General features: G+C 71.6%; 202 protein-coding genes, 5 tRNA genes, 2 pseudogenes and 1 riboswitch (2 of these 210 running past the window's edge). Of the genes and pseudogenes, 141 read left to right on the top strand and 68 right to left on the bottom strand.

Going from position 1 to position 230686, the window contains the following annotated elements; genetic code table 11:
* Positions 1 to 167, bottom strand: partial view of an AIM24 family protein gene (locus EV284_RS10025; protein ID WP_031181249.1) — the start only. It extends 466 nt beyond the left edge of the window; only the first 167 of its 633 coding nucleotides appear in the window; it begins with the start codon at positions 165 to 167; the stop codon falls past the left edge of the window.
* Positions 168 to 365: 198 nt separating this feature from the next.
* Between EV284_RS10025 and EV284_RS10030 the strand changes: the two genes are divergently transcribed.
* On the top strand, positions 366 to 710 hold the full coding sequence (locus EV284_RS10030) for a DUF3817 domain-containing protein (protein WP_130332402.1): 345 nt from the start codon (positions 366 to 368) through the stop codon (positions 708 to 710).
* On the top strand, positions 707 to 1000 hold the full coding sequence (locus EV284_RS10035) for an MTH1187 family thiamine-binding protein (protein ID WP_130332404.1): 294 nt from the start codon (positions 707 to 709) through the stop codon (positions 998 to 1000). The genes EV284_RS10030 and EV284_RS10035 overlap by 4 nt, the downstream gene beginning before the upstream one ends.
* Positions 1001 to 1114: 114 nt before the next feature.
* Here the strand turns inward: EV284_RS10035 and EV284_RS10040 are convergent, their stop codons facing one another.
* Positions 1115 to 2092: a DUF5937 family protein gene (locus EV284_RS10040; RefSeq protein WP_130332406.1), complete on the bottom strand. Its 978-nt coding sequence runs from the start codon at positions 2090 to 2092 to the stop codon at positions 1115 to 1117.
* Between the two features lie 96 nt (positions 2093 to 2188).
* Between EV284_RS10040 and EV284_RS10045 the strand changes: the two genes are divergently transcribed.
* From EV284_RS10045 to EV284_RS10065, 5 genes are all read left to right on the top strand, one after another.
* Complete coding sequence (locus EV284_RS10045) at positions 2189 to 3433, top strand: MFS transporter (protein WP_130332408.1); 1245 nt, start codon at positions 2189 to 2191, stop codon at positions 3431 to 3433.
* Positions 3434 to 3444: 11 nt separating this feature from the next.
* Positions 3445 to 3954, top strand: a complete 510-nt coding sequence (locus EV284_RS10050; RefSeq protein WP_130332410.1) for a MarR family transcriptional regulator — start codon at positions 3445 to 3447, stop codon at positions 3952 to 3954.
* A gap of 67 nt (positions 3955 to 4021) precedes the next feature.
* Positions 4022 to 4360: a DUF3817 domain-containing protein gene (locus tag EV284_RS10055; RefSeq protein ID WP_130332412.1), complete on the top strand. Its 339-nt coding sequence runs from the start codon at positions 4022 to 4024 to the stop codon at positions 4358 to 4360.
* Positions 4361 to 4434: 74 nt separating this feature from the next.
* Positions 4435 to 6135, top strand: coding sequence for a methylmalonyl-CoA mutase family protein (locus EV284_RS10060; RefSeq protein WP_130332414.1), 1701 nt, complete (start codon positions 4435 to 4437; stop codon positions 6133 to 6135).
* Between the two features lie 118 nt (positions 6136 to 6253).
* Complete coding sequence (locus tag EV284_RS10065; RefSeq protein WP_130332416.1) at positions 6254 to 6454, top strand: hypothetical protein; 201 nt, start codon at positions 6254 to 6256, stop codon at positions 6452 to 6454.
* A 15-nt stretch (positions 6455 to 6469) separates the two neighbouring features.
* Here the strand turns inward: EV284_RS10065 and EV284_RS10070 are convergent, their stop codons facing one another.
* Positions 6470 to 7090, bottom strand: coding sequence for a TetR/AcrR family transcriptional regulator (locus EV284_RS10070; protein ID WP_130332418.1), 621 nt, complete (start codon positions 7088 to 7090; stop codon positions 6470 to 6472).
* A gap of 223 nt (positions 7091 to 7313) precedes the next feature.
* On the opposite strand from EV284_RS10070, the gene EV284_RS10075 reads away from it, so the two are divergent.
* From EV284_RS10075 to EV284_RS10090, 4 genes are all read left to right on the top strand, one after another.
* On the top strand, positions 7314 to 8285 hold the full coding sequence (locus EV284_RS10075) for a tetratricopeptide repeat protein (protein WP_130332420.1): 972 nt from the start codon (positions 7314 to 7316) through the stop codon (positions 8283 to 8285).
* 623 nt (positions 8286 to 8908) lie between these two features.
* The gene (locus tag EV284_RS10080; RefSeq protein WP_130332422.1) at positions 8909 to 9562 is read left to right on the top strand and encodes a DUF6230 family protein; all 654 of its coding nucleotides are present in this window, start codon (positions 8909 to 8911) and stop codon (positions 9560 to 9562) included.
* 117 nt (positions 9563 to 9679) lie between these two features.
* Positions 9680 to 10207: a DUF6114 domain-containing protein gene (locus EV284_RS10085; RefSeq protein WP_130332424.1), complete on the top strand. Its 528-nt coding sequence runs from the start codon at positions 9680 to 9682 to the stop codon at positions 10205 to 10207.
* The gene (locus EV284_RS10090) at positions 10197 to 11528 is read left to right on the top strand and encodes a hypothetical protein (RefSeq protein ID WP_130332426.1); all 1332 of its coding nucleotides are present in this window, start codon (positions 10197 to 10199) and stop codon (positions 11526 to 11528) included. Before EV284_RS10085 ends, EV284_RS10090 begins: the two co-directional genes overlap by 11 nt.
* Positions 11529 to 11622: 94 nt before the next feature.
* Here EV284_RS10090 and pyk read toward each other — a convergent pair whose 3' ends face one another.
* The 3 genes from pyk to pta all read right to left on the bottom strand — a co-directional run bounded on the left by pyk (position 11623) and on the right by pta (position 16457).
* Positions 11623 to 13053: a pyruvate kinase gene (pyk, locus tag EV284_RS10095; RefSeq protein ID WP_130332428.1), complete on the bottom strand. Its 1431-nt coding sequence runs from the start codon at positions 13051 to 13053 to the stop codon at positions 11623 to 11625.
* Positions 13054 to 13161: 108 nt separating this feature from the next.
* The gene (locus tag EV284_RS10100) at positions 13162 to 14370 is read right to left on the bottom strand and encodes an acetate kinase (protein ID WP_130332430.1); all 1209 of its coding nucleotides are present in this window, start codon (positions 14368 to 14370) and stop codon (positions 13162 to 13164) included.
* Complete coding sequence (gene pta / locus EV284_RS10105; protein ID WP_130332432.1) at positions 14367 to 16457, bottom strand: phosphate acetyltransferase; 2091 nt, start codon at positions 16455 to 16457, stop codon at positions 14367 to 14369. Before pta ends, EV284_RS10100 begins: the two co-directional genes overlap by 4 nt.
* Positions 16458 to 16702: 245 nt before the next feature.
* Here pta and EV284_RS10110 point away from each other — a divergent pair, with 245 nt between their 5' ends.
* Positions 16703 to 17728, top strand: coding sequence for an ATP-dependent 6-phosphofructokinase (locus EV284_RS10110; protein ID WP_130332434.1), 1026 nt, complete (start codon positions 16703 to 16705; stop codon positions 17726 to 17728).
* A gap of 167 nt (positions 17729 to 17895) precedes the next feature.
* Here EV284_RS10110 and EV284_RS10115 read toward each other — a convergent pair whose 3' ends face one another.
* Positions 17896 to 18600, bottom strand: coding sequence for a response regulator (locus EV284_RS10115; RefSeq protein WP_130332436.1), 705 nt, complete (start codon positions 18598 to 18600; stop codon positions 17896 to 17898).
* Complete coding sequence (locus EV284_RS10120) at positions 18597 to 20411, bottom strand: sensor histidine kinase (protein WP_130332438.1); 1815 nt, start codon at positions 20409 to 20411, stop codon at positions 18597 to 18599. Before EV284_RS10120 ends, EV284_RS10115 begins: the two co-directional genes overlap by 4 nt.
* Positions 20412 to 20533: 122 nt before the next feature.
* Between EV284_RS10120 and EV284_RS10125 the strand changes: the two genes are divergently transcribed.
* Positions 20534 to 21964 carry a cation:dicarboxylase symporter family transporter gene (locus EV284_RS10125; protein ID WP_130333009.1) on the top strand — a complete coding sequence of 477 codons (1431 nt, stop codon included), beginning with the start codon at positions 20534 to 20536 and terminating at the stop codon, positions 21962 to 21964.
* Positions 21965 to 22047: 83 nt separating this feature from the next.
* Here EV284_RS10125 and EV284_RS10130 read toward each other — a convergent pair whose 3' ends face one another.
* Entirely contained in the window at positions 22048 to 22662 is a 615-nt protein-coding gene (locus tag EV284_RS10130) for a TetR/AcrR family transcriptional regulator (RefSeq protein ID WP_242625634.1), read from the bottom strand.
* 130 nt (positions 22663 to 22792) lie between these two features.
* Between EV284_RS10130 and EV284_RS10135 the strand changes: the two genes are divergently transcribed.
* The 15 genes from EV284_RS10135 to EV284_RS10205 all read left to right on the top strand — a co-directional run bounded on the left by EV284_RS10135 (position 22793) and on the right by EV284_RS10205 (position 41012).
* The gene (locus EV284_RS10135; RefSeq protein ID WP_130332442.1) at positions 22793 to 24478 is read left to right on the top strand and encodes an MFS transporter; all 1686 of its coding nucleotides are present in this window, start codon (positions 22793 to 22795) and stop codon (positions 24476 to 24478) included.
* 148 nt (positions 24479 to 24626) lie between these two features.
* Entirely contained in the window at positions 24627 to 25010 is a 384-nt protein-coding gene (locus EV284_RS10140) for a hypothetical protein (RefSeq protein ID WP_130332444.1), read from the top strand.
* A 177-nt stretch (positions 25011 to 25187) separates the two neighbouring features.
* Positions 25188 to 25517, top strand: coding sequence for a hypothetical protein (locus EV284_RS10145; protein ID WP_130332446.1), 330 nt, complete (start codon positions 25188 to 25190; stop codon positions 25515 to 25517).
* Positions 25518 to 25540: 23 nt separating this feature from the next.
* Positions 25541 to 25849: a pore-forming ESAT-6 family protein gene (locus EV284_RS10150; protein ID WP_031181273.1), complete on the top strand. Its 309-nt coding sequence runs from the start codon at positions 25541 to 25543 to the stop codon at positions 25847 to 25849.
* A gap of 58 nt (positions 25850 to 25907) precedes the next feature.
* Positions 25908 to 26309, top strand: coding sequence for a DUF6507 family protein (locus EV284_RS10155; protein WP_130332448.1), 402 nt, complete (start codon positions 25908 to 25910; stop codon positions 26307 to 26309).
* Positions 26306 to 28774, top strand: a complete 2469-nt coding sequence (locus EV284_RS10160; protein WP_130332450.1) for a hypothetical protein — start codon at positions 26306 to 26308, stop codon at positions 28772 to 28774. The genes EV284_RS10155 and EV284_RS10160 overlap by 4 nt, the downstream gene beginning before the upstream one ends.
* 11 nt (positions 28775 to 28785) lie before the next feature.
* Positions 28786 to 29646 (top strand): immunity 49 family protein, encoded by an 861-nt coding sequence (locus EV284_RS10165; RefSeq protein ID WP_130332452.1) that lies wholly within the window; start codon positions 28786 to 28788, stop codon positions 29644 to 29646.
* A gap of 12 nt (positions 29647 to 29658) precedes the next feature.
* The gene (locus tag EV284_RS33220) at positions 29659 to 29904 is read left to right on the top strand and encodes a hypothetical protein (RefSeq protein WP_130332454.1); all 246 of its coding nucleotides are present in this window, start codon (positions 29659 to 29661) and stop codon (positions 29902 to 29904) included.
* A gap of 52 nt (positions 29905 to 29956) precedes the next feature.
* Positions 29957 to 31267: a type VII secretion integral membrane protein EccD gene (gene eccD, locus EV284_RS10175; protein WP_242625635.1), complete on the top strand. Its 1311-nt coding sequence runs from the start codon at positions 29957 to 29959 to the stop codon at positions 31265 to 31267.
* A 16-nt stretch (positions 31268 to 31283) separates the two neighbouring features.
* The gene (locus tag EV284_RS10180) at positions 31284 to 32408 is read left to right on the top strand and encodes a type VII secretion protein (RefSeq protein ID WP_165425495.1); all 1125 of its coding nucleotides are present in this window, start codon (positions 31284 to 31286) and stop codon (positions 32406 to 32408) included.
* Complete coding sequence (gene eccCb / locus EV284_RS10185) at positions 32405 to 36412, top strand: type VII secretion protein EccCb (RefSeq protein WP_130332458.1); 4008 nt, start codon at positions 32405 to 32407, stop codon at positions 36410 to 36412. The genes EV284_RS10180 and eccCb overlap by 4 nt, the downstream gene beginning before the upstream one ends.
* Positions 36409 to 37815, top strand: a complete 1407-nt coding sequence (locus tag EV284_RS10190; protein ID WP_130332460.1) for a DUF6177 family protein — start codon at positions 36409 to 36411, stop codon at positions 37813 to 37815. The genes eccCb and EV284_RS10190 overlap by 4 nt, the downstream gene beginning before the upstream one ends.
* Positions 37816 to 37858: 43 nt before the next feature.
* On the top strand, positions 37859 to 38287 hold the full coding sequence (locus EV284_RS10195; protein WP_130332462.1) for a MerR family transcriptional regulator: 429 nt from the start codon (positions 37859 to 37861) through the stop codon (positions 38285 to 38287).
* The gene (locus EV284_RS10200; RefSeq protein WP_130332464.1) at positions 38284 to 38616 is read left to right on the top strand and encodes a thioredoxin domain-containing protein; all 333 of its coding nucleotides are present in this window, start codon (positions 38284 to 38286) and stop codon (positions 38614 to 38616) included. The genes EV284_RS10195 and EV284_RS10200 overlap by 4 nt, the downstream gene beginning before the upstream one ends.
* 122 nt (positions 38617 to 38738) lie before the next feature.
* The gene (locus EV284_RS10205) at positions 38739 to 41012 is read left to right on the top strand and encodes an AAA family ATPase (RefSeq protein WP_207228987.1); all 2274 of its coding nucleotides are present in this window, start codon (positions 38739 to 38741) and stop codon (positions 41010 to 41012) included.
* A 48-nt stretch (positions 41013 to 41060) separates the two neighbouring features.
* Here EV284_RS10205 and glgB read toward each other — a convergent pair whose 3' ends face one another.
* The 4 genes from glgB to EV284_RS10225 all read right to left on the bottom strand — a co-directional run bounded on the left by glgB (position 41061) and on the right by EV284_RS10225 (position 48760).
* Positions 41061 to 43424 carry a 1,4-alpha-glucan branching enzyme gene (glgB, locus tag EV284_RS10210; RefSeq protein WP_130332466.1) on the bottom strand — a complete coding sequence of 788 codons (2364 nt, stop codon included), beginning with the start codon at positions 43422 to 43424 and terminating at the stop codon, positions 41061 to 41063.
* A 32-nt stretch (positions 43425 to 43456) separates the two neighbouring features.
* Positions 43457 to 44854 (bottom strand): maltokinase, encoded by a 1398-nt coding sequence (locus tag EV284_RS10215; protein WP_207228988.1) that lies wholly within the window; start codon positions 44852 to 44854, stop codon positions 43457 to 43459.
* A gap of 94 nt (positions 44855 to 44948) precedes the next feature.
* Complete coding sequence (treS, locus tag EV284_RS10220) at positions 44949 to 46649, bottom strand: maltose alpha-D-glucosyltransferase (RefSeq protein ID WP_130332470.1); 1701 nt, start codon at positions 46647 to 46649, stop codon at positions 44949 to 44951.
* Positions 46646 to 48760, bottom strand: a complete 2115-nt coding sequence (locus tag EV284_RS10225; protein ID WP_130332472.1) for an alpha-1,4-glucan--maltose-1-phosphate maltosyltransferase — start codon at positions 48758 to 48760, stop codon at positions 46646 to 46648. The genes treS and EV284_RS10225 overlap by 4 nt, the downstream gene beginning before the upstream one ends.
* A gap of 433 nt (positions 48761 to 49193) precedes the next feature.
* Between EV284_RS10225 and EV284_RS10230 the strand changes: the two genes are divergently transcribed.
* Complete coding sequence (locus tag EV284_RS10230; protein WP_130332474.1) at positions 49194 to 51812, top strand: glycosyltransferase family 1 protein; 2619 nt, start codon at positions 49194 to 49196, stop codon at positions 51810 to 51812.
* A gap of 98 nt (positions 51813 to 51910) precedes the next feature.
* On the opposite strand, the gene EV284_RS10235 is transcribed toward EV284_RS10230, so the two are convergent.
* From EV284_RS10235 to glgX, 8 genes are all read right to left on the bottom strand, one after another.
* On the bottom strand, positions 51911 to 52432 hold the full coding sequence (locus tag EV284_RS10235; protein WP_130332475.1) for a DUF1990 domain-containing protein: 522 nt from the start codon (positions 52430 to 52432) through the stop codon (positions 51911 to 51913).
* A gap of 69 nt (positions 52433 to 52501) precedes the next feature.
* Positions 52502 to 54136, bottom strand: coding sequence for a M4 family metallopeptidase (locus EV284_RS10240; RefSeq protein WP_130332477.1), 1635 nt, complete (start codon positions 54134 to 54136; stop codon positions 52502 to 52504).
* A 254-nt stretch (positions 54137 to 54390) separates the two neighbouring features.
* Complete coding sequence (locus tag EV284_RS10245) at positions 54391 to 56430, bottom strand: M4 family metallopeptidase (protein ID WP_130332479.1); 2040 nt, start codon at positions 56428 to 56430, stop codon at positions 54391 to 54393.
* Positions 56431 to 56742: 312 nt separating this feature from the next.
* Positions 56743 to 58503: an ABC transporter ATP-binding protein gene (locus EV284_RS10250; protein ID WP_130332481.1), complete on the bottom strand. Its 1761-nt coding sequence runs from the start codon at positions 58501 to 58503 to the stop codon at positions 56743 to 56745.
* A complete protein-coding gene (locus EV284_RS10255) occupies positions 58500 to 60212 on the bottom strand; it encodes an ABC transporter ATP-binding protein (RefSeq protein WP_130332483.1) in 1713 nt (570 codons plus the stop codon). The genes EV284_RS10250 and EV284_RS10255 overlap by 4 nt, the downstream gene beginning before the upstream one ends.
* 22 nt (positions 60213 to 60234) lie before the next feature.
* Positions 60235 to 62100, bottom strand: a complete 1866-nt coding sequence (locus tag EV284_RS10260) for an ABC transporter ATP-binding protein (RefSeq protein WP_130332485.1) — start codon at positions 62098 to 62100, stop codon at positions 60235 to 60237.
* Positions 62097 to 63848 (bottom strand): ABC transporter ATP-binding protein, encoded by a 1752-nt coding sequence (locus EV284_RS10265; RefSeq protein WP_130333015.1) that lies wholly within the window; start codon positions 63846 to 63848, stop codon positions 62097 to 62099. The genes EV284_RS10260 and EV284_RS10265 overlap by 4 nt, the downstream gene beginning before the upstream one ends.
* 127 nt (positions 63849 to 63975) lie before the next feature.
* Positions 63976 to 66213 carry a glycogen debranching protein GlgX gene (gene glgX, locus EV284_RS10270; RefSeq protein WP_207228989.1) on the bottom strand — a complete coding sequence of 746 codons (2238 nt, stop codon included), beginning with the start codon at positions 66211 to 66213 and terminating at the stop codon, positions 63976 to 63978.
* Between the two features lie 238 nt (positions 66214 to 66451).
* Here glgX and EV284_RS10275 point away from each other — a divergent pair, with 238 nt between their 5' ends.
* From EV284_RS10275 to EV284_RS10295, 5 genes are all read left to right on the top strand, one after another.
* The gene (locus EV284_RS10275) at positions 66452 to 67684 is read left to right on the top strand and encodes an Ig-like domain-containing protein (protein WP_130332487.1); all 1233 of its coding nucleotides are present in this window, start codon (positions 66452 to 66454) and stop codon (positions 67682 to 67684) included.
* Positions 67685 to 67918: 234 nt separating this feature from the next.
* On the top strand, positions 67919 to 69079 hold the full coding sequence (locus tag EV284_RS10280) for an Ig-like domain-containing protein (RefSeq protein ID WP_130332489.1): 1161 nt from the start codon (positions 67919 to 67921) through the stop codon (positions 69077 to 69079).
* Positions 69080 to 69157: 78 nt separating this feature from the next.
* Positions 69158 to 69925 carry an enoyl-CoA hydratase-related protein gene (locus EV284_RS10285; protein ID WP_130332491.1) on the top strand — a complete coding sequence of 256 codons (768 nt, stop codon included), beginning with the start codon at positions 69158 to 69160 and terminating at the stop codon, positions 69923 to 69925.
* Positions 69926 to 70228: 303 nt separating this feature from the next.
* Positions 70229 to 70732: an ATP-binding protein gene (locus EV284_RS10290; protein WP_130332493.1), complete on the top strand. Its 504-nt coding sequence runs from the start codon at positions 70229 to 70231 to the stop codon at positions 70730 to 70732.
* An 86-nt stretch (positions 70733 to 70818) separates the two neighbouring features.
* Entirely contained in the window at positions 70819 to 71427 is a 609-nt protein-coding gene (locus EV284_RS10295) for an ADP-ribosyltransferase (protein WP_130332495.1), read from the top strand.
* On the opposite strand, the gene EV284_RS10300 is transcribed toward EV284_RS10295, so the two are convergent.
* Complete coding sequence (locus tag EV284_RS10300) at positions 71381 to 72040, bottom strand: GNAT family N-acetyltransferase (protein ID WP_130332497.1); 660 nt, start codon at positions 72038 to 72040, stop codon at positions 71381 to 71383. The genes EV284_RS10295 and EV284_RS10300 overlap by 47 nt on opposite strands.
* A 109-nt stretch (positions 72041 to 72149) precedes the next feature.
* Between EV284_RS10300 and EV284_RS10305 the strand changes: the two genes are divergently transcribed.
* Complete coding sequence (locus tag EV284_RS10305; protein ID WP_130332499.1) at positions 72150 to 72362, top strand: EF-hand domain-containing protein; 213 nt, start codon at positions 72150 to 72152, stop codon at positions 72360 to 72362.
* A 43-nt stretch (positions 72363 to 72405) separates the two neighbouring features.
* On the opposite strand, the gene EV284_RS10310 is transcribed toward EV284_RS10305, so the two are convergent.
* Positions 72406 to 72963 carry a GH25 family lysozyme gene (locus EV284_RS10310; protein ID WP_130332501.1) on the bottom strand — a complete coding sequence of 186 codons (558 nt, stop codon included), beginning with the start codon at positions 72961 to 72963 and terminating at the stop codon, positions 72406 to 72408.
* Between the two features lie 76 nt (positions 72964 to 73039).
* Here EV284_RS10310 and EV284_RS10315 point away from each other — a divergent pair, with 76 nt between their 5' ends.
* Positions 73040 to 73501, top strand: a complete 462-nt coding sequence (locus EV284_RS10315; RefSeq protein ID WP_165425496.1) for a redoxin domain-containing protein — start codon at positions 73040 to 73042, stop codon at positions 73499 to 73501.
* Here EV284_RS10315 and EV284_RS10320 read toward each other — a convergent pair.
* On the bottom strand, positions 73488 to 74342 hold the full coding sequence (locus tag EV284_RS10320; protein ID WP_165425497.1) for a PP2C family serine/threonine-protein phosphatase: 855 nt from the start codon (positions 74340 to 74342) through the stop codon (positions 73488 to 73490). The two genes, EV284_RS10315 and EV284_RS10320, sit on opposite strands and share 14 nt — an antisense overlap.
* A 288-nt stretch (positions 74343 to 74630) precedes the next feature.
* Here EV284_RS10320 and EV284_RS10325 point away from each other — a divergent pair, with 288 nt between their 5' ends.
* A complete protein-coding gene (locus EV284_RS10325) occupies positions 74631 to 75650 on the top strand; it encodes an LLM class flavin-dependent oxidoreductase (RefSeq protein ID WP_130332508.1) in 1020 nt (339 codons plus the stop codon).
* Positions 75651 to 75666: 16 nt separating this feature from the next.
* Here the strand turns inward: EV284_RS10325 and EV284_RS10330 are convergent, their stop codons facing one another.
* The 9 genes from EV284_RS10330 to gcvT all read right to left on the bottom strand — a co-directional run bounded on the left by EV284_RS10330 (position 75667) and on the right by gcvT (position 84633).
* The gene (locus tag EV284_RS10330; protein ID WP_130332510.1) at positions 75667 to 76827 is read right to left on the bottom strand and encodes an NAD-dependent formate dehydrogenase; all 1161 of its coding nucleotides are present in this window, start codon (positions 76825 to 76827) and stop codon (positions 75667 to 75669) included.
* 55 nt (positions 76828 to 76882) lie between these two features.
* Entirely contained in the window at positions 76883 to 77872 is a 990-nt protein-coding gene (locus EV284_RS10335; protein ID WP_130332512.1) for an NAD(P)H-quinone oxidoreductase, read from the bottom strand.
* 58 nt (positions 77873 to 77930) lie between these two features.
* Positions 77931 to 78554 (bottom strand): flavin reductase family protein, encoded by a 624-nt coding sequence (locus tag EV284_RS10340; protein ID WP_130332514.1) that lies wholly within the window; start codon positions 78552 to 78554, stop codon positions 77931 to 77933.
* Positions 78555 to 78621: 67 nt separating this feature from the next.
* Positions 78622 to 79521 carry a nucleotidyl transferase AbiEii/AbiGii toxin family protein gene (locus tag EV284_RS10345; protein ID WP_130332516.1) on the bottom strand — a complete coding sequence of 300 codons (900 nt, stop codon included), beginning with the start codon at positions 79519 to 79521 and terminating at the stop codon, positions 78622 to 78624.
* The gene (locus EV284_RS10350; RefSeq protein WP_130332518.1) at positions 79521 to 80135 is read right to left on the bottom strand and encodes a type IV toxin-antitoxin system AbiEi family antitoxin domain-containing protein; all 615 of its coding nucleotides are present in this window, start codon (positions 80133 to 80135) and stop codon (positions 79521 to 79523) included. Before EV284_RS10350 ends, EV284_RS10345 begins: the two co-directional genes overlap by 1 nt.
* A 117-nt stretch (positions 80136 to 80252) precedes the next feature.
* Positions 80253 to 81620 carry an L-serine ammonia-lyase gene (locus EV284_RS10355; RefSeq protein ID WP_130332520.1) on the bottom strand — a complete coding sequence of 456 codons (1368 nt, stop codon included), beginning with the start codon at positions 81618 to 81620 and terminating at the stop codon, positions 80253 to 80255.
* A 104-nt stretch (positions 81621 to 81724) separates the two neighbouring features.
* A complete protein-coding gene (gene glyA / locus EV284_RS10360; protein WP_130332522.1) occupies positions 81725 to 82993 on the bottom strand; it encodes a serine hydroxymethyltransferase in 1269 nt (422 codons plus the stop codon).
* A 15-nt stretch (positions 82994 to 83008) separates the two neighbouring features.
* Entirely contained in the window at positions 83009 to 83386 is a 378-nt protein-coding gene (gene gcvH / locus EV284_RS10365) for a glycine cleavage system protein GcvH (protein ID WP_130332524.1), read from the bottom strand.
* 119 nt (positions 83387 to 83505) lie between these two features.
* Positions 83506 to 84633, bottom strand: a complete 1128-nt coding sequence (gcvT, locus tag EV284_RS10370) for a glycine cleavage system aminomethyltransferase GcvT (RefSeq protein ID WP_130332526.1) — start codon at positions 84631 to 84633, stop codon at positions 83506 to 83508.
* Between the two features lie 150 nt (positions 84634 to 84783).
* Positions 84784 to 84872, bottom strand: a riboswitch (glycine riboswitch).
* A 181-nt stretch (positions 84873 to 85053) separates the two neighbouring features.
* Here gcvT and EV284_RS10375 point away from each other — a divergent pair.
* The 10 genes from EV284_RS10375 (at position 85054) to EV284_RS10420 (ending at position 96230) form a co-directional block, all read left to right on the top strand.
* Entirely contained in the window at positions 85054 to 85716 is a 663-nt protein-coding gene (locus tag EV284_RS10375; protein ID WP_130332528.1) for an AAA family ATPase, read from the top strand.
* 64 nt (positions 85717 to 85780) lie between these two features.
* A complete protein-coding gene (locus EV284_RS10380) occupies positions 85781 to 86572 on the top strand; it encodes an enhanced serine sensitivity protein SseB (protein ID WP_130332530.1) in 792 nt (263 codons plus the stop codon).
* Positions 86573 to 86659: 87 nt separating this feature from the next.
* Positions 86660 to 87418: an enhanced serine sensitivity protein SseB C-terminal domain-containing protein gene (locus EV284_RS10385; protein ID WP_130332532.1), complete on the top strand. Its 759-nt coding sequence runs from the start codon at positions 86660 to 86662 to the stop codon at positions 87416 to 87418.
* Positions 87419 to 87924: 506 nt separating this feature from the next.
* The gene (locus tag EV284_RS10390; protein ID WP_130332534.1) at positions 87925 to 88932 is read left to right on the top strand and encodes an ABC transporter permease; all 1008 of its coding nucleotides are present in this window, start codon (positions 87925 to 87927) and stop codon (positions 88930 to 88932) included.
* 71 nt (positions 88933 to 89003) lie between these two features.
* The gene (locus EV284_RS10395) at positions 89004 to 90791 is read left to right on the top strand and encodes an ABC transporter substrate-binding protein (protein ID WP_130332536.1); all 1788 of its coding nucleotides are present in this window, start codon (positions 89004 to 89006) and stop codon (positions 90789 to 90791) included.
* A 110-nt stretch (positions 90792 to 90901) separates the two neighbouring features.
* Positions 90902 to 91900: an ABC transporter permease gene (locus EV284_RS10400; RefSeq protein WP_130332538.1), complete on the top strand. Its 999-nt coding sequence runs from the start codon at positions 90902 to 90904 to the stop codon at positions 91898 to 91900.
* The gene (locus tag EV284_RS10405) at positions 91897 to 92994 is read left to right on the top strand and encodes an ABC transporter ATP-binding protein (protein ID WP_130332540.1); all 1098 of its coding nucleotides are present in this window, start codon (positions 91897 to 91899) and stop codon (positions 92992 to 92994) included. The genes EV284_RS10400 and EV284_RS10405 overlap by 4 nt, the downstream gene beginning before the upstream one ends.
* The gene (locus tag EV284_RS10410; RefSeq protein WP_130332542.1) at positions 92991 to 94547 is read left to right on the top strand and encodes a dipeptide ABC transporter ATP-binding protein; all 1557 of its coding nucleotides are present in this window, start codon (positions 92991 to 92993) and stop codon (positions 94545 to 94547) included. Before EV284_RS10405 ends, EV284_RS10410 begins: the two co-directional genes overlap by 4 nt.
* An 84-nt stretch (positions 94548 to 94631) precedes the next feature.
* Positions 94632 to 95291 (top strand): trimeric intracellular cation channel family protein, encoded by a 660-nt coding sequence (locus EV284_RS10415; RefSeq protein WP_130332544.1) that lies wholly within the window; start codon positions 94632 to 94634, stop codon positions 95289 to 95291.
* 78 nt (positions 95292 to 95369) lie between these two features.
* Complete coding sequence (locus EV284_RS10420; protein ID WP_130332546.1) at positions 95370 to 96230, top strand: thioesterase family protein; 861 nt, start codon at positions 95370 to 95372, stop codon at positions 96228 to 96230.
* Between the two features lie 12 nt (positions 96231 to 96242).
* Here EV284_RS10420 and EV284_RS10425 read toward each other — a convergent pair whose 3' ends face one another.
* Positions 96243 to 96890 (bottom strand): TetR family transcriptional regulator, encoded by a 648-nt coding sequence (locus EV284_RS10425; RefSeq protein ID WP_086693677.1) that lies wholly within the window; start codon positions 96888 to 96890, stop codon positions 96243 to 96245.
* 121 nt (positions 96891 to 97011) lie between these two features.
* Here EV284_RS10425 and EV284_RS32660 point away from each other — a divergent pair, with 121 nt between their 5' ends.
* From EV284_RS32660 to EV284_RS10435, 3 genes are read left to right on the top strand one after another with little or no spacing between them, the layout of a single operon-like run.
* Positions 97012 to 97176 (top strand): hypothetical protein, encoded by a 165-nt coding sequence (locus EV284_RS32660; RefSeq protein ID WP_165425498.1) that lies wholly within the window; start codon positions 97012 to 97014, stop codon positions 97174 to 97176.
* A gap of 37 nt (positions 97177 to 97213) precedes the next feature.
* Positions 97214 to 97489 carry a DUF4190 domain-containing protein gene (locus EV284_RS10430; protein ID WP_130332548.1) on the top strand — a complete coding sequence of 92 codons (276 nt, stop codon included), beginning with the start codon at positions 97214 to 97216 and terminating at the stop codon, positions 97487 to 97489.
* A gap of 55 nt (positions 97490 to 97544) precedes the next feature.
* Positions 97545 to 98714, top strand: a complete 1170-nt coding sequence (locus EV284_RS10435) for a cysteine desulfurase family protein (protein ID WP_130332550.1) — start codon at positions 97545 to 97547, stop codon at positions 98712 to 98714.
* A gap of 13 nt (positions 98715 to 98727) precedes the next feature.
* Here the strand turns inward: EV284_RS10435 and EV284_RS10440 are convergent, their stop codons facing one another.
* A complete protein-coding gene (locus tag EV284_RS10440) occupies positions 98728 to 99387 on the bottom strand; it encodes a peptidoglycan recognition family protein (protein ID WP_130332552.1) in 660 nt (219 codons plus the stop codon).
* 96 nt (positions 99388 to 99483) lie between these two features.
* Between EV284_RS10440 and mnmA the strand changes: the two genes are divergently transcribed.
* The gene (gene mnmA, locus EV284_RS10445) at positions 99484 to 100608 is read left to right on the top strand and encodes a tRNA 2-thiouridine(34) synthase MnmA (protein WP_130332554.1); all 1125 of its coding nucleotides are present in this window, start codon (positions 99484 to 99486) and stop codon (positions 100606 to 100608) included.
* A gap of 33 nt (positions 100609 to 100641) precedes the next feature.
* Here the strand turns inward: mnmA and EV284_RS10450 are convergent, their stop codons facing one another.
* Together EV284_RS10450 and EV284_RS10455 are read right to left on the bottom strand one after the other, a co-directional pair.
* The gene (locus EV284_RS10450; protein ID WP_130333019.1) at positions 100642 to 101424 is read right to left on the bottom strand and encodes an alpha/beta hydrolase; all 783 of its coding nucleotides are present in this window, start codon (positions 101422 to 101424) and stop codon (positions 100642 to 100644) included.
* A 57-nt stretch (positions 101425 to 101481) separates the two neighbouring features.
* Positions 101482 to 101805, bottom strand: coding sequence for a DUF427 domain-containing protein (locus EV284_RS10455; RefSeq protein ID WP_130332556.1), 324 nt, complete (start codon positions 101803 to 101805; stop codon positions 101482 to 101484).
* 51 nt (positions 101806 to 101856) lie between these two features.
* On the opposite strand from EV284_RS10455, the gene EV284_RS10460 reads away from it, so the two are divergent.
* From EV284_RS10460 to EV284_RS10515, 12 genes are all read left to right on the top strand, one after another.
* Positions 101857 to 102396, top strand: coding sequence for a TIGR00730 family Rossman fold protein (locus tag EV284_RS10460; RefSeq protein ID WP_130332558.1), 540 nt, complete (start codon positions 101857 to 101859; stop codon positions 102394 to 102396).
* A 16-nt stretch (positions 102397 to 102412) separates the two neighbouring features.
* Entirely contained in the window at positions 102413 to 103102 is a 690-nt protein-coding gene (locus EV284_RS10465; protein WP_199809702.1) for an SDR family oxidoreductase, read from the top strand.
* 34 nt (positions 103103 to 103136) lie between these two features.
* Positions 103137 to 104144: a methionine synthase gene (locus EV284_RS10470; RefSeq protein WP_130332562.1), complete on the top strand. Its 1008-nt coding sequence runs from the start codon at positions 103137 to 103139 to the stop codon at positions 104142 to 104144.
* 15 nt (positions 104145 to 104159) lie between these two features.
* Positions 104160 to 106355 (top strand): NAD-dependent DNA ligase LigA, encoded by a 2196-nt coding sequence (ligA, locus tag EV284_RS10475; protein WP_130332564.1) that lies wholly within the window; start codon positions 104160 to 104162, stop codon positions 106353 to 106355.
* Positions 106356 to 106615: 260 nt separating this feature from the next.
* Complete coding sequence (locus EV284_RS10480) at positions 106616 to 108835, top strand: bifunctional diguanylate cyclase/phosphodiesterase (RefSeq protein ID WP_130332566.1); 2220 nt, start codon at positions 106616 to 106618, stop codon at positions 108833 to 108835.
* A 171-nt stretch (positions 108836 to 109006) separates the two neighbouring features.
* Positions 109007 to 109303, top strand: coding sequence for an Asp-tRNA(Asn)/Glu-tRNA(Gln) amidotransferase subunit GatC (gatC, locus tag EV284_RS10485; RefSeq protein ID WP_018544665.1), 297 nt, complete (start codon positions 109007 to 109009; stop codon positions 109301 to 109303).
* Between the two features lie 6 nt (positions 109304 to 109309).
* Entirely contained in the window at positions 109310 to 110803 is a 1494-nt protein-coding gene (gatA, locus tag EV284_RS10490; protein WP_130332568.1) for an Asp-tRNA(Asn)/Glu-tRNA(Gln) amidotransferase subunit GatA, read from the top strand.
* Positions 110800 to 111039 carry a hypothetical protein gene (locus tag EV284_RS10495; RefSeq protein ID WP_030808328.1) on the top strand — a complete coding sequence of 80 codons (240 nt, stop codon included), beginning with the start codon at positions 110800 to 110802 and terminating at the stop codon, positions 111037 to 111039. The genes gatA and EV284_RS10495 overlap by 4 nt, the downstream gene beginning before the upstream one ends.
* A 16-nt stretch (positions 111040 to 111055) precedes the next feature.
* The gene (gene gatB, locus EV284_RS10500) at positions 111056 to 112570 is read left to right on the top strand and encodes an Asp-tRNA(Asn)/Glu-tRNA(Gln) amidotransferase subunit GatB (RefSeq protein ID WP_130332570.1); all 1515 of its coding nucleotides are present in this window, start codon (positions 111056 to 111058) and stop codon (positions 112568 to 112570) included.
* Between the two features lie 105 nt (positions 112571 to 112675).
* Entirely contained in the window at positions 112676 to 113038 is a 363-nt protein-coding gene (locus EV284_RS10505) for a hypothetical protein (protein ID WP_130332572.1), read from the top strand.
* Between the two features lie 52 nt (positions 113039 to 113090).
* On the top strand, positions 113091 to 113666 hold the full coding sequence (locus EV284_RS10510; RefSeq protein WP_130332574.1) for a GNAT family protein: 576 nt from the start codon (positions 113091 to 113093) through the stop codon (positions 113664 to 113666).
* A gap of 35 nt (positions 113667 to 113701) precedes the next feature.
* Positions 113702 to 114244, top strand: a complete 543-nt coding sequence (locus EV284_RS10515; RefSeq protein WP_130332576.1) for a hypothetical protein — start codon at positions 113702 to 113704, stop codon at positions 114242 to 114244.
* A gap of 46 nt (positions 114245 to 114290) precedes the next feature.
* Here the strand turns inward: EV284_RS10515 and EV284_RS10520 are convergent, their stop codons facing one another.
* Both EV284_RS10520 and EV284_RS10525 read right to left on the bottom strand, forming a co-directional pair.
* On the bottom strand, positions 114291 to 115442 hold the full coding sequence (locus tag EV284_RS10520; protein WP_130332578.1) for a PQQ-dependent sugar dehydrogenase: 1152 nt from the start codon (positions 115440 to 115442) through the stop codon (positions 114291 to 114293).
* A 66-nt stretch (positions 115443 to 115508) separates the two neighbouring features.
* On the bottom strand, positions 115509 to 116507 hold the full coding sequence (locus EV284_RS10525) for an aldo/keto reductase (protein WP_130332580.1): 999 nt from the start codon (positions 116505 to 116507) through the stop codon (positions 115509 to 115511).
* A gap of 74 nt (positions 116508 to 116581) precedes the next feature.
* Between EV284_RS10525 and EV284_RS10530 the strand changes: the two genes are divergently transcribed.
* The 6 genes from EV284_RS10530 to serA all read left to right on the top strand — a co-directional run bounded on the left by EV284_RS10530 (position 116582) and on the right by serA (position 126467).
* Complete coding sequence (locus tag EV284_RS10530; RefSeq protein WP_130332582.1) at positions 116582 to 117526, top strand: 2-hydroxyacid dehydrogenase; 945 nt, start codon at positions 116582 to 116584, stop codon at positions 117524 to 117526.
* Positions 117527 to 117899: 373 nt separating this feature from the next.
* Positions 117900 to 120899 (top strand): EAL domain-containing protein, encoded by a 3000-nt coding sequence (locus tag EV284_RS10540; protein ID WP_165425499.1) that lies wholly within the window; start codon positions 117900 to 117902, stop codon positions 120897 to 120899.
* A 252-nt stretch (positions 120900 to 121151) separates the two neighbouring features.
* On the top strand, positions 121152 to 123002 hold the full coding sequence (locus EV284_RS10545) for an acetolactate synthase large subunit (RefSeq protein WP_130332586.1): 1851 nt from the start codon (positions 121152 to 121154) through the stop codon (positions 123000 to 123002).
* 39 nt (positions 123003 to 123041) lie between these two features.
* Positions 123042 to 123566, top strand: a complete 525-nt coding sequence (gene ilvN / locus EV284_RS10550; RefSeq protein WP_031181749.1) for an acetolactate synthase small subunit — start codon at positions 123042 to 123044, stop codon at positions 123564 to 123566.
* Positions 123567 to 123676: 110 nt separating this feature from the next.
* Entirely contained in the window at positions 123677 to 124675 is a 999-nt protein-coding gene (ilvC, locus tag EV284_RS10555; RefSeq protein ID WP_130332588.1) for a ketol-acid reductoisomerase, read from the top strand.
* Positions 124676 to 124865: 190 nt separating this feature from the next.
* On the top strand, positions 124866 to 126467 hold the full coding sequence (gene serA / locus EV284_RS10560) for a phosphoglycerate dehydrogenase (RefSeq protein WP_130332590.1): 1602 nt from the start codon (positions 124866 to 124868) through the stop codon (positions 126465 to 126467).
* A 66-nt stretch (positions 126468 to 126533) separates the two neighbouring features.
* Here the strand turns inward: serA and EV284_RS10565 are convergent, their stop codons facing one another.
* Positions 126534 to 128072 carry an MFS transporter gene (locus EV284_RS10565; protein WP_130332592.1) on the bottom strand — a complete coding sequence of 513 codons (1539 nt, stop codon included), beginning with the start codon at positions 128070 to 128072 and terminating at the stop codon, positions 126534 to 126536.
* Between the two features lie 96 nt (positions 128073 to 128168).
* Here EV284_RS10565 and EV284_RS10570 point away from each other — a divergent pair, with 96 nt between their 5' ends.
* Positions 128169 to 128738 carry a TetR/AcrR family transcriptional regulator gene (locus tag EV284_RS10570; protein WP_130332594.1) on the top strand — a complete coding sequence of 190 codons (570 nt, stop codon included), beginning with the start codon at positions 128169 to 128171 and terminating at the stop codon, positions 128736 to 128738.
* A 4-nt stretch (positions 128739 to 128742) separates the two neighbouring features.
* Here the strand turns inward: EV284_RS10570 and EV284_RS10575 are convergent, their stop codons facing one another.
* Positions 128743 to 129936, bottom strand: a complete 1194-nt coding sequence (locus tag EV284_RS10575) for a helix-turn-helix domain-containing protein (protein ID WP_207228991.1) — start codon at positions 129934 to 129936, stop codon at positions 128743 to 128745.
* Positions 129937 to 130101: 165 nt separating this feature from the next.
* On the opposite strand from EV284_RS10575, the gene EV284_RS10580 reads away from it, so the two are divergent.
* From EV284_RS10580 to cimA, 7 genes are all read left to right on the top strand, one after another.
* On the top strand, positions 130102 to 131028 hold the full coding sequence (locus EV284_RS10580) for a proline dehydrogenase family protein (RefSeq protein ID WP_130332598.1): 927 nt from the start codon (positions 130102 to 130104) through the stop codon (positions 131026 to 131028).
* Between the two features lie 39 nt (positions 131029 to 131067).
* Positions 131068 to 132699, top strand: coding sequence for an L-glutamate gamma-semialdehyde dehydrogenase (gene pruA, locus EV284_RS10585; protein WP_130332600.1), 1632 nt, complete (start codon positions 131068 to 131070; stop codon positions 132697 to 132699).
* A gap of 97 nt (positions 132700 to 132796) precedes the next feature.
* Positions 132797 to 133456: a maleylpyruvate isomerase N-terminal domain-containing protein gene (locus EV284_RS10590; protein WP_130332602.1), complete on the top strand. Its 660-nt coding sequence runs from the start codon at positions 132797 to 132799 to the stop codon at positions 133454 to 133456.
* A gap of 251 nt (positions 133457 to 133707) precedes the next feature.
* Positions 133708 to 133839, top strand: a complete 132-nt coding sequence (locus EV284_RS33530) for a hypothetical protein (RefSeq protein WP_086690483.1) — start codon at positions 133708 to 133710, stop codon at positions 133837 to 133839.
* Between the two features lie 96 nt (positions 133840 to 133935).
* Positions 133936 to 134979 (top strand): 3-isopropylmalate dehydrogenase, encoded by a 1044-nt coding sequence (locus tag EV284_RS10600; RefSeq protein ID WP_130332604.1) that lies wholly within the window; start codon positions 133936 to 133938, stop codon positions 134977 to 134979.
* A gap of 289 nt (positions 134980 to 135268) precedes the next feature.
* The gene (locus EV284_RS10605) at positions 135269 to 136357 is read left to right on the top strand and encodes a branched-chain amino acid aminotransferase (protein ID WP_130332606.1); all 1089 of its coding nucleotides are present in this window, start codon (positions 135269 to 135271) and stop codon (positions 136355 to 136357) included.
* A 354-nt stretch (positions 136358 to 136711) separates the two neighbouring features.
* On the top strand, positions 136712 to 138316 hold the full coding sequence (cimA, locus tag EV284_RS10610) for a citramalate synthase (protein WP_130332608.1): 1605 nt from the start codon (positions 136712 to 136714) through the stop codon (positions 138314 to 138316).
* 16 nt (positions 138317 to 138332) lie between these two features.
* On the opposite strand, the gene EV284_RS10615 is transcribed toward cimA, so the two are convergent.
* Together EV284_RS10615 and EV284_RS10620 are read right to left on the bottom strand one after the other, a co-directional pair.
* The gene (locus EV284_RS10615; protein ID WP_130332610.1) at positions 138333 to 138941 is read right to left on the bottom strand and encodes a GPP34 family phosphoprotein; all 609 of its coding nucleotides are present in this window, start codon (positions 138939 to 138941) and stop codon (positions 138333 to 138335) included.
* A gap of 71 nt (positions 138942 to 139012) precedes the next feature.
* Positions 139013 to 140881, bottom strand: a complete 1869-nt coding sequence (locus EV284_RS10620) for a ricin-type beta-trefoil lectin domain protein (protein ID WP_130332612.1) — start codon at positions 140879 to 140881, stop codon at positions 139013 to 139015.
* A 246-nt stretch (positions 140882 to 141127) separates the two neighbouring features.
* On the opposite strand from EV284_RS10620, the gene EV284_RS10625 reads away from it, so the two are divergent.
* Positions 141128 to 144151 carry a glycoside hydrolase family 3 N-terminal domain-containing protein gene (locus EV284_RS10625; protein WP_130332614.1) on the top strand — a complete coding sequence of 1008 codons (3024 nt, stop codon included), beginning with the start codon at positions 141128 to 141130 and terminating at the stop codon, positions 144149 to 144151.
* 60 nt (positions 144152 to 144211) lie between these two features.
* Positions 144212 to 145591, top strand: a complete 1380-nt coding sequence (locus EV284_RS10630) for a hypothetical protein (RefSeq protein ID WP_130332616.1) — start codon at positions 144212 to 144214, stop codon at positions 145589 to 145591.
* Positions 145592 to 145688: 97 nt separating this feature from the next.
* Here EV284_RS10630 and EV284_RS10635 read toward each other — a convergent pair whose 3' ends face one another.
* A complete protein-coding gene (locus tag EV284_RS10635) occupies positions 145689 to 146297 on the bottom strand; it encodes a YceI family protein (RefSeq protein ID WP_130332618.1) in 609 nt (202 codons plus the stop codon).
* Positions 146298 to 146534: 237 nt separating this feature from the next.
* On the opposite strand from EV284_RS10635, the gene EV284_RS10640 reads away from it, so the two are divergent.
* The 3 genes from EV284_RS10640 (at position 146535) to EV284_RS10650 (ending at position 149109) form a co-directional block, all read left to right on the top strand.
* On the top strand, positions 146535 to 147032 hold the full coding sequence (locus EV284_RS10640; RefSeq protein WP_130332620.1) for a hypothetical protein: 498 nt from the start codon (positions 146535 to 146537) through the stop codon (positions 147030 to 147032).
* Positions 147033 to 147310: 278 nt separating this feature from the next.
* Positions 147311 to 148894 carry an acyl-CoA carboxylase subunit beta gene (locus tag EV284_RS10645; RefSeq protein WP_030808412.1) on the top strand — a complete coding sequence of 528 codons (1584 nt, stop codon included), beginning with the start codon at positions 147311 to 147313 and terminating at the stop codon, positions 148892 to 148894.
* A 23-nt stretch (positions 148895 to 148917) separates the two neighbouring features.
* Positions 148918 to 149109 carry an acyl-CoA carboxylase subunit epsilon gene (locus EV284_RS10650; RefSeq protein WP_130333021.1) on the top strand — a complete coding sequence of 64 codons (192 nt, stop codon included), beginning with the start codon at positions 148918 to 148920 and terminating at the stop codon, positions 149107 to 149109.
* 141 nt (positions 149110 to 149250) lie between these two features.
* Here the strand turns inward: EV284_RS10650 and EV284_RS10655 are convergent, their stop codons facing one another.
* From EV284_RS10655 to EV284_RS10690, 8 genes are all read right to left on the bottom strand, one after another.
* The gene (locus EV284_RS10655; protein WP_030793786.1) at positions 149251 to 149832 is read right to left on the bottom strand and encodes an ATP/GTP-binding protein; all 582 of its coding nucleotides are present in this window, start codon (positions 149830 to 149832) and stop codon (positions 149251 to 149253) included.
* Positions 149813 to 150385 (bottom strand): DUF742 domain-containing protein, encoded by a 573-nt coding sequence (locus EV284_RS10660; RefSeq protein ID WP_130332622.1) that lies wholly within the window; start codon positions 150383 to 150385, stop codon positions 149813 to 149815. The genes EV284_RS10655 and EV284_RS10660 overlap by 20 nt, the downstream gene beginning before the upstream one ends.
* Before the next feature lie 93 nt (positions 150386 to 150478).
* Positions 150479 to 150892 (bottom strand): roadblock/LC7 domain-containing protein, encoded by a 414-nt coding sequence (locus tag EV284_RS10665; protein WP_005479603.1) that lies wholly within the window; start codon positions 150890 to 150892, stop codon positions 150479 to 150481.
* Between the two features lie 10 nt (positions 150893 to 150902).
* Positions 150903 to 154301, bottom strand: a complete 3399-nt coding sequence (locus EV284_RS10670) for a nitrate- and nitrite sensing domain-containing protein (protein WP_130332624.1) — start codon at positions 154299 to 154301, stop codon at positions 150903 to 150905.
* A 367-nt stretch (positions 154302 to 154668) separates the two neighbouring features.
* Positions 154669 to 155244, bottom strand: coding sequence for an ATP/GTP-binding protein (locus EV284_RS10675; RefSeq protein WP_030808427.1), 576 nt, complete (start codon positions 155242 to 155244; stop codon positions 154669 to 154671).
* Positions 155225 to 155623: a DUF742 domain-containing protein gene (locus tag EV284_RS10680; protein WP_030808431.1), complete on the bottom strand. Its 399-nt coding sequence runs from the start codon at positions 155621 to 155623 to the stop codon at positions 155225 to 155227. Before EV284_RS10680 ends, EV284_RS10675 begins: the two co-directional genes overlap by 20 nt.
* Positions 155624 to 155734: 111 nt before the next feature.
* A complete protein-coding gene (locus EV284_RS10685; protein WP_020128762.1) occupies positions 155735 to 156148 on the bottom strand; it encodes a roadblock/LC7 domain-containing protein in 414 nt (137 codons plus the stop codon).
* Positions 156149 to 156157: 9 nt separating this feature from the next.
* Entirely contained in the window at positions 156158 to 159940 is a 3783-nt protein-coding gene (locus EV284_RS10690) for a nitrate- and nitrite sensing domain-containing protein (RefSeq protein ID WP_207228992.1), read from the bottom strand.
* A 585-nt stretch (positions 159941 to 160525) separates the two neighbouring features.
* On the opposite strand from EV284_RS10690, the gene EV284_RS10695 reads away from it, so the two are divergent.
* The 9 genes from EV284_RS10695 to EV284_RS10735 all read left to right on the top strand — a co-directional run bounded on the left by EV284_RS10695 (position 160526) and on the right by EV284_RS10735 (position 164762).
* Entirely contained in the window at positions 160526 to 160720 is a 195-nt protein-coding gene (locus EV284_RS10695; protein ID WP_130332626.1) for a hypothetical protein, read from the top strand.
* Positions 160721 to 161110: 390 nt separating this feature from the next.
* Positions 161111 to 161896, top strand: a complete 786-nt coding sequence (locus tag EV284_RS10700; protein ID WP_130332628.1) for a fumarylacetoacetate hydrolase family protein — start codon at positions 161111 to 161113, stop codon at positions 161894 to 161896.
* Positions 161880 to 163364: a glutamate--tRNA ligase gene (gene gltX, locus EV284_RS10705; RefSeq protein WP_130332630.1), complete on the top strand. Its 1485-nt coding sequence runs from the start codon at positions 161880 to 161882 to the stop codon at positions 163362 to 163364. The genes EV284_RS10700 and gltX overlap by 17 nt, the downstream gene beginning before the upstream one ends.
* Positions 163365 to 163463: 99 nt before the next feature.
* Positions 163464 to 164192 (top strand): HAD family hydrolase, encoded by a 729-nt coding sequence (locus tag EV284_RS10710; RefSeq protein WP_207228993.1) that lies wholly within the window; start codon positions 163464 to 163466, stop codon positions 164190 to 164192.
* Between the two features lie 91 nt (positions 164193 to 164283).
* Positions 164284 to 164355, top strand: a tRNA-Gln gene (locus EV284_RS10715).
* Positions 164356 to 164394: 39 nt separating this feature from the next.
* Positions 164395 to 164467 (top strand) — tRNA-Glu (locus tag EV284_RS10720).
* 28 nt (positions 164468 to 164495) lie between these two features.
* A tRNA-Glu gene (locus EV284_RS10725) sits at positions 164496 to 164568 on the top strand.
* Positions 164569 to 164589: 21 nt separating this feature from the next.
* A tRNA-Gln gene (locus EV284_RS10730) sits at positions 164590 to 164661 on the top strand.
* 28 nt (positions 164662 to 164689) lie between these two features.
* Positions 164690 to 164762, top strand: a tRNA-Glu gene (locus tag EV284_RS10735).
* Between the two features lie 179 nt (positions 164763 to 164941).
* Here the strand turns inward: EV284_RS10735 and ndgR are convergent.
* Positions 164942 to 165658, bottom strand: coding sequence for an IclR family transcriptional regulator NdgR (ndgR, locus tag EV284_RS10740; RefSeq protein WP_130332632.1), 717 nt, complete (start codon positions 165656 to 165658; stop codon positions 164942 to 164944).
* Between the two features lie 197 nt (positions 165659 to 165855).
* Here ndgR and leuC point away from each other — a divergent pair, with 197 nt between their 5' ends.
* From leuC to EV284_RS10760, 4 genes are all read left to right on the top strand, one after another.
* Positions 165856 to 167283 (top strand): 3-isopropylmalate dehydratase large subunit, encoded by a 1428-nt coding sequence (leuC, locus tag EV284_RS10745; protein ID WP_130332634.1) that lies wholly within the window; start codon positions 165856 to 165858, stop codon positions 167281 to 167283.
* A gap of 2 nt (positions 167284 to 167285) precedes the next feature.
* The gene (gene leuD / locus EV284_RS10750) at positions 167286 to 167879 is read left to right on the top strand and encodes a 3-isopropylmalate dehydratase small subunit (RefSeq protein WP_130332636.1); all 594 of its coding nucleotides are present in this window, start codon (positions 167286 to 167288) and stop codon (positions 167877 to 167879) included.
* Between the two features lie 263 nt (positions 167880 to 168142).
* A complete protein-coding gene (locus tag EV284_RS10755; RefSeq protein ID WP_130332638.1) occupies positions 168143 to 168373 on the top strand; it encodes a hypothetical protein in 231 nt (76 codons plus the stop codon).
* A 137-nt stretch (positions 168374 to 168510) separates the two neighbouring features.
* Positions 168511 to 169128: an HU family DNA-binding protein gene (locus tag EV284_RS10760; protein WP_031181779.1), complete on the top strand. Its 618-nt coding sequence runs from the start codon at positions 168511 to 168513 to the stop codon at positions 169126 to 169128.
* Between the two features lie 129 nt (positions 169129 to 169257).
* On the opposite strand, the gene EV284_RS10765 is transcribed toward EV284_RS10760, so the two are convergent.
* Both EV284_RS10765 and cofC read right to left on the bottom strand, forming a co-directional pair.
* Positions 169258 to 169461 carry a hypothetical protein gene (locus EV284_RS10765; RefSeq protein ID WP_030808455.1) on the bottom strand — a complete coding sequence of 68 codons (204 nt, stop codon included), beginning with the start codon at positions 169459 to 169461 and terminating at the stop codon, positions 169258 to 169260.
* A gap of 9 nt (positions 169462 to 169470) precedes the next feature.
* A complete protein-coding gene (gene cofC / locus EV284_RS10770) occupies positions 169471 to 170121 on the bottom strand; it encodes a 2-phospho-L-lactate guanylyltransferase (RefSeq protein WP_130332640.1) in 651 nt (216 codons plus the stop codon).
* Between the two features lie 222 nt (positions 170122 to 170343).
* On the opposite strand from cofC, the gene EV284_RS10775 reads away from it, so the two are divergent.
* From EV284_RS10775 to EV284_RS10785, 3 genes are read left to right on the top strand one after another with little or no spacing between them, the layout of a single operon-like run.
* Entirely contained in the window at positions 170344 to 171201 is an 858-nt protein-coding gene (locus EV284_RS10775; protein WP_130332642.1) for a lysophospholipid acyltransferase family protein, read from the top strand.
* Positions 171198 to 172208: an NAD(P)H-dependent glycerol-3-phosphate dehydrogenase gene (locus tag EV284_RS10780; RefSeq protein WP_130332644.1), complete on the top strand. Its 1011-nt coding sequence runs from the start codon at positions 171198 to 171200 to the stop codon at positions 172206 to 172208. The genes EV284_RS10775 and EV284_RS10780 overlap by 4 nt, the downstream gene beginning before the upstream one ends.
* Before the next feature lie 59 nt (positions 172209 to 172267).
* Positions 172268 to 173425, top strand: a complete 1158-nt coding sequence (locus EV284_RS10785; protein ID WP_130332646.1) for a D-alanine--D-alanine ligase family protein — start codon at positions 172268 to 172270, stop codon at positions 173423 to 173425.
* Positions 173426 to 173445: 20 nt separating this feature from the next.
* On the opposite strand, the gene EV284_RS10790 is transcribed toward EV284_RS10785, so the two are convergent.
* Positions 173446 to 173964 (bottom strand): DUF3515 domain-containing protein, encoded by a 519-nt coding sequence (locus EV284_RS10790; RefSeq protein WP_130332648.1) that lies wholly within the window; start codon positions 173962 to 173964, stop codon positions 173446 to 173448.
* Between the two features lie 20 nt (positions 173965 to 173984).
* A complete protein-coding gene (locus EV284_RS10795; RefSeq protein WP_030808468.1) occupies positions 173985 to 174218 on the bottom strand; it encodes an Lrp/AsnC ligand binding domain-containing protein in 234 nt (77 codons plus the stop codon).
* Positions 174219 to 174423: 205 nt separating this feature from the next.
* Between EV284_RS10795 and EV284_RS10800 the strand changes: the two genes are divergently transcribed.
* Positions 174424 to 175386 (top strand): thiamine-phosphate kinase, encoded by a 963-nt coding sequence (locus EV284_RS10800; protein WP_130332650.1) that lies wholly within the window; start codon positions 174424 to 174426, stop codon positions 175384 to 175386.
* Positions 175383 to 176180, top strand: a complete 798-nt coding sequence (thiD, locus tag EV284_RS10805; protein ID WP_130332652.1) for a bifunctional hydroxymethylpyrimidine kinase/phosphomethylpyrimidine kinase — start codon at positions 175383 to 175385, stop codon at positions 176178 to 176180. Before EV284_RS10800 ends, thiD begins: the two co-directional genes overlap by 4 nt.
* A 90-nt stretch (positions 176181 to 176270) precedes the next feature.
* Here the strand turns inward: thiD and rpmB are convergent, their stop codons facing one another.
* Entirely contained in the window at positions 176271 to 176456 is a 186-nt protein-coding gene (gene rpmB / locus EV284_RS10810) for a 50S ribosomal protein L28 (protein ID WP_004924906.1), read from the bottom strand.
* A 258-nt stretch (positions 176457 to 176714) separates the two neighbouring features.
* Here rpmB and EV284_RS10815 point away from each other — a divergent pair, with 258 nt between their 5' ends.
* Positions 176715 to 178370: a DAK2 domain-containing protein gene (locus tag EV284_RS10815; protein ID WP_130332654.1), complete on the top strand. Its 1656-nt coding sequence runs from the start codon at positions 176715 to 176717 to the stop codon at positions 178368 to 178370.
* Between the two features lie 10 nt (positions 178371 to 178380).
* Here the strand turns inward: EV284_RS10815 and EV284_RS10820 are convergent, their stop codons facing one another.
* Positions 178381 to 181227, bottom strand: a complete 2847-nt coding sequence (locus tag EV284_RS10820; protein ID WP_130332656.1) for a tetratricopeptide repeat protein — start codon at positions 181225 to 181227, stop codon at positions 178381 to 178383.
* Complete coding sequence (locus EV284_RS10825; protein ID WP_130332658.1) at positions 181224 to 183062, bottom strand: HSP90 family protein; 1839 nt, start codon at positions 183060 to 183062, stop codon at positions 181224 to 181226. Before EV284_RS10825 ends, EV284_RS10820 begins: the two co-directional genes overlap by 4 nt.
* Positions 183063 to 183255: 193 nt before the next feature.
* On the opposite strand from EV284_RS10825, the gene recG reads away from it, so the two are divergent.
* The 8 genes and pseudogenes from recG (at position 183256) to mutM (ending at position 190653) form a co-directional block, all read left to right on the top strand.
* The gene (recG, locus tag EV284_RS10830; protein WP_130332660.1) at positions 183256 to 185457 is read left to right on the top strand and encodes an ATP-dependent DNA helicase RecG; all 2202 of its coding nucleotides are present in this window, start codon (positions 183256 to 183258) and stop codon (positions 185455 to 185457) included.
* 118 nt (positions 185458 to 185575) lie between these two features.
* A pseudogene (gene rsmD / locus EV284_RS10835) lies at positions 185576 to 186166 on the top strand (16S rRNA (guanine(966)-N(2))-methyltransferase RsmD); the annotation flags it as partial.
* Positions 186167 to 186192: 26 nt separating this feature from the next.
* Positions 186193 to 186672, top strand: a complete 480-nt coding sequence (gene coaD / locus EV284_RS10840) for a pantetheine-phosphate adenylyltransferase (RefSeq protein WP_030808495.1) — start codon at positions 186193 to 186195, stop codon at positions 186670 to 186672.
* A 118-nt stretch (positions 186673 to 186790) separates the two neighbouring features.
* Entirely contained in the window at positions 186791 to 187891 is a 1101-nt protein-coding gene (locus EV284_RS10845) for a cell division initiation protein (protein ID WP_130333027.1), read from the top strand.
* Positions 187892 to 188024: 133 nt separating this feature from the next.
* Positions 188025 to 188678, top strand: coding sequence for a DUF177 domain-containing protein (locus EV284_RS10850; RefSeq protein ID WP_086695411.1), 654 nt, complete (start codon positions 188025 to 188027; stop codon positions 188676 to 188678).
* 2 nt (positions 188679 to 188680) lie between these two features.
* Positions 188681 to 188854: a 50S ribosomal protein L32 gene (gene rpmF / locus EV284_RS10855; RefSeq protein ID WP_003951102.1), complete on the top strand. Its 174-nt coding sequence runs from the start codon at positions 188681 to 188683 to the stop codon at positions 188852 to 188854.
* 7 nt (positions 188855 to 188861) lie between these two features.
* Positions 188862 to 189710, top strand: coding sequence for a ribonuclease III (gene rnc, locus EV284_RS10860; protein ID WP_207228994.1), 849 nt, complete (start codon positions 188862 to 188864; stop codon positions 189708 to 189710).
* Positions 189711 to 189792: 82 nt separating this feature from the next.
* The gene (gene mutM / locus EV284_RS10865; protein ID WP_130332664.1) at positions 189793 to 190653 is read left to right on the top strand and encodes a bifunctional DNA-formamidopyrimidine glycosylase/DNA-(apurinic or apyrimidinic site) lyase; all 861 of its coding nucleotides are present in this window, start codon (positions 189793 to 189795) and stop codon (positions 190651 to 190653) included.
* On the opposite strand, the gene EV284_RS10870 is transcribed toward mutM, so the two are convergent.
* The 3 genes and pseudogenes from EV284_RS10870 to EV284_RS10880 form a co-directional block, all read right to left on the bottom strand.
* Positions 190626 to 191027 (bottom strand): helix-turn-helix domain-containing protein, encoded by a 402-nt coding sequence (locus tag EV284_RS10870; protein WP_130332666.1) that lies wholly within the window; start codon positions 191025 to 191027, stop codon positions 190626 to 190628. The two genes, mutM and EV284_RS10870, sit on opposite strands and share 28 nt — an antisense overlap.
* 338 nt (positions 191028 to 191365) lie before the next feature.
* Positions 191366 to 191449: pseudogene (locus tag EV284_RS33680) on the bottom strand (replication initiator); the annotation flags it as partial.
* Between the two features lie 50 nt (positions 191450 to 191499).
* Complete coding sequence (locus EV284_RS10880; RefSeq protein WP_130332670.1) at positions 191500 to 192540, bottom strand: CAP domain-containing protein; 1041 nt, start codon at positions 192538 to 192540, stop codon at positions 191500 to 191502.
* Positions 192541 to 192719: 179 nt separating this feature from the next.
* Between EV284_RS10880 and EV284_RS10885 the strand changes: the two genes are divergently transcribed.
* The 4 genes from EV284_RS10885 to EV284_RS10905 all read left to right on the top strand — a co-directional run bounded on the left by EV284_RS10885 (position 192720) and on the right by EV284_RS10905 (position 199015).
* Complete coding sequence (locus EV284_RS10885) at positions 192720 to 193001, top strand: acylphosphatase (protein ID WP_130332672.1); 282 nt, start codon at positions 192720 to 192722, stop codon at positions 192999 to 193001.
* Positions 193002 to 193381: 380 nt separating this feature from the next.
* Positions 193382 to 193585: a hypothetical protein gene (locus tag EV284_RS10895; RefSeq protein ID WP_030808525.1), complete on the top strand. Its 204-nt coding sequence runs from the start codon at positions 193382 to 193384 to the stop codon at positions 193583 to 193585.
* Between the two features lie 221 nt (positions 193586 to 193806).
* A complete protein-coding gene (gene smc / locus EV284_RS10900; RefSeq protein WP_130332674.1) occupies positions 193807 to 197370 on the top strand; it encodes a chromosome segregation protein SMC in 3564 nt (1187 codons plus the stop codon).
* 226 nt (positions 197371 to 197596) lie between these two features.
* The gene (locus EV284_RS10905) at positions 197597 to 199015 is read left to right on the top strand and encodes a sugar porter family MFS transporter (protein ID WP_130332676.1); all 1419 of its coding nucleotides are present in this window, start codon (positions 197597 to 197599) and stop codon (positions 199013 to 199015) included.
* A gap of 119 nt (positions 199016 to 199134) precedes the next feature.
* On the opposite strand, the gene EV284_RS10910 is transcribed toward EV284_RS10905, so the two are convergent.
* Positions 199135 to 199782 (bottom strand): LysE family translocator, encoded by a 648-nt coding sequence (locus tag EV284_RS10910; RefSeq protein ID WP_130332678.1) that lies wholly within the window; start codon positions 199780 to 199782, stop codon positions 199135 to 199137.
* Between the two features lie 130 nt (positions 199783 to 199912).
* On the bottom strand, positions 199913 to 201364 hold the full coding sequence (locus EV284_RS10915; RefSeq protein WP_130332680.1) for a cytosine permease: 1452 nt from the start codon (positions 201362 to 201364) through the stop codon (positions 199913 to 199915).
* A 180-nt stretch (positions 201365 to 201544) separates the two neighbouring features.
* On the opposite strand from EV284_RS10915, the gene ftsY reads away from it, so the two are divergent.
* Entirely contained in the window at positions 201545 to 202750 is a 1206-nt protein-coding gene (gene ftsY / locus EV284_RS10920; RefSeq protein ID WP_130332682.1) for a signal recognition particle-docking protein FtsY, read from the top strand.
* Positions 202751 to 202840: 90 nt separating this feature from the next.
* Here the strand turns inward: ftsY and EV284_RS10925 are convergent, their stop codons facing one another.
* On the bottom strand, positions 202841 to 203503 hold the full coding sequence (locus EV284_RS10925; protein ID WP_130332684.1) for a bifunctional DNA primase/polymerase: 663 nt from the start codon (positions 203501 to 203503) through the stop codon (positions 202841 to 202843).
* A gap of 459 nt (positions 203504 to 203962) precedes the next feature.
* Between EV284_RS10925 and EV284_RS10930 the strand changes: the two genes are divergently transcribed.
* From EV284_RS10930 to ffh, 5 genes are all read left to right on the top strand, one after another.
* Entirely contained in the window at positions 203963 to 205441 is a 1479-nt protein-coding gene (locus EV284_RS10930) for a hypothetical protein (protein WP_130332686.1), read from the top strand.
* 357 nt (positions 205442 to 205798) lie between these two features.
* The gene (locus EV284_RS10935; protein WP_130332688.1) at positions 205799 to 207139 is read left to right on the top strand and encodes an ammonium transporter; all 1341 of its coding nucleotides are present in this window, start codon (positions 205799 to 205801) and stop codon (positions 207137 to 207139) included.
* The gene (locus EV284_RS10940; protein WP_130332690.1) at positions 207136 to 207474 is read left to right on the top strand and encodes a P-II family nitrogen regulator; all 339 of its coding nucleotides are present in this window, start codon (positions 207136 to 207138) and stop codon (positions 207472 to 207474) included. Before EV284_RS10935 ends, EV284_RS10940 begins: the two co-directional genes overlap by 4 nt.
* Before the next feature lie 25 nt (positions 207475 to 207499).
* A complete protein-coding gene (locus tag EV284_RS10945) occupies positions 207500 to 209956 on the top strand; it encodes a [protein-PII] uridylyltransferase (RefSeq protein WP_130332692.1) in 2457 nt (818 codons plus the stop codon).
* Between the two features lie 223 nt (positions 209957 to 210179).
* Positions 210180 to 211730, top strand: coding sequence for a signal recognition particle protein (gene ffh, locus EV284_RS10950; RefSeq protein ID WP_130332694.1), 1551 nt, complete (start codon positions 210180 to 210182; stop codon positions 211728 to 211730).
* 72 nt (positions 211731 to 211802) lie between these two features.
* Here ffh and EV284_RS10955 read toward each other — a convergent pair whose 3' ends face one another.
* On the bottom strand, positions 211803 to 212642 hold the full coding sequence (locus EV284_RS10955; protein WP_130332696.1) for a class I SAM-dependent methyltransferase: 840 nt from the start codon (positions 212640 to 212642) through the stop codon (positions 211803 to 211805).
* Positions 212643 to 213078: 436 nt separating this feature from the next.
* Between EV284_RS10955 and EV284_RS10960 the strand changes: the two genes are divergently transcribed.
* The 17 genes from EV284_RS10960 to EV284_RS11040 all read left to right on the top strand — a co-directional run bounded on the left by EV284_RS10960 (position 213079) and on the right by EV284_RS11040 (position 226201).
* Complete coding sequence (locus tag EV284_RS10960) at positions 213079 to 213678, top strand: hypothetical protein (RefSeq protein ID WP_130332698.1); 600 nt, start codon at positions 213079 to 213081, stop codon at positions 213676 to 213678.
* 273 nt (positions 213679 to 213951) lie between these two features.
* Positions 213952 to 214374, top strand: a complete 423-nt coding sequence (gene rpsP / locus EV284_RS10965; protein ID WP_031183689.1) for a 30S ribosomal protein S16 — start codon at positions 213952 to 213954, stop codon at positions 214372 to 214374.
* 5 nt (positions 214375 to 214379) lie between these two features.
* The gene (locus EV284_RS10970) at positions 214380 to 214619 is read left to right on the top strand and encodes an RNA-binding protein (RefSeq protein ID WP_005479813.1); all 240 of its coding nucleotides are present in this window, start codon (positions 214380 to 214382) and stop codon (positions 214617 to 214619) included.
* An 82-nt stretch (positions 214620 to 214701) separates the two neighbouring features.
* Positions 214702 to 215280 carry a ribosome maturation factor RimM gene (rimM, locus tag EV284_RS10975; RefSeq protein WP_130332700.1) on the top strand — a complete coding sequence of 193 codons (579 nt, stop codon included), beginning with the start codon at positions 214702 to 214704 and terminating at the stop codon, positions 215278 to 215280.
* Entirely contained in the window at positions 215277 to 216110 is an 834-nt protein-coding gene (gene trmD / locus EV284_RS10980; protein ID WP_130332702.1) for a tRNA (guanosine(37)-N1)-methyltransferase TrmD, read from the top strand. The genes rimM and trmD overlap by 4 nt, the downstream gene beginning before the upstream one ends.
* 135 nt (positions 216111 to 216245) lie before the next feature.
* A complete protein-coding gene (gene rplS / locus EV284_RS10985) occupies positions 216246 to 216596 on the top strand; it encodes a 50S ribosomal protein L19 (protein WP_130332704.1) in 351 nt (116 codons plus the stop codon).
* 45 nt (positions 216597 to 216641) lie between these two features.
* Positions 216642 to 217334 (top strand): signal peptidase I, encoded by a 693-nt coding sequence (lepB, locus tag EV284_RS10990; protein ID WP_130332706.1) that lies wholly within the window; start codon positions 216642 to 216644, stop codon positions 217332 to 217334.
* Positions 217327 to 218436 carry a signal peptidase I gene (gene lepB, locus EV284_RS10995; RefSeq protein WP_130332708.1) on the top strand — a complete coding sequence of 370 codons (1110 nt, stop codon included), beginning with the start codon at positions 217327 to 217329 and terminating at the stop codon, positions 218434 to 218436. The genes lepB (EV284_RS10990) and lepB (EV284_RS10995) overlap by 8 nt, the downstream gene beginning before the upstream one ends.
* Positions 218369 to 219307, top strand: a complete 939-nt coding sequence (gene lepB, locus EV284_RS11000) for a signal peptidase I (protein ID WP_130332710.1) — start codon at positions 218369 to 218371, stop codon at positions 219305 to 219307. The genes lepB (EV284_RS10995) and lepB (EV284_RS11000) overlap by 68 nt, the downstream gene beginning before the upstream one ends.
* A 176-nt stretch (positions 219308 to 219483) precedes the next feature.
* Positions 219484 to 220227: a signal peptidase I gene (gene lepB, locus EV284_RS11005; protein WP_130332712.1), complete on the top strand. Its 744-nt coding sequence runs from the start codon at positions 219484 to 219486 to the stop codon at positions 220225 to 220227.
* Positions 220217 to 220723 carry an NUDIX hydrolase gene (locus tag EV284_RS11010; RefSeq protein WP_130332714.1) on the top strand — a complete coding sequence of 169 codons (507 nt, stop codon included), beginning with the start codon at positions 220217 to 220219 and terminating at the stop codon, positions 220721 to 220723. The genes lepB (EV284_RS11005) and EV284_RS11010 overlap by 11 nt, the downstream gene beginning before the upstream one ends.
* 56 nt (positions 220724 to 220779) lie before the next feature.
* Positions 220780 to 221088, top strand: a complete 309-nt coding sequence (locus EV284_RS11015; RefSeq protein ID WP_003965949.1) for a DUF2469 domain-containing protein — start codon at positions 220780 to 220782, stop codon at positions 221086 to 221088.
* Positions 221089 to 221258: 170 nt separating this feature from the next.
* Entirely contained in the window at positions 221259 to 221624 is a 366-nt protein-coding gene (locus EV284_RS11020) for a YraN family protein (protein ID WP_130332716.1), read from the top strand.
* The gene (locus EV284_RS11025) at positions 221625 to 223250 is read left to right on the top strand and encodes a YifB family Mg chelatase-like AAA ATPase (protein ID WP_130332718.1); all 1626 of its coding nucleotides are present in this window, start codon (positions 221625 to 221627) and stop codon (positions 223248 to 223250) included.
* Complete coding sequence (gene dprA / locus EV284_RS11030) at positions 223247 to 224404, top strand: DNA-processing protein DprA (RefSeq protein WP_130332720.1); 1158 nt, start codon at positions 223247 to 223249, stop codon at positions 224402 to 224404. Before EV284_RS11025 ends, dprA begins: the two co-directional genes overlap by 4 nt.
* A 333-nt stretch (positions 224405 to 224737) precedes the next feature.
* Entirely contained in the window at positions 224738 to 225580 is an 843-nt protein-coding gene (whiG, locus tag EV284_RS11035) for an RNA polymerase sigma factor WhiG (RefSeq protein ID WP_130332722.1), read from the top strand.
* 63 nt (positions 225581 to 225643) lie between these two features.
* Entirely contained in the window at positions 225644 to 226201 is a 558-nt protein-coding gene (locus EV284_RS11040; protein WP_130333029.1) for a TetR/AcrR family transcriptional regulator, read from the top strand.
* 36 nt (positions 226202 to 226237) lie between these two features.
* Here EV284_RS11040 and EV284_RS11045 read toward each other — a convergent pair whose 3' ends face one another.
* Positions 226238 to 226816: a M23 family metallopeptidase gene (locus tag EV284_RS11045; protein WP_130332724.1), complete on the bottom strand. Its 579-nt coding sequence runs from the start codon at positions 226814 to 226816 to the stop codon at positions 226238 to 226240.
* Positions 226817 to 227087: 271 nt separating this feature from the next.
* Here EV284_RS11045 and rpsB point away from each other — a divergent pair, with 271 nt between their 5' ends.
* The 5 genes from rpsB to EV284_RS11070 form a co-directional block, all read left to right on the top strand.
* Positions 227088 to 227996 carry a 30S ribosomal protein S2 gene (gene rpsB / locus EV284_RS11050; RefSeq protein WP_130332726.1) on the top strand — a complete coding sequence of 303 codons (909 nt, stop codon included), beginning with the start codon at positions 227088 to 227090 and terminating at the stop codon, positions 227994 to 227996.
* A gap of 148 nt (positions 227997 to 228144) precedes the next feature.
* Complete coding sequence (gene tsf, locus EV284_RS11055) at positions 228145 to 228981, top strand: translation elongation factor Ts (RefSeq protein WP_030808611.1); 837 nt, start codon at positions 228145 to 228147, stop codon at positions 228979 to 228981.
* A 190-nt stretch (positions 228982 to 229171) separates the two neighbouring features.
* Positions 229172 to 229930 carry a UMP kinase gene (pyrH, locus tag EV284_RS11060; protein WP_130332728.1) on the top strand — a complete coding sequence of 253 codons (759 nt, stop codon included), beginning with the start codon at positions 229172 to 229174 and terminating at the stop codon, positions 229928 to 229930.
* 179 nt (positions 229931 to 230109) lie between these two features.
* On the top strand, positions 230110 to 230667 hold the full coding sequence (gene frr / locus EV284_RS11065; protein ID WP_026248385.1) for a ribosome recycling factor: 558 nt from the start codon (positions 230110 to 230112) through the stop codon (positions 230665 to 230667).
* Positions 230667 to 230686 carry the 5' portion of a phosphatidate cytidylyltransferase gene (locus EV284_RS11070; RefSeq protein WP_130332730.1) on the top strand. Its footprint extends 1021 nt past the window's final position, so only the first 20 of its 1041 coding nucleotides appear in the window; it begins with the start codon at positions 230667 to 230669; its stop codon lies beyond the right edge, outside the window. Before frr ends, EV284_RS11070 begins: the two co-directional genes overlap by 1 nt.

The following is a 230686-nucleotide window of genomic DNA, read 5'->3' on the forward strand; positions in this document are numbered from 1 at the left end:
TCGCCGGTGAGCCGCCGCGTCACCATCCCGCGCAGCCCCTCACCGCCGCCGCTCAGCTTCTTGAAGGCCATCTGCCCGTCGTACGCGACCATCGAGCCGTTCTTCGCCTTCACGGCGTCCCCGGTCACGTCGACGGCGAGGACCTTGCTTCCCTGCAGTCGGAACATCGCCACACCGCGAAAGTAGCGGGCGCCCGGGTGGAGAGAACAGGGCCCCCGGGTGGAGAACGACCCTGAGCACACCCCTAGGGGCACTGTTTGCCACAATGGAGGACGCTTGTGCTTCCGTTCACAAAGCGGATCATGAGCCGGTCGCCCAGCGGCCGGACCCCCGCCCTCCAGCACACGTTCCCCCGAAGGTGACCCGTGGACCTCAAGACCGCATCCGCCCTCCGCCGCCTCCGCCTGGTCTCGGCACCGGAGGCCGTGTCCTTCCTCGTCCTGCTGCTGTGCTCGGTGCTGAAGCGGACCACGGACTTCAACGCGGTCCCCGTGATGGGCGCGATCCACGGTGTGCTCTTCGTCCTGTACGTGATCTTCTGGCTGGACGCCTGGAACCGGACCAAGTGGAGCTTCGGCACCGCCGCCCTCTACTTCGTCCTCTCGGTCCTGCCCACCGGCGGCTTCTTCGCCGAGCGCAAGCTGCGCCGGGAGTCCGAGAACGCCGTCATCGCGGCCCGCGCCCGCGAGGAAGGAACCGTGAACGCATGATCGTCGCCTTCTCCGTGACGCCCCTCGGCGTCGGCGAGGACGTGGGGGAGTACGTCGCCGACGCCGTCCGCGTGGTCCGCGAGTCCGGGCTGCCGAACCGCACCGACGCCATGTTCACCTCGGTCGAGGGCGAGTGGGACGAGGTCATGGACGTCGTCAAGCGCGCCGTCGCCGCCGTCGAGGCCCGCGCGCCCCGCGTCTCCCTGGTCCTCAAGGCCGACATCCGCCCCGGCGTCACCGACGGCCTCACCTCCAAGGTGGAGACCGTGGAGCGCCACCTGGGTTCCTAGCCCGGCGACTCACCGGCACCCCGGTCCCGTGAGGGCCGGGGTGCCGGCGCGTCCGGTGGTCGGGCGGCCGCGTGGCCGGTGAGCGTCTCTCCCCGGCCGCCGGACGGCGCTCCGTCAGCCTCCCGAGGCCAGCGCCATCCCCAGCGGGGTCCGCTCGTACAGCACCTGGTGTCCGTACCGGCGGGCCGTCAGCAGGCCGCTGTCGCGCAGGACCGACAGATGGGACGAGACCGACGACGCGGCGAGGCCGAGGCGGTGGGCGAGGGCGGTGGTGGACGCCGGGTCGTCCAGGGCCGCCAGCACGGCCGCCCGGTTGCGGCCCAGCAGGCGCACCAGCGCCTCGGGGGTCCGTGCGCCCGGCTCGGCCCATAGGCCGCCGACACCCCGCGCCGGATAGACGAGGGCCGGCTGCCACGGCGGGTCGAAGCCGGTGATCACGTCCGGCCAGCAGAACACGCTCGGCATCAGCACCAGGCCCCGCCCGCCGAGCCGGCGCTCGTACACCCCGCCCGGCAGGGTCAGCGTGCGCCCGTCCCAGCTCAGCCGGGAGTCCAGCTCGGGCAGCAGGGTGCCGAGGCCGACCTCGGCGAGACGGCGTGAGTGGAAGGCCACGTCCGCCTCCAGCAGCGCCCGCAGCCGGGGCCACTCCGGCTCCACCAGGACCCGCCAGGCCGCCTCCAGGGCGTCAGCCAGCTCCCGCACCATCCGCACGGGGTCCGCCAGCCACGCCCGGCCCTGCGCCGAGTCCGCCGCGCCCGGTGTGCAGGCCAGCGAGCGGGCGGTGTCCTCGCGGGCCGCCTCCGGGTCGGCCGCCCGCACCGCCGCGATCTCCTCCTCGAAGGTGGCCGCCGGGCCGATCGGCGGCGGCCCGAGCCAGTCGGGGGAGTGGCCCCGGCGGGGCATCAGCAGCCACAGCGGAGCGAGGTCCAGGCCGGCCGCCGCCGTACGGATGCGGCGCAGCCACGGCACGTGGTAGCCCTGCCGGTCCGGGCGGCGCAGGGTGCGCACCGCGTCGTGGGTCTCCCACAGCGGGGAGACGGCGAAGCGGCAGTTCAGGAAGTCGTCGTCACCGAAGTGCAGGTGCGAGGCCACGGCTGCTCCCCCCTGACACCACGGCCGCTCCCCCTGACATTCGGCTGGAGCCGAAACTCTACGCCGCCCGGCCCCGCCCCCGGCAGGCTGCCCGGCATGTCCGCACCGCCCACGGCCCCGGTGGCTTCCCGTACCGGATACCGCCACGTCCTCGCCGTCCCCGAGTTCCGCGCCCTGTTCGCCGCGCACGTGCTGTCCCTGCTCGGGACGGTCGTCAGCGAGATCGCGCTGTCCGTCCTCGTCTACGACCTCACCGCCTCGCCTCTGATGAGCGCGCTGGCCTTCGCGGCCGGCTTCCTGCCCTACGCCCTCGGCGGCACGCTGCTCGCACCGGTCGCCGACCGGTTCCCGGCCCGGCGGGTGCTGGTGGTGTGCGACCTGGTGTGCGCCGGATGCGTGGCGGTGATGGTGGTGCCCGGGACGGGGGTCGCGGTGCTGCTGGCGCTGCGCTGCGGGGTCGCCGTCGTCTCGCCGGTGTTCTCCGGCACCCGGATGGCGACCCTCGCCGATGTCCTCGGCGACGGTGACGCCTTCGTGCTCGGGCGGTCCCTGATCCGGATCGTCTCGCAGAGCGCGCTGCTCGCCGGATACGGGACGGGCGGGCTGCTGCTGACCGTCGTCAGCCCCCGGCACGCGCTGCTGATCACGGTCGGGACCTTCCTCGCGTCGGCCGCGCTGCTGCGCTTCGGCACCCGGCGGCGGCCGGCCCGGCGGCGGCCGGAGCGGGGGGACGGGGCCGGCGGGACACGCGCGCTGCTGGGCGACCGGCGGGTGCTGGTGCTGCTGCTCGTCTCCTGGGTGCCCGCGATGTTCCTCGTCTTCCCCGAGGCGCTCGCCGCGCCCTACTCCCACACGCTCGGCTCGGGCTCCACGGGGCTCGGGCTGCTGATGTGCGCGCTGCCCGTCGGCACGATCGCCGGGGAGCTGTTCGCGGGGGCACGGCTCGGGGCGGCGGCGCGGGAGCGGATCGTGCTGCCGCTGCTGTGCCTGGCGGTGGTGCCGTACCTCGGTTACGCCCTCGCACCCGGACTCTGGCCGTCGCTGCTGCTCCTGGTGCTGGCCGGGGCGGCCTCGGCGTACACCCTGGGGCTCGACCAGTGGTTCGTGCGGGCGGTGCCGGAGGACCTGAGGGGGCGCGCGATGACGCTGCTGAGCGCCGGGCTGATGACGATCCAGGGGGTCGGCATGGCGCTGGCGGGGGTGGTGGCCGAGGCGATGGGGGTGCGGGCGGCCGTGGTGGCGGCGGGGGCGGTGGGCACGGTGTGCTGCGTGGCGCTCGCCGTGGGATGCCGGGTGACCGAAAGCCGAGACGGGGCTGCCCACGATATGACCGGCCGGTAGGGTCTGATGACGTGCCCAAGCCTCTCAGTCTCCCCTTCGACCCCATCGCCCGTGCCGACGAGCTCTGGAAGCAGCGCTGGGGAAGCGTGCCCTCGATGGCCGCGATCACCTCGATCATGCGGGCCCAGCAGATCCTGCTGGCCGAGGTCGACGCCGTGGTCAAACCGTACGGGCTGACCTTCGCGCGCTACGAGGCGCTGGTGCTGCTCACCTTCTCCAAGGAGGGTGAGCTGCCCATGTCCAAGATCGGCGAACGGCTGATGGTCCACCCCACCTCGGTCACCAACACCGTCGACCGCCTGGTCAGGACGGGCCTGGTCGCCAAGCGCCCCAACCCCAAGGACGGCCGCGGCACCCTCGCGGTCATCACCGACAAGGGCCGCGAAGTCGTCGACGCCGCCACCCGGGACCTCATGGCCATGGACTTCGGCCTCGGCGCCTACGACGCGGAGAGCTGCGGCGACATCTTCACGCTCCTGCGGCCGCTGCGCGTGGCGGCGGGGGATTTCGAGGACGCCTGACCTGCGGGTCCGCGCGGGAGCCACCCTGGGGCAAGATCTCCCGGAACGCGTGGTTACGCTCGTACGCATGAAGAAGAGCGTGCTGACCCGCTACCGCGTGATGTCCTACGTCACCGGTGTGCTGCTGGTCCTGCTGACCCTGGGCGTGATCGCCAAGTACCTGCTCCACCTGAACGGCGCCGGCGACTTCACGCGGATCATCGGCATCGCCCACGGCTGGCTGTACGTGGTCTACCTGGTCTTCGCCTTCGACCTGGGCTCCAAGGCGAAGTGGCCGGTCGGCAAGCAGCTCTGGGTCCTGATCGCGGGCACCATCCCGACCGCCGCCTTCTTCGTGGAGCGGAAGATCAGCCACGAGCTGGAGGCCAAGGTCGCGCAGCCGTCGCCGACGGCCGTCAAGGCGTAACCGGAACCGCCGTACGCACCCGTACGGCGGTTTCCCATCGACATTTACTAGGACGTCCAAGTAAATTCGACGGTATGGACGCTCACGCGATCGAAGAAGGCCGCCGGCGGTGGCAGGACCGGTATGACCGCGCGCGGAAGCGCGACGCGGATTTCACCACGTTGTCGGGCGACGCGGTCGAGCCGGTGTACGGCCCGCGGAGCGGGGACGTGTACGAGGGGTTCGAGCGGATCGGGTGGCCGGGGGAGTACCCGTTCACGCGGGGGCTGCACGCGACGGGGTACCGGGGGCGGACCTGGACCATCCGCCAGTTCGCGGGGTTCGGCAACGCGGAGCAGACCAACGAGCGGTACAAGATGATCCTCGCGGCGGGCGGCGGCGGCCTGTCCGTGGCGTTCGACATGCCGACCCTGATGGGCCGCGACTCCGACGACCCGCGCGCGCTGGGCGAGGTCGGGCACTGCGGGGTGGCCATCGACTCGGCCGCCGACATGGAGGTCCTCTTCGGGGACATCCCGCTGGGCGACGTCACCACCTCGATGACGATCAGCGGCCCCGCCGTCCCCGTCTTCTGCATGTACCTGGTCGCCGCGGAGCGCCAGGGCGTCGACCCGGCGGTGCTGAACGGCACGCTCCAGACCGACATCTTCAAGGAGTACATCGCCCAGAAGGAGTGGCTCTTCCAGCCCGAGCCGCACCTGCGCCTCATCGGCGACCTGATGGAGCACTGCGCGGCCGGCATCCCCGCCTACAAGCCGCTCTCCGTCTCCGGCTATCACATCCGCGAGGCCGGGGCGACGGCCGCGCAGGAGCTCGCGTACACCCTCGCGGACGGCTTCGGATACGTCGAGCTGGGCCTCTCCCGCGGCCTCGACGTGGACGTCTTCGCCCCCGGCCTCAGCTTCTTCTTCGACGCCCACGTGGACTTCTTCGAGGAGATCGCCAAGTTCCGCGCGGCCCGCCGCATCTGGGCCCGCTGGATGCGGGACGTGTACGGGGCGAAGACCGACAAGGCGCAGTGGCTCCGCTTCCACACCCAGACCGCCGGGGTCTCGCTCACCGCGCAGCAGCCGTACAACAACGTCGTCCGTACCGCCGTGGAGGCGCTCGCGGCCGTGCTCGGCGGCACCAACTCGCTGCACACCAACGCCCTGGACGAGACCCTCGCCCTGCCCAGCGAGCAGGCCGCGGAGATCGCGCTGCGCACCCAGCAGGTGCTGATGGAGGAGACCGGCGTCGCCAACGTCGCGGACCCGCTCGGCGGTTCCTGGTACATCGAGCAGCTCACCGACCGCATCGAGGCGGAAGCGGAGAAGATCTTCGAGCAGATCAAGGAGCGGGGCCTGCGGGCGCACCCCGACGGGCGGCACCCCATCGGCCCCATCACCTCCGGCATCCTGCGCGGCATCGAGGACGGCTGGTTCACCGGCGAGATCGCCGAGTCCGCCTTCCGCTACCAGCAGTCGCTGGAGAAGGGCGAGAAGCGGGTCGTCGGCGTCAACGTCGCCACCGGCTCCGTCACCGGCGACCTGGAGATCCTCCGGGTGAGCCACGAGGTCGAGCGCGAGCAGGTCCGCGTCCTGGCCGACCGCAAGGCCGCCCGCGACGACACGGCCGTACGCAAGGCGCTCGACGCCATGCTGGGCGCCGCCCGCTCCGGCGCCAACATGATCGAGCCCATGCTGGAAGCGGTCCGCGCGGAGGCCACCCTCGGCGAGATCTGCGGGGTGCTGCGCGAGGAGTGGGGGGTGTACACGGAGCCGGCGGGCTTCTGACCCGGATGACCAAGACGCACGAGACCGGCCTGAGCCGGGTCGCCGAGCAGTGTGACGAGATGGCGGACCTGCCGCACGCGCAACTCGACTGCCTCGTCGAGGGGAGCGGTTCAGCGAAATGCCGCTGCCCCATCTCGTACCCGCCCTGGAACGAGTGGTCTCCGAGGTCTGCGCCGACCTCGGCTTCCGGATGTTCCTGCGGGCGGTGAAGCGCTACGAACTGCCGGTCGACGGGACCTCGCTCGTGGAGTTCACGGCGCTCGGCGAGCGGTTCGGGTGCCCGGAGCCGCTGGTGGAGGAAGGTCTCCACCAGGTCTGAGACCGCCCCCCCGTGTCAGGCCGCCGCCGCGGTGAGGCCGTGCAGCAGGATGTGGGTGAAGCCCCGTGCCCACTCCTCGTCCGCCGGTTTGCCGCTGACCAGGGTGCGGTGCACCACCGCGCCCGCGGCCATGTCGAAGATGAGGTCGACCGTGCGCGCGGACTCCTCCGGGTCGGCCTCCGGCGGGAGTTCGCCCCGCTCCTGGGCCCGTGCCCGCCCGGCCAGCACCAGCCGCTTCTGCCGCTCCACGATCGAGGTGCGCACCCGCTCGCGCAGCGCGTCGCTCCGCGTGGACTCCGCGACCACGCCCATCAGCCCGCACTTGGCCTCCGGGCGGTTCAGGATGGCCGCGAACTGAAGTACGACGCCCTCGATGTCGGCCGCCAGCGAGCCACGGTCGGGCAGCACCAGCTCGTCGAACAGCTCCGCCACCGCGTCCACGACCAGCTCGTGCTTGCCCGACCAGCGGCGGTAGAGGGTCGTCTTCGCCACCCCGGCCCGCGCGGCCACGTCCGACAAGGTGAGCCCCGACCAGCCCAGTTCGACCAGCCCCTCCCGCGTCGCGGCCAGGATCGCGGCATCCGCGGCGGCGCTGCGCGGGCGCCCGGTACGACTGGCGGGGGTGCGGCTCTGCATGAACACGACCCTAGCCGGGCACCTCGCCATGTCGTGAGAGAGATCACCGGAAACCGCTGTCGCGGAACCCCTCACTGCTATTACGCTACGACTCGTAGCGAAAGCTCGTGACGGACGTACACGGGCGACGACCACAGGCGCGGGTGGGGACCCGGCGCCGACCGCGATCGCCGACCACGATCGTTTTTTTCCTTCATGCGCCGGAACGGGGGAGGATAGACGCATGCAGCCACGGAACATGTCCATGAGCGGCGTCGTCGACCTCGCCGCGGTGAAGGCGGCCCAGGAGGCCAAGGCCAAGGCGGAGCAGGCGCGCGCCGAAGCCGCCCGGCACGGCGGCGCCGGCGCGGTGTCGCCGGCCGACCTCGTCATCGACGTCGATGAGGCGGGCTTCGAGCGCGAAGTCCTCCAGCGCTCCGCCGAAGTCCCGGTCGTCATCGACTTCTGGGCCGAATGGTGTCAGCCCTGCAAGCAGCTCAGCCCGGTGCTGGAGCGGCTGGCCGTCGAGTACAACGGGCGCTTCCTCCTCGCCAAGGTCGACGTCGACGCCAACCAGATGCTGATGCAGCAGTTCGGGGTCCAGGGGATTCCCGCCGTCTTCGCGGTCGTCGCGGGACAGGCGCTGCCCCTCTTCCAGGGAGCGGCCGACGAGCAGCAGATCCGGGAGACCCTCGACCAGTTGATCCAGGTCGCCGAGCAGCGCTTCGGCCTGACCGGTCTGACCGTCGACCCGGACGCCGCTCCGGGCGCCGCCCCCGCCGCCGAGATGCCGGAGGGGCCCTACGACGCCCTGCTGGCCGCCGCCGTCGAGGCGCTGGACGCGGGCGATCTCGGCGGTGCCGTCCAGGCGTACCGCAATGTGCTGGCCGACGACCCGGCCAACACCGAGGCCAAACTCGGTCTCGCGCAGGCCGAGTTGCTCCAGCGCGTGCAGGGGATGGACCCCCAGCGCGTGCGCCGGGACGCGGCCGAGAAGCCGGGTGACGCACAGGCCCAGATCGCCGCGGCCGACCTGGATCTGGTGGGCGGTCATGTCGAGGACGCCTTCGGCCGGCTCATCGACACCGTGGCCCGTACCGCGGGCGACGACCGGGACGCGGTGCGCCGCCGGCTGCTGGAGCTGTTCGAGGTCGTGGGCGCCGACGACCCGAGGGTGGTGGCCGCGCGCAGGGCCCTGGCGCGGGCGCTGTTCTGACGCGGCGTCGGGGCGCGGGGCGCGTGATGCCGGGTTCGCCGGATGGCCGATCTGGTGCATGAGTGATCACGCTTTACCAAAACTTGGTAAACCCGCCTGCTGTTACTCCGAGTAAGTCACAGCCGTTGATCTGTCCGGCTTGGTCCGGGGATCAACGGCTTTGCTCTGCCCACTGATGGCACGGTCTGTCGCGCTCCGAGACCGCTGGGTCGTTGTTCGGTTATCGCGCCGTTACTAGCCGGTAACGGCGCCCCTTGTGCGGGCGGCGAGAATGCACCACGATCGGCCACGCTCGGTCCATTTCCGCACCCCGGCAGCCGGCCGGGAAGCGGGAGACTCTGGGTCCCCACCGAGCAGAGCCGGCGGCAGTGGCGCCGGCTCTGGGGCAGGGGGGTCTTCGCCTTCCCGGTGAAGCCTGTCCCGAAGGTTGTGCGTGATGTGCGTCAGGCGCGACCAGTGGTTGTCGCTCGGGGGTGAACGCCGGTTGTTCGGGCGCGGGTTCGTGCCGCCGAGCACGGGCGCTCCCCTTCCCGAGGACGTAGCACTTCTCCCATCCCTGCCCGGCCGAGCCGCCCGCTGGGGCGATTCCGGGACAGGAGATGTACGTCCGAGAAGGAGGAAATATGGAGTCCCAGGTGCGTGGCGGGACCAGATGGAAGCGCTTCGCTGTGGTCATGGTGCCCAGCGTCGCCGCTACGGCCGTGATAGGCGTCGCCCTCGCGCAGGGTGCTCTCGCCGCGTCGTTCAGCGTGTCCGGTCAGTCGTTCAAGGTGACCGCCGACACGCTCAACGGCACCGGTTTCTCGCAGTACGGCGCGATCGACTCGGGTTACACCCTGACCGGCGAGAAGACGGCCCACCCGGTGGCGGTGTCGGCGTTCTCCAAGGCCACGATCCACAAGATGTGCCAGTCGGTCGTCACCCCGGGCATCCCGGGGATCGGCTCGGTCACACTGCGGCTGACGGCGGGTGACAGCTCCGACGAGAAGAAGCAGGTCGAGGCCGAGAACCTGTACATCGACGTCGAGGACCTGGGCGCTGACGCCACGTTCCACGACATCAACATCGGTGTCGCGGGCAAGGACCTCAAGGGTCCCGGCATCAAGAGCGGTGAGATCGCCAACAAGCAGGCCAACCCGTACGGGTTCGCCCAGGAGGCGACCAAGGCCGAGCTGACCGGTGTGAAGCAGACGGCGTGGGCCACCACCGCCGGAACCTTCAAGCTCAACGGTCTGCACATGGCCCTGTCCACCGGGACCAAGGCCGAGTGCTACTAGGCACTGCCTGAACGGGCGGGGGAGTGAGAGCTCTCCCGCCCGTCCACTCTCCGGCCGCCGCTTCACCCGCGGCCCACATCTTCACCACAGCAATGCCGCACCAGGGAGCTGTTTTCCATGAGCGCCGAGACTCCTGCCGCCGCACCCGGCCAGTTCACCCGCCGGAGGCTGCAGTTCCGCGCCTGGCGGGGCGCCCGGCCTTTCTGGGCCGGTCTGTTCGTCATGCTCGGTGGCTTTCCGATCATGTACTTCCCGTACGCCCATCTTCAGATCGGTCATCTGACGGTGGCGATGGCCACCACCGCCGGAGCCGGTTCGCTGATCATCGGCGTGCTGCTCATCGTGCTGGGCATCAGCCTCTGGTTCCAGAAGCACGTACGGGTGTTCGCGGGCGTCGCGGCGATCCTGCTCGCGCTGGTGTCCATCCCCGTGTCCAATTTCGGCGGCTTCGTCATCGGCTTCCTCTTCTCCATGGTGGGCGGTGCCATGGGCATCGCCTGGTCGCCCGGTCCGGGCGCCAAGGCGGAGGAGTCCGGCCGGTACGGCGTCCCGGCCCCGCGCAGCGCGGAGCCGGTGGACGCGCCGATGGACCTGTCAGGAACGAGCCCGGCCAACGAGGTGAACGGGAGGCACAGTGCCGGCTGACGAGGTGACCCACGGGCCCGATGTGGACGGGTCCCGTGCGAGAACCGGGCCCCGCCACGCGGCCCCCAAGAAACTGCTGTTCACCCGGCTCCACATGCCGGCCGGCAAGGCCATCGCCTCCGTGGCGATGCCGACGGCGGTACTGATGGGCATGGGCTTCACGTCCACGCTCGCCATCGCCGACAGCGGCGGCGGCACCCCGGCCTCCAACAGCCAGAAGGCGGCCGACTACAAGGACTGCGTCGAGGCGCTGGGCGGCAAGGTCGACGGCACCTCCGCGAGCCCCTCGCCCTCCGCGGGCGAGAGCACCGGCCCGTCCACGCCCAGCCCCTCGGCGTCCGCCGGGGACAAGGCCGGTGCGGGTGACGGCAAGACGTCCTCGCCGGATTCAGGTTCCGACGACGACAAGGGCGGTGCCCCCGCCACCGGTTCCTCCTCGTCCGCCTCGAAGCCCGCGGCCGCGCCCTCCGCGCAGGCCCCGGCTGCCAAGGACGCCACCGCCGGCACCCCCTCGCCGTCCGCGAGTGCCAAGGCCGCCGACGGCGGGCTGCTCGGGACGATCGGGGACGCGATCGGGGACGTACTGACCGGTGGCAAGCAGGCCGGTACGCCGTCGGCGACCCCGACGCCCTCCGCGACCGCGCCGGCGCCCTCCGCCTCCGGCACGCCCGCGCCCTCCGCCTCCTCCAAGGCCCCCACCAAGGGCGACGAGGACAAGACGGCCGGCACTCCCGCGGCGGGAGCCAGGAGTTCCGCGAAGGCCGGTGAGAAGGCCGAGGAGACCCCCGAGCCGAGCACCTCGGCCTCCGTCGCCCCCAGCCCCTCCGCGAGCGCGTCCGACGCCGCCGAGGACTGCGAGAAGGCCACGGACGACGTCGGCGGCATCGACAACAAGCAGCTCCTCGCCGACGACCCCTGGTACCTCAACGCCAGCTCGCTGCTGCTCAAGGGCGCCGACTACCAGGGCGTCGTCCAGGTACGGACCGCGAGCGGCAAGGTCAAGAAGGTGCTGAAGTACGTCATCTCCGACGGCACCGACATCGGCGACCTGCACCAGACGGTGAAGGACAAGGCGTCCGGCAAGACGTACCACGTCCAGGCCGGCAAGGGCACGACGTCCACGATCCGCGGCGGCGACACCACCATGTACACCGAGAGCATCTCGGGGAAGCTGTTCGGGCTCATCCCGATCACCTTCAGCCCGGACAGCCCGCCGCCGCTGAACATCCCGCTGATCTACTTCACCGACGTCACCGTCCAGCAGGCCGCCCAGTTCGGCGGCACGCTGACCATCCCCAAGCTGCACCAGTACGCCGACTGAAGAGCACCACCACGAGCCAGTTCGGGAGCCGCACAACACCGTGGCCCGGTCCCCCTCAGCGAGGGGAGCCGGGCCACGGTCCTGTCCGGGTGCGTCAGTCGCGGTCGCCGCCGCCGACGTGGTGCACGCGCACCATGTTGGTGGTGCCGGGGACGCCGGGAGGCGAACCCGCGGTGATCACGACCGTGTCGCCGTCGTTGAAGCGGCCCAGCTTGGCCAGCTCCTGGTCGACCATGTCGACCATCTCGTCCGTGGTGTTGACGAACGGCACCACGTGCGACTCCACGCCCCAGCTCAGCGTGAGCTGGTTGCGGGTGCCCTCGTCCGTGGTGAAGGCCAGGATCGGCTGGGCCGCGCGGTAGCGGGAGAGCCGGCGGGCGGTGTCACCCGACTTGGTGAACGCGATCAGGCCCTTGGCGCCGAGGAAGTCGGCGATCTCGGCCGCCGCACGGGCCACCGAACCACCCTGCGTACGCGGCTTCTTGCCCGGCACCAGCGGCTGGAGGCCCTTGGAGAGCAGCTCCTCCTCGGCCGCCTTGACGATCTTCGACATCGTCTTGACGGTCTCCACCGGGTACGCGCCCACGCTGGACTCGGCCGACAGCATGACCGCGTCCGCGCCGTCCAGGATCGCGTTGGCCACGTCGGACGCCTCGGCGCGGGTCGGCCGGGAGTTGGTGATCATCGACTCCATCATCTGGGTCGCGACGATCACCGGCTTGGCGTTGCGCCGGCACAGCTCGATCAGGCGCTTCTGCACCATGGGGACCTTCTCGAGCGGGTACTCGACGGCGAGGTCGCCGCGGGCGACCATCACACCGTCGAACGCCATCACGACGTCCTCCATGTTCTCGACCGCCTGCGGCTTCTCCACCTTGGCGATCACCGGGACCCGGCGGCCCTCCTCGTCCATCACCTTGTGGACGTCCTGCACGTCCTTGGCGTCGCGGACGAAGGACAGGGCCACCATGTCGCAGCCCATGCGCAGGGCGAAGCGCAGGTCCTCGACGTCCTTCTCGGACAGCGCGGGCACGTTGACGGCCGCGCCCGGCAGGTTGATGCCCTTGTGGTCGGAGACGACACCGCCCTCGATGACGATCGTCTTGACCTGCGGACCCTCGACGTCCACGACCTTCAGCTCGACGTTGCCGTCGTTGATCAGGATCTGGTCGCCGCGCGAGACGTCACCCGGCAGGCCCTTGTACGTCGTACCGCAGATGTGCTTGTCGCCCGGCACGTCCTCGGTCGTGATGACGAACTCGTCGCCGCGCTCCAGCTCCACCGGACCCTCGGCGAAGGTCTCCAGCCGGATCTTCGGGCCCTGGAGGTCGGCCAGCACGCCGATGGCGCGCCCGGTCTCGTTGGCGGCGGTCCGGACGCGGTCGTACCGCGCCTGGTGCTCGGCGTGGGTGCCGTGACTGAAGTTGAACCGGGCCACGTTCATGCCCGCCTCGATCATGGCGACGAGCTTGTCGTGGGAGTCGACCGCGGGGCCGAGAGTACAGACGATTTTCGAACGGCGCATGAGGCGATCCTATCGGTTTGTTTCACTGCGGAATATTCCGGCCGGCGGAAGATACAGATGATGCAAATGGGCGGACAGGCGCTCAGGCGTGTTACTGCGGTGTAATGCTCAGCCCCGCTTTCCGACCAGCGCATAGGTCTGCGTCGCGATCTCCAGTTCCTCGTCGGTCGGCACCACGGCCACGGCCACCCGTGCGGACGCGGGCGAGATCAGCCGGGCCCCGTCGGACCGTACGGCGTTCAGCTCCTCGTCCACCGCCAGGCCAAGGCCCTGAAGGCCCGCGACCGCCGCGGAGCGCACGGCCGCCGCGTTCTCCCCGACGCCGGCGGTGAACGCCACCGCGTCCACCTGCCCGAGTACGGCGTAATAGGCGCCGATGTACTTCTTGATGCGATGAATGTAAATGTCGAAGGCGAGGGCCGCCGCTTCGTCGCCCTCGTCGACGCGGCGCCGGATCTCCCGCATGTCATTGTCCCCGCACAGCCCGAACAGACCGCTCCTCTTGTTGAGAAGAGTGTCGATCTCGTCCATGGACATATCCCCGACACGGGCCAAATGGAAGACGACCGCCGGGTCCAGATCACCGGACCGGGTGCCCATCACCAGCCCCTCCAGCGGGGTCAGCCCCATCGAGGTGTCCACGCACCGGCCCCGCTCCACCGCCGAGGCGGACGCGCCGTTGCCCAGGTGCAGCACGATCACGTTCACCTCCTCCGGCGCCTTGCCGAGCAGCCGCGCGGTCTCCCGCGACACATAGGCGTGCGAGGTGCCGTGGAAGCCGTAGCGGCGGATGCGGTACCGGTCGGCGATCTTCGGGTCGATCGCGTACCGCGCCGAGGACTCCGGCATCGAGGTGTGGAAGGCGGTGTCGAAGACGGCGACCTGGGGCAGGTCCGGGCGCAGCGCCATGGCGGTGCGGATACCGGTCAGGTTGGCCGGGTTGTGCAGCGGGGCTACCGGGATCAGCCGCTCGATCTCGGTGAGCACCGAGTCGTCGACGACGGTGGGCTCGGTGAAGAACATGCCCCCGTGCACCACCCGGTGCCCGATCGCGGCCAGCTCCGGGGAGTCCAGGCCGAGGCCGTCGCGGGCCAGCTCCTCGGCGACCGACTTCAGCGCGGTCTCGTGGTCGGCGATCGGCCCGCTCTGCTCGCGGGTCTCGCCGGTGGCCACCTGGGTGTGGCGCAGCCGGGAGGTCTGCTCGCCGATCCGCTCCACCAGGCCCACCGCGAGACGGCTGCTGTCCCGCATGTCCAGGAGCTGGTACTTCAGCGAGGACGAGCCGGAGTTGAGGACGAGTACGCGGGTGGAGGTCACTGCTGGGAAGCCCTTTCGGTCGGCGCCTGCGCCTGGATCGCGGTGATGGCGACCGTGGTCACGATGTCCTGCACCAAGGCGCCGCGCGAGAGGTCGTTGACCGGCTTGCGCAGACCCTGGAGGACCGGTCCGACGGCGATCGCGCCGGCCGAGCGCTGGACGGCCTTGTAGGTGTTGTTGCCCGTGTTGAGGTCCGGGAAGATCAGCACGCTGGCCTGGCCTGCCACCTCCGAGCCGGGCAGCTTGGTCGCGGCCACGGCGGCGTCCACGGCCGCGTCGTACTGGATCGGGCCCTCGATCTTCAGGTCGGGCCGCTGCTCGCGGGCCAGCTCGGTCGCCTCGCGCACCTTGTCCACGTCGGCGCCGGAGCCGGAGGTGCCGGTGGAGTACGACAGCATGGCGATCCGCGGCTCCACGCCGAACTGCGCGGCCGTCACCGCCGACTCCACCGCGATGTCCGCGAGCTGCTCGGCGTTCGGGTCGGGGTTGACCGCGCAGTCGCCGTAGACCAGCACCTTGTCGGCCAGGCACATGAAGAAGACCGAGGAGACGATCGCGGAGTCCGGCTTGGTCTTGATGATCTCGAAGGCCGGGCGGATGGTGGCCGCGGTGGAGTGCACCGAGCCGGAGACCATGCCGTCGGCCAGGCCCTCCTGCACCATCAGGGTGCCGAAGTAGTTCACGTCGGAGACCACGTCGTAGGCCAGCTCCACCGTGACGCCCTTGTGGGCGCGCAGGGCGGCGTACTTCTCGGCGAAGGAGTCGCGCAGCTCGGAGGTGGCCGGGTCGATCAACTGGCAGTCGGCCAGGTCGATGCCGAGGTCGGCGGCCTTCTTGCGGATCCGGTCCACCGGGCCGAGCAGGGTCAGGTCGCACACGCCCCGGCGCAGCAGCACCTCCGCCGCGTGCAGGACGCGCTCCTCGGTGCCCTCGGGCAGCACGACCCGGCGCTTGTCGGAGCGGGCCTGCTCCAGCAGCTTGTGCTCGAACATCATGGGAGTGACCCGGCCGCCGCTGGGCGCGGAGACCCGGCGGGCCAGGTCGGCCGTGTCCACGTACCGCTCGAACAGGCCGAGCGCGGTCTCCGCCTTGCGCGGGGTGGCGGCCGTCATCCGGCCCTCCAGCGAGAAGAGCTGCCCGGCGGTGGGGAAGCTGGTGCCGGCCACCGAGAGCACCGGGGTGCCGGGGGCGAGACGGGCGGCCAGGGTGAGGATCTCCTCGCTCGGCACCTCGTTCAGGGTGAGCAGCACACCGGCGATGGGCGGGGTGCCCGCGCTGTGCGCGGCCAGCGAGCCGACGACCAGGTCGGCGCGGTCGCCCGGTGTCACGACCAGGCAGCCGGGGGTCAGGGCGGCGAGGAAGTTGGGCAGCATGGCGCCGCCGAAGACGAAGTCCAGCGCGTCGCGGGCCAGGCCGGAGTCGTCGCCCAGCAGCACCTTGGCGCCGAGGGCGTGCGCGATCTGCGAGACGGTCGGCGCGGAGAGGGCGGGCTCGTCCGGCAGGACGTAGCAGGGGACCGGCATGCGGTCGGTGAGCCGGTCGGCGATCTTGTCGCGGTCCTCGCGGGCGGCACGGTTGGCGACCATGGCGAGGACGTCGCAGCCGAGGCCGGCGTAGGCGCGGTAGGCGTTGCGGGTCTCGGCGAGCACCGACTCGGCGGACTGCTTGCGGGCGCCGACGACCGGGATCACGGACGCGCCGAACTCGTTGGCGAGCCGGGCGTTGAGGGCCAGCTCGTCGGGGAGCTGGGTGTCGGCGAAGTCGGTGCCGAGGACGAGGACCACGTCGTAGGCGCGGGCGACCAGGTGGAAGCGGTCGACCAGGGCGGAGACGAGTTCGTCGGTGCCGCGCTCGGCCTGGAGCGTGGACGCCTCCTGGTAGCCCATGCCGTACACGGTCGCGGGGTCCTGCTGGAGGCGGTAGCGGGACCGCAGCAGTTCGAAGAGGCGGTCGGGGCCGTCGTGGACGAGGGGCCGGAACACCCCGACCCGGTCGACCTGCCGGGTCAGCAGTTCCATGACTCCCAGGTCGACGACCTGCCGGCCGTCGCCCCGGTCGATCCCGGTCACGTACACGCTGCGTGTCACGCGTGCTCTCCGATCCTTGCTCGTACGGCGGCCGCCTTCCCGGCGCCGCCGTACGCCTGCACAGAAATCGCCCACCCGAGGTGAGCGGAACCCTCTTGACAATACCCGCGGGCCTGGATAAGGCGCCCGTCAGCCTGGCGGGGGTCCGAACATGCTGGTGGGGGCGGTGGTCGTCGGCCGTTCGGCGGCCGTGAAAGAATCGGAGCGGCTCACCGGTACCCACAGCGAGCAGGAGACACAGCACGATGCGCATCGGAGTTCTCACCGCAGGCGGCGACTGCCCCGGCCTGAACGCCGTGATCCGGTCGGTCGTGCACCGCGCCGTGGCGCACTACGGCGACGAGGTCATCGGCTTCGAGGACGGTTACCGGGGCCTGCTGGACAGCCACTACCGCACCCTCGACCTGGACGCGGTCAGCGGCATCCTGGCGCTCGGCGGCACCATCCTCGGCTCCTCCCGCCTGGAGCGGGACCGGCTGCGCGAGGCGTGCGAGCGGGCGACCGACATGGCCGAGGAGTTCGGCATCGACGCGCTGATCCCGATCGGTGGCGAGGGCACGCTGACGGCGGCCCGGATGCTGTCGGACGCGGGTCTGCCGGTCGTCGGCGTGCCCAAGACCATCGACAACGACATCTCCGGCACCGACCGCACCTTCGGTTTCGACACCGCGGTGGGCGTGGCCACGGAGGCGATGGACCGCCTGAAGACCACGGCCGAGTCGCACCAGCGGGTCATGGTCGTCGAGGTCATGGGCCGGCACGCGGGCTGGATCGCGCTGGAGTCCGGCATGGCCGCCGGCGCGCACGGCATCTGCCTGCCCGAGCGGCCCTTCGACCCGGCCGACCTGGTCAAGATGGTCGAGGAGCGGTTCGCGCGCGGCAAGAAGTTCGCCGTGGTCTGCGTCGCCGAGGGCGCCCACCCGCTCGACGGCACGATGGACTACGGCAAGGGCGACATCGACCAGTTCGGCCACGAGCGCTTCCAGGGCATCGGCACCGCCCTCGCCTACGAGCTCGAGCGCCGCCTCGGCAAGGAGGCCCGCCCGGTCATCCTCGGCCACATCCAGCGCGGCGGCACCCCCACCGCCTACGACCGCGTCCTCGCCACCCGCTTCGGCTGGCACGCCGTCGAAGCCGCCCACCGAGGCGAGTTCGGCGGCATGACCGCCCTGCGCGGCACGGACATCGCGATGGTCCCGCTCGCGGAAGCGGTCACCGAACTGAAGACGGTCCCGGTGTCCCGGATGGACGAGGCGGAGTCGGTCTTCTAGCCGGCCGTCGGGGCCGGAGAGGTACCGCCGGACGACGCGGCGCCGGGAGGTGCGGCGCAGTTCCCGGTACCGCGCCGGCTCGCGTTCGACGCGCCTTTTTGGCCTCCGGGGCGAGAGGCGTGCCCGACCACCCCCCCCCGGGCGGCGGAGCCTGTGCGCGCACGGACTCAGCGGCCCCGGCCCTCCTCCTCGGACAGCCAGCGGTAGACGAGTTCCGGTCGGCCCACCTGGCCGTACTGGGGGCTTCTGGTCGCCCTGGCCGAGGTCACCAGGTGCTCCAGGTAACGGCGGGCCGTGATGCGGGAGATGCCCACCGATTCGGCCACCCCCGCCGCCGTGAGGCCGGCGGGAGTGGCGCGCAGGGCCGCTGTGACGCGTTGCAGGGTGGGGGCGCTCAGGCCCTTCGGGAGAGCCGCGGGGGCGGGGGTGCGCAGGGCGGACAGGGCGCGGTCCACCTCGTCCTGGCCGCTGGCCTCGCCCGCCGCCGCGTGGTAGTCGGCGTAGCGGAGCAGGCGGTCGCGGAGGGTCGCGAAGGTGAAGGGCTTCAGCACGTACTGGACCACGCCCAGCGAGACACCCTCGCGGACCACCGCCAGGTCGCGGGCCGAGGTGACCGCGATGACGTCCGCCTGGTGGCCCGCCGCGCGCAGGGACCGCGCGAGCTGGAGGCCGTGGACGTCGGGGAGGTGCAGGTCGAGCAGGAGGAGGTCGACCGGGGTGCGGTCCAGGACGCGCCGGGCGGCGGCGCCGGTCCCCGCCTTGCCGACGGCGACGAAGCCCGGCACCCGCCCGACGTAGAGGACATGCGCGTCCGCCGCCACCGGGTCGTCCTCCACGACCAGGACGCGGATGGGCGGCTGCTCGGGGGTCATGCGCCGCCTCCCGGCACCGGGCGCGTGGGCGCATCGGACCTGGTACCGACCGGCCGGGTGTCCACGCTCTCCGTCGGGGGCTCACCCGGCAGCCGGGCCGGGAGCGGGTGGCCGTCGGCCTCGGCCGGGGCGTCGGGGCCCCTCCTGGCGGGCAGCCGGGTGTCCGCGTACCGCGTCGGGGGCTCCAGCGGCAGCCGGGTGTCCGTGTGCTCCGCCGGGGGCTCGAGCGGCAGCCGGGCCTCGAACGCCGCACCCCCGCCCTCCGCCCCGGTGACCGTCAGCGTGCCCGTGAGCCGGATGACCGCCTGGCGGGCCAGTGCCAGCCCGAGGCCCCGCCCCCCGGGGCCGGCCGGCTTGGTGGTGAAGCCGCGTCGGAAAACGAGGTCCGCGTGGGCCGGGTCGACGCCGGGACCGGTGTCGGCCACGCGCAGCAGCAGCGCCTCGCCGGCCGCGTACGCCGTCACCGTGACCCGCGCCCGCGCGCTGCCCTGAGCCGCGTCCACCGCGTTGTCGATCAGGTTGCCCAGGATGGTGACGAGGTCGCGCACCGCGAGGTCCGGCGGGAGCACGCCGTCGTCGAGCCGGCTCTCGGGCGAGACGACCAGCTCCACGCCCCGCTCGTGCGCCTGCGCCGTCTTGCCCAGCAGCAGCGCGGCCAGCACCGGCTCGCCCACCGCCGCGACCACCTGGTCGGTGAGCGTCTGGGCCAGCTCCAGCTCGGCCGTGGCGAACTCCACCGCCTCCTCCGCCCGCCCCAGCTCGATCAGGGAGACCACGGTGTGCAGCCGGTTCGCCGCCTCGTGCGCCTGCGACCGCAACGCCTGGCTGAACCCGCGCTCGGAGTCCAGCTCGCCCGTCAGCGACTGGAGTTCGGTCACGTCCCGGAGCGTGACGACCGTACCGCGGTGCTCTCCGCCGGACACCGGGGAGGTGTTGACCACCAGTACGCGGGACGCGGTCAGGTGCATCTCGTCGACCCTCGGCTCCGAGGACAGCAGCGCCCCGGTGAGCGGCCCCGGCAGCCCCAGCTCCGCGACCGACAGACCGACCACCCGGCCGCCGACCCCGAGCAGCTCGCGCCCCCCGTCGTTGATCAGCGCCACCCGGTACCGCCCGTCCAGCATCAGCAGCCCCTCGCGCACCGCGTGCAGCGCCGCCTGGTGGTAGTCGTGCATCCGGCTCAGCTCGGCCGCGTTCATCCCGTGGGTGTGCCGCCGCAGCCGCGCGTTGATCACATAGGTACCCACCGCCCCCAGCAGCAGCGCCGCCCCCGCCACCCCGAGCAGTGCCGTCACCTGGTCCTGGACCCGCGCGCTGATCGCCTCCACCTTGATCCCGGCGCTGACCAGCCCCACCACCCGGCCCCCGTCCGTCACCGGAGTCACCGCGCGCACGGACGGGCCCAGCGTGCCGGTGTACGTCTCGGTGAAGGTGTGCCCCCGCAGGGCGGGCCCGGTCCGGCCGAGGAAGCGCCGGCCTATCTCGTCCCGCGACGGATGGGTCCAGCGGATGCCCCGCGGGTCCATGATCGTGACGAAGTCGACGTCGGCGTCCCGCATCACCCGCAGCGCGTACGGCTCCAGCTCGGCGGAGGGGTCCGGGGCGCGGATCGCCGCCCGCACCGAGGGCGCGTCCGCGATGGACCGGGCGACCGCCGTGACCTGGCGTTCCGCCGCGTCCCGCGCCTGGCGCTGGTCGCTGACGTAGGTGAACAGCGCGTACCCGGCCACCACCACCGCGACCAGCACCGCCTGCATGGCGAAGAGCTGGCCCGCCAGGCTGCGGGGTCGGGGGAGGGCGGGGGCACGCATGCCAGCAGTGTGCCTGTCCGTTCGGGCGTGAACTAAATGAACGGAAGGGTGACCGCCCTCACACGGCGGGAGATAGTCTCCGCGATCCCCTGCAACGCCCGGACGTGAGCCGCACGCCGGTCATGCCGACGAAGACGTCAAGGAGAGCAGTCGTGGCCGCCAGCACCCCCGGTACGGCACCAGCCGCCCCCGCCGTGAAGCGGGACCGTACCCATTACCTGTACATAGCCGTCATCGTGGCGGTCGCGCTCGGCATCGCCGTGGGCCTGATCTGGCCCGACGCCGGGGTGGAGCTGAAGCCGCTCGGCACCGGGTTCGTGAACCTGATCAAGATGATGATCTCGCCGGTCATCTTCTGCACGATCGTGCTCGGGATCGGCTCCGTACGGAAGGCCGCGAAGGTCGGCGCGGTCGGCGGCATCGCGCTCGGCTACTTCACCGTGATGTCTCTGGTGGCGCTCGCCATCGGCCTCGTCGTCGGCAACGTGCTGCACCCCGGCGAGGGCCTGCACCTGACCGCCGCGCTCCGCCAGAGCGGCCACGCGCAGGTGTCCGCCGACGCGCTGCCCCCGGTGGACTTCGTGCTCTCGATCATCCCGGTCACCTTCGTGTCCGCCTTCACCGAGGGCCAGGTCCTGCAAACCCTGCTGGTCGCGCTGCTCACCGGCTTCGCGCTGCAGGCGCTGGGCGCGGCCGGACAGCCCGTGCTGCGCGGCATCGAGCACATCCAGCGGCTGGTCTTCCGCATCCTGGCCATGGTCATGTGGGCCGCGCCCATCGGCGCCTTCGGCGCGATCGCGGCCGTCGTCGGCTCGTCGGGCATCGACGCGCTCAAGAGCCTCGCCGTGCTGATGTTCGGCTTCTACGTCACCTGCGTGCTGTTCGTCTTCGTGGTGCTCGGCGCCCTGCTGCGCGTCGTCTCGGGGCTGAACATCCTCCTGCTGCTGAAGTACCTCGCCCGCGAGTTCCTGCTGATCCTGTCGACCTCGTCCTCGGAGTCCGCGCTGCCGAGGCTCATCGCCAAGATGGAGCACCTCGGCGTCAGCAAGGCGGTCGTCGGCATCACCGTGCCGACCGGTTACTCCTTCAACCTCGACGGGACCATGATCTACATGACCATGGCCTCCCTCTACATCGCGGACGCGCTGGGTACGCCGATGTCGCTCGGCGAGCAGATCCCGTTGCTGCTGTTCCTGCTGCTGGCGTCCAAGGGCGCGGCGGGTGTCAGCGGCGCCGGGCTCGCCACGCTCGCGGGCGGTCTCCAGTCGCACAAGCCGGCGCTGGTGGACGGGATCGGCCTGGTGGTCGGCATCGACCGGTTCATGAGCGAGGCGCGGGCGCTGACCAACTTCGCGGGCAACTCCGTCGCCACGGTGCTGATCGGGACGTGGACGAAGGAGATCGACTCGGAGCGGGTGCGGCGGGTGCTGGCGGGGGAGCTGCCGTTCGACGAGACGACGTTGCTGGACGAGGGGCTGGAGGGCGAGCCGCCCTCGACCTCGTCCTCGGGCTCGGCCGAGGGGGAGGGCGGGAAGGAACTCGCCAAGGCGTGAGGGGTTCTGTCACGCCCGCCTGAAGGGCCTTCTGTCGCCGGCCGCCCGACCCCGCCTGAACCGGGGCCGGGCGGCCGGTTCTCTCATGCCGCCTCGCTCGCGCGGGCCACCAACTCCGTCGCCTTCCCGCTCGGTACGCCCGCCGCCGTCAGCGCCGTGACCGCCGCCGCCCGTCCGGCCTCCTCGGGCGGGAGCAGCCCCTCGTTCACCGCCTCCATGACCGCGAAGAGGAGTTGCTCGTGCACGAAGGCCAGCGCGGCGGCGGGCAGCGGTGAGCTGAACACCCCTTCGTCCAGCCCGCGTTGGAGCACCCGTGTCTTCTCCTCGCGCAAGGGGGCGAGGCGGTCACGGATGCCCTGGACGGTGACGGTGCGCTGGGCCAGCGCGATCAGCAGGCGGTAGCGGTCGGCGATCTCCCACACCGCGAGCACGGAACGGGCCACCGCGTCGGCCGGCCCGGCGCCCTCGTACCGGGCGCACAGGTCCGCGTCCGTCAGCACTCGCACCGCCTCGTCGACGAGCGTGCCGATCAGCGCCTCCCGGCTGGGGAAGTGCCCGTACACCGTGCGCCGTACGACACCGGCGGCGCGCGCGATCTGGTCCATCGAGGCGTCCGGGTCGCGCAGCAGCTCGGCGAGGGCGACGTCGAGGATGCGGCGGCGGTTGGTGTCGGCGCGGCTGGGGTTACCCGTGGTCATGGCAGTCATTGTGCACACCTTCTCGACTTGCACAGCACTGTGCAAGGTCGTACATTGCACATGGTTGTGCAATTGCACGCCACTGTGCAAGTCCTGTCGTGCCAGAAGTCGAGGAAGGTCAGCCGCTGCCATGCGACTCGTCATGAACGAACCGGTCGAGAGGATGGAGCGCCCGTACGCCCGGCGCTGGTGGGCGCTGCTCGTGCTCTGCCTCAGCCTGCTGATCATCGTGATGGCCAACACCGCCCTCACGGTCGCCGCGCCCGACATGACCCGCGACCTGGGGCTGTCCAGCGCGGACCTCCAGTGGGTCATCGACGGCTACACCGTCCCGTACGCCGCGCTGATGCTGCTGCTGGGTGCGATCGGCGACAAGTACAGCCGTCGCGGGGCGCTGATCCTCGGCCTCGTCGTCTTCGGCGGCGGCGCGGTCTTCGGCAACCTCGCGGACTCGGCGGCCACCGTCATCGCGGCCCGCGCGGTCATGGGCGTCGGCGCGGCGCTGATCATGCCCGCCACGCTCTCGCTGCTCGCGGCGACCTTCCCGCGCGCCGAGCGGGTCAAGGCGATCACCCTGTGGACCGCCACCGCGGGCCTCGCCATCGCGGCCGGCCCGGTCGTCGCGGGCGCGCTGCTGCGCGACCACGGCTGGGCCTCGACCTTCCTGATCAACGTGCCGGTCGCCGTCCTGGCCATCGTCGGCGCGCTGGTCCTCGTACCGCCGTCCAAGGCGGGCCACCACGAGCGCATCGACTACGTCGGCGGCCTGCTGTCGGTCCTCTGGATCGCCGCGCTGGTCTACATGATCATCGAGGGACCGCACTTCGGGTGGGGCGTGAAGGCGGTGACCGCCGCGGTCGTCGCGGGCGTCGGCCTGGTCGCCTTCGTCCTGTGGGAACTGCGCCACCCGCGCCCGGTGCTGGACGTACGCCGCTTCACCGACCGCCGCTTCGCGGGCTCCAACCTCGCGGTCGCGCTCTTCTTCCTGGCCGTGTTCGGCGCGTTCTACTACCTCACCCAGCACCTCCAGTTCGTCCTCGGCTACGACGCCCTGGAGACCGGCGTCCGCATGCTCCCCCTGGCCGGCGCGGTCTTCGCCGGCTCCGCCCTCACCGGCTACCTCACCCCGCGCGTCGGCATGCGCTGGACGGTCGGCGCGGGCATGGTCGCCGGCACGGTGGCGCTCGCGCTGCTGACCCGTGTCGACGCGGGCTCGACGTACGCCGACTTCGTCCCCTCCCTGGCGATCCTGGGCCTCGCCATCGGCCTGGCGCTCTCCCCCTGCACGGACGCGATCATGGGCGCGTTCCCCGAGTCCGAACTCGGTGTGGGCGGCGCGGTGAACGACACATCGCTCGAACTGGGCGGTTCGCTGGGCATCGCGATCCTGGGCTCCCTGCTGGCGACGTCGTACGACGACCACCTGACCTCGGCGACGAAGGGGTCCGGCCTCCCGGCCGACGCCCTCGCCACGGCGCAGGACTCGGTCGGCGCGGGCTACGCGGTGGCGCAGGCCATCGGCGAGAAGGCGCAGTCGCTGGCCGCGAAGGCGGCCGGGGCGGGGGACCCCGCGCAGGCGGCCCAACTCAAGCAGCAGGCGTCGTCCTTGGCCTCGGGGGCGCATCGCATGGCGGAGGCCGTGGGGTCGTCCTTCTCGGACGCCGTCGCCCATACGAGCTTGATCGGGGCGGTGATCCTGGGGATCGGGACGGTCGTGGTGGCGGTGTTGCTGCCGGGGCGGGAGAAGGCGGCGACCGGCGGACCGGAGGAGGCTTCGGGCGAGGCTGCCGAGAAGGAGAAAGCGACCGCCAACTGATATCGGCTGACGTGCCGCCCCGGGGTTGAGGGGGCGGCACGTCGGCGCGTGTGCGTGACGGCGTACCAGGCACGCGGGGCCCCACCAAACTGATTGCCGCCGCCCCCCGCCGCGACTGATCATGGTGCCGAGCAGACGAGGGGGGACAATGGGACTGACACTCTTCCCGGGCGACGGCGACGTGACGAGCCCGGACATCTCGTGGTCCTACACCGGGTTTCACATGTTCCGGAAGTGGCTGGCCCAGGCGGAGGGGTTCACGCTCGCCGAGATGGAAGGCTTCGGCGGGGACCGCCGGTGGCACAGCGTCTCCACCGCTCTGGCGCCCCTGCTCGACCACCCGGACGACGACGGCCCCGACCTCACCTCCGCCCAGTGCGCGGCCATGCTGCCCCGACTGCAAGCGATGCTCGACGGACGCGACCCCGAAGAGACCGACCCCGCCTACGTACGGCGCATGGAAGACGTCGACGAGTTGGTCGCTGTCCTGCGGGTCTGCGTGGACAAGGATGTCGAGCTCGTCTTCGGCTGATCCACGTCGAGTCGCTCGACGCGGGCGGCAGTTCAAGCCAACCCGGCGTTCATGCGTTGCATCAGCAACCACCCGCGGTGAGTATGTGTGATGAGATGGGTGGCAGTTGTGGCGTCGGAGGGTGATGCGGCGTCATGACCGCCGATGATCTGGACCACGGGTGCGGGGGGAATCTCCATGAAGTTCGACATGGGGTCGACGACGCTGGCGACGCTGACGAAGAGCACGGTCGGGTCGAGTGACGACCTGGGTGCGTTGATCCACCAGTTGATCGCCGCGGCCCAGCCGTTGGAGGGGAAGTTCAACGGCGAGGGCAAGACGATGTTCGACTCGTTCAAGCAGCGCGCGGACGAGATCACGGCCGCGCTGAACGGCTCGCTCGCCTCGATCCTGGGCGGTCAGTCAGGGATGGACAACGCGTTCGTCGGCGGCGACCAGGAGCAGTCCGACAATGCCCACCAGACGATGAGCGCCGCCAACTTCGACGCGGCCCGCTTCCGCGGCTGAACCACGAGGGGGACTTGAGCATCATGGGTAACCAGGACCGCCGCTCCTACGACACCGGTGCCTCCGGCGACGTACAGAGCAGCCTTCAGGGAATCATCGGCCGGCTGGAGACCGTGCTCGGTGAGCGCGAGCGTGCGGTGAAGGCCGCGATGGCCGACTACCAGGCCGACGGGGTCTCGGACGAGTACCACGGCAAGGAAGTCCGCTGGCACAAGGCCGCCGGCGAGGTCCGCGACATCATCCAACTGGTGCGCGGCACGCTGGAGAAGAACGACGGCACCGCGCAGGCCACGCTGGCCAAGGCGCGTGCGGCGGTCGACAACATCGGCTGACACGGCGGCAGTCGCCCGCCGGGCAGGCGCTCGGCGGTAGGGGGATGAGGGGCATTTCGTGACGGGGTGGGACGTCGATCCGGCCGGGGTGTACAGCGTGCTGTCCAAGGCGGGCACCGCGGCGAAGAACATGTCGGACACGGGCAGCGCGATGCAGGGCAACCTGGAGGAGGCGGCGTCCGCCGCGGGCACGCTGACCAGCCAGTACGGTCCCTACAGCAGTACGGTCGGGCTCGTCGGCTCGGCGCTGGGAAAGTTCCTGGAGGCATGGGGCCAGGACCTGCTCTACATCGCCAGACGCACATCGAAGTCTCTCAACGGGGCTGACCAGGCGACTCGTTGCTACGTCACCGGGGCGCTGGAGCAGGCGGCGAACGCACAGCAGGAGGCGGCCAAGGAGCCGAAGGTGGACCTGCCCGGCGCAGGCGGGGGCCACGGAGGAGGCCGGCCTCAGCGATGAGCGACGACGCGAAACTGATCGACCCGTCCGGCATACCGCACTTCGTCGGCGACCTGGGCACCCTGGACACCGACGTGATGCTGCTGACGGCGGACGCGGGCCAGTTCCGCGCCTCCGGATCGGACGTGCACACCGAGTTCCAGGGGCTGTCGGCGTTCTACGAGGCGCCGGAGGCGGAGCAGTTGTTCGCCACCACGCTTCCGGTGAAGCAGAAGTCCGACGCGTTCGCCGACGACCTGGAGAAGGTCGCCACCGCCCTGTCGGACTACAGCTTCGAGGTCCAGCCGCTGGCGAAGAAGCTGGACACCCTGAAGGCCGATGCCACCGCCTTCGTGAACTCCGTCTCCGGTGACGACGACTGGCGCAAGGACCAGGACAAGGTCGACCACAACAACGACCTGTGGCACGACGTCAACCACACCGTCGCCGCGTTCCAGGACGCCGAACGCACCGCCTACAACAAGATCATGGCCTTGATCGGCGGCACCCGGATGGGCGTCGACGACGGCTCCGGCGGCAAGGACAAGTACGGCTACCGGGCCGAAGACCTCGACCACGCGGAGTCGACCCCCTGGGGTGCGCCCGCCGAGCGGGAGTACGAGGGGTGGGCATGGCTGGCCCACCAGGGCAAGCAGGTGTGGGATGGCGTCTGGCAGGACGGTGTCATCGGCACGATCCACGGTGTGGGAACCCTGTTCGGCTCGGACGGCTGGGACGCGGCCGGCGAGGCGTGGACGAACCTGGCCAAGCTGAGCACGGCCTCGGCGCTCACCAGCGTCACGATGGGCACGTGGTGGCTGCTGCCGGAGGACAGACAGCCGTCCTGGCTGCGCGACTCCCGCAAGGCGTACAAGGAAACGGCCAAGGGGTTCATCGCCTACGACCAGTGGAAGACGAACCCCGCCCGTGCGGCGGGCGCGGTCGGCTTCAACGTCCTGACGATCATCGGTACCGAGGGTGTGGGCAGCGCCGCGACCGGTGCCGGCAAGGCGGGTGCCGCCGCCCGCGCCCTCTCCGTCGCTGGCAAGGTCGGCCGCGCCATCGACCCGATGACCTACGCCGGCAAGGCGGCCAAGTTCGCCTTCGTCAGGGTGGGAGACACCTTCAGCACCCTGAGGAACCTCCGCACGGGCGCGTATGCGGACATGGCGGACCTGGGCGGGAGGTATGCGCCGGCGGAGCATCCGGTGCCGGTGATCGAGAGGCCGGCTGCCGTCCCGGAGAGTGCTGTCGAGTACGTCGATGCGCGAGGCGACGTCGTCTATCTCACCGCTGACGGGCATGTCCTGGACGCGGACGGGGCGATGCGGCAGCACGTCTCCCACTCCCACGTCGAGGCATCCGCCGCGGATCGCTCGCGGATGGACGGAGCGGCCAGGGAACCGGAACCGGTCGGGGCGCATGCCGCGAACAATGCACTGGAGAGCCACGCCTCCGGCGGCGCAATTCCCACTCGTGACGTGGGTTCAGTGGGATCACTCGGTCACACGGGACACGGCCCCGGGCACGGTGGGGGCAGCGCCCCGGATATCCCAGGGCAACGCGGCGCCGATCAGCCTTCCAGTGGCAGTGACTGGTACGACAGCCTCAACCCGCGGGAGATCAAGGACGTTCAGATATATCGGGCCAATCACGAGCCGGGATACTTTGAGAAATATTATCAGCAGAATGGTCATCGTCTTCGTGTGGCGACACCGGACGAAAGTGGCTTTGCTCCGCCCCAGTTGACCAAAGACCCTGGCCATCAGGCGTGGATTGCAGCCGGCGGCAAGGTGTCGCCGATCGTTGAGAAGTACGTTCCCGGCTCCAAGATCGACCATGGTCCGCATAGCGCGCACGCCGGATCGGACCTGGATGCCATTGGCAGGCAAGCTCTCAAGCGGCATGAATCGCTGACCGCCGACAATACGTGGCACGGGCCGCTGAAGGATGCTAAGGCCGCCTGGCAGGATGCCCCCACCCCGGAAAATCTTCAGGCATATCAGGACCTCAAGGCTCACCACGCTCCCTTTCATCGGGCCATGAGTGTGGACAGCGAAGCGTTCGGGGAGGCGGTCGCGCGACATCACGTCGTTCCGGACAACTACCCCGACGCGCAGATGGAGACGCTGGGCGGGCCCAAGAACGGGAATGATCAGTTCGATCAGGTGTGGAGCTGGACGGACGAACACGGGCGGAGGAAATTTGTCGTGGTCGAGGCGAAGAGTACCGCCACCACGGAGCTGGGGACGCGGAGACTGTCGAGCGGTGAGGAGGCTCGGCAAGGCTCGAAGGAATACTTCTTCGACATATTGCAGAAGATGAAGCAGCGTGGTGTCGACGGTGACGCGAATGAAAAGCTTCTGCATCGTGAGCTGAAGAAAGCGATGGTTCGAGGCGATGTTGATTACATCCTGGTCAAGGGCAAGGTCACCGCAACGGGCCAGTATGCTGGTTACCTGAAGTGGCAATTTGACATTAGCTGAGGGAGGGTGTCGTGACGGAGACGGTGAACCGGCACCGTAGGCCGGGTGTTGTGGACGTGGCTGCGGTGCAGGAACTGATCGAGGATGTGAAGAGCGATGTCGAGAGCCTTGGGGCATCGACAACAGTCTTTGCGTTCGCTGTCGATGAATCTCTCACTGCTCTCATGGCCCGCCTAGTGATCGACCCGAACGCTGAGGAACTTCCCACGTGGGAGGCGACTGTGGCTGCCATGCAGATCAGGCAGGCGGCCTTCGCCGCTGCAGCGCGAACGGACGGCACTGTGGAGTGCCGCATCATGCACGAGGTGCGGTCGATCCCCGCAACGGGCCCTCAGTTCTATGCGAGTGCGGGTAACTGGCTCAGCGCTTTCTGGCTCGCCATCATCTGTCGTGATCAGCTACGCATGACCGAGCTGTGCGAGGTCCCGTTGGAAGTGCTGCGAGCATCCGGTGTCCGGGGTGACGAGTACATCTACAACTGGATCGACGCGCTTCAGGCGTATTGGCTCGAACGTCCGGGCTTGGTGGAAAAGTTGGGGAAGGCGATTGACAATTCCTTCCCCGAAGTTGCCACGATCGCGCCTCGCGCTCTCCTCCAGAACATCCTGTATCCACCGATCAACCTCTTCTACCAGTTTCTCCGCAAGGATCACGACGCCTTCAACACGGCGCTGATCGAGGCGCTGCAGTTCCACAAGGCTTACTGGTCGGCCGACGAAGAGCGTGCCAACGACTTCCAGGGCGTGGCGTCGTTCAGTCTCCTGGCCATCGCGTGTCTCGCCTACGACGCCGCTTTCCCGATCGACGTGGAGTCGGAGTACCTCCCCAAGCACCTCCTCCAGAGGGACTGGGTCGGCGAGTTCGAGGTCTGAGAAAGGAAATCCATGTCGGCCCAGGACTACGACAGTCAGCTTCTCGAGTCCCTCGCCGTGCGGCGGCGGAGGTTGCGGGACGCGGTGTTGTTCGGGGGGCAACGGCAGCGGCGTACCGTCGACGAGCGGCTCGGTAAGGTGTTCGCGGGGCTCGTGATCGGAGCCGTGCTCTGTGCCGGATGCGTGGGCTGGTCGTTCGTCTCGCACCGCGTGCTACCCGCCACTTCCTCGCCCGCCGGGGCGCCCACCACTCGGTGATAAGTTCGAACGCGTGCTATCTACGGGGACATCGAGCCGTACGGGAACGGCGTTGAGCCGGGTCACCCTGGTCGGTGAGCGGCGGCGGGTCGATCTGGTCCTTCCTTCGCGGGAGCCGGTCGGGCGGCTGCTTCCCGAGGTGCTGCGGCTGCTGGACGACCAGGTCGGTACGCGACCGCAAACGCGGCATCTGGTCGCCGGCGACGGCAGTGTCCTGGAGCCGGACGCCACCCTGGAGTCGGCGGCCGTGGCCGATGGCGCGGTGCTGCGACTCGTGCGCGTGGAGGACGCCCCTTCGGCGCCCGTCATCCACGACGTGACCGACGAGGCAGCCGACGATCTGGACGTACGGGCCTGGCGCTGGAACCCCGCCGCGCGACGGGTCGTCGCCGGGGCCGCCACGGTCGCCTGGGCGCTCGCCGCGTCCGCCCTGGCCCGGCAGGAGTTCGCCGCGCAGACCGTGGGTACCGCGCTGGTCGTCCTCGCCGTGCTCGGCGCGGTCGCGGCCGCCCTGGCGGGACGGGCCGGAGCGCGCGGGCTCGCCGCCACACTCGTCGTCACCGGTGGCGCCCTCGGTGTCTTCGGGGTCTGGAGTCTCGGGGACGCCCACGCCTGGTCGGGCCCGGCGCGGCTCGCCGGTGTCGCGGGCGTAGCCGCCGGGGCGCTGCTGCTGCTCGGCCGGTGCTCGTCCCTCGGGCGGGGCGGACTGTTCGGCGCTGCCGCGCTCGTGGGCGGTGGCATCTGCTGGGAGGCCGCCCTCTTCTTCCAGTCCGCCGCGCGCTCGGGGGCGCTCCTCGCCGTGGTGTCCGTGGTCGTGCTGGGTCTGCTGCCCAGGTTCGCGCTGATGACCTCGGGCCTCGCCGGGCTCGACGACCGCCGCTCCGGCGGGGCCTCCGTGAGCCGCTATCAGGTGTCGACCGCGCTCGCCGCCACGCACCGGGGACTCGCGCTGGCGACGGTCGTGACCGCCGCCTCCGCCGCCGTCGCCGGGGCGCTCGCGCTGCGGACGGTCTCGCTCTGGACGGTGCTGCTCGCGGTGGCCGTCGCGCTGGTGCTGGGCCTGCGGGCGCGGGCGTACCCGCTGGTCCCCGAGGTGGTCGCCCTGCTCGTGGCCGCCGGCGTCGTGCTGGTCCGGCTGGCCTGGGTGTGGCAGGAGCGGTCGGAAACCGCCGCTGTGCTCGCGGTACCGGTGGCGCTGGCGGTCGTACCGCTCGCCGTCCTCGTCGTCCAGCCGCCCGAGCATGTACGGGTACGGCTGCGCCGGCTCGGCGACGTACTGGAGTCCATCGGGGTGATCGCACTGTTCCCGCTCCTGATGGGCGTCTTCGGGGTGTACGGGCGCCTGCTCGGCACGTTCGCGTGAGCGGGAGGCGGCAGGCATGACCCGGCCTCAGGACGGCTGGCAGGACGACGTGCTGCGGGAACTGCGTGGTGACGTACCCCCGCCGGGCCCGGCAGCGGCGGGAGCCGCGGTACCCGCGGCGCCTGCGGGCGACGGCACCGCGCCCGAAGCGCCGGTGCCGGAGAAGCGGCCGAGCGCGGCCCCCGCCGTCCGCGCCCCCACCACCCTCTCCCGTGCCCTTCCCACTCCCGAGTCCGTCCCGACCATCGACCCCCGCCTCGCCGTCGCCCTCGGCAAGCCGCAGCACGGGGACTCCGTCACCCGGCGCACCGGGCGCTCGATCCGGCGGCTGACGGCGTCCGCCGCGCAGGAGGTCGCGGAGGAGACGCGGATCGCGCAGGAGCTGCAGCAGCCGGTGACGACCGGCCGGGTGATCGCCGTGACGTCGATCCGGGGCGGGGTCGGCAAGACGACGACCGCCGCGCTGCTCGCCCGTACCCTGCATCACTACCGGCACGACCCGGTGCTGGCGCTGGAAGCTGACGCCGCGCTCGGCACGCTGCCCGTGCGGATGGGCGCGGAGTCGGTGCGGTGGTCGTGCGCCGAACTGGCCCAGATCCTCACCCCGTCGATGCAGCTGACCGACATCACCGGCTACCTGGTGCCCGTCCCGGACGGCGGCTGGCTGCTGCCGGCGAGCCAGGGACGGGTCGGGGCGCCCCTGGAGACGCGGGTGTATCTCAAGGTGACGCAGGCACTGCGCCGGTACTTCGCCGTCACCGTGGTGGACTGCGAGACGCTGCCCGCCGAAGTGGCCCGCGCCGCGATGGACACCGCCCACGCCCGCGTCGTCGTCGCACCGCTCACCGCCGAAGGCGTCGACGGCACCCGCGTCGTCCTCGACTGGCTGGCCCGGCTTCCGCACGACGCCCTGACCTCCACCACCGTCGCCCTCACCTCGGGCACACCCGACATGAACCTCGACCTGAAGACGGCCACGGCGCATCTGCGCGAGACAGGGGTCACCATCGTGCACCTGCCCTACGACCGGCATCTCGCGGCCGGCGGACCCATACGCACGGAGCTGCTCGCGTCCGCCACCCGCGGCGCGGCCACGCGGCTGGCGGCGGAGGCGCTCGGGCGGGCGGTGCTGGTCCGTTGACGCAGCACCTGGTCCACAGGCCGGCCCGCGCCACCCGCCCCCTGCCCGAGACCGGGACGCGGACCATCGAGCCGCCGCCGAACCTGCCCGAGGGCAAGATGGGCAGCGCGGCCACCGCACTGCTGCCCATGACCGGTGTCCTGGGTTCCGTGGTGATGATGACCGTCATCCGGTCCAGCCAGTTCGCGGGCCTCGGCGCGGTCGTGCTCGTCATTGCGCTCCTGGGCGCGGTGGCGCTGTTCCTGTCGCAACGCGGCAAGGCCCAGCGCCAGCGCCGGGTGCAGCGCGAGCGGTATCTGGAGTACCTGGAGGAACTGCGGGAGGAACTCGGCGCGGCCGAACGGGCGCGACGGCAGGCGGCCCGGGAACTCAGCCCGCCGCCCGCGGCCCTGTACGACCTGCTGCGCGACCCGGCCCGCCTGTGGGAACGGCGGCGCGCGGACGCGGACTTCCTGCAGGTGCGGGTGGGCGTCGGCGACGTGCCGGTGCAGGACGTGGCGGTCGGACAGAACACGGCGGGCGGGGTGCTCACCCCGCCGGACCCGTTCATGCTGAACGAGGCGCGCGCCCTCCAGGCCCGCTTCACCACGTCCGCCGGCCATCCGCTGACGGTGCCGCTGGACCGCGTGGGCGATGTGAGCGTGGTCGGCGACCGGGAGGGCGTACTGCGCGTCGCGCGGGCGCTTCTCGTCCAGGCCGCGGTGTCGCACGCACCGGACGACCTGGCACTCGGGTTCGGTGTGCCCGGAGAGCGCCTGGCGGAGTGGGAGTGGGCCAAGTGGCTGCCGCACGTACTCGACACCGGCGAGGACGACGGCCCGGTCGCCGCCCGCCGGATCGCACCGGACACGATCCAGTTGGCCCGCGTCATGGGTCCCGACCTGAAGAAGCGCGCCTCCTACGCGGCCGAGGTGCGCCGCGGACTCGCCGACCGCACGGCGCTCGGCCTCGGCAGCCGTCTGCTCGTGGTGAGCGACGAGTACGGGCACAACGCGGCCGAACTCCCGCGACCGGACTCGGCCGTGACCCTCGCCGACATGGGGGTGACGGTCGTGCACCTGCTCGCTGAGCAGGTGCAGGAGCCCGGTGACGTCGCGGTGCGGATCGTCGTCGATGAGGACCGGATCGTCGTCGAGGACCTGCGGGGCGAGCGGATCGTACGCGTCTTCGGGACCCTGGACCCGGTCAGCGACGCGGAGGCCGAGGGGCTCGCCCGGATGCTGGCGCCGCTGCGGCTGTCCCCGGAGTCGTCCGCCGAGGGAGCCCCGGTGTCCGGGCCGGTGGACTTCCCGTATCTGCTCGGCATCGACGATCCGGCGGCGCTCGACCTGCCGCGGCAGTGGACGCCGCGCGGGGAGCGCGACTTCCTGCGGGTGCCGATCGGACTGGACGACCGGCACCAGCCGGTCCTGCTCGACCTGAAGGAGTCGTCGGAACTCGGCATGGGGCCGCACGGTCTGTGCGTGGGCTCGACCGGCTCCGGCAAGAGCGAACTGCTGCGCACCCTCGTGCTCGCGCTGGTGACGACGCACCCGCCCGAGGACCTGGCCATGGTGCTGGTCGACTACAAGGGCGGCGCCACCTTCGCGCCGTTCGCGGGGCTGCCCCACGTAGCGGGTGTCATCACCAACCTGGAGAACCAGGCCGACCTGGTGGAGCGCGTCCATACCTCGTTGGCCGGTGAGATCAAGCGGCGCCAGCAGGTCCTGAAGGACGCCGGGAACATCGCCGACATCGGGCACTACCGGTCGCTGCGCGAGGGTGCCCGGCCGGATCTCGAGCCCCTCCCGCATCTGTTCGTCGTGATCGACGAGTTCGGCGAACTCCTCACCGCGAAGCCCGACTTCATCGACCTGTTCCTTTCCATCGGCCGGATCGGCCGCTCCATCGGCGTGCACCTGCTGCTGTCCAGCCAGCGCATCGAGAGCGGCAGGCTGAAGGGTCTGGAGACCTATCTGTCGTACCGGCTCGGGCTGCGCACCTTCTCGGCGGACGAGTCCCGCACGGTCCTGGACACCCCGGACGCCTTCAACCTGCCGCCGCTGCCGGGCTTCGGCTATCTCAAGGTCGACACCTCCACCTACACGCGCTTCAAGGCGGGGTTCGTCTCCGGCGCGTACCGGGGGCCGGTCAGGCCGGACGCGATTGCCGACGACGAGCCCTCGGCGTGGCCCTATCCGGCCTACAACACCCTGAACACACGCACCGGTCCGGAGGGCGGCGACCAGCCGGCCGTTCCGCGCGAACGGGAGACGGGGCCCACGGTGCTGTCCGTCGTGGTGGACCAACTGACAGGCGCCGAAGAGCCGGTGCGCCGGATCTGGCTCCCCCCGCTGCCCGAGGCTGTGACGCTGACCGGAGCCGCCGGGCCGGTGCGGCCCTCCGGCGAGGGAATGCAACTCGCGGCACTGAACGGGCCGTTGAGGGTGCCTCTCGGAGTGCTGGACGACCCGGCCCGGCAGCGGCAGAGCAGTTGGGTGCACGATCTGAACACCGCCGGCGGCCACACCGCCGTCATCGGTGGCCCCCAGTCCGGCAAGACCACCCTGCTGCGCACCCTGGCCCTCTCCCTGGCCGTCACGCACACCCCGCGCGACGTCGCGGTCTACGGGCTCGACCTGGCCGGCGGCGGCCTCGGCGCGCTCGCCGGGCTGCCGCACGTCGGCGGTATCGCCGGACGCGCCGACCACGAGCGCGCCGCCCGTACGGTCGCCGAGGTGTGCGCCATGCTCGCCGAGCGGGAGGCCGTGTTCCGCGAGCGCGGCATCGACTCCGTCGACCAGCTCCGCGCCCTGCGCGCCAAGGGCGAACTGCCCGCACTGGGCTCCACCGACGTGGTGCTGCTCATCGACGGCTTCGGCGCGCTGCGGGACGAGTTCGCCGCGTTGGACGAGCCGGTCGCCGACCTCCTCAAGCGGGGCGGCGGCTACGGCATCCACGTCGTGGCGGGCATGCTCCGCTGGAACGACGTACGCATCGCCACGCAGTCGATGTTCGGCAGCCGGATCGAGCTCCGGCTGAACGATCCCGCCGACTCCTCCGTGGACCGCAAACTCTCCGAGACCCTGCCGGCGGACACCCCCGGCCGGGCCCTCACCGACGGCAAGCTGTTCGCCCAGGCCGCCCTGCCGAGGCTCGACGCGATCGCCTCGGCGACCGACCTGGGTCCGGCCCTGGAATCCGCCGCGCGTTCCCTGCGGGCCACCTGGCACGGTGAATCCGCCGCCCCTGTGCGGGTGTTGCCGACCCGCCTGCCCGCGCAGCGCCTGCCCGGCCCGGACAAGGAACCGCGCGCGGTGCCGATCGGGGTCGACCAGGATTCCCTGGCCCCGGTCGTGCTGGACCTGTTCGGGACCGACCAGCACCTGCTGGTCCTCGGGGACAACGAGTGCGGCCGGACGAACCTGCTCCGCCTGATCTCCGGCGCACTCGTCGAGCGGTACGGCGAGGACGAGCTGGTGTTCGCGGTCTTCGACCCCCGGCGGGGCCTGCGCCGCGCGGTGCCGGAACCGTACCGGGGCGGCTACGCGCACAACGCCAAGCTCTCCCTCGCGCTGGCGGACGGCATAGCGGCCGAGCTGGGCAAGCGCCTCCCGGACACCGTCGACCCCGACGCCATGACCGACGAACCAGGCTTCACCGGCCCGCGCATCGTGATCCTGGTCGACGACTACGACGTCCTCACCGCGGCGGGGTCGCAGCCTCTCGCGCCGTTCCTGCCGTACATCTCCGCCGCCCAGGACATCGGACTCCACTTCGTCGTCGCGCGCCGCGTCGCGGGTGCCTCGCGTGCCCTGTACGACCCGGTCCTGACGGCGCTGCGCGAGACCGGCTCCACGGCGCTCGTGATGACGGGAGACCGCACGGAGGGCCAGCTCTTCCCCGGTCTGTACGCCTCCGCGCAGCCGCCGGGCCGGGGCACCCTGGTGCGCCGGGGTCGCCGCCACCAGATCGTCCAGACGGCCCTCGTGGCGGAGAACGGGTCCGGGGAGGCGCCGGCGTGACCAAGGACGTCATCGCACTCACGCCGAAGATGCCCGACACCGGTGCCCTGCTGGCCGCGCTGCACGCGGGCGGACCCGAACTGGGTCTGACCGCCACCGACGACGGCGCGGTTCTCCAGCTCCGCACGGCGGACGGGCGCCCGCTGGTGTCGGTCGAGGCCCCGCTCCTCGTCCACACTGCGGGCGAGGCGGAGCGGCTGCTCGGTTCGTGGGCCGAAGCACCCGCACCGCCGTACTGGTGGACCGAGACACGGGCCTCCACGGCGGTCCCGGCCGCCGAATCCCTCGCGGGCTCCGTGTGCGGCCGCCTGACGATGCTGCTCGGCGGCACCACCTGGCCGCCCGAGGCCGGCCACACCGCCCGTGTGACGGCCTCCGACGACGGGGCCCGTCCGCCGGCGGCCCCCGGTCCCCTCCAGCCCGTCGTCGACGTACTGACCGACTCCACGGCGGTGGTCCTGGCGGACCGTCCCGTCGTCCCCCTCACCGCCTGGCTCTCGGACGTCCTGCGCACCACAGCCCGCTCGGACCGCGCGTTCCACCTCGTCACCCCGCCCCACGTCCGACTGACGCTGCCGCTGCGCACCGCGCTCGGCGGCACCCCCAACCGGTGGGTGGTCCAGGACCCCGCGGGCGGCTATCACGACGGCCTGTCCGGCGTCCGGCTCGCCTGGCGCGACGGTACGTTCGCCCCGCTCGGCACCGAGGTCGCCGACGCGTTCACCTCGCGGGTGACACCCGCGGGACACCGGCAGCTCACCGTGTCGTTCCGTACGGTGCACGCACCCGACGCCGATCTGGAGCTGGGCGGCGCGCTGGAAGCCGCCTGGCGCCACCTCACCGGCGCGCCGCCCGCCGGATGGGGCACCGCGGAGCCGGTGAACCTGCCCTGGTCGCGCCGTCAGGTGACCGAGGCGGCCCGCGACCGGGCGCCCGCTCCGGCTCACCTCGTCGTCATCGGCGCCCCCGAACGGCCCGCCATCGCCACGCACCGCGTCACGCGCACCACCGCCGGAGTGGCGGAGGACACCACCCTGACCCTCGGGTTCGCCGCCCCCGACGAGGTCCCCCTCGACGCCCTGGAAGCCCTGGCCGGGAAGCTGGTCGCCGAACACGGCCTGACCACCATGCTCACCACTCTGCGCCGGGCCCGCGCCGACCTCACCCTGCCGCCGCACCTGGAGCCCGCGCCCCTGCCGGTCGCCTTCACTCTCGGCGCGCGCGACGTACGGATCATCGGCCTCACCCACGCCCGCCGGCCGCCCCTGGCCCTCAGGCCCCGGCAGCTCGGTCCTGCGACCGCCCCGGCCCTCCACTACCCGTTGGGCGACGGCACCGAGGCCGAGGCATGGACGGCGCTCCAGGTGCTCTCCGACCACCTCAAGGCCGGTTCCCCCGCCTGACCGCCTTGCCCTGACGCCCACGTCACCCCCTACCGTCGAAGCCATGCGAATCGGTGAGCTGGCCGAGCGGGCCGGGACGACCGTGCGGGCCCTGCGGTACTACGAGACGCGGGGGCTGCTGCCCGCGCGGCGGGACGCGCGGGGGTACCGGGAGTACGACGAGCGGGATCTCACGCTGCTGACGCAGATCCGGACGCTGCGGGACTTCGGGTTCGAGCTGGAGGAGACGCGGCCGTTCGTGGAGTGCCTGCGGGCCGGGCACCCGGAGGGGGACGCGTGTCCGGCGTCGCAGGCCGTGTACCGGCGGAAGCTGGATGAGCTGGACAGGCTCATCGGGGAGCTGGTGGCGGTGCGGGAGACGGTCGCGGGGGAGCTGCGGAGGGCCGAGGAGGCGCGGGCCGGGCTCGCCGCCGAGGCGTTGGTTCCGGGGGGTCCGGAACCCGTGTGCGAGCTGGGAGGGCGAAAGCCATGAGTGTCATCAGCGGTCTTGACGAGGTCACGGACGCGAATTTCGAGGCGGAGGTGCTCAGCTCCGATCTCCCGGTGCTGGTGCAGTTCACCGCCGACTGGTGCGGGCCCTGCCGGCAGCTCGCGCCGGTGCTGAAGGACATCGCCTTCACCGAGGGCGACCGGCTGAAGGTGGTCCAGCTCGACGTGGGCCGCAACCCCGCCACCACCATCGCCTACCAGGTGCTCTCCACCCCCACTCTCCTGGTCTTCCAGGACGGTGAGCCGGTGCGCTCCATGGTCGGCGCCCGCCCGAAGCGCAGGCTGCTGGAGGAGCTGGCCGACCTGCTCTGACAAAGCACCCCGCAAGCAAAGAAATCCCCCGGGCATTGGCGCCCGGGGGATTTCTTTCGGTATATTGGACCGTTCACGACTTCTTTATGGGAGGTCGTGCGGAAGCTTGATGAGCACAGTATATGCGGGCGGGAGTGGAATTGTCAAACACCGAATTTCCGGACGATGAATTGCGGTTCGAGCAGGAATTCATCGACGGACTCTACGAGCGCGTGGACGAGCTGCGCGGCGACGCCGAGACCGGTGTCAGGGACGCCCTCGCGCAGGGCGACAAGCCCCAGCAGGCCCGCCTGGAGCGGGACATCCTGGTCGCCGAGCGCTCCGGGCTGCTCGCCGCGCTGAACTCCGTCGACGGCTCGCTCTGCTTCGGCCGGATCGACCTCGCCGACGGCACCACCCACCACATCGGCCGCATCGGCCTGCGCCGCGAGGACGCCGAGCGCACCCCCGTCCTCATCGACTGGCGCGCCGACGTCGCCCGCCCCTTCTACGTGGCCACCGGCCACACCCCGATGGGCCTGCGCCGCCGCCGGCACATCACCAGCGAGGGCCGAACCGTCACCGCGCTGCACGACGAGATCCTCGACCTCGGCGACGACACCCGCACCGGCCACGAGGACCCCACCGGTGACGCGGTCCTGCTCGCCGCGCTGAACACCGCCCGCACCGGCCGCATGAACGACATCGTGCAGACCATCCAGGCCGAGCAGGACGACATCATCCGGGCACCCCACCGGGGTGTGATGGTGGTCGAGGGCGGCCCCGGCACCGGCAAGACCGCGGTCGCCCTGCACCGCGCCGCCTACCTGCTCTACGAGCACCGCGAACTGCTCGCCCGCCGCGCGGTGCTCATCGTCGGCCCCAACCCCGCGTTCCTCGGCTACATCGGCGAGGTGCTCCCCTCGCTCGGCGAGACCGGCGTCCTGCTGGCCACGGTCGGGGAGCTGTTCCCCGGCGTGAAGGCCACCGCCACCGACACCCCCGAGGCGGCCGTGGTCAAGGGGCGCGCCGAGATGGCCGACGTGCTCGCCGCCGTCGTGGCCGAGCGGCAGGCGCTGCCGGACCCGGTGATCGCCATCGAGCACGACCGCGAGGTGCTGATGCTCGACGAGGGGCTGGTCGCCACCGCCCGCGAGCGCACCCGCGCGGCCAAGCTGCCGCACAACGCGGCCCGCGAGCACTTCGAGGGCCACATCCTCAACACCCTCACCGACCTGTACGCCGAGCGCGTGGGCACCGACCCCTACGACGGCAGCAGCCTGCTCGACCCCTCCGACATCACCCAGATCCGCGACGAGCTCGCCGAGAACCCCGAAGTCTGGTCCGCCATCGACCAGTTGTGGCCCCGGATCACCCCGCGCCGACTGGTCGCGGACTTCCTCGCCGAGCCCGACGGCCACCTCTCGCCCAAGGACGCCGACGCGGTACGCCGTCCCGTCACCCGTGCCTGGACCGTGGCGGACGTGCCCCTGCTGGACGAGGCGGCCGAGCTCCTCGGCGAGGACGACCGGCTGGCCCGCGCCCGCGCCGACCGGGAACGGGAGACGCAGATCGCGTACGCGCAGGGCGTGCTGGACGTGTCGTACGCGTCCCGCACCTACGAGTTCGACGACAAGGAGGAGGACGACCCGGAGTCCTCCGAGGTGCTCTCGGCGCACGACATCATCGACGCCGAGCGGTTCGCCGAGCGGCACGAGGAGGACGACCACCGCAGCGCCGCCGAGCGCGCGGCCGCCGACCGGACCTGGGCGTTCGGGCACATCATCGTGGACGAGGCGCAGGAGCTGTCCCCGATGGCGTGGCGGCTGCTGATGCGGCGCAGCCCGACCCGCTCCATGACCCTGGTCGGGGACCCGGCGCAGACCGCCGAGGCGGCCGGGGTCGGCTCCTGGTCCGAGATCCTCCAGCCGTACGTCGAGGACCGCTGGGAGCACACCCGCCTCGGCGTCAACTACCGCACCCCGTCGGAGATCATGGACCTGGCCGCCGCCGTGGTCCGCGCCGAGCACCCTGACTTCGAGCCGCCCAGCTCGGTCCGCTCCACCGGCGTACGCCCCTGGGTGCGTGACGCCTCCGGCGACCTGCCCGGCGCGGTCGCGCGGGCGGTGGCCGAGCTGACCCCGGCCGAGGGACGGCTCGCGGTCATCGCCCCGCGCGCCCTGCACGCCACCGTCGCCGGCGCGCTGGACGGCGTCACGGCGGGCGCCGAGCCCGACCTCACCCGGAAGGTGGTCCTGCTCGACCCCCGCCAGTCCAAGGGCCTGGAATTCGACTCGGTCCTGGTCGTCGACCCCGCCGCCTACGGCACCAGCGACCTGTACGTGGCCCTCACCCGGGCCACCCAGCGCCTCGGCGTGCTGCACACCGGCGAGGTCCCGGCGGCGCTCAAGGGGTGACCGGGCTCCGTCCGGGGGCCGGCCTGCGGCCCCCGGACGGTCGCGGTCTCACGCCGGCCGCAGCCACACCGTGGCCAGCGGTGGCAGGGTCAGGCGGATGCTGGCCGGGCGGCCGTGCCAGGGCTGGGGTTCCGGCTTGACCGTGCCCTGGCCCGCGACGTCGCTGCCGCCGTAGCGGGCGAGGTCGGTGTTGAGGGTCTCGTGCCAGGCGGGGACGTCGTCGGGGACGCCGAGGCGGTAGTCGTGGCGGGCCAGCGGGGAGAGGTTGGCGACGCACAGCAGCGGACCGCCCTCCGCGTCGCGGCGCAGGAAGGCGAAGACGTTGTCCTCCGCCGCGTCCCCCACGATCCACTCGAACCCTGCCGGATCGGTGTCCCGCTCCCACAGGGCCGGAGTCGCCCGGTACGCGGTGTTCAGGTCGCGCACCAGCTCCCGCACGCCGCGGTGCTCGGACTCGGCGCCGTAGGCCGGGTCCAGCAGCCACCAGTCCGGGCCGTGTGCCTCGGACCACTCGGCGCCCTGTGCGAACTCCTGTCCCATGAAAAGGAGTTGCTTGCCGGGGTGGGCCCACATGAAGGCCAGGTAGGCCCGGAGGTTCGCGCGCTGCTGCCACCAGTCGCCCGGCATCTTGGAGACCAGCGACCGCTTGCCGTGCACGACCTCGTCGTGGGAGATGGGCAGCACGTAGTTCTCGCTGTACGCGTACACCATCGAGAAGGTCATCTCGTGGTGGTGGTACTTGCGGTGCACCGGCTCGTGGCTCATGTAGGCCAGCGAGTCGTGCATCCAGCCCATGTTCCACTTCAGCCCGAAGCCCAGCCCGCCGAAGCCGCTCGGGCCCTTGTGGTGGGTCGGCCGGGTCACGCCGTCCCAGGCGGTGGACTCCTCGGCGATGGTCACCACGCCGGGGCAGCGCCGGTAGACGGTGGCGTTCATCTCCTGGAGGAAGGCGACCGCGTCCAGGTTCTCCCGCCCGCCGAACTCGTTCGGCGTCCACTGGCCCGCCTCGCGCGAGTAGTCGAGGTAGAGCATCGAGGCGACGGCGTCCACGCGGAGCCCGTCGATGTGGAACTCCTCGCACCAGTACACCGCGTTGGCCACCAGGAAGTTCCGCACCTCGCGCCGCCCGAAGTCGAACTCCAGCGTGCCCCAGTCCGGATGGGCCGCCCGCAGCGGATCGCCGTGCTCGTACAGCGGCCGCCCGTCGAACTCGGCCAGCGCCCACTCGTCGCGCGGGAAATGGGCGGGCACCCAGTCCATCAGCACCCCGATGCCCGCCTGATGCAGCTTGTCCACCAGGTACTTGAAGTCGTCCGGGGTGCCGAGCCGGGCGGTCGGGGCGTAGAACCCGGTGACCTGGTAGCCCCAGGAGCCCCCGAAGGGATGCTCGGCCACCGGCATCAGCTCGACGTGGGTGAAGCCGAGATCACCGACGTACGCGGGCAGCTGCTCGGCGAGCTGGCGGTACGTCAGTCCCGGACGCCAGGACGGCAGGTGCACCTCGTACACCGAGAAGGGTGCCTCGTGCACCGGGCGGTCCGCGCGGTGGGCCATCCACTCCGCGTCGCCCCACTCGTGGTGCGAGACGTCCACGACCGAGGAGGTGGCCGGCGGCACCTCCGTACGGCGGGCCATCGGGTCCGCGCGCAGGGTGCGCGAGCCGTCCGGGCGGGTGATCTCGAACTTGTACAGCTCACCCTCCCCGACCCCCGGCACGAACAGCTCCCACACCCCGGTGGAGCCCAGCGAGCGCATCGGGAAGCCGGTCGCGTCCCAGAAGTCGAAGCCGCCCGCGACCCGCACCCCGAGGGCGTTCGGCGCCCAGACCGCGAACCGGGTCCCGGTCACGCCCTGCTGGGTCAGCACCCGCGACCCGAGCGCCTGCCACAGCTCCTCGTGCCGCCCCTCGCCCAGCAGATGCAGGTCCAGCTCGCCGAGCGTGGGCAGGAAGCGGTACGGGTCCTCGGTCTCGTGCACCGTGCCGTCGTAGGACACCAGCAGCCGGTAGGCCGGGACCTCGGTCAGCGGGAGCAGGCCGGAGAAGAAGCCCTCCCCGTCGTCGCGCAGCTCCGTCCGCGTGTCCTCGAAGACGACGGTCACCGCCTCCGCGTGCGGCCGGAACACCCGGACGGCGACCCCGCCGGGCACCGGGTGCGCGCCCAGGACGGTGTGCGGGTCGTGATGCGTGCCCGCGAGCAGCCGCTCACGGTCGGCTGGGTCCAGGGCCGGGGACACGGCGGGCACCGCGGGCACCTCCGGCGTACGCGCCTTCGGGATCGCGGGCGCGTTCTCCGGTGAGTCCGCCTGCCTGCCGGGTTTGGCCCGGACCTGCTTCATCGGTGCCGCCTCGGAGGACTTGGCCTGCTTCTTGCCGGACTTGCTCTTCGGGCCGGCTGGCTTCTTGGACGTCACGGACGAGTCTCCCGGTCGGGGTCAGGTCGGGCTCACGACAGGTCGGGCGTGGCGAGGCGGCGCACCGCCGACATCGGGACCGACAGCCACTCGGGCCGGTGCCGGGCCTCGTAGACGACCTCGTAGATCGCCTTGTCGGTCTCGTACGCGCGCAGCATCACCGGGTCGGTACGGGGGTCACGGCCGGTGACCTCGGCGTACCCGGTGCAGTAGGCGGCCCGGCAGGCGTGGGCCCAGTCGGGCGCCGGGGTCTTCGCGGAGTGGGCCGCGTAGTCGAAGGAGCGCAGCATGCCCGCGATGTCACGCACCGCGGGCTGCGGCATGCGCCGCTCGGCCAGCGGGCGGGACGGCTCGCCCTCGAAGTCGATCAGCGACCAGCCGCCGCCGGGCGAGCGCAGGCACTGCCCGAGGTGCAGATCGCCGTGCACCCGCTGCGCCGTCCAGGTCTGTCCCTCGCGGGCCAGGTCGGCCAGCGCCTCGAAGGCCGAGCGCAGCCCGGTCTCGTACGGCCGCAGCGCGGGCACGGCCTGCACGGCGGCCGTCAGCCGCTCGGTCATCCCGCCTGCCATCAGCTCCAGTTGGGCGTGGCCGAGGGTGACGGTCGGCAGGGCGCGGGCGAGCGCGGTGTGCACCTCGGCGGTGGCCCGGCCGAGTGCCCGCGCCTCCCGGGTGAAGTCCTCGCCCTTGGCCAGCTCGCGCAGGGCCAGGTCCCAGCCGTCGGTCGCGCCGTTCATGAAGGGCTGGAGCACGGCGAGGACGTACGGCTCGGTGTCCAGGTCCGCGCGCAGCCAGGCCACCGGCGCGGGCACCCGCGCACAGCCCTCGCGGGCCAGCGCGAGCGGCAGCTCCAGGTCGGGGTTGACGCCGGCGGTGACCCGGCGCAACAGCTTGAGGATGAACGTATCTCCGTACACCACCGAGGAGTTGGACTGCTCAGCGGTCATCAGCCGGGCCACCAGCTGGTCCCGGATCTCGTGTGCCGGGTCCCGCTCGAAGCGCAGCGCGCCGACGCGTGCGCCGGTGCGCAGGGCCTCCAGCAGCACCTCGGCGGGCCGGGGGTCGTACAGGGCGTCGTAGACCGTGCGCCCGTCGAGCGGGCCGTCCACGACATGGCCGATCAGCGCGGGCGCCAGCCGGGGCGGCAGCGCCTCGCGCACGCCTATCAGCAACTGGTAGCAGTCACCGGGCTGCGGTGGAGCGCCCGGCACCGGCGGCTGGTGGACGCGCAGGAGTACGTGGTAGAGACCCAACCTCCCTTCGGGAGGCAGGAGTTCCGTGGCGGCCACCAGGTCGAAACCGGTGACCGCGCGCCCCTTCCCGGCGAACCAGCGCTGCCGGGGCAGCCATTCGCGCAGCAGGGGGTCGAGCGATTCGAGCAGCTCGGCTGTTGTGGTACCTGACGTGCTGGAGGGGGTGACCGTTTCCGCCATGGGCGTCACGTCCTTTCCCCGGGTCGTCGGGGTGTTACTGAACGGTGCCCCGAGCGGGGCGGCGGAAACCGGTGGCCGCCCCGCTCGATCGCGACTAGACGGCGTCCTGGCGCAGCCGGAACCAGTAGAAGCCGTGCCCGGCCAGCGTCAGCAGGTACGGCAGCTCGCCGACGGCCGGGAAGCGCACTCCGCCGAACAGCTCCACCGGGTGCCGCCCGGTGAACTGGCGCAGATCCAGCTCGGTGGGCTGGGCGAACCGCGAGAAGTTGTGCACGCAGACCACGAGGTCGTCCTCGTACTCCCGCAGGAAGGCCAGTACCGCCGGGTTGGACGAGACCAGCTCGGTGTAGGAGCCGAGTCCGAAGGCGGAGTTCTGCTTGCGGATCTCGATCATGCGGCGGGTCCAGTGCAGGAGGCTGGACGGCGAGGACATGGAGGCTTCGACGTTGGTGACCTGGTAGCCGTGGACCGGGTCCATGATCGTCGGGAGGAAGAGCCGGCCGGGGTCGCAGGAGGAGAAGCCCGCGTTGCGGTCGGGGGTCCACTGCATGGGGGTGCGGACGGCGTCGCGGTCGCCGAGCCAGATGTTGTCGCCCATGCCGATCTCGTCGCCGTAGTAGAGGATCGGCGAGCCGGGCAGGGAGAGCAGGAGCGCGGTGAAGAGCTCGATCTGGTTGCGGTCGTTGTCGAGGAGCGGGGCGAGGCGGCGGCGGATGCCGATGTTGGCGCGCATACGCGGGTCTTTGGCGTACTCGGCCCACATGTAGTCGCGTTCCTCGTCGGTGACCATCTCGAGGGTCAGCTCGTCGTGGTTCCGTAGGAAGATGCCCCACTGGCAGTTCGTGGGGATCGCCGGGGTCTTGGCGAGGATTTCCGAGACCGGGTAGCGGGATTCGCGGCGGACGGCCATGAAGATGCGGGGCATGACCGGGAAGTGGAACGCCATGTGGCATTCGTCGCCGCCGGTGGAGTAGTCCCCGAAGTAGTCGACCACGTCCTCGGGCCACTGATTGGCCTCCGCCAGCACGACCTTGTCGGCGTACTGCTCGTCGACCTCCTTGCGGACCCGCTTCAGGAAGTCGTGGGTCTCGGGCAGGTTCTCGCAGTTGGTGCCCTCGCGCTGATACAGGTACGGCACCGCGTCCAGCCGGAACCCGTCGATGCCGAGGTCCAGCCAGAACTTCAGCGCCGAGATCATCTCCTCCTGCACGGCCGGGTTGTCGTAGTTCAGGTCCGGCTGGTGCGAGAAGAAGCGGTGCCAGTAGTACTGCTTGCGCACCGGGTCGTAGGTCCAGTTCGACGCCTCGGTGTCGACGAAGATGATCCGGGCGTCCTGGAACTGCTTGTCGTCGTCGGCCCAGACGTAGTAGTCCCCGTACGGGCCGTCGGGGTTGTTGCGGGACTCCTGGAACCACGGGTGCTGGTCACTGGTGTGGTTCATGACGAAGTCGATGATGACCCGCATGCCCCGCTGGTGCGCGGCGTCGACGAACTCAACGAAGTCCGCGAGGTCCCCGAACTCGGGGAGCACGGCGGTGTAGTCGGAGACGTCGTAACCACCGTCACGCAGCGGGGACTTGAAGAACGGCGGGAGCCAGAGGCAGTCCACGCCGAGCCATTGCAGGTAGTCGAGTTTGGCGGTCAGACCCTTGAGGTCACCGACACCGTCGCCGTTGCTGTCCTGGAAGGAACGGACCAGGACCTCGTAGAAGACGGCACGTTTGAACCATTCCGGGTCCCGGTCCTTGGCCGGCGTGTCCTCGAAGGTGTCGGGAACGGGCTCGTTGACGATCATATGGCGGGTGACCCTCCGATCCGCGGGTTGGACGGTCGCAGAACCGAGAACACATGCGCGGGTCGACGACCCGGTTCGAGTCGCACATAGTTGGCCCTGCCCCAGTGATAGGACTCGCCGGTGAGCAGGTCGCGCACCGGCACCGACTCGTGCCAGTCGAGGCCGAGTTGCGGCATGTCCAACGAGACCGTGGCCTCCTGGGTGTGGTGCGGGTCGAGGTTGGCGACCACCAGAACCGTGTTCGAACCGCTGCGCTTGGAGTAGACGATCACTCCGTCCTGGTCCGCGTGGTGGAAGTGGATGTCCCTGAGCTGGTGCAGGGCCGGGTTCTCCCGGCGGATCTCGTTGAGTCGGGTGATGAGCGGCGCGATCGTGCGGCCCTCGCGGGCCGCCGCCTCCCAGTCCCTGGGCTTGAGCTGGTACTTCTCCGAGTCCCAGTACTCCTCGCTGCCCGCCTTCAACGGCTCGTTCTCACAGAGTTCGTAGCCGCTGTAGATGCCCCACGTGGGGGAGAGGGTTGCCGCGAGCACGGCACGGATCTCGAAGGCGGGTCGCCCGCCCTGCTGCAGGTAGGCGTGCAGGATGTCGGGGGTGTTGGCGAAGAAGTTGGGCCGCATGTAGGCGGCCGCCTCCCCCGAGAGCTCGGTGAGGTACTCCGTCAGCTCCTGCTTGCTGTTGCGCCAGGTGAAGTAGGTGTAGGACTGCTGGAAGCCGATCTGGGCGAGGGTGTGCATCATCGCGGGGCGGGTGAAGGCCTCCGCCAGGAAGATGACGTCGGGGTCGGCGCGGTTGATCTCCCCGATCACGCGCTCCCAGAACACCACGGGCTTGGTGTGGGGGTTGTCGACGCGGAAGATGCGGACGCCGTGCTCCATCCAGTGCCGCAGGACCCGCACCGTCTCGGTGACCAGGCCGTCCATGTCGGCGTCGAAGGCGATGGGGTAGATGTCCTGGTACTTCTTCGGCGGGTTCTCGGCGTAGGCGATGGTGCCGTCGGGGCGGTGGTGGAACCACTGCGGGTGCTTCTCCACCCACGGATGGTCCGGGGAGCACTGCAACGCGAAGTCCAGGGCGACTTCGAGCCCCAACTCCCGTGCCCGGCTCGCGAAGTGGTCGAAGTCGTCCAGGGTGCCGAGGTCGGGGTGGACCGCGTCGTGACCGCCCTCGGGAGAACCGATCGCCCACGGGACACCGACGTCGTCCGGGGTCGCGGTCAGCGTGTTGTTACGGCCCTTGCGGTGCGTGGTCCCGATCGGATGGATCGGCGGGAGGTACACCACGTCGAAACCCATCTCCGCGACGGCCTCAAGACGCTTCTCCGCCGTACGGAACGTGCCGTGCGGCTCCTCCAGCGTCCCCTCCGAGCGCGGGAAGAACTCGTACCAGGAGCCGTACAGCGCCCGTTGCCGCTCCACCAGCAGGGGGAGCGGGTCGGAGGCCGTCACCAGTTCGCGCAGGGGGTGGCGGGCCAGGACCTCGGAGACCTCCGGGGCCAGGGCCGAGGCCAGGCGCCAGGCGGCGGGGCGGTCCTCGTCGCGCAGGGCCGCGACCACGTCCAGCACGGTGTCCCGGTGCTTGGCCGGGACACCGGCGGCCGCGCGCTCGTACAGCCGCGCCCCCTCCTCCAGTACGGCCTCGGTGTCGATGCCGGCCGGGATCTTGATCTCGGCGGTGTGCCGCCAGGTGGCGACCGGGTCGGACCACGCCTCCACCGAGTACGTCCAGGTGCCGGGCCGGTCCGCGCTGACCAGGGCGCCCCAGCGGTCGGTGCCGGGGGCGAGTTCGCGCATCGGGGTGAAGGGGCCGGGCCGGCCGTCCGGGTCGCGCAGCACGACGTCGGCGGCGACCGCGTCGTGTCCCTCGCGGAACACGGTGGCCGAGACCTCGAAGACCTCGCCGGGCACCGCCTTCGCGGGCCTGCGGCCGCCCTGGACAGACGGCCGCACGTCCAGGACCGGGATACGGCCCGTCACGGGCTGCCGGGCGGGGGGCCCGGGCGCGGCGGTCGGGGTCGCGTCCGGCGGTGGGGCCTTGTGGGCCGGCCGGGCCGGTTTTCTGCCGGCCGCCTTGCCGGGGGTCACCGGTGCTGACGAGTGGTGCGTGGCGGGCATGACCGCTCCTGTCCGCGTCGACATGGGTGTGGGCCGGGTGTGCGGGCGACGGTTCCTGCTGCGGTGCTGTGGTGCCTGATGCGTCGTACCGGGGGAGCCTTCCCACCCGGTTCGGGTGGGCAATCCGGAACTTTGGTTAACTACTCGCGCGTACAACTGCGTACGCTCCCGGCCTTACGTCTCCCGGATTCCCGCCCGGCGTGCCTTGACTCCCCCCGGTACGGCGGGGTTCGGTCAATTCCCGGCAGTTCCCGGCGCTTGCGCACCCCGCGCCCCTCGTCCGCGCTCCGTTCCCCCGCGCACCGGATGTGCCGTATCCGGCCGCTTCACCCGGATGCGTCCTCGGTGACGCCCCGGTAACCACTACCGTCGACAATGACGACGAGACGTACAGCGCCGTGCGTCTCACCATGCGACGCGTCCGAGGTGGAATGTGAAGGCGATCCGTCGGTTCACCGTCCGTCCAGTTCTCCCCGAACCCCTCCGGCCGCTCAGCGACCTGGCGCGCAATCTGCGCTGGTCCTGGCATGCGGAGACGCGCGACCTGTTCCAGTCCGTCGACCCCGGGCACTGGGCCGCCGCCGAGGGCGACCCGGTGCGGCTGCTGGGCCGGGTGAGCCCAGCGCGGCTCGCCGAGCTGGCGGAGGACCGGCGCTTCCTGCGCCGGCTGACCGCGGTCGCCGACGACCTGGACGACTACGTGACCGGCGACCGCTGGTACCAGCAGCAGGGTGACGGGCTGCCCGCCGCGGTCGCGTACTTCTCGCCCGAGTTCGGCATCACCGCGGCCCTGCCCCAGTACTCCGGCGGCCTCGGCATCCTGGCCGGCGACCACCTCAAGGCCGCCAGCGACCTGGGCGCCCCGCTGATCGGCGTCGGGCTGCTCTACCGGCACGGCTACTTCCGCCAGACCCTCTCCCGCGACGGCTGGCAGCAGGAGCACTACCCCGTCCTCGACCCCAACGAGCTGCCCCTCGTCCAGCTCAAGGAGGGCGACGGCACCCCCGCCGGCGTCTCCCTCGCGCTGCCCGGCGGCCGCGCCCTGCACGCCCGGATCTGGGTCGCACAGGTCGGCAGGGTGCCGCTGCTGCTGCTCGACTCCGACGTGGAGGAGAACGACCCGGCCGAACGCGGCGTCACCGACCGGCTCTACGGCGGCGGCAGCGAGCACCGGCTGCTCCAGGAGATGCTGCTCGGCATAGGAGGTGTCCGCGCGGTGCGCACCTACTGCCGGCTCACCGGGCACGCCGAGCCGGAGGTGTTCCACACCAACGAGGGGCACGCCGGGTTCCTCGGCCTGGAGCGCATCGCCGAACTGGGCGAGCTGGGGCTGGACTTCGACGCGGCACTGGAGACGGTGCGGGCCGGGACCGTGTTCACCACGCACACCCCCGTGCCCGCCGGGATCGACCGCTTCGACCGGGACCTGGTCGCCCGGCACTTCGGGCCCGACGCCGAGCTGTCCGGGCTCGACCCGCGCCGCGTGCTGGCGCTGGGCACCGAGACCTATCCGGGCGGCGAGCCCGGCCTGTTCAACATGGCCGTGATGGGCCTGCGCCTCGCCCAGCGGGCCAATGGCGTGTCGCTGCTGCACGGGCGGGTCAGCCGGGAGATGTTCGCCGGGCTCTGGCCGGGCTTCGACGCCGAGGAGGTGCCGATCACCTCGGTCACCAACGGGGTGCACGCCCCGACCTGGGTCGCCCCCGAGGTGCTGCGGCTCGGTTCCCGGCAGCTCGGCGTGCAGCGGGCCGAGGACGCGCTCACCGTCGGCGGCTCCGAGCGCTGGGACGCGGTCGCGGAGATCCCGGACCAGGAGATCTGGGAGCTGCGCCGCACCCTGCGCGAACAGCTCGTGCTGGAGGTGCGGTCCCGGCTGCGCGCCTCCTGGCGGCAGCGCGGGGCGGCCGACGCCGAGCTGGGCTGGATCGACGGGGTGCTCGACCCCGACGTGCTCACCATCGGCTTCGCCCGGCGCGTGCCCTCGTACAAGCGGCTCACGCTGATGCTGCGGGACAAGGAGCGGCTGACCGAGCTGCTGCTGCATCCGCAGCGGCCGGTGCAGATCGTGGTGGCGGGCAAGGCGCACCCGGCGGACGACGGCGGCAAGAAGCTCGTCCAGGAGCTGGTGCGGTTCGCGGACGACCCGCGGGTACGGCACCGGATCGTGTTCCTGCCCGACTACGGCATGGGGATGGCGCAGAAGCTCTACCCCGGCTGCGACATCTGGCTGAACAACCCGCTGCGCCCGCTGGAGGCGTGCGGCACCTCCGGGATGAAGGCCGCGCTGAACGGCTGCCTCAACCTGTCGGTGCTCGACGGCTGGTGGGACGAATGGTTCCAGCCCGACTTCGGCTGGGCCATCCCCACGGCGGACGGCGCGGCCACCGACCACGAGCGCCGGGACGACATCGAGGCCGCCGCGCTGTACGAACTCCTGGAGGGCCGGGTCACCGCCCGGTTCTACGAGCGCGGCCGGGCCTCGCTGCCCGACCGGTGGATCGAGATGGTCCGCCAGACCCTCACCCTGCTGGGCCCGAAGGTGCTGGCCGGCCGCATGGTCCGCGAGTACGTCGAGCGGCTCTACGCCCCGGCCGCCCAGGCCCACCGCGCACTCGCCCCGGACGCCGCGCGCGAACTGGCCGGCTGGAAGGCGAGGGTGCGCGCCGCGTGGCCCGGTGTGAGCGTGGACCACGTCGAGACCACGGCGCCCACCGCCACGGCGGAGCTGGGCTCCAGCGTCGGGCTGCGGGTGCGGGTGGGGCTCGGTGAGCTGACCCCGGACGACGTGGAGGTGCAGGTGGTCTCCGGCCGGGTCGACTCCGGCGACCGCATCACCGACGCGAGCACGGTCCCGCTGAAACCGGTCGGCAACCCCGACCTGGAGGGCCGCTGGCTCTACGAGGGCCCCCTCTTCCTCGACCGCACCGGCCCCTTCGGCTACACCGTCCGCATCCTCCCCGCCCACCGCCTCCTCGCCTCCACGGCGGAGACGGGCCTGGTGACGTCCCCGCCGGAGGAAGCGGTGGAATCGGCGGGGGTGCTGCTGCGCTGAGCCTGAGCCGCCGGAGGGTGGGCCGTGTCGTTCACCCTCCGACGACGGGCATCCGCGCGGGTGCCGGGGGAGTGGGTGTGCCGGTACCGCCCGGCGGTCTAGCTCTCGTCCTCGTCCGCGCACAGGCGCTTCAGGGTCGCGCCGCATCTGCGGGCGTAGGCGTGCTGGAGGGCGCGGGTGACGGGGCCGGCGGTGCGGGTGTACCACTTGGCGGGGCGGCTGTAGGCGGCGACCGTGAGCCAGACCGTGCCGTCACCGGTGCGCTCGACGACGAAGGCTTCCTCGCCGTCCTCGGGGTGGCCGGGCAGCGTGCCGTAGGCCCAGCCCGCGCGGCGGGGCTCGTCGGCGGTCCAGACGACCCGGCAGGGGGCCTTGATCACGCCCGCGAGGTTGACCGTGACCTCGGTGCCGGGGGTCGCGCGCTCGGCGGTGGTCTCCATGCCGACGCCCATCGCGCGGTGCATCTCCCAGGTGAGGACCGCCTCCGTGGCCCGGCGGAAAACGCCCGGACCCTCGCCGATCCGGGTGCGGGAGAAGAGGTGGTGGAAGCCGGGCGGGCAGACGGCGAGATCGTCGCGGGTAGCGCCGACCGGCTCGTAGGTGAAGGGCGCCGAGGACATGGCACCAGACTAGGGCGCCCCCCGGAAGATCACCTTCCCAGGGGGCGCCCCATCTCAACTACTGGACCACTAGCTGACGTTGACCGCCGACCAGGCCGACGCCACCGCGTTGTACTCGGCGCTGCCGGAGCCGTAGAGCGCGGAGGCCGCGTTCAGCGTCGCCGTGCGGGCCGCCTTGTAGTTGGTGGTGGAGGTCATGTACGTGGTCAGCGCCTTGTACCAGATCTGGAGCGCCTTGGCGCGCCCGATGCCGGTGACCGTGGAGCCGTTGTAGGTCGGGGAGTTGTACGAGACCCCGTTGACGGTCTTCGCGCCGCTGCCCTCGGACAGCAGGTAGAAGAAGTGGTTGGCGACGCCGGACGAGTAGTGCACGTCCTTGCTGCCGACCGAGGAGGACCAGTAGTCCGCCGAGCCGCCGTCCTTGCTGGGCTTGTCCATGTAGCGCAGCGGGGTGCCGTCGCCGTTGATGTTGATCTTCTCGCCGATGAGGTAGTCACCGGGGTCCGAGGCGTTGTTCGCGTAGAACTCCACACCGGTGCCGAAGATGTCGGACGTGGCCTCGTTCAGGCCGCCGGACTCGCCCGAGTAGTTCAGGCCGGCGGTGTTGGAGGTGACACCGTGGCTCATCTCGTGGCCCGCGACGTCCAGCGAGGTCAGCGGGTCGACGTTGCCGGAGCCGTCGCCGTACGTCATGCAGAAGCAGGAGTCGTCCCAGAACGCGTTCACGTAGGCGTTGCCGTAGTGGACGCGGGAGTAGGCGCCGACGCCGTTGTTCTTGATGCCGTTGCGGCCGAAGGTGTTCTTGTAGAAGTCCCAGGTCTCCGCCGCGCCGTAGGCGGCGTCGGCGGCCGCGGTCTGGTCGGAGGAGGAGCTGGAGGCGGTGCCGGTGCCGAAGACGTTGGTGGTGCTGGCCACCAGAGTGCCCGTGCCGGACGTCTTGCGGGCCAGGTTGTAGGTCTTGTGGTTGCCCCGGGCGCTGTCGGTGAGCTGGTACGTCGAGCCCGACTGCACGGAGTTGAGGGTGACCGTGCCGGAGTACAGCGTCTTGCCGGTCGCGTTCTCGACGCCCTGGTACTCGAAGAGCTTCTTGCCGGTGGCGGCGTCGGTGATCACGTGGAGCTGGTTGGGGGTGCCGTCGTCCTGGAGGCCGCCCACGACCGTCTCGTAGGCGAGGACGGGCTTGCCGGAGCCGGCCCAGATGACCTTGCGGGCGCCGTCCGACGCGGTCTTGGCGGAGCCGAGCGTCTTCGCGGCGCCGACGGCCTGCTTCTCCGCCTTGGCCGGGGTGATCTGCGGCTTCAGCGAGGCCACCTTGATGGCCGACTTGGTGGCCTTGGTGACGCCCTCGGCCTTGCCGGACTTGGCGGTGTGCACCACGAGGTCGCCGCCGAGGACCGGCAGGCCCGCGTAGGTGCGCTCGTAGCGGGTGTGGACGGTGCCGTCGACGTCCTTGACGACGTCTCTGACCACCAGCTTCTCCTTGGCACCGAGACCTATGCGCTGGGCGGTCTCGGGGGCGGCGGACTGGGCCTGCTGGATCAGCGTGGTACGGGCCGAGGCCGACAGCAGCGTCGGAGCGGCGGCCAGGGTCTTGTTCTCGGCGCTCGCGCTGGAGGCCAGGCCCGTGGAGAGGAGGGCACCGGCGGCGACGGCGGTGGCGATGACGAGCGAGGTGCGCTTGTGACGCGCGTAGAGGGGGCTCACAGTAGCTCCTTGACGTGGGGGCGTCGGCCAGCGTGGGGTCACTGGCCGGGTGGTGCGTACTGAAGTCGCTGTGCTGCGGCGGGTGGTGAGAGCGTGGCACCAGGGACGCGTACATGTCATGACCCTGTGGTGATGTTGGCCGAAACTCTTCGTCTTGATGTTGTTGCAGGCGTGTGAACGGGGGCCGCGCGGAGGGCTGTTCACCCTCCGGACCACCCCCGTTCACCGGCCGCGAGGGGCGGCGGAAGGGTGGTCTACGGGAAGGTGACCTTCCAGGAGTTGAGCGTGCCCTTGTCCTGCGCCGCCTGGTCCTGAACCTTCAACTTCCAAGTGCCGTTGGCGGGTTCGGCCGACGCGTTGACGGTGTAGGTCTCGTCCACGTCGTCCCCGGAGTCCGAGGAGCTGAAGTTCTTCAGCCGGTACGAGGTGCCCGACGGGCCGACCAGATCGATCACCAGATCACCGCGCCAGGTGTGGGTGATGTTGACGGCGACGCGCAAGTTGCTTGGCGCGTTTCCGCTCCTGCCGGAGACCGTGATGTCCGAGGTGACCGCGGGACCGTTGTCCGGGATCGCGACCGGTGTGGTGGATTCGTACGAGGTGCCCGTGTCGCCGCCGGGCCGGGTGCCGACCCCGACGCCCGCCCAGGCGTCCTGCACGGCCGCGTACTCGGCGCTGGTGGTGCCGTACAGCTCACCGGCGGCGGCCAGGGTGCCGGTGCGGGCGCCCGAGTAGTTGGTGGTCGAGGTCCACTTGGTGGTGAGCGCCCGGTACCAGATCTGGAGGGCCTTGGCCCGGCCGATGCCGGTGACCGGGAGACCGTCGGCGGTGGGGGAGTCGTAGGAGACCCCGTCGATCACCTTGGCGCCGCTGCCCTCGCTCAGCAGGTAGAAGAAGTGGTTCGCCGGGCCGGAGGAGTAGTGCACGTCGACCCCGCCGATACCGGAGTACCAGCTGTCCTTGGAGGCGCCGTCCTTGCTCGGCTTGTCCAGGTAGCGCAGCGGGGTGCCGTCGCCGTTGATGTCGATCTTCTCGCCGATGAGGTAGTCACCGGGGTCCGAGGCGTTGTCCGCGTAGAACTCCACGCCCGTGCCGAAGATGTCGGAGGTGGCCTCGTTCAGCCCGCCCGACTCACCGGAGTAGTTGAGCCCGGCCGTGTTGGAGGTGACGCCGTGGCTCATCTCGTGCCCGGCGACGTCCAGAGCCGTCAGCGGGTCCGCGTTGCCCGAGCCGTCACCGTAGGTCATGCAGAAGCAGGAGTCGCTCCAGAAGGCGTTCACATACGAATTGCCGTAGTGCACACGCGAGTAGGCGCCGACGCCGTTGTTCTTGATGCCGCTGCGGCCGAACGTGTTCTTGTAGAAGTCCCAGGTGACCGCCGCCCCGTAGTGCGCGTCCGCGCCCGCCGTCGCCGGGTCCGACACGGTGCCGTTGCCCCAGGTGTCGGCGCCTTGCGAGAAGAGGGTGCCGGTGCCGGAGGTGCCCCGGTTCAGGTTGTACGTCTTGTGGCCGCCCCGGTCCCCGTCGGTCAGGGTGTACGTGGAGCCGGACTGGGTCGTGGTGAGCGGGACCTGGCCGCTGTACTGGGTGTTGCCGACGCCGGTGCGGATGCCCTGGTACTCGTAGAGCTTCTTGCCGGTGGTGGCGTCGGTGACGACGTGCAGCTCGCTCGGGGTGCCGTCGTCCTGGAGGCCGCCGACCACCGTCTCGTGGGCGAGGACCGGCTTGCCGGTGGCGGCCCAGATCACCGTGCGCACGGTGCCCGCGGCGGACTCGGTGCCGCCGAGCTGCTTCGCCCGTGCCACCGCCTGCCGCTCCGCCGTGGCCTTCGGCACCGCCGGGGTGAGGCCGGCGACCTTCAGCGTGGCGCCGGACGCCTTCACCACGCGCTTGGTCGCGCCCGAGGGCGCGGTGTCCACGATGAGGTCGCCGCCGAGCACGGGCAGGCCCGCGTAGGTGCGCTCGTAGCGGGTGTGCAGGGTGCCGTCGCCGTCCTTGACGACATCGCGGGCGACGAGCTTCTCCTGCGCGCCGAGCCCGATCGAGCGGGCGGTGTCCGCCCGGCCGGCGTCGGCGTCCCGGATCAGCCCGGCGCGCTGTGCGGCGGTGAGGCGTACGGAACTGTGGGCGGGGTTCGCCTTGCCCGGCCGGGGCTCGGCCGGAGCCGCGGTCGCCGCGCCGGACTGGACGGCGGTCGCGATGAGCGCGGCGACACCGGCCAGGGCCACGGTGGCGGTGCGGCGGCGCGGGGAGACGCGTCTGCGGGAGAGGTTGCTGCGGGGGCTGCTGCTCAACACTGACTCCTTCTGCGTGGCCGCCGGTCGCGCGGCCGAGGGAGACCGGACGGTGGGATGGGGCGTCCGGGGCAGAACAGGGCGGTGCGTGGTGCGCGTGCGGGCGCGGGGTGGCGCGGGACGCGTGAGCGCTGTGCGGTCGCTGTGAGTCGGTCGTGGGAAGAGTGACAGGGGAGCGGGGGGCCTGTCAGGAGCGCGTCGGGAAGTTGGCCGGAAGGCACGCCTGCCGTGCCAACTCCCTTTTGTTGCCACAGTGTTGAGCCGTGTTGAGCTGGTGTGTCGACCACCCTCGGCGGTCCGGTCGACGCGCCCTCAGGCCGTGCCGCCGTCCCCGTGCCAGGTGCGCCACAGCGCCGCGTACGCGCCGCCGGCCGCCACCAGTTCGTCGTGCGTGCCCAGCTCGGTGACGAGGCCGTCCTCCATCACCGCGACCCGGTCCGCGTCGTGCGCGGTGTGCAGCCGGTGCGCGATGGCGATCACCGTGCGGCCCGCGAGCACCGCCGCCAGACCCCGCTCGGTGTGCCGGGCGGTGGCCGGGTCGAGCAGGGCGGTCGCCTCGTCCAGGATCAGCGTGTGCGGGTCGGCCAGCACCACACGGGCCAGCGCGAGCTGCTGCGCCTGGGAACCGTCGGTCGCCCGGCCGCCCTGGCCGAGCCCGGTGTCCAGCCCCCGGGGCAGCTCCCGCACCCAGCCGTCGGCGCCCACGGCGACCAGCGCGGCCCACAACTCCTCGTCCGAGGCGCCGGGTTCGGCGATCAGCAGGTTGTCCCGGACCGAGCCGAGGAACACATGGTGCTCCTGGGTCACCAGCACCACCTGGCGGCGCAGCCGGGCGGGCTCCAGCTCCGCGACCGGGACCCCGCCGACCGTGACCGAGCCGGAGGCGGGGGCGTCGATACCCGCCAGCAGCCGGCTCAGCGTGGTCTTGCCCGCGCCGGACGCGCCCACCACCGCCAGCCGCTCACCGGGCCGGACCGTCAGGTCCACCCCGCGCAGCACCTCCCCGCCCCGCTCGTACGCGTACCGGACCCCGCGCACCTCGATCCGGTCGCCGGCCGGAGTCCGCGCCGTGCCCACCGCGGCGCGCGGTGCCTCGGCGACGCCCTCCACGCGGGCGAACGAGGCCCCGCTGGACTGGAGTTGGTCCAGCCGCATAAGCACCATGTCCAGCGGGTCGGTGAACTGCCGCATGTACAGCGCCCCGGCCACCACCTCGCCCAGCCCGATCAGCCCGCGCCCGTGCAGCCAGCCCCCGACCAGCAGCACCCCGGCCACCGGGATCGTGTACGAGATCTCGACGGACGGGAAGAACACCGTCCGCAGGCCCAGCGTGCGGTAGCGGCTGCGACGGGAGGTCTCCAGCGCCTCCCGGCCCGCCGCCGTACGCGCCTTCTGCAGCCGGAAGGCCTCCACCGTGCGGGCGCCCGCCGCCGTGGCCGCCACGACCTCCGCGACCGCCGAGGTCGCCGCGCCCTCGGCCAGATAGGCGTCCCGCGCCCGCCGCAGGTACCAGCGCACCGCCAGCCACACCGGGGTCAGCCCGAGCAGCCCGAACAGGCCCAGCCAGGGGCTCAGCGCGAACACCGCGCCGAGCACGAACAGCGCCTGCACCGCGTACACCAGCAGCTCCGGGCCGATGTCCCGCAGCGTGGTGCCGACCGTCGCCACGTCCGCCGTGCCGCGCGCCGTCAGGTCGCCGGTGCCGGCCCGCTCGACCACCGACGCGGGCAGCCCCAGCAGCCGTTCGACGAACGTCTCGCGCACCCGCGCCAGCGTCCGCTCCCCGAACCGGTGCGCCACGTAGCGCGCCCAGCGGGCCAGCACCAGCTGGGCCAGCGCGCACAGCAGGATCCACAGCGCGAGGCGGTCCACCACGCCGACCCCGCGCCCGGCCCGGACCCCGTCCACGATCCGGCCGACCAGCCAGGGGCCCACGATGCCCGCACCGGCCGCCAGCGCGTTCAGGGCCAGCGCGGCCGCGAAGGCCCGCCCGTCGGCGCGGACCAGCCGGGCGGCGGCCCGCCGTACCGTGCGCCGGTCAGCGACCGGCAGCGCTCCCGTGTCCGTCGTCACCGCGAGTCCTCCCCATCGCCCACATCCCGTGCCACCAGCGCCCGGTACCCCTTCTCGCGGTCCAGCAGCAGCCGGTGCGGACCGCTCGCGGCCACCTTGCCGTCGACCAGGAACAGCACCGTGTCCGCCACGTCCAGCAGCAGCGGCGAGGTCGACGTCACCACCGTCGTGCGGCCCTCCCGCGCCTCGCGCAGCCGGTGCGCCACCGCCGACTCGGTGTGCGCGTCCAGCGCCGAGGTCGGCTCCACGGCGAGCAGCACCTCGGGGTCGGTCAGCAGCGCCCGCGCCAGCCGGACCCGCTGCCGCTGGCCCCCGGAGAGGCTGCGGCCCTGCCCGGACACCACCGTGTCCAGCCCGTCGGGCAGCCCCCGTACGACGTCTTCGGCCGCCGCCGCCCGCACCGCCCGGCGCACCGCCGCCTCGTCCGCGGGGCGCCCGGCGGACACCGTCTCCAGCAGCGGGCCGGCGAACAGGTCGGCCTCGTTGTCCGCGACCAGCACCCGCGCGCGCACCTCGGCCAGCGGGACCGCGTCCAGGCGTACACCGCCCCACAGCGCGTCGGTCGGCCCGTACCGGCCCAGGCGGTCCACCACGGCGGCGGTGTCGGCGGAGCGGGCCGCGACCAGCGCGGTCAGCCGGCCCGGCGCCACCCGTACGCCCGAGGCGGGGTCGTGCAGCTCGGCCGGGTGCTCGGGGGCGGTCAGCGTGCCGTCGTCCGGTTCGGGCTCCAGCCGGAGCAGGGCCACCACCCGGCGGGCGGCCACCACCGCGCGGTTCAGGTCGTGGTTCATCTCCACGAAGAACGCGACCGGGCCGATCAGGACCGCCGCGTACCCGTACACCGACACCAGCTCGCCCACCGTGATCGCGCCCTGGGCTGCCAGCCGGGCCGCCAGCCAGGTCACCGCGGCCAGGAACAGCGTCGGCAGGCCGAGACCGAGCGCCTGCACCCAGCTCGTCACCGCGCCCACCCGGTAGCCCTGCTCCCGCAGCCGCCCGGAGTCCCGCGCGAAGGCGTCCGCGAACAGCGACTTGCCCCCGAGCCCGCCCAGCACCCGCAGGCCCCCCGCCAGGTCGCCGATGCGTGCCGTCAGGATGCCCTGGCGCTCCCGGTACTCGGTCTCGGTGCCCTGGAGGCGGCGGGTCAGCGGGCCGGTGAGCAGCGCGATGACCGGCACGCCCAGCAGCACCACGGCGGCCACCGAACCGGAGATGGTGAGCAGTTGGGCGGCCACCGCCGAGTAGACGACGACCGACCCGACACCCGGCCCCATCACGGTCAGCGCCTGCGCGAGGGTCTGTACGTCGCCCACCCCGACGGTGACGACCTCACCGGCCCCCACCCGGCGCGGCAGCGCGGCGCCCAGCCGTGCCGCGTGCTCCACCACCAGCTTCACGGTGCGGAAGTTGGCGTCCATCCGCACCCGCGTCATGGTGCGGTGCCGCATGATGCTCAGCCACGCGCACCCCACCCCGGCGGCGAACATCGCGCCGGTCCAGGCGGCCAGCACCCCGAGCCTTCCCGGCACCAGCCCGTCGTCCACCGCCCGCGAGAGGAGGTACGGCTGGGCCGCCATCAGCACCAGCCACGCCGAGCCGAACACCGCGCCGGCCAGCGAGCGCCCCGGCTGGCGCAGCGCCAGCCACCACAGATAGCGCCAGCCGCCGCGCGTATCAGGTATGCCGGGATCTCCGTACGCGTCGATCATCCTGCCCCCGTTCCACCGGCCGTCACTGAGCCAGACTGTCCCGCCACGCCTTGTGCAGCTCGGAGAACCTACCGGAACCGGCGATCAGCCGGTCGGGGCGGCCGTCCTCGACGATCCGGCCGTGCTCCATCACCAGCACCCGGTCGGCGATCTCCACGGTGGACAGCCGGTGCGCGATCACCACCGCCGTACGGCCGCGCAGCACGGTCGCCATCGCCCGCTGCACCGCCCGCTCACCCGGCACGTCCAGCGAGCTGGTGGCCTCGTCCAGGATCAGCACCGCCGGGTCGGCGAGCAACGCCCGCGCGAAGGCGACCAGTTGGCGCTGGCCTGCGGAGATCCGGCCACCGCGCTTGCGTACGTCGGTGTCGTAGCCGTCGGGCAGCGCGCTGATGAACTCGTGGGCGCCGATGGCCTTCGCCGCGCGCTCGACCTCCTCCCGCGTGGCCTCGGGGCGGCCGATGGCGATGTTGTCCGCGACCGTGCCGGAGAACAGGAACGCCTCCTGGGTCACCATCACCACCCCGCGCCGCAGTTCGGGCAGCGCCAGCTCGCGCAGGTCCACCCCGTCGAGCAGGACGGCGCCCTCGGTCGGGTCGTAGAACCGGGCCAGCAGCTTGGCCAGCGTCGACTTGCCCGCGCCCGTGGAGCCGACCACGGCGACGGTCTGTCCGGCGGGCAGCGTCAGGTCGAAGCGGGGCAGCACCTCGCCGCCGGTGCGATAGGCGAACCGCACCCCGTCGAAGACGACCTCACGGCCGGGGAAGTCGCTCTTCAGCGGGGGGAGTTCGCGGGACTCGGCAGGCTCCGGCACGGACGGGACCTGGGCCAGCAGGCCGGCGATCTTCTCCAGCGAGGCGGCCGCCGACTGGTAGGAGTTGAGGAACATCCCCAGCCGGTCGATCGGGTCGTACAGCCGCCGCAGATACAGCACCGCCGCCGCCAGCACGCCGAGGGCCAGGGTGCCGGAGGCCACCCGGTAGGCGCCCCACAGCACGATCCCGGCGACCGCCGTGTTGGCGACCAGCCGGGAGCCGACCACATACCGCGCCATCTCCAGCAGCGAGTCGCCGTTGCTGCGCTCGTGGTGGCGGTTGAGCGTGGCGAACTCGGCGTCGTTGGCGGCCTCGCGGCGGAAGGCGCGCACCGGGCGGATGCCGTTCATCGTCTCGACGAACTTCACGATCAGCGCCGCGATCGCCGTGGAGCGGGCGGCGAACACCTGCTCCGCGCGCCGCTGATAGCGCCGCACCAGCAGGTACAGCGGCACGAACGAGGCGACCGCGACCGCGCCGAGGCCCAGGTCGAGCCAGAGCAGCAGGGCGGAGATGTAGACGAACGACAGCACCACGGTGACCAGCTCCTGGAGCCCCTCGTCGAGGAGTTCGCGCAGCGCCTCCACGTCCGTGGTGGAGCGGGAGATCAGCCGGCCGGAGGTGTAGCGCTCGTGGAAGTCCACGCTGAGCGCCTGCGCGTGCCGGAAGATCCGGCCGCGCAGGTCCAGCAGCACGTCCTGGTTGACCCACGCGGACGCCCGGATGAACGCGTACTGCAGCCCGCCGGAGGCCAGCGCGCACAGCGCGTACCCCGCCGCCACCGCGAGCAGCGGCCCGTGGTCGTGCCGGCGCACGGCCGGTACGGCGGTGTCGATCGCGTACGCCACCAGCAGCGGGCCGGTCTGGGCCGCCGCCTGCTGGAGCAGCAGCAGGAGCACGGTGAGCGCGGCGCGGGCCCGGCGCGGGGCGAGCAGCGAGCGCAGCAGGGCGGCCGTGGCGCCGGGCGGGGTGGGCAGGAGGTCCCGGTCGAAGTCGTCGCCGGAGTCCTGCCCGCCTTCCGGTCCTGGCAGGTCGTCGTCCGTGGTGGGGGCGGCGGACGTCGTGGTGGTCATCGGGAGTCCTCGGGTTCCTCGGGCGCCTCGCGCGGGCCGCCGGACATCAGATGGGCGTACTCGGCGTTGGTGCGCAGCAGTTCGTGATGGGTGCCCACGGCGGTGATCCGGCCGTCGGAGAGCAGGGCCACGCGGTCGGCCAGCAGCACCGTGGAGGGGCGGTGGGCCACGATCAGCGCGGTGGTGTCGGCCAGCACCCGGCGCAGCGCCGCCTCCACGGCCGCCTCGGTGTGCACGTCGAGCGCGGACAGCGGGTCGTCCAGCACCAGGAACTCCGGCCGCCCGGCCACCGCGCGGGCCAGCGCGAGCCGTTGCCGCTGGCCGCCGGAGAGGCTGAGACCCTGTTCGCCGACCCGGGTGTCCGGGCCCTCGGGCAGGGCGTGCGCGAAGTCGGCGTGCGCCACGGCGAGCGCCCGGTCCAGCTCCTCCCGGCCCGCGTTCTCCCCGGCGCCCATGAGGACGTTCTCCGCCACGCTGGTGGAGAACAGGGTGGGCTCCTCGAAGGCGACGGCGACCCGGGCGCGCAGTTCCGCGCGGGGCAGCGTGGTGATGTCCACGCCGTTGAGGGTGATGCGGCCCGAGGTGGCGTCGTGCAGACGGGGGACCAGCGAGGTCAGGGTCGTCTTGCCGCTGCCGGTCGCGCCGACGAGTGCCATCGACTCGCCGGGGCGGATGTGCAGGTCGACCCCGTCCAGCACCGGGCGGGCGTCGGGGGCCACGTCGGCATGGCGGAAACCCACGCCCTCGAAGCGGAGGCCGCGTTCGCCGGGCTCGGGGGCGGTGGCGTCCGTGACGTCCGCGTGGTCCTCCGGACGCTGGTCCAGCACCTCGAAGTACCGTTCCGTGGCCGTCGCCGCCTCCTGGCACATCGCCAGCAGGAAGCCGATGGACTCCACCGGCCAGCGCAGCGCCAGCGCCGTGCTGAGGAACGCGACCAGCGTGCCGGCCGACAGCGATCCGTCCGCCACCCGCAGCACGCCCAGCACGAGCGCGGCCCCGATCGCCACCTCCGGCAGCGTGACGATGACCGCCCAGATGACGGCCAGCAGCCGCGCCTTGCCGACCTCGGTGTCCCGCAGCATCAGCGCCGTACGGCGGAAGGCGCGCGCCTGGCTGAGGTGACGCCCGAAGCCCTTGACGACCCGGATGCCGAGCACGCTCTCCTCGACCAGCGTGGTCAGGTCGCCGACCTGGTCCTGTGCCTGCCGGGCCGCGTGCGCGTACCGCTCCTCCACGACCACGCAGACCCACAGCAGCGGCACGGCGGGACCGAGCACGACCAGGCCGAGCACCCAGTCCTGCGCCAGCATGATCCCGACCCCCACGACGATCGTCACGCCGTTGACCAGCAGGAAGGTCAGCGCGAAGGCGAGGAACATCCGCACCAGCATCAGATCCCCGGTGCCCCGCGACAGCAACTGGCCCGAGGGCCAGCGGTCGTGGAAGGCCACCGGGAGCCGCTGGAGCCGCCGGTAGAGGTCGGCGCGCATGCCCGCCTCCACACGCGCCAGCGGACGGGCCACCAGCCAGCGCCTCATGCCGAACAGCAGCGCCTCGGCCACGCCGATCAGCAGCAGGTAGAGCGCGCCCAGCCAGACGCCGGCGGGGTCGCGCGCGGCCACCGGGCCGTCGACCATCCACTTCAGGACGAGCGGGATCACCAGACCGAGACAGGAAGCGACGACCGCGATGGCGGCGGCCGCGAACCAGCGTGCGCGCACCGGGCGTACGTAGGGCCACAGCCGCATGAGGGTGCGGGCGGCGGAGCGGCGCCGGGCGGGGGGAGAGTTGGTGGACACCGGGGTCAGCGTACGGACCGGCTTCCGTCCCGCCCACCGAGTTTTCCGGCCGCTCGGCACCCTTCAGGGGGTGTCTTCAGACGACCCGCAGCAGCAGCACCGTCCGCGCCGGGACGGTGATGTCGGTGTCCGCGTCGAGGACCGTGCCCGGCCCCCGGAGCTGCTCCTCGCCCGAGGTGTCCACCACCACCTCGTACCCCGCCGCCCAGGGGGCGCCCGGAAGAGTGAAGCCGGTGGGCTCGTGCCCGGCGTGCAGCACGGCGAGGAAGCTGTCGTCCACCACCGCCGCGCCCCGCTCGTCCCGCCCCGGGATGTCCCGGCCGGACAGATACATGCCAAGTGTGGCGGCGGGCGCGTACCAGTCGCGCTCGGTCATCTCCGTGCCCCGCGCGGTGAACCACGCCAGGTCTCGAAGGCCGTCCGCCGAGTGCGCGCGGCCGGAGAAGAAGGCGCGGCGGCGCAGCACCGGGTGCGCGTGGCGCAGCGCGATCAGCCGGCAGGTCAGGTCGAACAGGGGCCGCCAGTCCGGGTCGTCCAGCAGCGACCAGTCCAGCCAGCTCAGCTCGCCGTCCTGGCAGTAGGCGTTGTTGTTGCCGCCCTGCGTGCGGCCCAGCTCGTCTCCGGCGACCAGCATCGGCACCCCGGTGGACAGCAGCAGTGTGGTCAGCAGGTTCCGCAACTGCCGCCTGCGCAGGGCCCGTACGCCCTCGTCGTCCGTCTCGCCCTCGGCGCCGCAGTTCCAGGAGCGGTTGTCGTCGGTGCCGTCCCGGTTGTCCTCGCCGTTCGCCTCGTTGTGCTTGCCGTGGTACGAGACCAGGTCGCGCAGGGTGAAACCGTCGTGCGCGGTGACGAAGTTGACCGAGGCGTACGGGCGGCGGCCGCCCCAGGCGTACAGGTCGCTGGAGCCGGACAGCCGGTAGCCCATCTCGCGGACGTCGGGCAGCGCGTGCCGCCAGAAGTCGCGCACCGTGTCGCGGTAGCGGTCGTTCCACTCCGTCCACAGCGGCGGGAAGGCGCCCACCTGGTAGCCGCCGGAGCCGATGTCCCACGGCTCGGCGATCAGCTTCACCCGGCGTAGCACCGGGTCCTGGGCGATGACGGCCAGAAAGGGCGACAGCATGTCGACGTCGTGCATCGAGCGGGCCAGCGCCGCCGCCAGGTCGAAGCGGAAGCCGTCCACGCCCATCTCGGTCACCCAGTAGCGCAGCGAGTCCGTGATCAGCCGGAGCACCTGGGGCTGGACCACGTGCAGGGTGTTGCCGCACCCGGTGTAGTCGGCGTACCGGCGGGCGTCGGTCTGGAGGCGGTAGTAGCCCCGGTTGTCGATGCCCTTCAGGGAGAGCGTCGGCCCGAGTTCGCCCGCCTCGGCGGTGTGGTTGTAGACCACGTCGAGAATCACCTCGATGCCGGCCGCGTGCAGCGCGCGCACCATCCGCTTGAACTCGCCGACCTGCTCACCCGTGGTACCGGAGGCCGCGTAGGCCGCGTGCGGGGCGAAGTAGCCGACGGAGTTGTAGCCCCAGTAGTTCTTCAGGCCCCGGCGCAGCAGATGGTCCTCGTGTGCGAACTGGTGGACGGGAAGCAGCTCCACCGCCGTCACGCCCAGCTTCACCAGGTGCTCGATCGCCGCCGGGTGCGCGAGACCGGCGTAGGTGCCGCGCAGCTCCTCCGGGATGCCGGGGTGGAGCTTGGTGAAGCCCTTGACGTGCAGTTCGTAGATGACCGAGTCCGCCCACGGCGTCTTGGGCCGGCGGTCGTCGGACCAGTCGTCGTCGTCGTGCACCACCACGCCCTTGGGCACGAAGGGCGCCGAGTCCCGCTCGTCCCGCACGGTGTCCGCGTAGGCCTGCTCCGGCCAGTCCCGTACGTGCCCGTACACCTCCGGCGGCAGCGCGAACTCCCCGTCCACGGCGCGGGCGTACGGGTCCAGCAGCAGCTTCGCCGGGTTCCAGCGGGCGCCGGTCCACGGGTCCCAGCGGCCCTCCACCCGGTAGCCGTAGCGCCGGCCGGGCAGCACACCGGGCACGAAGCCGTGCCAGATCTCGTGCGTCAGCTCGGTGAGCCGGACCTGGGTCTCCCGGCCCCGCTCGTCGAACAGGCACAGCCGCACCGCCTCCGCGCCGCCCGCCCACAGCGCGAAGTTGGTGCCCGCCACCCCGTCCGGGCCGGTACGGAACCGGGCCCCCAGCGGGGTCGGCGTCCCCGGCCACGCGGGCGGCGCGGCGCGCCGGGCACCGCGCACCGGGGAAGTGCCGGTCCCGCTCTGGGCGGCCGGTTCCCCGGCCCGTGCCCGCTGCTCGGCTGCGCTCGTCACCAGTCGGCCCCTCTTTCAGTGGCTCGGCCTTCCGGGGCACGGCCGCCCGCGCCGAACGGCCGACCGCACCCGCGGGCCTGCCAAGGCCCCGGGCACGCTCGGCCGGCCGGTACGGCAGCGCCCCGACGGCTCCGGCGCGGGCGCGGCGGCTCCCCTTCGCGTCGTCCTTCCCTCTGTTCTGCCCATCCACGGGGTCGCACTCACGTTTCCCCGGAGCGTGCCGCGTCGTTGTGTCGGCGTGAGGCACCTACAAGGACGCGCGCGGCGCGCGCTGGCCGCACTGGCCACGGCACTTTCATGGGCGGGACTGCTGGCCGGGGCCGCCGGCTGCACCGCGGACGGCTCCGGCCCCCTGGGCATCGGCGGCCCCCCGGGCAGACCCCCGGCCGTCGAGGACGTCATCCGGGTGACCCCGGACGACGGCGGCAAGGGGGTGCGTCCCGGCGAGCGGCTGCGGGTGCGGGTGCCCGACGGGCGGCTGGAGAAGGTCACGGTGACCCGCTCCCAGGACGCCCAGGACACCGCCGTCACCGGGCAGATCGCGAGGGACGGCCGCACCTGGAGACCGGACGACGACAAGCTGGCCCTCGCCGCCCGCTACACGGTGGACGCGGTCGCCGTGGACGGCGACGGCCGCCGTTCGGCCCGGCACACCACCTTCACCACCTACGTCCCCGACCAGCGGTTCATCGGCTACGTCACCCCGGAGAACCGATCCACGGTGGGCACCGGGATGATCGTCTCCCTCGCCTTCAACCGGGACATCACCGACCGGGCCGCCGTGGAGAGGGCCGTACGCGTCACCGCGAAGCCGGCCGTCGACATCCGCGCCCACTGGTTCGGCAGGAACCGGCTGGACTTCCGCCCCGAGCGCTACTGGAAGCCCGGCACCGAGGTGACCGTCGACCTCGCCCTGCGCGACGTGGAGGGGGCGCCCGGCGTCTACGGGCTCCAGCGCAAGACGATCGCCTTCACCGTCGGCCGCAGCCAGGTCTCCCTGGTCGACGCGGCCGCGCACACCATGGAGGTGCGCCGGGACGGCGAACTCCTGGCCACCGTGCCGATCACCGCGGGCGCCCCCAAGACGCCCACGTACAACGGCAAGATGGTGGTGATGGACATGCTGGAGGTGACCCGCATGAACAGCCAGACGGTCGGCTTCGGCGGCGAGTACGACATCCCGGACGTGCCGCACGCCATGAAGCTCACCGACTCCGGCACCTTCCTGCACGGCAACTACTGGTCGCCCGAGTCGCCGGGCGAGGTCAACGTCAGCCATGGATGCGTGGGGCTGAGGGACGTCAAGGGCGGCGGCGCGGACACCCCGGCGGGCTGGTTCTTCGACCGCAGCCTGGTCGGGGACGTCATCGAGGTCGTGCACAGCAAGGACAAGACGGTCTCCCCGGACAACGGCCTCAGCGGGTGGAACATGGCATGGAAGCAGTGGAAGGCGGGCAGCGTGCTCCAGTGACCCGGTGAGCTGCGAAGTTCCGGGTCTCGGTGGCTGGTTGAAGTTGCGACTGAACGGTGACATTCGGCGGACACCGAGCCCGGAACCCGGCGGCTAGCATGCCCGGATGAGCGCGGGACGCGCCGGGGTGTGGACCTGTGACCAGGTCCGGGAGGGGAGAACGACTTGAACGTGCGGCCGATATCGGGGGCTTCGGCAGGAAGTCGGCACAGGGGTCGTAAGGGGCTGGCGATCATGGCGGGGGCGCTCGTGCTGTCGCTGGCCGCCTGCGGCGGCGGTGAGACCACGGGGAGCGGGTCGGACAAGGCCAGGAGCAAGGACGGTCAGGACAAGCAGTCCGCGGCCGCCGTCACCATCGCGCCCAAGTCCGGTGCCACGGCCGTGGACACCAGCGGCGCGCTGAACGTGAAGGTCGCCGGGGGCCGGCTGACCAGTGTGGTGGTCAAGGACAGCAAGGGAACCGAGGTCGACGGCACGCTCGCCAAGGGCGGCGCCGCCTGGACGCCGGCCCGGCACCTGGCCGCCGCCACGAAGTACACGGTGCACGCGGTGGCCGAGGACTCGCGGGGCCGCAAGGCCGCCGAGGACTCCAGCTTCACCACGCTGACGCCCAAGAACACCTTCGTGGGCACCTTCACGCCGGAGGACGGCTCCACCGTCGGCGTCGGCATGCCGTTCTCGCTGCGCTTCACCCGCGGCATCACCGACCCGGCCGCCGTCGAGAAGGCCATCCGCATCAAGACCGAGCCCGCGGTGGACGTCGCGGGCCACTGGTTCGGCAACGACCGCCTGGACTTCCGCCCGGAGAGCTACTGGAAGCCCGGCACCAAGGTCACCGTCGACCTCGACCTGGACGGCGTCGAAGGCCGCGACGGGGTGTACGGCAAGCAGCGCAAGACGGTGAAGTTCACCATCGGCCGCAGCCAGATCTCCTACGTCGACGCCAAGAAGCACACGATGAAGGTCGTGCGGGACGGCAAGACCCTCAAGACCCTCCCGGTCACCACCGGCAAGCCCGGTTACGAGACCTGGAACGGCAAGATGGTCATGACCGAGAAGCTCGCCGTGACCCGGATGAACGGCGAGACGGTCGGCTACGGCGGCGAGTACGACATCAAGGACGTGCCGCACGCCATCCGCCTCACCGACTCCGGCACCTTCATCCACGGCAACTACTGGGGCGGCGGTGCCTTCGGCAACTACAACGCCAGCCACGGCTGCGTGGGCCTGCGCGACGTGCGCGGCGGCTACGACGGCGGGGTCCCGGCGGCCTGGTTCTTCAACAAGTCCATGGTCGGGGACGTGGTGATCGTGAAGAACTCGCACGACCGCACGGTCGCCCCGGACAACGGCCTCAACGGCTGGAACATGAGCTGGGCGGACTGGAAGAAGTAGGACCGTGTGACGGCGGGCCCGGTGCTGTGAGGTACGGCACGGGGCCCGTCGGCGTTAGTGCCCGTTAACCTGCTGCGCATGACCGTGAATCTCGAAGTCGCCGAAGGCGTCGGCACGCTGCGTCTGGACCGGCCGCCGATGAACGCGCTGGACGTCGCCACGCAGGACCGGCTGAAGGAACTAGCCGAGGAGGCCACGCGCCGCGAGGACGTGCGCGCCGTGGTCATCCACGGCGGGGAGAAGGTGTTCGCGGCGGGCGCGGACATCAAGGAGATGCAGGCGATGGACCACACCGCGATGGTCCTGCGCGCCCGCGCCCTCCAGGACGCCTTCACCGCCGTCGCCCGCATCCCCAAGCCGGTCGTCGCCGCCGTCACCGGATACGCGCTCGGCGGTGGCTGCGAGCTGGCGCTGTGCGCGGACTACCGGATCGCCGGGGAGAACGCCAAGCTGGGCCAGCCCGAGATCCTGCTCGGCCTGATCCCGGGCGCGGGCGGCACCCAGCGGCTGCCCCGGCTGATCGGCCCGTCCAAGGCGAAGGACCTCATCTTCACCGGCCGCATGGTCAAGGCCGACGAGGCACTCGCGCTCGGTCTGGTGGACCGGGTCGTCCCGGCCGGCGAGGTGTACGAGCAGGCACACGCCTGGGCCGCCCGGCTCGCCCAGGGCCCGGCGCTCGCGCTGCGTGCGGCGAAGGAGGCGGTCGACGCCGGTCTGGAGACGGACATCGACACCGGGCTCACGGTGGAGCGGAACTGGTTCGCGGGGCTGTTCGCCACCGAGGACCGCGAGCGGGGGATGCGCAGCTTCGTGGAGGAGGGGCCGGGGAAGGCCAAGTTCCTCTGAGCGCCCGGGAAGTACTCCCCGGCCTCGGGAAGAGCTCTCGTGGCTCTTGCAATTGACGCGTCGTCTGATTCGGCTCTCTCTGCAGGCCGGTTTATGGCAGCCTTAACCGCACCTTAAGCCTGCCTCGCCGAGGGAGCCGCACGATTGCCCGGAACCGAGCCGTCGCCGCAGGTCGACCGGGTCACCGCCGACCCCGACCTGCCACTGGCATATGCCGAGGGACTGGAGCAGACCGGGGGCGCACGGGGGGCGTATTCCTCCGGATCGGCCCCGGAGGCCCGCTGCGACGGCCATCATGGGTCCATGGCGGGGCTGGATGGCATCGATCAGCCACGGGGACACAGCCGTGCTGCCGCGGCGCGTTGGTCGCCCGCGGTCGAGGACGAACAAGGGCTCAGAGCGCTCGAACTGTTCGGCAACCCCGCGGAGGCGGAGGTGCCGCTCCCCTCGCGCCCCGAGTCCGCCGCCACCGCGCGCAGACTCGCCCAGATCGTCATCCTCCGGCACTGGGCACTGACCCCCAAGCTGACCGAGGACGCGGTCTTACTCGTCTCCGAACTCGTGGGCAACGCCGTACGTCACACCGGCGCCCGCGTGTTCGGACTGCGGATGCGCCGCCGGCGCGGCTGGGTGCGCGTCGAGGTGCGCGACCCCTCGCGGGGGCTGCCCTGCCTGATGCCGGTGCAGGAGACGGACATCAGCGGGCGGGGACTGTTCCTCGTCGACAAGCTCGCGGACCGCTGGGGCGTCGACCTGCTGCCCCGGGGCAAGACCACGTGGTTCGAGATGCGGGTCTCCGACCGCTAGGACCAGCTGACTTGAGGCGGGCGGACACGCCCCCGATGGGGTGAGGGTCCACCACCCGCCCCGGCCGGAGCGCCATCGTGCGGGGCATGATCGCAACTCGTCTGCGGCGCAGCGTCACCGCTGCCGCCCTCTCCCTCGGCGCCGTCCTCGTCACCACGGCCGCCACGCCCGCCGCCGCTCCCGCGGAGCTGAAGACCCGCGCCGCCGCGCCCTCCTGTCCGCAGTTCGAGGACAAGGTGCAGGCCGCCGCCGACCGCCGGGTGGACGTCGACCGGATCACCCCGGACCCGGTGTGGCGCACCGGCTGCGGCACCCTCTACCGCAGCGACAGCCGTGGCCCGGCCGTCGTCTTCGAGGAGGGCTTCCTGCCCAAGGACACGGTGAACGGGCAGTACGACGTGGAGCGTTACGTCCTCGTCAACCAACCCTCGCCGTACGTCTCCACGACCTACGACCACGACCTGTACAAGACCTGGTACAAGTCGGGCTACAACTACTACATCGACGCCCCCGGCGGGGTGGACGTCAACAAGACCATCGGCGACACCCACAAGTGGGCCGACCAGGTCGAGGTCGCCTTCCCCGGCGGCATCCAGCGCCAGTACGTCATCGGTGTCTGCCCGGTGGACAGGGCGACCAAGACCGAGATCATGAGCAACTGCCAGAGCAACCCGTACTACCGGCCCTGGCACTGAGCAGCAGCTCGGCACCGACGGGCCGGTAGCCGGCCGCCAGGAACGCCCGCGCGCTGCGGGCGTTCCCCGGCGAAACCTGTGCCCACACCGGCTCGTCGGCCAACTGGCGTGCGGCGAGGGCCAGTGCCCGCCCCAGCCCGGCGCCCCCGCCCTCCACCTCCAGCGCCACTTCCCGCCGGCCACCCACCCCGCGCCCGGTCACCAGCAGCCCGCCGCCGGCCGCCCACACGCGCACCGAGTCCCGGCGCCGGCGCGCGCGGACCACCCGGGGGTGCCCGGTGTCCGCGATCTCCCGCAGCGCCAGTGCGGGCGCACCCGGCAGGGGAGTGCCGACCCAGAGCGCGTCGACGGTCTCCGCGGTGCGGCCGGTGCGGTCCATGAGGGCGGTCAGGAAGCCGGGGTGCAGGGGAGCGGCGAGGGGATCGCACTCCACGGCCGCCAGGGCCGCGCGCACCCAGGCGGGGTCCTCGTCGGTGAGGACGAGGGTGTGCGCGGTGAACGCCAGTACTCCGGCGTCCCGTTGGCAGAGCTGGGGGAGGACGGCCACCGTGCCGTCCGGGGGAAGGAACCGGTCGCGCGCCACCGCGTCGAGCAGTTCCGGCAACGTCTCCATCGAGCCCGCCTCTCGGTCCGGGGGGAACCGCCGGTGGTGGGAGCGTTAATCTGACCAGCGGCAGTACGCCGACACGGTATGAGAGTCACGAGCACAGAGGGGCGGATCGGTGGCGGACATCGAGGAAGCACGCAAGCAGTTCCAGCGGATCGACGCGGACGGCGACGGGTTCATCACCGCGGCCGAGTTCAAGTCCGCGCTCGCCCAGCAGGGCGACTTCAACGTCACCGAGACGGTCGCCGAGGTGGTCATCAAGACCCGCGACATCAACGGCGACAAGGTGCTGACGTTCGACGAGTTCTGGGCCTACCTGAACAAGTGACGTACCCGGCAGGGGTGTCCGCGCCGCGCGGACACCCCTGGCGTCACCTCCCGGTCGCCCACTCCCTGAGCGCGGCCTTGCTGGAGAAGTCCGCCACGTTCTTGTCGTGCGGTTCCGAGGTGTACTGGTGGAACTTCCAGTCCGCCTTGATCCGGGGCTTGCCGGCGCTCACGTAATCGGCGATCCACAGCCCGTCGCCCGCGTACGACGTGGTGTCGATGTTCAGCCAGTAGTCCCGGTTGGTGTACAGCACCACCCGGTTGTCGGGCCGCAGACCGCGCAGCTTGCGGATGAAGCTGTCCTTCTCCGCGTTGCTCGCGTGCGTGCCGTCACCGGTCACCTCCCAGTCGACGGCCAGGATGTCGCCCGGCCGGTCGGGGGCGTGGCTGAGGAAGTACTCGGCCTGGTCGGTGAGGTTGCCCGGCCACAGGAAGTGGTAGAAGCCCGTGACCAGACCAGCGTCCCGCGCCGTCTTCGTCTGGGCCGCGAGTCTCGAGTTGACGTACGAACGGCCCTCCGTCGCCTTGATGAAGGCGAACGAGAGTCCGTCGGTCTCGTACGACGAGGACTGATACGCGCTGACGTCGATGCCATGGAGCATGAAGGTCTTGTGCCCCCGCCGCCGCCGCTCGGAACATCCCGCTCCGGGCGCGTTCGACCCTGATGGAGGAACCTTCGTGCAGCGCACCGTGATGACATCCGAGGGCCCGCTCCCCGTGCCGTCCCCGGAGCACGAGTGGACCGTGCTGTTCTTCGTCACCGAGCCCGGCATCGGCGATCGCGTGCCCGAACTCGGCGGCTGTACCACGGGGTTGTGCTCCGCGCGGGACGCGTCGGCGAGGTTCGCCCGCGCAGGCGCCCGCGTGCTCGGGGCAAGCGCGCACGCCCCCGGTCACCTCGCGGAGTTCGCCGCCGGACGTGCCCTCGGCTACCCCCTGATCGGGGACGAGGACCTCCTGCTCGGCCGTGCGCTGGGCGTGCCCGAGGTACGGGCCGAGGGCCGCGCGCTGTTCGAGCGGGCGGGGGTCGTCCTGGACCGCACCGGCGCCGTGCGGGCGCTGGTCCACCCCGTCCCCGATCCCGGCCGGCACGCGGAACTGGTGCTGACCGAGCTGGAGCGGCTCGCTAGCGGGGCCTGAGCACGTACGCCACGAAGCCGGCGGCCAGGGCGGCGGCGGCCACCGCGTACACCGCGCGCCTGTCGCGGTGGGGGGCCTGGAGGGGCGCGCGGGAGACGACCGGGGTGGCGGGGGCTCCGCCCTGGACGACGTCGGCCACCACGACGGAGATGTTGTCCCTGCCGCCCGCCCCGAGGGCCAGCTCCACCAGCCGGTCGGCGGCCTCCTCCCGGGAGGACAGGCCGAGCGCGTCGGCGAGCTGGGCCTCCGGGACGAGGTCGGAGAGGCCGTCGGAGCAGAGCAGGAAGCGGTCGTCGGGCAGGGTCTCCAGGCGGAACAGCGTGGGGCTGAGCGACTCCCCGCCCACCAGCGCCTTCGTCACCATGGCCCGCTGCGGATGCGCCAGCGCCTCGGCGGGGGTGATCCGGCCGTCGTCCAGCAGCGTCTGCACCAGGGAGTCGTCACGGGTCAGCAGCACCAGCTCCCCGGCGCGCATCAGATACGTACGGGAGTCCCCGACGTTGGCCACGACGAACTGGTCGCTGTCGGCCTCCATCAGGACCGCCGTGAGCGTGGTCCCCATGCCCTCCAGCTCCGGCGAGGTCCGCACCGCGTCGGCGATGGCCCGGTTCCCGGCGAGTATCGCCCCGCGCAGCGCCTCCATGGGCTCCGCCCGCGTCCGCTCCGGCCCCAGCTCGGCCATGTGCGAGATCACCACCGAACTGGCCACCTCGCCCGCGGCGTGCCCGCCCATGCCGTCCGCCACCACCAGCAGGTGCGGCGCCGCGTACACCGAGTCCTCATTGACTTCCCGGACCAGCCCTTTGTCACTGCGGACCGCGAACCGAAGGCTCAGAGACATGCTTTCTCCTGGCAGGCGAACCCGTCCCGGCGAGGACATCACCACCGCTGCGGGACGGAAAAACAGGGGGAGTTGGAACTACAGACACCATGCCCGGGCACACCGCACCGGACGCCTGTGAGTTTCCCCCACCGTGAGTCCGTCCGCGGGCCCGGCCCTCCCCGCCGTGCGCCGGGCGCGCCGGTCCTCCCGTAGGGCACCGTCGGGGCCGGGCTCTGATTGCGGGCCGGTCCCGCCTGTGAAACGTTCGCAGGGAGGCACTCCGCTCCCGATGATTGTGGCGCCGACATGACTACCCAGCGCGTTCCGCTGTCGATCCTCGACCTCGTACCGGTGGCCTCGGGCACCGACATGACCACCGCGCTCGACCAGTCCGTCGAGCTGGTACGGCTCGCGGACGGGCTCGGCTACAACCGGTACTGGTACGCCGAGCACCACAACGTCGTCACCTTCGCCTCCTCCGCGACCGCCCTGCTCATCGGCCGTGCCGCCGAGCACAGCGAGCGCATCCGGCTGGGCTCGGGCGGCGTGATGCTGCCCAACCACAGCCCGCTGATGGTCGCGGAGTACTACGGCACCCTCGCCGAGATGTACGGCGCCCGCATCGACCTCGGCCTCGGCCGCGCGCCGGGCACCGACCCGACGACGGCCGCCGCGCTGCGCCGGGGCGTCGCGGCCACCGACACGTTCGTCCAGGACGTCGTCGACCTGCACCGCTACCTCAGCTCCCGCGACGGTGAGGGACCCGAGGTGAGAGCGGTGCCGGGTGAGGGTACCGAGGTCCCGCTGTGGATGCTGGGCTCCAGCCTCGACGGCGCGGCCGTCGCCGCCTACCTCGGGCTGCCGTACGCCTTCGCGTCGCACTTCGCCCCGCAGATGCGGCACGAGGCGCTGAAGCTGTACCGCTCGCGCTTCTCGACCGAGTTCCCCACCGCCGAGATCCCGCGGCCGTACGCCATGGTCGGCGTCAACGTCCTCGTCGCTCCCACCGACGAGGAGGCGCACTACCTGTTCACCACCGCCCAGCAGATGGCCGCCGGCATCTACACCGGCCGGCGCGGCCCGCTGCGGCCCCCGGTCCGGGACCTGGAGACCGTCATCGGCCCCGAGGTCGCCCGGTTCGTGGACGACTTCCAGCAGGTGCGCGCGGTGGGCTCCCCGAAGACGGTCGTCGACGAGCTGGAGGCGCTGGTAGCGGACCTGGACGCCGACGAACTCATCATCACGACCTACACCCACGACGCCGCCCACCGCGCCCGGTCGTTCTCGCTGCTGGCCGAGGCGTGGGGGCTGGACAGCGGCGGCTGAGCGCGCCCGGTGACCCTCACTTCAGTTCGTACGACTGGGCTCCGACCCCGGCGAGATTTCCCGCGTCGATGACGAGATACTCCTCGCAGATGGGCCGCCCCTCGAAATAGCACTGGAGGATGTCGAGCGTTCCGGCGGCATAGCGGGCCTGTGCGGAAAGCGTCGTCCCGGAGATGTGGGGCGTCATTCCGTTGAACGGCATCGTGCGCCACGGATGGTTGACCGGCGCCGGCTGCGGATACCAGACGTCTCCCGCGTATCCCGCGATATGGCCGGAATGCAGAGCCTCCATGACCGCGTCCCGGTCGACCAGCTGGGCCCGTCCGCAATTGATGACGTACGTGCCGCGTTTCATCATGCCGAAAGTCTTCGCGTTCAGCATGTTCTTGGTGGACGGGTAAAGCGGCAATTGCAGGCTCAGAATGTCGATGTCGCTGATCAGCGACTCCAATTCCGGGTGGAACACAAGGCCCAGTTCCCTCTCGGTCTCCGGAGCGAGCCGATGCCGCTGGTGGTAGTGCAGCTCCAGTCCGAAGGGCTTGAGCCGTCGCAGCACGGCCAGCCCGATGCGGCCCGCCCCGACCGCCCCGTACTTCATGCCCTCGATGTCGTAGCCGCGCTCCACGCAGTCCGCGACGTTCCAGACGCCGTTCACGGATATGCCGTGCGAGGGAAGGTAGTTGCGGACCTGGGCCAGGATCATCATGACCGTGTGCTCGGCCACGCTGACGCTGTTGGAGCCGGTGACCTCGGCGACGGTGACCCCCGCCCGCGCCGCCGCCTCCAGGTCGACGTGGTCCGAGCCGATCCCCGCGGTGAGCGCCAGCTTCAGCTTGGCCGCCTTCGCCAGGCGCTCCTTCGTCAGATACGCCGGCCAGAACGGCTGCGAGATGACGACCTCGGCCTCGGGCAGGTACCTGTCGAACTCGGTCTGCTCGCCGTCCTTGTCGCTGGTGACGATGAACCGGTGGCCGTTCTTCTCCAGATAGCCGCGCAGTCCGAGTTCGCCCGATACGCACCCGACCAGTTCGCCCGGTTTGAATCCGAGTGGACCCTGGGGTGCGGGCGCCGGACGGCCATTGACATTCCAGCCGATTTCCGGGATTTCGTCCCGCGCGTATACCGGCGGATATCCCGCCTGCGGGTCGGGATAGAGTACGCACAGAACGGTCGACATCAGCAGCCCCTTCACAAAAGGTGAGTATTCGGGTGCTGTTTCGAGACTACCCCCGTCACCGCTGCCGCGGCGCGACGAGCAATACCTTGCCGATGTGGCCGCCGTCCATCGCGCGGTGCCCGTCGGCGGCGTCGGACATCGGCAGCTCGCGGTCGATCACCGGGCGGACCCGCCCCGCCTCGATCAGCGGCCAGACGTGCTCGCGCACCCCGGCGACGATCTCGGCCTTCTCCCGCGGCGGCCGGGCCCGCAGCGAGGTCGCCATCACCGCGCCCTCCTTGGCCAGCAGGGCGCCGATGTCCAGCTCGCCCGTGGTGCCGCCCTGAAGACCGATGATGACCAGGCGGCCGTTGGTGGCCAGCGCCTGGACGTTGCGGTCGAGGTAGTCGCCACCGCCCATGTTGTCCAGGATGACGTCGGCGCCCGCGCCGTCGGTGGCCCGCCTGAGCTCGGTGACGAAGTCCTGGGTGTGGTAGTCGATCAGGATCTCCGCGCCCAGCTCCGCGCAGAAGTCCAGCTTCTCCCGCGACCCGGCCGTCACGGCGACCCGCGCCCCGATCGACCCGGCCAGCTGGATCGCCATGGTCCCGATGCCCCCGGAGCCGCCCTGCACGAGCAGCACCTCGCCGGGGCGCAGGTGCGCCACCATGAACACGTTGGACCACACCGTGCACACCACCTCGGGCAGCGCGGCGGCCTGCACCAGGCCGACCCCGTGGGGCACGGGGAGCAGCTGGCCGGCCGGTACGACGACCTTCTCGGCGTATCCGCCGCCCGTGAGCAGCGCGCACACCTCGTCGCCGACCGACCAGCCGGAGACCCCGGGGCCGAGCGCGGAGACGGTGCCGGAGCACTCCAGGCCGAGGTAGGGGGAGGCGCCGGGCGGCGGGTCGTAGGCGCCCTGGCGCTGCATGATGTCGGCGCGGTTCACCCCGGCCGCCGCCACGTCGACCAGCACCTCGCCGGGGCCCGGCACCGGGTCGGGGACCTCGGTCCAGTCCAGCTTCTCGGGGCCGCCGGGTCCGGTCACAGTGATCGCGTGCATGCGCGCGAGGTTAACCCGGCAAAAGCCGCGTACGCGGCAGAAATGCCCTCGCGAGGACTCAGCTTCGCTCGCCCTGCTGCCAGTCGCGCCAGCGGATGCGGGGCTTCTCCAGCACCTTGCCGAGCGTGCCCCACTCGTCGCGGCCCAGCCGGGACATCGGGCGCAGCCGCTCGATGTCCGGCAGCCCGTCCTCGGCGAGCGCCTCCTCGCTGACCACCGCGTGGACCACCCGGCCGAACACCACCGTGGAGTCGCCCAGCGTCAGCAGACTGTGCAGCTCGCACTCCAGCGCCGCCGGCGAGGCCGCGACCCGCGGCGGCTTCACCCGCAGCGAGGGCTCGGGCTCCAGCCCCACCGCCCCGAACTCGCTGACGTCGGACGGGAAGTCCGTCCCGGTGTCGTTGATCTCCCTGAACAGCCCCTCCGGCGCCAGGTTGACCACGAACTGCCCGGTCTCCTCCACGTTCCGCAGCGAGTCCTTGCGGGTCACCGAGGTGAACTGCACGATCGGCGGATTCACGCAGGAGACCGAGAAGAACGAGTGGGGCGCGAGGTTCGGCCGGTCCGGATGGTCCTTGGAGACCGTGGAGACCCACGCGATCGGCCGTGGCACCACCACCGAGGTGAGCAGCCGGTAGAACGCGTGCGGGGCCATGGCCGAGGGATCGAAGTCGGTACGCATGATCCTTAGTATTCAGCCCCGCCCCGCTTTCAGGTTGCGCCGCCTCGGCTCTCCGGTCATGCCTGGTTCACGACCACGTAAGGGTCGCTGCACTCCATGTGAGCGTGACGGCCTCGCCGTTGAGGAGCTTGTCCCCGAAGACGGTGACCTGCCGGACGACGTCGGTGAAGCGTTCGGGGTAGCCGGTCGCGGCGGGGCCTTGTCTGCGGCGCCAGGCGGTGTAGGAGGCCTGGCGGCGCTCGCCGAGGTCGGTGATGGTGGTGCTGAGGGGCTTCAGAGCGATGCCGCGGTGTGCGGCGGTTGCGGTCAGCGCCGTGGTGAGTTCTTCGCCGTCGAGGTCGTTGAGGGTGATCAGGCGGTACAGGTCGCCGTAGTCGCGGTCGCGGGTGTTGAGGTCGCCGAGTGAGACGGCGGTGGAGAGTTTCTCGGCGATGACGGTGGCGAGTGGGTAGCCGAGGATCTGGAAGCTCTCCGTCGAGAGCTGCTGTGGATAGTCGATCATTCGCGGACCGGGAGTGACGGGATCCCCGAAGCTGACATCCAGCTGGAGCCTCAGTCGCGCTCGGGCGATGGAGGCGGCCATGGACAGGCGCAGGCCGTGATACTCGTCCTCCTCGCGTATGGGGACCGTTGTGAGTGTCGTGGGATCGAACATGACGCCGTCGTCGATCTCGGTGGCGGCGATGTCCGTGATCCTCCGCATGATCTCGGTTTCGTCGCCTGGGAACGAGCGGCCGAGGATGTCGATGTCGCGGGTCGTGCGACGTGCGCCGAACTGGGCGAGCAACAGGCCGTCCTTGAGTACGAAGTGTTCGCGGCCCAGGGGTGACAGGGCCAGGCGGTAGAGAAACCGTTCGAGGACGTACTCGACCATGACCTCGTCCGTCGACCTGCCGTTGCGGCGGGCCAGGTTGCGCAGGTCGTTGTAGATGCGACCGGCGGTGGTGTCGCGGGTGGGGTTGGCCATCAGGCGAGCACCGCCTCAACAGCGGGGCGGATGACGGAGAGGGCGCCCAGCTCGCGCGCGATGTGCTGGAGTTCGCCGACCCCGCTGCGTCCGCTCCGGCGCAGGTAGCGGCCGAGCGCGGACAGGGCGAGGGTCTCGCCGGTGCGGCTGCGGTGGCGCATCGCGTCCACGACGCTGCGGGCCGCGTCGTAGACGGGGACGGTCTCTCCCGGGGCTGCCTCGAACCGTTCGACGCCGAGGGCGAAGGTCTTCGGGGCGTACTGCGCCACCACGGTCGGGGGGTAGGAGATCGTGGGGCGGCGTGTACCGCGCGGCACGGCGATGTGGACTGCTGCGGGGATGTCGTCGATCAGCTCGTGCAGCGCCAGGGCGGACTCGCCGCACACGACGGCGCGAGGGGCGCGTGCGCACACGGCCAGCAGATCGGCGTGCGCGGTCTCCGGGGCGTCCGCCCGCCGGTACACCCCGCGGGACAGTTCGTCTATATCCCCTTCCGCGACCAAGTGCGCTAGATCGCGAGGGGAGAGCAGGGCCTCACGTGCTTGCGCTGTCGTGAAAGTGGGGGAGAGGCCGGTCAGCCGTTGCTCAAGGCGGGGGTTCCGCGCAGCACTCATGTATCGAATGGTACCCGCTGGATGCCCTCAGGGGGTCGATTTAATACATCCGAGCACACGCTGACGGGGCGGGGCGGACCCCGTCTCGGCCCCGCCCCGCTCCCGGCCGCGATGCCTCTAACACTCGATGATGTTCACCGCGAGCCCGCCCCGCGCCGTCTCCTTGTACTTGACGGACATGTCCGCGCCCGTCTCCTTCATGGTCTTGATGACCTTGTCGAGGGAGACCTTGTGGGAGCCGTCGCCGCGCATCGCCATCTTCGCGGCGGTGACCGCCTTCACCGAGGCCATGCCGTTGCGCTCGATGCACGGGATCTGGACGAGGCCGCCGACGGGGTCGCAGGTCAGGCCCAGGTTGTGCTCCATGCCGATCTCGGCCGCGTTCTCCACCTGCTCGGGGGAGCCGCCGAGCACCTCGGCGAGCGCGCCCGCCGCCATGGAGCACGCGGAGCCCACCTCGCCCTGGCAGCCGACCTCGGCGCCGGAGATGGAGGCGTTCTCCTTGAAGAGCATGCCGATCGCGCCGGCCGCGAGCAGGAAGCGGACCACGCCCTCCTCGTCCGCGCCGGGCACGAAGTCCATGTAGTAGTGCAGCACCGCCGGGATGATGCCGGCCGCGCCGTTGGTGGGCGCGGTGACCACCCGGCCGCCCGCCGCGTTCTCCTCGTTCACCGCCATCGCGTAGAGGGTGATCCACTCCATGGCGTGCGCGAGCGCGTTGCCCTCGGCGCGGAGCTGGCGGGCGGAGACGGCGGCGCGGCGGCGCACCTTCAGACCGCCCGGCAGGATGCCCTCGCGGGACATGCCGCGGGCCACGCACTCGCGCATCACCCGCCAGATCTCCAGCAGGCCGGCGCGGATCTCCTCCTCGGTACGCCACGCCCGCTCGTTCTCCAGCATCAGCGCGGAGATCGACAGCCCGGTCTCCTTGGTGAGCCGCAGCAGCTCGTCACCGGTGCGGAACGGGTACTTCAGCACCGTGTCGTCCAGCTTGATCCGGTCCGCGCCGACCGCCTCCTCGTCCACGACGAAGCCGCCGCCGACCGAGTAGTACGTCTTGGTCAGCAGCTCCTCGCCCGAGGCGTCGTACGCCCAGAGCGTCATGCCGTTGGCGTGGTAGGGCAGGGTCTCGCGGCGGTGCAGGACCAGGTCGTCGTCGAAGGAGAAGGCGATCTCGTGCTCGCCGAGCAGGCGGAGCCGGCCCGCCTCGCGGATCGCCTCGACTCGGGCGTCGGCGCCCTCCACGTCCACCGTGCGCGGGGAGGCGCCCTCCAGGCCCAGCAGCACCGCCTTGGGGGTGCCGTGGCCGTGGCCGGTGGCGCCGAGCGAGCCGTACAGCTCGCAGCGGACGGCGGCGACGGGGTCCAGCAGGCCCTCGTTGCGCAGCCGGCGGGCGAACATGCGCGCCGCCCGCATCGGACCGACCGTGTGGGAGCTGGACGGGCCGATGCCGATCGAGAACAGGTCGAAGACCGAGACGGCCACGGTGACTCCTCAATACGTACAGGTACAAAAAGGTGATGCGGACACAGCACGGGTGCCCCGCCCACCGGCAGTGGGCGGGGCACCCGGGTAACACATACGGGGTACTACTCGCCCAGCGCCGGATACAGCGGGTGCTTGTCCGCCAGCACCCGCACACGGGCGGCGAGCGCCTCGGCGTCGTAAGACGGCTTCAGCGTCTCGGCGAGCACGTCCGCGACCTCGGCGAAGTCCTCGGCGGTGAAGCCCCGGGTGGCGAGGGCGGGCGTGCCGATCCGCAGGCCCGAGGTGACCATCGGCGGCCGCGGGTCGTTCGGGACCGCGTTGCGGTTGACCGTGATGCCGACCTCGTGGAGCCGGTCCTCGGCCTGCTGCCCGTCCAGCTCCGACTCACGCAGGTCCACCAGGATCAGGTGGACGTCCGTGCCGCCGGAGAGCACGTTCACCCCCGCCTCACGGGCGTCCGGCGCGGTCAGCCGCTCGGCGAGGATGCGGGCACCCTCCACGGTACGACGCTGGCGCTCCGCGAAGTCCGCCGAGGCCGCGACCTTGAAGGAGACCGCCTTGGCGGCGATCACGTGCTCCAGCGGACCGCCCTGGAAACCGGGGAAGACCGAGGAGTTCAGCTTCTTGGCGAAGTCCTTCTTGGCCAGGATGATGCCGCCGCGCGGGCCGCCGAGCGTCTTGTGCGTGGTGGAGGTCACCACGTCCGCGTACTCGACCGGGTTCGGGTGCAGCCCCGCCGCGACCAGACCGGCGAAGTGCGCCATGTCCACCCACAGGTAGGCGCCGGCCTCGTCCGCGATCCGCCGGAACTCGGCGAAGTCGAGCTGCCGGGGGTAGGCCGACCAGCCCGCGATGATCACCTTGGGGCGGTGCTCCTTGGCCAGCCGCTCGACCTCGGCCATGTCGACCAGGCCGGTCTCGCCGTCCACGTGGTACGCGACCACGTTGAACTGCTTGCCGGAGAAGTTCAGCCGCATCCCGTGGGTGAGGTGGCCGCCGTGCGCGAGGTCGAGCCCGAGGATGGTGTCACCGGGCTGGGCCAGCGCGAACAGCGCCGCCTGGTTGGCGGAGGCGCCCGAGTGCGGCTGGACGTTGGCGTACTCGGCGCCGAACAGCTCCTTCACCCGGTCGATGGCGATCTGCTCGGCCACGTCGACGTGCTCGCAGCCGCCGTAGTAGCGGCGGCCCGGGTAGCCCTCGGCGTACTTGTTGGTCAGGACCGACCCCTGCGCCTCCATCACCGCGAGCGGTGCGAAGTTCTCGGAGGCGATCATCTCCAGGGTCGACTGCTGGCGGCGCAGCTCGGCGTCGACCGCGGCGGCGATCTCCGGGTCCAGCTCGTGCAGGGGCGTGTTCAGGACGTCAGTCATACGGCTTCCGGCTCCTCAGCCTGCGATGTAGGCGGTGTACTCGTCGGCGGTCAGCAGGTCGGCGGGCTGCTCCGCGACGCGCACCTTGAACAGCCAGCCGCCCTCGAAGGGCTCGGAGTTCACCAGCGACGGGTCGTCCACGACGTCCTGGTTGATCTCGGTGATCTCACCGGAGACGGGGGAGTACAGCTCGGAGACCGACTTGGTGGACTCCAGCTCGCCGCAGGACTCGCCCGCGGTGACCTCGGCGCCGACCTCGGGAAGCTGCACGAAGACCACATCGCCGAGCGCGTTGGCCGCGTGCTCGGTGATGCCGACCGTCGACGCGCCGCCCTCGGCGGCCGACAGCCACTCGTGCTCCTTGCTGTAGCTCAACTGCTGCGGGTTGCTCATGACCTGAATTCTCCTGTACGCGAGGACGTGCTGGTCGGGCGAAAAGGGCTCGAACCGCTGAAGAGCGGGTGAATGTGCGCAGGGTCACGCCGGGGACCGGCCGGACCCGGGGCCAGTGTCTACTTGGCGCGCTTGTAGAAGGGCAGCGCCACGACCTCGTACGGCTCGTGGCTGCCCCGGATGTCCACGCCCACACCGGTGCTGCCGGGGGCGGCGTGCGCGGCGTCGACGTAGGCGATGGCCAGCGGCTTGCCGAGGGTGGGGGAGGGGGCACCGGAGGTGACCTCGCCGATCACCTCGCCGTCCGCGACGACGGCGTACCCGGCGCGCGGCACCCGGCGGCCCTCGGCGACGAGGCCGACCAGCACGCGGGGCGGCTGGGCCTCGGCACGCTCGGCGGCCTTCGCCAGCGCCTCGCGGCCGACGAAGTCGCCCTCCTTGCCGAACTTCACCACGCGGCCGAGACCGGCGTCGAAGGGGGTCAGCCCGGTGGTCAGCTCGTGCCCGTACAGCGGCATGCCCGCCTCCAGGCGCAGGGTGTCCCGGCAGGACAGCCCGCACGGCACCAGACCGGCGGCGGAGCCGGCCTCCAGCAGCGCCTCCCAGAGGCGGACGGCGTGCTCGGGCCGTACGAACAGCTCGAAGCCGTCCTCGCCGGTGTAGCCGGTACGGGCGATCAGCGCGGGGACGCCCGCGACCGTGCCGGGCAGCCCGGCGTAGTACTTCAGGCCGTCGAGGTCGGCGTCGGTGACGGCCTTGAGGATGCCGGGGGACTCCGGGCCCTGGACGGCGAGCAGCGCGTAGGCGTCGCGGTCGTCGCGGACCTCGGCGTCGAAGCCGGCCGCGCGCTCGGTCAGCGCGTCCAGGACGACCTGGGCGTTGGAGGCGTTGGCCACGACCATGTACTCGTGCTCGGCGAGCCGGTAGACGATCAGGTCGTCCAGGATGCCGCCGTCGGCGCGGCAGATCATGGTGTAGCGGGCGCGGCCCACGCCGACCGAGGCGAGGTCGCCGACGAGGGCGTAGTTCAGCAGGGCGGCGGCGCCGGGGCCGGTCACCGTGATCTCACCCATGTGCGAGAGGTCGAACAGCCCGGCCCGGGTGCGCACCGCCTGGTGCTCGTCACGCTCGGAGCCGTAGCGCAGGGGCATGTCCCAGCCGGCGAAGTCGGTCATCGTCGCGCCGAGCGAGCGGTGCACGGCGTCGAGCGCGGTATGGCGCGGGGCGTTGGGGTCTGTGCTACTCATCGGTCGTCTCCCAGGGCAACGGGGGATGGGGCGAGGAACGTTCCTCCCCATCTGTCATCGGAACCTGAGAGGTTCGCCATGACCCGCACGGTCACTGGCTTGCACCTTGGGTGGGGTCGCTTTCGACAGCGGCCCGCTTTTCAGATGTGCCTCGCCCGCGCGGTAACGGTGCCTGAGAGATTCAAGGGAGGGACTTGCTCCTTCGGCGCCCCGGATGGGGACTCTCCCGCGCGGATTCAAACGGCCGGTATGCAGTTGGCGGGCACATCATCGCACGGCGGCGCCCGGCCCTGAAGGGGCCACCGGCTGTGACATGCCTGTGGCCGATCCGGGACCCGCACGGCGACCGCGCGCATTACCTTCTCTTTACATGAGTTGGGCAGGGGATGACCTGAGCCCACTGGGGGAGGGACGATCACGGTGAACAGGTCCACGGTGTACGCCACGACCACCGGCATCCCGGTGCGGCAGCGGCCTTGCGCGGGCGCCCGGCAGCGGGCGGGCCGCCCCGCGCCGGCCGTCCGCGACCTGCGCGACCGCCCCGGCGGCCCCCGCACCCTCCGCTTCGACCCCCGCGACCTCGTCGTCGTCACCGGGCTGCCCGGCAGCGGCAAGTCGACCCTGATGCGCCGCACGGTCCCCGGCCGCCGCGTCGATTCCCAGGACGCCCGCGACCGCTGGGCCGCCCGGCTCCCCGCCGCACTGCCCTACGCGTTCTACCGCCCGCTGGTCCGCCTCGCCCACTACGCCGGGCTGCGCCGCGAGCTGGCCTCGGGCGAGGGCGTCGTGGTGCACGACTGCGGCACCCAGCCCTGGGTGCGCGCCTGGCTCTCCCGCGAGGCGCGCCGCAGAGGCGGCACCCTGCACCTGATCCTGCTCGACGTGTCCGCCGACACCGCCCGGCACGGCCAGCGCGAGCGCGGCCGGGGCGTCTCGCGGTACGCCTTCCACCGCCACCGCGGCACCACCGCCCGCCTGCTGGACGCCGTCGAGCGCGGCGAGAGCCCCGCCGGCTGCGGCTCGGTCGTCCTGCTGGACCGCGCCTCGGCGGACGGCCTGACGCGGATCGAGTTCGCCAGGTGAGCGCCCGCACGCGCACCGGATAGCCTTCTGCACCACAGCATGACTCCCAGCAGGCGGTAGGCACATGGACTTCCCGGCGGACCTTCCCGCGGACTTCCCGGCACAGGCACACCCCCACCCGCACGGCGGCTGGCCCGGCAACGAACTGGAGGAGGTCCTCTCCGCCGCCCTCGGCATACCCGCGGCCGGCGCCCGCGTCATCGAGGTGCTGGCCCGAAGCTTCGTCTGGATACCCCTGCCCAACGGCGGCGGTCCGCACAGCGGTCCGCTGGACCTGCCCACCGTCGAGATCGACGGCCAGGTGTACGTCCCGGTGTTCAGCTCCGAGGAGCAGTTCCGGCAGTCGCCCGGCGGACACCTCCCGCACACCGTCGCCCCCGCCGTGGAGTTCGCGCGCGGTCTGCCGCCGCAGGCGGGCGTCGTCATCAACCCCGGCGGCGTGGTCGGACTCCCGCTGCCGCCCGACGCGGTGGCCGCGCTGTGCCGGGCCGGGGGCTCCCCGTTGGACGGTCCCGCCTCCGGTGGCCGGGTGCGGCTCTTCGAGCCCGACTGGCAGGAGGACCCGGTGGACTTCCTGGCCGCCGCCTCCGCCGAGTTCGCCGCGACCGGGGTGGTGGTCAGCGCCCGGCGCTGCCTCGCCGTCATCGAGACGGCCGACCCGGTGCTCTTCGTCGGCGTCGAACTCGCCCACTGGGAGGGCGACGCGCGGGCGCTGCCGCTGGACGCCCTCGGCAAGGCACTCGGCCGCGCCCCGGCCCCCTGGCCCGTCAACCTCGTCCTCCTGGACGCCACCCAGGACCCGGTGGCCGACTGGCTGAGGACGAACGTGCGCCCCTTCTACCAGTTCGGCAACTGAGGCATCAGGGCTCGCGGGGCCCGCGCCGGTGGGCGCTTAAGCTGTCCCCACACGCGGGGAACTTGCAATGAAGGGGCGGTAGGACAGGTGAGCGCGAGCCCAAGCGGCAGCGTCGAGCACATGCTGCGCCAGGTCACTCCCGGACGCTACGACGCCTACGAGGCACTGCTCCGCGCCCTCGCCACCCCTTCGTCCGGCCAGATCTGGATGCTGCTGTGGCAGGGCCAGGCCGGCTCCCCGGACGCGCAGTACGCGAACATGGAGGTCGGCGGCTTCGGCTACGCCCCCTGCGTGACCTCGGCGCAGGAACTCTCCGCCAGCGGCTGGAGCCGGTCCTACGAGGTGGTCGACAGCCTCGACGTCGCCCGCACCCTCTACCCGGAGCACTACGGCCTCTGGCTCAACCCGCACGCCCCCGGCGGCGGCGTCGGCATCCCCTGGCTGGACCTGCGCCGCATCGCCACGGGCCTGGACCGCCAGCCGGCCGGCCCGCTGCGGCTGTCCGAACCGGCCATCGAGGTACCGCAGTTCTACGCCCTGCTCGCGCAGAACGCCCACCGCACGCCGGCCCTGCGCTCCCTGCGCCGCGCCTGGGTCCAGCCCGCTCTCGGCGCCCCCTACCTCGCCCTCGGTCTCGACGTGTACGAGTCGACGCCGGCCGCGGTCGACTCCGTGCGCGCGATGATGCAGCAGTCGGTCGGCGCGGTCCCCGAGGGCCTGCCGGTCTCCACGGTCGCCATGGCCGACGACTTCGACCCCGTCGTCCTCTGGATGCGCGCCAACTCCCGCCCGTTCTACGACCGCGAGGCCCACGGGGCGGTCGCGCCGGTGGGCGGGGCGTACTAGCGCGCTTTTTCTTTCCGCTCCGCTCTTTGCCTTTTCCTGGTAATTCCGTGTTCCGGAATCCCTGAATTCATGGGGTCCTCCGGCATTTCCGCATGCCCGCGTGCGGGCGCCGGAGGGGCGGTGAGGTGATCCGGAAGATCTGTGTGGACCGAGTGTTCGTCACGCCCTGTTCCGGGTAGGTCACGTGGAGGTCCGGTGTTGCGGCGGTGTGAACTCCCCCGCCATTAGGACGTGTTCAGCCGTACATGGCTGCGAATGACGGTCTTTGCTCGCGGTCGTCCCGAATTCACCTGTGTCCTACCGCTGTTACCCGTCGTTCGGATATCGGAACGTGCCAGGTTGCATCACGTTTAGGCATCCATTCATCGTCAAGTCTGGAAACGGATCGCCCAGCCGTTGAAGACTCCCGGTCCAGGGGTGTTCGCCCCCGTGTACGACAGTCTTCGAAGCCGCTCGCGCGGCAAGTGTGGGCCGGCTCAGGCCGGTTGAGAGGGGTCCCTGTCAGAATGACGGCACCATTGCACGAGCCGACCGCTGACGCGGCCCCGAACGCGCACGAGGAAGCGGAGGTGGCGAGCGCCAAGGCGAAGGACGTCCAGGGACGTTCGCTGGGGCGCATCGCCTGGGAGCGGCTGAAGCGGGACAGGCTCGCCCTGGCCGGCGGCACCGTGGTCGTCCTGCTCATCGTGATCGCCCTGCTGGCGCCCGTGCTCACCTCGCTGCTCGGGCAGGACCCGGACGCGTACCACGAGAGCCTGATCGACCCGCTGTTCGGCACCCCCAAGGGGTCCCTGGGCGGCATGAGCGGCGATCACCTGCTGGGCGTCGAGCCGGTCAACGGCCGCGACATCATGGCCCGCATCCTCTACGGCGCGCAGATCTCGCTCCTCGTCGGCTTCCTGTCGGCCGTGGTGGCCGTCGCCCTCGGCACCGTGCTCGGCATCCTCGCCGGGTTCTTCGGCGGCTGGGTCGACTCGGTGATCAGCCGGGTGATGGACGGTCTGCTCGCCTTCCCGCAGCTGCTGTTCATCATCGCGCTCGTCTCCGTGATGCCCAACAGCATGCTGGGCCTCAGCGGCTCGGCCGTGCGCGTCTTCGTGATGATCCTGGTCATCGGCTTCTTCGGCTGGCCCTACATCGGCCGCGTGGTGCGCGGCCAGACGCTCTCGCTGCGTGAGCGCGAGTACGTCGACGCGGCCCGCTCGCTGGGCGCCGGACGGTTCTACATCCTGTTCAAGGAGCTGCTGCCCAACCTGGTCGCGCCGATCATCGTCTACTCCACGATGATGATCCCGACCAACATCCTCACCGAGGCGGCCCTGAGCTTCCTGGGCGTGGGCGTCAAGCCGCCCACCGCCTCCTGGGGACAGATGCTCTCGAACGCGATCGACTACTACGACTCGGACCCCATGTACATGGTGGTCCCCGGCGTGGCGATCTTCATCACCGTTCTTGCCTTCAACCTGTTCGGCGACGGCGTCCGGGATGCCCTGGACCCCAAGGCTTCCCGCTGACCATGCCGTACCCCCAAGCGACCCGTGGAACCAGCACGGGGTCTCTCATCAATTCCGGAGGAACCGAGATCGTGACTACCCAGCGCACCTCAGGGCGGGCCAAGCGGACCGCTGCCGCTGCCGCCGTGGTCGCCGCACTGCTGACCACGGCCGCGTGCGGCGGCGGCGACGACGGCGGTTCGAAGAACGGTGCCGCCGGCTTCGACGCGGCCAACAACAAGGTGGCCCAGGCCTCCGAGGCCAAGAAGGGCGGCACCCTGCGCTTCGGGTCCGCCCAGGACGCCGACTCGTGGGACACCACCCGTGGCTACTACGGCTTCATGTGGAACTTCTCCCGCTACTACAGCCGCCAGCTCGTCACGAACAAGACCGAGCCGGGTGCCAAGGGCGCCGAGATCACCCCGGACCTCGCCACCGCCGCCGCCAAGGTGACCGACGACGGCAAGACCTACACGTACACCCTGCGTGACGGTGTGACGTGGGAGGACGGCAAGGCGATCACCTCGAAGGACGTCAAGTACGGCATCGAGCGTGTGTGGGCGCAGGACGTGCTGTCCGGCGGTCCGACCTACCTGAAGGAGGTCCTGGACCCCAAGGGTGAGTACAAGGGCCCCTACAAGGACAAGGCCAAGGACCACCTGGGCCTGAAGGCCATCGAGACCCCGGACGACAAGACCATCGTCTTCCACCTCCCGCAGGCCAACTCGGACTTCGAGGAGATGCTGGCGCTGACCTCGGGTTCCCCGGTCCGCCAGGACAAGGACACCAAGTCCAAGTACGGTCTGCACCCGTTCTCCTCGGGCCCGTACAAGTTCGCCTCCTACGCCCCCGGCAAGGACCTCAAGCTGGTCCGCAACACCAACTGGAAGGCGTCCTCGGACCCCGTCCGCAAGGCGTACCCGGACGCGATCACGATCAAGTTCTTCTCCAACGCCAATGACCTGGACCAGCGTCTGATCAACGGCGACCTGGACATCGACCTGGCCCAGACCGGCATGTCGCCCCAGGGCCGCACGGTCGCCCTCAAGCAGCACAAGGGCAACCTGGACAACCCGGTCTCCGGCTACGTCCGCTACGCCACCTTCCCGCAGAGCGTGAAGCCGTTCGACAACGAGCACTGCCGCAAGGCCGTGATCTACGGGTCCGACCACGTCTCGCTGCAGACCGCCCGTGGCGGCCCGGTCGCCGGCGGCGACATCGGCACCAACATGCTCCCGCCGTCGGTCCCCGGCGCCGAGGGCCAGAAGTACGACCCGTACGAGATCGCCGGTGCCAACAAGACCGGCAACGTCGCCAAGGCCAAGGAAGAGCTGAAGGCCTGCGGCAAGCCGAACGGCTTCAGCACCACCATCGCGGTGCGCAACAACAAGCCGGTCGAGGTGGCCACCGCTCAGTCGATGCAGGCGGCGCTGAAGAAGGTCGGCATCAACGCCCAGATCGACCAGTACGACGGTTCGCAGATCGCCGGCATCATCGGCAGCCCGTCGAACGTCAAGAAGAAGAACTACGGCATCATCATCATGGGCTGGGGCCCGGACTTCCCGTCCGTGCAGGGCTACGGCCTCCCGCTGTGGAACAGCAAGTACATCCTCGAGAGCGGCAACAACAACTACGCCCTCATCAAGGACAAGAAGATCGACGGTCTCTTCGGCGACTACGTCAAGACGCTGGACGAGGCCGGCAAGGCCAAGATCGCCACTGAGATCAACCACAAGGTGATGGAGGGCGGTTACTACCTGCCCTTCGTCTTCGAGAAGTTCATCAACTGGCGCTCGGACCGCGTCGCGAACATCTACACGTCGAACGGCTACAGCGGCATGTACGACTTCGTCAACCTCGGTCTGAAGTCCTCGAAGTAACCCCGGCACACCCGCCGAACGGCACGAAAGGCAGGTGAAGGCCGGCGCGGCGAGACCGTGAACCGCCGGATGATCTCCGGCGGTTCACGGTCCGCGGCGGGCCGTAAGCTGTGCTCGCTTACCTCATCAGGCGGCTCTTCGCCGCCGCAGTGATGCTCGTGGTCATCGTCATGGTGGTCTTCGGCATCTTCTTCCTCGTCCCCAAGTGGGCGGGGGTCGACGTCGCCACGAGTTTCGTGGGCAAGCAGGCCGACCCCGCGGCAGTCGAGGCGATCCGGGAGAAGCTCGGTCTGAGCGACCCGATCGTCCAGCAGGTGTGGGAGTTCTTCAAGGGCATCTTCGTGGGCCGCACGTACGCGGCCGGCGGCGATGTCACCCACTGTGCTGCGCCGTGCTTCGGTTACTCGTTCCGCAGCGAACAGGCCATCTGGCCGGTGCTGACGGACCGTTTCCCGGTCACGCTGTCCCTCGCGCTCGGCGCGGCGATCCTGTGGCTGGTCTTCGGTGTCGCGGCGGGTGTCCTCTCCGCGCTCAAGCGGGGCACCCTGTGGGACCGCACCGCGATGGTGGTGGCCCTGGGCGGCGTCTCGCTCCCCATCTACTTCACCGGTCTGCTCTCCCTGGCGATCTTCTCCTACGGGCTCGGTCTCATCGACGCGCAGTACGTGCCCCTGGACGAGAGCATCAGCGGCTGGTTCGGCGGCATGATCCTGCCCTGGATCACCCTGGCCTTCCTGTACGCGGCGATGTACGCCCGGATCACCCGCGCCACCATGCTGGAGATCCTCGGCGAGGACTACATCCGCACCGCGCGTGCCAAGGGCCTCAAGGAGCAGACGGTCATCGGCAAGCACGCCATGCGCTCCACGATGACCCCCATCCTGACCATGCTCGGCATGGACCTCGGCGCCCTCATCGGCGGCGCGATCCTGACCGAGACGACGTTCAGCCTGCCCGGCCTCGGCCAGGCCGTCCTCAACGCCATCAAGAATCAGGACCTGCCCGTCATCCTGGGCGTCACCCTGATCACCTCGGTGGCGGTGCTGATAGCCAACCTCCTGGTGGACATCCTGTACGCCGTGATCGACCCGCGCGTGAGGCTCTCATGACCGAACTCAGCAAGACCGGAGCCGCGGTGGGCGAGCCCACCGAATCGGGGTCCGCCGGCAAGGCGTTCCTGGACGTGCGCGACCTGAAGGTGCACTTCCCGACCGACGACGGCCTGGTCAAGTCCGTCGACGGTCTGACCTTCACGCTGGAGAAGGGCAAGACCCTCGGCATCGTGGGCGAGTCCGGCTCCGGCAAGTCGGTCACCTCGCTCGGCATCATGGGTCTGCACACGGCCGGCCAGTACGGCAAGCAGAAGGCCCGCATCTCCGGCGAGATCTGGCTGAACGGCACCGAGCTGCTGTCGGCCGACCCCGACGAGGTGCGCCGGATGCGCGGCCGCGAGATGGCGATGATCTTCCAGGATCCGCTGTCCGCGCTGCACCCGTACTACACGATCGGCCAGCAGATCGTGGAGGCGTACCGCATCCACCACAAGGTCGACAAGAAGACCGCGCGCAAGCGCGCGGTCGAGATGCTCGACCGGGTGGGCATCCCGCAGCCGGACAAGCGGGTGGACAGCTACCCGCACGAGTTCTCCGGCGGTATGCGCCAGCGCGCCATGATCGCCATGTCGCTGGTGAACAACCCCGAGCTGCTCATCGCCGACGAGCCGACGACCGCCCTGGACGTGACCGTCCAGGCGCAGATCCTCGACCTCATCCGCGACCTCCAGAAGGAGTTCGGCTCCGCGGTCATCGTCATCACCCACGACCTGGGCGTCGTCGCCGAACTCGCCGACGACATCCTGGTGATGTACGGCGGCCGCTGTGTCGAGCGGGGCCCGGCGGAGAAGGTGTTCTACGAGCCCCGGCACCCCTACACCTGGGGTCTGCTCGGTTCGATGCCGCGGCTCGACCGCGAGCAGCAGGACCGCCTGATCCCGGTGAAGGGCTCCCCGCCCTCGCTGATCAACATCCCGTCCGGCTGTGCCTTCAACCCGCGCTGCCCGTACGCCGACCTCCCCAAGGACAACGTGACCCGCACGGTCCGCCCCGAGCTGACCGAGGTCGGCAGCACGCACTGGGCCGCCTGCCACATGAGCACGGAGCAGCGGGAGCGGATCTGGACCGAAGAGATTGCGCCGAAGCTGTGAGCGACGAGAAGGCAGTGACGATCCCCGCGCAGGCCAAACGCGCCGACAGCGCGGACGGCGAGATCCTGCTCAAGGTCAGCGGCCTGAAGCGGCACTTCCCCATCCGGAAGGGGCTGCTCCAGCGCCAGGTCGGCGCGGTGCACGCGGTCGACGGCATCGACTTCGAGGTGCGCGCCGGTGAGACCCTGGGCGTCGTGGGCGAGTCGGGCTGCGGCAAGTCCACGATGGGCCGGCTGATCACCCGCCTGGACGAGCCGACCGCGGGCACCATCGAGTTCGAGGGCCGGGACATCACGCACCTCGGGGTCTCGGGCATGCGCCCGATGCGCCGTGACGTGCAGATGGTCTTCCAGGACCCGTACTCCTCGCTGAACCCCCGGCACACCATCGGCACCATCATCGGGGCCCCCTTCCGGCTCCAGGGCGTCGAGCCCGAGGGCGGCATCAAGAAGGAGGTCCAGCGGCTGCTGTCGGTCGTGGGTCTCAACCCCGAGCACTACAACCGCTACCCCCACGAGTTCTCCGGCGGCCAGCGCCAGCGCATCGGTATCGCCCGGGCGCTCGCGCTGAAGCCGAAGCTGGTCGTGGCCGACGAGCCGGTCTCCGCGCTGGACGTGTCGATCCAGGCCCAGGTCGTCAACCTCATGGACGACCTCCAGGAGGAACTGGGTCTGACGTACGTGATCATCGCGCACGACCTCTCGGTCGTCCGGCACGTCTCGGACCGGATCGCGGTGATGTACCTCGGCAAGATGGTCGAGATCGCGGACCGCACCTCGCTGTACGAGGCGCCGATGCACCCGTACACCAAGGCGCTCATGTCGGCCGTGCCGATCCCGGACCCCAGGCGCCGGGGCGCCAAGAGCGAGCGCATCCTGCTCCGCGGTGACGTGCCCTCGCCGATCTCGCCGCCGTCGGGATGCCGGTTCCACACCCGGTGCTGGAAGGCGACGGAGATCTGCAAGACCACCGAGCCCCAGCTCCTGGAGCTGCGGCCGGGCCAGCGGGTCGCCTGCCACCACCCGGAGAACTTCGCCGACCAGGCCCCGCAGGACACCGTCCTGCTGACGGCGGCGAAGGAGGCCTCCGAGCTGGTGCCGGACGCGGTGCTGGAGGAGTCGGCGGAGACGTCGGCCGCCGTCGCCGCGGAGGTCGCGGAGACCGCCGCCACGAAGGAGCCGGAGGCCGAGAAGCCTTCTGTGACCGAGGTGGAGAAGACCGAGAAGCCTTCTGTGACCGAGGTGGAGAAGACCAAGGTCGAGAAGGTCGAGGTCGAGACGGTCGAGGTCGGGAAGACCGAGGTCGAGAAGGTCGAGGTCGAGAAGGTCGAGGTCGAGGAGGTCGAGGTCGAGAAGGCCGAGGCGTCCGTGGAGCCTTCCGCGGCCGCGGTGGAGAAGACCGAGGCCGAGCCGGCCGCGGAGCCTGCCGTGACCGAGGCCGCCGTGACCGAGGCCGAGGAGGCTGAGGAGGCCGAGGCCGCCGAGAAGCCCTCCGTCGCCAAGGTCGAGAAGAGCGAGAAGTCCGGCACCGAGAAGGCTGCCGACGAGAAGTGAGCAGGCGGCCGCCGTTCACCCGGCGGCCGCCCCTCCCGCCTTGCTTCGCAAGGTCCGCACCCCGCGACAGGTCAGAATGTGCGGGTGCAGCTCGATCAGATCTTCAGTCCCTCCGTCCAGCACACGCTCGATGTCATCGGCATCTTCGTGTTCGCCATCTCCGGCGCCCTGCTGGCCGTCCGCAAGAACTTCGACGTCTTCGGGATGGCCGTGCTCGCCGAGGTGACCGCGCTGGGCGGAGGGCTCTTCCGTGACCTGATCATCGGGGCCGTGCCGCCGGCCGCCTTCACCGACCTCGGGTTCTTCGTCACCCCGCTGCTCGCCACCATCGTGGTCTTCTTCCTCCACCCGCACGTGGAGCGCATCCAGGCGGCGGTGCTCGTCTTCGACGCGGCCGGACTCGGCCTGTTCTGCGTCACCGGCACCACCAAGGCGTACAGCCACGGGCTCGGTCTCACCGCCTCCGCCACCCTGGGCCTCGCCACCGCCGTCGGCGGCGGTGTGCTGCGCGACGTGCTCGCGAACGAGGTGCCCTCGCTGCTGCGCTGGGACCGCGACCTGTACGCGGTGCCCGCGATCGTCGGCGCCACGATGGTGGTGCTGTGCATCCGCTTCGACGCGCTGACCTCCCTCACCAGCGGACTCGCCGCGGCCACCGCGTTCGTGCTGCGGCTGCTGGCCATGAAGTTCCACTGGCGGGCGCCGCGCGCCTGGAACCGGCGGTCCACGGTCATGGAGGAGTGAGCCGCCCGGCCAGCGCTGTTCATGTGACCGAAACGCAGAAAGCTACCGCTTAGTAATCAGCTGTTGTACCGTTCACCCATGCCAGACGCAGCCTCCGCCCCCGCCACTCGAGCCGTGATCGGCGACAGCGAGTTCGACCGCGACACCGAGGTCGTCCGCCGCGCGCCCGGCGTCTACGACATCGACCTCTCGGCCGGCTGGACCATCATCAGCGCCGTCAACGGCGGCTATCTGCTGGCCGTGCTCGGCCGGGCCCTCGCGGACACCCTCCCGCATCCGGACCCGTTCACCGTCTCCGCGCACTACCTGACGGCCTCCCAGCCCGGCCCCGCGGTCATCCGCACCGAGACCGTGCGCACCGGCCGCACCCTCTCCACCGGCCAGGCGTCCCTCTTCCAGTACGACGCCGAGGGCAACGAGGTGGAGCGCATCCGCGTCCTCGCCTCGTACGGCGACCTCGCCGCGCTCCCCGACGACGTGCGGACGAGTGCCGTGCCGCCCGCGATGCCGCCCCTGGAGCGCTGCCTCGGCACGGCCGACGGTCCGGCGCCGGTGGAGGGCAGTTCGGCCATCACCGAGCGGCTGATGCTCAAGCTGGACCCGGCCACCGTCGGCTGGGCGGTCGGCGCGCCCTCCGGCAAGGGGGAGATGCGGGCCTGGTTCGGGCTGGCCGACGGCCGGGACGCGGACCCCTTCGCGCTGCTGCTCGCGGTGGACGCGCTGCCGCCGACCGCGTTCGAGATCGGGCTGACCGGCTGGGTGCCGACCGTCGAACTGACCGTGCACGTACGGCACCGGCCCGCGCCGGGTCCGCTGCGGGTGTCCATCACCACCCGCAACCTGGCCGGCGGCTTCCTGGAGGAGGACGCCGAGGTCTGGGACAGCGAGGACCGGCTGGTCGCCCAGTCCCGCCAGCTCGCGCGCGTACGCCTGGGCTGAACCGCCCGGTGATCACGGCCCGGTGGACGTCTCCTGGTCCATCCAGTGCCTGCTGCCCAGCGTGATCAGGCGCAGTTGCCGGATGGCCAGCCGGGTCACCCGCTCCCACTCGCCCTGCGGGGCCTCCAGCGCCTCCAGGAAGAGCTGGGCGGTGATGAGCATCTGGTCGACGTAGAGATGCGCGAGCATCGTCAGGTCGTCGTCCCCCCATCCCTCCGACTCGCGGTTCAGGGCCAGTTCGGCCTTCACCTCCTCGGTGAAGCGCGCGAGCTGGTCCCGGATCGCCTCGCGCACCGGCTGCACCCCGCCGTGCCGCTCGCGGGCGATGAAGCGGACGTGCGCCGGGAAGGCCCGTACGTGCTGGTCGATCAACTCGACCGCGCGGCCGATGCGTTCCTCCGAGTCGTTCGCCGCGGAGACCGTCGGCCCCACCATCGGGTGCAGGCTGCCCAGCGCCTCGTCGACCAGGGCCACCCCGAGGTCCGCGGTGGAGCGGAAGTGTCGGTAGAACGCCGTCGGCGCCACCCCCACGGCACGGGTCACCTCGCGCAGCCCCAGACTGCTCAGGCTCTGCTCCTCCAGCAGCACCAGGGCCGCGTCCAGGAACGCCTGACGGGTCTTCTGCTTCTGGGCCTGCCGGATGCCGAGGGTGTGACTCATGTCATCCAGTTAACAACTGTTCTCTGGAATTGGAAAGCCGCGCGGAGGGTTAGACTCGAAGTCAGTGAACAAGTGTTACTACAACTGTTCACCGAGACGACCCTGAGGGGGGATCGGAATCATGCTGTTCCTCGTTGCCGCGCTCATGCTGCTCGGTGTCGCGCTCGGCACCGTGGCCCACGTACCGGTGGGCGTCAGCGTCGCCGTCGCCGGCTTCATCGGTGTCTGGCTCGTCGTCTTCGCCGTTCGTGAGCGCCACGGCCGACGTCGCACCACCAGCCACTGACCCGCCCGTCCGCACCGACCACCAGGAGCTGAGCACCATGCATCTCACCGCACCTGCCACCGGTCAGGTCGAGGCGAAGCCGCGGCGCGACGCCGACGGCATGGCCGTCGCGTCCTTCATCCTCGGACTGCTCGGACTGCTCGTCCTCAACCTCTTCCTGGGCCCCGTCGCCATCGTCCTCGCGGGCGTCTCGCTGTGGCGCGGCACGACCCGCCGGGGCCGCGCCTACCTCGGCATGGCGCTCGGTGTGGCCGACCTCGTGGTGCTGTTCGCCACCATGCAGTTCACCGACACGGTGTCCTGGAGCCTGTGACCCGCCGGTGCGGGGCCGAAGGCGGCTCCGCGCGGCCCGTAGAATCGGCGTCACCATGGCTTACCTCGACCACGCGGCCACCACGCCGATGCTTCCCGAGGCCGCGCGGGAGCTGACCGACCGGCTCGGCGTCACCGGCAACGCGTCCTCCCTGCACGCCTCCGGCCGCCGGGCGCGCCGCACCGTCGAGGAGGCCCGCGAGACCCTCGCCGAGGCCCTCGGTGCCCGCCCCAGCGAGGTGGTCCTCACCTCCGGCGGAACCGAGGCCGACAACCTCGCCGTCAAGGGGCTGTACTGGGCCCGCCGCGCCGCCGACCCCGGCCGGGTCCGGGTGCTGGCCAGCCCGGTCGAGCACCACGCGGTGCTGGACGCCGTGCACTGGCTCGGCGAGCACGAGGGCGCCACCGTCGAGTACCTCCCCGTCGACGCGTACGGCCGCGTCCACCCCGAGGTGCTGCGCGAGGCCATCGCCCGCAACCCCGACGACGTCGCGCTGGCCACCGTGATGTGGGCCAACAACGAGATCGGCACCCTGATGCCGGTCCGCGAACTGGCCGACGTGGCCGCCGAGTTCGGGGTGCCGCTGCACGCCGACGCGGTGCAGGCGTTCGGCCAGGTGCCGGTCGACTTCGCCGCCTCCGGGCTCGCCGCGATGACCGTCTCCGGCCACAAGATCGGCGGCCCCTACGGCATCGGCGCCCTGCTGCTCGGCCGCGAGTACAGCCCCGTACCCGTGCTGCACGGCGGCGGTCAGGAGCGTCATGTCCGCTCCGGCACGCTGGACGTGCCCGCCACCGCCTCCTTCGCGGTCGCCGGACGCCTCGCCGCCGAACGGCAGGAGCGCTTCGCCCGCGAGATCGGCACCCTGCGCGACCGCCTGGTGGAAGCAGTCCGGGCCGCCGTCCCGGACGCGCTGCTCGGCGGCGACCCGGCACCCGGCGGCCGGCTGCCCGCCAACGCGCACTTCACCTTCCCCGGCTGCGAGGGCGACTCCCTGCTCCTGCTGCTGGACGCCCAGGGCATCGAGTGCTCCACCGGCTCCGCCTGCACCGCGGGCGTCGCCCAGCCCAGCCACGTCCTGCTCGCCACCGGCACCGACCCCGACCTGGCGCGCGGCACCCTGCGTTTCTCGCTGGGCCACACCTCGACCCAGGACGACGTGGACGCCGTGGCCAAGTCCATCGGCCCCGCCGTGGAACGCGCCCGCGCGGCGGGACTCGTCTAGGCCGGGGACCCGTCTAGGCCGAGGTCCTCCCCAGCGCCGTCCGCGCGCTCCGTGCCAGCCGTATGTACCGGTCCCAGTCCCAGTGCGGGCCGGGGTCCGTGTGGTCCGTGCCCGGCACCTCGACGTGGCCGATGACATGCTCCCGGTCCACCGGCATGCCGTACCGCGCGCATATGGCGGCCGTCAGCCGGGCCGAGGAGGCGTACATCGCGTCCGTGAAGGACTTCGGGTCGTCCACGAAGCCGACGTGCTCGATGCCGACACTGCGCTCGTTGAAGGACCGGTTGCCCGCGTGGAAGGCCACGTCCAGCTCGCGGATGAGCTGGGTGACGCCGCCGTCCGCGCGCACGATGTAGTGCGCCGCCGCCCGGTGCGCCGGGTCCTGGAACACCTTCACCGCCGACGCGTACCCGCCCTGGGTGACATGGACGACCACCCGGTCCACCGGGTAGTCGTCCGGGCGGTCCGCGTGCCGGTAGTTGGCGGAGGAGGCCGCCACCCAGCGGGCGCCCGCGAAGTCCACCGCGCCCGGCACCCGCCGCCGCTCCACCCCCGGCAGCCGCCAGTACAGCCGGGACAGCTCGTCGTGCGCCAGCAGGGCCGCCCCCGCCGCGGCCACCGCACCCCCGATGAGCAGCGCGCGCCGCCCCGGCCTGCGATCCCCGTCGTCCATCTCCACCCCGTACGCCCCGATTCCGCCGAACCCCTCCTGATCACCAACGCACACCCGGCGTCCCCGGTTCCCGCCGCCCCGTACCCTGGAAGGGCTATGACTGAGACCTCGCCGCGCCCCCTCCGCGTCCTCGCCGCCATGTCCGGTGGCGTGGACTCCGCCGTCGCCGCCGCGCGTGCCGCGGAAGCCGGTCACGACGTGACCGGTGTCCACCTCGCGCTCTCCGCCAACCCGCAATCCTTCCGGACCGGCGCGCGGGGCTGCTGCACCATCGAGGACTCCCGCGACGCCCGCCGCGCCGCCGACGTCATCGGCATCCCGTTCTACGTCTGGGACCTCGCCGACCGCTTCCGCGAGGACGTGGTCGAGGACTTCGTCGCCGAGTACGAGGCCGGCCGCACCCCCAACCCCTGCCTGCGCTGCAACGAGAAGATCAAGTTCGCCGCGCTGCTGGACAAGGCGCTCGCGCTCGGCTTCGACGCGGTCTGCACCGGCCACTACGCCAAGGTGCTGGTGGACGAGGACGGCAACCGCGAGCTGCACCGCGCCTCCGACATGGCCAAGGACCAGTCCTACGTGCTCGGCGTGCTGGACGACCGCCAGCTCGCGCACGCCCTGTTCCCGCTCGGGGACACCGTCACCACCAAGGACGAGATCCGCGCCGAGGCGGAGCGGCGCGGCCTGGCCGTCGCCAAGAAGCCCGACTCGCACGACATCTGCTTCATCGCCGACGGCGACACCCAGGGCTTCCTCGCCGGCCGGCTCGGCAAGGCCGAGGGCGACATCGTGGACGAGGACGGCAACCGCCTCGGCACCCACGAGGGCGCCTACGGCTACACCATCGGCCAGCGCAAGGGCCTGCGCCTGGGCACCCCTGCCCCCGACGGCAAGCCGCGCTACGTCCTGGACATCTCCCCGGTCACCAACACCGTCACCGTCGGCCCGGCCGCCGCCCTCGACGTCACCGCGCTCACCGCCATCAAGCCCCGCTGGTGCGGCACCGCCCCCGAGGGCCCCGGCACCTACACCGCCCAGCTCCGCGCCCACGGCGGCGAGACCGAGGTCGACGCCGAGCTGGTGGCCGGCGAACTGCGCGTCACCTTCGCCGAGCCCGTCCGGGGCGTCGCCCCCGGCCAGGCGATCGTGCTGTACGACGGCACGCGCGTGGTCGGCTCGGCGACCATCGCCACCACCACGCGGGCCACGGCCGCCGCGCTCTGATCTCCGCGCCCGGCCGGAACCGTCCGGCCGGGCTCAGCCCGTGACGAAGTCGGCCAGCACCGGTGCGAGGAACGCCGGCTCGACCGCGTGCGTCTGCCCCTCCAGCAGCGCGTACGCGCCGTCCGGCACCGCCTCCGCGACGGCCTGGGCGCCCGCCTGGAGCCACTGGGGGCTCAGGCTGCCCGCCATCGACAGCACCGGTACCGGGACGCGGGAGAGCGGCTCCGCCGGCAGCAGCCCGTCGCCCATGAGAGCGGCGTCGTACGCCAGGCTCGGCGCGACCTGCTCCAGGCCGGGCCACATGGGGGACTGGCGGGCCCGCTGGATCATCTCCTCGCCCAGCCCGGTCAGCCGCAGGAACAGCTCCGCCGCGCCGCCCCGGTCGCCCGCGGCCAGCGCCGCGTCCAGGGCGGCCGCGTACGCCACCTGCCGCTCCGGGCCCTCGGGCAGGAAGTCGTTGAACGGCACCTCGTAGACCGCCGCGCGGGCCACCGGCAGGCCGCTCGCGGCCGCCAGCAGCGCCAGCGCGCCGCCCGAGGACAGCCCGAAGAGCGCCGCCTCGCCGCCCACCGCCTCCAGCAGCGCCGCCAGGTCCTCCACCTCGCGCTCGACCGCGTAGGGGGCCGTGTCGCCGCTCGCGCCCCGGCCCCGGCGGTCGTAGACGACGGCCCGGCAGCGGTCCGCGAGCGCCGCCGCCAGCGGGGCGAGCGTGAGTCCGGTGGACATCGCGCCGCTGACCAGGATGACCGTGGGACCCTCACCCGTCACGCGGTAGGCGAGCGAGGTCCCGTCGAGGGAAGTCGTCTTCTTGTCCATGCCCGTGGAGACTGCCGTACGGGTGCCGGAGTCACCGGTCACGACACGGCGCGCCGCTCAGGCCACTTCGGGGGCGTAGAAGCAGTAGTGGTCCTTGATCCGGGCCACCTCCGGCTTCGGGTCCGGGTAAGCCCACACCAGATCGGGCGCGTCCGGCAGCGACCAGTAGGACGCCGTGCCCTTGAAAGGACAGTCCGTGTGGGTGTCCGAGGGGGTCAGCAGATCGAGCCGGACGTCCTCGGCGGGGAGGTAGTACCGGGGCGGACAGCCCGTCTCGCGCAGGACGAGGGGGCGGTCGGTCTCCGCGAGCACCTGGCCGTCGTGTACGACGCGCACGCGCTGCTCGCCCTCTTCGATGGTGATCGTGTGTCCGTGTGTCATACCCGGACAGCACGGCCGGGGCCGCCGATGTTCCCGCGTACCGTGGGCTCCATGAATATCTGCGTCTTCCTCTCCGCCGCCGACCTGGACGAGCGCTACACGGGTCCCGCCCGGGAGTTCGGGGAACTGATCGGCAAGGGTGGCCACACGCTCGTCTGGGGCGGTTCGGACTCCGGCCTGATGAAGGTCGTCGCGGACGGCGCGCAGGAGGCCGGAGGCAGGCTCGTGGGCGTCTCCGTGGAGTTCCTGTCGGCGGTCGCCCGGCCCGGCGCCGACGAGATGGTGGTCGCCGCCGACCTCGCCGAGCGCAAGCGGCTGCTGCTGGAGAAGGCCGACGCGGTGGTCATCATGGTCGGCGGCACCGGCACCCTGGACGAGGCCACCGAGATCCTGGAGCTGAAGAAGCACGGCCGCACCGCCAAGCCCGTGGTGCTGCTCAACACGGCCGGCTTCTACGACGGCCTGGAGCAGCAGTTCCGCCGCATGGAGGCCGAGGGCTTCCTGCCGCGCCCGCTGTCGGAGCTGATGTACTTCGCCGACGGTCCGGCCGCCGCCCTGGCCCACCTGGAGGAGTCCCTCGCCGCGGGCTGATGCGACCATGACGGGCATGGCTACTCATGTGATCACCGGCGCCGGTTCCGGCATCGGCGCCGCCGTCGCCCGCCGTCTGCACGCGCGCGGGGACGACCTCGTGCTGCACGCGCGCGACGCGGGCCGCGCCAAGGAGCTGGCGGCCGAGTTCCCCGGCGCCACGACCCTGGTCGGCGACCTCGCCGACCCCGACAAGCTGTCCTGGGCCTTCTCCCACCAGTCGCTGCCGGACCGCGTGGACTCGCTGCTGCACATCGCCGGGGTCGTCGACCTCGGCGACGTCGGGGACCTCACCCCCAAGTCCTGGCGCCACCAGCTCAACGTCAACCTGATCGCGCCCGCCGAGCTGACCCGGCACTTCCTGCCCCAGCTCCGCACCGCCCGCGGCCAGGTGCTCTTCGTCAACTCCGGCGCCGGACTCAACGCCCACGCGGGATGGTCCGCCTACGCCGCCTCCAAGCACGGGCTGAAGGCGCTGGCGGACTCGCTGCGCCAGGAGGAGCACGGCAACGGCGTCCGGGTCAGCTCCGTCTACCCCGGCCGCACCGCCAGCCCCATGCAGGCCAAGGTGCACCAGCAGGAGGGCAAGGAGTACGACCCCGCGCGGTTCATCGACCCCGAGTCGGTGGCCGACACGATCCTGCTCGCCCTGGACCTGCCCAGGGACGCCGAGATCAACGACCTGACCGTGCGCCCCGGCCGCTGACGCGCCCACGCCCGGCACGGCATACCCTGCCGGGGTGAGTGAGAACACGCAGGTCACCTTCCCCGCGGCCACCGGCGTCGGCTCGATGCCCGGCGGGGACGCGCGCGAGGCCGCCAAGACCGTCACCGGCAGCCTGGAGGACTTCCCGTACCTCCCCGAGCTGCCCGCGCGCGGCCCCGGCGCCGACATGATCGGCCGTACCGCCGGGATGCTCGTCGAGCTGTACGCGCGCGTGGAGCCCAGCGGCTGGCGGCTGTCCGACCGGCCCGGCCGCGACACCCGGCGCGCGCACGCGTGGCTGCGTCAGGACCTCGACGCCCTGGAGGAGTTCACCCAGGGCTACGAGGGAGACGTCAAGGTGCAGGCGGTCGGCCCCTGGACGCTGGCCGCCGCGCTGGAACTGCGCAACGGCGAGGCGGTGCTGTCCGACCCCGGGGCCTGCCGCGACCTCACCGCCTCGCTCGCCGAGGGCCTGCGCCTGCACGTGGCCGACGTCCGCCGCCGCATCCCCGGCGCCCGTGTGGTGCTCCAGCTCGACGAACCGTCCCTCACCGCCGTGCTGCGCGGACAGATCCGCACCGCCAGCGGCTACCGCACGCACCGCGCCGTGGACCGGCAGATCGTGGAGTCCGGGCTGCGCGAGGTGCTCGGCGCGAGCGGCCCCGGCCCCACCGTCGTCCACTCCTGCGCCCCCGACGTGCCGTTCGCGCTGCTGCGCCGCGCCGGCACCGACGCCGTCTCCTTCGACTTCGACCTTCTCACCGAGCGTGACGACGACGCCATCGGGGAGGCCGTCGAGGGCGGCACCCGGCTGTTCGCCGGTGTCGTGCCGGGGACGGACGCGGCATTGTCAGACCCGGCCGGTAGCGTCATGGGTGTCAGGACGCTGTGGCGCAGGCTGGGGCTGCGGCCGGGGCTGCTCGCGGAGGCGGTCACGGTCACGCCCACGTGCGGTCTCGCGGGTGCTTCCCCCGCCTACGCCCGCCAGGCGCTCGCCCACTGCGTCCGGGCGGCGAGATCCCTCGCGGACAACCCTGAGTAACGGGAGGACACTACGGTGGCCGGCGACAAGCAAGCGGCGACGACGGCGGTGCCCGCCGAGGCGCGCGAGAGGCACGGGCGGCTCGCGGAGCAGGTCGAGGAGCACCGCTTCCGGTACTACGTGAAGGACGCTCCCGTCATCAGCGACGCGGAGTTCGACCAGCTCCTGAAGTCCCTGGAGGCCCTGGAGGCGGAGTTCCCGGAGCTGCGCACCCCGGACTCGCCCACCCAGAAGGTCGCCGGGTCCTACGAGACCGAGTTCACCGCGGTCGCGCACCGCGAGCGGATGCTGTCCCTGGACAACACCTTCAACGACGAGGAACTCGCCGCCTGGGCCGACCGCATCGCCCGCGAACTCGGCGACCAGACCTACCACTTCCTGTGCGAGCTGAAGGTCGACGGACTCGCCGTCAACCTCACCTACGAGCACGGCCGCCTCACCCGCGCCGCCACCCGCGGCGACGGCCGCACCGGCGAGGACATCACGCCCAACGTCCGCACCATCACCGACATCCCGGACCGCCTCCGGGGTGACGAGGTGCCCGACCTCGTGGAGATCCGCGGCGAGGTCTACTTCCCGATGGACAAGTTCCTTGAGCTGAACGAACGTCTGGTCGCCGCCGGGGAGAAGCCCTTCGCCAACCCCCGCAACGCGGCCGCCGGTTCGCTCCGCCAGAAGGACCCGCGCGTCACCGCGAGCCGCCCGCTGCACATGGTCGTCCACGGCATCGGCGCCCACGAGGGCTTCACCGGCCTGACCCGGCTGTCCGAGGCGTACGACCTGCTCGGCTCCTGGGGCCTGCCGACCTCCCTGCACAACCGCGTGGTCGACGGCCTCGACGGCGTACGGGAGTTCATCGCCTACTACGGCGAGCACCGGCACTCGGTGGACCACGAGATCGACGGCGTGGTCGTCAAGCTCGACGAGATCCGCCTCCAGGGCCGGCTCGGCTCCACCGCGCGCGCCCCGCGCTGGGCCATCGCGTACAAGTACGCGCCGGAGGAGGTCAACACCAAGCTCATCGACATCAAGGTGGGTGTCGGCCGCACCGGCCGCGTCACCCCCTACGCCCAGGTCGAGCCGGTCACGGTGGCGGGCAGCGAGGTCGAGTTCGCCACCCTGCACAACCAGGAGGTCGTCAAGGCCAAGGGCGTGCTCATCGGGGACACCGTGGTGCTGCGCAAGGCCGGTGACGTCATCCCGGAGATCCTCGGGCCCGTCGCCGACCTCCGGGACGGCAGCGAGCGGGAGTTCGTGATGCCGGGCGAGTGCCCCGAGTGCGGTACGCCGCTGCGGCCCATGAAGGAGGGCGACATCGACCTCCGCTGCCCCAACGCCCGTACCTGTCCCGCCCAGTTGCGGGAGCGGGTCGCCTACCTCGCGGGGCGCGAGTGCCTGGACATCGAGCACTTCGGCGGGGTCGCCGCCGCCGCGCTGACCCGGCCGCTGGAGCCCGCCGACCCGCCGCTGGTGGACGAGGGCGACCTCTTCGACCTCACGGTGGAGAAGCTGCTGCCCATCAAGGCGCATGTGCTGGACCCCGACAGCGGCCTGCCCAAGCGCGACCCGAAGACCGGCGAGGAGAAGGTCGTCACCGTCTTCGCCAACCAGAAGGGCGAGCCGAAGAAGAACACCCTCTCCCTGCTGGAGCACATCGAGGCGGCCAAGGGGCGCCCGCTCGCCCGGTTCATCAACGGCCTCTCCATCCGGCACGTCGGCCCCGTCGCCGCGACCGCGCTCGCCCGCGAGTTCCGGTCCATCGACCGCATCGAAGCGGCCACCGAGGAGGAGCTGGCCGCCACCGACGGGGTGGGCCCCATCATCGCGGCCGCGCTCAAGGAGTGGTTCGCCGAGGACTGGCACCGCGAGATCGTGCGCAAGTGGAAGGCGGCCGGCGTCCCGCTGGAGGAGGAGGCCGCCGGCGAGGACGAGGGCCCGCGCCCGCTGGAGGGGATGACCGTCGTCGTCACCGGCACGCTGGAGAACTTCACCCGCGACGGCGCCAAGGACGCGCTCCAGAGCCGGGGCGCCAAGGTGACCGGTTCGGTCTCCAAGAAGACCTCCTTCGTGGTCGTCGGCGACAACCCCGGCTCCAAGTACGACAAGGCGATGCAGCTCAAGGTGCCGGTGCTCGACGAGGACGGGTTCACCGTCCTGCTGGAGCGCGGACCCGAGGCGGCGGCCGAAGTCGCGCTTCCGACCGGGGAGTAGCGGTTGAAGGCCACCCGTACGGCGCATATCAGATGCATACGGGTGGCCCGTACGCATTCGGGCGACCGTCCACGACCGCTGCCCGAGGAAGCCCTCCGCGGCCTACTGTTGAGGGGTGCGCCCGCCGTGCCCAGCCGCGGCCGGTGCATCCCCGTGCCCGACAGCCGGCACGGGGAAGGGCTTTCCACCGCCGAGCCGCTGAGGGTCCTCGGGGCCAGGGCCGCGTGGCGTGGGCACCGCCGGCTGTGAGAGGGACGGGAATGGAACCGACCGAGAGCGTCGCCCCCGGCTCGCGGCCGCGCCTGCGCCGCCGCGCGGGCGCGTGGCGGGGGAACCGGTGGACCGGGCACGGCAAGGGCCGCGCGGGACCCAACTCCGGCGCGGACGGCGCCGATCCGCACGCGGCGGTGATGCTCACCGCCGACCTCGCCCCGCTGCCGGACGGCCAACGGCGGCCGGGCCTACCGTCGTTGCCCGCCGTCCTCGCAGGTTCGGCCGCGCTCGCCCTCGGCGCCGGGCTCTACGGCGCCTTCAGTGGCGGCCACGCGCTCTTCCCCGCCGGTACGGCCGGGTGGGCGCTGGCGCTGCTCACCGGCCTCGTCGTCGGCCATCTCGTCATGCTGGGCCGGGCCCGCTGGAGCGGCGGCACCGCCTCCGGCGCGGCCCTCACCCTCGCCACCCTGCTGCTGTACGGCTGGGTCCCGGCCGGGCTGGTCAGCCTCACCGTCGTCGTCCTGGTCGGCGCCGCCCGGCGCAACTGCCGCCGCGAGGGCCTGCTGCACGGCGCGGTGGACATCCTCGCCATCGGCGCCGGCGCCCTGGTGCTCGGTGCCTTCGGCCGGGTCGGGAGCGTCGAGGCGCCCTGGCGGCCGGGCAGCTGGGGACTCGGTACCGTCCCCGAGGTGGTGCTCGCCGCGGGCGCGTATCTGGTCGTCAGCCGGGGGCTGCTCTGGTACCTGCACGCCCCGCGCGGGGGCGGGGTGCCCACCGTCGCCCGGACCGCGCTGGTCAGACAGGGCCTCGTCGCCGTCGCCCTGCTCGGCATCGCGCCGCTGGTGTGCGTGGTCGCCGACGCCCGGCCGGCGCTGCTGCCGCTGTTCGTCATCCCGCTGATCGCACTGGACTCCACCCTGTGGATGGCGCGGGCCCGCGCGGAGGAGCAGTTGCGCGACCCGCTGACCGGCCTGCCCAACCGGCAGTGGCTGCTGGAGCGCATCTGGACCGCGCTGGACGACGCCGAACGCATCGGCGCCCGCTCGGCGTTGATGCTGATAGACCTCGACCGCTTCCGGTCGGTCAACGACACCCTCGGCCATCTCGCCGGTGACCGGCTGCTGTTGCAGATCGCGGACCGGCTCCGCAACGCCCTGCCGGACGGAGCGGAGGCCGCCCGGCTCGGCGGGGACGAGTTCGCCGTCTTACTGCCCCTGGCCGACTCCACCACGTCGGCCACCCGGATCGCGCGCGGGCTGGTCACCGCGCTCGGCTCGCCCCTCGACCTCGACGGACTCACGCTCGTGCTGGAGGCCAGTGCGGGCGTCGCCGTCTTCCCCGACCACGCGCAGGACGCCGAGGGCATGCTGCGCCGCGCGGACGTGGCGATGTACCAGGCCAAGCGGGACCGCTCCGGTGTGGAGGCGTACGAGTCCAAGCGGGACTCCAACACCCCCGACCGGCTCGCCCTGCTGGGCGACCTGCGCCGGGCGCTGGACGCGCACGAGGTCCAGCTGCACTACCAGCCCAAGGTCCGCTTCGACGGCCAGGTGGCCGGCCTGGAGGCCCTGGTGCGCTGGGTGCACCCGGAGCGGGGCAAGGTGCCGCCGGACGAGTTCATCGCGATAGCCGAGTCCTCCGGGCTGATGCCGCACCTCACCGAGTACGTGCTGGAGACCGCCCTCGCGCAGGTCGCCCGCTGGCGCGAGCAGGGGCTCAGAGTGCCGGTCGCGGTGAACGTCTCCCCGAGGGACGTGCACACCCCCGGCTTCGCCGGGTCCGTCGCCGCCCGGCTGGCCCGGCACGGGGTCCCGGCGGGGGCGCTGCAACTGGAGATCACCGAGCATGTGCTGCTGGAGGACCCGCAGCGGGCCGCCGACACCCTGGCCGCGCTCGCCGGACACGGCGTGAAGATGTCCCTGGACGACTTCGGCACCGGCTACTCCTCCCTGGTGCACCTGCGGCGGCTGCCGGTCAGCGAACTGAAGATCGACCGCTCCTTCGTGGCCCGGCTCGCGGTGGACGCCGAGGACGCGGCGATCGTGCGCTGCACCGTCGACCTCGCGCACTCGCTCGGCCTGGTGGTCGTCGCCGAGGGCGTCGAGGACGACGAGACCTGGGAACACCTGCGCGACCTGCGCTGTGACGCCGTACAGGGGTGGCTGGTGGCCGCGGCGATGCCGCCCGAGGAGACCACGGCCTGGCTCCAGGCCCGGGGCTCCCGCGGCTGGCAGCGGCCCCGCGCGGCGCTGCCCGCGGGGGAGTAGCCCCCGGCCCGTGCCGGGGGAACGTTTCCCCCCGACGATCACCACGCCGGGCCGTACCGCCCCCTCAGCGCGGCCCCGGCCGGGGGCCCCGGGGAAACCGTTTAACGGTGACCGGCCCCCGCCCCATAGGATTGGGCCAAACCGCACACACTCACCCCAGAGGATCGCTGCATGCCTGGCATCACGCGCGAGGAGGTCGCCCACCTCGCCCGGCTGGCGCGTCTGGAGCTGAAGCCCGAAGAGCTCGACCACTTCGCCGGCCAGCTCGACGACATCATCGGCGCGGTCGCCCGCGTCAGCGAGGTCGCCGACCAAGACGTACCGCCGACCTCGCACCCGCTCCCGCTGACGAACGTCATGCGGGCGGACGAGGTCCGTCCCTCGCTCACCCCCGCGCAGGCGCTCTCCGGCGCCCCCGCCCAGGAGCAGCAGCGTTTCAAGGTGCCGCAGATCCTGGGGGAGGACTAAGAAGTCATGACCGACATCATCAAGCTCACGGCCGCCGAGACCGCCGAGAAGATCGCCTCCGGCGAGCTGACGGCCGTCGAGGTCGCCGAGGCACACCTGGCGCGCATCGAGGCCGTCGACGAGAAGGTGCACGCCTTCCTGCACGTCGACCGCGAGGGCGCCCTCGCCCAGGCGCGCGCGGTGGACGCCAAGCGCGCCCGCGGCGAGAAGCTCGGCCCGCTGGCCGGCGTGCCGCTCGCGCTGAAGGACATCTTCACCACCGAGGGCGTGCCGACCACGGTCGGCTCGAAGATCCTCGAGGGCTGGCTCCCGCCGTACGACGCGACGCTCACCAAGCGGCTGAAGGCCGCCGACGTCGTCATCCTCGGCAAGACCAACATGGACGAGTTCGCCATGGGGTCCTCCACCGAGAACAGCGCCTACGGCCCGACCGGCAACCCCTGGGACCTCACCAAGATCCCCGGCGGCTCCGGAGGCGGCTCCGCCGCCGCGCTCGCCGCCTACGAGGCCCCGCTCGCCATCGGCACCGACACCGGCGGCTCCATCCGCCAGCCGGCCGCCGTCACCGGCACCGTCGGCGTCAAGCCGACCTACGGCTCGGTCTCCCGCTACGGCATGGTGGCCTTCTCCTCCTCCCTCGACCAGGGCGGCCCCTGCGCCCGTACGGTCCTGGACGCGGCCCTGCTGCACGAGGTCATCGCCGGTCACGACCCGCTGGACTCCACCTCCATCGACGCCCCGGTCCCGCCGGTCGTCGAGGCCGCGCGCAACGGCTCGGTCGCGGGGATGCGGGTCGGCGTCGTCAAGCAGTTCCGCGGCGAGGGCTACCAGGCCGGTGTCCTCCAGCGCTTCGACGAGTCCGTCGAGCTGCTGAAGGAACTGGGCGCCGAGATCGTCGAGCTGGACTGCCCGTCCTTCGACCTCGCGCTGTCGGCGTACTACCTGATCGCGCCGTCCGAGTGCTCGTCCAACCTCGCCCGCTTCGACGGCCTGCGCTACGGCCGCCGGGTCGGCGACGACGGCACCCACTCGGCGGAGGAGGTGACCTCCCTCACCCGCGAGGCCGGCTTCGGCGCCGAGGTCAAGCGCCGCATCATGCTCGGCACGTACGCCCTCTCCAGCGGCTACTACGACGCCTACTACGGCTCCGCGCAGAAGGTCCGCACCCTCATCACGCGGGAGTTCGAGAAGGCGTTCGAGCAGGTCGACGTGATCGTCTCCCCGACGACGCCGACCACCGCCTTCGCGATCGGCGAGCGCGCCGACGACCCGATGGCGATGTACCTCGCCGACCTGTGCACCATCCCGACGAACCTCGCGGGCAACGCGGCCATGTCGCTGCCGTGCGGTCTCGCCCCGGAGGACAACCTCCCCGTCGGCCTCCAGATCATCGCCCCGGCGCTGAAGGACGACAGGCTGTACAAGGTCGGCGCCGCCGTCGAGGCCGCCTTCGTGGAAAAGTGGGGTCACCCGTTGATCGAGGAGGCACCGTCGCTGTGAGCGCACTGAACAAGGCCAAGGGCTTCAAGCAGTCGAGGTCCGGCACGTACCTGTCCATGGCCGGCACCGCGTTCAGCGCGGTCGGCGTGGCCAAGCAGATCAAGAAGGCCCGGTCGGAGCAGGACACGCTGCGCCTGATCGACGCCGCCGCGTCCGCCGTCGCCATCGTCACCGGCCTCGCCATCCTCTACCGCGAGCTGAAGCGGCTGGGCGACGACGACGTCCTGCTGGGCTGAGAGGGAAGTTTTCACCGTGACCACCACGACCGACCTGGTGTCGTACGAGGACGCGCTGTCGTCGTACGACCCCGTCATGGGCCTTGAGGTCCATGTCGAACTCGGCACCCACACCAAGATGTTCTGCGGCTGTTCGACCGAGCTGGGCGCCGAGCCCAACTCGCAGACCTGCCCGGTCTGCCTCGGCCTGCCCGGCGCGCTCCCGGTCGTCAACGCGACCGGCGTCGAGTCCGCCATCAAGATCGGCCTCGCGCTGAACTGCTCGATCGCCGACTGGTGCCGCTTCGCCCGGAAGAACTACTTCTATCCGGACATGCCGAAGAACTTCCAGACCTCCCAGTACGACGAGCCGATCGCCTTCGACGGTTACCTCGACGTGCAGCTGGAGGACGGTGAGACCTTCCGCGTGGAGATCGAGCGCGCCCACATGGAGGAGGACACCGGCAAGTCGACGCACGTCGGCGGCGCCACCGGCCGTATCCACGGCGCGTCCCACTCCCTGCTGGACTACAACCGCGCGGGCATCCCGCTCATCGAGATCGTCACCAAGCCCATCGAGGGCGCGGGCGAGCGGGCCCCCGAGGTCGCGCGTGCCTACGTCCGCGAGCTGCGCGAGGTCATCCGGGCCCTCGGTGTCTCCGAGGCGCGGATGGAGATGGGCCAGATGCGCTGCGACGTGAACCTGTCGCTGCGCCCGCACGGCCGGGAGAAGTTCGGCACGCGCTCGGAGACGAAGAACGTCAACTCGCTGCGCTCGGTCGAGCGCGCCGCCCGCTTCGAGATCATGCGCCACGCGGCCGTGCTCGACGGCGGTGGCACGATCGTCCAGGAGACCCGCCACTTCCACGAGGACACCGGGTCGACGACCTCGGGCCGCGTGAAGGAGGAGGCCGAGGACTACCGGTACTTCCCGGAGCCCGACCTCGTCCCCGTGGCGCCCTCGCGCGAGTGGGTCGAGAAGATCCGCGCCGCGCTGCCCGAGCTGCCGCTGGCCCGCCGTACCCGCCTGCTGGCGGAGTGGGGCATCTCGGCCACCGACATGCAGTCGATCACCAACGCCGGTGCGCTGGACCTGATCGTCGCCACCATCGACGCCGGTGCCGACGCGGCCTCCGCCCGCAAGTGGTGGATGGGCGAACTGGCGCGCAGCGCCAACGAGTCGGGCACCTCGCTGGACGATCTCGCGATCACGCCGGTGCAGGTCGCGCGGGTCACCGAGCTGGTGAACTCCGGTGACCTCAACGACAAGCTGGCCCGCCAGGTCATCGAGGGCGTCCTCGCCGGTGAGGGCACGCCGGACGAGGTCGTGGAGAAGCGCGGTCTGAAGGTCGTCTCCGACGAGGGCGCGCTGACCACCGCCGTCGACGAGGCCATCGCCGGCAACCCGGCCATCGCGGACAAGATCCGCGGCGGCAAGGTGGCGGCGGCCGGCGCGCTGGTCGGCGCGGTCATGAAGGCCACCCGTGGCCAGGCCGACGCCGCCCGCGTCAAGGAGCTGATCCTGGACCGGCTGGGCGTGAGCGAGGGCTGAGTCCCCGCTGACGGTGGCCCCGGAGGATCGGTCCTCCGGGGCCACCGTCCGTTTTCCGGGGGGTGCGGAAGGCCCCCCGGAACCCAGGCGCTACGCTCGCCCGCCATGAGTGGACGTACCGATTCCGTCGCCGGACCCGTCGAGGCCGAGGAGGCGGAACGGGCCGAGCCCACCGAGGACACACGGGCTGTCACGGAGCACGACGAGGCGGCCGAGTTCTACGACGAGGCCCGCCGCGCCCGCTGGCTCGCCACCGGCACCGGTGCCCTCCTCGCCCTCGCCGGAGTGGCCGCCGCCCTGCTCCGCCTGACCGGCCCCGCTCCCGTGCTGGTGCCCGCCGCCTACGCCTCCGGTGCCGCCGTCTGCGCGTGCGCCGCCGTCCTCGGCGCGCGGGGCCGCACCCGCCGTGCGCTGTGGCTGCTGATAGCCGGGACGATGATCATGGCCCTGGGTGATCAGTTCGACTGAGCCCCGTGAAAGGCTCCCGCCCCAGGAGCCCCACGGAAGGAACCGCAGCACGATGTACGCGACATCACTGGGCGAGGACGGCGCCGAACTGCGCCCGCTCGAGGTCTGGCACGCGGCGGAGCTGTTCGCCAACATCGACGGCGACCGCGAGTTCATCGGACGCCATGTCGCGCTGCCGGACGTGGTGCCCGACCTGGAGGCCGCCCGCGCCTACCTGAAGGGGTACGCCGACAAGCGCGCCACCGACACCGGGAGCCTGCACGGCATCTGGCTGGACGGCAGGCTGGTCGGCGCCCTGATGTTCCGGCTGTGGGACACCGGCACCGGCGTCGCCGAGGCGGGGTGCTGGCTCGTACCCGGGGCGAGCGGGCGCGGGCTCGTCACCCGGGGCATGGCGGTCCTGCTCGACTGGGCCTTCGGCGAGCGCGGCATGCACCGCGTGGAGTGGCACGTCTCCTCCGTCAACCAGCCCAGCATCGCGGTGGCCCGGCGGCTGGGCATGAGCCGCGAGGGCGTGCTCCGCGAGAACTACCCGCACCGCGGCGTGCGCACCAGCACCGAGGTCTGGGCCGTACTGGCCCCCGAGTGGCGCGCCGCCCGCGAAGCCGCGGCGCATGGCGGGCGTTAAGACGCCTCTCAGACTGCGTCCGTACGGTGCCGGGCATGGCTACGAAGACAGCGGAAGGCGCCGGGACCGACACCGGCGCACAGCAGGACGAGACGGTGGCGGAGACCGCCGTGACCGAGGAAGCCCAGGCATCCGGGCAGCGGGAGCCCGGCGAGGAGACGGCCGACGCCGAGCCGCGCCGCGCGTCCGGGGTCGGCCAGGGCGCCGGTGCCGTGGTGTCCGCCGCGCTCGGCCTGGTCTCACTCAACGGTGGCTGGGTCGGCACCGTCGCCTCGGCCCGCGCCCAGCTCATGGGACAGCTCAAGACCTCCTCCCAGGCAGGGGTCGCCCAGCAGATCAAGGCGGTCTACGGCGACGCCTGGCACGCCACCGCCCTGTGGGCCGGCCTCTTCGCGGTGGCCGCGCTGGTCGTGGGCGTGGGCGTGCTCGCCCGCCCCGCGTTCGGCGCGCCGGGCCGGCCGCAGGCCCCGTGGATCAAGTCGGTCGCGTGGGGCGGTGTCGCGCTCGGCGTCGTCGGCCTGCTGCTGGCCGCGCTGAAGTACTCCGACGCGCTGCTCGGGCTGCCCTCGGCGGGCTGACCGCGGGAGCGGGGGCGGTCGGGGGCGGTGTGCCGCACCGCCCCCGTCAGCGCACCCGCAGCTCCAGCAGGCGGTCGTCGCCCTGCTCCGGGTCGCCGCGGCCGTCGGTGTTGCTGGTCAGCAGCCACAACCGGTCCTGCCCGGCCGGGGCCACGGTGCGCAGCCGGCCGTACTCGCCGTCGAGGAACGCCTGCGGCGGGGCCGACGCCGAGGTCGAGCGCAGCGGGACGCGCCACAGGCGCTCGCCCCGGAGGCCGGCCATCCAGATCACGCCGTCCACGAAGGCGATACCGCTCGGGGACGCGTCGTCGGTGTGCCACTGGGCCAGCGGATTCTGCAGGCGCGCGTCGGTGCCCTTGCCCTCGGTGCCGGGCCAGCCGTAGTCGCCGCCCGGCTTGATCGCGTTCAGCTCGTCCCAGGTGTCCTGCCCGAACTCCGAGGCGAACAGCCGCTGTTGCCTGTCCCAGGCCAGACCCTGCACATTGCGGTGGCCGTAGGAGTAGACCGGGGAGCGGCCGAGGGGATTGCCCGGCGCCGGTTCGCCCTCCGGGGTGATCCGGAGGATCTTGCCGCCGAGCGACTTCCTGTCCTGGGCCAGCCCCTTGTCGCCGCTCTCGCCGGTGCCGGCGTACAGCATGCCGTCCGGGCCGAAGGCGATGCGGCCGCCGTTGTGGATGTGGCCCTTGGGGATGCCCTTGAACACCGTGTCGGGGGCGCTCAGCTGATCACCGGGTGCCCGCTTCTCGTCGTAGCGGACCCGGACCACGCGGTTGTCGGAGGCCGAGGTGAAGTAGGCGTAGACCATGTGGTCCGAGGCGAAGCCGGGGGAGAGGGCGATGCCCAGCAGGCCGCCCTCGCCGGCGGGCTCGACCCCGGAGACGCGGCCCGTCACCGTCTTCCTGCCGGTCCTGGCGTCGATCCGGGTGAGGGTGGCGTCGTCGCGGGAGGAGACCAGCAGGTTCCCGTCCGGCAGCGGTGCCAGCCCCCACGGGCTCTTCAGGCCCTCGGCCACCGTCCGCAGCACCTTCACCGAGCCCTTGGCGGGCGGCGCTGTGGCGGAGGGGGACTGGGCCGGGGCGGTCACCATGCCGCCGGAGGGCGATCCCCGCCCGTCACCCCCGTCCGAGGAGCAGCCCGCGGCCAGCAGCAGCGCGGTCGCGGCGAGTACGGCGGGTACGGTTCGGCTTCGCACGGTCAAGGTCCCTTCGAAGGGGTCGCACCGACACTGCTACCCCACCAGACGCGCACCGTGTGCGTCCCGCGTTCAGTCCCACGATCCCAGCGCCGGGGGCAGCGCGGCCACCTCGGCGAGATCCTCGGGGGTCAACCGCAGCGCGGCCGCCGCCGCGTTCTCCCGTGCCCAGCGCTCCCGCTTGGTGCCGGGCAGCGCGACGACCTGCGGTCCCTGCGCCAGCACCCACGCCAGCGCCACCTGCGCCGGGGTGACGTCCTCGCCGTGCCGGCGCGCGATGCGCCGGAGTCCGGCCACGACGGGCTGGTTCGCCGCCATCATCTCGGCCGTGAAACGGGGGTGGCGGGCGCGCAGATCGTCCGGTTCGAAGCCCTCGCCCGGGGTGAGCGTCCCGGTGAGGAAACCATTCCCCAGGGGCATCGCCGCGAGGAGGCCGATGCCCCGCTCAGCGCACCAGGGCAGCAGCGCGGTGAGCGCCTCCGGCGACCACACCGAGAGCTCCGCCTGCACCGCGCTCACCGGGAACACCTGCTGCACCCGCCGCAACTGGCGCAGCGTGCCGTCGTACAGCCCGTTCCCCGGGCGGCGTCCGCCGCGCGCGCCGACCGCGCACAGGCCCAGCGCGCGGACCTTCCCCGCCCGGACCAGATCCGCCATCGCGCCCCAGGTCTCCTCGACGGGGACCTCCGGGTCGGCGCGGTGCAGCTGGTACAGGTCGATCACGTCGGTCTGCAGGCGGCGCAGCGAGGCGTCGCAGGCGCGCCTCACATAGCCGGGGCTCCCGTTGGCCACGATGTGCTGATCACCCACCAGCAGCCCGGCCTTGGTCGACACGAAGGCGTCCGCGCGCCGCTCCCTCAGCACCCGGCCCAGCAGCAGCTCATTGGTGAACGGGCCGTACATGTCGGCCGTGTCCAGCAAGTCGGACCCGAGGTCCAGCGCGCGGTGCACGGCCCGGAGCGACTCCTCGCCCCGCTGCCGCGACCCGCTGTACGCCCAGCTCATCGGCATGCACCCGAGCCCCACGGCCCCCACCGAGAGCGCCCCCGTGCCGATCGTCCTGCGCTCCACCTGCCGCGAACCTCCCTCACCGAGGCTCCCAACCTAACCGCTCACCCCCGGCTGTCTGAACTAGCCTCCTGACCATGAGCGAAGACGTCTGGCTGCCGATCCCGCCCGAGGAGATCAAGGGTCTGCCCGAGGGCCCGGACTACCTGTTCTGGGACGGCGGGCAGGAGGAGTTCCCCGGTGATCCGGCGAGGTGCGCGGTGTACGTGGTGCCGTACATGCGGCGCGAGCCCGTGAAGGTGCGCCCGCTGGAGGCGATGACCGGCCTGCGGGTGGTCCAGACGCTCACCGCGGGCGTCGACGACATCACCGCGCACCTCTCCCTGATCGTCCCCGGCGTCCAGCTCTGCAACGCCCGCGGCGTCCACGACACCAGCACCGCCGAGCTGGCCCTCACCCTCACGCTGGCCTCGCTGCGCGGAATCCCGGGGTTCGTGCGGGCGCAGGACGAGGAGCGCTGGCAAGGGGAGTTCCGGCCCGCTCTGGCCGACCGGAACGTGCTCATCCTCGGTTACGGGGCGATCGGTTCGGCCATCGAGGACCGGCTCGCGCCCTTCGAGGTGGGGCGCGTGATCCGGGTGGCGCGCTCTGGGCGCACCACCGCGCGCGGGGTCGTGCATCCGCTCACCGAACTTCCCCGAGTGCTCCCGGACGCGGACGTGGTGATCCTCGCGACGCCCCTCACCGACGAGACGCGGGGCCTGGTGGACGCCGCCTTCCTCGCCCGCATGAAGGACGGCGCCCTGCTGGTGAACATCGCGCGCGGGCCCGTGGTCGACACCGACGCCCTGCTCAGCGAGGTGGAGAGCGGGCGCCTCACCGCCGCGCTGGATGTCACCGACCCCGAACCGCTGCCGCCGGGGCACCCGTTGTGGCGGGCGCCGGGCGTACTGATCACCCCGCACGTGGGCGGCCCCAGTTCGGCGTTCCGGCCGCGCGCCGAGCGGCTCCTGGTGGACCAGTTGACCCGGTTCGTGAACCATGAGCCACTGCGCCACGTGGTCCTCACCACCGGGGCGTGAGCCGCTTGTCGGCACCCTCCGCGACCCTTCGGGCGCGTTGTGTGCCCGCATAGTCGCTGGTCGTCACGGAGAGTAGAGAAGCTATGTCCCTGAGTGACGATCCTGGTGTATCGTCCCGACAGGGGTGCGCCGCCGACCGATCGGCGCCGGGGACGAACATTTCAGCTCTGTGAGGGGGGCGACGGGCGATGCACGGCCTATGGACGAACGATCCGACGCGGCGGAGCCGCCGACGGCGACCCTGGCGCACGACCGCGTGCAGGCGCGAGCGGCCGGCGAGCCGGCTCGCCCTGCACCCCCGGCCGGGCGCCCGGCGCAGGCATCCGCACCGGCCCCCGAGGGGCACCGGCGCGACCCGCACCGGGAGGGTGCGGTGAGTGCGCCGCCGGTGACCACGACCGCGCTCGACGGGGCGCCCCGCGCGCCGCAGCAGCCCGTCCGCACGCCCCCCACCCGGCCACCGGCAGCGGCCGGCGACGGATCGCGGCTCACCCAGCAGCTCGCCCTCGCCCTGCTCTGCGCGGCCTACGCGGTCGGCTCCGCCCTCGACTGGGGGGACGAGCAACTGGCGCTGTTCATGGGTGACTTCGGGCTCAGTGCGGCGGCCGGCACCGCCGCCGTCTCCTGCTTCCTCTACGCCCGCAGCCGCCGCGTCCGCTTCCGCCCCGCCTGGCTGCTCTTCGCCCTCTCCTCCGCGATGGCCGCCCTGGGCAACGCGGTCTGGGGGTGGTACGAGGTCGTCCTGGAACGCACCGTGCCGAGCCCCAGCTACGCCGACCTGTTCTTCCTCTGCTTCGCGCCACCCGCCATCGTGGGCCTGCTGGTGCTCGCCAAGCGCCCGGCGAGCCGGGCCGGCTGGATCTGTCTCACGCTGGACGCCTGGCTCATCGGCGGCTCGCTGCTCACCCTCTCCTGGAGCCTGGCCCTCGCCCAGACCGCCCGGATCGACGGCCCGAGCGTCGAGCACACCGCCCTCTCGCTGGCCTACCCGCTGCTCGACATCGTGCTGGTCAGCATGGTGCTCGCACTGCATTTCCGGCGCAGTCCGGGCAACCGCACCGCCGTCAACACCGCGATCGGCGCCCTGGCGCTCACCGTGATGTGCGACGCGCTGTTCACCTCGCCCCTGCTGCACAGCAGTTACCGCTCCGGGCAACTGCTGGACGCGGGCTGGTTCGCGGGCTCCCTGCTGCTCGCCTACGCCCCCTGGGCCGCACCCCGGGGGCGCGAGGGCGACAGGGGCGCCGCCGGGACCCGTGCCCGGTACGAGCGCGTGCCGGGCCAGCGCGGCCCGTCCACCGCGCAGCCGCATCCGCCGGGCACGGAGGGCCACCGGTACCCGTCCGGACGGCCGCTCACCGGCTCGCTGGCCGCCCTCACCCCGTACCTCGCCGCCGCCGTCTGCACGCTGGGCATCCTGTACAACGTGCTCAACGGGCGCCGGCCCGACCACGTGGTGCTGATCACCGCGGGCGCCGTGGTGCTGGCCCTCGTCATCCGCCAGGGCATCATGCTGCTGGACAACATCACCCTCACCCAGGAACTGGCGCAGAAGGAGAACCACTTCCGCTCCCTGGTGCAGGGCTCCAGCGACGTCATCATGATCGCCGCGCCCAACGGCGTCCTGCGCTACGTCTCCCCGGCCGCCGCCGGGGTCTACGGCAGCAGCGCCGAGGCCCTGATCGGCACCGAACTGGCCGCCCTCATCCACCCCGAGGACCTGGGCTGCGTGGTGCACGAGGTGCGCCGCTTCCTGGCCGCCGACCCGCTGGCCGAACCCACCACCCGCATCGAGTGCCGCTTCCGCTCCGGCCGGGGCGGCTGGCTCAACGTGGAGTCCACCGTCAACCGGCACCACGGCGGGCTGATCTTCAACAGCCGGGACGTGACCGAGCGGGTCCGGCTCCAGGCCCAGCTCCAGCACAACGCCGAGCACGACCCGCTCACCGACCTGCCCAACCGCGCCCTGTTCACCCGGCGTGTCCAGCAGGCCCTGTCCGGGCGCCGGGCCACCGACCGGGGGGCCGCCCTGCGCGGCACGGCCGTGCTCTTCATCGACCTCGACGGCTTCAAGGCCGTCAACGACACCATCGGCCACCAGGCCGGGGACGAGCTGCTGATCCAGGCCGCGCGCCGGCTCCAGGACTCCGTGCGCCAGGGCGACACCGCCTCCCGGCTCGGCGGGGACGAGTTCGCGGCCCTGATCACCGGGGACGGCACCCGCGACCGGGCCGCCCGCGAGCGGCACATCCTGGAGCTGGCCGACCGGCTCCGGCTCACCCTCTCCCAGCCGTACGCCATCGACGGCAACGATGTCCGGGTCAACGCCTCGATCGGCGTCGCCTTCGCCGAACCCGGCCTCGGCGCGGGGGAGCTGCTGCGCAACGCCGACCTGGCGATGTACCGGGCCAAGGCCGGCGGCAAGGGCCGGGTGGAGCTGTACAAGCCCCAGATGCAGCAGGACGTGGTCCGCAAGGCCGAGCTGGCCGGGCGGCTGCGCGCCGCGCTGCACGAGGGCGAGTTCGCGCTGCTGCACCAGCCGGTGGTGTGCCTCAGCGGCGGCCGGATCGCCTCGGTCGCCACCCACGCGCGCTGGCGCTCCGCCCAGGGGGTGCTGTTCACCCCGGCCGAGTTCCTGCGGGTGGCCGAGGACGGCGACCGTACGGCCGAGCTGGAGCGCTGGATACTCCAGGAAGCCGTCGAGCAGGCCGCCGAGCGCGCCGCGGGCGGCCTCGTCGTCCCGGTGTCGGTACGGATGAGCGCCCGGCGGCTGCTGGACCGTTCGCTGCCGCTCGGCTCCATCGAGGCGCTGCTCACCCGGCACGGACTGCCGCCCGGCGCGCTGATCATCGAACTGTCCGGCACCGACCCGCGGATCTCCCAGGACGAGCTGGAGCGCCGCCTGACCGCGCTCAGCCGCCTCGGGGTGCGGATCGCGCTCGACGGCTTCGGCAGCGGCCACGCGGCCATCACGGCGCTGCGCAGGCTCCCCGTGGACATCCTCAAGCTCGACCGCGGGCTGATCGAGGGCGTCGTGGAGTCCGCCCGGCTGCACAAGATCACCAGTGGGCTGCTGCGCATCGCCGGCGACCTCGGCCTCCAGACCGTGGCCGAGGGCGTGGACCTGCCGGAACAGGTGGTCGCGCTGCGTGCCATGGGCTGCACTCACGGCCAGGGCATGGCGTTCGCCGGGCCGGTGGACGAGTACCGGCTGCGCCGGGCGCTCGCCTCCGGCCGTTTCCCGGTGCCGCACGCCCCGGCCGAGCCGGTCTTCGCCGGGAAGGGTGCCGGGCTCTACCCGGGGACCAGGTCCACCGTGTTCGGCGGGACGGTGCTCCGCTCACATGATGAGACGGCTGTCCCACCCACTTGACACATGGTGTGCGCCGGGGGGAGGGTCAGTGCCATGCGCACCCGAATTCTCGTACTTGGAAAGCGCGTCGGCTGAGCTGGGGCTTCGTCGGACACCGTCCGGAAATCCCAGCACCCCTCACCGACGCGCTCCCCTCGCTTGCCTCACGGCACGAGGGGTTTTTTGTTGCACGAGCGACCCTCGTACGCCCCCTCGCTCCGCACCCGCACCGCCCGAACCTCGCAAACCCTCAAGCTCGAGAAGAGAATGACGATGACCGAGCAGGCCACCGGGGCCCACCATCCGCAGCCGCGGCCCCGATCCGGAGGACAGCACTCCGCCCCCGTCGAGCACGTCACGGGTGCGCAGTCCCTCATCCGCTCGCTCGAGGAGGTCGGGGTCGACACCGTATTCGGCATTCCCGGGGGCACCATCCTTCCCGCGTACGACCCGCTGATGGACTCCCAGCGGGTGCGCCACGTGCTGGTCCGCCACGAGCAGGGCGCGGGCCACGCGGCCACCGGGTACGCGCAGGCCACCGGCAAGGTCGGTGTCTGCATGGCGACTTCGGGTCCGGGCGCCACCAACCTGGTCACCCCGATCGCCGACGCCAACATGGACTCGGTGCCGCTGGTCGCGATCACCGGCCAGGTGGTCTCCAAGGCGATCGGTACGGACGCCTTCCAGGAGGCGGACATCGTCGGCATCTCCATGCCGATCACCAAGCACAGCTTCCTCGTCACCAAGGCCGAGGACATCCCGAGGACGATCGCCGAGGCGTTCCACATCGCGTCGACCGGCCGCCCCGGCCCGGTCCTCGTGGACATCCCCAAGGACGTGCTCCAGACGCGGACGACCTTCTCCTGGCCGCCCGTGACGGACCTGCCCGGCTACCGCCCGGTGACCAAGCCGCACGCCAAGCAGATCCGCGAGGCCGCCAAGCTCATCACCAGCGCCCGCCGTCCCGTCCTCTACGTCGGCGGCGGGGTGCTCAAGGCCGGCGCCACCGCAGAGCTGAAGGTCCTGGCCGAGCTGACCGGCGCGCCCGTCACCACCACCCTGATGGCACTGGGCGCCTTCCCCGACAGCCACCCGCAGCACGTGGGCATGCCCGGCATGCACGGCTCGGTCACCGCCGTCACCGCGCTGCAGAAGGCCGATCTGATCGTCGCCCTCGGTGCCCGCTTCGACGACCGGGTGACCGGGAAGCTGGACAGCTTCGCGCCGTACGCCAAGATCGTGCACGCCGACATCGACCCGGCCGAGATCGGCAAGAACCGCGAGGCCGACGTGCCGATCGTGGGCGACGCCCGCGAGGTGCTCGCCGACCTGATCCAGGCCGTGCAGAAGGAGCACAGCGAGGGCCACCGGGGCGACCACACCGCGTGGTGGAGCGACCTGAACCGCTGGCGGGAGACCTACCCGCTCGGCTACGAGACGCCGGAGGACGGCTCGCTCTCCCCGCAGGCGGTCATCGAGCGCATCGGGCAGCTCGCCCCCGACGACACGATCTTCGCGGCGGGCGTCGGCCAGCACCAGATGTGGGCCGCCCACTTCATCCAGTACGAGCAGCCCGCGACCTGGCTCAACTCCGGCGGCGCCGGGACCATGGGGTACGCGGTCCCGGCCGCGATGGGCGCCAAGGCCGGCCAGCCCGGCCGTACGGTCTGGGCGATCGACGGCGACGGCTGCTTCCAGATGACCAATCAGGAACTCACCACCTGCGCCCTGAACAACATCCCGATCAAGGTCGCCATCATCAACAACGGCGCCCTCGGCATGGTCCGCCAGTGGCAGACGCTGTTCTACAACCAGCGCTACTCCAACACCGTGCTGCACTCCGGCCCCGACGGACCCACCGGCCCCAGCGCCGGCACCCGCGTGCCCGACTTCGTGAAGCTGGCCGAGGCGATGGGCTGCCACGCCATCCGCTGCGAGCGCCCCGAGGACCTGGACAAGGTCATCGAGGAGGCCAACGCGATCAACGACCGGCCGGTCGTCGTCGACTTCATCGTCCACGAGGACGCGATGGTGTGGCCGATGGTCGCCGCCGGGACCTCCAACGACGAGGTCATGGCCGCGCGGGGCGTCCGTCCCGACTTCGGCGACAGCGACCAGGACTGACCGAGGATCCGAGCGAGAGAGACCGAGAGAGACCACGACATGTCCAAGCACACGCTCTCCGTCCTGGTGGAGAACACGCCGGGCATCCTCGCCCGCATCGCCGCCCTCTTCTCCCGGCGCGGCTTCAACATCGACTCCCTCGCGGTGGGTGTCACCGAGCACGCCGACATCTCCCGCATCACCATCGTGGTGAACGTCGAGGACCTGCCGCTGGAGCAGGTGACCAAGCAGCTCAACAAGCTCGTCAACGTGCTGAAGATCGTCGAACTGGAACCCGGACAGGCCGTCCAGCGTGAACTCGTTCTGGTGAAGGTCCGCGCGGACAACGAGACCCGGTCGCAGATCGTGGAGATCGTCCAGCTGTTCCGCGCCAAGACCGTCGACGTCTCCCCGGAGGCCGTCACCATCGAGGCCACCGGCTCCGGCGACAAGCTGTCCGCGATGCTGAAGATGCTGGAGCCCTTCGGCATCAAGGAGCTGGTGCAGTCCGGCACCATCGCCATCGGACGCGGCGCCCGCTCCATCACCGACCGCTCCCTGCGCGCCCTCGACCGCAGCGCGTGACCCCCGGCCCGGTCGCCCCGCGGGGCGACCGGATGCCGAGACCCCGAAACCTTCCGTCCCCCCACCGCAATACGGTGGGGCGCAGCACCCGCACCTCAAGGAGAGAACCAGTGGCCGAGCTGTTCTACGACGCCGACGCCGACCTGTCCATCATCCAGGGCCGCAAGGTCGCGGTCATCGGCTACGGCAGCCAGGGCCACGCCCACGCCCTGTCGCTGCGGGACTCGGGCGTCGACGTCCGCGTCGGTCTGCCCGAGACCTCCAAGTCCCGCGCCAAGGCCGAGGAGCAGGGCCTGCGCGTGGTCACCGCGGCCGAGGCCGCCGCCGAGGCCGACGTCATCATGATCCTGGTCCCGGACCCGCTCCAGGCCCAGGTCTACGAGGAGTCCATCGCCCCGAACCTGAAGGACGGCGACGCGCTGTTCTTCGGCCACGGCTTCAACATCCGCTTCGGCTTCATCAAGCCCCCGGCCGAGGTCGACGTCTGCATGGTCGCCCCCAAGGGCCCCGGCCACCTGGTCCGCCGCCAGTACGAGGAGGGGCGCGGCGTGCCCTGCATCGTCGCGGTCGAGCAGGACGCCACCGGCAACGCCTTCCCGCTGGCCCTGTCGTACGCCAAGGCCATCGGCGGCACCCGCGCCGGTGTCATCAAGACCACCTTCACCGAGGAGACCGAGACCGACCTGTTCGGTGAGCAGGCCGTGCTCTGCGGCGGCACCGCCGCCCTGGTCAAGGCGGGCTTCGAGACGCTGACCGAGGCCGGCTACCAGCCGGAGATCGCCTACTTCGAGTGTCTGCACGAGCTGAAGCTGATCGTCGACCTCATGTACGAGGGCGGCCTGGAGAAGATGCGCTGGTCCATCTCCGAGACCGCCGAGTGGGGCGACTACGTCACCGGCCCGCGCATCGTCACCGACGCCACCAAGGCCGAGATGAAGAAGGTCCTCGCCGAGATCCAGGACGGCTCCTTCGCCAAGAACTGGATGGACGAGTACCACGGCGGCCTGAAGAAGTACGACGAGTACAAGAAGCAGGACTCCGAGCACCTGCTGGAGACCACCGGCAAGAAGCTGCGCAAGCTGATGTCCTGGGTCGACGAAGAGGCGTGAGCCTCGTGGCGCGGCGGCCGGCGGCGGCGCCCCCCTGGCGGGGTGCCGCCCACCCGGCCGCCGCGCCACTACACTGCTGCACAACAAACGCGTCAGGCCCACAGTGTCGTGCGTCTTCCACGCGGCTAGCACCCCTCCACCGCCAGCGGCCGTCGGGACGGCCGTCCGCAATGGACTTGTGAGGACTCACGTGAGCTCGTACCCCAGTCGAAAAGCCACGGTACTCATCGCTGAAGAGCTGTCGCCCGCCACCGTGGACGCACTCGGGCCGGACTTCGAGATCCGGCACTGCAACGGAGCCGACCGCGCCGAACTGCTCCCCGCCATCGCCGACGTGGACGCGATCCTCGTCCGCTCGGCGACCAAGGTCGACGCCGAGGCGATCGCCGCGGCCAAGAAGCTGAAGGTCGTCGCACGAGCCGGCGTCGGCCTGGACAACGTCGACGTCTCCGCCGCCACCAAGGCCGGCGTGATGGTCGTCAACGCCCCCACCTCCAACATCGTCACCGCCGCCGAGCTGGCCTGCGGTCTGCTCGTGGCCAGCGCGCGCAACATTCCGCAGGCCAACACCGCCCTGAAGAACGGCGAGTGGAAGCGCAGCAAGTACACCGGCGTCGAGCTGGCCGAGAAGACCCTCGGCGTGGTCGGCCTCGGCCGCATCGGCGCCCTGGTCGCCCAGCGGATGTCCGCCTTCGGCATGAAGGTGGTCGCCTACGACCCCTACGTACAGCCCGCGCGCGCCGCGCAGATGGGCGTCAAGGTGCTGTCGCTGGACGAGCTGCTGGAGGTCTCCGACTTCATCACCGTCCACCTGCCCAAGACCCCCGAGACCCTCGGTCTGATCGGCGACGAGGCGCTGCGCAAGGTCAAGCCGACCGTGCGCATCGTCAACGCCGCGCGCGGCGGCATCGTCGACGAGGCGGCGCTGTACGCGGCGCTGAAGGAGGGCCGGGTCGCCGGCGCCGGGCTCGACGTGTATGCGAAGGAGCCGTGCACCGACTCCCCGCTGTTCGAGCTGGACCAGGTGGTCTGCACCCCGCACCTCGGCGCCTCCACCGACGAGGCCCAGGAGAAGGCCGGTATCGCGGTGGCCCGCTCGGTGCGCCTCGCCCTCGCCGGTGAGCTGGTGCCGGACGCGGTCAACGTCCAGGGCGGTGTCATCGCCGAGGACGTCAAGCCCGGTCTGCCGCTGGCCGAGCGCCTCGGCCGCATCTTCACCGCGCTGGCGGGCGAGGTCGCGGTCCGGCTCGACGTCGAGGTGTACGGCGAGATCACCCAGCACGACGTGAAGGTGCTGGAACTCTCCGCGCTCAAGGGCGTGTTCGAGGACGTGGTGGACGAGACCGTCTCCTACGTCAACGCTCCGCTGTTCGCGCAGGAGCGCGGTGTCGAGGTCCGCCTCACCACCAGCTCCGAGTCGGCCGACCACCGCAACGTGGTCACCGTGCGCGGCACCCTCGCGGGCGGCGAGGAGGTGTCGGTCTCCGGCACGCTGGCCGGTCCCAAGCACGTCCAGAAGATCGTCGCGGTCGGCGACTACGACGTGGACCTCGCGCTCACCGAGCACATGGTCGTCCTCAGCTACGAGGACCGTCCCGGTGTCGTCGGCACCGTCGGCCGGGTCCTCGGCGAGGCGGGCGTCAACATCGCCGGCATGCAGGTGGCCCGCTCCACCGCCGGCGGCGAGGCGCTGGCCGTGCTGACGGTGGACGACACGGTCGACCCGGCCACGCTGGGCGAGCTGGCCCAGGAGATCGGGGCGACCTCCGCCCGCTCGGTCAACCTGGACTGATCCGCACCCCTGACACGCCGGAGCGCCGGGCGGACCCCCTTGCGGGCCGCCCGGCGCTCCGGCGTCTCAGGGCCGCTCGGCGTCCCGTCCGCGCAGGGTCAGCGCCGCGCCGACCGCGGCCAGCGCCAGCACGCCCGCCCCGGCGAGGGCCGCCGCGTGCATCCCGGAGGTGAACGCCTCCCGCGCCGAGGCCAGCAGCGCCTCCCCGCCCCGGCCGGGCAGCCGGGCAGCGGTGACCAGCGCGCCGCCGAGCGTCTCGCGGGCCTCCGCCGGGGTGCCGGACGGCATCCGGTGCCGGTAGACGGCGGCGCCGACCGAGCCCAGGACCGCCATGCCGAGCGCGCCGCCGAACTCGGTGGCCGTCTCCAGCAGGGACGAGGCGGTGCCCGCCCGCTGTGCCGGGGCACTGCCCATCGCGAGGTCGGTAAGCTGGGACAGCACCATCACCGCACCGCAGGCCAGCACTCCGGCGGCGGCCAGCAGCAGCCACAGCGACCCGGTGCCGGTCAGCGCGAGCAGCCCGTACCCGGCGGCCGAGACCGCGAACCCGGCGGCGACCACCCGGCCCCGGTCCACGCCCCGGGCGACCAGCGCGGCGGTGACCGGTCCCGCGACCCCGATCAGCACCGAGGGCACCAGACTCCACAGCGCGGCCGACAGCGGGCTCTTGCCCAGCACGGACTGGAGGTACTGCGTGGTGAAGATCGCCGAGCCCAGCATGCCGAAGGCGGAGACCAGGGTCAGCACCACGGCCGGGGTGAAACCCCGGTTCCGCAGCAGCGCGGGCGGCACCAGCGGGGAGGCGGCGGTGCGCTGGCGGTGGACGAAGAGGGCGGCGAAGAGCAGGCCGACCGTCACCGACATCACGTACCGCACGTGCCAGCCCTCGGACGGGATCTCCTTCAGGCCGTAGATCACCGGGAGCACGGCGGCCAGGGACAGCGGGACGCTGATCCAGTCGAAGCGGCCGGGGGAGGGGTTGCGGGACTCGGGGAGCAGGAACGGGCCGAGGGCCAGGAGCAGGAGCATGGCGGGCAGGTTGACCAGGAAGACCGAGCCCCACCAGAAGTGCTCCACCAGCACCCCGCTCAGCACCGAGCCCAGTGCGATGCCGCCGGTCATCACCCCGGACCACAGTCCGATCGCCTTCGCCCGCTGGGCGGGGTCGGTGAACATCGTGCGCAGCAGGGCCATGGTGGACGGCATCAGGGTGGCGCCGCCGACGCCGAGGACCGCGCGGGCCGCGATCAGGGTGGTGGCGCTGTCGGCGTAGGCGGCGAGGACCGAGGCGCTGCCGAAGGCGGCGGCCCCCGCCAGCAGGAGCCGGCGGCTGCCCACGCGGTCGCCCAGGGCGCCCATCGTCATCAGCAGGCCGGCCAGGACGAAGCCGTAGATGTCGAAGATCCAGAGCTGCTGGGTGCCGGTGGGGCGGAGGTCCGCGCTGATCGCCGGGGTGGCGAAGTAGAGCACGGACACGTCCATCGAGACCAGTAGCAGCGGCAGCATCAGCACGCCCAGCGCGGTCCACTCGCGCCGTCCGGCACGAACGGGCTGGTCCTGTACGGAGGTCGGGGTGGTGCTCGTCGTGCTCTGCGGGTTCACCATGCCGAGGAATGTACGGCTGTATTAAACGCTTGTCTAGAACGCTTGTATAAGTCATGTGTATAGGACGCGCGTATGGACCGGGATACGCTGGCCGGCATGGGACATCGTGAGGATCTGCTCGAGGGCGCCAAGCGCTGCCTGCTGGCGAAGGGGTTCGCCCGGACGACCGCGCGCGACATCGTGAAGGAGTCGGGCACCAACCTGGCCTCCATCGGCTACCACTACGGCTCCAAGGACGCCCTGCTCGCGCGGGCGTACGTGGCGCTCGTGGAGGAGGCGGGGGACACCTTCGGCGGGGCCGAGCCGGAGGGGGAGCCCGGCTCGCCGGAGCGCTTCCACTGGGTGTGGTCGAACATCATCTCCGCGATGCGCGAACCCGGTTCGGTCTTCCGGCTCAGCATGGAGGTCATGACCATCGAGCTCCCCGAGGTCCGCGCCTACCTGGGCCGCGAGCAGCGCGAGGGCGGACGCGGCCTGGTCGCGCTGCTCACCGGCGTACCGGAGGACGAGGTCACCGACGAGGCCGCCGACACCCTCGGCGCCTTCTATCTCACCCTGATGACCGGCCTCATCGCCCAGTGGACCTTCGACCCCGAGACGGCCCCGGACGCGGACGCCCTCACCGCCGGACTGCGCCGGGTCGTGGAGGGCGTGCGGAAGGGCTGAACGCTCAGCCCAGCCGCGCCCGCTTCAACGCCATGTGCAGCAGCAGGCGGTCCTCGCCGTCGTCCAGGTCCAGGCCGGTCAGCCGTTCCACGCGGCCCAGGCGGTAGTAGAGCGTCTGGCGGTGGATGCCCAGTTCGGCCGCCGCCCGGCCGGCCTGGCCCGCGCAGTCGAGGTAGACCTCGGCGGTACGGGCCAGTTCCTGGTGGGCGGGGGAGAGCAGCGGCGCCGCCACCGGGTCCTGCACCGACCTCGGCGGCAGCGCGGACAGCAGCCGGTACGGGCCGATGCCCCGCCACTCGGCCACCGGCGCGAACCTCGGCTCGGCCAGGGCGGCCCGCGCCGCCGCCGACGCCTCCTGCCACACCGTGCCCAACTCGGCCAGCCCCGCCCGTGGCTCACCGACGCCCACGCCGACCACGGCGCCCTCCGCCTCCTTGATCAGCCGCGCGGCCGCCACCAGCGCCGGGGCCGTCACCTCCGTGCTGCGCAGCCGCACCAGTACCGCGAGGCTCTGCGCCGTCGCCCCCCAGGGCACCGTGCACAGCGCGGTGGCGTGCGGGACGGTGCGCACCGAGGGGGCGTCGTCGGGGTCGGCGGAGAACCACGGGGCGACGCAGACCACGGTGTGCGGGCCGTCCGCGCGCGGGCCCAGCGCGGTGCGCAGGTCGGTGACCGCCATGTCCCGCTGCCAGCCGTCCTCCGCCGTGAGCACCGCCCGCAGCTCCCGGCCGAGCCCCGCACCGGCCCGCGCCTCGTCGGCCAGCAGTGCGCCGATCCGCCCGGTCACCGGCATGGCGGCGGCGAGCTGGGTGTCGCTCGGGCCGGGGTCGTCGTCCAGCAGCCACACATAGCCGAGCACGACACCCCGGTGGCGTACCGGCAGGCAGATCCGCCCCCGGTAGACACCCGCCTCCGGGGTGGGCGGGATGCGCACCGGGTCCGTCGCGCGGGTGATCCCGAAGCCCTCGAACCACGCGCGGACCGCCGAGGTCGAGCGCCGGGTCAGGATCGAGCGGGCCCGCACCGGGTCCAGCGCGGTGGGGTCCAGCTCGCCCTCGCTGTCGTACGCGCCGAAGGCGATCAGCTCGAAATCCCGGTTCTCCAGGGTCGCCGGGGCGCCCAGCAGCTCGGAGATCTCGTCCACCAGCTCCTGGTAGTCATCTCTGTAATCGGCCGCCACCCGGGCATTCTCCCGCATATCCGAGCCCGCTTCATACATCTGTCTGAGAACCGGTGATCGGATGCGTGACGTCTGTCGATGGCCCACCATCGAAGAGATCCCTAGGTTTCACGGTGGTTCTCCGTGCCGTCCCCGAATCGTCGGGTCCCGGCCGTTTCGGTGCTTTTGTTGTGGAGGTGCCCCGTGCTGGGTCCCGTGATTCTCGCCGCGTCGCGCAGCGACCGGATGCGTCGTCTGATCTCGGCCGCCCCGGTGACCAAGCAGGTCGTCGACCGCTTCATCCCCGGCGAGACCGTGGACGACATCGTCCCGATCATCGCGGAGCTGACCGCCAAGGGCCTCGAGCTCACGATGGACGTCGTCGGCGAGGACATCACCACCCCCGAGCAGGCCGCCGCCGCGCGCGACGCCTACCTCGCGCTCATCGACCACCTCAAGGACCTCGACCTGGGCGAGCGGGTCGAGATGTCGGTCAAGCTCTCCATGTTCGGCCAAGCGCTGGAGGGCGGCCACGAGCTGGCCCTCGCCAACGTCCGCCCCGTCGTCGAGGCCGCCGCCGCCATCGGCACCACGGTCACCCTGGACGCCGAGGACCACACCACCCTCGACTCGATGTTCGCCATCCACGAGGAGCTGCGGAAGGACTTCCCCGCCACCGGCTGTGTGATCCAGGCGTACCTGTTCCGCACCGAGGCCGACGCCCGCCGTCTGGCCGCCGCCGGCAGTCGGGTCCGCCTGGTCAAGGGCGCCTACAAGGAGCCCGCCGAGGTCGCGTACCAGCAGAAGCACGAGATCGACAAGGCGTACGTCCGCGTCCTGAAGACGCTGATGGAGGGCGACGGCTACCCGATGATCGGGTCCCACGACCCCCGCCTCATCTCCATCGCCCAGGAACTGGCCCACCGCGCGGGCCGTAAGCTCGACGAGTACGAGTTCCAGATGCTCTACGGCATCCGGGGCGACGAGCACCTGCGGCTGGCCGCCGAGGGGCACCGCATGCGTGTCTACACCGCCTACGGCACCGACTGGTACGGCTACTTCATGCGCCGTCTCGCCGAGAAGCCGGCGAACCTCCAGTTCTTCGTACGCAGCATGATCACCAAGGGCTGAGCCCGAACACCCGCTCAACGTAAAGGAGTTACGGTTCTCATGGACGCTGTGACCCAGGTCCCCACCCCCGTCAACGAGCCGGTGCACGGCTACGCCCCCGGCAGCCCCGAGCGCGCCCGGCTGGAGGCCAAGCTGAAGGAGCTGGCCGAGAACCCGGTCGACCTGCCGATGACCATCGGCGGCGAGAAGCGGATGGGCGGCGGCGAGTCCTTCCAGGTGGTCCAGCCGCACAACCACAAGGCCGTCCTCGGCACCCTGCGGAACGCCACCCGCGAGGACGCCCAGGACGCGATCGACGCCGCCCTGGCCGCCGCCCCGGCCTGGCGCGCGATGTCCTTCGACGACCGTGCCGCGATCATCCTGCGCGCCGCCGAGCTGCTCTCCGGCCCCTGGCGCGAGACCATCGCCGCCTCCACCATGCTGGGCCAGTCCAAGACCGCCCAGCAGGCCGAGATCGACAGCCCCTGCGAGCTGGTCGACTTCTGGCGCTTCAACGTGCACTACGCCCGCCAGATCCTGGCCGAGCAGCCCCCGGCCAACTCGCCGGGCGTGTGGAACCGCATGGACCACCGCCCGCTGGAGGGCTTCGTCTACGCGATCACGCCGTTCAACTTCTCGGCCATCGCCGCCAACCTGCCCACCGCGCCCGCCCTCATGGGCAACGTGGTGGTCTGGAAGCCGTCCCCGACGCAGACCCACGCCGCCGTGCTGCTGATGCGGCTGCTGGAGGAGGCCGGGCTGCCCAAGGGCGTCATCAACCTGGTCACCGGCGACGGCATCGCGGTCTCCGAGGTCGCCCTGGAGCACCGCGACCTCGCCGGCATCCACTTCACCGGCTCGACCAAGACCTTCCAGTACCTGTGGAAGACGGTCGGCAACAACATCGAGAAGTACCGCGCCTACCCGCGCCTGGTCGGCGAGACCGGCGGCAAGGACTTCGTGGTCGCGCACCCCTCCGCCGACCGCGCGGTGCTGAAGACCGCGCTGACCCGCGGTGCCTTCGAGTACCAGGGCCAGAAGTGCTCGGCGACCTCGCGTGCCTACATCCCCGCCTCCATCTGGAACTCCGGTTTCAAGGAGGAGTTCGCGGCCGAGGTCGACGGCCTCGCCATGGGTGACGTCACCGACCTGTCGAACTTCATCGGCGCGGTCATCGACGAGCGCTCCTTCGCCAAGAACAAGGCCGCCATCGACCGCGCCGCCGAGGACGCCACCTGCACCATCGTCGCGGGCGGCTCCTACGACGACTCGGTGGGCTACTTCGTCCGCCCGACCGTCATCGAGTGCAGCGACCCCGACAACGAGGTCTTCCGCACCGAGTACTTCGGCCCGATCCTCGCCGTGCACGTCTACGAGGACGACAAGTACGACGAGATGCTGACCCAGATGGAGTCGGTCTCGGACTACGCCCTCACCGGATCGGTCATCTCCAACGACCGGGCCGCGGCGGCGTACACGATGGAGAAGCTCCGCTACGCGGCGGGCAACTTCTACATCAACGACAAGTCCACCGGCGCCGTCGTCGGCCAGCAGCCCTTCGGCGGCGGCCGCGCCTCCGGCACCGACGACAAGGCCGGCGCCCCGCAGAACCTGATGCGCTGGACCCTGACCCGCGCCATCAAGGAGACGCTGGTCCCGCCGACCGAGTACGGCTACCCGCACATGGGCTGACCCCTCCCGGGCCCAGCCCGCATGATCCGGCCCGGCGAGACCGCCCTGAACGGTCTCGCCGGGCCGCCGTGCGTCCGGCCGCTGCTAGCGTGCGCCCATGTCTGACGGCTTCTGCCTCTCCTGGTCGGCCCTGCGGGCGGCGGTCGCGGGCCTCGCCGCCGATGACTTCGGCCGCCCCTCCGGCTGCGCGGGCTGGCTCGTCCGGGACCTGGTGTGCCACCTCGTCATCGACGCCCAGGACGTCCTGATCACCCTCGCCACCCCCGCCGGCGCCGAGCCGACCCGCGACGCGGCGACGTACTGGACCGTCACCCACACCCCGCCGACCGGCGAGGACCCCCTGGACGCCCTGACCGTCCGGCTGGCGGCGGCCTACGAGGACCCGGCCCTGCTCAAGTTCCACCTGGACGACGTGGGCTCCGCCGCCGGCCGCGCGGCCCGCCTCGCCGACCCGGCCGCGGGGGTCGGCACCCAGGGCGAGGTCCTCACCGCCGCCGACTACCTCTGCGCATACGTCCTGGAGTGGACCCTCCACCACCTGGACCTGACCGCCCACCTACCGGACGCCCCACCCCCGCCCCCCGAGACCCTGGCCGAGGCCCGCGCCCTCCTGGAGCGCATCGCCGGCGAGCCCTTCCCCGCCGCCCTGCCCGACACGGACACCCTGCTCGTCGTCACCGGCCGCCGCCCCCCGACTGTGGCGGAGCGGACCGCACTCGGCCCCCTGGCCGCACGTCTGCCGTTCGTCATCGGCTGAGTCCCCGGTAAGAAACCGCAGGTGGGGAGAGGTGCCGTCTCAGATAGTAGGAAGTCCGAGTAACCATGCAGACAGGCGCGGCCCGGTCCCTTAGCTTGGGATGAGCCGAACGAATCGCTCCATCCAGCGAAGGGCGGTCGTGAGCCGCGCCCCGCGCAGGCAATCCCTGCGGCGTGCGCTCTCCGCCCCTTCCGGCGTCTCACAGCTTCACCGCTGCCGTGCAACCACTCTGTCGAAGGAGTCGATTTCCCATGGCCGAGACGACCGTCCGCCGCCGCGTGCGCCACGCCTCCCGTTCGAACGACACCGACCGCGCCCAGGCCGCCGCCGCCCTCCAGCGCGCCCTCGACCGCCGGGACAACGGCGGCGAGACCGGCCACTGAGCCGAGCCGCGCCCGACGGACCGTCCGCGCCGGCCACGCTGTCCGCATCGCGGACGGTCCGTGTCATCCCCTGGGACGCGGAGTAGGGTGCCGCACATGTCCCGCAGCATCGATCTCGCAGTGATCCCCGGCGACGGCATCGGCCAGGAGGTCGTGACCGAGGGTCTCAAGGTCCTCTCCGCCGTCCTGCCCCAGGACGTGAAGCTGGAGACCACGGAGTACGACTTCGGCGCCCGGCGCTACCGCGCCACCGGTGAGACCCTCACCGACGCCGACCTCGACTCCCTCAAGGCCCACGACGCCATCCTGCTCGGCGCCATCGGCGATCCGTCGGTGCCGTCCGGCGTGCTGGAGCGCGGCTTCCTGCTGAAGCTCCGGTTCGCCTTCGACCACCACGTCAACCTGCGCCCCTCCAGGCTGCTCCCCGGCGTCGCCACCCCGCTCGCCGGCCAGCCGGAGATCGACTTCGTCGTGGTGCGCGAGGGCACCGAGGGCCCCTACACGGGCAACGGCGGCACCATCCGCACCGGCACCGAGCACGAGGTCGCCACCGAGGTCTCGGTGAACACCGCCTACGGTGTCGAGCGTGTCGTCCGGGACGCCTTCGCCCGCGCCCAGGCCCGCCCGCGCCGGAAGCTCACCCTGGTCCACAAGAACAACGTGCTCACCTTCGCCGGGCACCTGTGGACCAACATCTTCAACAAGGTGGCCGAGGAGTACCCCGAGGTCTCCACCGAGTACATCCACGTCGACGCGGCCACCATCTATCTGGTGACCGATCCCGGACGGTTCGACGTGATCGTCACCGACAACCTCTTCGGCGACATCATCACCGACCTCGCCGCGGCCGTCTCCGGCGGCATCGGCGTGGCCGCGTCGGGCAACATCAACCCGGCCCGCACGTACCCGTCCATGTTCGAGCCGGTCCACGGCTCCGCCCCGGACATCGCCGGACAGGGCAAGGCCGACCCCACCGCCACCGTCCTCTCCGTAGCCCTCCTGCTGCGTCACCTCGGCTACGACACCGAGGCCGACCGGGTGGACGCGGCCGTGGCCGCCGACCTCACCGAGCGGGTGGACCTGCCCCCGCGCACCACCGCCGAGATCGGCGACGCGCTCGTAGGCCGGGTAACCGGCTGACCCGCACGGCCCCGTGAAAGGGCCGCCGGGTCGCCTCAGGCGCCCGGCGGCCCTTTGCCGTGCCCGCGCCGGGTGCCACCATCGAGCACCGGGTCGTGTTCACCCCGATTCCTTCCGGCGCCTTCGCCGCGCGATAATCGAACGCGGAGCCGCGATATGAGGGAATGCCCGGACGGCGTGAGCGCGGCCCGCCACCACCGGTACCGCGCCTTGCCGGGGGTGACCTTCAGGCTCCGGCCGCCCCGCCGGAGCCGCCCGTCCCACGCCAGGAAGAGAAGGACTGCCGCCCATGACGACGCCCACGATCGAGCTCAAGCCCTCCGCCCACCCGCTCGCCGCCGCGGAGCGCGAGGCGATCCTCACCAGCCCCGGCTTCGGCCGCCGCTTCACCGACCACATGGTGACGATCAAGTGGACCGAGGGCCGCGGCTGGCACGACGGCCAGCTCGTCCCGTACGCGCCGATCCCGCTCGACCCGGCCACCAACGTCCTGCACTACGCCCAGGAGATCTTCGAGGGCCTGAAGGCGTACCGCCAGCCCGACGGCACGGTCGCCACCTTCCGGCCCGAGCAGAACGCCCTGCGCTTCCAGCGTTCCGCGCACCGCCTGGGCATGCCCGAGCTGCCCGTGGAGACCTTCATCGAGGCCTGCGACGCGCTGATCGCGCAGGACACCGACTGGGTCCCGGCGCACGGCGGCGAGGACTCCCTCTACCTGCGCCCCTTCATGATCGGTACCGAGGTCGGCCTGGGCGTGAAGCCGTCCAACGAGTACCTCTTCATCGTCATCGCCTCCCCGGCCGGCGCCTACTTCCAGGGCGGCGTGAAGCCGGTGTCGATCTGGGTCTCCGAGGACCGCGTCCGCGCCGTCCCCGGCGGCATGGGCGACGCCAAGACCGGCGGCAACTACGCGGCCTCCCTGCTCGCCCAGGCCGAGGCCGCGGCCAAGGGCTGCGACCAGGTCTGCTACCTCGACGCCGTCGAGCACCAGTGGGTCGAGGAACTGGGCGGCATGAACCTGTTCTTCGTCTACGGGAACAAGATCGTCACCCCCACCCTGACCGGCTCCATCCTGGAGGGCGTCACCCGTGACTCCCTGCTGGCCGTCGCCCGCGACCTCGGCTACGAGGCCGAGGAGGGGCGGATCTCGGTCGACCAGTGGCAGCGCGACACCGAGAACGGCACCCTGACCGAGGTCTTCGCCTGCGGCACCGCCGCCGTGATCACCCCGGTCGGCACCGTCAAGCGGGCCGGCGTCGAGTGGAAGCAGAGCGGCGGCGAGCCCGGCGAGGTCACCCTCCGCCTCCGCCAGGCCCTGCTCGACATCCAGCGCGGCACGGCCGAGGACCAGCACGGCTGGATGCACCGCATCGGCTAGCCGAACCCGCGGGACCGCCCTGGAGGCTCCGGGGCGGTCCCCTTTTCGGACAGCGCGGCCCGCATGGTGAGACACCCCGTGGGACGGTGGCCGTTCTGTGCCAGACTTCCCCCGTGCTCTCGCTCACCATGATTATGGGCAGCAGGCGCGCCGGTCCGCAGTGACCACCTCGCACGACCACATGCGGGTGGCACCGTCGTCCTCGACCCGCGCGCAGACCTCTCGCACCCGCGAGGGGTTTTTTCGTTTTCCGGCCCAACCGCAGCCGGTGGCGGAGCGCGAGGGACCATGGGGGGAACGGTGGAGCCGGTCATTTCCGGTAAGACCGACATTCACAACAGGAGCCTTCAGACCATGACCGCAACCAGCGAGCTCGACGATTCGTTCCACGTCTTCGACACCACGCTGCGCGACGGCGCGCAGCGCGAGGGCATCAACCTCACCGTCGCGGACAAGCTGGCCATCGCACGGCACCTGGACGACTTCGGCGTGGGCTTCATCGAGGGCGGCTGGCCCGGCGCCAACCCGCGGGACACCGAGTTCTTCGCCCGCGCCCGCGAGGAGCTGCGCCTGAAGCACGCGGTGCTCGTCGCCTTCGGCGCCACCCGCCGCCCCGGCGCCAAAGCCGCCGACGATCCGCAGGTCAGAGCGCTGCTGGAGTCCGGCGCCCCGGTCGTCACCCTGGTCGCCAAGGCCCACGACCGGCATGTGGAGCTGGCGCTGCGCACCACGCTCGACGAGAACCTGGAGATGATCCGGGACACCGTCGCCCACCTGTGCGCCGAGGGGCGCCGGGTCTTCGTCGACTGCGAGCACTTCTTCGACGGCTACCGCGCCAACCCCGCCTACGCCAAGGCGGTCGTCCGCACCGCCTCCGAGGCCGGGGCCGACGTGGTCGTCCTGTGCGACACCAACGGAGGCATGCTCCCGGCGCAGATCAGCGCCGTGGTCGGCACCGTCCTCGCCGACACCGGCGCCCGGCTCGGCATCCACACCCAGGACGACACCGGCTGCGCCGTCGCCAACACCCTCGCCGCCGTGGACGCGGGCGCGACCCACGTCCAGTGCACGGCCAACGGCTACGGCGAACGCGTCGGGAACGCCAACCTCTTCCCGGTGGTGGCCGCGCTGGAGCTGAAGTACGGCAAGAAGGTCCTCCCCGACGGGCACCTGCGCGAGACCACCCGGATCTCGCACGCCATCGCCGAGGTCGTCAACCTCACGCCCTCCACCCACCAGCCCTATGTCGGCGTCTCCGCCTTCGCCCACAAGGCCGGCCTGCACGCCTCCGCGATCAAGGTCGACCCGGACCTGTACCAGCACATCGACCCCGAGCGGGTCGGCAACACCATGCGGATGCTCGTCTCCGACATGGCCGGACGCGCCTCGATCGAGCTGAAGGGCCGGGAACTCGGCGTCGACCTCGGCGGCGACCGCGCCCTGGTCGGCCGGGTCGTCGAGCGCGTCAAGGAACGCGAGCTGAAGGGTTACACGTACGAGGCCGCCGACGCCTCCTTCGAGCTGCTGCTGCGCGCCGAGGCCCAGGGGGCGCCGCTGAAGTACTTCGAGGTGGAGTCCTGGCGGGCCATCGTGGAGGACCGCCCCGACGGCACCCACGCCAACGAGGCCACGGTGAAGCTGTGGGCCAAGGGCGAGCGGATCGTGGCCACCGCCGAGGGCAACGGCCCGGTCAACGCCCTCGACCAGGCGCTCAGGGTGGCGCTGGAGAAGATCTACCCGCAGCTCGCCAAGCTGGAGCTGGTGGACTACAAGGTCCGCATCCTGGAGGGCGCCTCCGGCACCCGGTCCATCACCCGCGTGCTGATCTCCACCAGCGACGGCGCGGGGGAGTGGTCCACGGTCGGCGTGGGCGAGAACGTCATCGCCGCCTCCTGGCAGGCGCTGGAGGACGCCTGCACCTACGGCCTGCTGCGCGCGGGCGTCGAACCGGCCGAGTGACGGACGCCGGCGGCGGTCAGGGGGCGCGCCAGACGTTGTCGAACGCGTCCTCCTCGATCCGCCGCCGCTGCCGCACCGCCTCCAGCTCGGTCAGCGCGTCACCGAGCGCGGCGAGGACGACCGCCACCCGGTCGTCCTCGGCGTTCACCGCCGGCTCCTCGTGTCCGGGCTCCTCGATGCCGAGGGCCGAGGCGAGTCCCACCAGGAGCGGCTCGTGGCGGGCCCACCGGTCGGCCGCGTGCCGCCGGGCGTCGGAGTCGATCCGCTCCACCGACCGGTCGGCGCGCCGGAACAGCTGCCGCAGACCGGAACCCGAGGGCTCGGTGTGCTCCAGCTCGTCGCGGTAGGCGGCGGAGAGCCCGTCCCCGCGCCGCCACAGCCAGTCCTCGGCGCTCTCGTACGGCTCCGTCCGGATCAGCGACGCGGCCGCCTTGTCCAGCATCGGGTCGCCGGTGAGCTGACCGGAGAGAGGGACGACCACCTCGTCCCGCAGGGTGACCACCGCCGCGGCGAGCAGGTCGAGCAGCTCCGCCGCGGCCAGCGCCAGCGACAGATCCCCCTGTTCCACGGGCCGGTCGGCGGGTACGTCCAGCGCGACGAACAGCAGATCCTGCGGTGTGGTCATCTCGGGCTCCCCGGTCACGGTCGGTACGGCGCGGGTACCACCATCACCCGCGCCGGAAACCCGGGGCCGCCCTACCTCAGGGTCCACTTCTGGTTGGCCGCCCCGGTGCACGACCATATCTGGGCCCGCGCCCCGTTGGCCGAGGAGTTGTCCGTGACGTCCAGGCACTTGTCCGCCGCGGTGTTCACCACGTCCCCGGTGGCCGCGTTGTACGACCAGCGCTGGGCGCCGGTGCCGTTGCAGTCGTACAGCTGGACCTTGGCGCCGTCCGCGGTCGACGCGGAGACCACGTCCAGGCACTTGCCCAGCGCCCGGACCGAGCCGTCCGCGGCGACCGTCCACTGCTGGGCGGTGCTGCCGTTGCAGTCGTAGAGCTGCACCGCCGTGCCGTTGGCGCTCGAACCGCCCGCGACATCCAGGCACTTGCCCGCGAGCCCCGCGAAGACACCGGTGCGGGAGCTGTCACCGGACTGGCCGCCCGCCCAGGTGAAGGTGGCCGAGGTGCGGGCGGGCAGGGTGTAAGTGGCGTGCTGTGCGCCCCAGTTGATGGTCACCTGCTTGGCCGAGGTGGCGCCGTTGTACGCGATCAGCGCCTTGCCGCCGTCCGGGTTGCGCCAGGCCACGTTGGGCACGGCGGAGGACGCCGTGGAGGCGATGCGCTGGGCGCCGGGGCGGACGAACTTGGTGAGGTGGCCCATGTCGTAGTACTCGACGGTGTAGTCCACGCTCCCGCTGCGGCCGTCGCCGTTGTGCACGGTGACCAGGCCGGTGCAGGTACCGCAGCCGCCGTTGTGCGGGCCCATGTTCTGGTCCACCGCGAGGGACCACTTGGTCACCGACTTCGCCCAGTTGCGGGTGTAGTTGATGATGTCGGAGAGGTCCTCGCGCTGCTGGTCGGCGATCCAGGTGCCCCCCGAGTGCTCGGTGGCGAAGGCGTCCAGCGCGGGGTACTGGTTGTGCACGGCCGTCTGCTTGGTGACGTCGCCGCCGTAGCCGTGCCAGGCGATGCCGCCGAAGTTGGGGTGGCTGCGCACGGCCGCGTCGTCCACGGTCTGGGCGGCGTAGGAGTCGTAGGTGTCCCAGTTCCAGTCGTGCGCCAGTACCTTGGTGGAGAGCCCGGCCTGCTGGAGCTTGGGCAGCAGCTCGCTCTTGGTGAAGTAGGCGAGCCCGCCGGCGTTCCAGCTCATCGACGGGTAGCCCGAGCAGCAGGTGGGCTCGTTCTGCGCGGTGACGTAGGAGACGGGCACGCCCTGGTCGCGGTAGCCCTGGAGGTACTTCACGAAGTACGAGGCGTAGGCGCCGTAGTCCTCCGCCTTCAGCCAGCCGCCGTTGAGGGAGCCGCTGTCCTTCATCCACGCCGGGGCCGTCCACGGGGACGCCATCACCGTGAGGTCCGGGTTCAGCTGGCGGGCCTGCTTGGTGAGCGGCAGGACGTCGGCCAGGTCGTGGGCGAGGGAGAACTTCGCGAGCGAGGGGTCGGTCTGCCCGGCCGGCACGTCGTCGTAGGTGTAACCGGAGCGGGCCAGGTCGGAGGCGCCCATCGGATTGCGCAGGAAGGACAGCCCGATGCCGTCCGTGGGCGAGAACAGCTTGCGCATGGTGGCGTCGCGGGTCGCCTGGGACAGGGCGCCGCTGCTGTTCATCAGCCAGGCGGCGGTGTCGGTGAAGGACGCTCCGCCGCCGGTGAAGGTCTGGTAGCGGGTGTTCTCGTCCACCGTGATGTTCTCGCCGCCGCCTGAGGCGCCGGCCGAGAAGGTGAACGGCGTCTGCGGCTCCAGACCGCGTACGACATGCCGTCCGGCGGAGTCGTCGGTGGTGGTCAGCCAGGCCGTGACCGGCTCACCGGCCGCGTGTGCGGCGGGGGTGGCGAGCGTGGTGATCCCGGCCGTCGTCAACAGCGCGGCCAGCAGCAGCCGGGCCGGACGCAGGGGTCGTCTCATGGGGCGCCGCCCTTCGAGGAGGTGGGGGGATGAGGGAACAGCGGCGTGCGAGCCGTGAGTAAATGACGGCTCCGGAGCCGCGTCAAGGGGTCGCGCATTCAGAAGCCGAACGCACAGAAGCGCGTGGGCGCACCAGAGTTGACGGATCGTCATGTCCGGTGCGAAGGGTTGACGGGGATCAGGTGACCCCAGTTCACTCAAGCCGTGAGCTAAGTCATGAGTGAACCAAGAGCCGAGGGAAGGTCCATGCGCAGAACCGCCCTGCTCGTCTCCACCGCTCTGCTGACCGCACTGCTTCCGCTGGCCGGCGGGATCGCCCCCGCGTCCGGCGCCGACGGCCCCGACCCGGCCCCCGTGCCGGTCGACCGCTTCGAGGGCGAGGTGCCCTTCGCCGCCCAGCCCGCCGAGGGCATCTTCACCTGGGGCGGCGACAGCGACGACCCGCCCACCCTGGCGCTGACCGCCCGCGCCGACGCCCCCGAGGGCGCCAAGGTGCTGACCGGAAGCTACGACATCAGCGGCTACGGCGGCTTCACCCACGACTACGCCGCCACCGCCCCCGCCCACGACTGGTCCGCCCACCGGGGGGTGCGCCTGTGGTGGGAGGGGCAGAACAGCGGCAAGAAGATCACGTTCGAGATCAAGGACGGCGGTGCGCACGGTGAGGCGTCCGAGCTGTGGACGACCTCCTTCACCGACGACTTCACCGGCTGGCAGCGGATCGAGCTGCCGTTCTCCGCGTTCACCTATCGCACGGACTACCAGCCGGTGGGCGGCATCGACCACGTCCTCGGACTCACTCAGATGTGGGGCTACGCGGTCACCCTCCCGACCGGCGTCAAGGGCCGCTTCGCCATGGACGGCGTCGAGCTGTACGGCGCCGCCGACCCGGCGCTGCGCGCCTCCGTCACCACCGACGCGGCCGTCCGCCCCGTCGAGGAGGGCGGCACGGCGAGCGTCCGCGTCACCCTGGCCACCACCGACGCAGCTCCCGTCACCTCCCCGGTGACCGTCGCGTACGCCACCGGCGAGGGCACCGCAGGCCCCGGCAAGGACTACACCCCCGTCTCCGGCACCCTCACCTTCCCGGCCGGCACCCCCTCCGGGACCTCCCGGACGGTGAAGGTGACCACGCTGAAGGACCGGACCGCCGAGGCCGCCGAGACCATTCCGCTGGGGCTCACCGTGACCGGGGCCAAGGCCCCCGCGGAGAACCCGAAGATCGTCATCGACGCCCACGGACTCCCGTACCTGGACAGCAGGTTGCCGGTGCGCAAGCGCGTCGCCGACCTGCTGGGGCGGATGTCGCTCGCGGAGAAGGCCGGGCAGATGACCCAGGCCGAGCGCGGCGCCGTCTCCGACCAGAACGACATCGCCGCCTACGACCTGGGCTCACTGCTCTCCGGCGGCGGCTCCACCCCCACCCCGAACACCCCGGCCGCGTGGGCGAAGATGATCGACGGCTTCCAGCTCCGCGCCCAGGCCACCCGCTTCCAGATCCCCCTGATCTACGGCGTCGACGCGGTCCACGGCCACAACAACCTGACCGGCGCCACCGTCCTGCCGCACAACATCGGCATCGGCGCCACCCGCGACCCGCAACTCGCCCAGCGCGCGGGGGCGGTGACCGCCGCCGAGGTCCGCGCCACCGGCATCCCCTGGGACTTCGCGCCCTGCCTGTGCGTCAGCCGCGACGAACGCTGGGGCCGCGCTTACGAGTCCTTCGGTGAGGACCCGGCGCTGGTGAAGTCGATGGAGACGGTGATCCAGGGCCTGCAGGGCCGCGCCGACGGCCGCGATCTCGCCCGCGCCGACAAGGTACTGGCCACCGCCAAGCACTTCGTCGCCGACGGCGGCACCGCCTACGGCTCCTCCACCACCGGCACCTACACCGTCGACCAGGGCGTCTCCACCCTCACCCGGCAGCAGCTGGAGGCCGTCCACCTCGCCCCCTACCAGGACGCGGTGGACCGGGGCGTGGGCACCGTGATGCCCTCGTACTCCTCGCTCGACGTGGTCGGCGACGGACGCGGCCCGGTCAAGATGCACGCCCGCGCCGACCTGCTGAGCGGCGTGCTCAAGGGCCGCATGGGCTTCGACGGGTTCGTCATCAGCGACTGGAACGCCATCGACCAGCTCCCCGGCGACTACGCGACCCAGGTCCGCACCTCGGTCAACGCGGGCGTCGACATGATGATGGTCCCCTACACCTACAAGGAGTTCAGCGCGGCCCTGACCGCCGAGGTGAAGGCCGGCCGGGTCAGCGAGCGGCGGATCGACGACGCGGTCTCCCGCATCCTCACCCAGAAGTTCCGCCTCGGCCTCTTCGAGCACCCCTACGCGGACACCTCCGGCGCCGCCGCCATCGGCTCCCCGGCCCACCGGGCCGTCGCCCGCGAGGCCGTCGCCAAGTCCCAGGTGCTGCTCAAGAACGACGGCGGCCTGCTGCCGCTGCGCAAGAGCCAGAAGGTGTACGTCGCGGGGTCCAACGCCGACGACATCGGCAACCAGTCCGGCGGCTGGACCATCACCTGGCAGGGCTCCTCGGGCGACATCACCAAGGGCACCACCGTGCTGGCCGGCATCCGCGAGGCGGGCGGGAAGGTCACCTACTCCAAGGACGCCTCGGCGCCGACCGCCGGGAACGACGTCGGCGTGGTCGTCGTGGGGGAGACCCCCTACGCGGAGGGCGTCGGGGACGTGGGCAACGGCCACGAGCTGACCCTGTCCGCCGCCGACCAGGCCGCCGTGGACAAGGTGTGCGGCGCCATGAAGTGCGTGGTCCTCACCGTCTCCGGCCGTCCGCTGCTGATCGGGGACCGGCTGGGGAAGATCGACGCGCTGGTGGCGTCCTGGCTCCCCGGCACCGAGGGCGGCGGCGTCGCCGACGTGCTCTACGGCAAGCGGCCCTTCACCGGTCAGCTCCCCGTGACCTGGCCGCGCGGCGAGGCCCAGCTGCCGATCAACGTCGGCGACAGCGTGTACGACCCGCAGTACCCCTACGGATGGGGTCTGACCACACAAGTTGGGGCCAAGAGCAGTGCGCTGACCACCCTCGGCAAGGCAGCCGCCACCGCCGAGCGCCGGCATGACGACCGCCGGGGGCGTGAACTGGTGAACCAGGCCCGGCTGATCGTCCAGCACCAGGTGGGGCAGCGCATCACGGCGGGCGTGTCGAAGCCCTTCGCCGAGGCCGACCACGCGCTGCTGACCGGACGGTACGGCGAGGCGCTGCTCAAGCTGCTCCAGGCGTACCGGGCGGCTCGCTGACCAGCATCGCAGGTGCGCACACCTGACCGAACGAGGGAGGCTTCGGGTAGCGTCGGAGGCATGAAGGCCGTGCTCCCGTCCCGCGCCCGAAGCCTCCCCGCCCTCGTCCTCGCGGCGCTGGCGATGGCCCTGGTGCCCCTGTTCGCGTTCGCACCCGGTGCCAGCGCCGCCACCAGCACCTCCACCATCGGCCAGGCCCTGCGCAAGAGCCCGGTCTACGTCGACCCGGCCGCCTCCGGGCAGCTCTCCCGCGCCGACGCCGACGCCCTGGCCAAGAAGATCAAGGACGCCGGCAAGCCGGTGTTCCTGGTGGTCCTCCCCGCCGACTATCCGACCCGGAGCGTCCTGCGCGACGTCCGGGCGGCCACCGGCATCACCGGTCTGTACGGCATTCGGGTCGGCGACCGCTTCGCCGCGGGCTCCGACCCCTCGGTCATCTCCGCCACGGCCCGGCAGAACCTCGTCGCCAGCGTGCGGGGCGAGGGCGCCAAGGCCCAGCTCACCGACTTCACCGACCGCGCGCTGGCCACCGTGCGCGGCCACGCCCCCTCCACCTGGGGCTCCTCCGACAACGGCGGCGGGGTCTCCACCACCGCGCTGATCGTCGCCGGGGCGGTCGTGGTGGCGGGCGGCGCCGGGGTCTACACCCTGAGCCGCCGCAACCGGCGCCGCCGCGAGGCGGAGCAGCAGGCCGCGCTGGAGCGGCTGCGGGTCGTCGTGGACGAGGACATCACCGCCTTCGGTGAGGAGCTCGACCGCCTCGACTTCCAGCCCGGCGAACCCGGCGCCGACGACGCGATGCGCACCGACTACGAGAACGCGCTCAACGCCTACGACGACGCCAAGCGCCGCATGGGCGAGGCTCGAAAGCCGGAGGACGTGCGCGGGGTCACCGAGGCGCTGGAGGACGGCCGGTACTCGCTCGCCGTGCTCGCCGCCCGCCGCGAGAGGCGCCCGCTGCCCGACCGGCGTCCGCCCTGCTTCTTCGACCCCCGGCACGGCCCCTCCGTGACCGACGCCGCCTGGACCCCGGCCGGCGGCAGCACCCGCGAGGTGCCGGTGTGCGCGGCCGACGCCACCCGGCTCGCCGACGGCCGCGAACCGGCCGCGCGCGAGGTGGAGACCGAGTACGGCCGCCGCCCCTACTGGGACGCGGGTCCCGCCTACGGCCCCTGGGCGGGCGGCTACTTCGGCGGCGGCCTGCTGCCCGGCCTGCTCGCCGGGACCCTGCTCGGCGGCATGATGGCCACGCCGTCCTACGCGGCCGACTTCGGCGGCGGATACGGCGACTTCGGGGACCAGGGCGGGTTCCAGGGCGGCGACATGTCCGGCACCGACTTCGACCCCGGCGGGTTCAGCGACGGCTTCGGTGGCGGCGGGGACTTCGGCGGGGGCGGCGACTTCGGGGGCGGCGGGGACTTCGGCGGCGGGAGCTTCTGAGCCACCGGACCCCGGACCCGCACGCGTGAGCGCCCCGACCCCTCCGGCGGAGGGGGAACGGGGCGCTCGCGCGTGGTGCGGCCGGACCGCCGTCGGCTCACGCGTTCTTGATGGCCGACACGTCGAAGTTGAGCTTGATCTTGTCGGAGATCAGCACGCCGCCCGTCTCCAGGGCCGCGTTCCAGGTCAGGCCCCACTCCGAGCGCAGCAGCTCGGCCTTGCCCTCGAAGCCGACGCGCTCGTTGCCGAACGGGTCGGTCGCGGCGCCGTTGAACTCCAGGTCGATGGTGATCGGCCGGGTCACGCCGAGGATGGAGAGGTCACCGGTGACGCGGTAGTCGTCGCCGCCGAGGGACTCCGCGCCCGTGGAGCGGAAGGTCATCGTGGGGAACTCGTCCGTCTTGAAGAAGTCGGCGGACTTCAGGTGGGTGTCGCGGTCGGCGTTGCCGGTGTCGATGCTGTCCATGACCACGTCCAGCGTCGCGGTGGACTTGGCCGGGTTCTCGCCGTCCAGGTGCAGCGCGCCGGTGAACTCGGTGAAGCTGCCCTTGACGTTGGTGACCATGGCGTGCCGCGCGGTGAAGCCGATCGAGGTGTGCGCGGGGTCGATGGTGTAGTCGCCGCTCAGCGCGGCGAGGCCGGTGCCCGCTGCGGCGGGGGCGGCGGTGGTCTCGGGGGTGCTGTCCTTGCGGCTGAAGATACCCATGGTGTGCTCCTTGAGAGAGTGCCGGAAGAGTCTGTTTAACGTTCAACGAACCCGACGTCTGCCACCGTAGACCCATTCAGTTCGGTTTTCAACATCATCCGCTGCGTGTTTCCACTCTCGCGCAGAGTTACCGCTGACGCCCTCTGGCGGACGCGCGTAGAACTCGGGCACCATCTGTCTGCACCACCTGCACAGCCGCCCCACAGCAAGCACGGCCAACCGCAGGAAGGGTCATTCATGAAGGTCCGCTCCGTCCTCACCGCGCTCGCCCTCGTCGTCGCCCCGGGCGTCGCCGTGGTCGGCACCGCGTCCGACGCTTTCGCCGTCACCAAGATCAGCCACTCCACCGCCACCCAGATGTTCCGCGACGTCGGCCTGACCTGGTCGTCCTCCGGCGGCTGCTCCGACCGGAACAACTCCACCTGTACGTCCTTCGAGCAGCTCAACCTGGCCACCGCCCAGGGTGCCCAGACCCTCAAGCGGGCCAGCGGCTGCGCGCTCAACATCACCGGCGGCACCGAGGTCGGCCACGCCTCCGGCACCTACTCCCACTACAACGGCTACAAGCTGGACTTCGGCAAGGTCTCCTGCATGACCACGTACATCAAGAACAACTTCAGCTACATCGGGCTGCGCGGGGACGGCGCGCCGCAGTACCAGTCCGGGTCGGGCAACATCTACGCCGACGAGGGCAACCACTGGGACGTCCTGTACTACAACTGCGGCGGCTGCTGAGCCGACGCGCGCCGGACGGCGGAGGGTAGGGTTGCGAGGGCGACCCGTTCCGCCGTCCGGGTGTCCCCGTGTCACTCCGGGGATGGCATGTCCCACCCCGGAATCCAGGGGTGTGTGACACCCCCCACTTTGTGGCAGCCCTACAAACGCAGCGCCCTCTGAGCAGTCGGAACGCCTGCATCACGGCCCGGTTCTGTTCGGTCGTACCAGGAAAACGCTCCGGAGACTGTACGGAGTCGACGGCCTGGTTTTCGCGTGGTCCTTCGTATGGTCACTACATGACCGTTTTGGAAGAGACGACGGGTGAGCCGGCGGACGCGCGCGGGCGGGTCGCCGAGCTGCACGTGATCCGGGCGCAGGCCCTGGCGGGCCCCAGCGAGAAGGCGACCGAGGCGCAGCACGCCAAGGGCAAGCTGACCGCCCGCGAGCGCATCGAGCTGCTCCTCGACCCGGACTCCTTCCAGGAGGTCGAGCAGCTCCGCCGGCACCGCGCCACCGGCTTCGGCCTGGAGGCCAAGAAGCCGTACACCGACGGTGTCATCACCGGCTGGGGCACGGTGGAGGGCCGTACGGTCTTCGTCTACGCCCATGACTTCCGCATCTTCGGCGGCGCGCTGGGCGAGGCCCACGCCACCAAGATCCACAAGATCATGGACATGGCCATCGCGGCCGGTGCGCCGCTGGTCTCGCTCAACGACGGCGCCGGCGCCCGTATCCAGGAGGGCGTCTCCGCGCTCGCCGGCTACGGCGGCATCTTCCAGCGCAACACCAAGGCGTCCGGCGTCATCCCGCAGATCTCGGTGATGCTCGGCCCGTGCGCGGGCGGCGCGGCCTACAGCCCCGCCCTCACCGACTTCGTCTTCATGGTCCGCGAGACCTCGCAGATGTTCATCACCGGCCCGGACGTCGTCAAGGCGGTCACCGGCGAGGAGATCACCCAGAACGGCCTCGGCGGCGCCGACGTGCACGCCGAGACCTCCGGTGTCTGCCACTTCGCGTACGACGACGAGGAGACCTGCATCGCGGAGGTGCGCTACCTCCTCTCGCTGCTCCCGCAGAACAACCGCGAGAACCCGCCGCGCGTGGAGTCCTCCGACCCCGCCGACCGGCGCGGCGACGTCCTGCTCGACCTGGTCCCGGCCGACGGCAACCGGCCCTACGACATGACCAAGGTCATCGAGGAGCTCGTCGACGACGGCGACTACCTGGAGGTCCACGAGCGCTGGGCCCGCAACATCATCTGCGCGCTGGGCCGCCTCGACGGCCAGGTGGTCGGCATCATCGCCAACCAGCCGCAGGTGCTGGCCGGTGTGCTGGACATCGAGGCGAGCGAAAAAGCTGCGCGCTTCGTGCAGATGTGTGACGCTTTCAATATCCCGATCATCACGCTGCTGGACGTGCCGGGCTTCCTGCCCGGCGTCGACCAGGAGCACGGCGGAATCATCCGCCACGGCGCGAAGCTGCTCTACGCCTACTGCAACGCGACCGTGCCGAGGATCTCGCTCATCCTGCGCAAGGCCTACGGCGGCGCGTACATCGTGATGGACAGCCAGTCCATCGGCGCCGACCTCACCTACGCCTGGCCCACCAACGAGATCGCCGTGATGGGCGCCGAGGGCGCGGCCAACGTCATCTTCCGCCGTCAGATCGCCGACGCCGAGGACCCCGAGGCGATGCGGCAGAAGATGGTCAAGGAGTACAAGGCCGAGCTGATGCACCCGTACTACGCGGCGGAGCGCGGCCTGGTCGACGACGTGATCGACCCCGCCGAGACCCGCGAGGTGCTGATCAGGTCGCTGTCAATGCTCCAGACCAAGCACGCCGACCTCCCCTCCCGCAAGCACGGCAACCCCCCGCAGTGACCGAGACCCCGGAGACCACCGCCATGACCAGCGCCGACATCCGCGTCGAAAAGGGCCTCGCCGACCCCGAGGAAGTAGCCGCCATAACGGCAGTCCTCCTCGCCCGGGCCGCCGCCCGCCCCGCCGAGGCCCCGACCCACCGCCCCCGCCCCCGAGCGGGCTGGCGCCGCCTGGAGCGCGAGGGCGGCTTCCGGGCCCCGCACAGCTGGCACTGAGCCCCGCCGCGTCACAGGGCCCCGCCTCTCCACCCGGAGAGGTGGGGCCCTGCCGTTTGTCCGGAACAACACCCCGGCACGCCGAGGCGGTACGGCAAAGGGCCCCTTCCGGTGTGGAAGGGGCCCCTCGGCGTGGAGCGGTTACCGCAGGCGGGCCATGAGGGCGTGCTCGACCAGGGTGATCAGGGCGCTCTTGGCGTCCGCGCGGTGGCGGGCGTCCGTGGTGATGATGGGGGCGTCCGGACCGATCTGGAGGGCCTCGCGGACCTCGTCGGGGTTGTAGGGCTGGTTGCCGTCGAAGCCGTTGAGGGCGATGACGAACGGCAGGCCCGAGTTCTCGAAGTAGTCGACCGCGGGGAAGCAGTCGGCCAGGCGCCGGGTGTCGACCAGCACGATGGCGCCGATGGCGCCGCGCACCAGGTCGTCCCACATGAACCAGAAGCGGTCCTGACCGGGCGTACCGAAGAGGTACAGGATCAGGTCCTGGTCCAGGGTGATGCGGCCGAAGTCCATGGCCACCGTGGTGGTGGTCTTGTCCCCGGTGTGGGTGAGGTCGTCGATGCCCGCCGACGCGGACGTCATGACGGCCTCGGTACGCAGCGGGTTGATCTCCGAGACGGCCCCCACGAACGTGGTCTTGCCCACGCCGAAGCCGCCCGCCACCACGATCTTCGCGGAGGTGGTGGAGCGGGAAGGACCGCCGCTAGAGCTTGCGAAGTCCACTGAGCACCCTTTCGAGCAGTGTCACGTCTGGCTGGCCGCCGGCGTTCTCGTCGCCGCCGGGCTGATGGATGGCGACCAGGCCCGCCTCCGCCAAGTCGGCGACGAGAATCCTGGCCACGCCGAGGGGGATGGTCAGCAGGGCCGAGATCTCGGCCACCGACTTGATCTCCCGGCACAGGTTGCAGATCCGCTGATGCTCGGGCAACTGGCCCTGCATCTGGTGCGGCGCTGCGGTGGTGTGCACCAGCGCCTCGATGGCGAGCTGGTAGCGCGGGCGGGTCCGGCCGCCGGTCATGGCGTACGGACGCACCAGGGGATTGCTGGCGCCGGACGGGGCCGCCGCGGGCTCCTGGCGACGCGGCGGCTGTACCGGCTGGATGCGCGGGGCCGAGGGCTGGTCGTACGGCGAAGGGCCGGGGCCCTGCGGCGCGTACGGCTGCCGGTGGTTCGGGACGGAGGGGAAGTCGTACCCGTTCGCCGAGCCGCCGTCCTGTCCCTGCGCGGGACCGTACGACCAGTTGCCCGAAGACGGTCCGCCTGGGGGTGTTGCCACTTTCTCCTCCTCCGACTGTGCCGGGCACCATCGCTGTGGAGCCGCGTCCCAAGACCTTACGGCCCCGGGACGCGAACGCGCACCGTCCGCTTGTTAGTTGAGAAGGCTGCCCTGGAGCTCCGCCCGGAGATCCGGGGTCAGGACCGTGCCCGCCCGGTCCACCAGAAGGGCCATCTCGTACCCGATGAGGCCGATGTCCGCCTCCGGGTGGGCCAGGACCGCCAGCGACGAACCGTCGGATACGGACATGATGAAGAGGAATCCCCGCTCCATCTCCACAACCGTCTGGTTCACGCTGCCTCCCTCGAAGATGCGGGAGGCGCCTGCCGTCAGGGACGTCAGACCGGATGCGACGGCCGCGAGCTGGTCGGCGCGGTCGCGGGGGAAGCCTTCGGACATCGCCAGAAGGAGTCCGTCGGCGGAGACCACCACGGTGTGGGACACACCCGGAGTGTTGTCCACGAAGTTGGTGATCAACCAGTTAAGGTTCTGTGCCGCCTGGCTCATCGGGCTCACACTAACGCTCCTGGTCGTAGGTGCTGTCAGGACCACCGTGCTGATTGGTGGTGGCCTGGCCGTTCGTTTCACTGCCTGCGCTGCGTCCGCGCTGGACGCCTCGACGCAGGTTGCTCAGCCTGCCCCGGACATCCTCCGGGGCGCGGGAGACCTGTGGGCCCCCCTGAGGGGTGCTCTCGGCGGTGCCCTCGACCAGGTTGGCCTTGGGTACCCGCCGCGGCAGACCGGAGGACGTGACCCCGCCCGCCTTGGGCTTGCGAAGCTGCGAGGCCTGCTGCCAGCGCTCGTCGTTCGCCGAGCGCCAGTCGTCGGTGCCGCTGCCCGAGGGGGCCGGGGCCTCCTGGCGGCCGAGCGACGCGCCGTTCGCGCCGGCGGAGCCGCTCAGCCCGTTCGAGCCGTTCAGTCCACCCGAACCGTTCGCTCCGTTCGGACCGTGCGACCCGTTCGGGGCGAGGCCGCTGGAACCCAGCCCGCCCGAACCGTTCACGTTCAGGCCGCCGGAGTTGCCCAGCGGGGCCGAGCCGCCCGCGCCACCGCGACGGGGCAGACCCGAGTTGGTGACACCGCCCGCGGCCGGACCGCCCGGCGCCGGACGCTCGAAGCCGCCCTGGCCGCCGTGGCCGTTGGAGTGCAGGTCACCGGGGTCGGCGGCCCGCGCCGGCTCCGACTCCGCAGCGTACTGGGCCGGGTAGCCGTTCTGGAAACCGTCCTGCTGGGGCCAGTCGTCCTGGAAGGACTGCTGCTGCTGTTGCTGCTGCTGCTGTCCGCCGTACGGGCCGCCGAAGGCGTCACCGGCGGGCGCGTTCCGCCCCTGCTGGGGGTAACCGGACTGCGGGTAGCCGCCGTCCTGCCCGAAGTACTGCTCGTCGTAGGCGGGCTGCTGCTGCTCCTGGTAGGTCTGCTGCTCCGGATAGGCGTCAGCCTGGGGCTGCCGCTGCCCGGGGAAGCCCGAGCCGTTCTCCTGGTAGCCGCCGGGTGCCTGCTCGAAGCCGTCCTGGTAACCGGGCTGTCCGCCCTCGGCGCCGTCCTGCGGACCGTGGTGGGCCTGGGCCTCCAGGGCCGCCCGGCGCTCCTCGCGCTCCAGGGAACGGCCGACCGGGTCCAGACCGCGGATGTCGTCGGGCACCTCGGTGTAGCGGCTGTCGTCGAAGCCCAGCTCCGCCGCCGTGCGCATCGGCTGCGCCTGCGCCTGCGGCTGCGGGTTGAAGCTCTCGCCGGCGAACTGCTGCTCCGGGATGATCTGCGAGACCGTGAACTCCTCGCGGTCGAGCTGCGTCTCGCCGCCGCCACCGTGGGTGATCGCGTCGGGCAGCATGACCAGGGAGGTCGTACCGGCCTGCTCGCCCGAGGGGCGGAGCTGGACGCGGATGCCGTGCCGGTCGGACAGCCGGCCGACCACGAACAGACCCATGCGCTGGGAGATCGCGGCGTCCACGGTCGGCGGGTTGGCCAGCTTGTGGTTGATGTCCGCGAAGTCCTCGGCGGTGAGGCCGATGCCCTTGTCGTGGATCTCGATCATCACACGGCCGTCGGGGAGACGGGTCGCGGTGACGCGGACCTTGGTCTGCGGGGAGGAGAACGTGGTGGCGTTCTCCAGCAGCTCGGCGAGGAGGTGCACGAGGTCGGTGACCGCGCGGCCGTGGATCTCGGCCTCCGGGACGCCGGACAGCTCGATGCGCTCGTACTGCTCCACCTCGGAGGAGGCGGCGCGCAGCACGTCGACCAGCGGGACCGGCTGGTCCCAGCGGCGGCCGGGCTCCTCGCCGGCGAGGACCAGCAGGTTCTCGCCGTTGCGGCGCATACGGGTGGCCAGGTGGTCCAGCTTGAAGAGGTTCTCGAGCTGGTCCGGGTCGGCCTCGTTGTTCTCCAGGTCGGTGATGAGGGTCAGCTGGCCCTCGATCAGCGACTGGTTACGGCGCGACAGGTTGGTGAAGATCGCGTTGATGTTGCCCCGCAGCAGCGCCTGCTCGGAGGCGAGCCGCACCGCCTCGCGGTGGACCTGGTCGAAGGCGCGGGCGACCTCGCCGATCTCGTCCTTGGTGTGGATCGGGATCGGGGCGACCCGGGTGTCGACCCGGCCGGGGTCGGTACGGGAGAGCTGGTCGACCAGCATCGGCAGGCGCTGTTCGGCGATGCCGAAGGCGGCGTTGCGGAGCTGGCGCATCGCGCGGCTCATCTGGCGGGCGACCGTACCGGCCAGGATGAAGGCCAGCAGCAGGACCAGGACGACGGCGACACCGGTGATGACCGCGGAGGTCTTGGCGTCGTCGGCGATGCCGGACGCCTCGCTCACCGCCTTGTCGGCCATGTCCGACTCGATGGAGCGGTACGCCTTGAACTTCAGCGTGTTGACCGCCCACCAGTTGGCGGGGGTGATGCCCTGCACCGCGAGCTGCTGACGCTCCAGCGGGTCGGTCGAGTTCAGCTGGGCCAGCGCCACGACCATCTTCTGCGGGTCGGACGGCGGCGCCTTGTACGACGGGTCCTTCGCCTTGGCCTCGGCGGCCAGGGCGGCACCCTGGTTCTGGATGTCCCGCTTCTCCTGCTCCAGCCGGTCCGCGTCGGCCTGGGTGCCACCGCCGAGGTACTCCTCGACGGCGATGCCCTCCAGGTAGGCGTAGGAGGAGAGGGCCACGCGCTGGCTCGCCAGGTTCGGCGCGTCCGGACCGGGCTTGACCAGCATGTGCGTGCCGATCGAGCGCTCCAGGGACAGCGCGGCCTTGGTCAGCGAGATGGCGTAGACAGTACGTCCGTAGGACGTGATGTTTCCGGTGCCCAGGCCCAGCTCGTTGGCGAACTCCATGAGCGGGTGGGCGACCTTGACGTAGCCCTCCTCCGTCTGGACGCCGGTGAACTTCGGGCCGTAGGCGCCCGCGCGCAACGTCTGGAGGAAGGGCTCGGTCTCGCGGAACAGCTTGAGGCGGCGCTCCAGACCGGGCTTGGCCGGCATGTTCTGGGCGGCCCGGCTGAACGCGGCGGCGGCCTGGTCGGTGTTCTTGCGGGCCGCGTCGACCGTGGCCTTGTCCTGCGCCGTGGCCGCCTTGCCCTTGAGCAGGGGAGCGGCGCTGAGGTCACGCTCGTTGTACAGCGCGTCGGCGTAGGACAGTGACGTCTGCACGAGGATCGCGGTGTTCTCCGCGTCCTCGGCGTCCTGCCAGGTGTCGATGGAGTGCTTCACCTGGAAGCCGCCCATGACGAGGGCGACCAGCACAGGTATGAGCAGGATCGCGTTCAGCCTGGTCGGCACACGCCAGTTGCGCGGGGAGAAGCGGCCCCCGCTGGACGCGGGAGCGGCCTCCGGCTCCGGTCCGGCCACCACGGGGGTGGGCGCCGCAGCGCGCGGCGGCGGGGTGAAGTTGCCCCGTGCCGACGGCTCGGGACCGTTCTTGCTTCGCCTCACTCGACCAACAACCTCTCGGCGGGTCGGCACCTGTCGTGCCGCAGTCTCTCAGAGCCCGGTTCCTCTTCGACCGCTCAGTACGTCTTTGACCCCTGGGCAGTTCAGGCATTCCAGCATGTCGACCTGGGCAGTAACAAACGGGGGCGGTGTCGTTGTAAGCGACAGATAAAACGGGTCATTACCGAGCGAGCCCCGCAAATGGCAAGGGCTTTGTGAGCGCAGCGGTACCGGTCGACCGCGTCGCGTGGCGAACTACGGGATTTCCTCTGCCGAACTGTTATGAACACCGGAGCCGACCGTGTCAAAGGCCACAGCCGGCTCCGGGTGCGCTACGACAACTGCCTTACGGCAGATCGCACTTGAGGACCTACCGCAGGCGGGCCATCAGGGCGTGCTCGACCAGGGTGATCAGCGCGCTCTTGGCGTCCGAGCGGTGCCGGGCGTCGGTCGTGATGATCGGAGCGTCGGGTCCGATCTGCAGCGCCTCGCGGACCTCGTCCGGGTTGTACGGCTGCTGGCCGTCGAAGCCGTTGAGGGCGACGACGAACGGCAGACCCGAGTTCTCGAAGTAGTCCACGGCGGGGAAGCAGTCCGCGAGCCGGCGGGTGTCCACCAGCACCACCGCGCCGATGGCGCCGCGCACGAGGTCGTCCCACATGAACCAGAAGCGGTCCTGACCGGGCGTACCGAAGAGGTACAGGATCAGGTCCTGGTCGAGGGTGATGCGGCCGAAGTCCATGGCGACGGTGGTGGTCGTCTTGTCCCCGGTGTGGGTGAGGTCGTCGATGCCCGCCGACGCGGACGTCATGACGGCCTCGGTGCGCAGGGGGTTGATCTCCGAGACGGCGCCCACGAACGTGGTCTTGCCCACGCCGAAGCCGCCCGCCACCACGATCTTGGCGGAGGTCGTGGCCCGCCCCGAGTCAGAGCTTGCGAAGTCCACTGAGCACCCTTTCGAGCAGCGTCACATCGGGAGCGCCGCCGTTGTTCTCGTCGCCGCCCGGCTGGTGAACGGCGACCATGCCGGCCTCGGCGAGGTCGGCCACCAGAATGCGGGCCACGCCGAGGGGCATGGCCAGGAGCGCGGAGACCTCCGCGACCGACTTGACCTCCCGGCAGAGGTGGCAGATGCGCTGGTGCTCAGGGAGCATTCCCATCAGCGCTGCCGGGTCGGCCGTGGTGCTGATCAGCGCCTCGATGGCGAGCTGGTAGCGCGGCCGGGTCCGGCCACCGGTCATCGCGTAAGGACGTACCAGTGGCTGGTCGCCCTCATCGCCGTACGGTTCCGCGTACGGATCATGAGAGGCGTTGGGCGGGGTCATGAATCCTCCGGGCGGGACAGCAAGTTGGTCAGTCGTGCCGTCTGACGGGGCCGGTGGGGGGATTGTGGCGGCCGGACGGTTGTTTCGTGTGGTGGGTGGTGCCGGGGTGGGTCAGTGGAGCAGACTGCCTTGTAGTTCGGCGCGCAGGTCCGGGGTGAGTACCGCACCCGCGCGGTCGACGAGCAGGGTCATCTCGTAACCCACGAGGCCGATGTCGCACTCGGGGTGCGCGAGGACGGCGAGGGACGACCCGTCCGAGACCGACATGAGGAACAGGAAGCCGCGTTCCATCTCGACGACGGTCTGCGCCACGCTGCCACCCTCGAAGATCCGGGACGCCCCGGCCGTGAGAGAGGTCAGGCCGGACGCGACGGCCGCCAGCTGGTCGGCGCGGTCCCTCGGGAAGCCTTCGGACATCGCCAGCAGAAGGCCGTCGGCGGAGACCACCACCGTGTGCGACACCCCTGGGGTGTTGTCCACGAAGTTGGTGATCAACCAGTTCAGGTTCTGTGCCGCCTGGCTCATCGGACTCAACTAACGCTCCTGCTGGTGAGTGGGGCTCGGGAAGCTGCCGGTTTGGCCGCCCCCGGCCTGACGGCCCTGAGCGATACCCCGACGGAGATTGGTCAGCCGGCCGCGTACGTCGTCAGGCGCACGGGAGACCTGCGGACCGCTGTGGTGCTGTTGCTGCTGTGCCGTGCCCGGGACGAGGTTCGCCTTGGGCACACGGCGCGGCAGACCGGAGGTGGTGATACCGCCCGCCGCGGGCTGTCGTACGCGCTCCGCCTGCCGGACGAGTTCGTCGTTCGGAGAGGTGCGCCACGAGCCGGTGGTGGACGACGACTGCTGCGGGGCGGGCGTGGGGGCCTGCGCCTGCGGCTGCTGAGGGGCGGCCGGAGCGGACTCCGACTGCTGCTGCTCCTGCTGGAACCAGTTGGTCTCCAGCGTGTCGTACAGCGGGGTTCGGCCGTCACCGGTGTTGCCGGCGGGGGCCGGGGGCAGCGCCCAGTTGTCGGCCGGCGCCTGACGCGCCGGACGCTGCGGAGCTGCGGGCCGCTGCTGCTCGAACTGGCCGGGGTTGCCCGCCTGGTTCGGGTTCTGCGCGGCCTGACCGCCGTTCTGGTGCTGCGCCGGGCGGCCGGGCAGCGCGTGCTGGCCGGTGTGGCCGGCCTGGTACGCGTCGTAGCCCTGCTGGACCGGGAACTGGCCGGTGTGCTGCGGGGCCTGCGGGTTCTGCTGGCCCTGCTGCTGGCCCTGGGGGGCGCCGAACAGGTCGGGGCGGGTGTACTCGTCGCCGCCCTGCTGGCGGCCGTAACCGCCCGCCTGCTGGGCACCGGGCTGCTGGAACTGGCCCGTGTTCTGCGGGTCGCCCGCACCCGGACGCTGGAACTGCCCGGTGTGCTGGGGCCCGTTGGCGCCGGGCCGGGCGAACTGCCCGGTGTGCTGCTGCTGGTCGACCGCGCCGTACAGGTCCTGGCGGGGGAAACCGCCGGTCTGCGACGGGTCCTGCGCGTCGACGCGGGGCATCTCGGCGGTGCCGCCCATGCCCTGCCGGTCGTCGATGCGCGGCATGCGCGCGGTCTGCGACGGGTCCTGCTCGTCGTGGCCGCGCGGCACGTCCAGCGAGGCACGCGGGGCCGGGTTGCCGCCGGGCAGCTCGGCACGGGGGCCGCCACGCGGCGGGAGCTGCGGCTGACGCCCCTGCTCGGCACCGGCGCCACCGCGCTGCTGCTGGGCCGGGCCGCGACCGCCGAAGGCGTCCTGCTGCGGGCCACCGGGGTTCGCGGGGTGCGTGCCCTGCGGGGCGCCCGGACCCTGGCCGGCGGGAGCCGGACGGTTCTGCTGGTTCTGCTGGCTGGACGGGTTCGCCTGGAAGGCGCCGGGACTCTGCGGACCGCGGGCGCCGCCGGGACCGCCGGGGCGGCCGCCGTTCTGACCGGTGCCGGGAAGCGCCGCGCGCGGACCCTGGCCCGCGCCGACCTGGCCCCGCTGGCCGGGACCGCCGGTGAGGCGTCCGCCGGCGGCCGGGGCGCCGCCGAGGGCACCGCCGCCACCGCCGTTGTTCCGGCGCGCGGCCGCGGCACCGGCCGCCGCCTGCGCGGCGGCGGGACCGCCACCGGAACCGGAGCCGCCGCCCTTGCCCGGAGCGGGCTTCTTGCCGCCCTGGGCGACGTCGACGGGCAGCATGACCAGCGCGGTCGTACCACCGGAGTCGGACGGGCGGAGCTGGATGCGGATGCCGTGGCGCTGCGACAGGCGGCCGACCACGAACAGACCCATGCGGCGGGAGACCGACACGTCCACGGTGGGCGGCGCGGCGAGGCGCTCGTTGATCGCGGCGAGGTCCTCGGGGGAGAGGCCGATGCCGGTGTCGTGGATCTCGATCAGCACGCGGCCGTCCGGCAGCGCGTGACCGGTGACCTTGACCTTGGTCTGCGGGGAGGAGAACGAGGTGGCGTTCTCCAGCAGCTCGGCCAGGAGGTGCACGAGGTCGTTGACGACGCGGCCGGCGACCTCGGTGCTCGGCACCGACGCCAGCTCGATGCGCTCGTACTGCTCCACCTCGGAGGCGGCGGCGCGGAGCACGTCGACCAGCGGGACCGGGCGGGTCCAGCGCCGGCCGGGCTCCTCACCGGCGAGGACGAGGAGGTTCTCGCCGTTACGGCGCATGCGGGTCGCGAGGTGGTCGAGCTTGAACAGCGAGGAGAGCTGGTCCGGGTCGGCCTCGCGGGACTCCAGCTCGGAGATGAGCGAGAGCTGACGCTGGATCAGACCCTGGGAGCGGCGCGAGAGGTTGGTGAACATCGCGTTGACGTTGCCTCGCAGCAGCGCCTGCTCGGCGGCGAGCCGGACCGCCTCGTGGTGCACGTGGTCGAAGGCCGCGGCCACCTGGCCGATCTCGTCCCGCGAGTGCACACCGACCGACTCCACGGACGTGTCCACGTCCTGCGGGTCGGACTCGGAGAGCTGCTTGACCAGCTCGGGCAGGCGGTCCTGGGCGACCCTGGTGGCGGTGTCCTGAAGACGGCGCAGCGAGCGGATCATGGACCGGGCCACGACGAACGCGCCGACCAGCGAGACGCCGAGCACGAGCAGGATCAGCACACCCGAGAAGATCGCCTCCTGCTCGGAGGTCGCCTTCAGTTCGCGGGCCTTCTGCTCCATGCTGTCGAGCAGCTCGTGCTCGATCTTCTTCATCTGCTGGATCTTGGTGGAGCTGTCGTCCATCCAGTCCAGGTACGAGCGCGCCGGCTGACCCGCCAGGCCGTCGCGCGACTCGAAGACGCGCTTGGCGTAGAGGTCGGCAGCCTGGATCGTCGGGTTGTTCTCGTCGATGGGCTTGAGGATCTCCTCGGCGCCCTGGCTCGCGTAGACCTTGCGGAAGATGTTGAGCTCGGAGTTCTCGCTGTCGTACGCGGACTCGCCGTAGAGGCGGTCGTTGGTGGACAGGTCACCCTTGGTGGCGTTGCTGGCGGGCAGGGCGGCCGCGATGACCGCTCGCTGCACCGAGGCGTACTCCTTGGCGGTGGAGAACGCGGCCAGGGCGCGGGTGCGCTGGATCATCTCCGGGTTGCTCGACGCCTCGGCCATGTCCTGGGAGAGGTCGATGAGCTGGGTGATCAGCCGGTGGTACGACTCGACGGTCTGCGTCGAGTTGTCGTTCGAGGTGTACGCGTCCCGGCGGATCTTGCCGAGTGCGTCGAGCTGGGAGACCAGGCCGACCAGGGTGTCGCGGACGCCCTGGAGGTTGCCGTCCTTGCTCGCCGCGTCGATGTCCTCGGCGGAGTCCTCGAAGGTCTTCTTCGCGTTGTCCGTCTTGTCGCGGAAGCCCTTGACCGTGTAGTCGGACGACTTGAGACCGTGTGACAGGGGACCGGCGGACTGGTCGCGCTCCTCCTGGAGAGCGTGCGCCAGCTCGGTCGCGCGCTGGGTCATCTCGGTCAGCAGCTTCATGTTGTCGAGCTGCTTGATGTCGTCCATCGAGTCGCCGATGCGCAGACCACCGAGTGTGGTGGCCGCGACCACCGGCAGCGCGAGCAGGGAGACCAGACGCGTGGAGATGCGCCAGTTGCGCAGCGCGACTCGCGAGCCGGTGCTGGGCGTGCTCCTGGTGGTCTTCGCGGCGGGCGCCACGGGCTTGGTGCCGGACGCGCCGGCCGGGGCGGACACGCCGGGGCGTCCCCCGCGCCCGCCGTTGTCGCCGGACGGTCCCTTGCCGGCGCTCTGGGCGTGCTGGTGCGAGGAACCACGGTCGGTCCCGCCGTGCGGCTCCGGCTCGGCCGAAGCGCTGCCATCCCTCTTGAAACGTCCCTGCACTAGCGTCGCAACCTCTGGACCAGGCGCCCCTCCGCGCGAACGGCGGGACACGGTGTCGGCGTCATGAAGGGCGCCCTGAATACGCCCCCCGTGTGGTCTTGAGTGACCGGCGCTGGATTCCCCCCTTGCTCACCGCCACTCGGCGCGGCGTCGCGCCCCCTGCGCCGGCTCGTTCCTGCGGCGGTCCGTGGCATTCCAGCACAGTGCCGGATCTCCAACAAGGGACGTACCCCGAGCTGTGACCTACGTGACGGCACGTGATCCGGGGGTCACGGCGGGTGGAACCGGATCACCCGTATAGGCGGGCAATTCCGGCGAGTCGAGCGCCTGTGCGGCAGGCTCGAACGGTGTCCCAGTCGCCATGATCAGGAGCGGAATGGTGGGTTCAGATGGCCAATGTCCGTTTCATCGCCCAAGACCCACAGTCTGAATTGACCCATTTGTGTGGCTCGTAGTGAGCAAACTCACACGCCGATCACGGGTGGTTCACGTGAGTGACGGGGATTCGCATGTTTAGCCTGACGCTTTACAGGATGAGCGGCTCTGCCCATTCCCACCCGATCACGACGCCACAGGACGACAACGGTGAAGACGACGATGATGTTCCAGACGACGGCGAACCCGCGACGCACGACGCTGGCGCACCTGGACGACGCCGGCGAACTGCGGATCGCCGAGCTGCCCGAGCACCCCACCGACCTCCCCGACCGGACCGCCAACCCCCGGCGCACCATTCTGATGGAGCTGCCCGCCTCCGCCGTTGCCGAGGCCGGCGTCTGAGCGCACCCGCCCCGCCCGAGCGCGGCCCGGCGGCCCGTCCACCCGTGACGGCCCACCGGGCCGCGCTCGCTTTTTCCGGGCCCGGCGGATTACTGGCATCGCCGGGGATATCCACCCTCCGCTAATGCCACCCCGCGAATTTTCGGGCGCCGCCCCGCGGCATTACCCGTAATGCGCCCCTGCCCCGGCCCCGTGCCCGGCGGCCCCTGTCGCCACTGGCCCACCGCCGTGCCGGGGCGCTGCCCGGGGCGAGCGGAAATCCGGAATTAATCCGCCCTTGTTTCCGCACCGCATAACCGCCGCCCGGACCACCGGCCGAACGCCGGACGCGCGGACCGGTTAACCTGGGACGTCAGTACGCCGGTTCTCAGTGAGAGGCGCCAGAATCCCGTGCGCATCGCCAGGTTCTCCATCGACGGGAACGTAGCCTTCGGCGCGGTCGAGGGCGACAAGCAGGACGAGCTCGTCCTCGACATCATCAAGGGCATCCCCTTCGCCGACCACGAGCTGTCCGGCACCAAGGTGCCCCTCAGCAAGGTCCGGCTGCTCCCGCCGGTGCTCCCCAACAAGGTCGTGGCCTTCGGCCGCAACTACGTCGAGCACGCCAGGGAACTGGACAACGAGGTGCCCGAAGCCCCGTTCGCCTTCTTCAAGCCCTCCACCTCGGTGATCGGCCCCGGCGACGACATCCAGTACCCGCCTTTCACCAGGGAACTGCACTACGAGGCCGAGCTGGCCGTGGTCATCGGCCGCATGTGCCGCGAGGTCCCCCGCGAGCGCGTCAAGGACGTCATCTTCGGCTACACCTGCGCCAACGACGTCACCGCCCGCGATGTGCAGCGCGCCGAGAAGCAGTGGGCCCGCGCCAAGGGCTTCGACTCCGCCTGCCCGCTCGGCCCCTGGGTGGAGACGGACATCGACCTCGCCCGCGCGAACGACCTCACCGTCCAGCTCACCCTCAACGGCGAGCAGCGCCAGCTCGGGCGCACCAGCGAGATGGTCCACCCCATCGAGGACCTGATCGTCAACATCTCCGAGGCCATGACGCTGCTCCCCGGCGACGTGATCCTCACCGGCACCCCCGCGGGCGTCGGCTCCATGAGCGTCGGCGACGAGGTCGCCGTCACCATCGAAGGCATCGGCACTCTCACCAACAAGGTTGTCAAGCGTGGCTAGCGCACCCGTACGCGTCCGTTTCTGTCCGTCGCCCACCGGTAACCCCCACGTGGGCCTGGTGCGCACCGCCCTGTTCAACTGGGCGTTCGCCCGCCATCACGAGGGCACCCTGGTCTTCCGGATCGAGGACACCGACGCGGCCCGCGACTCCGAGGAGTCCTACAACCAGCTCCTGGACGCCATGCGCTGGCTCGGCTTCGACTGGGACGAGGGCCCCGAGGTCGGCGGCCCGCACGCGCCGTACCGCCAGTCGCAGCGGATGGACATCTACCGGGACGTCGCGGAGAAGCTCCTGGACGGCGGCTACGCCTACCACTGCTACTGCTCCCAGGACGAGCTGGACACCCGCCGTGAGGCGGCCCGCGCCGCCGGCAAGCCCTCCGGGTACGACGGCCACTGCCGCGAGCTGAGCGCCGCGCAGGTCGAGGAGTTCAAGGCCCAGGGCCGCGAGCCGATCGTCCGCTTCCGGATGCCGGACGAGGCGATCACCTTCGACGACCTGGTGCGCGGCGAGATCACCTACCTCCCGGAGAACGTCCCGGACTACGGCATCGTGCGCGCCAACGGCGCCCCGCTGTACACCCTGGTGAACCCGGTCGACGACGCGCTGATGGACATCACCCACGTCCTGCGCGGCGAGGACCTGCTCTCCTCCACCCCGCGCCAGATCGCCCTGTACAAGGCGCTGATGGAACTGGGCATCGCCAAGCAGATCCCGGCCTTCGGTCACCTGCCGTACGTGATGGGCGAGGGCAACAAGAAGCTCTCCAAGCGCGACCCGCAGGCCTCGCTCAACCTCTACCGCGAGCGCGGCTTCCTGCCCGAGGGCCTGCTCAACTACCTGTCCCTGCTGGGCTGGTCGCTCTCGGCGGACCAGGACATCTTCTCGATCGAGGAGATGGTGGCCGCCTTCGAGATCTCGGACGTGAACCCCAACCCGGCGCGCTTCGACCTGAAGAAGTGCGAGGCGATCAACGCCGACCACATCCGGCTGCTCGACGTGAAGGACTTCACCGAGCGCTGCGCCCCGTGGCTGAAGCCCCCGGTCGCGCCCTGGGCGCCGGAGGACTTCGACGAGGCCAAGTGGCAGGCGATCGCCCCGCACGCCCAGACCCGGCTCAAGGTGCTCTCCGAGATCACCGACAACGTCGACTTCCTCTTCCTGCCCGAGCCCGTCTTCGACGAGGCTTCGTGGACCAAGGCCATGAAGGAAGGCTCGGAGGCGCTGCTGCGCACCGCGCGGGAGAAGCTCGAGTCCGCCGACTGGACCTCGGCCGAATCCCTCAAGGAGGCCGTCCTGGCCGCCGGCGAGGCCCACGGCCTCAAGCTCGGCAAGGCCCAGGCCCCGGTCCGCGTGGCCGTGACCGGCCGCACCGTCGGCCTGCCCCTGTTCGAGTCCCTGGAGGTACTCGGCAAGGACAAGACCCTGTCCCGCATCGACACGGCGCTGGAGCGGCTCGCGGCGTAACGAACGCCACACCGCCAGGGGCGGCATCCGGCCACCGGATGCCGCCCCTCGGCGTTTCCGCCCCCTGTCCCGGGGCCCGCTTCCCGTTACCGTCGGCCCATGAGCATCCGAGCCGTGGTCTGGGACGTGGACGACACCCTTTTCGACTACACCACCGCCGACCGTGAGGGCATGCGGGCACACCTCCTGGCGGAGGGGCTGCTCGCCCGGTTCGAGACGCCGGAACAGGCGCTCGCGGCGTGGCGGACGGCGACCGAGGCCCACTGGGCGCGGCACGCGGCGGGCGAGGCCACGTTCGAGGGGCAGCGGCTGGACCGGGTCCGGGCGTTCCTGGGCGCGGAACTCAGCGACGCCGAAGCTGAGGAATGGTTTCTGCGCTACGTCGGGCACTACCAGGCGGCCTGGCAGGTCTTCCCGGACGTGCTGCCCGCCCTGGACGCCCTCCCGGAGCACCGGCACGCGGTGCTGTCCAACTCCAGCCTGACCGTCCAGGAGCACAAGCTGCGCGCTCTCGGCCTGCGGGACCGGTTCGAGTCCGTGCTGTGCGCCGTCGAGCTGGGGGTGTCCAAGCCGGCCGCCGGGGCCTTCCTGGCCGCCTGTGAGGGGCTCGGGCTGCCCCCGCACGAGGTGGCGTACGTCGGGGACCATCCGGAGATCGACGGGCGGGGCGCGGCGGAGGCCGGGATGATGTCCGTATGGATCGACCGGGGCGGCCCGCACGCACGGGCGGCCGGGACGGTCCCGGCGCACCGGATCACCAGCCTCGCCGAACTCCCTGCGCTGGTCCGCGCGGATACCCGTTTTGGAGCCCCGTCCACCTTCGGGTAATGTTCTTCCTGCGCCGAGGGGAACGGGCCGAAAGGCCGGGCCCCAGGCGCATCTGCTAGAACAAGATCCCCGCTCGGGGCTTGCGTTCCAGTGGCCTATGGTGTAATTGGCAGCACGACTGATTCTGGTTCAGTTAGTCTTGGTTCGAGTCCAGGTAGGCCAGCTCGCAGAGCTCATCTGCACCCGCGGATCTTATCCGCGAGCCCCCGTTGTGTAGCGGCCTAGCACGCTGCCCTCTCAAGGCAGTAGCGCCGGTTCGAATCCGGTCGGGGGTACTGGTTCCGATCACTCGGAATCGCTAGGGCCCCCGTTGTGTAGCGGCCTAGCACGCCGCCCTCTCAAGGCGGTAGCGCCGGTTCGAATCCGGTCGGGGGTACTGACTGGTCTAAACCATCATTGGTCTATGGTGTAATTGGCAGCACGACTGATTCTGGTTCAGTTAGTCTTGGTTCGAGTCCAGGTAGACCAGCTCGGACCTGCGGAAACGCAGTGTCCAGGCCCCCGTTGTGTAGCGGCCTAGCACGCCGCCCTCTCAAGGCGGTAGCGCCGGTTCGAATCCGGTCGGGGGTACAGAAGGAAGGCTCCTCGCGCAAGCGAGGGGCCTTCGCTGTTTTCCGGGCCCGATCCCAACAGTCCCTCGCCGTCAGCCGGTTGAGCCGGACAGGCCGAACGGGTCGGGCGGGAGCGGGCCGCGGCGTTGGGGCCCGCTCCCGCCCGGGGGGAAGCGTGGAGTCGATCGCGTACGGCGCTCAGCCGGAGCGGCGCAGCGCCTCGGACAGCCGGGTGGCCGCGTCGATCACCGCCTGGGCGTGCATCCGGCCGGGATGCCGGGTCAGCCGCTCGATCGGTCCGGAGACCGAGACGGCGGCCACCACGCGGTTGGACGGCCCGCGCACCGGCGCCGAGACCGAGGCCACGCCCGGCTCCCGCTCGCCGATCGACTGCGCCCAGCCCCGGCGGCGCACCCCGGACAGTGCCGTGGCCGTGAAGCGCGCCCCCTGCAGACCCCGGTGCAGCCGCTCGGGCTCCTCCCAGGCCATGAGGATCTGCGCCGAGGAACCCGCCTTCATCGTGAGCGTCGAGCCCACCGGCACCGTGTCCCGCAGTCCGGACAGCCGCTCCGCGGCCGCCACGCAGATCCGCATGTCGCCCTGGCGCCGGTAGAGCTGCGCGCTCTCGCCCGTCACGTCCCGCAGGTGCGTGAGCACCGGGCCGGCCGTCGCCAGCAGCCGGTCCTCGCCGGCCGCCGCGGCCAGCTCCGACAGGCGCGGGCCCAGGATGAACCGGCCCTGCATGTCCCGCGCCACCAGCCGGTGGTGCTCCAGAGCCACGGCCAGCCGGTGGGCCGTGGGTCGTGCCAGTCCGGTGGCCCCGACCAGACCCGCGAGGGTGGCCGGACCGGACTCCAGAGCGCTCAGGACAAGGGCCGCCTTGTCCAGAACGCCGACGCCGCTACTGTTGTCCATGCAACGATACTCCCGTCTCACTCTGTGAAACGCAAGTTCAATTTTCTCCGGAACGCGCCACTCTTGAAGCACACGGCGGCCCGCGTACGGCGGGCGCGGTGCCGGACGCCCGTACGCGCGAAGATCACGGCGCGGGCGTCGCTTCCTCAGGTTCTCTAGATGTGTCGGCGGAACCGTGGCCGGCCGGAGGGAAAGCGATGGGTAGGACACTCGCGGAGAAGGTCTGGGACGACCATGTCGTCCGGCGCGCCGAGGGCGAGCCCGACCTTCTCTACATCGATCTGCACCTGCTGCACGAGGTGACCAGCCCGCAGGCGTTCGACGGTCTCCGCAAGAACGGTCGCGCGGTCCGTCGTCTCGATCTGACCATCGCCACCGAGGACCACAACACCCCGACCCTCGACATCGACAAGCCGATCGCCGACCCGGTCTCACGGGCCCAGTTGGAGACGCTGCGCAAGAACTGCGCGGAGTTCGGGGTGCGGCTGCACCCGCTGGGCGACGTCGAGCAGGGCGTGGTGCACGTGGTCGGCCCGCAGCTCGGGCTGACACAGCCGGGCACGACCGTGGTGTGCGGTGACTCCCACACCTCCACGCACGGTGCCTTCGGGGCCCTGGCCTTCGGAATCGGCACCTCGCAGGTCGAGCACGTCCTGGCGACCCAGACGCTGCCGATGGCCCGCCCGAAGACCATGGCGATCACCGTCGAGGGCGAGCTGCCCGACGGTGTCACCGCCAAGGACCTGATCCTGGCGATCATCGCCCGGATCGGCACCGGCGGCGGCCAGGGCTATGTCCTGGAGTACCGCGGGTCCGCCATCGAGAAGCTGTCGATGGAGGCGCGGATGACCATCTGCAACATGTCCATCGAGGCCGGCGCCCGCGCGGGCATGATCGCCCCCGACGAGACCACCTTCGCCTACCTGGAGGGCCGCGCCCACGCCCCCGAGGGCGCCGACTGGGACGAGGCGGTGGAGTACTGGAGGACGCTGCGCACCGACGACGACGCCGTCTTCGACGCCGAGGTCGTCATCGACGCGGCCGGACTCTCCCCGTTCGTCACCTGGGGCACCAACCCGGGCCAGGGGGCGCCGCTTTCGTCGCACGTCCCCGACCCGGCTTCGTACGAAGACGCATCGGAGCGCCACGCCGCCGAAAAGGCCCTGGAGTACATGGGGTTGACCGCCGGGCAGCCGCTGCGGGACATCGCCGTGGACACCGTCTTCGTAGGCTCCTGCACCAACGGCCGCATCGAGGACCTGCGCTCGGTCGCCGAGATCCTCCGGGACCGCAAAGTCGCCGACGGCGTACGGATGCTGGTCGTCCCCGGCTCCGCGCGGGTGGGCCTGCAGGCCGTCTCCGAGGGGCTGGACGTGGTCTTCAAGGAGGCCGGTGCCGAATGGCGGTACGCGGGCTGCTCGATGTGCCTGGGCATGAACCCCGACCAGCTCGCGCCGGGGGAGCGCTCGGCCTCCACCTCCAACCGCAACTTCGAGGGCAGGCAGGGCAAGGGCGGCCGCACCCACCTGGTCTCGCCGCAGGTCGCCGCCGCCACCGCCGTCCTCGGTCACCTCGGCTCGCCCGCCGACCTGTCCGACACCCCCGTGCCCGCTGGAGTGCGATAACGATGGAAGCCTTCACCACCCACACCGGCCGGGCCGTGCCGCTGCGCCGCAGCAACGTCGACACCGACCAGATCATCCCCGCCCACTGGCTCAAGAAGGTCACCCGCGACGGCTTCGAGGACGGTCTCTTCGAGGCGTGGCGCAAGGACGACACCTTCGTCCTCAACCGCCCCGAGCGGCAGGGCGCCACGGTCCTGGTCGCCGGCCCCGACTTCGGTACCGGCTCCTCCCGCGAGCACGCCGTCTGGGCGCTGCAGAACTACGGCTTCAAGGCCGTGATCTCCGCCCGCTTCGCCGATATCTTCCGCGGCAACTCGCTGAAGAACGGCCTGCTCACAGTGGTGCTGGAGCAGAAGGTCGTGGACGCGCTCTGGGAGCTGACCGAACGCGACCCCAAGGCCCCGATCACGGTGGACCTCGAAGCCCGCGAAGTACGCGCCGAGGGCATCACCGCCTCCTTCGAGCTGGACGAGAACTCCCGCTGGCGGCTCCTGAACGGCCTGGACGACATCTCCCTCACCCTGCGCGACGAGGACGACATCACCGCCTTCGAGAAGGCCCGCCCGGCGCACAAGCCCCGCACGCTGACCAGCTGAGCGACCGCTCGCACACATAAGGTTTCGGCCACCTCGACGGCCGCCGCGTACCCCCGATCGCCACGATTGGGGGTACGCGCATGTCCGGGTCCGGACGCCCGCGAGGGCATTGCGCACGCTCCCCAACTCCTCTTCACCGCAACGAAGTTGCAGTTCCAGGCGCTCTCCGGAGGCGCCCCCTCCCGCGGCCCCGAAACGGCGCGCGGGGGCGGCAGTTGCCCCCTGCGCAGGCGACAACTCGCCTCAGATGGCACAATCTGTGCATGGAACACGACGGCCAACTCCAGCTCTATGCGGCAGTCGCGGACCAACTCAAACAAGCGCACGCAACCGTGCGCACACTGCAAGTCCCGGAGGGCGTACGGATGGCGCTGACCCGGAAGCTGCTGGTCATTACGGCCGTGGCCAAACACGATCTCGCCGGCGCGGCTACGCGTCTCGAACGATTCACCGCGGACCTCGAAGCGGGCCGGATGCCCGAAGAGGACCGCTGAATCCGTTCGGGACCGCCGAAACCGATGCGGCACAAGGGTGAGAAGCCCGTTTCGTGTTTGATTTGCGGTATATATCTGCCTAACGTGCGAAAAAGCTTGAACACTTTCGTTCTGGCGATGTCTCCGAAGGGGAAGACGTGAACAAGGCGCAGCTCGTAGAAGCGATTGCCGACAAGATGGGTGGCCGCCAGCAGGCCGCCGATGCTGTCGACGCGGTCCTGGACGCCATCGTCCGCGCCGTCGTCGCGGGCGACCGGGTCTCGGTCACCGGCTTCGGGTCCTTCGAGAAGGTGGACCGCCCCGCCCGCTACGCCCGCAACCCCCAGACGGGCGAGCGTGTTCGGGTCAAGAAGACCTCGGTCCCGCGCTTCCGCGCCGGCCAGGGCTTCAAGGACCTGGTGAGCGGTTCGAAGAAGCTTCCCCGTGGTGGCGAGGTCTCCGTGAAGAAGGCGCCCAAGGGCAGCCTGACCGGCGGTGCTTCCGCGACCGTGAAGAAGGCCGCGGCGAAGAAGGCCACCAAGGCCGCCGCGAAGAAGACCACCGCCAAGAAGGCGGCGCCGGCGAAGAAGACCACGGCCACCGCCAAGAAGGCCGCGGCAAAGAAGGCCCCCGCGAAGAAGGCCACCGGCACCACCGCGGCCGCCAAGAAGACCACCGCGAAGAAGGCTCCCGCGAAGAAGGTCACCGCCAAGAAGGCGCCCGCCAAGAAGTCGACGGCACGCAAGACCACCGCCAAGAAGACCACCGCCCGCTAGAGGCACGGCCTTCCACGGCACCCGGTCCCCAGGGCTCACACGCGCCGGGCCGGACTCCCCCGGGGAGTCCGGCCCGCGGTGCGTTCGTACGGCCGCTCAAGGGCCGTTCAGTGCCTGCCCGGCACCCGTTCAGAAGGTCTGGAGGGTCACCAGCGTGATCCGCAGCCCGTCGCCCCGCCCCTCGGTCTCGATCCGCACCCGCTGACCGGGCCGCAGCAACCGCAGTCCGCCCGCGTCGAAGGCGGCCGCGTCGAAGGGCACCGGAGTGCCGTCGTCGAGCAGCACCTGCCCGCTGCGGCTCTCGGGGTCGTAGGTGTAAGCGGTGGCCTGCATGTCCGCAGCCTACTGCCCGGCCAGCGGCACCGGCGCGGTCCACGAGGCGCTCGCCGCCGCCGTGTAGGCGCCCACACCCAGCTCCAGCGCCACCCGCAGGTCGTCGCCGGTGTCCACGTCCCGCCGCACCGATTCCACGCTGCCCGGCGCCAGTTCCGCCGCGCCCGAGGCGCGGTGCCGGGCGCGCGAGGCGCCGCCGAAGGCGGGGGCCAGCTCCCGGCCGGGCGCCGCCGCGAGCAGGGTCGTGCCCCGGGCGGCCGCGTCCGCCAGGAAGGCGCGCGGGAATTCGGCCGCCGCTGCGAGCACCAGCGCCAGCTCCGCCGGGCGCAGCGCGGGCAGATCGGCGTTGAGCGCGGCGACGGCCGCCCCCGGTCGGACCTCGCGCACCGCCGAGGCGCCGTACGCCAGCGCGGCGTTCAGCCCCCCGGCCGGCTCGTCCGGCACGATCCGGGCGCCCAGCGCGGCCAGCGCCCGCCCGGCCAGCGGGTCGTCCGTGACGACCGCCACATCCGCGACCCCGGGACACTCCAGTGCGGCGGCCACCGTGTCCTGCGCGAACGCCAGCACCAGCCCCGGCCGCGCTCCGTCGGCAACGGCGTCCGCGAGCCTGCTTTTCGCCCGCGCCAAGGGCTTCAGGGGGATGACCAAGCTCCACTGCACCGGCGTACCGTCCCTCTCTGTCCGCGCTCATTGTCCCCCGCTCGCACCCGGCGGCCGGAGCCGCCCCGACGTGTGGGGGAATGCTGTGAAGGCCAGTCCGGGGGCGGTCGCCGCGGACATGCGGGCGTACGGTGTTCTCGACAGACCGGCGGCCCGGAGTCACACTTGTGCGGCCCCCGGCCGAGGTGAAGGCCCTCAGAGGCCATGGAGGAAGGTGTCCGCGTGTCCCGCCGCAGAATCGGCTTCTGGTACCGCTTCGCCGCGGTGATCTGCAAACCGCCGCTGGCGGTTCTGATCAAGCGGGACTGGCGAGGAATGGAGCACATTCCGGCCGACGGCGGATTTATCACCGCGGTGAACCACAATTCCCACGTGGACCCCTTCGCGTACGCGCACTATCAGTACAACACCGGACGGGTGCCGCGATTCCTGGCGAAGAGCGGCCTTTTCAAGAAGGGATTCGTCGGCGCCGCGATGCGCGGTACCGGACAGATCCCCGTCTACCGCGAGAGCACCGACGCGCTGAGCGCATTCCGCGCCGCGATCGAGGCGGTGGAGAAGGGCGAGTGCGTCGCCTTCTACCCCGAGGGCACCCTGACCCGCGACCCCGACGGCTGGCCCATGACGGCCAAGACCGGTGCCGCGCGCGTGGCCCTGCAGACCAAGTGCCCGGTCGTGCCGGTCGCCCAGTGGGGCGTCAACGAACTTCTGCCCCCCTACGCGAAGAAGCCGAACCTCTTCCCGCGCAAGACCCACCACGTGCTGGCCGGCCCGCCGGTGGACCTCTCCCGGTTCTACGACCGTGAGATGACCGCCGACGTCCTGCGGGAGGCCACCGAGGTCATCATGGCGGCCATCACCCGCCAGCTCGAGGAGATCCGCGGCGAGAAGGCACCCGCCGTGCCCTACGACCCGCGCCGCGAGCGGATCGAGCAGCGCCGCCGCACCCGCGCCCAGTCCGGTCCGATCGCCCCGTCCGGCCACGCGGTGCGTTCGGACGACGGCCAGGTCCAGGGCACCGTGCCCGCGCCCGCCGCCGAAACCACGCCCACCGCCACCGAAGGGGGAAGCGGCAAGTGAGCACGCCTGTCCGGGTCGCCGTCATGGGCACCGGCTCCTGGGGCACCGCGTTCGCCGTGGTCCTCGCCGACGCGGGCTGCGAGGTCACTCTCTGGGCCCGCCGCACCGAAGTGGCCGACGCGGTCAACTCCACCCGCACCAACCTCGGCTACCTGCCCGGCGTCGAGCTTCCGCCGGGCGTGCGCGCCACCTCCGACGCCGCCGAGGCGCTCGGGGACGCGGACTTCGTCGTCCTGGCGATCCCCTCCCAGACCCTGCGCGCCAACCTCGCCGACTGGGCCCCGCTGCTCGCCCCGCACTCCGTGCTCGTCTCCCTGATGAAGGGCGTCGAACTCGGCTCCGCCATGCGGATGAGCGAGGTCATCGAGGACGTCGCCAAGGTCGGCCCCGACCGGATCGCCGTCGTCACCGGGCCCAACCTGGCCCGTGAGATCGCCGCCCGGATGCCCGCCGCCGCCGTGGTCGCCTGCACCGACGAGGCGGTCGCCCGGCGGCTCCAGGCGGCCTGCCACACCCCGTACTTCCGGCCGTACACCAACACCGACGTCATCGGCTGCGAACTCGGCGGCGCGGTCAAGAACGTCATCGGTCTCGCCGTCGGCATCGCGGACGGCATGGGGCTCGGCGACAACGCCAAGGGCTCGCTCATCACGCGCGGCCTCGCCGAGACCACCCGGCTCGGCATGGCGCTCGGCGCCGACCCGCTGACCTTCTCCGGACTCGCCGGACTCGGGGACCTGGTGGCGACCTGCTCCTCGCCGCTGTCCCGCAACCACACCTTCGGCACCAACCTCGGCAAGGGCATGACGCTCCAGGAGACCATCGCGGTCACCAAGCAGACCGCCGAGGGCGTCAAGTCCAGCGAGTCCGTGCTGGATCTCGCCCGCAGGCACGGTGTCGACATGCCGATCACCGAGACGGTCGTCGGAATCGTGCACGACGCGAAGCCGCCCGTGGTCGCGCTGAAGGAGCTGATGTCGCGCAGCGCGAAGCCCGAGCGACGCTGAGCGAAAGCGCCGGGTCGGCGCTGTCCGGGGGCACTACCAACGGGTACTCTCAACGCGATATGAGCACCGAGAACCTCCCCCAGAACCCTGCGGCGCAGCCCCGCAAGCCGCGTGTGGCCGTCGTGTTCGGCGGCCGCTCCTCCGAACACGGGATCTCCACCGTCACCGCGGGTGCCGTCCTGGGCGCCATCGACCGGACCAAGTACGACGTCCTGCCGATCGGCATCACCCGTGACGGCCGCTGGGTGCTGACGGCCGACGAGCCGCAGCGGATGGCCATCACCGACCGCCGCACCCCGGAGGTCCTGGACGTGGCGGAGTCCACCGAGGGCGGCGTGGTGCTCCCGGTCGACCCGGCCAACCGCGAGGTCGTCTACAGCGAGCCCGGCGCGGTGCCCAAGGCGCTCGGCGAGGTCGACGTGGTCTTCCCGGTGCTGCACGGCCCCTTCGGGGAGGACGGCACCCTCCAGGGCCTGCTGGAACTCTCCGGTGTCCCCTATGTCGGCTCGGGCGTGCTCGCCTCGGCCGTCGGCCAGGACAAGGACTACATGAAGCGGGTGTTCACCTCCTTCGGGCTCAAGGTCGGCCCGTACGTGGTGATCCGGCCCCGCGAGTGGCAGCAGGACGAGTCGGCCGCCCGCAAGCGGATCGTGGACTTCGCCGGTGAGCACGGCTGGCCGCTGTTCGTGAAGCCCGCCCGCGCCGGCTCCTCCATCGGCATCACCAAGGTCGAGGACCTCGCCGGGCTGGACGAGGCCATCGCCGAGGCCCAGCGCCACGACCCGAAGATCATCGTGGAGGCCGCGCTGTCCGGCCGCGAGATCGAGTGCGGCGTCCTGGAGTTCGAGGACGGCCCGCGCGCCTCGGTCCCCGCCGAGATCCCGCCGCCCAGCGCGCACGCGTACTACGACTTCGACGCCAAGTACATCGACTCCACGCCCGGTGTCGTCCCGGCCCCGCTCACCGACGAGCAGACCGCCGAGCTCCAGCGGCTCGCGGTCGAGGCGTTCGACGCCGCGTCCTGCGAGGGCCTGGTCCGCGCGGACTTCTTCCTCACCGAGGACGGCGAGTTCGTCATCAACGAGATCAACACGCTGCCCGGCTTCACCCCCATCTCGATGTACCCCAAGATGTGGGAGGCGTCCGGCGTCGGCTACGCGGAGCTGGTGGACCGCCTGATCCAGGCGGCACTGCGCCGCCCGACCGGGCTGCGCTAGGCGCTCACCGCATCACCGCATCACCGCATGGAGGCGATCCCCTCGGGGATCGCCTTCTTCACGGCCGGGGCCAGGTCGACCAGGACCGCCGTCGAGTCGTCCGGGCCGGACAGTTCCTCGGGCAGCGTGACCTCCACGTAGGCGCGGCGGTTGGCGGTGGTGAAGCGCGAGGAACCGTCGTCCCGCTTCTCCATCAGCCAGTCCACGCCGTCCACCCCGCCGGCCAGCGCGTGCGGGTCGTGGCCCTGGGCGACCCCGGGGTCGGTCATCTTCGGCGGCCGGACCACCCCGCAGCGCAGTATGATCGCCGGGCCCGACCAGCCGGCCGTGTAGGCGGAAGCGGGCCGCGGGTCGTCGCGGTGCCGGCCGTCCACCTTCCCGGGCAGTGCCTCGTCCAGACGCCGGCACAGGGGGGCGGTGCGCGCGTCGGGGCGGGGAGCCGCGACCGTGGTGCCGTCGTCCGCCGTGGAACAGCCCGCGACCGCGATCAGCAGCGCGGGCGCGAGCAGGCCGAGGGGCCGGTGACGGAAGAAGTTCACCGGCCAAGCGTAGACGGGGGCTACAGATGCACGACCGGGCAGGTCAGTGTGCGTGTGATGCCGTCCACTTGCTGGACCTTGGCGACCACCATGCGACCCAGCTCGTCGACGGTGTCGGACTGGGCGCGGACGATGACGTCATAGGGTCCCGTCACGTCCTCGGCCTGGATCACTCCAGGAATCCTGCCGATCGTCTCGGCGACGGTCGACGCCTTGCCGACCTCGGTCTGGATCAGGATGTACGCCTGTACCACGGAACCTCCAGGGCGGCCACGAGGATCATGTGGGGAAGAGGAACGCCACGGTATCGCGTCGCCGCTCTCCGAGGGGAGACCCTGGGGAACGGGGCACGCGCGCCGGGGTGCGGGCACGACGGAAGTTGACGGCCACCTCGACCGTATCGGGGACACTGATGACGCGCGACCGGGCACGGGACAGGTACAGAAGGGGCTTGAGGCCATGAAGGGCACAGTGGGTGAGCTTGGTGAGTTCGGGCTCATCCGGGAGCTGACCTCCCGTCTCACCACCACCCCGGCGGTCCGGGTCGGCCCCGGTGACGACGCCGCCGTGGTCGCCGCCCCGGACCGCCGGGTGGTGGCGAGCACCGACATCCTGCTGGAGGGCCGGCACTTCCGCCGCGACTGGTCCACGGCGTACGACGTGGGCCGCAAGGCCGCGGCCCAGAACCTCGCCGACATCGCCGCGATGGGCGCCGTACCCACCGCGCTGCTACTCGGCCTGGTCGTCCCCGCCGAACTCCCGGTGACCTGGCCGACCGAGATGATGGACGGCCTGCGCGACGAGTGCCAGGTCGCGGGCGCCTCCGTGGTCGGCGGTGACGTCGTACGCGGCGACACCATCATGGTGTCGATCACCGCGCTCGGTGACCTGCGCAACCAGGAGCCGGTGACCCGCGCGGGCGCGCAGCCCGGCGATCTGGTGGCCGTCACGGGCTGGCTGGGCTGGTCCGCCGCCGGGTACGCGGTGCTCTCGCGGGGCTTCCGCTCGCCGCGCGCCTTCGTGGAGGCCCACCGCCGCCCCGAGCCGCCGTACCACGCGGGCCCGGCCGCCGCCGCGCTGGGCGCGACCGCCATGTGCGACGTCAGCGACGGACTGATCGCGGACCTCGGGCACATCGCGGACGCCAGCAAGGTACGCATCGACATCCGCTCCGGCGCGATCGACATCCCCACCCAGATGAACGACATCGGCCAGGCGGTCGGGGTCGACCCGCTGCAGTGGGTGCTCACCGGGGGAGAGGACCACGCGATCGTGGCGACCTTCCCGCCCGACACCAAGCTCCCGGCCCGCTGGAAGGTGATCGGCGAGGTGCTCAACCCCTCGGCGCTGCCCCAGGTGACCGTGGACGGGGCGCCCTGGACCGCCACGGGCGGCTGGGACCACTTCGGGAACCCCGAGTGAGGTCCGCCGGGCAGGCGCCGCCGCGCGTCCTCACCGTGGCCGGCTCGGACTCCGGCGGCGGCGCCGGCGTCCAGGCCGACCTGAAGACGATGCTGGCGCTGGGCGTGCACGGGATGAGCGTGATCACCGCCGTGACCGCGCAGAACTCCCTCGGGGTGCAGGGCGCCTGGGAGCTGCCGGTGGAGGCGGTGCGGGCGCAGTACCGCAGTGTGGTGGACGACATCGGCGTCCAGGCCGTGAAGACCGGGATGCTGGCCTCGGCGGAACTGGTCGAGGCGGTCGCGGAGTTGATCTCCACCGTGGACGCGCCCGTGGTGGTGGACCCGGTGGGCGTCTCCAAGCACGGCGACCCCCTGCTCGCCGCCTCCGCCCTGGACTCGGTGCGGACCCGGCTCCTCCCGGTGGCGACCGTGGCCACCCCGAACCTGGACGAAGTGGCCCAGCTCACAGGATTCCAGGTCGCTTCCGAGGCCGATCTGCGCCCGGCGGCGGAAGCCGTCCTGGCCTACGGGCCCCAGTGGGTGCTGGTCAAGGGCGGGCATCTCACCGGCGAGGCCGTGGACCTGCTCACCGACGGCGACCAGGAGTTCCGGCTGCGTGCCCCGCGCCACGACAACCGGCACACCCACGGCACCGGCTGCACCCTCGCCTCCGCCATCGCCTCGGAGCTGGCGAAGGGGCTGGCCGTGCCGGAGGCGGTCGCGGCGGCCAAGGAGTACGTCACCGGGGCGATCGCCCGGGGGTTCGCGCTGGGCGCCGGGATCGGCCCCGTGGACCACGGCTGGCGCATCTGAGAGGCGAGAAGGCACAGCGAAGAGCCGGCCCACCCGAGGGTGGACCGGCTCTTCACAGCAACCGACTATGGCCGCGCGCTTAGCGGTGCGTCAGCGCGAGACCTTGCCGGCCTTGATGCACGAGGTGCAAGCGTTCACGCGCTTCGGCGTCCCGCCGACCACAGTACGAACGCGCTGGATGTTCGGGTTCCAGCGACGGGGCGTACGGCGGTGCGAGTGGGAGATGTTGTTGCCGAAGCCCGGCCCCTTGCCGCAGACGTCGCAGTTGGCAGCCACGGGTCACTCCAAAGACTTCAGATGCACTTACGGTTGATCCCGGCATGCCGGAATCGAGATCAGGAAACCTGAGATCTTTCAGTGGCGCTGCCAGGGGGAATGGCCCGACCGGGATCGGGCAACCGGAGCAGCATACAACGACTGCTTCCGTACAACGAAACTACCATGGCGGCCCGGCACCCCGTGCCCGGCCCTCCCGCGATGGACGCCGCCCCACGGTCTACGCTGCGTCCCACGTCCAGCCACAGGGAGGCGCAGGTGGCGCAGGTGCCGCAGACATTCCTCGATGCTCTCGCGGTGCGCACCTGGTGCGGTCTGGCGCTGCGCTCGCTGGGGCGGGCGCGCGAGGAGATCGACGCGATCAACGTCTATCCCGTCGCCGACGGGGACACCGGTACCAACCTGTATCTGACCGTGGAATCGGCGACGGCGGCCGTGGAGGCGGTCTTCGCCGGGTACGAGCACGGGGCCGAGGGCCCCTCGCTCGCGGACGCCCTGCGCGCGATGGCCCACGGCGCGCTGATCGGCGCCCGCGGCAACTCCGGCACGATCCTCGCCCAGCTCCTGCGCGGCATGGCCCAGGTGCTCGCCGCCGACGGCGCGGGTGACGTGCCTCACGTCGACGGCATCGCACTGCGACGGGCGCTGCGCCGGGCCGCCGACGCCGCCCGCGAGGCCGTCGCCCACCCGGTCGAGGGCACCGTGCTCACCGTCGCCTCGGCCGCCGCCGACGCGGCCGACGGAGCCGAGGGCGACTGCGGGACGGTCGTCCTGGCCGCCTACGAGGGAGCGCGCGCGGCCCTGGCCGCCACTCCCCGGCAACTGGCCGTGCTCGGCCGCGCCGGGGTCGTGGACGCGGGCGGACGCGGTCTGGTCACCGTGCTGGCCTCCCTGGTGGAGGCGGTCACGGGGGAGACGGTGCCCGAGGCGACGTACGCCGGGTCGGCCGGGACCGACGTCTGCCCGGAGACCCCCGAGCACACAGGGGAGGGCGGGCCCGCCTACGAGGTCATCTACCTGCTGGAGGCCGGCGACGCGGCCGTGGCCCGGCTCCGGGAACGGCTCGACACCCTCGGCGACTCCCTGGTCGTGGTCGGCGGCGACGGGCTGTGGAACGTCCATGTGCACGTGGACGACGCCGGCGCCGCCGTCGAGGCCGGTGTCGAGGCCGGGCGGCCGCACCGGATCAGGATCACCCACTTCGCCGCCGGGGACGTCCACACGGGCGGGGAGCGGCCGCCGCGCGAACCGGCGCAGCGGGCCGTCGTCGCCGTGGTCCCCGGCGAGGGGCTGGCCGGGCTGTACGCCGAGGCGGGCGCCACCACCGTCCTCGCCCGCCCCGGCGAGCCCCCCGCCAGCGGGGAGCTGGCCCAGGCGCTCCGGCGGGCGCACGCCCGTGAGGTCGTCCTGCTGCCCAACGACGCCGAACTGCGCCACACGGCCGCCGCGGCCGCCGAGCAGGTACGCGCCGAGGGCGTCCGGGTCGCCCTGATCCCGACCCGCTCGGCGGTCCAGGGCATCGCCGCGCTGGCCGTGCACGAACCGGAGCGCCGGTTCGACGAGGATGTGGTCCAGATGACCTCGGCCGCCGGTGCCACCCGGTACGCCGAGGTGCTCGTCGCCGAGCGCCAGTCGTGGACCACGGCCGGGATCTGCCAGGCCGGGGACGTGCTCGGGCTGATCGACGGCGACGTCGCCGTGATCGGCCCCGATCTCACCGGCACCGCGGAGACCGTGCTCGACCGCATGCTCCAGGCGGGCGGCGAGCTGGTCACCCTGGTCGTCGGCGACGACGCCCCCGAGGCGGTCGCCGACCGCCTCGAAGCCCGCGTCCGGGAGTCCTACCTCGCCGTCGACACCGTGGTCTACCGGGGCGGCCGGCAGGGCGCGCCGCTGCTCATCGGCGTGGAGTGAGAGGCCCGGGTCACTCTCCGTTCAGCAGGCGGGACGCCGCCCCGCGCCGGAGGCGGACCGTTTCGTCCGCGGCGTCGGCGCCCTCGTAGGCCGCGAGGACGGCACGCGCGCGTGCCCGCGCCTCGGCCGTGCGCCCCAGCTCGGCCTCCAGCGCGGCGGCGGCCAGTTCGGCGCCGGTGCGGCCGTGCAGGCCGTCCGCGCCGAGAGCGGCGAACAGCGCGGCCGCACGCTCCAGCTCCGCCACCGCCTCCTCCCGCTCCTGTGCCACCGTGGCCAGCAGTTCGCCGAACTGGCGGTGCGTGTGCGCGAGTTCGGTGGTCAGCCGGGCCTCCTCAAGGGGGTCGTCCGCCCCCGCCAGCGCCTTGCCGCACACCCGTGACGCCCGCGCCATCAGCGCCCTCGCGCCCGGCACCCCCGCCTCCAGCCGGGGCGCCAGCCAGGCGCGGGCCCGCAGCGCGCGCACGGTGAAGTACGGGTTCCCCAGCGCCTCCCACAGCTCGCCCGCCCGTACGTACGCCCGGTCCGCCTCCGCTGGGAGGTCCGCCTCGGCCAGGGACTCCCCGGCCAGGTGGGCCAGCGTGGCGTGGTCCTCCTGCTCCGGCCAGTGCTCGGCGATGCCGGCCGCCAGCAGCCGGTGCTCGGCCGCCTGGCGGTGCTCGCCCAGCTCGCTCAGGCAGTCCCCGAGCCACCAGCGGGTCTGCACCAGCGCGCCGTCCCCGTGCACCTCGGCCGACAGCTCCTCGAGCGCCGACTCCAGCACCTCGGCCGCCTCCGTCCAGCGCCCCTGGCGCAGCAGCAGCCCGCCCAGCAGGTGCCGCCCCCAGGCGCCGAAGGTGCCGCTCTCGCCCGCCTCGTCCGCCCAGTGCGCGGCCTGGAGGGCATGCCCGGCCGCCTCCTCGGTGCCGCCCCGCGCCCCGATCAGCTCCGCGAGCTGAAGATGGAGCTGGGCCCGCCCGGTCGGCTCCAGGCACGCCCCGCCGTGCTCCAGCGCCGACCGCAGCGCCCGCTCGGCCTCGGCCGGCTCCCCGAGGTGCTGGGACAGCGCGCCCACCCGCGCCTCGTACTCCACGGCGAACCAGGGCAGCCCGGCGCCCGTGTACTCGGCCGCCGCCCGCCGGAACAGGTCGGCCGCGCGCGCCAGGTCCCCGCCCAGCTCGGCCAGTTCCGCCAGCATGGCCCGCGCCTCCGCCCCGCGCGCCACCAGCCGTACGTCGTCCCCGGTACGGCCGCCGACGAACGCCAGCACCTCCCGCGCGGCCCGCTCCGCCTCCCGCGCCGGGGCGCCCTCGTGCACGCGGCGCATCAGTACGCGGGCCCGGCTGATCAGCACTCCGGCCGTCTGCCGGGGGCCGGTCGCCTCCTCGGCGTACAGCGCGAGGACCTCGTCGTACAGCCCGTCGACCGTCCTGCGGGCCGCCTCCGTGTCACCGGTCAGGGCGCGTACGTACGCTCCACGCGCGCGTGCGGCGAGGGCCTCGCCGGGGTCGCCCGCTTGCGCGTACAGCGCGGCGGCCTCCTCGAAGAGCGGAATGCCGTCGGGGCCGTGGACCATCGCCTCGTTGTCGGCCAGCTCGGCACGCGCGCGTGCGTCGAGGTCGGCGGCGTCGGCGGCCAGGGCGAGGGCCGCCCATGCCTGCGGGGCGTCCGGCTGGAGGGTCTCCGAGAGCCGCCGCGCCCGCGCCAGCAGCTCGGGCACCGCCGGCTCCTCGGCCGGGACCTCCGCGGGCGCGGCAGGCGGTGCCGGAGCCGTCCGCACGCCCAGCGGGAGGCGCTCCACCAAGGGCTTCGCCGCCATCGTGGCGCGGGTCAGGTCACCGAGGTGCGAGGTGCCGTTGCGCGCGTCGAACCGCGCCGCCAGCTCCAGCGCCGCCCCGCGCGCGTGCCCGGCCAGCTCCCGCGCCGTCCACGTCCGCCCGGCCGGACCCGGCACCTCCCGGCCGCCCAGGCCCAGCGCGGTCAGCCGGTCCATCACCAGCGTCACCACGGCCAGGAACTCCAGCAGGCTGCGCGGATGCCCGGTGTCCGTGAAGTACGCGGGCCGCTCCGCCAGCAGCTCCAGCGCGCGTTCCTCGTTCCCGCTCAGCGCGCAGAACTCCACATGGGCGGCGTACGCGTCCCGCATGCTCTCCATGGGCCGCACCAGCCGGATGCCCCGCAGATGATGGGCGCGCGCCTCCTCCACCCGGCCCAGCCGCAGCAGCGGCACCAGTGAGCGGGCCAGTACTCCGTGCGGCTCGTGCGCACAGGTGAACTCGCCCTCCAGCACCGGCGCCCACAGCTCCAGCGCCTCCGCGTCCCGCCCCGACCCCGCCTGCCAGCCGCCCTGCCCGCCCAGCTCGCAGGCGTGGCAGTCGGCCATGTCGTCCCGGTCGGCGGCCAGCCACGCGCGGTACGCCCGCTCCGCCCGCGCCCGGTCCCCGATGTGCGAGGCGATGCCGAACTCGGCCGCGCGGACCGCCCGTTCGGAGTACCCGGCGAGCCGGTAACGGCGCTCCATCTCGCCGAGCCAGTTCTCCACCGACGCCAGCGGGATGTGCGGCTGGCCCAGCATGCCCGCGGTCACCCACTTGAACGCCCAGTGCAGCGCGTGCGCCTCGTCGGCGTCGAAGTCGTCGGGACGCTCGTCCCACATCCGCAGCAGCCGTGCGAACGGCACGAAGACCCGGTCCTTCTCCGAGCTGTAGCTGTAGACCTTCACCTGATGGCCGAGCGCCTCGATCACCGCGAGCGGGATGTCCAGCTTCTCGGCCTCGGTGAGGAGTTCCTCCGCGCGCGCGTTGCGCGCCGGGCCCTCCGGCCGCTCCGCGTTCTCCGCCATGGCCTCGCGCAGCGCCTCGAAGTCCCTGATCCGGCTCATCGTCCCTCGCCCTCTTTGAGCGTCGCCCGCTCCAGCAGTCCGGCGAACGCCCGGTTCACGAGCGCCGAGTCGGCCGGCCGCAGCGGGCGGTGCGCCAGCAGCAGCGCCTGCCCGTACAGCGCCTCGGCCGCCGTGCCCGTCAGCTCCGGGTCGGTCAGCGAACCGACCCGCCTCACCAGCGGGTTGAGGTGGTTCAGCACCAGCCGGGCGCGTGGCGCGGTGCCGCGCAGCGAGCCCAGGATGCCCGCCCACAGGTCGTCGGCCCGCTCCTCCGCGTCCGCCCGCGCCCGCTCGTGCCGCGCCGACCGGTCGTCCAGATGCAGCGCGGGCACCGACACCGGGTGGAACGCCCGCAGCACCACGTCGCAGTCCAGCGGATCGAGCCTGGTCCGCGCGGCCGCCAGGAAGCCGGAGAACGCCAGCTCCGCCGCGGGGTCCACCGAGTCCAGATGCGCGGTCACCGTGTCCGCGTCCAGTTCCGCGACCACCGTGCCCGGCCGCACCGACGGCAGCGCCTCCACCAGCTCCGCGTCGTAGGTGTAGCCCCCGTTCACCACCCCGACGCCCTGCGCGGCGGCGATCGGCGCGACCTGGCGGAACTCCTCCACACTCCGGGTGAAGTGCACCACCGGGTGCCGTCGGGCGAACTCCTCCAGCGACAGCTCCCCGTCACTGGTCTCGAACGGCAGCCACGGCAGCATGACCCGCAGCATCCCGCCGTCGTGCCGGGCCAGTGCCCGCACCCCGAGATGGTGTACGCCCAGGAACGCCGACAGCCGCTCCGGGTCACCCGCCGCGAGGCCCGTCAGCCAGTCCCGCACCCGCTCGCCCAGCGCCTCGCGCACCCCGGCCAGCGTCTCGTCCTCGTACAGCGCCTCACGCGAGGCGGTGGGCCGCAGCGAGTCCGTGTCCAGCACACAGCGGACGAAGAACGCCCAGTCGGGCAGGAGCTGTTCGGCGCGCTCGGTGAGCAGCATGCCCTTCAGGTGCACCCGGTGTGTGGCCCGCTGCGCCGGGCTCACCGCCGAGGGGAGGACGTACGCCACCCCGCGCACCCCGGCCAGCGGCACGTCCAACGTGATCGCGTCCAGCGGGGTGAAGCCGAACAGCTCCCGGCAGTGCGCCTCCAGCCCCGCCCGCCGCTCCACCCGGCTCGGCCAGGGGCGGTCCCAGGGCGCGGGGAGGTCGGTGACCGGCTCGTCGTCCACCCGGACGTCGTACGGCAGCAGCGAGCCGAAGTCCCGCGCCAGGGTGCGCACCCGCGCGGGCGCCAGCCACTCGCCGGCACCCGGCCGCGCCACCAGGTGCACGGTCGTGCCCGGCTCCGGACGGGCCGAGTCCGGCAGGGTGCGCACGGTGTACGAACCGTCGTCCGCGGCCGTCCACTCCACCGGCGGGGCGCCGGGCGTACGGGCGCTGCGGCTGACCACGCGGATGCGCTCGGCGACCACGAAGCAGGCCAGCAGACCGATGCCGAACCGGCCGAGGAACCCGGAGCGGGTCTCCTCGAGCCCCTCGGCCCGCTTGGAGCTGCGGCCGATGGTCGCCAGCAGGGTGTGCACGTCCGCCTCGGTGAGCCCGATGCCGCTGTCCTCCACCCTGAGCCCGCCCCGCCCGTCCGGGAACAGCCGCACCCGCGCCGGGGCGCCGGGCTCCGCCGACCGCCGGGCGGTGACCGCGTCCACGGCGTTCTGGAGCAGCTCGCGCAGGTAGACCCTGGGACTGGAGTACAGGTGCTGGGAGAGCAGGTCCACCAGACCGCGCAGGTCGACCTGGAAGGTGTGCGGAGGGGCGGCCTCGGGGGCCGGGGATGACTGGGAGGTCTGGGAGTCCATCGTCACGGCGCCGGTGGGGGAGCTTCGCGCGGCGCGGGGTCGGGCGGTCGGGTGCCGTGGGGGCGGTGACCGCGGGGGATGGCCGGAGGCGCGTCATCCTAGGCGCGAAGGCCCGAGCTGACCAGGTACTTCGGGGATCCCGCCGGGACCGGTCGGAGTCACCTGTACGGGGATGTCGGTGGTGTGGTGTGCAATGGATCTCGTGCCCGCACTGCGAGAACCCCTGAAGAAGGTGCTCGGTCCCGCCACCGCGAAGGTGATGGCCGAGAACCTCGGCCTGCACACCGTCGGCGACCTTCTGCACCACTACCCCCGCAGATACGAGGAGCGCGGCCAGCTCACCCACCTCGCCGACCTGCCCATGGACGAGCACGTCACCGTGGTCGCCCAGGTCGCCGACGCCCGGCTGCACACCTTCGCCTCCTCGCGCGCCCCCCGGGGCAAGGGCCAGCGGCTCGAGGTCACCATCACCGACGGCAGCGGCCGCCTCCAACTGGTCTTCTTCGGCAACGGCGTGCACAAACCGCACAAGGAACTGCTGCCCGGCACCCGCGCGATGTTCTCCGGCAAGGTCTCCGTCTTCAACCGCCGCCTCCAACTCGCGCACCCGGCATACGCATTGCTCGACAAGGACGCCGAGGACGGCGACGAGGCCGCCGAGAGCTGGGCGGGCTCCCTGATCCCGATCTACCCCGCCACCGCCAAACTGGAGTCCTGGAAGATCGGCAAGGCGGTGCAGACCGTGCTGCCCAGCGTCCAGGAGGCCGTCGACCCGCTCCCCGGGTCCCTGCGCGAGGGGCGTGGCCTGGTCGAGCTGCCCGAGGCCCTGGTCAAGATCCACCGCCCCGCCACCAAGGCCGACATCGCCGACGCCCGCGCGCGCCTGAAGTGGGACGAGGCGTTCGTCCTCCAGGTCGCCCTGGCCCGCCGCCGCTACGCCGACACCCAGCTCCCCGCCGTGCCGCGCCGCCCCCTCGACGACGGCCTCCTCACCGCCTTCGACGCCCGCCTCCCCTTCACCCTCACCGAGGGCCAGCAGCGCGTCTCCGCCGAGATCTTCACCGACCTCGCCACCTCCCACCCGATGCACCGGCTGCTCCAGGGTGAGGTGGGCAGTGGGAAGACCATGGTGGCCCTGCGCGCCATGCTCGCCGTGGTCGACGCCGGAGGGCAGGCGGCCATGCTCGCGCCCACCGAGGTGCTGGCTCAGCAGCATCACCGGTCGGTCACCGAGATGATGGGGGAGCTGGCCGAGGGGGGCATGCTGGGCGGGTCGGAGCACGGGACCAAGGTGGTGCTGCTGACCGGGTCGATGGGGGCTGCCGCGCGCAGGCAGGCGCTGCTGGACATCGTCACCGGTGAGGCGGGGATCGTCATCGGCACCCACGCGCTCATCGAGGACAAGGTCCAGTTCCACGACCTCGGCCTGGTCGTCGTGGACGAACAGCACCGCTTCGGCGTCGAGCAGCGCGACGCCCTGCGCGGCAAGGGCAAGCAGCCCCCGCACCTGCTCGTCATGACGGCCACCCCGATCCCGCGCACGGTCGCGATGACGGTCTTCGGCGACCTGGAGACCTCGGTCCTCGACCAGCTCCCGGCCGGCCGCTCCCCGATCGCCACCCATGTCGTCCCGGCCGCCGACAAGCCCCACTTCCTCGCCCGCGCCTGGGAACGCGTCCGCGAGGAGGCCGAGAACGGCCACCAGGCCTACGTCGTCTGCCCCCGCATCGGCGACGAGGACGAGAGCGCCGCCGAGAAGAAGGCCGCCGAGGGCGACAAACGGCCCCCGCTCGCCGTGCTCGACATCGCCGACCAGCTCGCCCGCGGCCCGCTCCAGGGCCTCAAGGTCGAGGTGCTGCACGGCAGGATGCACCCCGACGACAAGGACGCCGTGATGCGCCGCTTCGCCGCCGGCGAGACGGACGTCCTGGTCGCCACCACGGTCATCGAGGTCGGCGTCAACGTCCCCAACGCCACCGCGATGGTCATCATGGACGCCGACCGCTTCGGCGTCTCCCAGCTCCACCAGCTGCGCGGGCGCGTCGGCCGCGGCTCGGCCCCCGGCCTCTGCCTCCTGGTCAGCGAGATGCCCGAGGCGAGCCCGGCCCGCCAGCGCCTGGGCGCCGTCGCCTCCACCCTCGACGGCTTCGAACTCTCCCGTATCGACCTCGAACAACGCCGCGAGGGCGACGTCCTCGGCCAGGCCCAGTCCGGCGCCCGCACCAGCCTGCGCGTCCTGGAGGTGATCGAGGACGAGGAGATCATCGCGGAGGCACGAGAGGAAGCGTCCGCGTTGGTGGCGGCGGACCCGGAGCTGGAGCGCCTCCCCGGCCTGCGTACAGCCCTGGAGGCCCTGTTGGACGAGGAGAGAGAGCAGTACCTGGAAAAGGGCTGAAGCGTCCTTCCCGCAAGGGGACCGCGCGGGAAGGCCGAAGACGGCCTGCACCCGCCGGCGCACCACCACACACCCCACCACCTGCGAAAATAGAAGAACCCCAAGAAGAAGGACCGCTCACATGACCCGCGTGATCGCCGGTACGGCAGGCGGACGGCGCCTCTCCGTGCCGCCCGGCACAGGAACCCGCCCCACTTCCGACCGCGCACGCGAAGCCCTCTTCTCCACCTGGCAATCCCTCCTCGGAACCCCCCTGAACGGCGAACGGGTCCTGGACCTCTACGCCGGCTCCGGCGCGGTCGGCCTGGAGGCACTGAGCCGCGGCGCGGCGCACGCCCTCCTCGTGGAGGCCGACGCCCGCGCCGCGCGAACCATCCGCGACAACGTCCGCGCCCTGGGCCTCCCCGGCGCCGAAGTGAAGGCGGGCAAAGCGGAACAAGTCATCCGTACCGCACCCCCCGCCGCCCCCTACGACCTGGTCTTCCTCGACCCCCCGTACGCCGTCTCGGACGACGATCTCCGCGAGATCCTCCTCACACTCCGCTCCGGGGGCTGGCTGACCGGCGAAGCCCTCGTCACCGTGGAGCGCAGCACCAGAGGGGGCACCTTCCACTGGCCGGAGGGGTTCGAGCCGATCCGGTCCCGTCGCTACGGCGAGGGAACGTTTTGGTACGGTCGCGCCGCCTCACCGTGCGAAGACGCACGATGACCGGACCCGAGAGCGAGGGATCTCCCGTGCGCCGCGCCGTCTGTCCCGGATCGTTCGACCCGATCACCAACGGACACCTCGACATCATCGCCCGCGCCTCCCGCCTGTACGACGAGGTGTTCGTCGCGGTGATGATCAACACCTCCAAGAAGGGCCTGTTCGACGTCGACGAGCGGATCGGCCTGATCCGCGAGGTCACCGCCGAGTACGCCAACGTCCGCGTCGAGGCCCACCACGGCCTCCTCGTCGACTTCTGCAAGGACCGCGACATCCCCGCCATCGTCAAGGGCCTGCGCGCGGTGAGCGACTTCGACTACGAGCTCCAGATGGCCCAGATGAACAACGGCCTCACCGGTGTCGAGACGCTGTTCGTGCCCACCAACCCCACCTACAGCTTCCTCTCCTCCTCCCTGGTCAAGGAGGTCGCGGCCTGGGGCGGCGACGTCTCCCACCTGGTGCCCCCGCAGGTGCTCGCGGCGCTCGGCGACCGGCTCCGGAAGGACTGACGCCCAGGGGGCGCGACCGGACGAGGTGACAACGCGTCACCCGGTGTCCGACCGCCGCCCCATGGCCGTACAGTCGTCCCGTCCGTCTCCAACACAGCAGTAGAGAGTGGCGAGCCAGGTGGACGTCCAGAAGAAGCTCGACGAGATCGTCTCGGCGGTCTCCGGTGCCCGGTCGATGCCCATGTCGGCCTCCTGCGTGGTCAACCGCGCGGAACTGCTCGCGCTGCTCGAAGAGGTCCGCCAGGCGCTGCCCGGCTCCCTCGAGCAGGCCCAGGAGCTGATCGGGGGCCGCGAGCAGATGGTCGAGCAGGCCCGCCAGGAGGCCGAGCGGATCATCGAGACCGCGCACGCCGAGCGCGGCAGCCTGATCGCCGGCACCGAGGTCGCCCGCCACTCCCAGGCCGAGGCCGACCGCATCCTGGCCGAGGCCCGCGCCGAGGCCGAGCAGGTCCGCGCGGACGCCGACGACTACGTCGACTCCAAGCTCGCCAACTTCGAGGTCGTCCTCACCAAGACCCTCGGCTCGGTCGGCCGCGGCCGGGAGAAGCTGCTCGGCACCGGCCCCGGCCTGGACGAGCACGGCTACGAGGACGAGGACGCCCCCGAGCGCAGCCAGGACCCGGAGACCCTGCGCCACGACGCGGACGCCTACGTCGACGTCAAGCTCGGCGCCTTCGAAGCGGTGCTCGCCAAGACCCTGGAGGCCGTCCACCGCGGCCGGCAGAAGCTGCACGGCCGGATCGCCACCGACGACCTGAGTGCCCTCGCGGACGACACCACGACCTTCCAGCACTCCAGCGACGCCGACTACCTGGCCGACCTCGCCGCCCTCGCCGACGTCCCGCCCGCCCCGGCGCAGCGCGCCCCCGCGGCCCCGGCGCCCGCCCGGGAACCGGCGTACGAGCCGCAGGAGGCGTACGGCTACCAGCAGCCCGACGCCTACCCGGCGGCCTACCCCCCGCAGCCCGGCTACGCCCCCCAGGAGGCGTACGGCTACCAGCAGGACCCGTACGCGGCCCCCAACGGCTACGCCCCGCAGGCCGAGGGCGCCTTCCACGGCTACGACGCCCAGCAGGCGCCCTACGACCCGAACCAGCAGCAGGGCCGGCCGCAGGGGCAGGACCAGCAGGACTACGCGCTGGACGAGACCAGCCTCTTCGACACCGGCATGATCAGCGCGGAGCAGCTCCGCGCGTACGAACAGGGCCGCGGGCTGTAGCCGCTCGGGGACCCGATTGGGCCCTGAGCGAAAGGTCCAGTATCCTGGCTGTTCGGTCGCGTGTATCCCCGCGATCCGCGCTGCCCGGAACACCGTCGGGCCGCGTCCCTCCTAGCCCGGACCGAAAGCAGGAATGGCTTCCAACGCACGCCTCGACCACCGCAACCCCCTCGTGATCGACACCCACGAGCTGGGCCGGCGGCCTGGTGCGATGCAGCGCCTGACCCGCGAGGTCGACGCCCCCCGGGACCTCGGTATCGAGGGTGTCGTCGGAGTGCCGGAAGGCGCTCCGCTCGAGCTGGACCTCCGCCTGGAGTCGGTCATGGAAGGGGTGCTTGTCACAGGCACCGCCCGTGCATCGGCCAAGGGGGAGTGCGTAAGGTGTCTGGAGCCGGTCGGGCTGGAGCTCGAAGCGGACTTCCAGGAAATGTTCTCGTACCCTGACGCCGACGACCGTGGCCGCGTGATCGCGGAACCGGGCGACGACGCCGAGGATGACGAGGACAGGCAGTACATCGAGGACGGCTTGATCGACCTCGAACCGCTGCTGCGGGATGCGGTGGTGCTCGCACTGCCGATGCAGCCGGTGTGCCAGGACGACTGTCAGGGCCTGTGTTCCGAATGTGGAGCGCGGCTCACGGACGACCCGGACCACCACCACGACGCCGTCGACATCCGTTGGGCGGCATTGCAGGGACTCGCCGACACCATGTCGGACGGCGAGAAGGACGAGATGAGCGGCGACGTGCCTCGATCCGCACGTGCCGACGAGAAGCAGGAGAAGTAGCCGTGGCTGTTCCGAAGCGGAAGATGTCGCGCAGCAACACGCGCCACCGCCGGTCGCAGTGGAAGGCTGCGGTCCCCACCCTGGTTGCGTGCGAGCGCTGCCACGAGCCCAAGCAGCAGCACATCGCGTGCCCGTCTTGCGGCACCTACAACAAGCGCCAGGTCCTCGAGGTCTGAGCGGCCGGTGAGAGGCACTGTGTCCACTGCCAAGAAGGTGGAAGACGCCGAAGCCAACGCTTCCCGCCGACGCGGGAACGGCAAGGCGGAGAACATGGCCTCGTCCCACACGCTTCTGGAAGGGCGGCTCGGCTATCACGTCGAGTCCGCCCTTCTGGTGCGTGCGCTGACCCACCGTTCCTACGCGTACGAGAACGGCGGCCTGCCGACGAACGAGCGGCTGGAGTTCCTCGGGGACTCCGTGCTCGGTCTCGTCGTCACGGACACGCTGTACCGCATCCACCCCGACCTGCCCGAAGGCCAGCTGGCCAAGCTGCGGGCCGCGGTGGTCAACTCACGTGCGCTGGCGGAGGTCGGCCGTGGCCTCGACCTGGGTTCCTTCATCCGGCTCGGCCGTGGTGAAGAGGGCACGGGCGGCCGGGACAAGGCGTCCATCCTCGCCGACACCCTGGAAGCGGTGATCGGCGCGGTCTATCTCGATCAGGGCCTCGACGCGGCGTCCGAGCTGGTCCACCGGCTCTTCGACCCGCTGATCGAGAAGTCCTCGAACCTCGGAGCCGGCCTGGACTGGAAGACCAGTCTCCAGGAGCTCACCGCGATCGAGGGGCTCGGCGTGCCCGAGTACCTGGTCACGGAGACCGGTCCCGACCACGAGAAGACCTTCACTGCTGCTGCCCGCGTCGGGGGCGTCTCGTACGGCACCGGCACCGGCCGCAGCAAGAAGGAGGCGGAGCAGCAGGCCGCCGAGTCCGCCTGGCGGGCCATCAAGGCCGCCGCGGACGAGCGCGCCAAGGCGGCGAAGGCCGTCGAGGCCGAGGCCGCCCCGGACGACGCACCGTCGTCCGCCACCGCCTGACCGAGCACATCCCGAGCGCCCGTCCCCGTCCGTCGGGGGCGGGCGCTCGGTTCTTCCCAACGGTTCCCACAGGGGGTTGTCGATGCCCGAGTTGCCCGAGGTCGAGGTTGTCCGGCGGGGGCTGGAGCGGTGGGTCGGCGGGCGCACCGTCGCCGAGGCCGAGGTGCTGCATCCGCGCGCGGTGCGCCGGCACCTGGCGGGGGCCGACGACTTCGCGCACCGGCTGAAGGGGCACCGGTTCGGGACGCCCAGCCGGCGCGGCAAGTACCTGTGGCTGCCGCTCGCGGACACCGGGCAGTCCGTCCTCGCCCACCTCGGGATGAGCGGGCAGCTGCTGGTGCAGCCGCACGCGGCGCCGGACGAGAAGCACCTGCGGGTACGGGTCCGGTTCGCCGACGAGCTGGACACCGAGCTGCGTTTCGTGGACCAGCGCACCTTCGGCGGGCTCTCACTGCACGACAACACCGCCGAGGGCCTGCCCGACGTGATCGCGCACATCGCGCGCGACCCGCTGGACCCGGTCTTCGACGACGAGGTGTTCCACCAGGCCCTGCGGCGCAAGCGCACGACGATCAAGCGGGCCCTGCTGGACCAGTCGCTGATCAGCGGCGTCGGCAACATCTACGCGGACGAGGCGCTGTGGCGCTCCCGCCTGCACTACGAGCGGCCCACGGCCACCTTCACCCGTCCGGTCACCGCCGAACTCCTCGGCCACGTACGGGACGTGATGAACGCGGCCCTCGCGGTCGGCGGCACCAGCTTCGACAGCCTGTACGTCAACGTCAACGGGGAGTCCGGCTACTTCGACCGCTCCCTGGACGCCTACGGCCGCGAGGGCCTGCCCTGCCGCCGCTGCGGTACGCCGATGCTGCGGCGCCCGTGGATGAACCGGTCCAGCTACTTCTGCCCCAAGTGTCAGCGGGCGCCACGCGTCTCGTCGTAGCGGGAGCGGGCGGCGAGAACCTCGTCCATGGCGCCCTCCACGCAGTGGATGAGCGCGAGCAGCCGCTCCGCGACCCGGCGGCCCAGGTCGGTGAGCCGGTAGTCCACGCGGGGCGGATTGACCGGCTGCGCCTCCCGGTGCACCAGCCCGTCCCGCTCCAGCGCCTGGAGCGTCTGGGACAGCATCTTCTCGCTGACCCCGTCCACCCGCCGCCGCAGCTCGTTGAACCGCAAGGACCCCTCGTACAACGCCCCCAGCGCCAGCCCGCCCCACCGGCCGGTCACATGCTCCAGCGTCCCCCGCGACGGACAGGCCCTGGCGTACACGTCGAACCCGCACTCCGCGCCCGCCGACTCCTGAATGCTCCCGCTCATACCGCCAGGGTAGGCGAGGCATGCGCTAACCACCAGGTTGCACTAACTATGGGTTAGTGGATGTGCCACCCTCGGACGGGCCAGAGACGGCCCAGCGTCGGCCCCCCCCGCCGGGGGCTGACCCTCGGCAGCCGGTATCTTCTGGACCGCGGCGGTCCCTGGCGAGGATGCCTTGCTCCTCCGGCTGGCGCCTTCTCATCGGAGGCGGACATCGGGCACGGTGTCGTGGAAGCGCGGAAGTCAGGGACCGACCGCGCCGCGTGAGCAATCGTGAAAACCGTCGCGGCAGCGATGTCACCGTGGGTTCAGATCCCACCGCCTCGCCGCCTCCGCACGATGCGGGTCAGGTGGTAGGTGTCCCCGGCGTAAGTCCGTGCGCAGGCCGGGCAGCGAGAGGCGCGGCGGTTGCCGCAGGCGACCCGCCAGCTGCTCCCGGCCGTCCGCGACCACCCCCGCGTGACCTGCGGCTTTGTCAGTAGCCGAAGTCCTGCGTCCACCAAGGGCCGCCGGGGGCCAGGTGGACGCCCACGCCGAGGGTCTTGAAGTCGCAGTTGAGGATGTTGGCCCGGTGGCCGGGGCTCTTCATCCAGGCGTCCATGACGGCGGCGGCGTCGGACTGGCCGCGGGCTATGTTCTCGCCGCCGAGGCCCGTTATCCCGGCCTTGGCGGCGCGGTCCCAGGGGGTGGCGCCGTCGGGGTCGGTGTGGTCGAAGAAGTCGCGGGCGGCCATGTCGCCGCTGAACGCCTCGGCGAGCCCGGTGAGCGCCGAGTTGGCCGCGACCGGGGTGCAACCGACCTTCGCCCGCTCGACGTTGACCAGCCGCAGTACCTCCGCCTCGGCGGCCGCCTGCGCGGACACCGTGACCGGCGCGGAGGTCTCGGGGGCCTTCGGCTCGGGGGCCGGAGCCTTGGTCTGCGACTCGGTCGGCTCGGGGTCGGGCTTGGGGTCCGCGGCCGGCTTGGACGGGGCCGGCTTGGCGGGTGCCGGGGCCTGCGAGGTGGGGGCCGACGCGGGGGCGGACGGGGCCGGGGACGCCGGGGTCGTGCTCTGCCGGCCGCCGGTGGAGGGGGAGCCGGGGGCGCTCGGGCTGTCCGCGCTGCCGGAGGCACCGCCCTGCTCGCTGGCCGCGTTGCCGGGGGCGCCGACCGCCTGCACGGTCTCGCCGGGACCGCTGCTGGTGCCGCCGCCGAGCCGGTAGTTCTGCAGACCGGGCACCGCGCCGGTGGCGACGGCCGCCGTGCCGAGGGCGACGGCGGCGGAGACGCCCAGCAGGCCCGTACGTACCGGGGTGGCGGCCTTCCTGGCGCGCCGGTGGCCGCGCTGCTTCGAGCCGACCGTCGCGGCGAAGTCGGCCTCCAGGGCCCGGCGCTCGTCGTCGGTGGCGTACAGGTAGTCCGTGCTGCGGGCTGCGGTCGCCGCGTAGGCCTGCGGCCGCTGGTACGACGCGGTGCCCCTCGTTTCGTACGACTCCGGCCCCGTGGTCCCGGTGCCGGATCGTCGATGGCGTCCCATGCCCTGCCCCATTCCTCGTTCTCGCGGTCGGCCGACGCCGGGTTGCGGCGGATTCCCCCCGGCCGATCCAACTCACTCGTTCGAGTGAGTTTCAGATGAGAGTCATTGGACCGGGACGGTACCGCATGCCACTGGGGCGGAGTGTGCCTCGCGGGACATCAGGCGGTTAGGTTGCAGCCATGAGTGAGGAAGTACGGCTGGTGGCCTGGGTGCGCGGACAGGTCCAGGGAGTGGGTTTCCGCTGGTTCACGCGTGCCAGGGCGCTGGAGATCGGCGGGCTGAGTGGTTTTGCTCTCAATCTGGCCGACGGACGGGTCCAAGTGGTCGCCGAGGGGCCCCGCGACGGCTGTGCGGGACTGCTCGACTGGCTCCAGGGCGCCGACACGCCCGGACGGGTCGACGGTGTCACCGAGATCTGGGACACACCTCGCGGCGGATACGACGGTTTCGCCATTCGCTGACCCGGCACCCCCGGCACCCCTTCGAACCCTCTCCGTGAGGGTGCCGCACGGGGGTCCCGGAGCGGAAAGAGGCTGGTGGTTGCCAAGGACGGCTCCACGTGGCAGGCTCCCGAGGTACAGCTGATCGCCACGCCCCGAGGGCCCCGTACAAGCAGCAGCACCGCCGTCCACCGGCCGTGCGCCGCGGGTTCGCCCCCCAATACGGGGTGTGATCGTGTTGACCGTCAAACTTTTTGGTGAGACGCTGAAAGCCCCGCGCATCTTGGCTGTTTGGCATGGCGAACGGCAGTGCAACACCAGCGTGTGCCAGGCATGCCGGGTGCGAATCCCTCACGACCCAACCGCTTCGGTCGGTCACTCAGTGCGGAGGACCATCCATCATGGCAAAGGCGCTTCTCGGTTACGTCGGCGGCTCCGACCCGCGACTCCTCGCCGAGATGCGACGGCTCCAGCAGCGCGTACAGGATCTGGAATCCGAGCTGACTCGGATCCAGTCGGAGAACGACGCGCTGACGGCTGCCGCTTCTCAGGACAGGATCATGGAGAGCATCGACGCACACCAGGCGGAGCCTGCGCTCACCTGATCGCTGCGTCGCTCCACGACAGCAGTCGCTTCAAGCAGACCCGGACGGCGAGGCCCGCCTGTCCGAGTCCATAGGGACGCCTCGGCGTCCCTCAGTTCTTTCCCCCGCGCATCCTTTCAGCCTCTTCAACAAATGGTGTGCCCTTCGTGCACTTGGGCGAAACCGTGGGGTTGCGAGTGTTCATGGAGTGAGATACCGCCTGCCCGGTAAAGTCCGGATGCGTGCATCTCAAGGCCCTGACCCTCCGCGGCTTCAAGTCGTTCGCCTCCGCGACCACGCTCCGCTTCGAGCCGGGCATCACATGCGTCGTGGGCCCGAACGGCTCGGGCAAGTCCAACGTCGTGGACGCGCTGAGCTGGGTCATGGGCGAGCAGGGCGCGAAGTCGCTGCGTGGCGGCAAGATGGAGGACGTCATCTTCGCCGGCACCACCGGCCGTCCGCCGCTGGGCCGCGCCGAGGTGTCCCTCACCATCGACAACTCCGACCGCGCGCTGCCCATCGAGTACGCCGAGGTCACCATCACGCGGATCATGTTCCGCAACGGCGGCAGCGAGTACCAGATCAACGGCGACACCTGCCGTCTGCTGGACATCCAGGAACTCCTCTCCGACTCCGGCATCGGCCGCGAGATGCACGTCATCGTCGGACAGGGGCAGCTCGACTCCGTACTGCACGCCGACCCCATGGGCCGGCGTGCCTTCATCGAGGAGGCCGCGGGCGTCCTCAAGCACCGCAAGCGCAAGGAGAAGGCGCTGCGGAAGCTGGACGCGATGAAGGCCAACCTGGCGCGCGTGCAGGACCTCACCGACGAGCTCCGGCGCCAGCTGAAGCCGCTCGGCCGCCAGGCCGCCGTCGCCCGCCGCGCCGCCGTCATCCAGGCCGACCTGCGCGACGCCCGCCTCCGCCTCCTCGCCGACGACCTCGTGACGCTCCGCCAGGCGCTCGGCGCCGAGATCGCCGACGAGACCGCGCTGAAGGAACGCAAGGACACGGCCGAACGCGAACTGCGCCAGGCCCTCCAGCGCGAGGCGCACCTCGAGGACGAGGTACGCCGGCTCGCGCCCCGCCTCCAGCGCGCCCAGCAGACCTTCTACGAGCTGTCGCAGCTGGCCGAGCGGGTACGCGGCACCGTCTCGCTCGCCGAGGCCCGCGTCCGCAGCGCCACCTCCGCGCCCCCCGAGGAACGGCGCGGCCGCGAGCCCGAGGACCTGGAGCGCGAGGCCGCCCGCGTCCGCGAGCAGGAGGCCGAGCTGGAAGCCGCCCTCGAGGCGGCCCGGCACGCCCTCGACGACACCGTGGCCCACCGCGCGGAACTCGAACGGGCGCTCACCGCCGAGGAACGGCGCCTGAAGGACGTCGCGCGGGCCATCGCCGACCGCCGAGAGGGGCTCGCCCGGCTGTCCGGCCAGGTCGGAGCCGCCCGCTCCCGCGCCGCCTCCGCCCAGGCCGAGATCGACCGCCTCGCCGCCGGCCGCGACGAGGCCCGCGACCGCGCGGTCCACGCCCAGGAGGAGTACGAGGTCCTCAAGGCCGAGGTCGACGGTCTCGACGCGGACGACGCCGACCTCGCGGCACGGCACGAGGCGGCCAGGCAGCGGCTCACCGAGGCGGAGGCCGCGCTCGGAGCCGCCCGCGACGCCGCCACCGGCGCCGAACGCGAACGGGCCGCGCTGCGCGCCCGGCACGACGCCCTCGCCCCGGGTCTGCGCCGCAAGGACGGCACCGGCGCCCTCCTCGCCGCCCGCGACCGCCTCACCGGCATCCTCGGCTCCGCCGCCGAACTCCTCACCGTCACCCCCGGCCACGAAGCAGCCCTCGCCGCAGCCCTCGCCGCCTCCGCCGACGCCCTGGCCGTCACGACTCCCAGCGCGGCCGCCGAAGCGATCCGCCACCTCCACAAGGAGGAGGCCGGCCGGGCGTCACTGCTGGTCGCGGGGGGTTCGGGGCCGGGTGACGGGGGTACTCCCGCTCCCGCCCCCGGTGGCCACCCCTTCGCTGCCGACCTCGTACGGGCCCCCCTCGATCTGCTGCCCGCCGTCAGGCGGCTGCTGCGGAGGGTCGTCGTGGTGGGGACGCTGGAGGAGGCGGAAGCGGTGGTGTACGCGCGGCCCGAGCTGGTGGCGGTGACCGCCGAGGGGGATCTGCTCGGGGCGCACTTCGCGCAGGGGGGTTCGGCCGGGGCGCCCAGTCTGCTGGAGGTGCGGGCGGCCGTGGACGAGGCGGCCGGCGCGCTGGCGGAGCTGGCCGTGCGCTGCGAGGAGTCGGGTCGCGCGCAGGAGGAGGCGGCCGGGGTGCGGGCCGCGGCCGCCTCCCTTGTGGAGGAGCTGGGGGAGCGGCGGCGGGCCGCCGACCGGGAGAAGTCGGCCGTCGCCCAGCAGCTCGGGCGGCTCGCCGGGCAGGCGCGCGGGGCAGCGGGCGAGGCCGAGCGGTCCGCGGCGGCCGCCGAGCGGGCACAGGAGGCGCTGGAGCGGGCCGTCGCCGAGGCGGAGGAACTGGCCGAGCGACTGGCCGTCGCCGAGGAGATGCCGGCCGAGGAGGAGCCGGACACCTCCGTACGCGACCGGCTCTCCGCCGACGGGGCCAACGCGCGGCAGACCGAGATGGAGGCGCGCCTCCAGGTCCGTACGCACGAGGAACGGGTCAAGGGGCTCGCCGGGCGGGCCGACTCGCTGGACCGGGCCGCCCGCGCGGAGCGGGAGGCACGCGCGCGTGCGGAGCGGCGGCGGGCCCGGCTGCGCCACGAGGCGGCGGTCGCCGGGGCGGTCGCGGACGGTGCCCGGCAACTGCTGGCCCACATCGAGGTCTCCCTGGACCGCTCCCGGCGCGAGCGCGACGCCGCCGAGGCCGCGAAGGGCGTACGAGAGCGGGAGCTGGCAGAGGCGCGCGATACGGGACGCGAACTCAAGGCGGAACTCGACAAGTTGACGGACTCGGTGCACCGGGGCGAGGTGCTCGGCGCGGAGAAGCGGCTGCGGATCGAGCAGCTGGAGGCCAGGGCGCTGGACGAACTCGGGGTCGAGCCGGAGGGACTCGTCGCGGAGTACGGCCCCCTCCAGCCGGTGCCGCCCTCGCTCCCCGCGGAGGGTGAGGAGCTGCCGGAGGACCCCGGGCACCCCCGTAACCAGCCGCGTCCCTTCCACCGCGCGGAGCAGGAGAGGCGGCTGAAGACGGCCGAGCGGGCCCACCAGCAGCTCGGCAAGGTGAATCCGCTGGCGCTGGAGGAGTTTGCGGCGCTGGAAGAGCGGCACAAGTTCCTCAGTGAGCAACTGGAGGACCTGAAGAAGACGCGGGCGGATCTGCTGAGGGTGGTGAAGGAGGTCGATGAGCGGGTCGAGCAGGTCTTCACCGAGGCGTTCCGGGACACCGCCCGGGAGTTCGAGGGCGTCTTCTCCCGGCTCTTCCCCGGCGGGGAGGGGCGGCTGGTGCTGACCGACCCGGACGACATGCTGGCCACGGGAGTGGACGTGGAGGCGCGGCCGCCGGGGAAGAAGGTGAAGCGGCTGAGCCTGCTCTCGGGCGGGGAGCGGTCGCTGACGGCCGTCGCCATGCTGGTGGCGATCTTCAAGGCCCGCCCCAGCCCGTTCTACGTCATGGACGAGGTCGAGGCGGCCCTGGACGACACCAACCTCCAGCGGCTGATCGGGATCATGCGGGAGCTGCAGGAGAGTTCGCAGCTCGTCGTGATCACGCACCAGAAGCGCACCATGGAGGTGGCCGACGCGTTGTACGGCGTCTCGATGCAGGGTGACGGTGTGTCGAAGGTCATCTCGCAGCGGCTGCGCTAGCCGGTCTTTCAAGATCAAATACGTGTGCGTTTACTTCTTGAACGACTTCCGCGCGCACGTATCTCTTACGTCACAGCCATCCAGGTATTGACTTCGAAACTTGAAGGCATATTCTCTGCAACGTTGCTTTTACCTTCAGGTGTAAGTGGCGCCAAGGTGTGCGCCACTGGAACCTGGAAGGGCTCGCCCCCACCCGGCAGCGTTGCCGTGGCCCGAGGAGTTACACGTGACCAGCACAGCGCAGGCACCCCAGCCAGGAGCCGGGACGGCTCACCCCGAACATCTCGGGCACGTCATCTTCATCGCGGCCGCCGCCGCGATGGGCGGTTTCCTGTTCGGCTACGACAGCTCCGTCATCAACGGCGCCGTCGAGGCCATCCGGGACCGCTACGACGTGGGCTCCGCCGCCCTCGCCCAGGTCATCGCCATCGCGCTCATCGGCTGCGCCATCGGTGCCGCCACCGCCGGCCGCATAGCCGACCGGATCGGCCGTATCCGCTGCATGCAGATCGCCGCCGTCCTCTTCACCATCAGCGCGGTGGGCTCCGCCCTTCCGTTCGCGCTGTGGGACCTCGCCTTCTGGCGCATCATCGGCGGTTTCGCCATCGGTATGGCCTCGGTCATCGGCCCGGCCTACATCGCCGAGGTCGCCCCGCCGGCCTACCGCGGGCGGCTCGGCTCCTTCCAGCAGGCCGCGATCGTCATCGGCATCGCCGTCTCGCAGCTCGTCAACTGGGGCCTGCTGAACGCCGCCGGCGGCGACCAGCGCGGCAAGCTGATGGGCCTCGAGGTCTGGCAGGTCATGCTGGGTGTCATGGTGGTCCCGGCCGTCCTCTACGGCCTGCTCTCCTTCGCGATCCCCGAGTCCCCCCGCTTCCTGATCTCCGTCGGCAAGCGTGAGCGCGCCCGCCAGGTCCTGGGCGAGGTCGAGGGCAACGGTGTCAACCTCGACGCGCGGGTCAACGAGATCGAGCGCGCGATGAAGTCCGAGCACAAGTCGTCCTTCAAGGACCTGCTCGGCGGCAGCTTCTTCTTCAAGCCGATCGTCTGGGTGGGTATCGGCCTCTCCGTCTTCCAGCAGTTCGTCGGCATCAACGTCGCGTTCTACTACTCCTCCACGCTGTGGCAGTCGGTCGGTGTCGACCCGACGGACTCCTTCCTGTACTCCTTCACGACGTCGATCATCAACATCATCGGCACCGTGATCGCCATGATCTTCGTGGACCGGATCGGCCGTAAGCCCCTGGCCCTCATCGGCTCGGTCGGCATGGTCGTCGGACTGGCGCTGGAAGCCTGGGCGTTCTCGTACCACCTCGTCGACGGCAAGCTGCCCGCCACGCAGGGCTGGGTCGCGCTCGTCGCCGCGCACCTCTTCGTCCTCTTCTTCGCCCTCTCCTGGGGCGTGGTGGTCTGGGTCTTCCTCGGCGAGATGTTCCCGAACCGGATCCGCGCCGCCGCGCTCGGTGTCGCCGCGTCCGCGCAGTGGATCGCCAACTGGGCCATCACCGCGAGCTTCCCGTCGCTGGCCGACTGGAACCTCTCCGGCACCTACGTGATCTACACGGTCTTCGCCGCGCTCTCCATCCCGTTCGTCCTGAAGTTCGTCAAGGAGACGAAGGGCAAGACCCTGGAAGAGATGGGCTGACCGCCCCCCCTGGACCCGAGGAGAAGGGCCAAGTCCCCGCTGCCCCTCTCCTCGCACCTCCACCGCCCCCGCTCCGGCCACTGCCTGGAGCGGGGGCGGTGTTGTGTCCGCCGGCCGTGCTAGTCGGCGCGCCCGGTGACGGCGACCGCCGCGCCGAGGCCGATCATGGCGAGTCCCCCGGTGCCGCCGATCAGGGCCGTCCGCCGGGGAGACCGGCTCAGCCAGTCACGCGCGGTGGAGGCGGTCAGCCCCCAGATCCCGTCGGAGAGCAGCTGCAACAGAGCGCCGGACAGGCCGAGGAGCAGCATCTGGACGCCGACGTGACCGGCCTCGCGGTCGACGAACTGCGGAAGCACCGCGGTCAGGAAGACCACGCTCTTCGGGTTCGTCACCCCGACCACGAACCCGGCCCGGACCGAGCCCTTGAGGCCACCGCCTGCCGACGGCGCGAGGGGAGCCGTCGGCACCCCCCGGTTCCGCCAGCTCACCCGGAGCGCCTTCGCCCCCAGAAAGACCAGGTAGGCGGCCCCGGCCAGCTTGATCGCGTCGAACAGCAGAACCGACCTCGCGACCACTTCCCCGACCCCGAGGGCGACGGCCATGACCAGCACATAGCCACCGAGGGCGTTGCCCAGCACGGAAGCCAGCGCTGTCCCCCGCCCGTGGGCCAGGGCGCGTCCGACGACGAACAGCACGCTCGGGCCGGGGACGGCGGACAGCATCAAGGACATGAGGCAGAAGGCGATCAGGTGATGACTGTTGACCATGAGCCGATCCTCCTCGGAGACTCCCGCTCCCCGCCAGACCACCTTTCGACCTGGGTACAAAGACCCCTGGGCACAGAGACCTGGGTACGAAAAGGGCCCCCTCCGTGGAGGGGGCCCTTTTGGGGTGCGGTCAGACCGTCGCCGGGATCTGCTCCTCGGCCGGGGCGGCGGCGGGGGCCTGCGCGGGAACCCGCGGCTTCGGCAGGGCCAGGTACAGCGCGGCCGAGACGAGAATCGCCGCGACCCAGCCCAAGCCGTACTCACCGACCGGGTTGTTCCTCGCCAGCGGGCCGGTGAACCAGTCCGACGTGGTGAAGAGGAGGCCGAAGACCAGGCCGATGGCCCAGGAGGCGACCGCGGCGGGGGAGAAGCCCGCGCGGTACCAGTAGGCGCTGGTGCGGGTCGTGTCGGCCAGGGCGCGGGGGTCGTACTCCTTGCGGCGGAGCATGTCCGCGCCGAAGACGCCGGTCCAGGCGGAGAAGGCGACCGCGAGCATGGAGAGGAAGGCGATGAAGGAGCCCATGAAGCTGGACGCCACGAGCATCAGCACACCACCCAGCGCCAGCGAGATCACCGCGTTCACGGAGACCGCCCAGTGGCGCGGAATCCGGAAGCCGAGGGTCTGCGCGGTGAAGCCGGCCGAGTACATCGACATCGAGTTGATCAGCAGCATGCCGACCACCGCGATGAGCAGATACGGCACGGCGATCCACAGCGGCAGGATCGTGCCGAGGAAGGACACCGGGTCGGAGGCCGAGGCCAGATCCGGCGTGGCCACCGCCATCACCGCGCCCATCAGCACCAGCGGCAGGACGACGATGCCCGCCCCGCCGACGGTCTGCCCGACGATCGCCCGCGAGGAAGCCGTACGCGGCAGATAGCGGGTGAAGTCCGGCGCGGACGGGATCCAGCTCACCCCGCCGGCGGCGATCATGCCGATCGCGGTGATCAGCGAGGCCGTCGACCCCGCACCGCCGTGCAGGACGCGCGACCAGTCGGTGTGCACGGCCAGGTACGCCAGCACCAGCACCGAGAAGACGCCGAAGAGATACGTCGCGTACTTGCTGCACTTCTGCACCGCGCTGATCCCGAGCCCGGAGATCACGAACGTGGCGATCACGAAGAGCAGCAGCGTGACCATGTCCAGCACGCCGTTGGCCTTGATGCCCAGCGCGAGGTCCAGGATGGTGAGCAGCGCGTACGCGCCGGTCACCGCGTTGATCGTCTCCCAGCCCCAGCGCGCGACCCAGATCAGCGAGCCGGGCAGCAGATTGCCGCGCTGGCCGAAGACCGCCCGCGACAGCGCCATCCCCGGCGCCGCGCCCCGCTTGCCGGCGATCCCGATCAGCCCGACCAGGCCGTAGGAGACGACGGGAGCGACGGCCGCGACCACGAGGGCCTGCCAGAAGTTGAGGTGGTACGCCACGACCAGGCTCGCGCCCATCGTGAGCAGCAGGACGCTGATGTTGGCCCCCACCCAGGTGGGGAAGAGCCCGCGGGTGCGCGCGGTGCGTTCGTCATCGGGGACCGGCTCGATGCCACGGGTTTCCAGCGCGCCCTCGCGCGCGGCCGTCTTGCTCATGGAGGGGAGGTGTCCTAGCGGTGGGGGACGAGGACGACGGGCTCGACGCGCGGGGCGGAGCCGAGAGTCATCGTAGTTTAATCCGACTCCACTACCCCTGTGGCATTTGTCTCCTGGAGGAAATGCCAGGAGCGTGGAAGCCCTTTCGTCGGATACCCCATGGCCGATACTGGTCGGGTTATGGAAACCATCATCCTTGCTGTAGTCATCGCCGTGGTCGTGCTCGGCGCGCTCGGCGGGCTCCTCATCACCAGCAGGCTCAAGAAGCCGCTGCCGCCGCCCCCGCCGTCGAAGCCCGACCTGACCGCGCCCCCGGCCGAACCGCACGTCGGTGACGAGGCCGAGACCCCGCGCGACGAAGAACGCCGGACCATCGAGGAGGTGGACCTGCCGGGCGGCGGTGCCCCCACCACCGTCGAGGAGCCTCCGGCCGCCGAGAAGGCTCCCGAGATCGAGATCCCGGAGCCCAGCGCCGGACGTCTGATCCGGCTGCGCTCCCGTCTCTCCCGCTCCCAGAACGCCCTCGGCAAGGGCCTGCTCACGCTGCTCTCGCGCGAGCACCTGGACGACGACACGTGGGAGGAGATCGAGGACACCCTCCTCACCGCCGACGTCGGCGTCCGGCCCACCCAGGAACTGGTCGAGCGGCTGCGCGAGCGCGTCAAGGTGCTCGGCACCCGCACCCCCGAGGAACTGCGCGGCCTGCTCCGCGAGGAGCTGCTCAAGCTCGTCGGCACGGACATGGACCGCGAGGTCAAGACCGAGCCCGAGGGCCGCAGGCCCGGCATCGTGATGGTCGTTGGCGTCAACGGCACCGGCAAGACCACCACCACCGGCAAGCTCGCCCGCGTCCTGGTCGCCGACGGCCGCAGCGTCGTCCTCGGTGCCGCCGACACCTTCCGCGCCGCCGCCGCCGACCAGCTCCAGACCTGGGGCGAGCGCGTCGGCGCCTACACCGTGCGCGGTCCGGAGGCCGGTGACCCCGCCTCCGTCGCCTTCGACGCGGTGAAGGAGGGCAAGGAGATGGGCGTCGACGTGGTGCTCATCGACACCGCCGGCCGTCTGCACACCAAGACCGGCCTCATGGACGAGCTGGGCAAGGTCAAGCGGGTCGTGGAGAAGCACGCCCCGCTGGACGAGGTGCTGCTCGTGCTCGACGCCACCACCGGCCAGAACGGCCTGGTGCAGGCCCGCGTCTTCGCCGAGGTCGTGGACATCACCGGCATCGTGCTCACCAAGCTCGACGGCACCGCCAAGGGCGGCATCGTCATCGCGGTGCAGAACGAGCTGGGCGTCCCGGTCAAGCTCATCGGCCTCGGTGAGGGCCCCGACGACCTGGCGCCGTTCGACCCGGAGGCGTTCGTCGACGCGCTCCTCGGTGACTGACCCCCGTCACCCCGCCCGCGACCACGCCGAAGCGCCCGCCCCCAGCGGAACCGGGGGACGGGCGCTTCGCCGTAAGGAGAGACCGCCGCGCTACGCGGGGGCGGCCGAGCGGTGCGCCACATAGGCCAGCGTGCCCAGCAGCAGCCGGGCCGCCGGAGGGCGCGCCGCCCCGTCCAGCACCGGTGGGCGGAGCCAGCGCGCCGGACCCAGGCCGCCCCGGTCGGAGGGCGGGGCGGTGATGTACGCCCCCGGACCGAGGCCGCGCAGGTCCAGCGCCTCGGGGTCGTCCCAGCCCATGCGGTAGAGCAGGTGGGGAAGCTCGGCGGCGGTACCGGGGGCGACCAGGAAGTGGGCGCGGCCGTCCGGGGTCGCCGTCACCGGACCGAGGGGCAGCCCCATCCGCTCCAGGCGCGCCAGCGCGCGGCGCCCCGCCGCCTCCGCCACCTCGATCACGTCGAACGCCCGGCCCACCGGCAGCATCACCGAGGCGCCCGGCACCTCGGCCCACGCCCGGCTCGCCTCGTCCAGCGTGGCTCCGGCCGACAGCCGGGGTGCGAAGTCGAGCGGATGCGCGCCCGGCTCCGGGCAGTCGGACCGCCCGCAGGAGCAGGCGCCGCCCGAGGCGCGCGCCCCCGCCACGACGTCCCAGCCCCACAGGCCGGTGAACTCGGCGGCCGTGGTGCATTCCGGCGTGCGGCCGCGCCGACGCGTGCCGGAGCGGATCTCCCGGATGCCGCCGATCGTGAAACCCATGCCCCCTCCAACGGGTACAGCGCGCCGGTGGTTACGAAACGGAGTGAGAGGGATGCGGAACGTGACTCCTCGACTCCCGCTTTCCCTCGCCCCTACCGGGACAAGGCGGCGCATCACGGCACGAACGGTGGTGAACGGGGCTTCGCGCGCCCCCGTGCGCTTCCCTCCGCCCACCGTCGGTCGTCCGGTGTCAAGTGAAGCGCGCGGTAGTCATCGTGAGTTCATTCGAAGGGGTGGCGAATGGTGGCGTTTCAAGGATCGCCGTGGCTGGAAGGGTGATCGTGGGATTACTGTGAGTGTGCGAGTCCCGGGGGCACATGCACTCATGGGTATGCCGGAGGCAAGCCGTCAGCTCGTTCGAAGGGTGAGAACCACCGGACGGGCGGCCCGGTCCACCGGCATTCTGATAGGGCTTGGCGCATCCGGCGACAGGTGGATTCAGGGAATGGGGGCGTTCCAGTGGGCGGCAACGGCGGTGGCGGGACGAACGCTGACAAGCGCCCCAACGACCTGCTCGGCTCGTGGTTCGTGCGCAGCGGCTGGTCCAAGGGGGAGCTGGCCCGCCAGGTGAACCGCCGGGCCCGGCAGCTCGGTGCCAACCACATCTCCACCGACACCTCGCGGGTCCGCCGCTGGCTGGACGGCGAGAACCCGCGCGAACCGATCCCGCGCATCCTCTCCGAGCTGTTCTCCGAGCGCTTCGGCTGCGTCGTCTCCGTCGAGGACCTCGGCCTGCGTGTCGCCCGCCAGTCACCCTCCGCGTCCGGCGTCGACCTGCCCTGGACCGGCCCCCAGACCGTCGCGCTGCTCAGCGAGTTCTCCCGCAGCGACCTGATGCTCGCCCGGCGCGGCTTCCTCGGCACCTCCCTCGGCCTCTCGGCGGGACCCGCCCTCATCGAGCCCATGCAGCGCTGGCTGGTCCCCACCCCCTCCTCGCAGGCCCCGCCCGAGCCCGACCCGCTGCACGAACCCCGCAGGCCCGGCCGGCTCTCCCGTCCCGAGCTGGAGCTGCTGGAGTCCACGACCAAGATGTTCCGCCAGTGGGACGCCCAGTGCGGCGGCGGCCTGCGCCGCAAGGCGGTCGTCGGGCAGCTCCACGAGGTCACCGACCTCCTCCAGGAGCCCCAGCCCGAGACCACCACCCGCAAGCTGTTCAAGGTCGCCGCCGAACTCGCCGAACTCGCCGGCTGGATGTCGTACGACGTGGGGCTCCAGCCCACCGCGCAGAAGTACTTCGTGCTCGCCCTGCACGCGGCCAAGGAGGCCGGGGACAAGCCGCTCGGCTCCTACGTGCTCTCCAGCATGAGCCGCCAGATGATCCACCTCGGCCGCCCCGACGACGCCCTCGAACTCATCCATCTCGCCCAGTACGGCAGCCGGGACTGCGCCAGTCCCCGCACCCAGTCCATGCTGTATGCGATGGAGGCCCGCGCCTACGCCAACATGGGCCAGCCCGGCAAGTGCAAGCGGGCCGTCCGCATGGCCGAGGACACCTTCGCCGACGCCGAGGACTGGGACGACCCGGACCCCGACTGGATCAGGTTCTTCTCCGAGGCCGAGCTGCACGGCGAGAACTCGCACTCCTTCCGCGACCTCGCCTACGTGGCCGGGCGCAGCCCCACCTACGCCTCGCTCGCCCAGCCGCTGATGGAGCGGGCCGTCGACCTGTTCGCCAAGGACGGCGAACACCAGCGGTCCTACGCGCTCAACCTGATCGGCATGGCCACCGTGCACCTGCTCCAGCGCGAGCCCGAGCGAGGCAGCGCCTACGCCTCCCAGGCCATGGAGACCGCCCGCAAGGTCCGCTCGGAGCGGGTCAACACCCGCATCCGCAAGACGGTCGGCGCGGCCGTGCGGGACTTCGGGGACCTCTCCGTCGTCGTCGACCTCACCGAACAGCTCGCCGTCGACCTCCCCGAGAGCGCCGACGCGGGCTGAGCGGCCCGCACCACCCATGCCCCGGCCGCGGCCGGTCCTCCCGAACTGCCCGACTCGGCTCCCCCATGCCAGGTCATCGAGAGGCCGGCCGCGGCCGGTTCACGTAGGCCCCCACCCGCCTGTCGCTACGGCGAGCCCGGCGCCGGTTGCGCCACGATAACGACCGGTGCGCCCGACGGCGGGCAGTTCATGGAGGCGTAACACGCCAGGTGCCTTCGTCACCCCCGCGAAACAGCCGGGGGCCCCGGTCGAAACCGCGCTGCGTCAGTCTCTGGCGCATAACCGGCCCACCCCTCACTTGACCGGACCGCCCAGGCACCGCCCGCACGGGGCCGTACAACCGATGAGGAGACGCCGATGGCAGCAGCCATCACGCTTGCCGCGGAGGCACCCAAACTGTCCTCCGCGAACACAGGCTTCATGCTGATCTGTTCCGCCCTGGTGCTGCTCATGACACCGGGCTTGGCCTTCTTCTACGGAGGCATGGTCCGCGTCAAGAGCACCCTCAACATGCTGATGATGAGCTTCATCAGCATCGGCATCGTCACGCTCCTCTGGGTGCTCTACGGCTTCTCCCTGGCCTTCGGCTCCGGGTCCGCCTTCATCGGATGGAACGCCGACTGGCTCGGACTGAGCCATATCGGGCTGACGGAACTCTGGCCGGGCTACACCATCCCGGTGTTCGTCTTCATGGTCTTCCAGATGATGTTCGCCATCATCACCCCCGCCCTGATCAGCGGAGCCCTCGCCGACCGGGTCAAGTTCTCGGCCTGGGCCCTGTTCGTCGCCCTGTGGGCCACGGTCGTCTACATCCCGGTCGCCCACTGGGTCTGGGCCTCCGACGGCTGGGCCTTCAAGCTCGGCGTGATCGACTTCGCGGGCGGCACCGCCGTCCACATCAACGCCGGTGCCGCCGCCCTCGGCGTCATCCTGGTCATCGGCAAGCGCGTCGGCTTCAAGAAGGACCCGATGCGCCCGCACAGCCTGCCCCTGGTCATGCTCGGCGCAGGACTGCTGTGGTTCGGCTGGTTCGGCTTCAACGCCGGCTCCTGGCTGGGCAACGACGACGGCGTGGGCGCCCTGATGTTCGTCAACACCCAGGTCGCCACCGCCGCCGCCATGCTGGCCTGGCTCGCCTACGAGAAGATCCGCCACGGCGCCTGCACCACCCTCGGCGCCGCCTCCGGTGCCGTCGCCGGACTCGTCGCCATCACCCCGTCCGGCGGCGCCGTCTCCCCGCTCGGCGCGATTGCCGTCGGCGTCATCGCCGGAGTCGCCTGCGCCGCCGCCGTCGGGCTGAAGTTCAGGTTCGGCTACGACGACTCCCTCGACGTCGTCGGCGTCCACATGGTCGGCGGCATCGTCGGCTCCCTGCTCATCGGCTTCTTCGCCACCGGCAAGGGCCAGTCCGACGCGGCCGGCGTCTTCTACGGCGACCACACCTTCGACCAGCTCTGGAAGCAGTGCGCCGGCGTCTTCGCCGTCCTCGCCTACTCCCTGCTGGCCTCCGCCGTCCTCGCCTTCCTCCTCGACAAGACCCTCGGCATGCGGGTCCCCGAGGACGAGGAGGTCTCCGGCATCGACCAGTCCCAGCACGCCGAGACCGCGTACGACTTCAGCGGCACCGGCGGCGGAGTCGTCGGCGGCTCCACGGCCCAGGCGCTCGCCGCCGCGAAGAACAAGAAGGTGGACGCATGAGGCTCATCACGGCGGTCGTCAAGCCGCACCGGCTCGACGAGATCAAGGAAGCCCTCCAGGCGTTCGGCGTCCACGGACTCACCGTCACCGAGGCCAGCGGCTACGGCCGCCAGCGCGGGCACACCGAGGTCTACCGGGGCGCCGAGTACACCGTCGACCTCGTCCCCAAGATCCGCATCGAGGTGCTGGCCGAGGACGAGGACGCCGAGCAGCTGATCGACGTCGTCGTCAAGGCCGCCCGCACCGGGAAGATCGGGGACGGCAAGGTCTGGTCACTGCCCGTCGAGACCGCCGTCCGCGTCCGCACCGGCGAGCGCGGCCCGGACGCGCTCTGACACGAGGAAAGACAGGAGTCGCTGGGTGACGCGCACGGACGACCGCAACAAGACCGACGACACGGGACCCAGCGGCTACGCGGCGGCCCGGCTGCACCTCCTCACCGAGGGGGCACGGTCCGGGCCGCCGCGCCGTACCGCCCTCGCCGGGCTCACCGACGACTGGCTGACCGGCCTCTTCACCGCCGCCGCCCCCACCACCAAGGGCATCTCCCTCGTCGCCGTCGGCGGCTACGGACGCGGTGAACTCTCCCCCCGCAGCGACCTCGACCTGCTGCTCCTGCACGACGGCGGCGACCCCGCCGCCGTCGCCGCCCTCGCCGACCGGCTCTGGTACCCCGTCTGGGACCTCGGCATCAGCCTCGACCACTCCGTCCGCACCCCCGCCGAGGCCCGGAAGACCGCCGGTGAGGACCTCAAGGTCCAGCTCGGCCTCCTCGACGCCCGCCACCTCGCGGGCGACCTCGGCCTCACCGCCGGGCTGCGCACCGCGATCCTCGCCGACTGGCGCAACCAGGCGCCCAAACGCCTCCCCGAACTCCAGGAACTCTGCGCCGAACGCGCCGAACGCCACGGCGAACTGCGCTTCCTCCTCGAACCCGACCTCAAGGAAGCCCGCGGCGGACTCCGCGACGCCACCGCCCTGCGGGCCGTCGCCGCCTCCTGGCTCGCCGACGCACCCCGCGAGGGCCTCGACGACGCCCGCCGCCGCCTCCTCGACGCCCGCGACGCCCTCCACCTCGTCACCGGCCGCGCCACCGACCGCCTCGCCCTGCAGGAACAGGACCAGGTCGCCGCCGAACTCGGCCTCCTCGACGCCGACACCCTGCTCCGCCAGGTCTACGAGGCAGCCCGCGTGATCTCCTACGCCGGTGACGTCACCTGGCGCGAGGTGAACCGCGTCCTGCGCGCCCGTGCCGTACGGCCCCGGCTGCGCGCCATGCTGGGGGGCGGCAAACCCGTCGCCGAACGCTCACCCCTCGCCGAAGGCGTCGTCGAGCAGGAGGGCGAGGCCGTCCTCGCCCGCACCGCACGCCCCGAACGCGACCCCGTACTGCCCCTGCGCGCCGCGGCCGCCGCCGCGCAGGCCGCCCTCCCGCTCTCCCCGCACGCCGTACGGCGCATGGCCGCCACCGCGCGCCCCCTCCCCACGCCCTGGCCTGCCGAGGCACGCGAACAGCTCATCACCCTGCTCGGCTCCGGCCGCCCCACCGTCGACGTGTGGGAGGCCCTGGAGGCCGAGGGACTGATCAGCCGGCTGCTCCCCGACTGGGAGCGCGTCCGCTGCCGCCCCCAGCGCAACGCCGTCCACCTGTGGACCGTCGACCGCCACCTCATCGAGACCGCCGTCCGCGCCTCCGCCCTCACCCGCCGCGTCAGCCGCCCCGACCTGCTCCTCGTCTCCGCACTGCTGCACGACATCGGCAAGGGCTGGCCCGGCGACCACTCGGTGGCCGGCGAGATCATCGCCAAGGACGTCGCCGCCCGGCTCGGCTTCGACCGCGCCGACGTCGCCGTCCTCGCCACCCTCGTCCGGCACCACCTGCTGCTCGTCGAGACCGCCACCCGCCGCGACCTCGACGACCCCGCCACTGTCCGCGCCGTCGCCGACGCCGTCGGCAGCGAGAGCACCCTGGAACTCCTGCACGCCCTCACCGAGGCCGACGCCCTCGCCACCGGCCCCGCCGCCTGGTCCACCTGGCGCGGCTCCCTCGTCAGCGACCTCGTCCGCCGCGTCTTCGCCGTACTCGCCGGCGAACACCCCGGCACCGAGCCCGAACCCGCGGCGCCCACCGCCGAACAGGAACGCCTGGCCATCGAGGCCCACCGCACCGGCGGCCCGGTCCTCGCCCTGCGCGCCCAGGCCGACCCCGGGGCGCCGGACGAGTCCGCGGAGACGGGCGAACCGCTCGGCGTCGAACTGGTCATCGCCGTGCCCGACCAGCCCGGCGTGCTGCCCGCCCTCGCCGGGGTCCTCGCCCTGCACCGGCTCACCGTCCGCACGGGCGGGCTGCGCACCCTGCGGCTGCCCGACGACGTCGACGACGACGGCTCCGTCCTGCTGCTCGACTGGCGGGTCGCCGCCGAGTACGGCTCGCTCCCGCAGGCCAGCCGGCTCCGCGCCGACCTCGTCCGCGCGCTCGACGGCTCCCTGGACATCACGAGCCGCCTCGCCGAGCGCGACGCCGCCTACCCCCGCCGTCGCGGCCGCGCGGCCCCGCCCCCGCGCGTCACCGTGGCCCCCGCCGCCTCCCGCCACGCCACGGTGATCGAGGTCCGCGCCCAGGACGCCCCCGGCCTCCTCTTCCGCATCGGCACGGCCCTGGAGAAGGCGGCGGTCCGGGTCCGCAGCATGCACGCCAGCACGCTGGGCGCCAACGCGGTGGACGCCTTCTACGTCACGACGGGCACGGGCGCGCCATTGCCGGGGGAAGACGCGGCTTCGGTGGCGCGGATGCTGGAGGAGACATTGCGGGAGTGACTTCTTGAGCGTGTCCTGCGTTCACTGGACATGCTCCCCGCCGGCGCGGGGGTGATCCGGGTCTGCTGACAGAGGCCGACGTGGATGCAACATGGTCCCTGCCGGTGCGGGGATACGTCCCCGCCCGCCTGCTGTGCCTGGCAGGCGGGGACGATTTGCTTGCAAGGCCGGATACCCTGGAGGGCAGCCCAAAACGACTCCGACCCCGAGGACCGACGCCGCCGTGTTCGATACTCTCTCCGACCGTCTCAGCGCGACGTTCAAAAATCTCCGCGGCAAGGGCCGGTTGTCCGAGGAGGACGTCGACGCCACGGCCCGCGAGATCCGCATCGCACTCCTTGAGGCCGATGTCGCGCTCCCTGTCGTCCGGTCGTTCATCAAGAACGTCAAGGAGCGCGCGCTCGGCGCCGAGGTCTCCCGGGCGCTGAACCCCGCGCAGCAGGTGCTCAAGATCGTCAACGACGAGCTGGTCACCATCCTGGGCGGTGAGACCCGCCGCCTGCGCTTCGCCAAGCAGCCGCCGACCGTGATCATGCTGGCCGGTCTCCAGGGTGCGGGCAAGACCACGCTCGCGGGCAAGCTCGGCCGCTGGCTGAAGGAGCAGGGCCACTCGCCGCTGCTCGTCGCCTGCGACCTCCAGCGCCCCAACGCCGTCAACCAGCTCAGCGTCGTCGCCGAGCGCGCCGGTGTCGCGGTGTACGCCCCCGAGCCGGGCAACGGCGTCGGCGACCCGGTCAAGGTCGCCAAGGACTCCATCGAGTTCGCCAAGGCCAAGGTCCACGACATCGTGATCGTGGACACCGCCGGCCGCCTGGGCATCGACCAGGAGATGATGGCGCAGGCCGCGGACATCCGCGACGCCGTCTCCCCGGACGAGATCCTCTTCGTCGTCGACGCCATGATCGGCCAGGACGCGGTCAACACCGCCGAGGCGTTCCGCGACGGCGTCGGCTTCGACGGCGTCGTGCTCTCCAAGCTCGACGGTGACGCCCGCGGTGGTGCCGCCCTGTCGATCCGGCAGATCACCGGCAAGCCGATCATGTTCGCGTCCAACGGCGAGAAGCTGGACGAGTTCGACGCGTTCCACCCCGACCGGATGGCCTCCCGCATCCTCGACATGGGTGACCTGCTCACCCTGATCGAGCAGGCGGAGAAGACGTTCAGTCAGGAAGAGGCCGAGAAGATGGCCTCGAAGCTGGCGTCGAAGAAGGGCCAGGACTTCACCCTGGACGACTTCCTGTCCCAGATGGAACAGGTCAGGAAGATGGGCAGTATCAGCAAGCTGCTCGGCATGCTCCCGGGCATGGGCCAGATCAAGGACCAGATCAACAACATCGACGAGCGGGACGTGGACCGCACGGCCGCCATCATCAAGTCGATGACCCCGGCCGAGCGCACCGACCCGACCATCATCAACGGCTCCCGCCGCGCCCGCATCGCCAAGGGTTCCGGTGTCGAGGTCAGCGCGGTGAAGGGCCTGGTGGAGCGGTTCTTCGAGGCGCGCAAGATGATGTCCCGCATGGCCCAGGGCGGCGGGATGCCGGGCATGCCGGGGATGCCGGGCATGGGCGGCGGCCCCGGCCGCACCAAGAAGCAGCCCAAGAAGGCCAAGGGCAAGCAGCGTTCGGGCAACCCGATGAAGCGCAAGCAGCAGGAGCTGGAGGAGGCCCAGCGCCGCGAGGCCGCCGCGCAGGGGGGCAACGCGCTCGGTCTGCCCCAGCAGGGCGGTCAGGACTTCGAACTCCCCGACGAGTTCAAGAAGTTCATGGGCTGACACCGTCCCGTCCACGTGCCGAGGGCGCCCCTTCTTCGTGAGGGGGCGCCCTTCGCGCATCCGGGTGTGCCCCTAGGGCACGCGGGCGATCAGGTAGCGGAAGACGTTCGGCATCCAGACCGTCCCGTCCGGGCGCCGGTAGGGGTGCAGGGACTCGGCCAGCTCCTTGCCGACCTGCTTGCGGTCCGTCGCCGCGACGGCCGCGTCGAACAGCCCGGTCGACACCAGGCCGCGTACCGCGCTGTCGGTGTCGGCGTACCCGAAGGGGCAGGCCACCCGGCCTGAGCCGTCCGGCCTCAGTCCGGCGCGCAGGGCGACCTCCTCCAGGTCGTCCCGGCGGGCCGGGCGCCAGGTGCGGGCGCCGCGCAGTGGTTCGGCCAGCTTGGCGGCGACCCGCAGGACGGTGGAGGTGGCGCACCGCTCGGGCGGGCCCCAGCCGGCCAGCACCACGGCGGCCCCGCGCGCGGCCAGCGGCAGCGCGGCGGCGAGGGTGTCACCGAGGTCGGCGGAGTCGTCGAGGGCGCCGACCGTCTCGTAGGCGGTCACGAGGGTGTAGGGGGGTGTGCCGTCGTCGGTGTCCGCGGGGGAGTCCGCCTGCACGAGCCGGGCGTCCAGGGGGCCGTCCGGGTCCAGGCGTTCGCGGGCGAGGGCGAGGTGTTCGGGGCGGGAGTCGACGCCGGTGACGGCCGCGCCCTTGGCGGCCGCCAGCAGCAGGGCGAGCCCGGAGCCGCAGGAGAGGCCCAGCAGCCGGGTGCCCGGTCCCACTTCGAGGCGCTCGTGGACGGTTTCGTGAAGCGGCAGAAGCATCCGCTCCTGGATCTCCGACCAGTCGCGCGCGCGTTTGCGGGGGTTCACGCGGGGTGGTGCGGAACCCGCGTGGGCCAGATGCTCCCGCACGAGCGTAGGTGTCATAGGTAGCGCCCCAATCCGCCGGCTGTCCGTCGCTGTGCCCGGTGTGTGGCCCCCGTGTGCCGTGCGTGCGCACTTTCCACGTATGCCAGGTAACTCCCGGCTCGCCGTGCCGTCCAGTGGTCGTGGGGCCCCGCTTGCCGCCGGATGGCGCGTGTGGCGCGAATTCACGCCCCCGCAACGCTGCCGCGCACCACCGGGTTCGGCGGTGCCCGGGCGCACCCGGTAACGTGCGGGTTCCGGTGGTGGCAGTAGCCCCGCCGACGCCGGTAGTCGTACGTCTGGCTACGCACCGGCTTGTGGGGGGCTGTGCGGCTTCTCCGTGAAACGGCGGACCCGCCCTCGTCAGGACGCATCGGCGACAACTGACGGGTAGGTGCAAATTATTTGAGATGCCCCGGAATAGGAACACAGCGGCACCCACGCTCGTTGTCATTACGTGAGCACGACACAGACACCACCTGTTCTCGCCGCGGAGCTGGCACAGGCGTGGGCCGACATTCAGCGGTACCACCCCGAACTGCCCGACCTCGCCGCACCGGAATCACTGATCGGGGAGTCGTCGTCCGCGTGCGGGCACGAGCTCTCCTTCGAGCGGCTGCTGCACGAGGCGGTGCACGGCATCGCCGCCTCCCGCGGAGTGCGCGACACCTCGCGCGCCGGCCGCTACCACAACCGCCGTTTCCTCGCCGTCGCCGAGGAGCTGGGCCTGGACCACCCCGACGAGCCGCATCCCAGCAGCGGCTTCTCGCTGGTCACGCTCAACCCCGAGGCCAAGCGGCGCTACCGTCCGACCATCGACCGGCTGCAGCGGGCGCTGAAGGCGCACACCGTGGCCACCTCCGCCGACACCTCGCGCACCTTCAGGGGCCCGGCCGCCCGGCACGGCTCCTCCGGGGGCGGGGTCCGGGTCAAGGCGGTCTGCGACTGCGGGCGCAACGTCCGCGTGGTCCCCTCGGTCCTGGCGCAGGCGCCGATCATGTGCGGCGGCTGCGGCAAACCGTTCCGCATCCCGGAGGCGGTGGCAGCGGCGAGCTGACGAGACGGCTGCTCGTGGCAGCCGTACGGTCAGCTTCCCTCCGTCCGGCGGGCGGGCGTGGGCCCAGCGCCGGGCGCCTCTGAGGCGTGCTCGGGATCACCGGCCGTGTCCCCGGGCGCCCCGCGGGGTGTGGCACAATGTCTAGCTGTACTCGACAGTCGCACAGGACCCCTCTCTCCTCCGGCTGACGCGTCCATCGGGCACTCGGGTACCGCAACCCCACGCGGCAACTCCGCCGTGCCCAACACGTCAACTCCAGGAGAACTCACTCCCGTGGCAGTCAAGATCAAGCTGAAGCGTCTGGGCAAGATCCGTTCGCCTCACTACCGCATCGTCGTCGCCGACTCCCGTACCCGCCGTGACGGCCGGGCCATCGAGGAGATCGGCAAGTACCACCCGACCTACAACCCGTCGGTCATGGAGGTGGACGCCGATCGCGTCGCCTACTGGCTGGGTGTCGGTGCGCAGCCGACCGAGCCGGTGCTCGCCATTCTGAAGAAGACCGGCGACTGGCAGAAGTTCAAGGGCGAGCCGGCCCCGGCGCCGCTCCTCGTCGCCGCGCCGAAGGCCGAGCGTCCGTCGTTCGAGGGCCTCGGCTCCGACGACGACAACAAGGGTGAGGCCATCACCCAGAAGAAGAAGGCTGAGAAGAAGGACGAGGCGGCCGCTGAGTCCGCCGAGTCGACCGAGGCCTGAGCAGCATGCTCGAAGAGGCGCTTGAGCACCTCGTGAAGGGCATCGTCGACAACCCCGACGATGTGCAGGTCGCCTCGCGCGACCTGCGCCGCGGGCGCGTGCTGGAGGTCCGGGTGCACCCCGACGACCTCGGTAAGGTGATCGGTCGTAACGGCCGCACCGCGCGCGCTCTGCGTACCGTCGTGGGCGCCATCGGCGGCCGCGGTGTCCGTGTCGACCTCGTCGACGTGGACCACGTCCGCTGACGCTTCATAGCAACCGGCTCGGGCCGGGGAGGGCCACTGGGCCGTCCCCGGCCCGCAGTCGTATGACAGGAGATCTGTACTCGTGCAGTTGGTAGTCGCACGGATCGGCCGTGCTCATGGCATCAAGGGTGAGGTCACCGTCGAGGTGCGGACCGACGAGCCGGAGTCGCGGCTCGCACCGGGCGCCGTCCTGGCCACCGATCCGGCGTCCGTCGGGCCGCTCACCATCGCCACCGGCCGCGTGCACAGCGGCCGTCTCCTCCTTCGCTTCGAGGGCGTCAGCGACCGCACCGGCGCGGAGGCGCTGCGCAACACACTGCTCATCGCCGACGTCGATCCGGAGGAGATGCCGGAGGACGAGGACGAGTTCTACGACCATCAGCTCATCGACCTCGATGTGGTCACCGAGGACGGCACGGAGGTGGGCCGGATCACCGAGATCTCCCACCTGCCCTCCCAGGACCTGTTCATCGTGGAGCGCCCGGACGGCAGCGAGGTGCTGATCCCGTTCGTGGAGGAGATCGTCAGCGAGATCGACCTGGACGAGCAGCGGGCGGTCATCACGCCGCCGCCCGGCCTGATCGACGACCGGGCCGAGATCGCGTCCGCGCGGGACGAGGCTTCGGAGGCTTCCACGCGCGACGAGGACGAGGGCGCATGAGGCTCGACGTCGTCACGATCTTCCCGGAGTACCTGGAACCGCTGAACGTCTCCCTCGTCGGCAAGGCCCGCGCGCGCGGCCGGCTCGACGTGAACGTCCACGACCTGCGCTCCTGGACCTACGACCGGCACAACACGGTCGACGACACCCCGTACGGCGGCGGTCCGGGCATGGTCATGAAGACCGAGCCCTGGGGCGACGCCCTGGACACCGTGCTGGCCGACGGCTACGAGGCGGGCGCGCACAGCCCCGCCCTGATCGTGCCGACCCCGAGCGGCCGCCCCTTCACCCAGGAACTCGCCGTCGAGCTGTCGGAACGTCCCTGGCTGGTCTTCACCCCGGCCCGTTACGAGGGCATCGACCGCCGGGTCATGGACGAGTACGCGACCCGGATGCCGGTCTACGAGGTGTCCATCGGGGACTACGTCCTCGCGGGCGGTGAGGCGGCCGTCCTGGTCGTCACCGAGGCCGTGGCCCGGCTGCTGCCCGGCGTCCTCGGCAACGCCGAGTCGCACCGGGACGACTCCTTCGCCCCCGGCGCGATGGCCAACCTCCTGGAGGGGCCGGTCTACACCAAGCCGCCCGAGTGGCGCGGCCATGGCATCCCGGACGTGCTGCTCAGCGGGCATCACGGCAGGATCGCGCGCTGGCGGCGCGACGAGGCGATGCGCCGCACCACCGCCAACCGGCCCGACCTGATCGAACGCTGCGACCCCGCCACGCTCGACAAGAAGGACCGGGAGATGCTCTCCATCCTGGGCTGGTCCCCGGACCCGGAGGGCCACTCGTCCGGGCGATTTTGGCGCAGGAGCGACGGCGTGGAACAATAGGCCGCTGTTGTGCGCCCGTCCGGCGTGCGCCCCTGCCACAGGGGGACACGACGCCCGTTCCGACCCGCACGGCAGACCTCTTCGAACATCTAGTTCCGTTGATGACCTGTGGCATCAGCGAAGAAAGCAGACGAAATGTCTCACCTGCTCGACACCATCGACTCCGCGTCGCTGCGCACCGACGTCCCGGCCTTCCGCCCGGGTGACACCGTCAACGTGCACGTCCGCGTCATCGAGGGCAACCGCTCGCGTGTGCAGCAGTTCAAGGGCGTCGTGATCCGCCGCCAGGGTTCGGGCGTCCGCGAGACCTTCACGGTCCGCAAGGTCTCCTTCTCCGTCGGCGTGGAGCGTACCTTCCCGGTGCACACCCCGATCGTCGAGAAGATCGAGCTCGTCACCCGCGGTGACGTGCGCCGCGCCAAGCTGTACTACCTCCGTGAGCTGCGCGGCAAGGCCGCGAAGATCAAGGAGAAGCGCGACAACTGAGCGCCTGCCTTCAGTCCTGACGGGGCCGGATAGCATCTGGCCCCGATGGACACCGAAGCACAGCCCGCCGAACGCGACCGTTCCCGCCCACCCGGTACACCGGGTACGCGGGGCCGGTCGCGTTTCGCGTTGGCCCCGCTCGCCGAGCGCGTGCCAGGCGGCCGGTTCACCCTGGCGCTCCTCACCTGCCTCGTCTTCCTGCTGCTCCTGAGCACATTCGTGGTGCGGCCGTTCGAGATTCCGAGCGGTTCCATGGAGCGCGGATTGAGGGTCGGGGACCGCGTGCTCGTAAACAAGTTGGCGTACCGTTTCGGTGCCCGTCCGGACCGCGGTGACGTGGTGGTGTTCGACGGGACCGGCTACTTCGGGCACGCCGACTACATCAAGCGCGTTGTAGGGGTGGGAGGCGACCACGTGGTCTGCTGCGACAGGGAGGGGAGGATCGAGGTGAACGGCCACCCGGTCGACGAGACGGGGTTCCTCTATCCGGGGAACAGCGCGTCCGACGTGCCCTTCGACGTGGTGGTGCCCGACGGCCGCCTCTTCCTGCTCGGCGACCACCGGGCCCGCTCCAGCGACTCCCGCGATCACCTCGGCTCGCCCGGCGGCGGCATGGTCCCGGTGGAGGACGTGGTGGGACGCGCCGACTGGATCGTCTGGCCGTACGGCCACTGGACGCGCATCGAGCGCCCCGGCGCCTACGCGCACGTACCTGCCGCGGAGGCCGCGCATGGGTAACCGGGCAAGGCCGCGCGGGGTGTCCGGCGCGGCCGCCGACAATCCGCTGCCCACCGGCGCCCGCCGGACCTCCCGGCCGAGCGCCGGCCGTTCGCGGGCGGAGCGGCGCAAGCTCCAGCGCAAGGTGAAGCGCAAACGCCGACGGTCGGCGGTACGGGAGATCCCGCTGCTGCTCGGGGTCGCGGTGCTGATCGCGCTGGTGCTGAAGACCTTCCTGGTGCAGGCGTTCGTGATCCCGTCCGGCTCGATGGAGCAGACGATCCGGATCGGGGACCGGGTACTGGTCGACAAGTTCACCCCCTGGTTCGGCTCCCGGCCGGCCCGCGGTGACGTGGTGGTGTTCCACGACCCGGGCGGCTGGCTGTCCGGCGAGGAGACGCCGAAGAAGAGCGACCCGGTCGTGGTCAAGCAGGTCAAGGAGGGGCTGACCTTCATCGGCCTGCTCCCCTCGGACAACGAGAAGGACCTGATCAAGCGGGTCATCGGGGTGGGCGGCGACCATGTGAAGTGCTGCGACGCCGAGGGGCGGGTCACGGTCAACGGCGCCCCGCTCACCGAGGGCGCGTACATCTATCCCGGCAACGCCCCCTCCGCGACCTCCTTCGACATCACCGTGCCCAAGGGCCGCCTGTGGGTGATGGGCGACCACCGGGGCAACTCCGCCGACTCCCGCTACCACCAGAACCTCCCCTACGGCGGGACCGTCTCCGAGGAGTCGGTCGTCGGCCGGGCGATGTTCATCGGCTGGCCCTTCGCGCACTGGACGCGCCTGGACGAACCTAAAACCTTCGCAAGCGTCACCGACGCGGCGTCCGGGGCGACTGCGGCCGGTGCCCCGTCGCATAGGGTTGCCCCCTACGATCCGAACGGACTGACCCAGCTCCCGACCCCTGCGGAACTCCCGCTCGTTATGGGAGTGGTGGGCCTGCACCATGCATGGGGCAGGCGGCGGCACAGAGTAAGGAGTTGGCGTGGGGGATGTGGCGGTTGGCGCACGGTCGGGGCACGACGGCGAGGAGCACCGCGGGCACCCCGTGGGGTCCGACGCCTCGGCCCCGGACGGCGCCGTGAACTCCGGGAACGGCTTCGCGGCGGACGGTGACGGCACCCCGCCCGGCCGGCCCCCGCGGACCGACGAGGGCGAAGGCGGCGGCGGTGCCGCGCGCCGGCCGGAGAAGCAGCGCTCGTTCTGGAAGGAACTGCCGATCCTCGTCGGTATCGCGCTGGTGCTGGCCCTGCTGATCAAGACGTTCCTGGTGCAGGCGTTCTCGATCCCGTCCGACTCGATGCAGAACACCCTCCAGCAGGGTGACCGCGTCCTGGTGGACAAGCTCACCCCCTGGTTCGGCTCGGAGCCCGAGCGTGGCGAGGTCGTCGTCTTCCACGACCCGGGCCAGTGGCTGGCGGGGGAGCCGACGCCGGAGCAGAACGCGGTGCAGAAGGCGCTGAGCTGGATCGGCCTGATGCCGTCCGCCGAGGAGAAGGACCTCATCAAGCGCGTGATCGGGGTCGGCGGCGACACGGTCGAGTGCGAGGGCAGCGCCCCGCTGAAGGTCAACGGCAAGGCGCTAGACGAGCCGTACGTCTACCCCGGCAACACGCCGTGCAGCGTGGACGACCAGGGCGGCCAGTTCAAGGTCAAGGTGCCCAAGGGCTACATCTGGGTGATGGGCGACCACCGCCAGAACTCGCGGGACTCGCGGTACAACCAGACCGACGAGAACCACGGCATGGTGCCGGTGAAGGACGTCGTCGGACGCGCGATCGTGAAGGCGTGGCCCGTCAACCGCTGGGGCACCCTGCCGATCCCGGACACCTTCGACCAGCCGGGACTGGACAAGCAGAGCTCGGCCGCCGCGTCGCTGCCGTACGCGCCGGGCGCCGGTGCGGTCGCCCTCGTGGTTCCGGTGGCGCTGTGGCGTCGCCGCAAGGGGGCCCGACCCGCTGCCGCCGAGGCCGCGCGCGAGAGGTGAGTTCGCGGGCACTTCAGGTGTGACCCATGGGCACTGCCGAGGGCGGTGTTTCCCGGAGACCCGGTGAAGAACCGGTCACCGGGGGACACCGCCCTCGCGGCTTTCCGGCCCGGTGTGCTACCAAAGGCGGATCGTGGCAGGCCGGGCGACCCCGGCGGAGGGGACCGGGAGACGACATGGCAAGTGCCCAAGGCGCGGAGTCCAAGGGCGGCCTCGGCGGGAGGCTGTCGGGCGTGGCGGTGGCCCTCGGCCTGCTGCTCTTCCTGGCCGGCTTCGGCTGGGCCGCGGTGACCTACCGGCCCTACACCGTGCCGACCAGCTCGATGACCCCCACCATCGACGCCGGTGACCGGGTGCTGGCCCAGCGGGTCGACGGCGCTGACGTGCGCCGGGGGGACGTGGTGGTGTTCAGCGACAAGACCTGGGTGACCGGCGCCGACGTGGTCAAGCGGGTGGTCGCGGTCGGCGGGGACACCGTCGCCTGCTGCACCGACGGCAAGCTGAGCGTCAACGGCAAACCGGTCGACGAGCCCTACCTGCCCAAGGGCACCCCGGCCGAGGTCAAGGGCTTCCCGACGGTGACCGTGCCCAAGGGCCGCCTCTTCCTGCTCGGCGACGAGCGCCAGGGCTCGCTGGACTCCACCGCCCACCTCACCGACGCCGCCGAGGGCACGGTGAGCCGCGGTGCGGTGCACGCCCGCGTGGACTCCGTGGTCTGGCCGATGCGGGGCATGCTGACCCGGCCGACCGGATTCGAGGCGCTGGGCACGCTGTCGGAGCCCGGTCCGCTGCCGCTGATCGAGGTGATGGTCGTCGCCGGTGCGGTACTGGTCCTCGGCGGCGCCGCCTACGGCCCGGTCGCGGCGCGCGTGGGCCGCTCGCGCGTCCGGAGCGGCGCGGAGCCCGTCCATGCCGGCTGAGGACACCCGTGCGGGCGGGCTGCGCAAGGTCGCCCGTGTGGTGCTGCTCGACCCCGCCGACCGCGTCCTGCTGCTGCACGGCCACGAGCCGGACGACCCGGCCGACGACTGGTGGTTCACCCCCGGCGGCGGTGTGGAGGGGGTCGAGACCCGTGAGCAGGCCGCGCTTCGCGAGCTCGTCGAGGAGACCGGCATCACTGAGGTCGACCTGGGACCGGTGTTGTGGTGCCGCCGGTGCTCCTTCCCGTTCGCCGGGCGCCGCTGGGACCAGGACGAGTGGTACTACCTGGCCCGTACGGCACAGACGGCGACGGCCGCCCTCGGGCTGACCGAGCTGGAGCGGCGCAGTGTGACCGGAGCGCGCTGGTGGACGTGTCGGGAACTGGAGCGGACGCATGAGACGGTGTATCCGACCAGGCTCGCCGGGCTGCTGCGCACGCTGCTCGACGAGGGTCCCCCGGCCACGCCCGTGACCCTCGACACGGAAATCGTCTGAGGGTTCGCCGGACTGGCGCACAATGGGGGGATCGCACGGCTGAAGGGGAAGCTGCCATGAGCGCCGAGGACCTCGAGAAGTACGAGACCGAGATGGAGCTGAAGCTCTACCGGGAGTACCGCGACGTCGTCGGTCTGTTCAAATACGTGATCGAGACGGAACGGCGTTTCTACCTCACCAACGACTACGAGATGCAGGTGCACTCGGTCCAGGGTGAGGTGTTCTTCGAGGTGTCGATGGCCGACGCCTGGGTGTGGGACATGTACCGCCCGGCACGGTTCGTCAAGCAGGTCCGGGTGCTGACGTTCAAGGACGTGAACATCGAGGAGCTGAACAAGAGCGATCTGGAGTTGCCTGGCGGGTGAGGCGGGCCGCTGTGAGGTAGCCGCGGGGCGGCTTCGCACTTGCTCGGGCGGGGCCGGCGCGGGTCGTCACTCACACGGGTGGCGGAGATATCCACAGACGCGGCTCCGTCCACCAAGATCCACTTTCTTCGGCGTGCCCCGGCACGGTGGGTGCCGGAGGTGGTGCCGACATGAACAAGGCACGCGGTGGACTGGGCAGGTACGGCGAGGATCTGGCCGCGCGGCGGCTGACCGAGGCCGGGATGACCATCCTGGAGCGCAACTGGCGCTGCGGACGCTCGGGAGAGATCGACATCGTCGCGCGGGACGGCGGCACGCTGGTCGCCTGCGAGGTGAAGACCAGGCGCGGCGGGGAGTTCCAGCACCCGATGGCCGCCGTGACGCCCGAGAAGGCGCGACGGCTGCTGGACCTGGCCGAGCGATGGGTGCACGCGCACGGCGGAGCACCGCCGGACGGGGTCCGGATCGATCTGGTCGGGGTGCTGCTGCCCCGGCGCGGCGCGCCCGCCGTGGAGCATGCGCGGGGGGTGGCCTGAATGGGATTCGCCCGCACCTGCTCGGTGGCCCTGGTCGGTGTCGAGGGTGTCCTCGTCGAGGTCCAGGCCGACCTGGAGCCCGGAGTGGCCGCCTTCACCCTGGTGGGGCTGCCGGACAAGAGTCTGACGGAGAGCCGGGACCGGGTCCGGGCCGCCGTGGTGAACTCCGGCGGCGAGTGGCCGCAGAAGAAGCTCACCGTGGGACTCAGCCCGGCCTCGGTGCCCAAGGCCGGATCGGGTTTCGATCTCGCGGTGGCGAGTGCCGTGCTCGGCGCGGCCGAGCGCATCGATCCCAGGGTGCTGGCCGACATCGTCATGATCGGCGAACTGGGTCTGGACGGCCGGGTCCGGCCGGTCCGGGGCATCCTGCCCGCCGTACTGGCCGCCGCCGACGCCGGGTACACCCAGGTCGTCGTACCGGAGTGCGCCGCGGCCGAGGCCGCGCTGGTGCCCGGGGTGTCCGTACTCGGCGTACGCAGCCTGCGCCAGCTCATCGCCGTCCTCGCGGACGAACCGGTACCCGAGGAGGAGCCGGACGCTCCCGGGCGCCCCGATCCGCTCCTCGCCGGGCTCCGGATGCCCGGTACCGGCTCGGCCACCGGTATGCACGGCGTCGGGGCGGCCCAGCACGACCAGGGCCACGACCTGGCGGACGTGGTGGGCCAGACCTCGGCGCGCACCGCGGTGGAGGTGGCCGCGGCCGGCGGTCACCACCTCTTCCTCGAGGGCCCGCCGGGCGCGGGCAAGACCATGCTCGCCGAACGGCTTCCCGCCGTACTGCCCCGGCTGACCCGGCAGGACTCCCTGGAGGTCACCGCCGTGCACTCGGTGGCCGGGCTGCTGCCCCCGGGCAAGCCGCTCATCGACGTGGCGCCCTACTGCGCCCCGCATCACTCGGCCACCATGCAGTCGCTGGTCGGCGGCGGCCCCGGCATCGCCCGGCCCGGTGCCGTCTCCCTGGCCCACCGGGGTGTGCTGTTCCTGGACGAGGCGCCCGAGTTCCGCAGTCAGACGCTGGACGCGCTGCGGCAGCCGCTGGAGTCCGGGCATGTGGTGATCGCGCGGAGTGCGGGCGTGGTGCGGTTCCCGGCGCGGTTCCTGATGGTGCTCGCGGCCAACCCCTGCCCGTGCGGGCGTTTCTCGCAGCGCGACTCCCTGTGCGACTGCCCGCCCTCCGCGATCCGGCGCTACCAGGCCCGGCTCTCCGGCCCGCTGCTGGACCGGGTGGACCTGCGGGTCGAGATCGATCCGGTGACCCGCGCCCAGTTGACCGACCCCGGCGCGCGGGGCGAGTCCACCGCGACCGTGGCCGACCGGGTGCACGAGGCCCGGCAGCGGGCGGCGGCCCGGCTGGCCGGGACCCCGTGGGGCACCAACAGCGAGGTGCCCGGCCGGGAGCTGCGCAGCCGCTTCCACGCCGTCGCGGGCGCGATGGACGAGGCCGAGCGCAATCTGGAGCGGGGCGTGCTCACCGCACGCGGCATCGACAGGGTCCTACGGGTCGCGTGGACCGTCGCCGACCTGCTCGGACACGATCGCCCGGACGCCGGGGACGTGGCTCTCGCCCTGCAACTGCGCACCGGCGTCCCCCGTGGCGTCCCCATGGCCATCGGAGCCCTGGCATGACGGCGGACCGTGCGCGGGAGGAGCGGACCGGGCGGGTGTTCCTCACCCGGGTGATCGAACCCGGCGACGACGTCGGTGGGCGGTGGCTGCGGCTCTTCGGGGTGCCGGAGGTGGTGCGGCGGCTGCGGGAGGGCGGCGACCCGCTGCCGGGGGTGAACGGCACCCGCTGGCGCGGGCTGCTGGCCCGGGCGGCGCGCGCCGAGCCGGAGGCGGACCTGGCGGCCGCGCGGGAGGCGGGAGCGCGGTTCGTGTGTCCCGGGGATGCCGAGTGGCCTGCCCAGCTGGACGACCTGGGCGACGGACGCCCGGTGGGCCTATGGGTGCGCGGCAGACCGGGGCTGCGGATGTGGGCGCTGCGTTCCGTGGCCGTCGTGGGGGCCCGCGCCTGCACCGAGTACGGCGCCCATGTGGCCGCCACCCTCGCCGCCGGGCTGGCCGAACGGGGCTGGGTGGTCGTCTCCGGCGGGGCGTACGGGGTCGACGGCGCCGCTCACCGGGGTGCCCTGGCGGCCGACGGGGCCACCGTCGCCGTGCTGGCCTCGGGGGTGGACCAGGCGTATCCGCGCGGGCACGCCGCGCTGATCGACCGGATCGCTCAACAGGGGCTGGTCATCGGGGAGTTGCCCCCCGGGGACCATCCGACTCCCAGCCGTTTCATCCTTCGCAACCGGGTGATCGCCGCGCTGACCCGGGGCACGGTCGTCGTGGAGGCCGCCTGTCGCAGCGGCTCGCTGGCCACCGCCCGGGCCGCCCAGCGGCTCGGCAGATTCACCATGGGAGTACCCGGACCGGTGACGAGCGGGCGCTCCGCCGGGGTGCACGAACTGCTGCGCGGGGAGGCGGTGCTCGTCACCGACGCGGCGGAGGTCGTCGAACTCGTCGGCGGGATCGGTGAACTGGCCCCGCCCCGGCGCGGCCCGGTGCTCCCGCGCGACCTGCTCGACCCCGAGGCGGCCACCGTCCTCGCCGCCCTGCCCACCGGCCGCCCGGCCGGCCCCGAGGAGATCGCCCGCGAGGCACGCACCACCCGGGAGGAGGCGGTCGCCCGGCTGTACGAGCTTCGAGCGCTTGGCTACGTCGAACGACACGACGACGGCTGGAAGTTGACACGCCAGGCGATGCTCCCGGTCGGGAGGGACCCGTACCCGACCTGACCGACGGTGTTCGGCCGTCCGGGGGAATCCTCTACGCCCTTGGGATTTACCGGAGTTGACGCCCGTAACCGGTCACGCTGAGCGAACCGGGTGAAGCGGGGGAGTGGCGTCGCACAGGGGTGCGCGCACGGGTGGTGCCCCACTGTTCGCACACCGCGACTCCTCAGTCACGCTACGCTCACGAAAGCTCGGGCACGGACGGGCCGTCCCGGCCCGCTCCCCCCTGCGCGGCCCGCGCCCACCGACGACCCGGCATCCAGCCCCTACCCCGCATCCCCCACGTACGGCACCGCAGTTCACAGCACTTCACGGCAGAACGGCACTAGGCGACGAATGCCCCAGCACACCTCCGGCTCCGACCGGGCGGCGGCCCCCCCAGCCGCCCGCGACGGCGGCAGCGTGCGACCGCCCGCTCCCTCGACGCTCGACGAGCTGTGGCGGTCGTACAAGGCGACGGGGGACGAGCGCCTCCGGGAGCAGCTCATCCTGCACTACTCCCCGCTCGTGAAGTACGTCGCGGGCCGGGTGAGCGTCGGGCTGCCGCCCAACGTGGAGCAGGCCGACTTCGTCTCCTCCGGGGTGTTCGGGCTGATCGACGCGATCGAGAAGTTCGACATCGAGCGCGAGATCAAGTTCGAGACGTACGCGATCACCCGGATTCGCGGCGCCATGATCGACGAACTGCGGGCGCTGGACTGGATTCCCCGGTCGGTCCGGCAGAAGGCGCGCAACTACGAGCGGGCCTACGCCGCGCTGGAGGCGAAGCTGCGGCGGACCCCGAGCGAGCAGGAGGTCGCCACCGAGCTGGGTGTGGAGGTCGAGGACCTGCACGCGGTCTTCAGCCAGTTGTCCCTGGCCAACGTGGTCGCGCTGGAGGAGCTGCTGCACGTCGGCGGTGAGGGCGGCGACCGGCTCAGCCTCATGGACACCCTGGAGGACACCGCAGCCGACAACCCCGTCGAGGTGGCCGAGGACCGGGAGCTGCGCCGCTTCCTGGCGCGGGCCATCAACACCCTGCCCGACCGCGAGAAGACCGTGGTCACGCTCTACTACTACGAGGGGCTGACCCTCGCCGAGATCGGCAACGTCCTCGGCGTCACCGAGAGCCGGGTCAGCCAGATCCACACCAAGTCGGTGCTCCAGCTCCGGGCCAAGCTGGCGAGCTTCGGACGCTGACTCCTGCCGCGTCGCGCGACCGGTCCGTAAAGTGGGGGGGTGCCAAGGATTCGAGCGGCCTCCGTGGCCGAGCACCGGTCGATGCAGCGAGCCGCCCTGCTGGACGCGGCCCGGTCCCTGCTGTCCGAGGGCGGGACGGACGCGCTGACCTTCCCCGCGCTCGCGGAGCGCACCGGTCTTGCCAGGTCGTCGGTGTACGAGTACTTCCGCTCGCGCGCCGCAGTGGTCGAGGAACTGTGCGTGGTCGACTTCCCCGTCTGGGCGGCGGAGGTCGAGGCCGCGATGGCGGACGCACCCTCCCCGGAGGGCAAGGTCGAGGCGTATGTGCGCCGGCAGCTCGCCCTGGTCGGGGACCGGCGGCACCGGGCCGTCGTGGCGATCTCCGCGAGCGAACTCGACGCCGGGGCGCGGGAGAAGATCCGTGCCGCGCACGGCGGGCTCGTGGCGATGATCGTCGAGGCGCTGGTCGGCCTCGGGCACGAGGAGCCCCGGCTCGCCGCGATGCTGCTCCAGGGTGTGGTGGACGCGGCGGTGCGCCGGATAGAACTCGGCGCGGCCGAGCACCCCGAGGTGATCACCGAGGCGGCGGTCGCCATGGCCCTGCGGGGCGTCCGCGGCTGAGCCTTCTGGACCTAAGCCTCCCGGGGTCGACGCCGCTCAGCCCGACGGCACCGGAACCCCCAGCACCGGCAGCAGCCGGGACGGACCGTGACCGAGCAGCCAAGGCGGCAGCAGGCCCAGAGGATTCAGATAGGTCTCCCCGTCCAGCAGCCCCCAGTGCACACACGTCCCGGGGCAGTGCGACCCCGCGCCCTCCACCGTCCCCACCACCTCACCGGCGCTCACCGTGGCACCCGCCTTCACCCCGGCGCGCACCGGCTCGTACGTCGTCCGCAGCGAGGTGCCCGCCAGGGCCACCGCGACCACGCCCCGGCCCGCCACCCGCCCCGCGTACGACACCCGCCCCGCCGCCACCGCCCGCACCGGGGCACCCGGTACCGCCGCCAGGTCCACACCCCGGTGCCCGGCGGCGTACACGCCGGCGGGCGGCTCCCAGCCGCGCAGCACCGCCGGACGGGTCCCCACCGGCCAGGTCCGCGCCAGCGCGGGCACCCGCTCACCAGCCGGTTCCTCCTCGGGCGGCGGCTCGGCCCACGCCAGGGGCGTGAGCACGCCGAAGGCCAACAGCAGGGGCACGAGCGCCCAGTTCAGCACGTGACGCACCAGTGATCGCATGCGAGAACCGTGCCGTCCCCCGCCCGATCCTGGCGGGATCTGTGGACAACCTGCCGGTTGTGGACAGCGGCGTCACCCGGTGCCCTGACCGTCCCGTACACTTCTTCTGGCGATCCGGGTCACCGGGTCGACTTCGCACGCCCCGGTACGAGGCCCGTCACAGGGTTCGTACAAGCGCCCCTCGGTCCTTCGCGGCACGGCGCACCGCGGGCGTCAGGCGCGACCGCCGTCCGGCGGACGCGGCACAACCGAGAAACTCAAGGAGATGGCCATGGCCGTCGTCACGATGCGGGAGCTGCTGGAGAGCGGCGTCCACTTCGGTCACCAGACCCGTCGCTGGAACCCGAAGATGAAGCGCTTCATCTTCACCGAGCGCAACGGCATCTACATCATCGACCTGCTCCAGTCGCTGTCGTACATCGACCGCGCCTACGAGTTCGTCAAGGAGACCGTCGCCCACGGCGGCACGGTCATGTTCGTCGGCACGAAGAAGCAGGCGCAGGAGGCCATCGCCGAGCAGGCCACCCGCGTCGGCATGCCCTACGTCAACCAGCGCTGGCTGGGCGGCATGCTCACCAACTTCTCGACCGTCTACAAGCGTCTGCAGCGCCTCAAGGAGCTCGAGCAGATCGACTTCGAGGACGTCGCCGCCTCCGGTCTGACCAAGAAGGAGCTGCTGGTCCTCTCCCGCGAGAAGGCCAAGCTCGAGAAGACCCTCGGTGGTATCCGCGAGATGCAGAAGGTGCCCAGCGCCGTCTGGATCGTGGACACCAAGAAGGAGCACATCGCGGTCGGCGAGGCCCGGAAGCTCAACATCCCGGTCGTCGCCATCCTCGACACCAACTGCGACCCCGACGAGGTCGACTACAAGATCCCGGGCAACGACGACGCGATCCGCTCCGTCACCCTGCTCACCCGCGTGATCGCCGACGCCGTCGCCGAGGGCCTCATCTCCCGCTCGCGCGTCGCCACCGGTGACAAGGGCGAGAAGGCCGCGGCCGAGCCGCTGGCCGAGTGGGAGCGCGACCTGCTCGAGGGCGAGAAGAAGGCCGACGAGGCCGCCGAGGCCGTCGAGATCGCCGCCGAGTCGCCGGCCCCCGACGCCCCGGTCTCCGAGGCCGTCGAAGAGGCTGCCGCCGAGGTCGCCGAGGTCGAGGCCCCCAAGGCCGAGCAGGCCTGACACCGGCGCTGACGGCGGGGGCGGCCCGAACCGCGGTCCCCGCCCGTCATCCGTAGCCCGACACGACGCCCGCGATCCGGCCCCCGGCCGGTCGCGGGCCCGTGCGGATCTCCGATCTCCCAAGACTTCCAGAAAGACTCACAGACTCATGGCGAACTACACCGCCGCCGACGTCAAGAAGCTCCGTGAGCTCACCGGCGCCGGCATGATGGACTGCAAGAAGGCGCTGGACGAGGCCGAGGGCAACGTCGAGAAGGCCGTCGAGGCGCTGCGCATCAAGGGCCAGAAGGGCGTCGCCAAGCGTGAGGGCCGCTCCGCCGAGAACGGCGCCGTGGTCTCCATCATCGCCGACGACAACTCCGAGGGTGTCCTCGTCGAGCTGAAGTGCGAGACGGACTTCGTCGCCAAGGGTGACAAGTTCCAGGCCGTGGCCAACGCCATCGCCGAGCACGTCGCCAAGACCTCCCCGGCCGACATCGAGGCGCTCCTCGCCTCCGAGATCGAGCCCGGCAAGACCGTCCAGGCGTTCGTGGACGAGGCCAACGCCAACCTCGGCGAGAAGATCGTCCTGGACCGCTTCGCGCAGTTCACCGACGGTTACGTCACCGCGTACATGCACCGCACGATGCCCGACCTGCCCCCGCAGATCGGTGTCCTCGTCGAGCTGGACAAGCCCAACGCCGAGGTCGCCAAGGGCATCGCCCAGCACATCGCCGCGTTCGCGCCGAAGTACCTCTCCAAGGAGGACGTGCCGGCCGAGGTCGTCGAGTCCGAGCGTCGCATCGCCGAGGAGACCACCCGCGCCGAGGGCAAGCCCGAGGCCGCGATCGCCAAGATCGTCGAGGGTCGTCTCAACGGCTTCTTCAAGGACGCCACGGTGCTCGGCCAGCCGTACGCCCTGGACAACAAGAAGTCGGTCCAGAAGGTGCTGGACGAGGCCGGTGTCACCCTGAAGCGCTTCTCGCGCATCAAGGTCGGCATCTGAGTCCGTACCGCGATCGACGCGCGACCCCGATAGGGTCGACAGCAGTCGTCCGCGCAGACCGCCGCCCGCGGCTGCGCGGCGGACGGCAGCAGATCTGACGAGGAGGCCATTGCCGCGCAAGGGAGCGAGAAGCGACCCACCGGCAATGGCCTTCTTCGTATGTGCAACACGTGAAAGAGGCGGGATCTCCATGACCACCAAGGCTCAGAAGAGCGACGACGGCAAAGTGCGCGGCCGGTTTCTGCTGAAGCTGTCCGGGGAGGCCTTCTCCGGCGGCGGTGGCCTCGGCGTCGACCCGGACGTGGTGCACAAGATCGCCCGCGAGATCGCCGCCGTCGTGCGTGACGGCGCCGAGATCGCGGTCGTGATCGGCGGCGGCAACTTCTTCCGCGGCGCCGAGCTGCAGCAGCGGGGCATGGACCGGGCCCGCTCCGACTACATGGGCATGCTCGGCACCGTGATGAACTGCCTCGCCCTCCAGGACTTCCTGGAGAAGGAGGGCATCGACAGCCGCGTGCAGACCGCCATCACCATGGGCCAGGTCGCCGAGCCGTACATCCCGCTGCGCGCCATCCGGCACCTGGAGAAGGGCCGCGTGGTCATCTTCGGCGCCGGGATGGGCATGCCGTACTTCTCCACCGACACCACCGCCGCCCAGCGCGCCCTGGAGATCGACGCCGAGGCGCTGCTCATGGGCAAGAACGGTGTGGACGGGGTCTACGACGCCGACCCCAAGACCAACCCCGACGCCGTCAAGTTCGACGCGCTCGGCTACGGCGAGGTCATCACCCGCGACCTCAAGGTCGCCGACGCCACCGCCGTCACCCTGTGCCGCGACAACAGCCTGCCGATCGTCGTGTTCGAGCTGCTGGCCGAGGGCAATATCGCGCGGGCCGTCAAGGGTGAGAAGATCGGCACGCTCGTGGGTGACGAGGCCAGCCGGGACTGACCGGCGACCCCGCCCCACCGGCGCGACCCGTCCGGGGCAAGGACGGGACGCGCCCCGGCCGGGGGATGGACAATGTCCTGGCGGTCGGGAACCGTGCAGGAAGCAGACGCGACGCAGCCGGCCCGCCGCCCGAACGGGCGCCACGGCCGGGCCTTACTCAAGACACGCAGGAGCAAGTGGTGATCGAAGAGACCCTCCTCGAAGCCGAGGAGAAGATGGAGAAGGCCGTCGTGGTCGCCAAGGAGGACTTCGCCGCGATCCGCACCGGCCGTGCGCACCCCGCGATGTTCAACAAGATCGTGGCGGACTACTACGGTGCCCCGACGCCGATCAACCAGCTCGCCTCGTTCTCCGTGCCGGAGCCGCGCATGGCCGTGGTGACCCCGTTCGACAAGAGCGCGCTGCGCAACATCGAGCAGGCGATCCGTGACTCCGACCTGGGCGTCAACCCCAGCAACGACGGCAACATCATCCGTGTGGTGTTCCCCGAGCTGACCGAGGAGCGCCGCCGCGACTACATCAAGGTCGCCAAGCACAAGGCCGAGGACGCCAAGGTCTCGATCCGCTCCGTGCGCCGCAAGGCCAAGGACGCCATCGACAAGCTGATCAAGGACGGCGAGGTCGGCGAGGACGAGGGCCGCCGCGCCGAGAAGGAGCTCGACGACCTGACCGCCAAGTACGTGGCGCAGGTGGACGAACTGCTCAAGCACAAGGAAGCGGAGCTGCTCGAAGTCTGATGAGCGACTCTTCCTGGGG

This window comes from Streptomyces sp. BK022, assembly GCF_004217355.1.
GTDB lineage: Bacteria > Actinomycetota > Actinomycetes > Streptomycetales > Streptomycetaceae > Streptomyces > Streptomyces griseoluteus.

Bases quoted from the DNA above. Each gene is read 5' to 3' on its own strand.
- EV284_RS10035 (WP_130332404.1), top strand. From the start codon at position 707: ATGATCGTCGCCTTCTCCGTGACGCCCCTCGGCGTCGGCGAGGACGTG.
- EV284_RS10045 (WP_130332408.1), top strand. From the start codon at position 2,189: ATGTCCGCACCGCCCACGGCCCCGGTGGCTTCCCGTACCGGATACCGC.
- EV284_RS10055 (WP_130332412.1), top strand. From the start codon at position 4,022: ATGAAGAAGAGCGTGCTGACCCGCTACCGCGTGATGTCCTACGTCACC.
- EV284_RS10060 (WP_130332414.1), top strand. From the start codon at position 4,435: ATGGACGCTCACGCGATCGAAGAAGGCCGCCGGCGGTGGCAGGACCGG.
- EV284_RS10065 (WP_130332416.1), top strand. From the start codon at position 6,254: ATGCCGCTGCCCCATCTCGTACCCGCCCTGGAACGAGTGGTCTCCGAG.
- EV284_RS10070 (WP_130332418.1), bottom strand. From the start codon at position 7,090: ATGCAGAGCCGCACCCCCGCCAGTCGTACCGGGCGCCCGCGCAGCGCC.
- EV284_RS10075 (WP_130332420.1), top strand. From the start codon at position 7,314: ATGCAGCCACGGAACATGTCCATGAGCGGCGTCGTCGACCTCGCCGCG.
- EV284_RS10080 (WP_130332422.1), top strand. From the start codon at position 8,909: ATGGAGTCCCAGGTGCGTGGCGGGACCAGATGGAAGCGCTTCGCTGTG.
- EV284_RS10085 (WP_130332424.1), top strand. From the start codon at position 9,680: ATGAGCGCCGAGACTCCTGCCGCCGCACCCGGCCAGTTCACCCGCCGG.
- pyk (WP_130332428.1), bottom strand. From the start codon at position 13,053: ATGCGCCGTTCGAAAATCGTCTGTACTCTCGGCCCCGCGGTCGACTCC.
- EV284_RS10110 (WP_130332434.1), top strand. From the start codon at position 16,703: ATGCGCATCGGAGTTCTCACCGCAGGCGGCGACTGCCCCGGCCTGAAC.
- EV284_RS10115 (WP_130332436.1), bottom strand. From the start codon at position 18,600: ATGACCCCCGAGCAGCCGCCCATCCGCGTCCTGGTCGTGGAGGACGAC.
- EV284_RS10120 (WP_130332438.1), bottom strand. From the start codon at position 20,411: ATGCGTGCCCCCGCCCTCCCCCGACCCCGCAGCCTGGCGGGCCAGCTC.
- EV284_RS10125 (WP_130333009.1), top strand. From the start codon at position 20,534: ATGCCGACGAAGACGTCAAGGAGAGCAGTCGTGGCCGCCAGCACCCCC.
- EV284_RS10130 (WP_242625634.1), bottom strand. From the start codon at position 22,662: ATGACCACGGGTAACCCCAGCCGCGCCGACACCAACCGCCGCCGCATC.
- EV284_RS10135 (WP_130332442.1), top strand. From the start codon at position 22,793: ATGCGACTCGTCATGAACGAACCGGTCGAGAGGATGGAGCGCCCGTAC.
- EV284_RS10140 (WP_130332444.1), top strand. From the start codon at position 24,627: ATGGGACTGACACTCTTCCCGGGCGACGGCGACGTGACGAGCCCGGAC.
- EV284_RS10145 (WP_130332446.1), top strand. From the start codon at position 25,188: ATGAAGTTCGACATGGGGTCGACGACGCTGGCGACGCTGACGAAGAGC.
- EV284_RS10150 (WP_031181273.1), top strand. From the start codon at position 25,541: ATGGGTAACCAGGACCGCCGCTCCTACGACACCGGTGCCTCCGGCGAC.
- EV284_RS10160 (WP_130332450.1), top strand. From the start codon at position 26,306: ATGAGCGACGACGCGAAACTGATCGACCCGTCCGGCATACCGCACTTC.
- EV284_RS33220 (WP_130332454.1), top strand. From the start codon at position 29,659: ATGTCGGCCCAGGACTACGACAGTCAGCTTCTCGAGTCCCTCGCCGTG.
- EV284_RS10180 (WP_165425495.1), top strand. From the start codon at position 31,284: ATGACCCGGCCTCAGGACGGCTGGCAGGACGACGTGCTGCGGGAACTG.
- EV284_RS10195 (WP_130332462.1), top strand. From the start codon at position 37,859: ATGCGAATCGGTGAGCTGGCCGAGCGGGCCGGGACGACCGTGCGGGCC.
- EV284_RS10200 (WP_130332464.1), top strand. From the start codon at position 38,284: ATGAGTGTCATCAGCGGTCTTGACGAGGTCACGGACGCGAATTTCGAG.
- EV284_RS10205 (WP_207228987.1), top strand. From the start codon at position 38,739: ATGCGGGCGGGAGTGGAATTGTCAAACACCGAATTTCCGGACGATGAA.
- EV284_RS10215 (WP_207228988.1), bottom strand. From the start codon at position 44,854: ATGGCGGAAACGGTCACCCCCTCCAGCACGTCAGGTACCACAACAGCC.
- treS (WP_130332470.1), bottom strand. From the start codon at position 46,649: ATGATCGTCAACGAGCCCGTTCCCGACACCTTCGAGGACACGCCGGCC.
- EV284_RS10225 (WP_130332472.1), bottom strand. From the start codon at position 48,760: ATGCCCGCCACGCACCACTCGTCAGCACCGGTGACCCCCGGCAAGGCG.
- EV284_RS10235 (WP_130332475.1), bottom strand. From the start codon at position 52,432: ATGTCCTCGGCGCCCTTCACCTACGAGCCGGTCGGCGCTACCCGCGAC.
- EV284_RS10255 (WP_130332483.1), bottom strand. From the start codon at position 60,212: ATGATCGACGCGTACGGAGATCCCGGCATACCTGATACGCGCGGCGGC.
- EV284_RS10260 (WP_130332485.1), bottom strand. From the start codon at position 62,100: ATGACCACCACGACGTCCGCCGCCCCCACCACGGACGACGACCTGCCA.
- EV284_RS10265 (WP_130333015.1), bottom strand. From the start codon at position 63,848: ATGCGGCTGTGGCCCTACGTACGCCCGGTGCGCGCACGCTGGTTCGCG.
- EV284_RS10280 (WP_130332489.1), top strand. From the start codon at position 67,919: ATGGCGGGGGCGCTCGTGCTGTCGCTGGCCGCCTGCGGCGGCGGTGAG.
- EV284_RS10285 (WP_130332491.1), top strand. From the start codon at position 69,158: ATGACCGTGAATCTCGAAGTCGCCGAAGGCGTCGGCACGCTGCGTCTG.
- EV284_RS10290 (WP_130332493.1), top strand. From the start codon at position 70,229: ATGGCGGGGCTGGATGGCATCGATCAGCCACGGGGACACAGCCGTGCT.
- EV284_RS10295 (WP_130332495.1), top strand. From the start codon at position 70,819: ATGATCGCAACTCGTCTGCGGCGCAGCGTCACCGCTGCCGCCCTCTCC.
- EV284_RS10300 (WP_130332497.1), bottom strand. From the start codon at position 72,040: ATGGAGACGTTGCCGGAACTGCTCGACGCGGTGGCGCGCGACCGGTTC.
- EV284_RS10310 (WP_130332501.1), bottom strand. From the start codon at position 72,963: ATGCTCCATGGCATCGACGTCAGCGCGTATCAGTCCTCGTCGTACGAG.
- EV284_RS10320 (WP_165425497.1), bottom strand. From the start codon at position 74,342: ATGTCTCTGAGCCTTCGGTTCGCGGTCCGCAGTGACAAAGGGCTGGTC.
- EV284_RS10325 (WP_130332508.1), top strand. From the start codon at position 74,631: ATGACTACCCAGCGCGTTCCGCTGTCGATCCTCGACCTCGTACCGGTG.
- EV284_RS10330 (WP_130332510.1), bottom strand. From the start codon at position 76,827: ATGTCGACCGTTCTGTGCGTACTCTATCCCGACCCGCAGGCGGGATAT.
- EV284_RS10335 (WP_130332512.1), bottom strand. From the start codon at position 77,872: ATGCACGCGATCACTGTGACCGGACCCGGCGGCCCCGAGAAGCTGGAC.
- EV284_RS10340 (WP_130332514.1), bottom strand. From the start codon at position 78,554: ATGCGTACCGACTTCGATCCCTCGGCCATGGCCCCGCACGCGTTCTAC.
- EV284_RS10345 (WP_130332516.1), bottom strand. From the start codon at position 79,521: ATGGCCAACCCCACCCGCGACACCACCGCCGGTCGCATCTACAACGAC.
- EV284_RS10350 (WP_130332518.1), bottom strand. From the start codon at position 80,135: ATGAGTGCTGCGCGGAACCCCCGCCTTGAGCAACGGCTGACCGGCCTC.
- glyA (WP_130332522.1), bottom strand. From the start codon at position 82,993: ATGACTGACGTCCTGAACACGCCCCTGCACGAGCTGGACCCGGAGATC.
- gcvH (WP_130332524.1), bottom strand. From the start codon at position 83,386: ATGAGCAACCCGCAGCAGTTGAGCTACAGCAAGGAGCACGAGTGGCTG.
- gcvT (WP_130332526.1), bottom strand. From the start codon at position 84,633: ATGAGTAGCACAGACCCCAACGCCCCGCGCCATACCGCGCTCGACGCC.
- EV284_RS10380 (WP_130332530.1), top strand. From the start codon at position 85,781: ATGGACTTCCCGGCGGACCTTCCCGCGGACTTCCCGGCACAGGCACAC.
- EV284_RS10390 (WP_130332534.1), top strand. From the start codon at position 87,925: ATGACGGCACCATTGCACGAGCCGACCGCTGACGCGGCCCCGAACGCG.
- EV284_RS10405 (WP_130332540.1), top strand. From the start codon at position 91,897: ATGACCGAACTCAGCAAGACCGGAGCCGCGGTGGGCGAGCCCACCGAA.
- EV284_RS10420 (WP_130332546.1), top strand. From the start codon at position 95,370: ATGCCAGACGCAGCCTCCGCCCCCGCCACTCGAGCCGTGATCGGCGAC.
- EV284_RS10425 (WP_086693677.1), bottom strand. From the start codon at position 96,890: ATGAGTCACACCCTCGGCATCCGGCAGGCCCAGAAGCAGAAGACCCGT.
- EV284_RS32660 (WP_165425498.1), top strand. From the start codon at position 97,012: ATGCTGTTCCTCGTTGCCGCGCTCATGCTGCTCGGTGTCGCGCTCGGC.
- EV284_RS10430 (WP_130332548.1), top strand. From the start codon at position 97,214: ATGCATCTCACCGCACCTGCCACCGGTCAGGTCGAGGCGAAGCCGCGG.
- EV284_RS10435 (WP_130332550.1), top strand. From the start codon at position 97,545: ATGGCTTACCTCGACCACGCGGCCACCACGCCGATGCTTCCCGAGGCC.
- EV284_RS10440 (WP_130332552.1), bottom strand. From the start codon at position 99,387: ATGGACGACGGGGATCGCAGGCCGGGGCGGCGCGCGCTGCTCATCGGG.
- mnmA (WP_130332554.1), top strand. From the start codon at position 99,484: ATGACTGAGACCTCGCCGCGCCCCCTCCGCGTCCTCGCCGCCATGTCC.
- EV284_RS10450 (WP_130333019.1), bottom strand. From the start codon at position 101,424: ATGGACAAGAAGACGACTTCCCTCGACGGGACCTCGCTCGCCTACCGC.
- EV284_RS10455 (WP_130332556.1), bottom strand. From the start codon at position 101,805: ATGACACACGGACACACGATCACCATCGAAGAGGGCGAGCAGCGCGTG.
- EV284_RS10460 (WP_130332558.1), top strand. From the start codon at position 101,857: ATGAATATCTGCGTCTTCCTCTCCGCCGCCGACCTGGACGAGCGCTAC.
- EV284_RS10465 (WP_199809702.1), top strand. From the start codon at position 102,413: ATGGCTACTCATGTGATCACCGGCGCCGGTTCCGGCATCGGCGCCGCC.
- EV284_RS10480 (WP_130332566.1), top strand. From the start codon at position 106,616: ATGGAACCGACCGAGAGCGTCGCCCCCGGCTCGCGGCCGCGCCTGCGC.
- gatC (WP_018544665.1), top strand. From the start codon at position 109,007: ATGCCTGGCATCACGCGCGAGGAGGTCGCCCACCTCGCCCGGCTGGCG.
- gatA (WP_130332568.1), top strand. From the start codon at position 109,310: ATGACCGACATCATCAAGCTCACGGCCGCCGAGACCGCCGAGAAGATC.
- EV284_RS10505 (WP_130332572.1), top strand. From the start codon at position 112,676: ATGAGTGGACGTACCGATTCCGTCGCCGGACCCGTCGAGGCCGAGGAG.
- EV284_RS10510 (WP_130332574.1), top strand. From the start codon at position 113,091: ATGTACGCGACATCACTGGGCGAGGACGGCGCCGAACTGCGCCCGCTC.
- EV284_RS10515 (WP_130332576.1), top strand. From the start codon at position 113,702: ATGGCTACGAAGACAGCGGAAGGCGCCGGGACCGACACCGGCGCACAG.
- EV284_RS10530 (WP_130332582.1), top strand. From the start codon at position 116,582: ATGAGCGAAGACGTCTGGCTGCCGATCCCGCCCGAGGAGATCAAGGGT.
- EV284_RS10545 (WP_130332586.1), top strand. From the start codon at position 121,152: ATGACCGAGCAGGCCACCGGGGCCCACCATCCGCAGCCGCGGCCCCGA.
- ilvN (WP_031181749.1), top strand. From the start codon at position 123,042: ATGTCCAAGCACACGCTCTCCGTCCTGGTGGAGAACACGCCGGGCATC.
- EV284_RS10565 (WP_130332592.1), bottom strand. From the start codon at position 128,072: ATGGTGAACCCGCAGAGCACGACGAGCACCACCCCGACCTCCGTACAG.
- EV284_RS10570 (WP_130332594.1), top strand. From the start codon at position 128,169: ATGGGACATCGTGAGGATCTGCTCGAGGGCGCCAAGCGCTGCCTGCTG.
- EV284_RS10575 (WP_207228991.1), bottom strand. From the start codon at position 129,936: ATGCGGGAGAATGCCCGGGTGGCGGCCGATTACAGAGATGACTACCAG.
- pruA (WP_130332600.1), top strand. From the start codon at position 131,068: ATGGACGCTGTGACCCAGGTCCCCACCCCCGTCAACGAGCCGGTGCAC.
- EV284_RS10590 (WP_130332602.1), top strand. From the start codon at position 132,797: ATGTCTGACGGCTTCTGCCTCTCCTGGTCGGCCCTGCGGGCGGCGGTC.
- EV284_RS33530 (WP_086690483.1), top strand. From the start codon at position 133,708: ATGGCCGAGACGACCGTCCGCCGCCGCGTGCGCCACGCCTCCCGTTCG.
- EV284_RS10600 (WP_130332604.1), top strand. From the start codon at position 133,936: ATGTCCCGCAGCATCGATCTCGCAGTGATCCCCGGCGACGGCATCGGC.
- EV284_RS10605 (WP_130332606.1), top strand. From the start codon at position 135,269: ATGACGACGCCCACGATCGAGCTCAAGCCCTCCGCCCACCCGCTCGCC.
- cimA (WP_130332608.1), top strand. From the start codon at position 136,712: ATGACCGCAACCAGCGAGCTCGACGATTCGTTCCACGTCTTCGACACC.
- EV284_RS10615 (WP_130332610.1), bottom strand. From the start codon at position 138,941: ATGACCACACCGCAGGATCTGCTGTTCGTCGCGCTGGACGTACCCGCC.
- EV284_RS10620 (WP_130332612.1), bottom strand. From the start codon at position 140,881: ATGAGACGACCCCTGCGTCCGGCCCGGCTGCTGCTGGCCGCGCTGTTG.
- EV284_RS10625 (WP_130332614.1), top strand. From the start codon at position 141,128: ATGCGCAGAACCGCCCTGCTCGTCTCCACCGCTCTGCTGACCGCACTG.
- EV284_RS10630 (WP_130332616.1), top strand. From the start codon at position 144,212: ATGAAGGCCGTGCTCCCGTCCCGCGCCCGAAGCCTCCCCGCCCTCGTC.
- EV284_RS10635 (WP_130332618.1), bottom strand. From the start codon at position 146,297: ATGGGTATCTTCAGCCGCAAGGACAGCACCCCCGAGACCACCGCCGCC.
- EV284_RS10640 (WP_130332620.1), top strand. From the start codon at position 146,535: ATGAAGGTCCGCTCCGTCCTCACCGCGCTCGCCCTCGTCGTCGCCCCG.
- EV284_RS10645 (WP_030808412.1), top strand. From the start codon at position 147,311: ATGACCGTTTTGGAAGAGACGACGGGTGAGCCGGCGGACGCGCGCGGG.
- EV284_RS10650 (WP_130333021.1), top strand. From the start codon at position 148,918: ATGACCAGCGCCGACATCCGCGTCGAAAAGGGCCTCGCCGACCCCGAG.
- EV284_RS10665 (WP_005479603.1), bottom strand. From the start codon at position 150,892: ATGAGCCAGGCGGCACAGAACCTTAACTGGTTGATCACCAACTTCGTG.
- EV284_RS10680 (WP_030808431.1), bottom strand. From the start codon at position 155,623: ATGACCCCGCCCAACGCCTCTCATGATCCGTACGCGGAACCGTACGGC.
- EV284_RS10685 (WP_020128762.1), bottom strand. From the start codon at position 156,148: ATGAGCCAGGCGGCACAGAACCTGAACTGGTTGATCACCAACTTCGTG.
- EV284_RS10710 (WP_207228993.1), top strand. From the start codon at position 163,464: ATGAGCATCCGAGCCGTGGTCTGGGACGTGGACGACACCCTTTTCGAC.
- ndgR (WP_130332632.1), bottom strand. From the start codon at position 165,658: ATGGACAACAGTAGCGGCGTCGGCGTTCTGGACAAGGCGGCCCTTGTC.
- leuC (WP_130332634.1), top strand. From the start codon at position 165,856: ATGGGTAGGACACTCGCGGAGAAGGTCTGGGACGACCATGTCGTCCGG.
- leuD (WP_130332636.1), top strand. From the start codon at position 167,286: ATGGAAGCCTTCACCACCCACACCGGCCGGGCCGTGCCGCTGCGCCGC.
- EV284_RS10755 (WP_130332638.1), top strand. From the start codon at position 168,143: ATGGAACACGACGGCCAACTCCAGCTCTATGCGGCAGTCGCGGACCAA.
- EV284_RS10765 (WP_030808455.1), bottom strand. From the start codon at position 169,461: ATGCAGGCCACCGCTTACACCTACGACCCCGAGAGCCGCAGCGGGCAG.
- EV284_RS10785 (WP_130332646.1), top strand. From the start codon at position 172,268: ATGAGCACCGAGAACCTCCCCCAGAACCCTGCGGCGCAGCCCCGCAAG.
- EV284_RS10800 (WP_130332650.1), top strand. From the start codon at position 174,424: ATGAAGGGCACAGTGGGTGAGCTTGGTGAGTTCGGGCTCATCCGGGAG.
- EV284_RS10820 (WP_130332656.1), bottom strand. From the start codon at position 181,227: ATGAGCCGGATCAGGGACTTCGAGGCGCTGCGCGAGGCCATGGCGGAG.
- EV284_RS10825 (WP_130332658.1), bottom strand. From the start codon at position 183,062: ATGGACTCCCAGACCTCCCAGTCATCCCCGGCCCCCGAGGCCGCCCCT.
- recG (WP_130332660.1), top strand. From the start codon at position 183,256: ATGGATCTCGTGCCCGCACTGCGAGAACCCCTGAAGAAGGTGCTCGGT.
- EV284_RS10850 (WP_086695411.1), top strand. From the start codon at position 188,025: ATGGCTTCCAACGCACGCCTCGACCACCGCAACCCCCTCGTGATCGAC.
- mutM (WP_130332664.1), top strand. From the start codon at position 189,793: ATGCCCGAGTTGCCCGAGGTCGAGGTTGTCCGGCGGGGGCTGGAGCGG.
- EV284_RS10870 (WP_130332666.1), bottom strand. From the start codon at position 191,027: ATGAGCGGGAGCATTCAGGAGTCGGCGGGCGCGGAGTGCGGGTTCGAC.
- EV284_RS10880 (WP_130332670.1), bottom strand. From the start codon at position 192,540: ATGGGACGCCATCGACGATCCGGCACCGGGACCACGGGGCCGGAGTCG.
- EV284_RS10885 (WP_130332672.1), top strand. From the start codon at position 192,720: ATGAGTGAGGAAGTACGGCTGGTGGCCTGGGTGCGCGGACAGGTCCAG.
- EV284_RS10895 (WP_030808525.1), top strand. From the start codon at position 193,382: ATGGCAAAGGCGCTTCTCGGTTACGTCGGCGGCTCCGACCCGCGACTC.
- EV284_RS10910 (WP_130332678.1), bottom strand. From the start codon at position 199,782: ATGGTCAACAGTCATCACCTGATCGCCTTCTGCCTCATGTCCTTGATG.
- EV284_RS10915 (WP_130332680.1), bottom strand. From the start codon at position 201,364: ATGAGCAAGACGGCCGCGCGCGAGGGCGCGCTGGAAACCCGTGGCATC.
- ftsY (WP_130332682.1), top strand. From the start codon at position 201,545: ATGGAAACCATCATCCTTGCTGTAGTCATCGCCGTGGTCGTGCTCGGC.
- EV284_RS10925 (WP_130332684.1), bottom strand. From the start codon at position 203,503: ATGGGTTTCACGATCGGCGGCATCCGGGAGATCCGCTCCGGCACGCGT.
- EV284_RS10935 (WP_130332688.1), top strand. From the start codon at position 205,799: ATGGCAGCAGCCATCACGCTTGCCGCGGAGGCACCCAAACTGTCCTCC.
- EV284_RS10940 (WP_130332690.1), top strand. From the start codon at position 207,136: ATGAGGCTCATCACGGCGGTCGTCAAGCCGCACCGGCTCGACGAGATC.
- EV284_RS10955 (WP_130332696.1), bottom strand. From the start codon at position 212,642: ATGACACCTACGCTCGTGCGGGAGCATCTGGCCCACGCGGGTTCCGCA.
- EV284_RS10970 (WP_005479813.1), top strand. From the start codon at position 214,380: ATGCTCGAAGAGGCGCTTGAGCACCTCGTGAAGGGCATCGTCGACAAC.
- trmD (WP_130332702.1), top strand. From the start codon at position 215,277: ATGAGGCTCGACGTCGTCACGATCTTCCCGGAGTACCTGGAACCGCTG.
- rplS (WP_130332704.1), top strand. From the start codon at position 216,246: ATGTCTCACCTGCTCGACACCATCGACTCCGCGTCGCTGCGCACCGAC.
- lepB (WP_130332706.1), top strand. From the start codon at position 216,642: ATGGACACCGAAGCACAGCCCGCCGAACGCGACCGTTCCCGCCCACCC.
- lepB (WP_130332708.1), top strand. From the start codon at position 217,327: ATGGGTAACCGGGCAAGGCCGCGCGGGGTGTCCGGCGCGGCCGCCGAC.
- lepB (WP_130332712.1), top strand. From the start codon at position 219,484: ATGGCAAGTGCCCAAGGCGCGGAGTCCAAGGGCGGCCTCGGCGGGAGG.
- EV284_RS11010 (WP_130332714.1), top strand. From the start codon at position 220,217: ATGCCGGCTGAGGACACCCGTGCGGGCGGGCTGCGCAAGGTCGCCCGT.
- EV284_RS11015 (WP_003965949.1), top strand. From the start codon at position 220,780: ATGAGCGCCGAGGACCTCGAGAAGTACGAGACCGAGATGGAGCTGAAG.
- EV284_RS11020 (WP_130332716.1), top strand. From the start codon at position 221,259: ATGAACAAGGCACGCGGTGGACTGGGCAGGTACGGCGAGGATCTGGCC.
- EV284_RS11025 (WP_130332718.1), top strand. From the start codon at position 221,625: ATGGGATTCGCCCGCACCTGCTCGGTGGCCCTGGTCGGTGTCGAGGGT.
- dprA (WP_130332720.1), top strand. From the start codon at position 223,247: ATGACGGCGGACCGTGCGCGGGAGGAGCGGACCGGGCGGGTGTTCCTC.
- whiG (WP_130332722.1), top strand. From the start codon at position 224,738: ATGCCCCAGCACACCTCCGGCTCCGACCGGGCGGCGGCCCCCCCAGCC.
- EV284_RS11045 (WP_130332724.1), bottom strand. From the start codon at position 226,816: ATGCGATCACTGGTGCGTCACGTGCTGAACTGGGCGCTCGTGCCCCTG.
- rpsB (WP_130332726.1), top strand. From the start codon at position 227,088: ATGGCCGTCGTCACGATGCGGGAGCTGCTGGAGAGCGGCGTCCACTTC.
- tsf (WP_030808611.1), top strand. From the start codon at position 228,145: ATGGCGAACTACACCGCCGCCGACGTCAAGAAGCTCCGTGAGCTCACC.
- pyrH (WP_130332728.1), top strand. From the start codon at position 229,172: ATGACCACCAAGGCTCAGAAGAGCGACGACGGCAAAGTGCGCGGCCGG.